This window comes from Nocardioides sp. Z13_37, from assembly GCF_058355585.1.
In genome coordinates, this window is the sequence record NZ_JBZGDV010000001.1 from 57020 (window position 1) to 283115 (window position 226096).

A 226096-nucleotide genomic window follows, 5' to 3' on the forward strand; every position below is an offset into this window, starting at 1 on the left:
GATGACCATCGGCACCAACACCTCGCCGCTGGTCGGCAAGGTCAAGGGCTCCAAGGTCACCGCGCGCCTGGTCAAGGACCGCCTCGACGCCGAGCTCATCGGCAACGTGTCGCTGCGCGTGCTCCCGACCGAGCGCCCCGACGCCTGGGAGGTCCAGGGCCGCGGCGAGCTCGCCCTGGCCATCCTCGTCGAGCAGATGCGCCGCGAGGGCTTCGAGCTCACCGTCGGCAAGCCGCAGGTGGTCACCCGCGAGATCGACGGCAAGGTCCACGAGCCCTTCGAGCGGCTGACCATCGACGCCCCGGAGGAGTACCTCGGCACCATCACCGAGCTGCTGGCCAGCCGCAAGGGCCGCATGGAGGGCATGACCAACCACGGCACCGGCTGGGTGCGCATGGACTTCGTCGTCCCCTCCCGTGGCCTGATCGGCTTCCGCACCGAGTTCCTCACCGAGACCCGCGGCACCGGCATCGCCCACCACATCTCCGAGGGCTACTTCCCGTGGGCCGGCGAGATCCGCTCGCGCAACAACGGCTCGCTGGTCGCCGACCGCGCCGGCGCGGCCACGGCGTACGCCATGACGTCGCTGCAGGAGCGCGGCGTGCTCTTCGTCGAGCCGGCCACCGAGGTCTACGAGGGCATGATCGTCGGCGAGAACTCCCGCGCCGACGACATGGACGTCAACATCACCAAGGAGAAGCAGCAGACCAACATCCGCTCCGCCACCTCCGACAACTTCGAGAAGCTGATCCCGCCGAAGCGGCTCTCGCTCGAGCAGTGCCTGGAGTTCTGCCGCGAGGACGAGTGCGTCGAGGTGACGCCGGACCAGGTGCGCATCCGCAAGGTCGTGCTCGACGCCAACGCCCGCGCCAAGACGGCGTCGCGGGCCCGCAAGGCCAACAAGTAGGTCCTGCGGTGGCCGACCTCGGGACGGAGCTCGCGGCCTGGCTCGAGCGGCTCGGCCTGAGCGGGCAGCTGGCCGCGGCCGGGCTGCCGACCTACGAGCGCGACGGTGACGTGGCGCGCTGGCGCGACCCGGCGACCGGCGACGAGCTCGACGCCGAGCGCCTCGCCGAGCTCGACCGCGCCCTGCGCTCGGTGGGCGAGGACCCGGCCCACGGCGTGCCCGTGGAGCTGGTGCGGCTGCGCCGCGACGCCGAGGTGCGCCAGTCGCTCCTCGACGGCGGCTGGCTCGACTACGCCGGCGTGGCCCGCCGGCGCGGCGTGTCCGAGAACGCCGCGCGCTTCGCCCTGCACAAGGCGGCCGAGCGCCGCGGCGTGCTGCTCGTCCAGCACGAGGGCGGCACGCTGGTGCCGGCCTTCCAGCTCGACGACGCCGGCGAGGTGCGCGAGGAGCTGCTGGCCGTGATCGAGCCCTTGCTCGCCGCCGGCGTCGACCCCTGGCGGGCGTGGATCTGGCTCACCACCCCGGCCGCCCTGCTGGGCGGCGCGGTGCCCCACGAGGCCGCCCGCGATCCCGAGGAGCAGCCGCTCGTCCAGCGCGCGGCCGTCGCCCTCGCCGAGCGCTCCCGCCAGGCGTAGGCCGCTCGCCGCTCGCCGCTCACCGCTCGGCGTCCGCGGCTCACGCGTTGTCGGAGTCCCCGCTCGAGCGGGGACTCCGACGACATCGTGGAAGATCCGAGCCACCAGGTGACTCGGATCCTCCACGATGTCCGCAGCCGGGGTCAGTCCGACAGGTCGGTGACGAGGGCGACGCCCTCGATCCGCACCGGCTTGTTCTTGTCCACCACGACCCGCAGCGTGCCCTTGCGGGGCTTGGTGAGCTCGAACGTGCGGAGCTTGCTGTAGGCCCCCTTCCCGTCGAACTTCACCACGCCGCCATACCTCTTTGGTAGGGAAAGCGCGCGGCCGCGGCCCGCTCAGGCCTCGGCGGGCTCGACCGGCTCGACCGGCTCGGCGCGGAGCGTCGGTGCCAGCACGAGGAGCCCGAGCAGCGGGAGGAGCGCGAGCAGCAGCAGGCCGACCGGCATGCCCAGCGGTCCGCTGACGCCGGCCACGACCGCCGAGCCGACGCTGCCGCCGATGAGGAACAGCAGCGTCGAGACGCCGAGCGCCACGCCCCGCACCTCCTCGTGCACGGCGTCGCCCACCACGGCGCTCAGCGCGGGCTGGCCGACGCCGAAGGCGAAGGTCACCAGGACGATGCCCACGACCAGCACGGTGGCGCTCGTCCAGTGGGCGCCGGCCGCGGAGACCAGCAGCGCCACCGACGCCACCAGCCCGGCGACGGCGAGCGAGCGCCCGGCTCCGATCCGGGTGAGCATCGGGCCGGCGACCTGCGGGACGAGCAGCGCCACCGCGGCGCTCGGCACCATGGCCAGGCCGACCTGCCACGCCTGCCAGCCCTCCCCCAGCAGTACCGCGGGCAGCGCGATGAGCATCGCGAACCACGAGGCCGGGACCGCGGAGGCGGCGACGGCGCTCCGCACGACCGTGGCGTTGCGGATCACCTCGACCGGCAGGAAGCCGTCGGGGCGACGGCGCACGGACGCACGGACGGCGGGCACGCCCAGGACCAGCAGGGTGGCGCCCACCGCTGCCACCACCAGGCCCGCCGACGGCGACTGGACGAGCAGCACCATGCCGGCGGCGGTGAGGGCCACCACGACCGCGCCGACGACGTCGAGGCGGGCCCCGCTCCCACCGGTCGGCAGCGCGCGCCACAGCAGCGGGACGACGAGGGCACCCAGGATGGGCAGCGCCATGACCGCGCGCCAGCCCCACGCCGCCTCCACGAGTCCGCCGATCAGCGGCCCGAGGCAGCTGACGGCGGCGGCGACACCGGCCAGGCGACCGAACGCCAGGCCGCGCACCTCGCCGGTGTACTTCGCGGACAGGACGGTGACGCCCAGCGTCGGCACCGCGGCGGCGCCGGCGCCCTGCAGCAGCCGCGCGCCGAGGAGCACCTCGAACGTCGGGGCGAGCGCGGCGACGAGCGCGCCCACCGACATCAGCACCAGACCGGCCAGGAGCGGCCCCCGGACGCCCACGAGGTCGGAGATCCGGCCGTAGAGCGCCGTGGTGACCGCCAGCATCAGGACGTAGAGGCTGATCGCCCACGCCGCGAGCCCGGCGCTCACTCCGAGGTCCTCGCCGAGGAGCGCCAGCGCGATCGCGGCGCTGGAGGAGCCCATGCCGGCGAGGCCGAAGAGCAGGCCCAGCAGCAGCGACACCCGACGTGAGTCGTCCGGGGTCTCGGCGTCGGGCTGTGCGGACGTGGAGGCCATCACCTGGCGACAACCTGCGCGCGCTGCGCCTGATTCCCCGGCGATGTTCCCCGGCGATGCCCGAGAAGACGACGAGCCACGCACCGTGGGGCCCTACCCTGTGGCGCATGAGCATGCCGCACGACACCTCATCGGCTCCGGGCGACGACGCCTACGCGCGGTGGCGGCGCCTGCAGGAGCGGGCCGACGCGCAGCGCGACGCCCTCTTCGTCTCCGACGCCGAGCGCGACCAGGTGTGCCGCCGGCTGTCGGCCGCCTTCAGCGAAGGCCGCATCACCTCCTCCGAGCTCGACGAGCGCACCTCGCTCGCCCTCGCCGCCCGCACCTACGGCGACCTCGAGGACGCGATGGCCGGGCTGGAGGCTCCCACCGCGCCGGCCCACCACCTGCTGGCGCCCGCACCCCCCGCCCGCTCCCGGAGCATCGTGCCCCGGCTGCTGTTCTGGATGGTCGGGCTGTTCACCGCGCCCTTCATCCTCATCGGCGGCGGCCTGCTGCTCTTCGGCACCGACGGGGGCTCGCGGATCGCCGGCATCGTCGTGCTCGTGCTGTTCCTGCCGGGCCTGATCGCGCTCTACCGCTGGGCCCACCCCCGCCGCTGACCGGCTGCGGACGGCACCCGCCGCGCGGGTAGCCTCCGCCACATGACCGCACGCCGCCACCTGCCCACCGACGAGGCCCGTGACCTGCTCGCGCTGACCCGCGAGATCGCGACCAAGGAGCTCGCCCCGCGCTCGGCCGAGGCGGAGGCGACCGAGACGTTCCCGCGCGACGTCTTCGCCATGCTCGGCCAGGCCGGCCTGCTGTCGCTGCCCTATCCCGAGGAGCAGGGCGGGGGCGGCCAGCCCTACGAGGTCTACCTCCAGGTGCTCGAGGAGATCGGGGCGGTGTGGTCGTCGGTCGGGGTGGGGGTCTCGGTCCACGCGCTGTCGTGCTTCGGCCTCGCCCACTTCGGCACCGACGAGCAGCGAGCCGAGTGGCTGTCCGACATGCTCAGCGGCGACCTGCTCGGCGCCTACTGCCTCTCCGAGGCGCACGCCGGCTCCGACCCCGCCGCGATGCGTACGACCGCGCGCCGCGACGGCGACTCCTACGTCATCAACGGCGCCAAGGCCTGGACCACCCACGGCGGCCACGCCGACTTCTACAAGGTGATGGCCCGCACCTCCGACGACCGCAACGGCATCTCCTGCTTCCTCGTGCCCGGCGACGCCGAGGGCCTCAGCGCCGACCCGCCGGAGCGCAAGATGGGCCTCACCGGCTCGGCGACGGCCAACATGCGCTTCGACGGCGTACGCGTCGACGCCTCGCGCCGCCTCGGCGCCGAGGGCGAGGGCCTCCGCATCGCGCTCGCCGGACTCGACTCGGGCCGCCTCGGCATCGCCGCCGTCGCGGTGGGCCTGGCCCAGGGTGCGCTCGACGCGGCCGTGGCCTATGCCCGCGAGCGGGAGACCTTCGGCAAGCGCATCATCGACCACCAGGGCCTCGCGTTCGTGCTCGCCGACATGGAGGCCGCGATCGTCTCGGCGCGCGCCACGATGCTGCACGCCGCCCGGCTGCGCGACGCGGGGCTGCCGTTCTCGCGCGAGGCCTCGATCGCCAAGCTCGTCGCCACCGACAACGCCATGAAGGTCACCACCGACGCGGTCCAGGTGCTCGGCGGCTACGGCTACACCCGCGACTTCCCGGTCGAGCGCTACATGCGCGAGGCCAAGGTCATGCAGATCTTCGAGGGCACCAACCAGATCCAGCGGATGGTCGTCTCGCGGTCGCTGGCCAAGGACGCCGCCGGCGCGATCGGCTGAGCGAGACGGCGCCCCGGTGGGCCCGGGGCGCCGTCCGACCGTCACCGGGCGAGGAACCTCTCGATCAGCTCGCGGGCCTCCGCCCCGGCCACCAGCTCGGAGATCGACCGCGCCTCCTCGGCACCCGTCGCGACCCGCCCCGCCTCCCAGCCCGCGCGGAGCAGCCGGCGGGTGGCGCCCAGGGCGACCGCCGGACCGTCGGCGAGCGACCTCGCCAGCTCCTCGCCACGGCCGAGGGCGTCCTCGGCGACCTCGGTCACCATCCCCCACTCGTACGCCGTCGCCGCGTCGACCGGCCGACCGCCCAGCGCGAACCCGAGCGCCCGGTGGGAGCCGATCGCGCGCGGCAGCAGGTAGGACACCCCGCAGTCCGGGCTGAGCCCGATGCCGGGGTAGGCGAAGGCGAACTTCGTGCCCTCGGCCGCCACGACCAGGTCGCAGGCGAGCATGACGGCCAGCCCTGCCCCGGCCACCGCGCCGTGCACGACGGCCACGACCGGCTTGGCCAGGGCCTCCAGGGCCCGCACCGCGGCGTCGGCCTGCGAGGCGAGCTCGTGGAGGTGCTCGGCCGGGTCGTCCGCGGCGACGAACGACCCCACGTCGCCGCCTGCGCAGAACCGCTTGCCCGCCCCGGTGACGAGCACGGCCCGCACCGCCTCGTCCGCCGCGATCGTCGTCACCACCTCGTGCAGCGCCAGCGCGAGCGGGATGTCGATGGCGTTGGCCGACGCGGGGCGGTCGAGCTCGACGTGCGCGACGCCGTCGACGATCGTGCAGGTCACCGGTCCGGACACGTCAGAGCCTCCTGAACAGGGCAGCCAGGGCCTGGCCGCCGCCGATGCACATCGTCACGATGCCCAGCTCGAGGTCGCGGCGCACCATGTCGCGCGCGACCCGCAGGGTCAGGTTGGCGCCCGTCGCACCGACCGGGTGGCCGAGCGCGATCGCACCGCCGTAGGGGTTGACCTGCGCGGGGTCGAGCCCGGCGTCGCGGATGACGGCCACCGCCTGCGAGGCGAAGGCCTCGTTGAGCTCGATGATGCCGATGTCGGAGGGGGTGGTCCCGGTCTTCTCGAAGAGCGCGCGCAGGGCGAGGGTCGGCGCGTAGCCCATCAGCTCCGGCTCCATGGCCGCGGTGGTGACCGCCTCGATCGAGACCAGCCCGGTGAGCCCGCGCTCGGCCAGGACGGGCTCGCGCGCCAGCACCAGCGCCGCCGCCCCGTCGTTGATGCCCGAGGCGTTGCCCGCCGTGACGGTGCCGCCCTCGGCGAACGCGGGCCGCAGGCCGGCCAGCGCCTCCAGGGTGGTGCCGGGCCGGGGGTGCTCGTCCTGCGAGACCACGTGCGGCTTGCGGCCGCCCACGCTCACCTCGACGATCTCCTCGGCGAACGCCGCCTGCGCCTCGGGCGTGGCCGCGCGCCGCTGCGACTCGACGGCGAACTCGTCCTGCTCGGCGCGCGAGACGCCGTACTTCGTGGCGACGTTCTCGGCGGTCACGCCCATGTGGGTGCCGTGGAACGGGTCGGTCAGCATCATCACCGTGCCGTCGACGAGCGTGCGGTCACCGAGCCGGAGCCCGTTGCGGGCGCCGAAGTCGTAGAACGGCATCCGCGTCATCGACTCGTCGCCGCCCGCGACCGTGAGGTCGAGGTCGTTCCACCGCATCTCCATCGCCGCCGACCAGACGGCCTGCAGGCCGGAGCCGCAGAGCCGGTTGACGGTGTAGGCCGGAACGTTGGCCGGAAGGCCGGCGGTCATCGCGACCCGGCGGGCGTTGTAGGCGTCGGGGCCGACCTGCCCGATGCACCCCATCACGACCTCCGCGATGTCGTCGGCCGCGACGCCGGCGCGCTCGAGCGCCGCCTTCACGGCCGTCGCGCCCAGCTCGAAGCCGGGGACGTCCTTGAAGGCACCGCCGAAGCTGCCGATGGGGGTGCGGGCGCCGTCGACCACGACGATCCGGTCGTTGTTCATGTGTCTCCTCGGGGGGTGGTGTGCGGGTGGTGGCTGCTCGCGCGTCAGGCGTAGGTGTAGAAGCCGCGACCGGACTTGCGCCCCAGCAGGCCGGCGTCGACCATGCGCGCCAGGAGCGGCGGCGCGGCGTACAGCGGCTCCTTGAACTCGGCGTAGAGCGAGTCGGCCACCGCGGCGGTCGTGTCGAGGCCGATCAGGTCGGCGAGCGCGAGGGGGCCCAGCGGGTGGGCCGCGCCGAGCACCAGCCCGCGGTCGATGTCCTCGGCCGTCGCGGAGCCCGACTCCAGCATCCGGATCGCCGAGAGGATGAAGGGCACCAGCAGCGCGTTGACGACGAAGCCGGCCCGGTCCTGGCAGTCGATCGCCTGCTTGCCCAGCGGGCCCTCGACGAACTCGCGGGCGCGCCGGGTCGTCTCGGGCGAGGTGAGCAGGCTCGGGGCGATCTCGACGAGCTGGAGCACGGGCACCGGGTTGAAGAAGTGCATCCCGACCACCTGCTGCGGCCGCGAGGTCACCACGCCCAGCTTCATGATCGGGATCGACGACGTGTTGGAGGCCAGGATCGCCTCGGGCGACTCCACCACCGCGTCGAGCCTGCGGAACAGGTCGGCCTTGACCGCCTCGTCCTCGACGATGGCCTCGACGACCAGCTCGCGGTCGGCGAGCTCGTCGACCGCGGTCGCGAAGCGGATCCGCTCCAGCACCCGTGCCGCGGAGTCGACCTTGCCCTTCTCCTCCGCACGCGACAGCGAGCGCTCGAGGCGCGCACGACCCGCGTCCACCGCCGAGGCACTGGACTCCACCACCACGACGTCGGTGCCTGCTCGTGCGCAGACCTCCGCGATGCCGGCTCCCATCAGCCCGCACCCGACCACTCCGACCTTCTCCACGTCCTGCACCTCTCCATCGGTTGTTCGTCGTCCGCGGGCCGCTCGGCCCGCGGGGTTGTCACTGGGTCGCGCCGGACGTCAGCGTCCGGGGTCGCCGCTCGGGCGAGCACCGCGGTCGGCGCCGGCCCCACGTCGAGCCCGCCGACCGGCAGCGGCGGCGACGTACGCGGGCCCCAGCACCCCGAGCGGACGCGCCCGGCGCCCGCCGTCCGGGCGCTCACCGTGCGCGACGGACGAGCGCCCAGTGGAGCGCGACGCCCACCAGGATCGTCGCGGCGGTCAGGAGCAGGCCGCCGACGAGGCAGGCCAGGGCGGCGGCCACGCACACGGCCGAGTAGACGTCGCCGGGCGCCCTCCGCGCGGGACGTCGGGGGTGCCCGGCAGGAACGGACGCGACCATGTAAATGATGATAATGATCTTCGGGCCGAACGGCAATCCTTCGCGTCGCCGCACCCGCAGGGGTGGGTCAGCGGGGCTGCGTCAGAGGATGTCCCACGTCACGGTCTGGTGGAGGACGTCGGAGTAGCGGCGCTGCATGTAGCGGACGAACTCGCGCATGTGCTCCTCCATCGCCGCGAACGAGCTGTCGCCGTCGTGCGACTCGAGGGCGGCGAGGATGCGCTCGTGGGCGCTCAGGATCGCCTTGCGGCGCTGCTCGGGGTAGTCGACGCCCATGTGGGTGCCGTCGACGATGTCGACGAGCGCGTCGATGAGGAAGCCGTACATCGCGTTGCCCGAGCCCCACGCGATGAGCTCGTGGAACTCCCGGTTGGTGGCGAGGAAGATCTCGCGGTTCTCGAGGTTCTCCCGCATCTTCTCGACCGAGTCGCCGAGCTGGCCCAGGGACTCCTTCTTCATCCGGCCGGCCGCGTGGCGCGCCATCACCGGCTCGAGGTCGCCGCGCGCCTCGACGATCATCGAGAAGGGGGACTCGCTGAACTGCAGGAGCAGCACGAGCCCGTTGGCGAGGTAGGTCGCGTCGGGCTTCTCGATGACCGGACCACCGCCGGGGCCGGGCTTGAGGGTCAGCACGCCCTGCAGCTCGAGGAAGCGCAGCGCCTCGCGGAGCGTGCCGCGGCCCACCCCGTACTGCTCAAGCATCACGCGCTCGGGGGGCAGGCGATCACCCGCCGACTGCCCGCTGCGGTAGATGTCGTCGACGACGCGCTTGGCGACGATCAGCGCGGTCTTCTGTGGCCTGGAGCTCGCGCTCATCGCCGCTTCCCCTCTTTCTGCTCCGAGATCGAACGGACCCTATCAATCATGGGCACCGAAGGGGCCCGCGAACGCGTGTCGGCCGGGCGGCGATCGGGCCGGGCCGGCCACCGTCAGGCCTTGACGTGCTGCATAAAGAATCCAATAGTTATCACGGTTTTGTCCAGCACCCGAGGAGCGCCCCATGACCCGACACCCGTCCCCCCGGCGAGCGATCGCCCTGCTGATGGGCGCCGCGATGGTGACGATGACCGCAGCCTGCGGCAGCGACGACGCCGACGCGTCCGACGGCACCGTCACCCTGCGGTTCAGCTACTTCACCTCCGAGAACAACCCCATCGCGCGCACCTGGAAGCAGTGGATGGACGAGGTCACCGAGCGCAGCGACGGGTCCATCGAGTTCGAGCAGTACTGGGACGCCACCCTGCTCGCCGGCGACGAGGTGGTCGAGGGCCTGGTCGACGGCCGCGCCGACCTCGCCCAGGTGACGCCGACCTTCTACCCGGGTCGCTTCCCGCTGACCGCGGTCAACGAGCTGCCGTTCGGCACGAACAACGTCGGCGCCATCGCCTCGGCGATGTCCACCCTGGTCGCCGAGGACGAGGACCTCGCCGAGGAGTGGGCCTCGCAGGAGCTGGTCCCGCTCGCCTGGAACGTGGGTGGGTCGTCCGCCATCGCCTCGACCCGCGAGCTGGCCACGGCCGAGGACTTCAAGGGCCTCAAGGTCCGCGGCATGGACCGGGGCAGCCGTGCGCTCGACGCCAACGGCGCCAACGTCATCGCCCTGCCCCCGACCGAGCTCTACGGCTCGATGGACCGAGGTCTGATCGACGCGGTGTACGGGGTCCAGTTCGGCGCCCTGCCCTCGCTCAAGCTCGAGGAGATCAGCGACTACGTCGTCGACGCCTCCACCGGCGCGCAGACCGCCTCCACCCTCGCCATGAGCCAGGCCGGGTGGGACCGCCTCAGCGCGGAGCAGCAGGAGGTGATCCGGGAGGTCTCGGCCGAGGCCCCCGCGATGTACGAGGCGCAGAACCGTGAGGCCGAGGCCGAGGCGTGCACCGCGTTCACCGAGGCCGGCACCGAGCTCTCCGTCCTCGACGACGCCGAGGTCGACACGCTGCGTGCGGCCGGCGAGGACGTGGTCGTGGACGGGTGGCTGGCCGAGACGGAGGAGGCCGGTCACGACGGCGCGGCGTTCCGCGACACCTACGACGCGGCGGTGGCGGCCGCGGCGGCCGACTTCCCCGACGGCGACGAGAGCGGCGTGGCCCGCTGCATCGCCGGAGGCTGAGCCCCGCCGATGATCAAGGTCTACACCGCGCTGCCTCGCCGACCCGACCACTCGATCGAGTCGTTCCAGCAGCACTGGGGCACCGTCCACCGCGACCACGCGCTGCGCATCGATCGGATCGAGCGCTACGTGCAGTCCCACCGGGTGCCGGTGACCTTGGCAGGCACCTCCGGGAGCCCGTACGACGGGTTCCCGGAGGTGTGGTTCCCCGACCTCGACGCCGCCCTGGCGCTGGCCCACGACCCGCAGTACCTGACCGGCGCCCATGTCGACGAGCCGCGATTCGCCGACGCCGAGCGGATCGCCCGGACGTGGACCACGCCGGAGCTCGTCCGCCCGTGGCACGGCTTCGCCCGCGCGGACGCTCCCGGCAAGGTGCTCCTGCTCCTGGGCGCCGACCCGGCCCACGGCCGGGACGTGCGGGACGCGGCTGAGCAGAGCTCGGCGCTGCGGGTCATGTGCTCGACCGCGCTCGACGACGAGCGCGTGGCCGAGCGTCAGGCGTTCGGCGTCGTCGTCGAGCTGTGGTGGGCCGACGAGGACGCCGCGCTCCGGGCGTGGCGCGACGAGCACGAGGCGCTGCTGGAGCGGCTCGGTGGCGTCGCCGACCTCGCCCGGAGCTCGATCGCGCTGGTGCGCGAGCGACGGGTGCGCTGGCCCGGGCCCTACGACCCCGAGTGGTCGTAGAAGCCGCGTCCGCTCTTGCGGCCCAGCCGGCCGGCCGCGACCATGTTCTTCAGCTCGACCGGCGGGCGGAAGCGCTCGCCGTGCGCGGCGTGGAGGCCGTTGAGCGCGTCGAGGTAGGTGTCGAGGCCGTTGAAGTCACCGAGCTCGAGGGGGCCCATCGGGTGGTTGAACGCCAGCTTGACGGCCTTGTCGATGTCCTCGGGCGTCGCCAGTCCCTCCTCGAGCATGTGCAGCGCCTCCATCCGCAGGATCGCGGAGAAGCGCGAGGTCAGGAAGCCGGGGCTGTCCTTGCGGCACACCACCGTCTCCTTGCCCAGGGACGCCGCATAGGCCTCGGCGCGGGCCAGCGTGTCCTCGGAGGTCTCCAGTCCCACGACCAGCTCGACCAGGCGCATCAGGACGGCCGGGTTGAAGAAGTGCATGCCGACCACCCGGTGGGCGTCCGCACCGAGCACCGACGCGATCGCGGTGATCGAGAGCTGTGAGGTGTTGGTGCCGAGCACCGCGTCCGCCGGCGCGTGCGCGGCGACCTCGGTGAGCACGCCCTGCTTGACGTCGAGGCGCTCCAGCACCGCCTCGACCACCAGGTCGACGTCGGAGACGGCCTCGGCGATGGAGACCGTGGGGCGGATCCGGGCGAGCACCTCGTCGCGGGCGTCGGCCTCGAGCTTGCCGGACTTCACGAAGCGGTCCAGGCTCGTGCCGATGGCCGCCAGGGCACCCTCGAGGCGATCCTCGGAGACGTCGACGAGGCGGACGTCGTGCCCGTTCATGGCGCTCAGCTGGGCGATGCCGTTGCCCATCACGCCTCCGCCGATGACGGCGACCTTCTGCGTGGCGTCGTTGTCCACCATGGTTCTCAGAGCCTTTCGATGATCGTTGCGTTGGCCATGCCGGACCCCTCGCACATGGCCTGCAGGCCGTATCGGCCGCCGGTGGCCTCGAGGTGGTTGAGCAGGGTCGTGAGGAGCCGGGTGCCGGACGCGCCCAGCGGGTGCCCGAGGGCGATCGCGCCGCCCCGCGGGTTGAGCTTCTCGAGCGGCAGGCCGAGCTCGCGCTGCCACGCGAGCGGGACGGAGGCGAAGGCCTCGTTGACCTCGGCGGCGTCGATGTCGTCGATCGACAGCCCGGCCCGCTCGAGCGCCATCCGCGAGGCGGCGATCGGGCCCGACAGCATGAGGATCGGGTCGTCGCCCACCACCGTCATCGAGACGATGCGCGCGCGGGGGCGCAGGCCCAGGCGCTCGGCGGCGCTCTCGCTCGTGACCAGCAGCGCGGACGAGCCGTCGGCGAGCTGCGAGGAGTTGCCCGCGGTGACGCCCCACTGGATCTCGGGGAAGCGGGCGCCGTCGGCGTCGTTGCGGAAGACCGTCGGGAGGCCGGCGAGCCGCTCGGCGTCGGTGCCCTCGCGGATCGTCTCGTCGGTCGCGAAGGTCATGCCGGTGCCGTCCATCAGGTCGATCGGCACGATCTCGCGGGCGAAGTGTCCGTCGGCCCGGGACGCGGCGGCCCGCGCGTGCGACTCGACGGCGTAGGCGTCCATCTCCTCACGCGAGATGCCCCACCGCGCGGCCACCAGCTCGGCGGCGACGCCCTGCGAGGTCAGGCCGGGCGCGTAGCGCTCCTGCACCGACGGGCCGAACACGTCGGCGCCGGCACGGGCCGAGCCCATCGGCACCCGGCTCATGCTCTCCACGCCGCCGGCCAGCACCACGTCGTGGCAGCCCGACATGATCGCCTGTGCGGCGAAGTGCACCGCCTGCTGGCTGGAGCCGCACCGGCGGTCGATGGTGGTCGCGGGCACGTGGGCGGGGTAGCCCGCCCCGAGCCAGGCGATGCGACCGGGGCACGCCGCCTGCTCGCCGCCCTGGCTGACGCAGCCGATCATGACGTCCTCGACACGGCCGGGGTCGATGCCCGAGCGCTCGACGAGGCCCTGGATCGTCTGGCGCAGCAGCTCGACGGCGTGCACCCCGGACAATCCGCCCCCCGGCTTGCCCTTGCCCGTGCCCGTGCGCACCGCATCGACGATGACGGCGTTCTCCATACGATCCTCCTGTGTGGTCTGGGGGCCCTCAGGGCTGCGCCGTGGCGCGCGCCTCGATCGGGGCCAACAACTCGTGCATGGTGAGGCCGAGGACGCGCTCGGTCTCGTCCGCGCCGAGGCCGAGGTCGGCGATGACCTGGATCTCGCGGGCGGGGTCGGCGGTCGGCCAGTCGGAGGCGAAGACGACCTTGTCCGCGCCGTGGCGCCGGATGAAGTCGCGCACCCGGCCCGGCTCGACCAGCGCCAGGCTGGGCGGCCAGGAGGTGTCGACGACGATCCCGGAGCCGCAGATGACGTCGAACGCCTCGTCGAGGTGGTGGTAGCCGCCGAAGTGGCAGGCGATCACGTGCACGTGCGGGACCGCCCGGGCGAGGTCGCGCAGCAGCGTGGGGGTGCTGCCGGGCACCGGCTTGCCGTCGCCGCCGGTGCCGACGTGCACCACGGCGATCATGCCGGGGTCCATCGCGTCCATCCGCTCGACCAGCCGGGGGTCGTCGAGTCCGAACCCCTGGTAGAGCGGGTGCACCTTGATGCCGACGAGGTCGTTCTCGCGCAGCAGCCGGATGTTGTCCTCGACCGGCAGGTCGACGTGGACGGCGCCCAGCGGGACGATGTCGGGTGCGGCGATCGAGGAGCTGAACCGGCAGACCTTCTCGACGGCGTCGGCGTTGTTCGCCACACCCAGCACGATGGAGCGGTCCACCCCCGAGCGGGACATGCTCGCGCGCAGCCCTGCCAAGGTGCCGTCGCCGACGTGCGCGAAGCCCGTGCCGTTGCCCGACAGCGCCCGGTGCGCGACCCTGTCGGGCCACACGTGGGTGTGGGCGTCGATGATCACGTGAGGTACTCCCCCGGGAGGTCGCGGGCGATGGTGAGCCGCAGCACCTCGTTGGCGCCCTCGTAGATGCGCATCGGTCGCGCCTCGCGGGCGTAGCGCTCGATGTCGGAGCCTGCGATCAGGCCGAAGCGGCCCATCACCTGCACGCACCGGTCGGTGACCCGGTCGGCGGCCTCGGTGGCCGCGACCTTGGCCAGGGACGTCGTGGAGATCGCCTTGAGCGGGTCCTGCCGGGCCGACCACGCCGCGTGGTAGGTGACCCACCGGGCCTGCTCGAGGTCGATCTTGGCGTCCGCGAGGAGGACGGCGACGGCCGGCACCCGCGCCAGCGGCTTGCCCTTGCTCTGGCGCTCCTGCGTGTGCTTGACCGCGACGGCGAGCGCGGCCTCGGCGAGGCCGATCGCGGCGGCGCCGACCGAGACGCGGAAGATCGCGAGGGTGCCCAGGGCCGCCTCGAGGCCCTTGCCGGGCTCGCCGAGGCGGTCGGCGTCGGTGACCCGGACGCCGTCGAAGAAGACCTCGCCGATGACGTGGGGCGCGATCAGGTCGGGCGTCTGGCCGAAGGAGACGCCGGGACTCTCCTTGGGCACAAGCATCAGCGAGAGCGCGTCGTCCTCGCGGACGAGCACGGCGTAGACGTCGGCGTAGGGGGCGTTGGAGATGAACGACTTGGCGCCGTTGATCACGTAGCCGTTGCCGTCGCGGGTCATCGTGGTGGCGATGCTCCGCAGGTCGCTGCCGGTCTGCGGCTCGGTCAGCGCGACCGCGGAGAGCGCGTCCATGCTGGCGATGCGCGGCAGCCACTCGGCCTTCTGCGCCTCGGTGCCGACCGTGGTGATCGCGTTGCTTCCGATGCCCTGGAGGGCGAACAGCGCGTCTGCGGCCGAGCTGGCGGCCATCAGCTGCTCGCGCACGAGGGAGATCGCGAGCGGGTCGAGCCGCTCGGTCTCGCCGCCGTAGGCGGCCGGCACCATCAGCCGGGCCAGGCCGCTGTCGCGCATGATCGCGCGCAGCTCGTCGGTCAGCGCGTTCTGCTCGTCCCATTCGTGGGCGTGCGGTCGCACCTGGCGCGCGACCTCGGCAGCGCGCTCGCGGATCTTCAGCTCGTCGGGGGAGAACGAGAAGTCCATGTCAGTCCTCCTGGGTCACGTGGTCGGCTGGAGCGCGGTGCGGTCGACGGCGCCCTGGCGCCCGGCCTCGCGCAGCGGAGCCTTCTGGAGCTTGCCGGACGGGGTGACCGGCAGCTGGTCGACGACCTTGAAGAAGCGCGGCACCGCGAAGGCGGGGATGCGCTGGTCGCAGAACGACCAGAGCTCCTCGACGTCGACGGTGGCGCCCTCGGCGGCCACGACGACGGCCATCACCTCGTCCTCGGCGCCCATCCCGTCGGCGGGCACCGCGATGACGGCGCACTCGGCGACGGCGGGGTGGCCGAGCATCGCCTGCTCGACCTCGTAGGAGCTGATGTTCTCGCCCCGGCGGCGGATGGCGTCCTTGAGCCGGTCGACGAAGTAGTACCAGCCGTCGGCGTCCTTGCGCAGCCCGTCGCCGGTGTGGAACCAGCCGTTGCGCATCGCCTCGAACGACTTCTCCGGCATGCCGTAGTAGCCGCTGCAGATGGTCCAGGGCACCTTGGGACGCACGACGAGCTCGCCGACCTCGCCCACGGGCACCTCGACGTCGGTGGCGGGGTCGACCAGCTTGACCTCGAACCAGTCGGACACCTCGAGACCGGCGGCGCCGGGCGGGCGCGGGACGCCGTAGGGCGTCAGGATCGGCATCGACACCTCGGTGAGGCCGAAGTTCTCGACGAGCTCGGCGATGCCGAAGCGCGCCTTGAACTCCTCGGCGATCCGCGACGGGTTCGGCACGGCCCACACGCAGCGCAGCACGTTGTCGCCGTCGTCCTCGCGGACCGGCTGCTTCCACAGGAAGTCGGACATGACGCCCACCAGGTTGGTCACGGTGGCCCCGCTGTCGCGGATCCACTGCGTCCACCGGCTCGCGCTGAACTTGTCGTGCAGCACGAAGCGCGAGCCCTTGATCAGCGCGGGGTAGGCCGCGAGGAACTGGGCGTTGCCGTGGAAGAGCGGGCCCACCGAGAGGTAGACGTCGTCCTCGGTGAGCCGGACGAGCGAGGCGCCCTGGTCGGCGAAGAAGTAGAGCTGGGAGTGCGACATCGCCACGCCCTTGGACAGGCCCGTGGTGCCGGAGGTGAAGAAGATGCCGGCGAGGTCGCGGTAGTCGGCGGTGGGGAGGTCGACGAGGGTCTCGGTGGCGAGGAGGGCCGCGAAGGGCTCGGCGGCGAAGCCGGCCTGCTCCAGCGCGGCGACGGCGCCCGCCACGGCGTCGTCGGGACCGACGAGGTAGAAGCGGCGGATCGACGCGCACTCGGCCGCGCTCTCGACGAACCGCTCGGCGAACTCGGGCGTGATGACCGCCGCCGACGGGCTCGCGGTGCGCACCTGGTGCTCGAGGAACGAGCCGCGGTAGGCGGTGTTGATCGGCACCTCGGCGATGCCGGCGAGCGAGGAGCCGAACCACGCCAGGATGTAGTCGGGGCAGTTGGGCATCATGATCAGCAGCCGGTCGCCGGGCGCGTGGCCGCGCTGGAGCAGGCCCGAGGCGATGCGCTCGGCGGCGCCGAGGGTCTCGGCGTAGGTCAGCTGCACGCCCCACGTGGGCGCGTCGAGGTAGACCTTGTCGGGCAGCCGGGCCGCCCGGGTGCGCAGCACCTGAGGCAGGGTCCACTCGGCCTGGTCGGCGTCGGTGGCGTGGTGGTCGCGGTAGGTCTGCGCCATCAGATGTCACTCCTGGTGGTGAAGTCGGGACGGCGCTTCTCCATGAAGGCGGCCGCACCCTCGCGCATGTCCTTGGAGCCGATGGCCTGCACGAGCATGCCCAGCCCGCTGGCGTACGCGTCGCGCGTGGCGTTCCACCACACGTTGGACGAGATCTTGGCGATCTCGAGGTAGCGCGGGCTCATCCGGGCCAGCTCGGCCACCATCGAGTCGACCGCGGCCTCGAGCTCGCCGTCGGGCACGACCTCGTTGAGCCAGCCGAGCTCGAGCGCCTCGCGCGCGGGGTAGCGGCGGCACAGGAAGGCGACCTCCTTGGCCCGCTTCTCGCCGATGTTGATCGCCAGCATGTTGGTGCCGCCCAGGACGGGCGCGCTGCCGACCTTGACCCCGGTCTGGCCGAGCCAGGCCGACTCGACGGCGATCGCCAGGTCGCAGGCGATCACGAGCTCGTTGCCGCCGCCGGCGGCGACGCCGTTGACGGCCGCGATCACCGGCTGCGGGGCCGTGCGGATCTGCTCGAAGAGCTCCAGGCTGCCGTAGAACATCGAGCGGAGCTCGTGCACGTCGGGGTCGGCGAGGTTGCCCAGGAAGCCGCCCGCGCAGAAGGAGTCCTCGGTGCCGGTGATCACGATCGCCGTGGTGTCGGTGGCCGAGGCCTTCTTGATGGCCGCGATCATCGCTGCGCACATGTCGGGGTCGTAGGCGTTCTTGCGATCGGGCCGGTTGATCCGGATCCAGGTGGCGCCAGCGCGCTCGTGGACGACGACGTCCTCGCGCGACTGCTCACCGGTCGACTCAGCCATGGTGCTGCTCCTGTTCTCGGGGCTCCTCGCCGCTCCACGCGACCAGCAGCTCGGCTGCCTCGCGACACGACATTCCTTCGGTGACCCCTGCCTCGCGGGCGAGGTCGTTGACGGCACTGATGATCCCGGTGTCCCAGCTGCTCATCGCATCGCCCATCCGCGCGGTGCGCGCGTCGACGGCCGCTCCGGGCACCCCCTGGGCGCCGAGCACGGGGAGCGCGGCGACACCGGAGCGCTCGCGGCCCATGCCGCCGTCGGAGCAGATGAACGCGTGGGGCATGAACTTCTCGAGGTAGGGCACCGCGCTGCGGCCCGTGTGGCCGGCGGTGACCAGGACGTTGGTGCCGCGGTCCTCGGGAAGGCCGAAGGCGATCGAGTCGGTGCACACGACGGAGCGACCCGAGGGGTGCTCGACCATCGTGCGGCGGTTGGTCACGTCGGAGGCGGCGGCAGGCGCCACGACGGCGCCGCTCAGCATCGCCCGGGCGGCCTCCTCGACGCTCTGCCCCTCGCGCACGCCGAGGTCGCGGGCGGGCTGGTTGAGGAACGAGATGCGGCCGTGGGTCCACACGTCGACGCCGTCGCCGAGCAGCACGCCCGACACGTCGACGGTCGCGGCCGGGAGGTCGCGCGCCTCGAGGTACCAGAGGCCGGCGATCGAGGCGCCCTGCGGGCCGACCGCGCAGTCGAGCCCGATCGATCCGGCGGGAGCCCTGGCGGCCAGGAACCTGGCCGGGAGCACGCCGGAGTAGGACGCGGTGACCACCACGTCTCGGCCTCGGTTGACCTCGTCGACGTCGTAGGCCGAGTCGACCGCGACGACGTGGGCGTCACCGAGGTCGAGGACAATGCGCTGACCGGCGCTGTTGCGCTCCTCGCCTGCCATGCCGCCACCCTTTCACCGCTGCCTGCGTGCTGGACATCCCGCACTCTAGGGAAGGGGATAATCATAGTCAAGAATTAGTCGCGTTGCAGGAGGAGCAGGTTGTAGTACTGCGCCCCCGACCCCGCGCCGCCCGCCATGGCGGTCCGCGCCCCGGGCACCTGGCGGTCCCCCGCCTCGCCACGCAGCTGGCGCACCGCCTCGACGATGCGAAGCGTCGGCGCGCCCCACCCGATGTGGCTGTGCGACATCAGCCCGCCGTCGGTGTTGACGGGCAGGTCGCCGCCGAGGGAGATGTCGGTGTCGTCGAGGAAGTCAGCCCCCTCCCCCTGGGCGCAGAAGCCGAGCACCTCGAGCTGGCGCACGACCTCGAAGGAGTTGACGTCGTAGACCGCGAGCAGGTCGAGGTCCTCGTGGGTCAGCCCTGACGCCTCGTAGGCACGGCGGGCCGCGTCGGCGCCGATCATGCCGACCTCCTCGTAGCGCGCGGGCTGGACGTACTGCTGGCGGTGCCACTCGCACCCGCCGCCCACGATGCGTACGACGGGGCGGTCGAGGTCGCGGGCGCGGGACTCGGAGGTGATCACCATCGCCGCGGCGCCCTCGTTGGCCAGGCACAGGTCGAGGCGGCCGAAGGGGTCGGCGACGCGCGGCGCGGCCATCACGTCGTCGATCGTGTACGGGCCCCGGCCGTGCATCACGGCCTCCGGGTTGGCGTGGCCGTGGTTGCGGATCGTGACCGCCACCCGCGCGATGCGCTCCCAGTCCACGCCGTAGGTGTGCAGGTAGCGCTGGGCGACGAGGGCGAACTGCGCGGCCGTGAAGGCGCCCCACGTCGCCACGAACTCGTTGTCGGGACGCGTGTACGACGCGACCGATCCGCCGCCGAGCTCGCCGGCCTGGCCGCCGAGGACCAGCACGTTGGTGCACAGCCCGGCGCCGATGGCCGCCGCCGCCTCCAGCGCCGCGGGGATGCCCTGGGGATAGGTGTCGGAGACCCACCGCAGCGGGCGGCCGAGCATGCTGCCCCAGTCGAGCGAGCCGGGGTGGAAGACGGTGCCGCCGGGACCGGGCCAGCGCCCGGCGATCCCGTCGATCTCGTCGAGGCTCATCCCGGCGTCGTCGAGGGCGGCGTGGGCGGCCTCGAGGCACGCCTCGAGGGTGCTCACCCCCTCCAGGCGGCGCGCCTGGCGCGTCACGCCGACGCCGGCGACCGCCACGCGGGGGAACGAGGTCACGACCCGGTCCCGACGCGGGCGACGATCGCCTTCTTGTCGAACTTGCCGACGAGGTTCTTCGGGAGCTCGGGCAGGATCTCGAACCGGCTCGGCACCTTGATCGACGCCAGGCCCTGCTCGCTGCACCACCGCGCGAGGTCCGCGGCATCCGCCTCGTGCCCGTCCCGCAGGACGACGGCGGCGCACAGCGCCTCGCCCCACTCGGGGTCGGGCAGGCCGACGACCGCGACCTCCAGCACCGCCGGGTGGCTGAAGAGGACCTCCTCGACCTCCTTGGGTGCGATGTTGTGGCCGCCGCGGATCACGAGGTCCTTGATGCGGTCGACGATGTAGAGGTAGCCGTGCTCGTCGAGGCGGCCGACGTCGCCGGAGTGCATCCAGCCGTCGACGAGCGCCTCGGCCGTCCGCTCCTCGTCGCGGTAGTAGCACGTCATCACGTGGGGACCGCCGAAGATGACCTCGCCACGCTCGCCGACGCCGACGTCGGCACCCGTCACCGGGTCGACGACCCGCACCACGACGCCCATCGAGGCGCGCCCCGCGGAGGCGAACAGGTCGGGCTCCCCCGCCAGCGCGCGGGCGTGGTCCTCGCGGCGCAGCAGGGTGCCGATCGAGGCGATCTCGGCCATGCCGTAGAGCTGGATGAACTTCGGGCCGAAGCGGTCCACGAGCTGGCGTACGCGCTCGGCCGGGATCGAGGACGACCCGTAGGCCAGCACGACGAGGGAGTCGAGCTGGCTGTCGTCCTCCACCTGCTCGAGCAGCCGGTAGAGCATCGTGGGCACCAGGAACGAGTGCGTCACCGCGTCGCGCTGCACCCGCGCGGCGAACCGGCGCGGGTCGAAGCCACGGCTGTCCTCCATCCCGAGCGCGGCGCCGCGCAGCAGGCAGGGGACGAAGGTGATGTTGACGCTCGAGTTGTGCGGGAGCTGCACGAGGTAGCGGCTGTCCGGGCCGATCTCGTACTCCAGCGCGGTGACCGTCGCGTGCTGGAGCATCGCGGCGAAGCTGAACAGGATGCCCTTGGGCACGCCCGTCGTCCCGCTGCTGTAGACGATGCAGGCGTCGTCCTCGGGGCGGGCGTCGAACCGCGCCGGGTGCTCGTCGGCGGACGCGGCGGCGCAGCGGGCGGCGTAGCCCTCCGGGCCGTCGGAGTCGACCCCGAGGTAGGCGATGGCGCGCTCGGCGCACTCCGCGCGGAGCAGGTCCTCGAACTCGGCGCACCCGATCATCAGGTTCGGGAGCGCGTTGCCCAGCACCTGGCCGAGCTCACGGCGGTCGAGGCGGAAGTTGAGCCCGACGTAGACGGCCCCCACCTTGGCGCAGGCGACCATCACCTCGACGACCGTGCGGCCGTTGGGGACATAGAGGGCGACCCGGTCGCCGGCTCGCACCCCGAGCTGCTCGGTGAGCACGTGGGCCAGCCGGTTGGTCTGCTCGTCGAGCTCGCGGTACGTCACGTCGCCGTCGTCGCCGAACCACGCGATCGCGTCGGGACGCTGGACCGCGTGGCGCGCGACGGCGTGACCGATGTTCATCAGGAGGCCTCCTCGTCGGGGGTGAACATGGGGAGCGTCACGTCGCCGAACGAGTGCCACTCGACCCGGACCCGCTGGCCGATGCGCACCTCGTCGGGGTCGAGGCCCACCAGGTTGGTCATCAGCTCGAGGCCCTCGTCGAGGTCGACGACGGCGAGGACGTAGGGCGGGTCGAAGCCGGGCTGGGGCGCGCGGTGCACGACCGTGAAGCTGTAGACCGTGCCGCGACCGGCGCTCTCCACCCACGACCATGCCGACGAGCGGCACTTCTGGCACACGAGGTGGGGCGGGAAGAACGCCTGGCCGCAGTCGTCGCACCTCGGGTGGACGAGCTCGTGCCGCGCGGCGGCGTCCCAGAAGGGCTGGGTCAGCACGGACGGCTGGGGCAGCGGGCGGACCGCGGCCCCCTCGCTCAGCGGTGCGTCCACTGCGGGGTCCGCTTGGCGAGGAACGCGTCGATCCCCTCGGCAGCGTCGGCGGAGCCGAAGGCGGTCGAGAAGAGGGTGCGCTCGGCCTCGACCCCGGCGGAGAGCGGGGTCTCGAACGCCGTCCGGACCGCCTGCTTGGCGAGCTTCTGCGCGATGCTGGAGCGCGAGGCGATCGTGGCGGCGACGTCCTCGGCGAGCGCGAGCCACTCGCCCTCCGGCGCGACCCGCGACACGACGCCCATGGCGAGCGCCTCGTCGGCGTCGAGCAGCCGCCCGGTGAGGACGAGGTCCATCGCCACGGCCTTGCCGACGGCGCGCGGCAGCATCTGGGTGCCGCCGGCGCCGGGCAGCAGGCCGAGCATCGTCTCGGGCAGGCCGAGCCTGAGGGTCGGGGAGGCGACCACGACGTCGCACATCATCGCCAGCTCCGCGCCGCCACCGAGGCAGAAGCCGGAGACGGCCGCGACCGTCGGGGTGCGCAGCTCGCGCAGCACGGCCCAGTCGCGGGTGCGGCTGCCGTCGAAGGCGTCCATCGCGGTGCGCCTGCCGAGCGAGCGGAGGTCGGCGCCGGAGGCGAACACCTTGTCCGAGCCGGCGATCACGATGGCGCGGACGTCGGGGTCGACGTCGGCGGCGGCCGCCGCGCCGGCCAGCGTCGCGAGCAGGTCGTCGGTGAGCGCGTTGCGCGCGGCGGGGTGGTCGATGCGCAGCACGACGTGGCCGTCGCGGGCCTCGACGTGGATGGCGCCCTCCTGGCTCACGCGGGACGCTCCGCGAGCAGCAGGGTCGCGGCCTCGCTGACCGCCATGCCCTCGCGGATGCCGAGTGCGGCGGCGAGGTCGTTGCAAACGCTGATGCGGCCGACGGCGTAGCCGCGGAAGGCATCGCCGATGGGCGCGGTGCGACCGTCGATGCAGGCGCCCGGCAGGCCGTGCTCCTGCGCCGTGGCGAGCCCGGTGGTGCCCGAGTCGTTCTTGGACCGACCGCCGTCGTGGCAGATGAAGCCCCAGGGGTTGGCCTCGACCAGGAACTTCGCGCCGGAGCGGCCGGTGTGGCCAGCCGTGACGAGCACGCTGCGTCCCTCGTCCTCGGGGTAGGCCCAGACGATGGAGTCGGTCACCACGACCCGGCGGCCCGACGGGTGCTCCTCGACGACCTCACGACGGATCTTGTTGCCGACCTCGGTGTCGACCGGGTCGACGTCGCGCAGCAGCCGCGCGGCCTCGGCCACCGGCATGCCGATCTCGACCCCCACGCGCTCGGCGGGGAAGTTGACGTAGGAGATCTCGCCCGCCTCGAAGAGGTCGGGGCCGTTGCCGAGCTCGGCGCTCATGCCCGCCGCCGTGGCGGCCGGGATGCCCAGCGCCTCGAGGTACCAGAGGCCCGCGATGCCGGCGGCGTCCGCGCCGACGCAGGCGTCGTGGCCGATGACGCCGCGAGGGCGGTGGACCGCCATCATCCGCGCCGGCAGCACGCCGACGTAGGACGCGGCGACGACGACGTCACGGTCGGTGTTGGTCTCGTTGACCCACCGGGCGGAGTCGAGGACGACGATGCGTCGGCCGTCCTTCTCCTCCACCACGTCCTGGTGGGACTCCCGCTCGCGCTGGAGCAGCGTGCGCTCGTGGTCGTGCTCGACGTGGGGCATGGCGGGCTACTTCTCCCCGTCGGAGCGCAGGCCGAGCTCGATCTCGCCGATGATCGCGCGGTGGACGTCGTTGCTGCCCTCCACGATCTGGAGGATCTTGGAGTCGCGGTAGAAGCGGCCGACCCGGTACTCGGGCGAGACGCCGGCCGCGCCGAAGACCTGCATCGCGTCGGTGGCGCAGCGCTGGGCCACGTCGCTGGCGTACATCTTCGCCATGCTCGTGAGCTGGCGCGCCCGACGACCCTCGTCCATGGCCTTGGCGGTCTCACGCACCAGCAGGCGAGCGGTCTCGACGCCGACGACCATGTCGGTGATCTTGGACTGCACGATCTGGAACTCGGCGATGTTGCGACCGAACACCTCACGGTCACGCGCGTAGGCGACCGTGTCGTCGAGGCAGGCCTGGGCCACGCCGACCGAGCGTGCGGCGACACCGAGGCGGCCGCGCTCCACGGCGGTCATCGCCGCGCGGAAGCCGTCGCCCTCCTCGCCGAGCAGGGCGTCGGCCCCGACGCGGACGTTCTCGAGGGAGATCTCGCCCGTCGTGATCGGACGGAAGCCGAGCTTGTCCTTGTAGGGGTGGAAGGTCATGCCGGGGGTGTCGCGCGGGATGATGAACGCGGAGACCCCGCGGTGGCGCAGCGTGCGGTCGACGGTGGCGAAGGTGACGATGAAGTCGGCCACGTCGAGGTTGGAGATCCAGGCCTTCGAGCCGTTGATGACGAACGAGTCGCCGTCGCGGCGGTAGGTCGTGGTCATGCCGGCCACGTCGCTGCCCGAGCGCGGCTCGGTGACTCCCGCGCCACCGAACATCCGACCCTCGGCGAGCGGCTGGAGCCACTGCTTCTTCTGCTCGGTGGAGCCGAACGCCTCGATGGCGGCGCCGACGAGCCCGGAGGGCATCGACACGAAGGTGCCGAGGATGTGGCAGGTCTTGGAGACCTCCTCGATCAGCTCGGCGAACGTCACGAAGTCGAGGCCGAGACCGCCCATCTCGGGCGGCAGCACGCCACCGAAGAAGCCGAGGTCGGCCATCGAGTCGAGGATGTCGCGCGGGATCTGTTCCTCGCGGTCGTAGTCCGCGACACGAGGGGCTACCTCGTTCTCCATGAACTCCGCCGCCATGGACAAGAAGGCGCGGCGTTCTTCGGGGGTGGCACTCATGACCCCTCCTCGATCACTGTCGTTCATAATGATGATTATGATTACTGTCGTTAGGCGATGTCAACTACCAGCAAGGGATCCGTACCCACTCACGGCCCTCAGGGCTGTCCGCCGTCGACCGCGATGACCGCACCGGTCGTGTAGCTCGAGGCGTCGGAGGCCAGGTAGACGGCCGTGCCGACGATCTCCTCCGGCTCGCCGCCGCGGCGGAGGGCGAAGGTGCTGGCCCGCTTGGCGAACACCTCGGCGTCCCAGGCCTTGCTGATGTCGGTGAGGAACGTGCCGGCCATGATCGCGTTGACCCGCACGGTCGGGCCGTAGGCGTGGGCCAGCCCCGTGGTCAGGGCGTTGAGCCCGGCCTTGGCGGCGGCGTAGGGCAGGATGTGCGGCCGCGGGCGCACGGCGCCCATGCTCGAGATGTTGATGATCGAGCCGCCGGACCTCGAGGCCATCCGCTCGCCGACGAGCGCGGAGAGCCGGAACGGTCCCTTGAGGTTGACGTCGAGCACCTTGTCGAAGAGCGCCTCGGTGATGCTGGTGGCCGTGTCGTAGACCGGCGACATCCCCGCGTTGTTGACCAGCACGTCGATGGGGCCGAGCTCGTCCTCGACGCGGTCGACGAACGGCTCGAGGGCGTCCCAGTCGCCGACGTGGAGGCCGACGCCCAGCGCCCGCCGGCCGGTCGCCGCCGTCACCTCGCGCGCGACGGCCTCGCACGACTCGCCGTCGCGGCTGGCGACGACCACGTCGGCGCCCGCGCGGGCGAAGGCGTCCACCATCGCCCGGCCGAGGCCCCGGCTGCCGCCGGTCACCACCACCACGCGGCCGGTCAGGTCGAACAACGACGACTGCTGGGTCATCTCACTCCGTTCCTCGTGCCGGCGGGGGCCCGCCGACCAGTCTTGTCCACGATGTCGAGCACGGCGAGGTAGCCGTAGGACATGGCCCGGCTCAGCGAGTAGCCGGAGTTGTAGCCGACGCCCGCCGCGGCGCGCGCGGACGCCTCGCCGACGACGTAGACGCCGGGGACCTCCCGGCGCTCGGCGTCGAGGAGCCGGCCGGCCTCGCCTGTCACCACACCCGACGCGGCGATGCCGGTTGACAGCAGGCGCAGGCGCATGCCGTGGAAGGGCCCCTCCGAGATCGGCCCCACGCACGGGTTGGGCTGCTGGTTGCCGTCGCCGCGGAAGCGGCGCACCGACAGGTTGGAGCCGCGGTCGAACTGCGGGTCCGCACCCTCGCCGGCGGTCTCGTTGTAGGCCCGGACCGTCGTCGCCAGCGCGCTCGCGTCGACGCCCAGCGTGTCGGCGAGCTCCTCGAGGGTGTCGGCCGACGTCACCAGCCCGTCCGGGTAGTCCTGGCCGGGCATCGCCGGGCCGAGGCCGTACTTCCGGTGGTGCTGCTCGTCCCAGACCATGAAGATCGGGAAGCGGGTCGGGGCGTCGCCGTCGCCCAGCACGGCCTTGACGATGGCCGAGTGGAACGAGTCGTCGGCGAAGCGCCTCCCGGAGGCGTCGACGATGACGGTGTGCGGCAGGCAGTGCTCGTAGCAGGCCCGGTAGCCGCTGTCGCCGTCGAAGGCCGGCTCGGCGAGCCGGTAGCCCGGCAGCACCGGCGCGGCCCACGGCGGCAGCTTGGCGACCTCGCCGCCGAGTCCGGCGACGAGGTCGCGGGCGTCGCCGCGCAGCGAGTCGGGCACGACCGTGCCGCCGTCGACCGGCGTGATGCCGGTGAACTCCTCCATGAGCTCGACGTTCCAGTCGTGGGCGCCGGTGGCGACGACGACCGCGCCGGCGAGCACCTCGTGCACCCCGTCCGCGGTCTGCGACGTGACCCGGAAGCCGTCGCCCTCGCGGACGATGCTGCTCACCCGGTGACCGGTGCGGACCGGGACTCCGCGGTCGAGCACCGCCTTGTAGAACGGCGCCGCGATGCCGGTGCCGAAGGTGAGGACCTTCTCGGCACGACGGGTGGCGATGAGGTCGAAGTCCCACTGGGTCTTGCTCGACAGTCCGCCCCACGACAGCATCTCGCCGTAGGTCACGCCGACCGGGAAGTGTGGCGAGTACAGCAGCTCGTCGAAGTGCTCGCCGAGCCGGCCGCCGTCGTACGGCGACGACGTCAGGTAGCGACCGGTCGGCACCGAGCCGTCGGCGTGCGGGTAGTAGTAGTCGGGGTAGTCGGGCACGAGGTCCCAGGTGATGACGCCCGTGCGCTCGAAGTACTCCGCCGCCGTCGCGGCGGCGCTCATCCACTCCCGCGAGCGGTCCTCGTCGAGGCTCGTCGCGTCCTTGCGGGCCGCCCAGCGGATGTAGGCCAGGGTGTCCGCGAGCGAGTCGGGGATGCCTCGCTCACGGGCGACGTGGTTGCCGCCGACCCAGACCTGGCCGCCGGAGTAGGCGGCCGCCCCGCCGACCTTGTCGCCGGCCTCGAGGAGCAGTGCCTCGAGGCCGGCGTCAGCCGCGACGATGGCGGCCGAGAGCCCGCCCATGCCCGCGCCGACGATCACCAGGTCGACCTTCGGTGGTGCTGGTGTCACGCGTTGTTCCTCCGTCGTGGTGGCTGTCGTTCCAACGTCACGTCGCGGCCGCCGCGTCCGCTGCGTCGAGGTAGCTCCCGCCGCGTAGCACCTGCTGGATGTCGGTGAACTCCAAGATGCCCTCCGCCCCGCACTCGCGGCCCCAGCCGGAGGCGCCGATGCCGCCGAACGGCTGGGTCAGCGAGATGCCGGCCATGTTGATGGCCACACCGCCCGACCGGATCCGGCGGGCGATGGCGTAGGCCTCGTCGGGGTCGGCGGCGTAGACGGAGGCGGCCAGCCCGAACGGGGTGTCGTTGGCGATCCGGATGCCCTCGTCGATCCCGTCGTAGGCGATGACCGAGGTCACCGGCCCGAAGATCTCCTCGCGGGCCACGCGCATGGTGTTGTCGGCGCCGGCCAGCAGCGTCGGCTCGTAGTACCAGCCACGGTCGAGGTGCTCGGGGCGTCGTCCGCCCACGACCACCTTGGCGCCCTCGTCCTGGGCGAGCGCGACGTACTTCTCGGAGCGGTCGCGGGCACGCTCGACGGCCAGCGGCCCGCGGTCGGACTCGGGGTCGAAGGGGTCGCCGACGCGGATGCTGCTGTAGTGCTCGGCCATGGCCTCGACCACCTCGTCGTAGCGCGAGCGGGGGACGAGGATCCGCGACAGGTTGACGCACACCTGCCCGAGGAACCCGCTGGCCCCCACGCCGAGCGTCGACATGACGTCCTCGACCACCACGTCCTCGGTGAGCAGGGCGGGGGCCTTGCCGCCGAGCTCGAGGGCCGTGCGGGCGAGGCGGTCGGCCGTGCGCTTGACGACGTCGATGCCGATCGCGGTGCCGCCGGTCAGGGCGACCATGCGGATGGCCGGGTGGCTGACCAGGTGCTGGGTGACCTCGGTGCCGGCCGGAACCACGCTGACGACACCCTCGGGGAAGCCGGCCTCGCGGACGGCCTCGGCGACGAGGCGGGCGGTGAGCGGGGACTCGGGGGCGTGCTTGACGACGACGGTGCAGCCGGCCAGCAGGGCCGGGATCACCTTCATGCCCATGAGCACGACGGGGCCGTTGTAGGTGAGGATCGCCAGGACCGGGCCAGTGGGGATGCGCCGGATGACCGCGTCGCCGCGGTCCTCCTCCCAGACCACCTCGTCGGTCGCCATCGTGAGGGCGTGGCGCCACACCATGACGCCGGCGCCGCCGTTGATCATGTCGCCGTGCGCCTTGGGCGCTCCGGCCTCGAAGGTCCAGGCGCGGTTCATCGCGTCCATCCGCGACTCGAGGGCGTCGCACAGGCGGGCGCAGACCGCCACGCGCTCCTCGACGCTCATGCTCGGCCACTCGCCCGCCCCGTTGGCGAACGCACGACCAGCGGCCTCGGCGGCCGCGTCGGCGTCAGCGATGCTGGGGGACACGACGCGGGTGACGACCTCCTCGGAGGACGGCGCGATCACGTCGACCATCTGGCCGTCCGAGGGACGCCACTCGCCTCCGATGAACACCTGGTCGAGCCCGGGGACGTCGACGTCGAAGGTGGGGATGCTCGGTGTTGCCATGTCACTCTCCTGTCTGTTGCCGCCCGCGGCCGCGGGTGCGGTCGCGTGGACGTGCTGGTGTGGAGCCGTCGGAGAGGGACGGGCGGCGGGATCGGCCGGCCCAGGGCAGGACGTCGCGCTCCGGCGACTCGCCCTCGGGGTCGCCCAGCCCGTCGCGGCTGATCCCGATGCGGACGAAGCTCAGCGCGATGCCGAGCTCCTGGGCGGCCTGCCGCCCGGGCTCCGCGCCCAGGGCTCGCGCCTCGGGCACACCACGCGGGACGTCGACCCGGTAGACGGAGCGCTCGCCCACTCCCCCGACCCGGACGGTGAACACGTCCTCAGCCTCGAAGAGCAGGTCGGCGAGCTCGACCGACTGCTCGCGGTCAGCGACCTCGAACTCGGCGACGACGGTGGCCACGTCCCAGCCGTCGAGGACCTCGCGGTCCTCGTCCGGCTGAGGCGGGCGGGTCCCTCCCCCGAGGGCGGGACGCTCGGCCACCAGCTCAGATGTAGGCGACAACGTCGTCGCCCTCGACGACGACTTCGTAGGAGCGGACACGCATCCGGTCGGGGTCGGTCACCGAGCGACCGTCCGTGAGCCGGAACTTGTAGCCGTGCCACGGGCACAGCACCACGCGGTGCTCCTCGGCGTCGCCGCTGTACTCGTAGGTGTGCGGCTCGGAGGGGAGCATGTAGCCCTGGACCCGGCCGAAGCAGAGCGGGGCGCCATGGTGCGGACAGATGTTGCGGATCAGGTGCAGCCGGCCCTGGTCGTTGATGAGGGCGTACGAGCGACCGGCGGCGGTGACCTCCATGTTGGTCCCCGGCACCACGTCGGCCGCGGCCGCGAGGACGTGCCGGGTGCCGCGGCGCTGGGCGGGCTGGGTCGTCATCGCGGCGACCTCACAGACGGTCGCCGTAGACGGCGACCGGGTTGTCGACGCAGATCTTCTGCAGGAGGGCGCGGTCGATGCCGGCGAGCGCGAGCTTGGGGTCGTCGAAGTCCCAGTGCGGGTAGTCGCTGCTGAACAGCAGCGTCTCCTCGGCGTAGACCATCTCGAGCAGCGTGGCGAGGTGCTCACGACGGTGCGGCTCGATCATCGGCTGGGTGGTGAAGCGGACGTTGCGGCGGATGTACTCGCTCGGCGCCTTCTTCAGCCACGGCACCTCGTCGCCGAGACCCTTGCGGTCGCGGTCGAGCTTCCACATGATCTCCGCGGCCCAGGCGAAGCCGCCCTCGCAGATGATGTACATCAGCTCGGGGAACTTCTCGAACACGCCGTGGCAGACCAGGCTCAGCAGGTTGGACTGGTGGATCTGCGCGAGCGCGGTGTGCCACTCGATGTAGTAGGTGGGCGTGCCGGCCATCCGCGGCGCCTGCGCGAACACGTTCTCCGTGCCGCTCGGGTGCACCATGATCGGCAGGCTGTACTTCTGCGCAGCCTCGAAGATCGGGTAGTAGTGCCGGTCGCCGTGCAGGATCGTGTGCAGCGGCAGGAAGATCGAGGTGATGCCCGGGCGGCCCTGCACCCGCTCGATCTCCTTGACGGCGAGCGACGGGTCCTGCGGGGCGACGGCCAGCGCACCCCGGTAGCGCGGGTCGACGGCGAGCCACTGCTCGCACATCCAGTCGTTGTAGGCCGAGGCCACCGTGGCCGCGACGTCGGGGTCGGGGAACGCGCCGATGCCGAAGAGCTGGCCGGCGATCAGGATGCCCTTGTCGATCCCGTGACCGTCGAAGAGCTGCTTGGCCGAGAAGACCGGGTCGGTCGCGGGCGCCTCGCCGTTGTGGACCGCGTCGTCGCGGTAGGCGCCGGCGGAGTTGATGTAGAGGTAGTCCAGCGGGAGCACGTACGACGCCGCGGCGAAGCGGCTGGCCCACGAGGCCTCGCCACCGATGCCGAGCTTTCGCTGCCATGCCTCGGTCATGTACGGCCTGAGGTCGCGCAGGCCGTCCTTGAAGTTGGGGTGGACGTCGCTGTCGATGATCCCGGTGATCCCTCGGGGACCAGTGGGACGCTCGGTCTCGGTCGCGGTCATGTTGCTGCCCTCCAGAGCATCACTTCGTAGTAATGATGATGATGATTACGTGAGATGGGCGTCACGTCAAGAGTCACGCCCTCCCGGCTGGACCGCCCCGCAGTCCCGCCGCGGCGAGGGCGGCGAGGGCGGCCGCGAGCGCGCTGGCCAGGAAGGACGGGCCGTACGCCGCGCCGCCGGCAACCGTCGACGCCGCGACGACGAGCGCGACCTGGGCGCCCGCAGCCGACCCCATGCCTCGCATCAGCGAGTTGACCCCCGCGGCAGCGCCCACGCTGCGTGGAGGGACCGCAGCCATCGCGACGGCAGGGAGCAGCGGGAAGGCCAGGCCGATGCCGATCGCCGCCACCGTCGCGAGGACCAGGACGACGGGCATCGAGCGCGGGAGCACGGCGAGGGCCACCATGGCGGCGGCGCAGAGGACGTTGCCGCGCACGATCGTCGTGACGAACCCGCCCCTCCTGCCGGCCAGCATGCCGACGACGACCATCGAGGCGGCTCCCGGCACCAGGAAGAGGCCAGCCTCGACCGGCCCGAGGCCGTATCCGCCCACCTCGTCCTGGACCAGCTGCGGGACCATCACGAACAGGCCGAACAGCGCCGCGGCGTTGAGCACGGTCGCGGCACAGACGAGGCCGGTGACCGGGCTGGCGAGCACCGAGACGTCGATGAACGGGCTCGGAGAGCGCCGCATCCACCACGCGGTCGTCGCCAGCGCGACCGCCGCCGCGCCCGCCCACAGGAGCGTGGACCGGCCGGTCGGACCCGCGACCCCGACCTCGGTCAGCGCGAGCAGGACGGCGAAGAGCGAGGCTGCCACGAGCATCGCCCCCGGGACGTCCACGGCGCCCTCGGCCTCTCCCCCGCTGTCGGGCGTGCGCCACCACAGCAGGGTCGTGGAGACGACGCCGAGCACGATGCCGGCGGCGAACAGCGTGGTGACGCCGAGGTGCTCGGTCACCAGGCCCCCGACCAGGAAGCCCACGGCCGGGCCCATCGCGACGAACCCCGAGAGCACGGCGATCCGCGAGGCACGCGCGGCCGGCGGTGACAGCTCCTGCAGCGCCGACACCTGGAGGACGTACACCCCGGCCGAGAAGCCCTGGAGGGCGCGGCCGATCGAGACCACGAGCGCGTGGTCGCCCCCGAGAAGGCAGATGGCGGCGCCCACGGCGTACCCCGCGCTGACGGCGATCGTGAGCGGGCGCCTGCCCCACAGGTCACCCAGGCGCCCCACGACCGGCGCCGAGATCGAGGCACCGAGCAGGAAGGCGCTCAGCAGCCACCCGTTGGCCGTCGCCGAGAAGCCCCGCTCCTCCGCGAGCACCGGCAGCGCCGGGATGAGCAGCGTCTGGGTCGACGCCGGCAGCGACACCGCGAAGCAGAACGCCCACAGCGTGCCGCGCCGCATGGGCCGTTCTCCGCTCGAGCGCGTCATCGCACCTCCCGTGCCCTGGGCCCGCCATCGCCGATGCACGCTCGAACGGCCCGGGCACATCGGCGCCTGCCGGGACCGCAGGACGTCCCCGGCCACCAGGGGTGGTGGCCGAGGACGCCCGGGTGCTCAGCGGGTGATCAGCTGGTGCTCTCCAGGCAGGAGGCGACACCGGTCTTGTAGTCGGGGTGGTCGGCCTCGGCCGCGGCCACGGCCTCCTGGTAGGCGCTCAGCACGGCGTCGGCGTCGGCACCGGTGTCGGCAGCGGCGTCCTTCCACTCCTGGAGCACGCCGTCGAAGCCGGCGTCGCGCAGCTTGTCGACCTCCTCCTCCGGCAGCACGTAGAGCTCGGCGCCCGCGTCCTGCACGGCCTGGCACGAGATCTCGTCGAACTGCGCGTCGAACTCGGCGATCTTGCCCGGCACCTCGGCGTTGACCTCCTCGATGACCGCGCGCTGGTCGTCGGAGAGCGAGTCCCACAGCTCCTGGCTCATCGAGAGCGCGTTGGCGCTGGCCACGCCCATGCCCGTGTCGGTGAAGCTGCCCACGACCTCGGGATACTTCAGCGGGCCGACGAAGCCGAACGGCACGCCGTAGACCCCGTCGAGGAGTCCGCGGTCGAGCGAGCCGTAGACGTCGGCGAGCTCCATGTTGATGATGTTGGCCCCGGCCGCGCCCATGACCTTGGAGCTGCGGTCGTTGCCGCGGATGCGGATGCCCTCGAGGTCGGCCACGCTCTCGACCGGGTCCTTGGTGCCGAGAGCGCTGGAGCCGCCGATGGCCCAGGCCAGCGGGCGCAGGCCCTTGGCCGCGAACTCGCCGGCGACCGGGCCGTCCTCGTCGGAGGCCAGCTCGGCCATCGCGGCGGAGACGGCGGGCGAGTTCGAGCTCTGGAACGGCAGCTCGTGCACGCTCGTGACCGGGAAGGTGGTGGTGTAGAGCGTCGGCATCACCTGCGAGACGTCGACCCGGCCGTCGGTCAGGCTCTCGACGATGTCGGGGCCCTTGACGAGCGTGCCGTCCCAGTAGGCGTCGAAGGTGAGCGAGCCGTCGGAGCGCTCCTCGACCTCCTGCATCCACCAGGCCCAGACCTGGCCGATCGGCGTCTTCTCGCCGGTGTGGTAGCCGAAGCTCAGGGTGCGCGACTCGTCGGCGGACTCGCCGTCCCCGTTGCCGTCGCTGTCACCGCCGCACGCGGCAAGGCCGGCCGAGAGCGCGAGGGCTCCGACGACCGCGGCGATGCGCGTCCTGCGGGTGGTCGTCCGAGGTGCCATGAGGTCTCCTTCGTCAACGCCTGCCTGGATACAGGCCGTGATAATGATGATGATGATAGGGCGTTATAGTGATCATGTGTCAAGGGTCACAACGGACCGGTACAGGCCGGTCGGAGGAGGCGACGAAGCATGCTGAACACCCACGACTGGACCCCGGTGACGGTGACCTCCGCCCGGAAGGTCGCCGACGGCGTGCTCGAGCTCCGCCTCGCGCACCCGGACGGCAAGCCCCTTCCCGACTGGGAGCCCGGCGCGCACGTCGAGGTCGAGACGACGGCCGGCATCCGGCAGTACTCCCTCTGCGGCGACCACGCGGGCGACTACGTCATCGCCGTCCTCGACGAGCCACAGGGGCGCGGCGGCTCACGTGTCCTGCACGAGTCGGCGGTGGTCGGCGGCCAGCTGCGGATCCGCGGCCCGCGCAACCACTTCCACCTCGCCGACGACGCGGACCACTACGTGCTGATCGCGGGGGGCATCGGCATCACCCCGATCAAGGCCATGGCCCAGCACCTCGCCGCCACGGGTCGGTCGTGGCAGCTGCACTACGGCGGCCGCACCGCCGCCACCATGGCGTACGTCGACGAGGTGCGGGCGCTCGACCCCGACCTGGTGTCCGTGCGAGCGCAGGACGCCGACGGGATGCTCGACCTCGCAGCGATCCTGGCCGACGCCGACGCAGGCACCGTCGTCTACTGCTGCGGACCGCCCGGCCTGCTCGACGCGGCCGCGGCCGCGGTCGCGGACTCGGCGGCGCGCGAGCTGCGGGTGGAGCGGTTCACCGCTGCGACGCCCGTGGTCGCCGACCCGGCCGCCGAGGAGGCGGCGGGCGAGGAGACGTTCGTCGTGGAGCTCGCCGCGAGCGGCCTCGAGGTGGAGGTCGGCCCGGGGCAGAGCATCCTGGAGGCGGTCCGCGACCACCTCCCCGACGTCATGTCGTCCTGCGAGGACGGCTACTGCGGGACCTGCGAGACCAGCGTCATCGACGGCGTCCCGCTGCACCGCGACACCGTCCTGTCGCCGTCGGAGCAGGAGTCCAACGAGACGATGATGATCTGCGTCGGCCGCTCCTGCAGCAAGCGGCTGGTGCTCGACCTCTAGGTGCACCGATCCGTCGGGTCCGCGCGTCCTGACGGCAACGACACGACGCCGACCGGGCGGAGGCCCGGTCGGCGTCGCGTGCCGCTCACCTCGGGACGGGTCCCAGGTGGACGTTGCCGCCGTCGACCGTCAGGACGGTCCCGGTGACCCATCCGGCGGCGTCCGAGCCGAGGTAGACCGCGGCCCGGGCGACGTCGTCCGGTGACCCGAGTCGGCCCAGCGGAACGGCCTCGGCACGTCGTTCGAGTGCCTCCTCGAGGCCCTCGTCGCCGTGGCGTTGGCGGAAGGCGTCCTCGACCAGCGGGGTGACGATCGTGCCCGGGGCGATGACGTTGACCTTGATGTCGTCGGGGGCGTACTCCCGGGCGAGCTGGCGCCCGAGGGCCACCACGCCGCCCTTGGCGGCGGCGTAGGCCGGGATGTTGGGCAGCCCCACGAGGCCCGCGATGCTCGCGATGAGCACGATGCTGCCGGCCCGCTGCTCCACGAGGTGGGGAAGCGCCGCGCGCACCGTCAGGAAGGCGCCGGTGAGGTTGACCGAGATGACCCGCGACCAGGCGTCGAGGGAGATCTCGTGCGCCCTGCCCTCGCCGGGGATGCCCGCGTTGGCCACCACGACGTCCAGGCCGCCGAGCTCGCGCAGCGCGAGCGCCACGGCCTCCGCGCAGTCGGCCTCCGACGTCACGTCGCCGACGTGGGCGACCGCCCGGCCCCCCGACCCGGCGATCGCCTCCACGGTGCCCCGCACGCCGGGGGCGTCGCGGTCGCTGCACACGACCGCGGCGCCCTCGGCGGCGTAGGTGGTCGCGATGGCGCGACCGAGTCCGGAGCCGGCACCCGTGACCAGCGCGACCCTTCCGGCGAGCTGGCCCGGGGCCGGGCTCACTTCGCCTGCGCCGGCAGCCACGTGACGATCTCCGGGAACGCCACGATCAGGAGCACGACCACCATCTCGGCGATGATGAACGGCACGACACCCCGGAAGACCGACTCGACCCGAGCCTTCTTCACGACGCCCGAGATCATGTAGACGTTGAGCCCGAACGGCGGCGTGAGCAGGCCGATCTCGATCATCTTGACCGCGATGATGCCGTACCAGAGCCCGTCGAACCCGAGCGAGGTGATGATCGGGTAGGTCAGCGGCATCGTCAGCAGCAGGATCGACATGCCGTCGATCAGCGCGCCGAGGATCAGCAGCACCAGCAGGATGATGGCCAGGACGACGAACTTGTTGACGTCGAGCCCGACGATCCACTGCGTGAGGTCCTGCGGGATCCGCGTCGTGACCAGGAACAGGGTGAACACCGACCCGGCGATGATCAGCACCATGAGCATGGCGGTGTTGGCCGCCGTCTCCTTCAGGGCCGAGGTCAGTCCGCGCCAGATGCCCGCCTCGGTGCCGCGACCGCGGATGAGGAGCACCATCAGCGAGAGCAGGGCGCCGACGGCACCCGCTTCGGTCTCGGTGAAGAAGCCGCCATAGATGCCGCCGAGGACGGCACCGGCGATGAGCGCGATGTAGAGCATCGACTCGATCTCGCGACCGCTGATGAACGGGGTCTTGCCGTCCGTGCGGTTGGAGGGCAGCACCTCCTCCTCGCGCAGCTCGCCCACGGGCGAGGAGGCCGGGGCGTCGAGGACGTCGACGCCCGTGGACGCGGTGCCTGAGCCGCCCGAGCCACCGGCGCCGACGGTGACGAGCTCGGACGCGACGTCCTGCTCGGCGCGGTTGTTGGGGCGGTTGGCGGTGATGGCGACCGTGACGATGTAGGCCAGGGCGGTGAGGATGCCGGGGATGACGGCCGCGAGCAGCAGCTGGCCGACCGACTCGTTGGTGAGGATGCCGTAGATCACCAGCACGATGCTCGGCGGGATCAGGACGCCGAGGGTGCCGGACGCGGCCACGATGCTGGCGGCGTAGGCCACCTTGTAGCCGTGGCGGGTCATCTCGGTGACGCACATGCGGCCCAGGGTGACGACGGCCGCGGCGCTGGAGCCGGTGACGGCGGAGAAGCCGGCGGCGGAGAGGACGGTGGCGATGCCGAGCCCGCCCGGGAGGCGTCGCGTGACGCGTGCGGCGAAGTCGAAGATATGCGCCAGGATCCCGGCATTGGCGACGAAGACGCCCATCAGGATGAACATCGGGATCACCACCAGCGAATAGCTGCTGGTGGCCTGGTAGGCCGCGGAGGAGAGCGTGGCGGCGGTGCGCTCGAAGCCGGCGTTCATCAGCAGACCGCTGATGCTGGCCGTCAGGAGCGCGGCGGCGACGGGGGCCTCGGCCATCAGCATCACGCCGAAGATGGCCAGGGAGATGAGGACGATCAGTTCGGGGCTCATGCGTGCGTCGCCTCCAGAACGATCTCGTCCTCGATCTCCTCGAAGTCCTCACCGGACTTCAGGGCCCGCAGGTCGTCGACCAACCGGAGGCCGACGTTCAGGGCGAACAGCCCGAAGCCCAACGGGACCAGCACCTGCGCGGGCCAGGTCGGGTAGGCGACGAAGCCCGGCGTCACGTCGTGGTTCTCGATGGCGGCGATCGCGCGCTCGAGCGACTCCCAGGCCACCCAGGCGAGCACGACGACCGAGACGAGCGATCCCGCCCCACGGAACAGGAGCGCGGGGACGCGCGGCATGCGGGACGTGACCATCGAGGTCCGCACGTGCACACCGATCTGCTCGGCATAGCCCATGCCGAGGGCGGAGGCCGCGAGCAGGAGCAACGGCGCCACCTCGATGACGCCCTGGATCGACCTGTCGGTCAACAACCTGCGGACCACGTCGGCGACGGTGAGCGCCATGATGGCCGCGATGGCCACCGCTCCCACTGCCGCGACGGCTGCGGTGAAACGTTCCACCACACTTCGGATCATTGCTGCGTCCTCTCGTGAGTCGGTCCGGTGACGCTCGTCCCGAGGGGGACGTCGACGACTCGGGCCAGATGTTCCCCGATGACCTGGGCGGCGCCAGCCGCCTGTCTCGTGGCTTGGGCGCCGGCCAGGGCGGTCGCCACGTCCGGGTATGCGGCGATGCGGACGACGTCCGCGGTGACGGGGAACCGGCCCTCGTGGAGGGCGTGGTCGGCCACGATGGCCCCGGAGCCCGGTCCTCCCGAGCTCCCCACCAGACGGTCGGCGAGGCCGTCCGGTGTCGTGCTCGCCTCGGCGGCGAGCAGCGTCAGCACCTGGATCGCCGACCCGGGGGCGAGGTCGTCGCCTCCGGCGTCCGGGCGCCAGGTGCCGACCACGCCGCGGAAGCGGGTCTTGTCGACGAACTCCTTCTCGTCGTCCTGCACCGAGTCGAGGAACTCCTCGGAGGCGAAGGCGGCATCCATGGCGTCGGCGTCGTCGAAGCGCAGCGCCGAGCAGGCGTCGAAGCCCGGATAGGGCAGCAGCGGCTCGCCGTCCTCGAGGACGGCGTGGAACTGCTGGTAGCGCCGCAGCCCGGGCATGCGGGAGACCACGTCCGCGTGGCTGGTGCGCCAGTGCCGCTGGAAGCCCTCGAAGTCGAGGCCCTCGATGCGCGGCGCGGTGCCGAGACGCACGATCATGCGCGTGCCTCCTCGACGTGGCGCACGGCGGCGAGGATCGCCTCGGCCGTCGCGTGGGGCTGCTGGTCGGGGAAGAAGTGACCGCCCGGCACGGTGGCCGGGTGGACGCTCGCGCACCGCTTGCGCCACTCGGCCTCGATGTCGAAGAGGTCCTTGAGCAGGCCGTCGGCACCCCAGACCGGGAACGTCGGCACCGCGAGCTCGACGTGGAGGTCGGCCTCGTCGTGCTCGAGGTCGATGGTCGCGCCGGCGCGGTAGTCGGAGCAGGAGGCGCGGATCATCTCGGGGTCACGCCAGGCGGCGCGGTACGAGGCGAGCTGCTCGGCACCGAAGCCCTCCTCGATCCCCACGCCACCGTTGGTGACCAGGCAGTTCTCAAAGTAGTAGTCGGGGTCGCCGCCGATGAGCCGCTCCGGGAACGGCGCCGGCAGGGGCAGGAAGTACCACTGCCAGAAGCGGGCCGCGCGAGCCCGGTCGACGCCGTCGTACATCGCCCAGGTGGGCACGACGTCGCACGGCACGAGCGCACGGACGCGCTCGGGGGCGTCGAGCGCCATCCGGTGCGCCACCCGGCCGCCGCGGTCGTGGCCGGCGACGACGAAGCGCTCGTGACCGAGCTCGGTCATCAGCGCGAGCTGGTCGGCCGCCATGGAGCGGAAGGAGTAGGTCTCGCCCTCCCCCTCGGGCTTGGAGGAGCTGCCGTAGCCGCGCAGGTCGGCGCACACGACCGTGCAGTCGTCGGCGAGCAGGGCGGCGACGTCGGCCCACTGGGCCAGCGTCTGCGGGTAGCCGTGCAGCAGCAGCACCGCCGGGCCGGACCCGCCCTCCATCGCGTTGATGTGGATCGGGCCGACATCGACCGATCGATCGGTGAAACCTTCGAACATGCAGTCACGCCTTCTCGTCCTCGGGGACCGCGGTAGAAACACTGCGGGAAGAGCCCGTGCCTAATCTGATAATGGTGACTATAGTCTTGCTGTGGGACTCATCACAACAACACCGAGCCCACAGAATCGACACCCCCAGGGCAGGCGTCAGCAGCCGTGCCCACGAACGTCAGGAAGCAGATGAAGAAGTTCCGAGGCGCGTCCTGCGCAGCCCTCCTCTCGACCGCAGCCCTGGTCCTGTCCGCGTGCGGCGGCGGCGACGACGCAGCTGCCGACGGGGAGGAGCGCACGCTGACCTTCAGCTACATGGCCGGCGAGGCGACGCCGATCGGCGAGGTCTGGACGTGGTGGATGGACGAGGTCGAGGAGCGCTCTGAGGGGTCGCTCACCTTCGACCGGTTCTGGGACGCGACCCTGCTGGGCGCCACCGAGACGATGGAGGGCCTCAACGACGGCCGCGCCGACGTCGCCCAGGTGCTTCCCACCGTCTACGCCGGCCGCTTCCCGCTGAGCAGCGTCGGCGAGCTGCCGTTCGAGAGCTCCAGCCCCGCCGCGGTCTCGCAGGCGCTCGGCGAGCTCGGCAGCGAGGACGGCAGCCCCCTCAACGAGGAGTGGGCCGACCACGGTCTGGTCCCGCTCGCCTGGTCCATCGGCGCGTCCAGCGCGCTGGCCACCAACGAGCCCATCGAGACCGCCGCGGACCTCAAGGGCCTGCGCCTGCGGGCCAACGACCGCGGCAGCAAGGTCCTCGCGTCGGTGGGGGCCAACCTGATCAACATCGAGCTCGCCGAGATCTACGGCTCGATGGACCGCGGCCTGGTCGACGGCATCTACGGCATCCCGTTCAGCTTCACCGGCCCGCTGAAGTACCCCGAGGTCGCCGACCACTTCACCGACCTCGGCATCGGCGTCTCGACGGTCAACGCACTCTCCATGAGCCAGAAGACGTGGGACTCCCTCACCGACGAGCAGCGCGAGGTCATCGCGGAGGTCAACGCCGAGGTGCCCGCGAAGATCTCCGAGGTCGAGACGGCGTGGAACGACTCCTCGTGCGAGGCGGTCAAGGCCGAGGGCGACACCGCCTCCGTCCTCCCCGCGGCCGAGGCGGACAAGATCCGCGACGCCGGCAAGGAGGAGGTCGACGCGGAGTGGCGCGACCAGGTGAGCGAGGCCGGCGGTGACCCGGAGGCCTTCTACGACTCCTACCGCGAGACCCTCGAGGCCGCCGAGGCGGACAACCCGGGCGTCGAGACCGGCGTGGCCGTCTGCGCAGCAGGCTGAGCCGACCACACACCGAGAAGGCCCCGACCACCACTGGTGGTCGGGGCCTTCTGCGCGTCGGGTGCGGGCCGGGCGGTCAGGACCGCGACGGCACGTCCCAGCGTGCCGGCAGCGTGCTGCGGCCCCACAGCATGAAGGGCTCGATGCGCTCGGGCGTCCCGGCCAGGGTGAGGCCGGGCAGGCGCTGCGCCACCTGGCGCAGGGCGATCGTGCCCTCGAGCCGGGACAGCGCGGCGCCGAGGCACACGTGGATCCCGTGGCCGAAGGCCAGGTGCGCGCGCAGCTCCTGGCGGTCACGGTCGAGCGAGAACACGTCCGGGTCGGCGAACGCCCGCTCGTCGCGGTTGGCCGAGCCGAAGTGGAGCATCACCTTGGCCCCCTCCGGGATCACCTCGCCGTGCCGCTCGACCGGGCACGTGGTCGTGCGGAAGAGTCCCAGCACCGGGGCGTCGTGGCGCAGGCTCTCCTCGACCGCGACCTCGGCGAGCGACGGGTCGGCCGCGACCCGCGCCATCAGCGCCGGGTCCTCCATCAGGCGGAGCAGGACGTTGGTGATGAGCGACGTCGTGGTCTCGTTGCCTCCGACCAGGAGCTGGCGCACGACGTTGACGACGTCCTCGTCGCGGAGCCGCTCGCCGTCCTCCTCCGCGACGACCAGCGCCGAGATGAGGTCGTCGGGCAGCTCGCCGCCGGACTCCTCGATCGCGCGCCGCTCGTGCACCGCCTCGAGGATGTAGGCGCGCATCGAGGCGATCTCGCCCTGGTACGGCGTGGGGTCGGCCGCCGACATCGCAGCGACCCACGCATCGGACCAGCCCTTGAAGCGGAGCCGGTCGGACTCAGGGACACCGAGCATCTCGGCGATGACGATGGTCGGCAGCGGGAACGCGAGGTGCTCGTGCAGGTCGCCCTCGCCGCGGTCGGCGAAGCCGTCGAGCAGCTCGGAGACGATCTGCTCGATCCGGCCCTCCATCTCCCGCACCGCACGCGCTGTGAACGCCTTGCTCACCAGCCGCCGGAAGAAGGTGTGCGTCGGGGGGTCCGACTTCATCCCGCGCTCCTCGGTGAAGTGCGGGCCCTGGCCGTAGCGGCTGGAGAAGGTCTCGACGTCCTTGAGGGCGTCGAGGACGTCCTCGTGGCGCGAGAGCGTGTAGAAGGGCGGGTCGAAGCCGTCGAAGTGGTGCACCGGGCACCCCTCGCGGAGGGGGGCGGTCGCGCCCATCGGGTCGGCCAGGGCGTCGGGGCTGAGCGGGTCGTAGGTCATCGGGTCCTGAGGGGTCCGGGTGGCGTGGCGGGTCGTCGGGTGGTCATCGGCGCTGGTGTCGGCCGGTGCGCCGCTCATCCGGCGTCGGCGCAGCGCTGGACCCCGGTCTGGAAGGTCGGGTGGTCGGACTCGGCCGCCTCGAGCTTCTCGCGGTACTGGGCGTAGAACGCCTCGGGGTCGCCGCCGGCCTCCTCGACCTCGGCCTCCCAGGCCGCGAGGACACCCGCCTTGCCGGCCTGCTCGATCTTGGCCGACTCCTTCGGGTCGAGCACGTGGACGGTGTCGCCGGCCTCCTTCACGGCCTCGCAGGACGACTCGTCCCAACGCTGCTCGATCTCCGCGATCTTCTCCGGCACCCCCGCGCTCACGTCGGTGATGACCTGCTGCTGCTCGGGCGTCAGCGACGCCCAGGTGTCCTCGTTGACGGCGAGCCCGTTGACGGTGGAGATGCCGATGCCCAGGTCGGTGAAGTGGTCGGCGACCTCGGGGTACTTCAACGGGCCGGAGAAGCTGAACGGGATGCCGTAGATGCCGTCGACCAGGCCGCGGTCCATCGAGCCGTAGATCTCGGCGAGCTCGATGTTGATCAGGTTGGCGCCGACGGGCTCCAGCACGCGGCTGCCGCGGTCGTTGGCCCGCAGGCGCAGGCCCTTGAGGTCCTCGACCGCCTCGATCGGCTCGTTGGTGGCCAGCGCGCTCGACGCGCCCACCGACCAGGCGAGCGGGATGAGCGAGTGTCCGGCCCACTCCTCGGCCAGCGGGCTGCCCTCCTCGCGTCCGAGCTCGCCCAGCGTCTGGGCGATCGCCGCGGCGTTGGACGTCTCGAACGGCAGCTCGCCGACGCTGGTGAGCGGGAACTGGCCGGCGTAGACCGTCGGGAGGACCTGCCCGATGTCGGCGCGGCCGTCGTTGAGGCCCTGCAGCGTCTCGCTGGACTTCAGGAGGGTGGCGTCCCAGTAGCGGTCGAAGGTGAGCTCGCCGTCGGTGCCCTTCTCGATCTCGTCGAGCCACCAGGCCCACAGCTCACCGATCGGGGTCTGCTCGCCCACCATCATCGTGAACGTCAGGGTCCGCTGGTCGGCGGCCTCGGCGTCGCCGCTGTCGGATCCCCCACACCCGGCGAGGAGGAGGGTGGCAGCGCCCAGGGCGGCGGTGACGGAGGTACGAAGGCTGCGGGATCGTCTCAACGGTCTGTCCTCGGGTCTCGGGGTGACGAACGGGCGGAGGCCTGTGACAGTCCTCACATCATGACTAATGGTAATCACGATTATCAGCCTTGGGTCAAGGGTCCGGACGCGAAGAGGGCGCCACCCCGGCTGGGGTGGCGCCCTCCCGTGCGCTGGTCAGCTCGTCACGGTGCGACGAGGGGCGTGGTGTAGGTGCCGTCGAACGCCCGCGCGGCCTTGCGCTGCAGCAGGCCCCAGGTGAGGTTGAGGTAGTCGGCCTTCTCCAGCAGGGCCTCCACGGCGAGGGCGTGGTCCGCCGGCATCTCCGGAGCGTCGGCCGGGGCCGTGACGTCGAGGCGCGCGACGTAGTCGAGCGTACTGTGCAGGGCCGCGGCCTCCGCGATGTCGGCGCCCATGGTGATCGAGCCGTGCCACGGGATGATGATGCAGACGTCGCCGTCCTTCATCGCGGGCGCGATCGACTTGATCTCGTCGTCCGGCGCCAGCGCGGTGCGGCCGCGGAAGTAGGTCGCCATGTTGTGCAGGACGCGCGGCTCGCGGCCGAGCGCGGCCTGGGCGGTGATCCAGAAGCCGTGCGTGTGCACGATCGCGTTGACGTCCGGTCGCAGCATGTAGATGCCGTGGTGGAAGTCGATGCCCGGGCTGACCACGACGTCCGGGTCGGCGGAGCGGCCCTGGAAGTCGAGCAGCACGATGTCCTCGAGGTCCATCTCCTCGAAGGTCTTGCTGAGCCGGTTGGTCCAGTACAGCTCCTCGCCGGGGATCCGGACGCTGACGTGACCGCCGATGCCCGTGCCCAGGCCCTGCGCGGCCATCGCGCGACATGCCGCGAGGACCTGATCGCGCTGCTCTTCATAGGCCATGACTGACATTCCTTTCATCGTGATGCGTGGGTGTCGCCGACGACCTGCCGGCGAGGAAGCGTTGGGTGGGGGGTCACGAGGCCGTGCGCCCGACGACCAGGTCGGGGCCGGCGGAGTCGAAGGATGCCTGACCCGTGAGCATCATGGCCGCGTCGAGCTCGCCCGCCAGGACGTCGACGGCCCGTCGCGCGCCCGCGGCGCCGGCCACGGCGAGGCCCCAGACGATCGGGCGGCCGACCAGGCAGGCGGTCGCCCCGAGGGCGCGGGCCTTGAGGACGTCACTCCCCCGGCGCACGCCGCTGTCGAGGTAGACCTCGGCCTGGTCGCCCACGGCGTCGACGACCTGCGGCAGCACGTCGAGGGTCGCCGGGGCCTGGTCGAGCTGGCGACCGCCGTGGTTGGACACCACGACCCCCTGGGCGCCGAGGTCGACGGCGCGCACGGCGTCGTCGGCGCGGAGGAGTCCCTTGACGATGAGGGGCCCGTCCCAGCGCTGCCTCAGCGAGCGCAGGTCGTCCCACGACGCGGAGGGATCGAACTGGCTGTCCACGTAGGACGCGACGCGCACCGCGTCGTCGCCCAGGCCGGAGATGTTCGCGGCCGTGACGCGCGAGTGCTTGAGGAGGTCGCGGGTCCAGCGGGGGTGCCGCACCCCGTCGACCACCGACCGCGGCGTCAGGCGCGGGGGGACGGTGAAGCGGTGGCGACGGTCGCGGCGGCGGTCCGAGGACCGCGGCACGTCGACGGTCACGACCAGCGCCTCGTACTCGGACTCGCGCGCCCGCGCCAGCAGGCCGTCGACGATCGAGGCGTCGCGCCAGAGGTAGGTCTGGAACCAGAGACGACCCCTCGGGGCGGCCTCGCGGACCTCCTCGATCGTGTAGGACGACATCCCCGCCAGCGTGTAGATCGACCCGGAGTCCTGCATCGCCCGGGCCAGCCCGGCCTCCCCGTCGAGGTGGACCAGGCCGCACAGACCGGTCGGCGCACCGATCACTGGCACCTCGACCCGCGTGCCGAGCACGGTCGTCGAGCGGTCGACGTCGCTCACGTCGACCAGGTAGCGAGGCGACAGCGCGAGCCGGTCGAAGGCCTCGAGGTTGCGGCGCATGGTGACCTCGTCGGAGGCACCGCCGTCGACGAAGTCGAAGATCACGCGGGGGGTGGCGCGGCGCGCCGCCTCGCGGATCTCGGCCACCGAGCCGAGCCGCTCCAGCCGCGTACGACGCCGCAGCTCGCCGTCGCGCGCCCGGGCGAGCGCATCCACGAGCTGCCCACGCGCCACGGAGACGAGGTCGTGCACGTGCGCTCCTCACGGTCGCGAGACAGGGCTGCCGCCCGGACGACAAAAACTGTTATAACAGTACACATGAAAGCGTACGAGGCGCTAGCCGCCCAGCTCGTCCAGCTCGGGACGACCGATGTCTTCGGCCTGATGGGAGACGGCAACCTCAAGCTGATCCCGACGTTGACCGACACCCACGGGGTGCGCGTCCACTCCGCGCGGCACGAGGCGGGCGCGGTGGCGATGGCCGACGGCTTCGCGCGCAGCAGCGGGCGCGTGGGGGTCTGCACCGTGACCCAGGGCCCCGGCCTGACCAACGCCCTGACGGCGCTGATCACGGCCCACCGCGGTCGTACGCCCCTCGTCGCGCTGGTGGGCGACACCCCGCTCGGAGTCCGGGGCCTGCCCCAGGACATCGACCAGGCCCCGCTCATCGCCGCCGCGGGGCTCACCCACGCCCCGTTCGCGCCGGAAACCGCCCACGCCGACCTCGCCCGTGCCTGGCGCACGGCCCTCGACACCCGCCGACCGGTCGTGCTGACCCTGCCGACCGACGTGCAGGAGCTCGAGGCGGGCGACAGCGTGTGCCCCCTGCCGCCCAGCACCCGCGCCGCCGTGGCGCCCCCGTCGCTCGAGGCCGCCGCGGCCGCGCTCGAGTCGGCGAAGCGGCCCGTGGTGGTCGCCGGCCGGGGTGCGCTCGAGGCCGGCGCGCGCGACGACGTGGTGGCGCTGGCCGACCACGTCGGAGCGGTGCTCGCCACGTCGTTGCCCCTCAACGGCTGGTTCGCCGGCCACCCCTTCGCCGCCGGCATCGCCGGCGGCTTCGCGCACCGGGAGATGCGCGAACTGCTGGGCGAGGCGGACGTCGTCGTGGCGCTCGGCGCCTCGCTCAACCACTTCACGACCCGGGGCGGCGGCCTGTTCGCACCCGACGCGACGATCGTCCAGGTCGACGAGGACCCCGAGGCCCACGGCCGCTACACCCGCTTCGACGTGGCCGTCGTCGGTGACGCCGGCGCCACTGCCCGCGAGCTGCGCAGCCTGGTGTCGTCCGGCGAGCGCTTCCGCACGGACGACGTCCGCGAGCGCATCGCCCGGGGCGCCCGGCCCGACCCCGACGCCAGCGACGAGGCCGGTCTCGATCCCCGCCTCGTGGCACGGACCCTGGCCGCCTCCCTCCCCGCGGGGTCGGCGCTGGCGGTGGACGGCGGGCACTTCATGGGGTTCCCGTCCATGGACATCCCGGTCAGCCGCCCGGCCGACTACGTGTTCAGCCTCGACTTCGGCTCCATCGGCCTCGGCCTCGCCGCGGCCGTCGGCGCGGCGGTGGCCGACCCCACGCGCACCGTGGTCGCCGCGGTGGGCGACGGCGGGCTGCTGATGAGCCTCGGCGAGCTGGACACCGTGGCCCGCAGCGGACTCCCCATCGTCGTCGCCGTCTTCAACGACGCCGCCTACGGCGCCGAGCTGCACTTCCTGCGGATGTCCGGCCTCCCCACCGACCTGAGCCAGTTCCCCACCACCGCGCCGCTCGCGCCCGTCGCCGAGGCGCTCGGCATCTCGTCGATGACCGTGGACGACGCCGCGAGCCTCGACGCCGCCCGCGCGCTGATCGCCGGCGGCACGACCGAGCCGACGCTGATCGACTTCCGGGTCACCGACTCGGTGCGCGCCGCCTGGCTGGAGGAGGCCTTCAACCGCGGCACCCACTGAGGTCGGGCGCGTGCCGCCGCCCCGTCCCGGCGGCGGCACCTCGACCCCGGACCACCCCAACGTGTGTTGCTCGCGCCCGCGTCGCGAGCAACCGTGAGGGACATGTCCAAGCGCATCGCATTCCTGACCGCGACCGAAGGCGTCGAGGAGGTCGAGCTCACCCAGCCGTGGCAGGCCGCGACCGACGCCGGCCACACCGCCGACCTGGTCTCCACCGAGGAGGGCGAGGTGCAGCTCTTCCAGCACCTCGACAAGTCGAGCACCCAGCGGGTCGACCGTCGCGTCTCCGACGTGGCCGTCGCCGACTACGACGCCCTGGTCCTGCCCGGAGGGGTCGCCAACCCCGACGCCCTCCGCATGGATGAGGGGGCGGTGGCCTTCGTCCGCGACTTCGTCGACTCCGGCAAGCCCGTCGCCGCCATCTGCCACGCCGCGTGGACCCTCGTCGAGGCCGACCGCGTGCAGGGCAAGCGGGTCGCCAGCTGGCCGAGCCTGCAGACCGACATCCGCAACGGCGGGGGCGAGTGGGTCGACGAGGAGGTCGTCGTCGACGGCAACCTCATCACCAGCCGCAACCCCGACGACATCCCGGCCTTCTCCAAGGCACTGCTCGACGCCCTCGGCTGAGTCTCACTCCACCAGCCATCGCCCCAGCAGGGTCCCGTCCTGCTCGAGCAGCAGCGCGGGGCGCAGGCGCACGTCGACCGCTGCGCCGGCGGCGATGCGTACGGCGTCGCCGCCGGTCAGCACGGGTACGACGGTCCAGCACAGCTCGTCGACCACCCCCGCGGCCAGCAGGTCCGCGAACAGCGACGGCCCGCCCTCGCACAGCTGCTCGGTCCAGCCCCGCTCCGCCAGCGCGGCCTTGAGCGCCACCAGGTCGATCTCCTCCTCCCCGAGCACCAGCACGCAGTCGTCACCGAGCTGCTCGCGCGCCCGCGCCAGCCCGTCGGAGGAGGCCACGGTCGCGATCAGCACCCGCCCGGGCGGCGCCCCCGCCAGGCTCGGCAGCACGTCGGCTGAGCGGCTGACCACGACGATCGGCACCCGCGGGACGTCGTACTCCTCCTCGCGCACGGTCCCGGCCCCGACCACGAGGCAGTGCGCCCGCCGCCGCAGGGCGTCGAAGACCCGCTTGTCGGCGGCGTTGTTGATCGTGCCGCTGAGCCCGTCGGAGCCGGTGGCCGCGCCGTCCACGGTGCTGACGAAGTTGACCCGCAGCCACGGCTCGCGGAGCGGCGCGTAGGCGGCCGCCAGCTCGTCGTCGGTCAGGTCGGCCAGTCGCTGCAGCTCGAGGGGCTCGGTCACGGCCTTCATCCTGCCGCCTACCCTGACAAGGGTGATCACCCTTGCGGACCTGGCCACCCTGCACGCCGAGCACGCCGGTGCCTGGGACAGCCCCGTGGCACCGGTGGTCCTCGACGGTCCCCGGGGGCCGGTGTCGATCGGCGACGGCGCCGTCACGCTGATGGGCTGCATCAACCTCTCGCGCGACTCCACCTACCGCGAGAGCGTCGCCACCAGCCCCGCCGACGCCGTGCGCATGGGCCGCATCCAGGCCGCCCAGGGCGCTGCCGTGATCGACCTCGGCGCCGAGTCGAGCAACGCCGGCACGGCGCGGGTGACGCCCGCCGAGCAGATCGCCGGCCTCGTGCCCGCGGTGAAGGAGCTCGCGGCCGAGGCGGTCGTCTCGGTCGAGACCTACGAGCCCGAGGTGGTCCGGGCGTGCCTCGACGCCGGGGCCCGGGTCCTCAACATGACCGGCCGCGAGCACGAGGACCGGATGCTCGCCCTCGCCGCGGAGTACGACGCCGCCGTCATCATGTGCTTCGGCACCACCGCCAACGTGCGCGAGGTCGACGACGTGCCCCCCGACGCCGACCCGATGCCGGTGCTGCTCGACCACTTCGCGCCCCGGCTCGAGCACGCCCGTTCGCTCGGGGTGGACAAGGTCGTCGTCGACCCCGGCATGGGCTTCTACTACGGCAACCTCGTCGACCCGATCACCCGCGCCCGTCACCAGGCGCGGGTGCTGGCCCAGACCTTCCGCCTGCGCCCCCTCGGCGTGCCCGCGTGCAACGCGCTGCCGCACACCTTCGACCTGTTCGGCGACGAGTTCCGCAAGGCCGAGGGCTTCTACGGCGTCCTCGCCGCGCTCGGTGGCGCCCACCTGCTCCGGGTCCACGAGGTCGCCCACCTGCGGGTGGTGCTGCGGGCGATGGCGGAGCTCGAGGTCCGCTGACCCGACCGCCACCGCGAAGGCAGTTGGGGAGCCGGTCGCCGCCGACCACGCTCACGCCACGAGCGCGTGGCGCCCAACTGCCTGCATGGTGCGCCACCTCACCACGTCCTCGAGCGCCGCGCGGACGTCGTCCGGGCTGAACATGACGTCGGCCCAGGAGAACCGGAGCACCACGAGCCCCGCCCGCGCCGCCGCGGTGTAGCGGTCGACGTCACGCTGGAGCCCCGCCCTGGTCCAGTGGTGCTCGAACGACTCGGCCTCCACCACGATCCCCAGCACGCGGTCGAGCAGGTCGACGAAGCCCACGCCCGGCACGCGACCCTGCGGGACGACGTCGAGGCCAGCCACCGTCATCGCGATGACGTGCAAGCAGGTCTCGAACGGGTTGGCCCGCCGCGCGTCGGCTGCCCGGGCGACCCGAAGCGCCTTCGCGCGACCGGTGCGCGGGCTGCGCGCGGCCGCGGTCAGGAGGTCGTCGCGGTCGACGACTCCCTCCCGGAGCGCCGAGTCGGCCACGCACAGCGCGACGTCGAAGTCGTACGCGCGAGCACAGTCGATCACCGTGCGCGTGCGGGAGGTGACCTTGCGACGCACCTCGCGCTCGGAGAGGTCGGCCCAGTGCAGCTCGTAGGCGCCGGCCGGCTTGCGGGCACTGCGCGGCACGGTGATGCACGCCCGCAGCGGCTCGTGCTTCAGCTTCCACCCGAACTCCTGAGCCGCGCTCAGGTGCGAAGCGGTGCCGCCCGTGCGCGCGACCGCGAGCCTGGTGGCGTCGACATCGGTCAGGCAGTAGCGGTTGTGGCGCGGCTTGTGGATCCGGCCCGCGGCCAGCGCGGCGCGCAGCTGCGACCGGCTCGTGAGGGCGAGCACCTCCCCCAGCGTGACCACGCCACCGAGCTCACGCAGCGCGACGACCGGGTCCATGGCCACGACACTGACACCGACGACCGGTTCCCCGCGCGGCTCATCCACAGCCACCGTGCAGGCAGTTCGCCGCCGGCAGTCGACCGGTCACGCTCAGCGCAGCGCCCCCGCGGTCGAACTGCCTGCAGGGTGGTCAGCCGGCGTAGCCCTGCGGGTTCTGCGACTGCCACCGCCACGTGTCGGCGGCCATCTCGTCGACCGACTTCGTCGTGCTCCAGCCGAGCTCGCGGTTGGCCTTGGAGGGGTCGGCGTAGGAGACCGCGACGTCGCCGGGGCGCCGGGCGACGATCTCGTGGGGCAGATCGCGACCGACCGCCCGCTCGAAGGCGTGCAGCAGCTCCAGGACACTCGTGCCGTGGCCGGAGCCGAGGTTCCAGACGTTGACGCCGTCGCTCGTGGTGGCGAGCGCCTCGAGGGCGGCGATGTGGCCGGCGGCGAGGTCCTCGACGTGGATGTAGTCGCGCACCCCGGTGCCGTCGGGGGTGTCGTAGTCGTCGCCGAAGACGAGCAGCTTGTCGCGCTTGCCGACCGCGACCTGGGCGATGAAGGGCATCAGGTTGTTGGGCGTGCCCGAGGGGTCCTCGCCGATCGTGCCCGACTCGTGCGCGCCGACGGGGTTGAAGTAGCGCAGCAGGGCGAAGCGCATCTGCGGCGCTGCCACAGCGACGTCGCGCAGGATCTGCTCCTGCATCACCTTGGTCCAGCCGTAGGGGTTGGTGGCGAAGGTGCGGCGGTCCTCTGTGGCGCCGGCCTGGTCGGTGCCGTAGACGGTGGCGCTGGAGGAGAACACCAGCTTGTCCACGCCGTGGCGCTGCATCGCGCGCACGAGCGAGAACGTCGAGCCGAGGTTGTTCTCGTAGTAGTCGAGGGGCTTCTCGACGCTCTCGCCCACCGCCTTGTAGCCGGCGAAGTGGATCACCGCGTCGAACCCCTCGGCCGCGAAGAGGTGCTCGGTCTTGTCGCGGTCGCACAGGTCGAAGGAGTGCAGCGTCAGCGCCGTGCCGGTGAGCGACTCCATCCGGCCGAGCACGGTCGGGTGGGCGTTGCTGAAGTTGTCGACGATGACCACGTCGTGACCTGCAGCGACGAGCTGGACGACGGTGTGCGAGCCGATGTAGCCGGCGCCGCCGCTGACGAGGATCTTCATGCCGCCACCCTAACGAGACTCGTGCTGACACAATGCCGGGCATGCCCAGCGCTCTCATCACCGGCATCACCGGCCAGGACGGCCTCTACCTCGCCGAGCTGCTGCTCGAGAAGGGGTACGACGTCCACGGGCTCATCCGCGGCCAGAACAACCCGCGCCGCGCCCTGGTCGAGAACCTCGTCCCCGACGTGCGGCTGCACAACGGCGACCTGACCGACCTGTCCAGCCTGATGCGGGCGATGCGCGACTCCGAGCCTGACGAGGTCTACAACCTCGGCGCCATCTCGTTCGTGGCCTACTCCTGGGAGAACGCCTTCGTCACCAGCGACGTCACCGGCATGGGCGTGCTCAACATGCTCGAGGCGGTGCGCCTGCACGCCGGCGACGACCCGGGGTCCATCCGCTTCTACCAGGCCTCGAGCTCGGAGATGTTCGGCAAGGTGCAGGAGGTCCCGCAGTCGGAGACCACCCTGCTGTGGCCGCGCTCGCCCTACGGCGTGAGCAAGGTCTACGGCCACTACATGACGATCAACTACCGCGAGTCCTACGGCATGCACGCCTCCTCGGGCATCCTGTTCAACCACGAGTCGCCGCGCCGCGGACCCGAGTTCGTGACCCGCAAGATCAGCCAGGCGGTCGCCCGGATCCACCTCGGCCAGCAGGACACGATGGCCCTCGGCAACCTCGACGCGCGGCGCGACTGGGGCTACGCCGGCGACTACGTCGAGGCGATGTGGCGCATGCTCCAGCAGGACACCGCCGACGACTACGTCATCGCCACCGGCGAGACCTGGTCGATCCGCGACTTCCTCGACCTCGCCTTCGCCCACGTCGGCATCGACGACTGGGCCAAGCACGTCACCCAGGACCCCCGCTTCATGCGCCCGGCCGAGGTGGAGCTGCTCATCGGCGACGCCGGCAAGGCCAAGGAGAAGCTCGGCTGGACGCCCAGCGTCTCGTTCGCCGAGCTGGTGGCGAGGATGGTCGAGGCGGACATCGCGGCCGCGAAGGCGGGCTGGTGACCGCAGTCGCCCTCATCACCGGCATCGGCGGGCAGGACGGCACCTACCTCGCCGAGCGCCTGGTGGCCGACGGCCTCGAGGTGCACGCGCTGGTCCTGGCGGCCGACACCCACCCGGAGCACTGCCCGGCCGAGGTGGTGCTGCACACCGGCGACCTCGCCGACGTGGAGGGCACCCGGCGGCTGGTGCGCGAGGTGGCGCCGCGCGAGGTCTACAACCTCGCCGCGATCAGCTCGGTCGCCCAGTCGTGGGAGGAGCCCGACCGCACCGCGCAGGTCAACGGGCTGGCGGCGGTGGCACTGATGGAGTCGGCGCGCCAGGTCGACGGCGTACGCCTGGTGCAGGCCTCCAGCGCCGAGATCTTCGGCGAGGCCGCCGAGTCGCCCCAGACCGAGGACACCCCGGTGGCGCCGGTCAACCCCTACGGCGCCGCGAAGGCCTACGCCCACCTGTCCGCGCGCGTCTACCGCCAGCGCGACCTGCACGTCTCGAGCGCGATCCTCTACAACCACGAGTCGCCGCGCCGGCACCCGCGGTTCGTGACCCGCAAGATCACCTCGACGGTGGCCGCCATCGCGCGCGGCGAGGCCGACGAGCTGGTCCTCGGCAACGTCGACGTGCGCCGTGACTGGGGCTGGGCCCCCGATTACGTCGACGCCATGGTGCGCGCCGCCCGCGCCGACGAGCCCGGCGACTACGTGGTCGCGACCGGCACGGCCCACTCGGTGCGTGACTTCGTGGCCGCCGCCTTCGCCGCCGCCGGCATCGACGACTGGGAGCCGCTGGTGCGCCAGGACGCCGCGTTCTTCCGCCCCGCCGACCCGACCGAGCTCGTCGGCGACGCCAGCCGGGCGCGCGAGGAGCTGGGGTGGGCGCCGACGGTCGACTTCGCCGAGATCGTGCGCCGCATGGTCGCCACCGACCTCGCCTGACCGACCGTCGAGTCGGCGCATCCTGGCCCCTGACACCGTCGAGTCGGCGCATCCTGACCCCCTGACACCGTCGAGTCGGCGCATCCTGACCCCCTGACACCGTCGAGTCGGCGCATCCTGGCCCCCTGACACCGTCGAGTCGGCGCAAGATGGTCCGGGGGCGCCGACTCGACGCGACTTCCTCGCGAGGATGCCCCGACTCGGCGCGACTTCCGCGCGAGGATGCGCCGACTCGACGCGACTTCCGCGCGAGGATGCGCCGACTCGACGCGACTTCCGCGCGAGGATGCGCCGACTCGGCGCGATTTCGGGGCGAGGATGCGCCGACTCGGCGAGGGCGTTCAGTCGAGCGGGATGTCCACGGAGTTGTCGCGCTCGACCGGGTCGGTGTCGCTCGGCACCTCGACCTCGCCCTCCTGGTCGAGACTGAGCACCAGCTCGCGCTCGCCGACCTTGGTCCAGGCGATCGTGGTGCGGAAGTCGTCGCGCTCGAGCTGGGCCCACGGCTCGGAGGCGTCGAGGCCGTCGGACGTCCTCGTCCAGCCCGCCTCCTCGAGCGCCGTCGCGGCCCGGTCGACCTGGTCGCCCTCGGCACCCTCCCCGACGACGACCGCGGACGCCTTGTAGTCCTCGGCGCGGTAGGTCGACATGCCCTCGCTCTGCACGCGGCCCGTGGCCCGCTCCAGGGTCAGCCCGCCGTCGGAGAGCACCTTGGCCATGTCGCGCAGCTCGGAGTCGACCGCTCTCTTCATCGACGCCAGCTCGTCGGCCGCCTGCTCGGGGTCGGGATCGCCGCACGAGCCGAGGCCGACGGCGAGCGTGAGTGCCAGCAGCAGGCGGAGCGGGAGCAGGGTCATGCGCCCCATCCTCACCGGTCGGGGCTCGTGTCGGAGCGGCCGGGCTGCCCAGCGGTCGGGTCGCGGTCCCACTCGGGGTCCTGCGGCGGGCCCCACCACGGGTCGTAGCTCTGCGCGGCCTCGTTGATCTGGTCACCGTGACCGTCGACGATCCGGCCGATGTTGTAGAGCGACTCGGTGTCCGGGTCGAGGTAGGAGCTGTGCGCGTCGCCGGTGTTGCGGTGCCAGCTGCGGTCGACGTCCTCGGCCTCGAAGCGCTGGGCGTCGAAGTCCTCCGACGACGGGTCGGTGCCCAGCCCGAGGCCGAACTTGCCCACCCATCCCTCGTCGCCCAGCACGGCGACGAGGTCGCGGCTGTCGCGGCCGACGTAGACGTGGTCGGCGCCGGGCCCCAGGTCGCCGGCGTGGTCGGCCGGACCCGCGCCGGGGCTGCCGATGAGGACCACCTCGTCGACGTCGGAGGCGTCACCGTGGGTGGCGTAGGCCGTCGTGGTGGAGCCGTAGCTGTGGCCGACGGCCGTCAGGTGGGCCGGGTCGTCGGGTCGCGAGGCGCGCAGGCCGTCGATCGCGTCGGCGAGGTTGCGCCCGCCCTCCTCGGCCCGACCCTCGCTCAGCGTGGCGAGGTCGGTGGGGCCGTCGGGTGCGTCGTAGCCGAGCCAGAACATGGTCGCGACGCTCGAGCCGTCGCCGTTGTAGCGCGTCGACTCGTAGAGGTTCATCATCCGGTCGGTGTAGGAGGTGGTGTCACCCATGTCGGTGGTGATGCCGGGCGTGAACACTGCGACGTCCGCGGCGTGGTCGAGATCGCCCACGGCGACGGCCACCCGCCCGTCGCCGTCGTAGGCGGCCGGGTCGTAGAGCCACAGCGTGCCGCCGGGACGCAGGGCCGGGTCGAGCGGATCGGTGTAGGCGTCGGCGTTGGCGAGCGCGTCGCGCGCCTGGCCGGCGTTGGCGAGCACCCGGCGCTCGAGCGGGGAGATGGTGCCGTCCTCGTCCTTGGCCGCGAGGCGGGCGAGGTCGTCGTCGAGCAGCACCCGGTTGGCCTGGTCGCGGGCGTCGGCGGGCAGGCCGTCGCCCTGGCCCACGCGCTCGGGGTAGGCGGCGATGACCGCCTCCCGCTCGGCCTCGTTGAGGCCGTCCCACCACCGCTGCACCTCCTCGGGCGTCGCGCCGCTGCCGGGCGCGCCGGGGCGGTTCATCGCCGACTCGGCCATCGGTGGGATGCCCCCGTCGGAGGAGAGCGACTCCGGGAGCGAGTCGGCGGCCTGGAATACCTGGCGCAGCAGCGTCTCGTTGTCGCGCACCCGCCGCTGCAGGTCATCGTGGTCGGCGACCAGGTCGGCGTAGTCGGCGCGCAGGTCGCGCGCCCGCTCACGGAAGGCCGCGATCTCGGCGTCGGTGACCTCGGTCGCGGCGTCGATGTCGGCGATCAGCGCCGTGCGCCGGCCGTCGAGTGCGCGCTTGCGCTCCACGAGGTCGTCGTGGGCACGAAGCAGGTCGCGGAGCGTGTCGGCGAACGCGGTCACGCCCCTCCCGACCCGCCGCACGGTCGTCGCCATCGCGGAGTGCTCCCCGGACGCCTTGCCGGACGCCTGCTTGTAGGCGTCGTAGGCCACGCCGGCCCAGCTGCCGAGGTCCTGCAGCTCGCGGCACCGGTCGGCGAACTCCTCGTAGCGGCCGGCCGCGGCGTAGATGGTGGTGGCGAGCGCGTCGGCGCCGCCCGCGTCGCCCTCGGGCTTCGTGATCTGCGCCGGGACCGAGGCCGGCACCTCGATGGTGACGGTCATCGCGGCGAGCCCAGCCGGGCGTCGAGGTCGCTGAACTGCCGGTCGGTCGCGTCGTCGGTCGTGCCGTAGTCGTCGGAGGTCGCGCGCAGCGCCCCCACGAACCCCTGCGCGATCGCGGCACTCTCGCCGGCATAGCCGGCCCACCGCGACAAGAACGTCGTGCCCGCGCCCTGGACGCTCGGCGGGAGGGCGGAGGCCGATGCGCCGCCCAGCTCGCGCGACGAGGTGTCCATGAGCGCCTGCTGCGACTCCCACCCCTCGGTGCCCTGGCGCAGGGAGGTGAGCTGCCACACGAGCTGCTGATCGCTCATCGCGCCCCACCACCGACGGCCTCGGCGGCGGCGTCCTCGCCCACCACGACGAGCGCGGAACGCACCCGCACCACCACGCGAGCGGTCGTGGGCACGAGCACCTGCACCTCCTCGCGACCGAAGCGGCCGGGCCGTCCCGCCAGCACGCGGGGGACGCCGTCGGGCGGAGCGAGCACGTGCCAGCCGTCCGACTCGCCGAGCAGCGCCTGCGCGCGCCCCAGCGCCGCGGAGGCGACGACCGGGTCGAGGTCGTCGAAGGTCGCGGTGCCCTGCCAGCGCAGCGTGCCGGGCTCGGACCCGACGAACCAGACGTCGTCGAGGTGGGCCGGCTCACCCTCGAGGCCGAGCGCCGCCCACAGGGCGGCCATCCGGGCCCGCAGGTCGTCGCGCGCCGCAGCCGGGTCGAGCGCCGGCTCGTCGGCCGGGACGTCCGCACGCCCGGGCGGCTCGGGCGGCAGCACCACGACGTCCACGTCGCCGTGGCGTCGCAGGACCGTCGCCCAGAACGGGTCGAGGGCGACCGCGCGCGCGGCCCGAGGGCCTCGTGCGAACTCCAGGCGTGTCGGCTCCGGCACCCGTCTCCTCCTCCGTCGTCCTGTGGGTGCTATCTCCCCCGACGACGAGGAGTCGAAACGCGATCAGCCGTGCCGGAGGAGACCGAGCAGGTACTCGCCGTAGCCGCTCTTGCGCAGCGGCTCGGCGCGGGCGGCGAGCTCGTCGTCGGACAGGAAGCCCATCCGCCAGGCGACCTCCTCGGGCGCGCCGACCTTGAAGCCCTGCCGGCCCTCGATCGTGCGCACGAAGTTGGAGGCGTCGTTGAGCGAGTCGAACGTGCCGGTGTCGAGCCACGCGGTGCCGCGGGGCAGCACCTCGACGTGCAGGCGCCCCTCCTCGAGGTAGCGGCGGTTGAGGTCGGTGATCTCGAGCTCGCCGCGCGCCGACGGCTCCAGCTCGGCGGCGTACTGCACGACGTCGTTGTCGTAGAAGTAGAGCCCCGGCACCGCGAAGTCGCTCTTGGGGTGCTCCGGCTTCTCCTCCAGCGAGAGCGCGCGGCCCTGGTCGTCGAACTCCACGACGCCGTAGGCCCGCGGGTCGGCGACGTGGTAGCCGAAGACCGCGGCGCCGTCGAGCTCGGAGAAGCGCAGCAGCTGCTGGCCGAGGCCGGAGCCGTAGAAGATGTTGTCGCCGAGCACCAGCGCCGACCGCTCGTCGCCGATGTGGTCGGCGCCGATGATGAACGCCTGGGCGAGGCCGTCGGGGCTGGGCTGCACCGCGAAGGTCAGGTCGATCCCGAACTGCGAGCCGTCGCCGAGCAGCCGGTGGAAGCCGTCGGCCTCGTGGGGCGTGGTGATGATCAGGACGTCACGGATGCCGGCCAGCATCAACGTCGAGAGCGGGTAGTAGATCATCGGCTTGTCGTAGACGGGCACCAGCTGCTTGCTGATGCCCTGCGTGATCGGGTGCAGTCGGGAGCCGGTGCCACCGGCCAGGATGATTCCGCGCATGGCTGCACCCTAGGGCGTCGGGCGTCACGCGCATTCCGGCCCGCGCCCGCGGCCCGTTTGGCACCATGTGGCGCATGCCGTCCACCCGTCGCGACTCGTCGCGACGGCTGCTCCGACGGGCGGCGCTCGTCGCCGGCGTGCTCCTGCTGCCGGTGGTCGCGCTGGCCCTGCTGGCGATCCCCTTCCTCTCCGCTCCCGGGCACGCCGAGGACGCCCGGGCCGAGCTCACGGCTGCCAAACGGGCGCTCGACGCCGGCGACACCGACGCCGCGGTGGTCGCCGTGGAGCGGGCGCGCGCGGAGGCCGACGCGCTCCAGCGGTCGGTGCAGGGCCTCTCCGGCGACGTGTGGGGCCGGGTGCCGGTCGCCGGCGGCCCGGTGCACGACGTGCGGCGCCTCGGCAACGCCCTCGACGAGCTCGTCGCCGTGGCCGAGACGGGCGTACGCGTGCTGCCGCAGGTGCGTGGCGAGGAGTCGACCCTCGTCGACGGCGGCAACGTCGACATCGACGTGCTCGAGTCGGTCATCGACGACCTGCGCGACGTCGCGGTACGGCTCGCCGCGGCCCGGGCCGAGCTCGCGGAGGTCGCGGACTCCCGTCCCCTGGTGGGTGAACGACTCGCCGAGGCGGCCGAGCAGGCCGGTGCCGAGATCGCGCCGATCGCCGAGGGGATCGAATCGGTCGACCCGCTGCTCGACCACCTGCCGAGGATCCTGGGTCGCGACGCGAGCCGGCAGTACCTCGTCGCGCTGCTCAACCCCGCCGAGATGCTCTTCTCCGGCGGCACCCCGCAGACCTTCGTCACCGTCGACCTCGACCGGGGCCGGCTGTCGATGGGCGAGACGGTCGACCTGTCCACGGCGCCGGGCGCGGCGCGGCCCCGGTACTGGAAGAAGGTCAAGGGCAACCCGCTGCACCGCGGCCGCACCAAGCCCGCCCTGGCCACCATGGCGCCCGACTGGGCGGTCTCGGGCAACGAGCTCGCCAACGCCTGGCGCAGCCTGCGCGGGCGCCGGCTGGCGGGGGTGGTGGTCGTGGACGTGGTGGCGGTGTCCCGCCTGGTCGAGCTGACCGGCCCGATCGACGTGCCCACCCTCGGCACGCTCACCGGCGACAACCTCGTCGAGAAGCTCATCGGCAGCTACGACGACCACCCCGACGCGGCCTCGCGCAAGGCCGTCAACCGCGCCCTCGCCCCCGTCTTCGTCCAGCGGCTGCTCTCGGGCAACGACCCCGTCGGCACCGGCCGGGTGCTGGGCGAAGCGGCCGACCAGCGGCGCTTCGCCCTCTACCTCCGCGACCCCGACGAGCAGGCGGTCGTCGACGACCTCGGCCTCAGCGGTCGGCTCTCCGGCACCGAGCACGACTACATCGGCGTCTTCACGCAGAACAAGGTGCCCAGCAAGTCCGACTACTGGCAGCGGCGCGTGGTCACCACCGACGTCGCGGTGCGCGAGGACGGCAGCGCCCGGGTGCGGATGGAGGTGGAGGTCCACAATGACTCCCCGCCCTACGCGCAGGCGGAGCCCGACCCCCGCGAGAGCTACTTCACCCGCTGGAACACGCTCGGCATCGCGCCGTTCCTGCCGGTCGGCGCCACGTTCGACACCGTCGAGGTGGACGGCGAGCCCCGTGAGACCTCGCCTCGCAGCTTCTACGGCCGCTACTTCATCCGCCCGGAGGTGGAGTTCGCCCCGCAGGCACGCCACACCCTCGCGGTGACGTACGACGTCCCTGCCGCAGCCGTGCGCCGTGGCCGCTCGCTCGCCTACCGGCTGGACCTCGACCCGCAGGGCATGGTCGATCCGCAGGACGTGCGGGTCACCGTGCGCTTCCCGCGCGGCTACGCCGTCGACGCGGACCTGCCCGCCGGCTGGGCGAGCGACGGCGGCCGGGAGGCGACCTACCGCACCGACGCGCTGGAGAGCGTCGAGTCGTACGAGGTCCTCGCCCACCCCTAGACTCCGCCGCATGGAACGCCTACTCGTGACCGGAGGCGCGGGGTTCATCGGGTCGAACTTCGTGCACCACCTGCTCGAGCACACCGACCTCACGGTGACCGTGCTCGACAAGCTGACCTACGCCGCCTCCAAGGAGTCGCTGGCCGGGCTGCCCGAGGACCGGGTGCGGCTGGTCGTCGGCGACATCGCCGACGCTGACGTCGTCGATCCCCTGGTCGCCGACCACGACGCGGTGGTCCACTACGCGGCCGAGTCGCACAACGACAACTCGCTCAACGACCCGAGCCCGTTCGTCCACACCAACATCCTCGGGACCTACACGATCCTCGAGGCGGTGCGCCGGCACGACAAGCGCCTGCACCACGTGTCGACCGACGAGGTCTACGGCGACCTCGAGCTCGACGACCCCAAGCGCTTCACCGAGGACACGCCCTACAACCCGTCCTCCCCCTACTCCGCCTCCAAGGCCGGCTCCGACCACCTGGTCCGCGCCTGGGTCCGCAGCTTCGGCGTCCGCGCGACGGTCTCCAACTGCTCCAACAACTACGGCCCCTGGCAGCACATCGAGAAGTTCATCCCGCGCCAGATCACCAACGTCATCGACGGGATCCGGCCCAAGCTCTACGGCTCGGGCGAGAACGTCCGCGACTGGATCCACGCCGACGACCACTCCTCGGCCGTGCTGACGATCCTGGAGAAGGGCCGCATCGGCGAGACCTACCTCATCGGCGCCGACGGCGAGAAGAACAACCTCGAGGTCGTCCGCCTCATCCTCAAGCTGATGGGCAAGGCGGAGGACGACTTCGACCACGTCAACGACCGCGCCGGCCACGACATGCGCTACGCCATCGAGTCCGGCAAGCTGCGCCAGGAGCTCGGCTGGCAGCCGCAGTTCCAGGACTTCGAGTCCGGCCTGGCCAACACCATCGAGTGGTACCAGCAGCACGAGGAGTGGTGGCGACCGCACAAGGACGCCACGGAGGCCAAGTACGCGGAGAAGGGCCAGTGACCCTCCCCTCGCTCGAGACGACGCCGATCCCCGGCCTCGTCGTCGTCCGCCTCGACCGCCGCGACGACGCACGCGGGTTCTTCAAGGAGAACTGGCAGCGCGAGAAGATGCTCGCCATCGGGCTGCCCGACTTCGGCCCGGTCCAGAACAACGTCTCGTTCAACAGCGACCGCGGCGTGACCCGCGGCATCCACACCGAGCCGTGGGACAAGTTCGTCTCCCTGGCCACCGGCCGCATCTTCGGCGCGTGGGTCGACATGCGCGAGGGCGACACCTTCGGCGCAACGTTCACGCTCGAGATGGACACCTCTGTCGCCGTCTTCGTGCCACGCGGCGTCGGCAACAGCTACCAGGTGCTCGAGGACGCCACGGCCTACACCTACCTCGTCAACGAGCACTGGCGCCCGGGCATCTCCTACCCCGCGCTGTCCCTCGCCGACCCGACGGTCGCGATCGCGTGGCCGATCCCGCTGTCCGAGGCGATCATCAGCGAGAAGGACCAGCACAACCCGGCGCTGGACGCCTCGACCGCGATCCCGCCCAAGAAGACGCTCATCGTGGGCGCACTGGGCCAGCTGGGCCGCGCGCTGCACGGCGCCTACCCCGACGCGGACCGGGTCGACCTCTTCCAGGGCGAGGGCGTCAGCGCCCTCGACCTCACCGACGCCGAGGCCGTCGCGGCGTGGCCGTGGCACGACTACTCCGTGGTGCTCAACGCCGCGGCCTTCACCGCGGTCGACGCGGCGGAGACCGCCGAGGGCCGGGTGACCGCGTGGGCCGCCAACGCCAGCGGACCCGCCACGCTCGCCCGGCTTGCACGCGAGCACCGCTTCACGCTGGTGCACGTCTCCTCCGAGTACGTCTTCGACGGCACCGCGCCGCTCGACCCCGGCCACCCCGAGGACGAGCCCCTGTCGCCGCTGGGCGTCTACGCCCAGTCCAAGGCCGCCGGCGACCTCGCGGTCGGCCTGGCCCCGCGCCACTACCTGCTGCGCACGTCATGGGTGATCGGCGAGGGCAACAACTTCGTGCGCACGATGCGCTCGCTCGCCGAGAAGGGCGTCTCGCCGAGCGTCGTCGACGACCAGGTCGGCCGGCTCACCTTCACCGACGAGCTGGTGCGCGCGATCCGCCACCTGCTCGACTCCGACGCCGCGTTCGGCACCTACAACGTCTCCAACGGCGGGCCGGCGATGTCGTGGCGCGAGATCGCCCAGGCGGTCTTCGAGCGCTCGGGCCGCAGCGCCGACGACGTGTCCGGCACCAGCACCGAGGCGTACGCCGAGGGCGTGCGCGCCCAGGGCAAGCCGTTCGCGCCGCGTCCGCTCAACTCGGCGATGTCGCTCGCCAAGATCCGCGCCACCGGCTTCGAGCCCGAGGACGCGATGGCCGCGCTCGACCGCTACCTCGCCACCTGAGCGGCGACGACACGGGCGCAGCGCTCAGCGGCGCGAGGTGACCTCGGCGAGCGCCGGGCGCACGTCGGCGAGGTAGACGAGCGAGGCGATCGTGAAGACGAGGTGGATCAGCCCGAGCGGCGAGGAGCCGATGAGGATCAGCTGGGCGGCGAAGCCGAGCCCGGTGATCGCGCACCACGCCGGCTTGGTCAGCTTGCCGGCCGCCTCGTAGGCCTCGGCGGAGTAGGTGAGGGAGTTGATGAACGCGAATCCCTTGATCGCGAGCAGGGCGACGAGCACGACCAGCATCAGCGTGCTCTGGAACGCGTAGATGTCCACGGGCTCAGCCTAGACGCCCGAGGCACGCGGGCGGAACGGACGAAGCCCCCGTCCTGACGGACGGGGGCCTCGGCTCAGAGCAGCATCGGCTGCTCCTCGGCGTCGTCTCTTCAGTCGCCGACCTTCTGGGTCGCGTCGGCGACGGCCTTGGCCGCGTTGGCCGCCGTGGTGGTGGCGGCGGTCGCGGTGGCCTTGGCGCTGGCCTGCGCGGTGGCGCTCTTCTTCGCAGCGCTCTTGCGGGCGGTGGTCGCGGAGGCCTTCTTGGCCGCGGCCTTCCGCGTCGCCTTCTTGGCGGTCGGCTTGGGCGTCGGGGCGACCTTGGTGGCGGCGGTCTTGTCGGCCGCAGCCGTGGTGGCCTCGGCGGCCTTCTTGGCCTGGGTCGCGGTGGTCTTCGCCTTGGCGACGGTGGTGCGGGCCGAGGACGTGGTGGCGCGGGTCGACTCCTGGCGGCGGATGCGGCCCACGAGCGACTCGCCACGCTTGACGAGGTCGGCGTAGGCGGCGTTGGCCGCGGAGACGTTGCCGTCGACCAGCGTGGAGACCTGGGTGGCGACCTGCGTGGCGACCTGGGCCGGGTAGGCCAGGGCCTCGGCCTGCAGCTCGGCGACGCGGGCCTCGACGGCGGCGCGGCGGGCCTCGGCCTGCTTGCGCAGCGCCTGCGGGTCGCTCGCGGTCCGCTGCACCTCGCTCACGCGGGTGGTGACGTCCTTCTGCACGGCGGCGACCAGCTTCTGCACGTCGGCCACCGCCTCACGGACGGCCTCGACGGCCAGGTCGGTGACGCCGACGCCGGCCAGGACGGGCTTGAGGGCTTCGCTCTTGAGGTCGCGCTTGGTGGTGGCCATGTGGCTCTCCTTCGGGTGGATGCTGCTGGTGGTCTTCGGGCTCACGACTCGACGGACTCCGCGACGGGCCGTGTCGGTGCGTCTGGCTGGGCCGTGGCGTCGGGCTCGGCCCGCGCCTCGGGCTGGGGCTCGGGCTGGGGCTCGGGCTGGGGCTCGGGGTGGGGCTCGGGGTGGGCCGCGGCGGCGTCGCGCTCGTTGAGCGCGAGGAACGAGGCGTAGACGTCGAGCAGCGAGTGCTTCTGCCGCTCGGTCAGCGCGGCGTCGGCGAGGATCGCGAGCTCCACCGAGCCGGCCTGGCCCGGGTCGGGATGGACGATGCCGGCGCGGACGTAGAGCTGCTCGGCGCTGACGCGCAGCGCCCGGGCGAGCTGCTGGAGCACCTCGGCCGACGGCTTGCGGAGGCCGCGCTCGATCTGGCTCAGGTAGGGATTGCTGACGCCCACCTGGTCGGCGAGCTGGCGCAGCGACAGCTGGGCGCCGACCCGCTGCTCCCTGAGGTAGTCGCCCAGCGTGCCGAGCGAGTCGACGACCGCCTTGCTGGTCTTGGTGGTGGCCTTCGTGGTGGCCGTGGTCGTGGCCTTGGTGGCCCTGCGTGCGGTCGCGGTCGTGGCGGCGGTCTTCGAGGCTGCCCTCGGGGTCTTCTTGTCCTTCGCCATGTCCCCATTGTGCTAACACCTGTTAGCAGAACACAACCCGGCTGGAGGTGAGACCACTCACAAACACGGCAATCCATGCGGACTATCAGCGCTAGCAGCCTGTTCGCAGCGGTGGCGCTCGACCGCGTGCGTCAGAAGGCGGCGCGGATCTCCCCGACCGGAGCCCCGCCTCCGAGGAGCTCGACCCGACCGGTCGCGCGCACCGCCTCGGCGTCCACCCCGTCCTCGTCGAGCACCCCCGAGCGGCGCAGCGCCTCGGCCATCAGCACGGGCCGCACCCGGGCAGCGCCGTCGTCGGTCTTGAGCGCCCAGGCGCGCCCGTCGGGCAGCGCGACGGCGTAGCAGGACTCGGCACCGGCCTTGCCGATGAGGCCCGACACCGCCCGGTGCAGGGCGAGCTCGTCGCGGGTGGTGCCGCTGACGTGCTCGGGGTGGCGCCGGATCGCGTCGGCGACGCGGCGCGCGGGGCCTTCTGTCGCGGTGGCCAGCGCCGCGAACGCCCGGGCCAGGCCGGTCAGCGACGTGGAGAGCAGCGGCGCGCCGCACCCGTCGACCGCGACCGCCGCGATGGGCTCGCCCGTGAGCCGGGCGAAGGTGTCGGCGATCGCCACCTGCAGGGGGTGGGTCGGGTCGAGGTAGGTCGCAGTGTCCCAGCCCCGCACCACGCAGGTGGCGAGCATGGCGGCGTGCTTGCCCGAGCAGTTCATCAGGATCGGCGCGCGAGTGCCGCCGGCCCGCACGACGGCCTCGCGGGCCGCGTCGTCGAGCGGGTAGTCGGCCGGCGTCTGGAGCGCCGACTCGTCGAGGCCCGCGCTCGCCAGCGTGCGGCGTACGCCCTCGACGTGGAACTCCTCCCCGGAGTGCGACGCGCAGGCGAGCGCGAGCAGCTCGTCGGGCAGGTCGAGGCCGAGCTCGACCATCGCGAGCGCCTGGATCGGCTTGTTGCTCGAGCGCGGCAGGACGGGGACGTCGACCGCGCCCACCGACCAGTCCACCGTGCCGTCGGCGGCGAGCGCGACGATCGAGCCGTAGTGGTGGCCCTCGACGAAGCCCGAGCGGACGATCTCGGCGACGACCGGCCGGGCGGCCGGCGTGGGGGTGGAGGCGGCAGGCGACATGTCCCGCAGGCTACTCACCGCGCCTCTGAGAGGATGCGCGGGTGATCCAGCACTGCCCCACGCCGACAGAGCTCGACGACCTGGAGCTCTTGGTCTCCGGCGCCTACGCCCCGCTGACCCGCTTCAACGAGCCGGGCAGCGTGGTCACCCTCGACCTGCCCGACGGCGTGGACGAGGCGGAGCTGGTCGACCCCGAGGGCCTGCCACTGGCCCGCGTCGCGGCCGACGGGTCGCTGGAGCCGCTGACGCACGCCCAGTACGGCCCCTTCCGCCGACTGCACCTCACCCCCGCGCAGGCACGCGAGCAGCACGCCGGCGCGACGTTCGTGCCGGTCGTCGACGCGCTGAGCGAGGCCGACCTCGAGGAGCTGCGCGGCCTCGGTCGCGTGGTGCTCCTGGCGCTGTCGGGCACCGGCACCTCCTCGCTGTCGCCCGTCGCGCTGGTCCGCGCCACCCTCGCCGCGGCCGCCGTGCTGCCGGATGCCACGGTCGTCGCGGTGCCGCTCCCGGCCCACGGCGACGCCGAGGCCGACCACGCCCTCGGCACCGGAGTGGTGCAGACCTACGCCGGCGACGACCCCGTCCACGCGCTCGCCGAGACCTCCGGCGAGCTCCCCGAGGCCGTCGCCGCGATCGTCGAGGAGGACCAGCCGGCCCCCGAGGACCAGGGCCTCGTGCTGTTCTTCACCGGCCTCTCCGGCAGCGGCAAGTCGACGCTCGCCCGCGCGCTGGTCGACCTGCTGCTCGAGCAGGGCGGCCGCACGGTCACCAGCCTCGACGGCGACGTCGTACGCCGCAACCTGTCCGCCGGCCTGACCTTCAGCAAGGCCGACCGCGAGACCAACATCCGCCGCATCGGCTGGGTCGCCGCCGAGATCGCCCGCCACGGCGGGGTCGCGGTGTGCTCCCCGATCGCCCCGTTCGCCGAGACCCGCGACCAGGTGCGCGAGATGGTGGAGTCCGCCGGCGGCGCGTTCTTCCTCGTCCACGTCGCGACCCCGCTCGAGGAGTGCGAGCGCCGCGACCGCAAGGGCCTCTACGCCAAGGCCCGCGCCGGCGAGATCCCCGAGTTCACCGGCATCTCCTCGCCCTACGAGGAGCCCGTCGACCCCGCCGTGCGCGTCGACACCACCGGCCGCACCGTCGAGGACGCGCTCGAAGACGTCCTGGTCGCGCTCGACGAGGCGGGCTACCTGCACCTGGGGCGTGCGGATGGCTGAGCCGCTGCGGGTGCTGTTCGTGTGCACCGCCAACATCTGCCGCTCACCCTTCCTCGAGCTCACCGCGCGTGCGATGTCGGGCACCGGGTCCGGTGTGGAGTTCTCCAGCGCCGGCACCCACGGCGCCGACGGCCACGCCATGAACGACCTCATGCTCGCCCGGCTCGCCGACGCCGAGCCGGACGGCTTCGCCAGCCGCCGGCTCACCGCGCCGCTCCTGGCCGAGGCCGACCTGGTGCTGACCGCGGAGGCCACTCACCGCGGGTTCGTCCTCGAGGAGTTCCCGCAGCACGTCCGCAAGGTGTTCACCGTCGGACAGTTCGCCGCGGCGCTCGAGGAGCACCCCGGGCTGAGCGGTCGCGAGCTGGTCGCGGCCGTCGGCACACGACGTACGGCCGCGCGGCCCGAGCACGACATCGCCGACCCCTACCGGCGCGGGGAATCGGCCGCGGACACCGCAGCCGCCACAATGTCGAGAATGCTGCGCGTGATCGTCCCTCGGCTGGCCACAGGAGGCTCCGATGGCTGAGCTGCTGACCCTCACCGCTCTCTCGATCCTCGCCGCCGGCTTCATCGTCGGCATCGTCGTCGGCCTCACCGGCATGGGCGGCGGCGCCCTGATGACGCCCGCCCTGCTGTTCCTGGGCGTCGGCGAGGCCGCCACGGTCGTGACCGCCGACCTCACCGCGGCCGCGGTCTACAAGACCGGCGGCGCGGTCGTGCACAAGCGCGAGGGCTCGCCCAACATGCGCCTTGCCATGTGGCTGATGATCGGCTCGATCCCGATGGCGCTGCTCGGGCCACACCTGGTGGCGTGGTTCACCGACGACAGCGAGCAGCTCAACCACGTGCTGATCATCAGCATCGGCTTCGCGCTCCTGCTGGCGGCGGCGACCTACGCCCTGCGCCTCTACGTCAACCTGCTCCGGGTCCGCTCGGGCACCCACGTCCACGACGACGACCCGACGATCCGGGTGGTCCCGACGCTGCTGGTCGGCATGCTGGGCGGGCTGCTGGTCGGCATCACCAGCGTCGGCTCCGGCTCGGTCATCATGATCGCGCTGCTGATGCTCTACCCCGGCCTCTCCGCGGTGAAGCTCGTCGGCACCGACCTCGTCCAGGCGGTGCCGCTCGTGCTCGCGGCCGCGATCTCCAACATCGCGCTCCACGGCATCGACTGGGGGATCCTGATCCCCCTCGTCATCGGCTCGGTCCCCGGCACGATCCTCGGCGCCACCCTCGCCCCGCGCGTACCTCAGTCCTTCATCCGCCGCGGCATCGTCGTCGTGCTGACGATGAGCGGCGTCGCGCTGCTCGACAAGTCCGGCTGGGCCCCGCTCGGCGTCGAGGAGACCCACCCCATGCTGATCGCCGGCATCGGCCTGGCCGTCCTGGTGGTCCTCCCCATCGTCTGGGGCTTCCTGCGCAAGCAGCAGGGCCTGCCGATGTTCGGCTCGCCGACCATCGCCCAGCTCGACGACCCCGACTACCGTCCCGGGCTCGTCGGGATGAAGAAGGTCCGCGAGTAGCGCTCGCCGTTCCCGGCGTTCCGCCGCTGCGTCATGCGAACCCGCACCCATGGCGTTCCGTTCGCATGACGTCCCGGGGCGGGCGCGGGCAGGGCGAGAACGAGCGCTCAGGCCAGGCCGAGCAGCTCGCGGCACTGGGCGGGCGCCATGGGCGTACGCTGCGCGATCCGGCCGAGGTCGACCGCGCGCTGGACGAGCTGGGCGTTGGACTCGACCGGGACGCCGCGGCTGATGGTGAGCACGTCCTCCATGCCGACGCGCAGGTGCCCGCCCATCGAGAGCGAGGCCAGCGCGACCGCCAGGGTCGAGCGGCCGATGCCGGTGGCCGACCAGGACGTGACCTCCGGCGGGAGCGCGGCCACGCCGGCGACGAGCGCCGGGGCCGTGCCCGGCATGCCGCCGGGCACGCCCATGACGAAGTCGACGTGCACCTTGCCGCCGGCCGGGACGCCGTACTGCCGGATCAGCCGGCCGAGCGCGTGCACCTGGCCGAGGTCGAACAGCTCGAACTCCGGGGCGACCCCGCGCTCGAGGGCGAGCTGGTAGAGGTCCTTGACGAAGGGCCACGGGTTGAGGAAGACGTCGTCGCCGAAGTTGGTGGTGCCCATCGTCAGCGAGCACGAGTCGGGCTCGGCGTCGAGCACCTTGAGCCGCTCGTCGAGCGGGTCGTGCACCGAGCCGCCGGTCGAGAGCTGGACGACGAGCGAGGACGACTCGCGCACCGCCGCGACCCACTCGCGCAGCAGCGCCTGGTCGAGCGTGGGCTGGTGGGAGGCGTCGCGCACGTGGATGTGGATCATCGCCGCGCCGGCGGCCTCGCACTCGGCCGCGGTGCGCGCGAGCTCCTCCGGGGTGGTGGGGAGCTGCGGGCAGTCGGCCTTGGCGGTCTCGGCCCCGGTGGGGGCGACCGTGATCAGGAGCGGGTCGGCGGATGAGGCAGGCATGGCGGCATCCTTGCACCATGCGTGCGGTCATCCAGCGGGTCCTCTCCGCCAGCGTCCGAGTCGGCGGAGGGGTCGACGGAGAGGTCGTCGGCGAGCTCGACCGGCCGGGGCTGCTGGTCTACCTCGGCGTCACCCACGACGACGGGCCCGCCGAGGTCGCGTGGATCGCGCGCAAGGTCTGGGACCTGCGACTGCTGCGTGACGAGCAGAGCGCCAGCGACGTCGGCGCGCCCGTGCTGGTGGTCAGCCAGTTCACGCTGTACGGCGACGCGCGCAAGGGCCGGCGGCCCACGTGGCAGGCCGCCGCGCCGGGTCCGGTCAGCGAGCCGCTCTACGACGCCGTCTGCGCGGCCCTCGAGCGGCTCGGCGCCCACGTCGAGCGCGGCCGCTTCGGTGCCGACATGCGCGTCGAGAGCGTCAACGACGGCCCGATCACGCTCGTCCTCGACTCGCCGTAGGGAGGGCCGTACGCCTACCGCTTCGGGCCGGTCTCCCACACCCGCGCCCAGTCGACCTCCATGGTCTCGGGCAGGTCGCCGTCGAAGCGGGGCAGCTCGTAGTCGGAGGACAGCAGGCTGAGGATGAGGAACTCCGGTCGCCCGGACGTCGGCCCCTCGAGCCGCTGGGTGACCCGGCCGTCGATGCGGAAGACGTACTCGTCGGGCGTCCACTCCACCGAGAACACGTGGTACTGCTCGGCCCAGTCGTCACCGAGCTCCTCCGCGTCGGGAAGCCAGCCCCCGATGGTCTGCTTCTCGCCGGCCTTGTCGAGGAAGTAGGTGAAGCTGGTCAGGCCACCCTCGGGGTGGTCGTCGCCGAAGTACTCGATCACGTCGATCTCGGCACCACCCTTCTTGGGGCCGCCGCTGCGCTGCCCGCCGACCGCCTGCATCCAGAAGGCGGCGTGCTGACCGCGAGCCGCCTGCGTCTTGATGCGCGCGGCTGCGAAGCCGTAGGTGAAGGCGAAGGTACCCTCGGTGCCGACGTGGCCGTTGAGCCGGAAGGGGAACTTCTTGCGCCGCCCCGGCAGCTGGCACTCGTCGCCCTTGCGGGCCGGGTCCTCGAGCACGCTGAGCCTCAGCACGCCGTCGGTCACCTCGGCGGCGTCCGCGCTCGCGCGCGAGCAGGTGCGTACGCCGATGTAGCCCTGGTCGCGGGTCGTCCAGGTCGCGCCCTCACCGTCGACGGTGTCGTCGTCGTCGAAGTCGTCGGTGAACGTCGCCGCCGGAGCGTCGTCGGTCGAGATCTCGGTGCCGATGGCGTCGTCGCCCTCGCCGACCACCACGTGCAGGTCGCCCGCCGCGGGGCTGGTCAGCGCGACCCGCCCCTTGCCGTCGGTCTCCTGCTCGTCGACCTCGCTCCAGCCGTCGTCGGTCCGGCCGACGAGGGTCACGCTCGTACCCTCGTCGACGCCGGCGACCGTGGCGTCGACGACCCACTCCGCGTCGTCGGCCGCCTCGACGTCCTCGCCGTTGGCCGCGAGCTGCGGGAGCACGCGCGCCGTCACGTCGTCGCTGCGCTCGTAGGACGGCGGCGCGGCGTCACCGTCGTCACCGCTCGACGAGCAGCCGGTCGTGATGAGTGCCACGCCCAGGGAGCACGCGACGAGGGGGTGCCAGCGCGTGCGCGAGCGGCGAGCGAGTCGGAGGGTGCGGCTCATTCCGCCGAGTCTGGCCGACCGCACGCGGCAGTGCGAATCGTCCCCCACGCTGCCCGTCGCTACCATGATGGCTGCTGTCCCTAGAGAGGTCCCTGCAACGCCATGACCAACACCCACGTCGACTACCAGCTGAGTCAGCTGGACCAGCTCGAGGCAGAGTCGATCCACATCTTCCGTGAGGTCGCCGCCGAGTTCGAGAAGCCGGTCCTGATGTTCTCCGGTGGCAAGGACTCGATCGTCATGCTCCGCCTGGCGGAGAAGGCGTTCTTCCCCGCGAAGCTGCCGTTCCCGCTGCTGCAGGTCGACACCGGCCTCGACTTCGACGAGGTGCTGTCCACGCGTGACTCCTGGGTCGACCGGCTCGGTGCCCGGCTGATCGTGGCCTCGGTCGAGGACGCGATCGCCGCCGGCCACGTGGTCGACGACGGCAAGACCAGCCGCAACCGTCAGCAGATCGGCGCGCTGCTGGCCGCGATCGAGGAGGGCGGCTTCACCGCCGCGTTCGGTGGCGGTCGCCGCGACGAGGAGAAGGCTCGCGCCAAGGAGCGCGTCTACTCCCACCGTGACGAGTTCGGGCAGTGGGACCCCAAGATGCAGCGTCCCGAGCTGTGGAGCCTCTACAACGGGCGCATCCACGCCGGTGAGCACATGCGGATCTTCCCGCTGTCCAACTGGACCGAGCTCGACATCTGGCACTACATCCACCGCGAGCAGATCGACATCCCCTCGATCTATTTCGCCCACGAGCGCGAGGTCATCCTGCGCGACGGGATGCTGCTCTCGCTCGGCCCCGAGATCCAGCCCAAGGACGGCGAGACGGTCGAGAAGAAGATGGTGCGCTTCCGCACCGTGGGCGACCGCACCCAGACCGGCTGCGTGGAGTCGGTGGCCACCGACACCGCGGCGATCATCGACGAGATCGCGATCGCCCGGGTCACCGAGCGCGGCGCGACGCGCGGTGACGACCGCTTCTCCGAGGCCGCCATGGAAGACCGCAAGAAGGAAGGCTACTTCTGATGGCCAGCACCACCTCCGACGCCCACACCGCAGCCCAGGGCGAGATGGACCTGCTCCGTTTCGCGACCGCCGGCTCGGTCGACGACGGGAAGTCCACCCTCATCGGGCGCCTGCTGCTCGACTCGAAGTCGATCTTCGAGGACCAACTCGAGGCGGTGGAGTCCACGTCGCAGTCCAAGGGCTACGACTACACCGACCTGGCGCTGCTGACCGACGGTCTGCGCTCCGAGCGCGAGCAGGGCATCACCATCGACGTGGCCTACCGCTACTTCGCGACCCCGACGCGCAAGTTCATCATCGCCGACACCCCGGGGCACATCCAGTACACCCGCAACATGGTCACCGGCGCCTCGACCGCCGACCTCGGCCTGGTGCTGGTCGACGCCCGCCAGGGCCTGACCGAGCAGTCGCGCCGCCACGCGGTGCTGCTCTCGCTGCTGCGCGTCCCGCACCTGGTGCTGGCGATCAACAAGATGGACCTCGTCGACTGGTCGCAGGAGGTCTACGAGAAGATCCACCGCGAGTTCACCCAGTTCGCCACCAAGCTCAACATCCCCGACCTCGAGGTCATCCCGATCTCGGCGCTGCAGGGCGACAACGTCGTCAACCGCTCCGAGAACACCCCGTGGTACTCCGGTCCCACGCTGATGCACCACCTCGAGCACGTCCACGTCGCCTCGGACCGCGACCTGGTCGACACCCGCTTCCCGGTGCAGTACGTCATCCGCCCCAAGTCCGACCAGTACCACGACTTCCGCGGCTACGCCGGCCAGGTCGCCGGTGGCGTGCTGAAGAAGGGCGACGAGATCGTCGTGCTGCCCAGCGGGATGACCTCGACCATCTCCAAGGTCGAGCTCTTCGACACCGAGATCCCCGAGGCGTTCCCGCCCATGTCGGTCACGATCCACCTCGAGGACGACGTCGACGTCTCCCGCGGTGACATGATCGCGCGTCCCAAGAACGCGCCCAAGCCCAGCCAGGACATCGACGCGATGATCTGCTGGATGACCAACGAGCCCCTGCGCCCGCGCCAGAAGCTCGCCATCAAGCACACCACCCGCACGGGCCGCGCGATGGTCAAGGACATCCAGTACCGCCTGGACGTCAACTCGCTGCACCGCGACCAGGAGGCCGGCGAGCTCGGGCTCAACGAGATCGGCCGCGTCCAGCTGCGCACCACCGTGCCGCTGCTGTGCGACCCCTACTCGAAGAACCGCACCACCGGCTCCTTCATCCTCATCGACGAGGCGACCGGCGTCACCGTCGGCGCGGGCATGATCAACAGCGCCAGCTGACCAGCCGCCGCTCCCGCGGGTCGACCTCCTTGCCGCTCGCCTCGACCATCCCCTCCCCTGCCGTCAACCCGAGCAGGAGGAAGGGGATGGAGGCGAGGGCGGGGAGTGGCTGGCCACCACGGTCCAGGCCCCGGCGAGCTGTGCGCCCAACGGCGCGGGCGACGTCAAGTGTGAGGCCACCTTCACGCCCGGCGACTTCGAGGTCGACAACCTGCTCAAGGTCGAGGTCACCTTCCTCGACGACGACGGGGTCCTGAGGAGCCTCAAGTCCCCGGCGACGACCGAGATGGTGGTCAACGTCCCGGACGCGCCGATCCCTCCGGTGCTCAGCACGCAGAGCCCGGTGGTCGGCCGGGCAGTCCACGCCTCGGGCCTCCAGGACGAGGACGGGCTGCGCGAGGCCGGCGAGGCCCTGACGTGGACCTGGCAGGTCTCCGAGACAGGCCGGGGCGGCTGGACCGACGTCGTCACGAACCCGTGGAACGTGACGGGCTTCGTCCCGCGTGCCGAGCACCTGGACCTGAACCTCCGGGTGGTCGTCGACTACACCGACGACCACGGTGCCACCGGCGAACCCGGTCGCGGGGACGTCCACGCCCAGCCCCCAGGCCCCGACGGCGCCCTTCAGCGACGTCGCGACCGTGGACGGTGACGGCGCGATCCGCGTGGCCTGGACTCCGCCGATCGATGACGGAGGAGCCGCGATCACCGGCTACACCGTCACGGTGTACGCCGACGGCGCGCTGCTCGAGACCCGAGCTGCGGGCCCGAACGCGATCAGCCTGGTGGTCGGCGGACTCGACACCAACCCGGTCATCGCCCAGCCGCCGGTGGCCCCGCGGCCCGTGGTGGTCCAGCCGCCGACCAGCGAGCCGGCCGTCCTCGCCCTCGCGGGACCGATCAAGATCGTCGGAGTGCGGAGCGTCGGAGGGCTCTTGCGGGTGAAGGTGCCGCGGGTGACCACCCCGGGCCCGTCGAAGGTGACGATCACCTGGAAGGTCAACGGCCGTCGGATCAAGAGTGCGACGGGCCAGACCTACCGGCCTAAGTCCGCTGACCGCGGCAAGAGGATCAAGGTGATCGTGCGGATCCGCAAGAGTGGGTTCGAGCCCGTGCGGCTCGTCTCCAAGCCCGTCAAGATCCGGCGGTAGCTCGTTGACCGGATGCGGCCCCACCAGCCCCCCGGTGGGGCCGCATCCCTGCGAACCCCGATGCTCCAGCCAGCGTCGCCTGGACCCCAACAGCGTCGACCGCCGGCTGCACCACGGCACCGCTGTTGTGCGACCCCTAGGTCGAGACCTGCTGTCCCGAATCGGAGAGCCGATGGACTGCGTCGCTTAGTTCAGGAGCATCGCAGGCGCTCGTGGATCCCCGTGCGCTCACCCTGGGTTATTGGTCCCAGCCGCAACCCGGGAAGTCGAGTGGCACCAAATCACGCCCGAGGACAGCACGTCACGGGGTGGGGCGACCCAAGGCGCGGCGAACCGCGAAGAGTTGGATGAGTTGGACGACGACGGGCGCACACGCCAATGCCGCCGTACACCCTGAGTAGGCTGCGACAACCACGACAACGATCCCGAGCGGGACGCTCCAAAGCCGTGCTCTGGTCAACATCTTGGCTCGGTCCACGGCGTAGAGGTACGACACCATTCCTTGTGTCAGCGCGCCTACGGCAACCGCCGCAGTGACTCCGACGAGATAGGGCTCAGCCCCCGCGTACTCGCTGCCCAGAACGATCGTCGCTAAGTAGGCGATGAGCGGGCTACTAATCAAGAGGAAACCAGCGACCGCGGCAAGGACCTTCAACGCTCTTCCGAAGATCCTGGGCCGATCGGACTCAGGAGCTTGGGCGAGTTCGGGTGTCAGAAGCGCCAGCACCGAACTTGTCAGGATGTTGAGCGGACTCGTCACGCGCGTGGCTGCAGAGTAGAGGCCCACCTGGACGGCGCTACTCGAAGCGAACCCCACGAAGACAAGGTCAGCGCCCTGCAACCCGACCAGCAATGTCGACGTCCAGTAATAGCGCGCGCGGGCCAACGCCTGACGCAACGGAATGGCGGCGCCACGGACCACTCTCGAGGAGAAGAGCGAGAAGAGGCCTGCCAGCACGCTGCCTGCCGACAGCCACCACCAGCGTGATGTCGGGTCCCAGAGGACTCCCACGGTGAGTGCGCCGACCGGAAGTATTCGTCGGGCCAGCATCACCCGGCTGGCGCGCCCCACCCGTTTGTGGCCGAAGTGCACCCCCTGCGCAACTTCGCTGAGCAGCTCAGCCCAAACCCAAGCGAACACGACCAGCGCCAACTGCCCCGGGACGCCGAGCGCGCACGCCACGACACACGCGACCGCACCTGAAGCCAACGCAGAGAAGGCGCGCAACCGGACCAGCGTATTGGCCACAGCGCGGTCCTCTGCGGAGGTGCCTAGCCGAAGCACTTGCGACGTCGAGCCCAGCCCACATACCACTCCGACCAGAGCGCCCACAGCAAGGGCCACCGCAAAGGGGCCGAAGAGCACCGGTCCTAGATCACGAGCCAACCACAGGAGGAGCAGGGCCTGTAGAACCGCCGCAACGACGCGTACTACAACGATGGACGAGAACCGCCTGAGCAATGGATCTACCGCCCCAGGTCGGGAAGGACCCAGCGCCTTCCCATGTCGAGATCAAGCTCCTTTGGCCAGTGCGAGAATCCCGCAGCTGGATACACGGTCAACTCCCCGAAGAACACCTCTTCTCCGATGAGGTACAGGTCGACGCGTACAAAGTCGTACCCAACCCCCAAGTGTTCTGCGTATTCGCGCATGCGTCTCGCGTGTCGGCCTGCTGGGGGGCCGAAGTTCCCTTGCGGCCATGAATAGGTGTAAGGGAGAACTTGCCAGTCGCGGTCGAACAGAACTCTCGTGTGCTGTTCGGACCGCCCTCTGTCCACCTGCACCATGGCCACCTCGCCGTCGAAGACAAAGAACTTGTAGTCATCAGGCGCCACCGACTCCAAGTCAGAAGGCAGCCGTTCCTCTAAGATGTACTCTCGTCGCACCTGGGAATAGGCCCAGAGCCGATTGTTCTCCCATTCCGCGTCGCGCAACCAAGTCTCGATGTCTGCGGGGAGCATGTCGGACTCGACCCGTCCCTCGCCGAACAGCAAGCACCCTGACCGGTGGCTGGCCTTGAGCACCCACGGACCATCTAGGTCCAGGGCAAGTAGTTCCGCGATGTCCTCACCATGCCAAAGTGTCTTCGGTTGCCCGAGCGCGGGCAGAACTTGAGCGACGTAGCTCTTGGATTCAACCTTGCTGGATGCCACGACGAGCCAGTCACGGCGATCCCTTGCGGCCCTCCACTGCAACTTCTCGTTGAAGGTGCGCGGGGCGCGAAGATTGTAGAAGCGGCCGTAATTCACGAGAAACATCAACTGGCGGCCCACCCTTGGGAGCCGGATGACGAATCGACGCACTCGGCGTTTGATCGCCAGTAGCAGGGGGCCCATAACCATTCTCCTTGATCGGTCGATCTAATGGCGTCACCGGCTCGTCCGGAGCGTCAAGGACGTAGGCGAGCAGGAGAACACCCAGAAGTCCAACGAATGGTCCAGTTGGCTCAAGCAAGATCCAAACGATGAACACGCTGACCAGGGCGATCACTGGCCTATCGCTATTTCTTTCCCGTAGCGCAGCCATACCCATGGCGCCAGTGACGATCAGGATGCAGAGGGCAGGCAGGAGTCCGCCTGCTACTCCGAACGTCAGGAGGGCGACGTGGGGGGTCGAACCGTACTGTTCGCTGAACGCAGGGAGGCTCATGCCCACGAGCGGGTTCGACACGAACTCCTCGATACTCGCCACTAACAGTTCTCCGCGCCCGCTCGTCACTCCTGATGAGTCGGTCGTTGAAACGAATCGGTTCAAAGTAGAGAAGTTCAGGGAACTGGCCATCAGATAATAGCCGCCGACCGCGCCGACGAGTATGAACCCTAGGGTGCTTTTGCGGAAACGCTTGCTTAGCACCAGCACCACTCCCAGCGCCACAGCCAGCGCCACCAAACCGCCGCGGCCGCCACAGACCAAAAGACCCACAACGATCACAGCCTGCGCCGGAACACGGAACACCATCTTGGGTATCAATGAGGCAAGAACGAACGCGACGGCCAGCTCGTACGAAACCAAGGGCGCATTCGCCCCGAGACCTACATGCCGGTCATATCCGACGAAAGCGTTGGACACGAATGGGATGGGAACGCCCAAGCTTTGGGCAATGATGATCGCACCATTGGCAACTGATGCGCAGACGTATCCTGTCCACAAATGGGTAGTAACTAGTCCCCGCGATCGCAACAGGTAGACGACTGCGGTCGCCAACCCCATCACAGAGGCCGTGAACAGCGAAGGCGATTCGGAACGGCTCCACGCTAGAGCGCCCAACCACAGCGCGACCACGAACAGAAGGATCTCGTGCTGCAGTAGGCTCTTCCGACCAGAAATAGCACTGCACTTGACGATGAGCGCCGCCGCCAGCCCATACCGCACCAGATCAAGAGAACGTTCAGGAACTCCCGCCAATTGATGGATGGGGAGCAGAAGCCCAAACACGAAGAGTGTTGTAGGGACCTTGGCCGTTGTCAGCGCTAGCAATCCAACAAAAGCCACGGCCACCAGCATTGCTGGCGTTGGGTCTTCCCTGGTGGAGACGAATGCGACAAGACCGCTTAATGGAACAAGCATCGCGGAGACCGCGATACGGGGCGACATGGCGTTCATCGGGCCGCTTTCCTTCGCGGCCAGCTGAGGTAGAAGCGGTTCCTCTGATCGACGATCGCACGGACAATTGCGGCAGCCTGCGCCTCTGGAGACCAGTTGTTGCTGGCCGTCGCCTTGATGTTGCGCTCGAGTCCACCGCCCTCAGCGGCGGCTCGACGAATCCAGTGCGCACACACCGCAGCAAAGACGCCTGGCTCTACGTCGTCGACGAGTGTGCCTGTCTCCCCGTCCGCGATGGCCTCAAATTCAGGCATCTGCCGATACGGGTCGCGGAGAGTGACTACCGGCGTTCCCTCATTCAGACTTTGAAGCACAGTTAGTCCGGCCGCCATCGGCAGCAGAGTCACGTCCAACCGGCGGTACGCCTTCTCCAGACCCTCAACAGAGTAGACCGCACCGGGGAGGTACAGATCCACTCCGACTTCTGCTGCATGACGCATTAGCCGCTCGCGTTCCGGGCCCTCGCCAACGATGAGGCAGCACGCGTCCAGCCCATATGTCCGATTCAGCTCGGCAACGGTGTCGATGACTAGGTCCAGCCCCTTGTTGGCCGACAGCCGAACTACGGCGCCGACGACAGGTCGCCCTGGCTCGGGGAGTTGCTCGTCAGTCAGCGCGTTGCCAGCGGCGTCAGAACGTGATGCGTAGCTGTTGTAGATGACATGCATTCGCTCTCGCGGGAACCCGGCAGCCACGCCAATGTCCTGTCCCGTTCGACCGTAGAGGAGCAACGTGTCGGCGAGTCGATAGAACGCGTGTCTGACCACGCGGCGGAGGCCGGTCTCGGGCTTGTGCCACCCGATGGTCCAGAAGTAGACGCTCCGTCCACGCACCTTGCTCCAGAGCGCGCTCGTCCACGTGGACAGATAGGCGAAGTCGCCGAGGTAGATCACCGCGTCCGGCTTGAACCGGTTCAGCTCACGATCCAGCCCTCGCTGCCAGAGGAACGGGCCGATCCAGCGATTACGTACCGTCGCCTCCCGCCGAAAGGAGCCAGGGGGCGTGACGGCGATGGAGCCGTCTCTCGACTGACCACCAGTGACAAAGAGCACGTCCGCGATGCGCACGTCCATCTCGCTGAACACGCCGTAGCGGTAGTGCGGCAGATGCGGATATACCACCGCCACGCGCCGGTTGAGTGCCTCCGGTTTCACGGCCGACCAAGCCTCTCGGCTGCGACTCGAGGCACGACCGGCCCGTCGAGCATCTGTTGATGTTCGGCCTGCCCGGCGGCGTCGAAGCGCTGACGGATAATCCCTGCCGGGACGCCCGCCACGACGCTGTACGGAGGTACGTCTTTGGTCACGACCGCCCGCGCGGCCACGATCGCGCCGTCGCCGATCGACACGCCGCGTCGAAGCAAGGCACCGCGGCCCAGCCAGACGTCACGCCCGATCACGGTCTCTTGCTGCGGGGGACGGCCCGTGAACTGCATCGGTTGGCCGACGACGTCCCAGATGTGGTCGTCACCGACAACGGTCACCTCGGCTGCCAGCATCGAGTAGCGACCGATCGAGACCTGCGGGTCTAGGTGCACCCGGGCGCCGACGAACACCCACTCCTCGGTCGTGAGGTCGCGGCTGACGCGCGCCGACGAATGAACGTAGGTGGTCGGATGCACGCAGCTGAGGCGCTTACGCACGCGGATGGAGTTGCGACGGAAGCTGCTGAGGACTGCGTAGGCCGTGGTCCCCCGGCTGATAGTCATCACTGGCCGCCCCGGATGCCGGACCACTGGTGGTGGCGGCTCGCCGTCGACGCGATGAAACGGACAACGCGATTGCTCGTGTCGCTGATCTCATAACCGGCCGGCTGTGAGGTATCGACAGGCCCGTCGGCGATCGCCAGGGCAACGCCACGGACGACATCGTCCCGATTCAGGCCGGTCATGACGATCGAGCCGCTGTCCAGCGCTTCAGGTCGCTCGATCGAGTCACGCAGGGTGATCGCCGGGAAGCCAAGGATGGAGGACTCCTCCGCGATAGTGCCCGAGTCCGACAGCACGCATGCGGCCCCGAGCTGGAGCTTGTTGTAGTCATGGAAGCCAAACGGCTGCATGAAGTCGATGCCGCTCAGATCGAGGTCGCTGTCCAGCGCGTCGAGATGCCTCCTGGTCCGCGGGTGCGTGGACACCACGATGCGCTTGCCGAACTGCTCGCGAACGGCCACCAGACAGTCGAGGAGCATCTGCAGACGCTCGGGTAGATCGACGTTCTCCTCGCGGTGTGCGCTGACCAAGAAGTACTCACCAGACTCGAGCTCGAGCTGCTCAAGTGCATCCGAGGTGTTGATCTGGTCGCGGAACGTCTCCAGTACCTCACGCATCGGCGAGCCGGTGACAAGAACTCGACGCGGCTGCAGTCCCTCGGCGAGGAGGTTGCGTCGTGCGTGCTCGGTGTAGGCGAGGTTGAAGTCGGCAACGTGGTCAACGAGTCGCCGGTTCGTCTCCTCGGGGACGTTCTCGTCGAAGCAGCGGTTTCCGGCTTCCATGTGGTAGGTCGGGATCCGCATCCGCTTGGCCATGACGGTGGCAATGGCGGAGTTGGTGTCGCCGAGCACGAGGAATGCGTCGGGCTTCTCCGCCAGTAGCACCTTCTCCGTGCCCAGGAGAACGCCGCCCAGGACCGCGCCGAGGCTGCTCGTGTCCACGCCCAGGTAGTGGTCAGGTGCCCGCAGCCCAAGATCGTCGAAGAAGACCTGGTTGAGCGAGTGGTCGTAGTTCTGGCCCGTGTGGACCAGGACGTGTTCGATGCCGGGAGTCCTGTCCAGACGGTCGATGACGCGCGCGAGCCGGATGATTTCGGGGCGGGTCCCCACGACTGTCATGACCTTCACGCCGGTGCCTCCTGAGTGATCGTCTCCGGGAACTGATCCGGATTGTCCGGGTCGAGAAGCTGGTCCGACCAGAACAGGGTGATCAGGTCGCTGTCTCCGACGTTGCGGATGTTGTGGACCCACAAGGTGGGCATGTCGATGATGTGCGGCTCTCCACCACTCACGCGAAAGGTGACGATGTCGTTGTGGAGGAGGCGTCGGAGCTGGATCTCCGCCTCGCCTTGGATGACGGCGAATCGTTCCACCTTGTGCAGGTGGTAGTGCTCGCCGCGCTTCTGCCCCGGACGAGTCGTCGAGGCGTACGCCATGCCGAAGCCGCCGTGGGTTCGGACGGTCTCGAACAGGTCACCGCGGGCGTCTGAGTGCACCGTCGGGCGGAGCGGCCACATGTCGGGGAAGGCGGCGGCGCGGTAGGTGTTGAACAGGTTGCGCTTCAGCGGCGTGGAGATGTCTGGGATCTGACCCTCTACGGCGTAGAGCCGATGGATCTCTTCGAACGTGGCGAGGACGCCACTGATGTGGACCGGGTGTCCCGCGACGCCAGACCGCACGTCGGTGCCGATGGCTTCGATCAGGGCGGCCGCGGCGTCCTGCGCGTGCAGGAGGTGGATCTCGCGGTCACCCGTGACCTCCGGCCGTCGCCCGGCGATCACCTCGTGGACGAAGGTCGCGACGAAGGAGTTGTAACCCGGTCGACCGTGCTCGCCAAAGAGGTTGGGAAGCAGTAGGTCGGCGAAGCGCCCCCCAGAGGCACGCGCGGCCGATGAGAGCAGCTCAGATGCGCGGCGCTTTCCTCGTCCGTATGCGTTCTCGAGCTCGGCCTGCACAGAGTTGGCGAAGACGACGTCCACGGGACGGCCCAGCTGCTCGAGTGCGACCGCCAACGTCTCGGCGATCTCCACGTTGCCATTCTCGACTGCGTCGTCGGTAGCGGCGCGGTTTACGCCAGCGACGTGAATCACGGCGTCCGAGTGGCTGAGGCGTTCAGCGAGCGTCGAGCTGTCAGCGAAGTCAGCGCGGCCGATCCGTATCGGCTCCGCCCCATGGAGTGCGCGGAGCCGACAGGCCGTGTGCCAGCCCAGGAAGCCATGAGCCCCTGTGACGGCGACCTTCACGACGTCAGCTCCTGCGCGCGCCCAGCTGCGACCATCTCGTCCTGGATCGGCTTGAGCTGAAGCAGCAGCTTCTTCACACCCTCGACGTCCAGACGCGTGGTGTTGTGCGAGGTGTAGTCGTGGTCGACCACTTTCGCCTCGCCTTCATCGAAGTAGAGCTCGTACTCGAGCGAGCGCGCGTCAAGAGGCACGCGGTAGTAGTTCCCCTGGTCGTGCGAGCGTTGCAGCTCTTCACGGCTCAGGAGCGACTCGTAGAGCTTCTCCCCGTGGCGCGTCCCGATGATTTTGATCTGCGGGTCGTCGTCCCCGAAGAGCGAGGCCACGGCGCGCGCCAGCACTTCGACGGTCGCAGCAGGCGCCTTGTAGACGAACAGGTCGCCTGGCTTCGCGTGGTCGAACGCGTACTGAACCAGGTCGACGGACTCGTCCAGCGACATGAGGAAGCGGGTCATGGTCGGGTCAGTGATCGTGAGCGGCGTTCCCTGCTTGAGCTGCTGCACGAAGACCGGGATGACGGAGCCACGGCTGTACATGACGTTCCCGTACCGGGTCACCGACACTGTGGTGCCGCTCGCGCGCCGGTTACGGGCATGCGCCTGGGCGACCTTCTCCATCATCGCCTTCGAGATGCCCATGGCGTTGATCGGGTAGACGGCCTTGTCCGTGCTCAGGCACACCACCGACCTCACGCCGGCGCGCTCCGCGGCACGGATGACGTTGTCGCTGCCCATGACGTTGGTCTCGACAGCCTGCTGCGGGAAGAACTCGCAGCTCGGCACCTGCTTGAGAGCGGCAGCGTGGAAGACGTGCTCCACACCGTCCATCGCGTCCTCGACGCTGCGTGGATCACGGACGTCCCCGAGATGGAGCTTGAGGCGACCGTCGGAGAACTCGCGCCTCATCGCGTCCTGCTTCGACTCGTCGCGGCTCAGGACTCGGATCTCGTCGATTCCGGTCTCCAGTAGCCGGCGCACCATTGTTGAACCGAACGAGCCGGTCCCCCCAGTCACCAGGATGGGGCCGCGGGTTTCCGCTCGCGCAGCGGCTACTTGTCCTGTGTTGTTCAACATTCTTCCGTTCCTTGACGTGCGAACGGAGCGAGAGTTCTGGCCCACCGCTCCGTGTTGACTGAGTCCTGCATGTGCAAGCGGTAGTACGCCGCGCCGTTGGATCCCATTTCTTCGAGCTTCGTCGTCGACAGTCCCGCCATCCGCCCGATGGCCTCTTGGGCTTCGCTCACGTCTCCCGGCGTGGACACGATTCCGCATCGCGCGTCTTTCACCACGCGCGCGACATCGCCGGAGGCGAGGGCCAGCAAGGGCTCGCCGGCAGCCATGATCCCTTGGAGCTTGCTGGGGATGGTCGATTCGAAGAGCGGATTGTCGGCCAACGAGAGCACTTGAACGTCGGCCATGGTCATCAGCCCTGGGACTGCCTCGCGCGGCTGCGGGTCCACGAAGTGCACGACTCCGCGCGCGACGGTGTCGGCCAGATCCCGAAGACGACCCTTCTCGACGCCGTCGCCCACGAGAACGAGGTGGCAATCGCGCTCGCAGGCGGAGCTTCCCACGGCGCGAACCAACACGTCCAAGGCCTGAGCCGCCCCGTGATTGCCGGCATACATGAGGACGAACGCCTCAGGTCCAATCCCTAGGCTCTCGCGCGAGACGCTGGACTTGACCTCGTTGACGGCGGCGTCGACCGCGTTGTAGATCAGCGTGATCTTGGACCTCGGAACGCCGCGGTCCGCGAGAAGCTCAACCATTCCGGGAGCGATGACCACCACGTGTGACGATGCGTTGTAGGCGGCACCGACGAACTTCGTCAGCGCCCACTTGGCCACGCGTCCCAACCTTCCGGGCAAGAACCCCGATGAGAACACCGAGTCCGGCCAGACGTCCTGGACCAGCAACACGAAAGGCGTGCCGAGTAGACGGCGCGCGATCATCGCCGGCAGGGCCGCCGTTGCCGGTGACGCGTACACAACTGCTACTCGTGCGTTGCGGAAGTGCCGCAGGGAAACAACGGAGGCCGAGATGGCCCATGACACATAGTTGAGGATCCGTCGAGCTGCACTGGCATCGTGGCTGGGGTACAGCGGCGACCTGTGGACGCGCACACCGTCCACGAACTCCGACATGACGGAAGTCGCGCGGTAGCCGTCCGCAACGGTGCCGGAAGGATAGTTCGGAATACCAGTGACGACCTCGGTGTCGAATCCCGCCTGACGGAGCACACGGGCGACCCGAGCCGCTTGGGCAGCGGGCTCCGGGGGGAACCACTGCGTGACGAGCAGCGCGCGGTTGCTCGAAGCCGATCGCCCTCGAGGCGACTTCAGTAGCGCCTTCATTCGCTTGGCCTTCCTCACAGCTCGACCACGTCGATTGACTTCGCGCCGACGAAGCGATGGCTCGACTCGACGCGGAACGGCCGATCATCGCCGTTGGTCATCGACCACACGGCTGCAGCCGCTTCGTAGCCCGCCTTCGCGCTGAAGGCGAAGCCCCCACCGAATCGCGGGTTCACGTCTACGACACGGAGTCGGTCGCCGTCGACGAAGAGATCGAGGTCGACGTTCCCGAGGTGATCAATCCCTCGAAAGGCATCCAGCACCGGCGTGACGTCGAAGGGAAGATCGGTTGACGGGATGACCTCCGCGGCGTCCGTCTCGCCTCCGCGCATGCGAATCTTGCGCTTGGCGCTGACACCACGTATCTCGCCATCGCCCCAGATGAAGAAGTCGAGATTCCACTCGCTCCCACCGACAAGTGGCTGGGCAACCAGGTCCTGAGACAGCACTCGTTGCGCCTCTCCCCTGGCCAGCCCGACCTGCAACCCGGACGACCCTGATCCGAGGCGCTCCTTGACGACCCACAGGTCGACGTCCGCCGGCAGGCGGTCGGTCATGGTGAAGGTCGGGATCGCCAGGCCGGGGGCCGACGCCTTCAGGAACTTGGCAAGCTCAGCCTTGTCAAGAAGCGTCGTCGCAATCGATGGGCTGGGGCCAATCCACCGAGTACCTCCGGCGGCGAGGCGGTCGCGTAGGCGGCTGACCCTGATCGCCTGGTAGTCGTGCAGGCTCAGAACTGCATCGACGTTGCGCGAAGCGCACGTGCCGATGAGCCAGTCGTCTACATCGCCTTCCGGTTCCTGGATCGCTTCCACACCGTCCAACGCGAGTCCAGGTGTCAGGAGGTCGCTGTCGGCAGCGAGCACGCGATCTGCCGAGCCACCAGCGCCCAGCAGCTCCTGGAGGACGTAGCGTCTGCGCCCAGCGGCCAGAACGAGCAGATTACCCATGCCACTCGCCCCGCCCGGACACATAATCGGCCGCCAGCAACCCATGGACATATCTGTCGACCAGCCGACCCTGGTGCGCGGAATGCTGTCGCAGGCAGCCCTCTTGGACGAAGCCCTGGCGCTCGTAGAACCTTCGGGCGCCCGCATTCTGCTCAAGGGTGTAGAGGAACAACCGGTTCAGCTGGCGGTCGCCGAAGGCCCACACGCAGAGGCGTTGCAGGGCAACAGAGCCGAACCCGCGGCCCTGCGACGCGACGCCACCGAACATGTAGAGCTCGCCACGCCTCGCCGTCTCATCGATGCCCGTGACGCCGCACATGACAAGCGGGGATCCGAACTTGTCTTCCAGGACGAAATCCTGGCGCGACGTGTCGTCAAGCACACGCGTACACCACGCAGCCGTCGTCTCCTCGGAGATGACGCCTTCCACCGGGACTCCAGCCAGAACCTCAGGTTGATTGAGCCACTGCGAGCGAGCTCGGACGTGGCGAGGAGAGAAGGTGGTCCACACAAGATCATCCATCAAGGCGCTTCAACAGTCCTAGGTCGTCTACCAGTGCGGTATTTCGATCAGCCTGGAATCCGGAACCGCGCAGCAACACCCCGATTGTCTTCACCACGATCGTGAGGTCGAGCTGCAGACTCCGCTTGCGCACGTACTCCAGGTCGGCGGCCAGGCGGGCCGACCAGGGTAGGTCGTTACGTCCTCGCACCTGCGCCAACCCGGTGAGCCCCGGCGTCACATCGAACCTGCCCTCGAACTCCGGCGGCAGGTTCGCACCGACCTCCGGCAGCATCGCGCGCGGACCGATCAGCGCCATGTCACCGCGAACGACGTTCAGCAGCTGCGGAAGCTCGTCCAGGCTGGACTTACGAAGGAAGTGCCCAGTCCGAGTCAACCTGCTGGCGCTCGGATCGTCGACCAGAAGTCGATCAGCATCAGTCACCATCGTCCGGAGCTTGAGGATCTCAAAGCTCTGTCGATGGCGACCTAGCCGCTCTTGCTTGAACAGGACGGGGGGTCCGTCGACGATCCTGATGACTGCGGCGCATGCGGCGAGGACGGGCGACAGCAGCAGCGACGCAATTGCCGCGATCAATCTCTGCAACGGATACGACAATTTCAGGAACTGCCCTTCTGATCTCCGCGCATTGCTTCATCAAGGGCCTGCGCTATGCGGCTGAACTGGTGCTGGGTCATTGCCGACCCGGCGGGCAGGGTCAACCCGTGCGCGAAGAGTCGCTCGGAGGTCCCGTCGAGCGCGCCGCGCAGTCCCTCGGAGACCGGCTGCACGTGCATCGGCTTCCAGACCGGGCGCGTCTCGACGTCGGCGCGGTCGAGCGCTGCGGACAGGTCGGCCGCCGACCACGCCGACTCGTCGGGGTCAACCACGATCGCCGTGAGCCAGCAGTTGTCGCCGGCGTCGTCGGCGCCACCGAGGATGGAGACGCCGGGCTGGTCGGCGAAGAGCGCACGGTAGCGCTCGCGCCACCCACGACGGCGGGCCAGCATGTCGTCGAGGCGCACGAGCTGCGCCCGACCCATCGCAGCCAGGATGTTGGACAGCCGGTAGTTGTAGCCGACCTCCGTGTGCTCGTAGTGCGGTACCGGCTCCCGCGCCTGGGTGGAGAGCTTGCGGACGTGTGCGGCAAGGGCAGCGTCGTTGGTCAGGAGCATGCCGCCGCCCGACGTCGTCATGATCTTGTTGCCGTTGAACGAGACGACGGACGCGTCACCGAAGGACCCGGCCGGCGTGCCGCGGTAGGTGGCACCGAACGACTCGGCGGCGTCGCACAGCAGCCGGGCGCCGGCGTCGACCGCGACCTCGCCGATGGCGGCGTAGTCGACGCACTTGCCGAGCATGTCGACCGGCACGATGACGGGGACGCTTCGCCCCTCGGACCGGAGCTGGTCCACGGCACGCTGCAGGAGCACCGGGCTCATGTTGCCGCTCTCGTCGCAGTCGACGAAGAACGGCTCCGCGCCGACGTAGCGGATGGCGTTGACCGTCGCGGCGAAGGTGAAGGTCGACACGGGCACGACGTCGCCTGGGCCGACGCCCCACGAGACGAGGGCGAGGTGCAGCGCCCCCGTGCCTGACGCCAGGCCCACCGCGTGGCCGACGCCCACGCGAGCGGCGACCTCGTCCTCGAAGGCGTCGAGGTCTGGACCGGCAGGGGCCACCCAACCCGAGCGCATGGCCCGCATGACGTAGTCCTGCTCCAGCTCGCCCACGTCGGGCGGGGACAGGAGGATGCGGGACCGCGCCTCGACGTCGACGCTCATGATGCCTTCTCCCGCTCGACGTGCTGGGCGAGCGCGAGCTCGGCCTGCGGAGCGTGCACCCAGTCCTCGAAGGCCTGGAGCAGGCCGAGGTGGTGGGCACCGAGGTCGAAGGACCGCACGACGTCCGCGGACAACGGGTCGACGTGCGCGTGGGAGACCAGCGGGTGCTTGGAGCGCTCGTCGCTCTCGGACGCGCCGAAGAGCTCCTCGTGGAGCTTCTCGCCCTCGCGGAGGCCGGTGTAGACGATCTCGATGCTCTTGCCCGACATCGCGATGAGCTGCTGGGCCATGTCGACGATCCTCACCGGCTCGCCCATGTCGAGGATCATCACCTCGCCGTCCTCGCCGATGGCGCCTGCCTGGATCACGAGCTGCACCGCCTCCTCCACCGTCATGAAGTAGCGCGTGACCTCGGGGTGGACGACCGTCACCGGGCCGCCCGCCTCGATCTGCGCGGTGAAGGTGTGCAGCACCGATCCGCGCGAGCCGAGGACGTTGCCGAAGCGGACGCTGAGGTAGGCACCGTCGGCCCGTCGGGCCATGTCGGCGGTCAGGCGCTCGGCGGCGCGCTTGGAGTAGCCCAGGACGCTCGTCGGGTCGGCGGCCTTGTCGGTGGAGATGTTGACGAAGGTGGTCACCCCGACGGCGGCCGCGGCCTCGAGGACGTTGGCCGTGCCCAGCACGTTGGTCTTCATCGCCTCGTGCGGATACTGCTCGAGCATCGGCAGGTGCTTGAGGGCCGCGGCGTGGAAGACGACCTCGGGGCGGCGATCCTCGAAGAGGCGTCGGAGCGCGACCGCGTCACGGATGTCGTTGAGCACCACGTCGGAGCTGTCGAGCAGCGCCCGGCCATGGATGGACAGCTGTACGCCGTGCAGCGCCGACTCGTCGCGGTCGAGCATGATCAGCTCCGCAGGGTCGAAGCGGTGGAGCTGGCGGCACAGCTCGGAGCCGATCGAGCCGCCGGCTCCCGTGACGAGCACCCGCTTGCCGGCGACGTAGCCAGCGATCGAGCGGAGATCGATCTCGACGGCGGCGCGACCGAGCAGGTCGCGCAGGTCGACGTCGCGGACGTCGCGAACGTCGGCCGTGCTGGCGAAGGTCTCGGCGAAGGACGGCAGCACCTTGGCGGTGATTCCGAGCTCGGTGCACCGGTCGACCACGGCCTTGATCAGGTCCTTGCTGGCGCTCGGGATGGCGACGACCACCGTCGTCGCCCCGGTCGCGCGCACGACGCACTCGAGGTCGACCACCCCACCGAGCACCGGGACGCCGAAGTGCCGGCGCTTGCGCATCCAGGGGTCGTCGTCGAGGAAGCCGACCGGCACCAGCCCGGCCTCGGGGTGCGAACGCATCGAGTGCACCAACCGGGCGCCGCTGGCGCCCGCACCGACGACGAGGGCGGCGTGCCCGTTCCCCGCGGCGACCGGGGCGAGCCGCTGCGTCAGGCGTCGCCAGGTCGCCCGGGCCGTGAGCATGACCGTCAGGCCGAGGAAGGTCGCGGTCACCGGCAGGCTGCGGGCGACCCACTGCGGGTCGACCCAGGCGTTGGCCACGAAGACCAGTCCGCCGGCGGCGAACGCTGCGGCGCTGAGCACCAGCGTCTCCTCGTTGGTGGCGACGCCCACCCGACCGAGGTAGACGCGCCCGAGCATCCCGAAGAGCCAGTGCAGCCCGATGGCGGCGGCCGCCACGAGCGCGGTGTTGCTCCAGATGTCCTCCGGCACGGCGTCGTAGCGCACGACGACGCCGAAGAAGTAGGCCGCTGCGAGTGCCAGCGCGTCGAGCGCCAGGAGCATCGCCGTACGCCGACCGCGCACGGCTGACTCCAGTCCGGTCACAGTCATGGACATCTCCCCGGGATCACTGTGTGCCTCGTCGTGACAGGCTGCCGCCGTTGAGCAGTGGCCGGCTCACGTTTTCGTCGTCCTCACGCGTCATCACCGCTCGCGCACGGCGCCGGGACGAACTGCTTGCCGCCCCCGCGCTGGACGCCCGGGGTGCTGATCAGCTCGACGCCTCCGGAGTGGCCGGCCCCCGACGTCGCGCGCCAGGTCAGCGTGACCACGTCGCCGGGCTCGAGGAGGATCGGCACCGAGACGATCGGGCGTCCCTCGAAGGTGCGGTTGGTGCCCTTCGACGCCACCCCGTTGACGACGACGTCGGTGATCGTGCCGCCGGAGGGCGCGACCAGGTCGAAGACGTTGAGGTGGTCGCCGCGGGCGACGCCGTAGTCGCCCGAGCCGGTGACCGTGTGGGGCAGCGACGCGGCGTCGGCGGGCGCGCTGGAGTGGATGCGGAGCGAGCCGCTGAAGCCGATCACGCCGGAGGCGCACGAGACGCTGCTGATCCGGGCGTCGTAGTCGAGGAAGTAGCCCATCTTGGACCCGGTGGCGTCGTTGACGTAGACACCGGCCTGGGCGGCCCCGCTCGACCCGCTCGGGAAGGCACCGGCCACCCGGGTGCCCTCGAGCCGGTCCTGCTCCGCGCCGTCGGAGGAGTGCACGAGCAGGCGCCCCTCGGTGGCGCCACGCGACAGCGCCGCGACCAGGGCGGTCGGACTCGTGCGTGGGTCGAGGAACCGGTCGAAGGTGGTGGTGAGCGCCTCGGCGAAGAAGGCGTCCTCGGCCGCAGGGTCGTCCCGGTAGCGCAGGTAGGGCTGGTGGAGGATCTCGTCGACGAAGGTGCTGGACGTCAGACGGCGGTCGTCGACCGTGATCGGACCAGTGGCCTCCAGCAGGTAGGACAGGGCGACCGGGTCGACCGAGAGGACCCCATCGACCTCCCGCCCGGTCTCGAGCGCCCAGCGCGCCGCCATCAGGGTGCTCGCGCGGTGGAAGTCGGGGATGAAGACGGCGTCCTGGAACCACCTGCCGGGCTGGTCGAACCAGATCCGGCGCTCCTGCGCGGTGAGCGGCAGGACGGACCTGTCGAGCTCGCCGAACGCGCTCGCCGCGGCCATGGGTCCGAGCGTGACGACGCCGTCGTCGGCGCGCAGCAGGGCCATCAGGCCGGGCATGCCACCCAGCGAGCGGGGCTCGGCGTTGTTCTGGAAGACGAGGAGGTAGTCACGGGCGCCGTCACCGCCGAGCATGGTCGGCAGCAGTTGCGCCGCCCGGGTCGCGCCGTCGAGCGTGTCGGCGCCGTCCTCGACCTGACGGATGAGCGCCTCGACCTGCGGCCGGAGCTCGCGCACCAGTCCCCCGACCTCGATGTCGTCGAGCTCAGCCCGGGCCGCGGCGAAGCCGTCACGCGCTTCAGCGAGGGGCCGGGCCGCGCGGGCGATCCGGCCCACTGGGACGCGACCGTGGCGGGGGGCGAACGTCTCGGCGCTGACCCCGCTCTCCACCAGCGGCCCGGCTCCCCGCCGGGCCACGACGTCGACGGCTCGCGAGACACGGGCGGCCGCCTCGAAGTCGTCGCCGAGGCCCGGCAGGGCGCTCAGCACCCGCCACGTCAGACCGGACGTGCGCTCGGACGCCGCGCCGGCATGCGACTGGAGCGACTCGACGACCGCCGGGGCGTCGTCCGCGTCGCCCGTCAACGCAGCGGGCAGCGCCACCGCGTCGGCCCGGGCGGTGGTCAGGTCCCGCTGGACCTGCCAGACCGTCCACCCTGTCCAGAGGGCAGCGCCGAGCAGCGCGACCAGAGCGGTCCCGAGAGGCCAGCGCCACCGGCGCCAGGCAGTGCGCTCCGCGCGCTCGCGTGTGGTCTTGGCCACCGTGCATCTACCCCGTCATGACGTGCGGCCGAGCGGATCGGCCAGCGGCAGGAGTCGGTCGTGAGACGTGCAGCGTGCGGGTCAGAAGCGCTTGCGCACCTTGATCTTGGAGGTCGAGGCAGAGCAGTCGCGGAAGACCGACGTGCGGCTCGTGGCCGTCTCGAACCTCACGTAGTAGTTGCCCTTGCGAGCGAGGCGGATGGCCTTGACGGTCGACTGCTTCTTGCCGTTGCTGCGGAAGGACCCCTTCTCGACCCGGCCGCCGCCCTGGCGGGTGACGACGTAGTTCACCCGGCCCTTCGGGGTGAGGTTGCCCTCGGCGGTCCACTTGAACTTCACCTTGACGCGACCGCCGATGCCGACCTTGGTGTCGGCGGCGACCGCCACGCACTGGGTGTCGATCGAGCGCGGGTAGGGATCAGCCTGCGCGGCGGGCGCCACGAGCATCGAGGCGACGGCCGCGAACGTGGTGGCTGAGGCAACTGCTGTCAGCTTCTTCATGGATGGACCTTCCGAGGAGTGTGAGTGGGACCGACCATGTGTGCGATCCGAGCTGGCCACGACCGGGAGCACCCGGCGGAGGCAGCGAGAGAAAGGTAACGGCAAATCCACAGAATAGTAAACAGACAGTAACAACGCCGAGTTGCTCAGTAGAGCGTTCGTGGCCGAGACTGGCCGCTCCATCTCACTTCGGGGGACCAACGCCGTGGAACTGTCCGACTACCTGCGCATCCTGCGCCGCCGCTGGCGGCTCGTCCTCGCCACGCTCGCGATCGTGCTGGCCGGGGCGGCGCTCGCGACGTGGCGGACGACCCCGCAATACCAGTCGACGACGCAGCTCTTCATCTCCACCAGCGCCTCGTCCTCGGCCGAGGCCTACCAGGGCAACCTCTTCAGCAGTCAGCGCCTGTCGTCCTACGCCGACCTGGCGACCGGCACCGAGCTCGCCACCCGGGTAGGGGCCGTCACCGGCAGCGACCTGGCACCCGGGGAGCTGGCCGCCAAGGTGACCGCGCAGGCCTCCCCCGAGACCGTCCTGCTCAACATCTCGGTCACCGACCCCGACCCCGTCGTCGCCCAGCAGTTGACCCAGACCTACGGCGAGGAGCTCGTCGCCCTCCTCGCCGAGCTGGAGACCCCGCCCGGGCAGAACCGCCCGGTCCTCAAGGGCACCGTCGTCGACGCGGCATCGCTCCCGGGCGGCCCGATCTCGCCCAACCCGGTGCGCAACCTGGGCCTCGCCCTCGTGCTCGGCCTGCTCCTCGGCGTCGGCCTCGCTGTCGTGCGCGAGCTGCTCGACACCAGCACCAAGTCGGCCGACGACGTGACCACCGCGCTGCGGGCGCCGATCCTCGGCACCTTCGCCTTCGACAGCGAAGTCGGCAAGCGGCCGCTGCTGACCGAGCTCGCGTCGCACGAGCCGCGCGCGGAGGCCTTCCGGGTGCTGCGCACCAACCTGTCCTTCGTCGACGTCGACGCCGCGTCCAAGGCGTTCGTCGTGACCAGCGCGCTGCCCGGCGAGGGCAAGTCGACGACGGCGGTCAACACCGCCCTCGCCCTCCAGCAGGCGGGCGCGCGCACACTGCTGATCGACGGCGACCTGCGTCGCCCACAGGCTGCCGAGCTGCTGGGCCTCGACGGCACGATCGGCCTCACCACCGCGCTCGTCGGCAGGGTCACCGCGACCGACGTCATCCTCACCCACGGCTCCGGGCTCCATGTGCTGGCGTCCGGCGCCGTCCCGCCCAATCCCTCGGAGCTGCTCCAGTCCCAGGCGATGGCCTCTCTGCTCCGCGAGCTCAGGGCCGCCTTCGACGTCATCATCATCGACGCACCGCCGCTGCTGCCGGTCACCGATGCCGCCCTCATCGCCTCGCAGGTCGACGGCGCCGTGGTCGTCGTACGCCACGGCAAGACCGCCCGTGAGCAGCTCGCCGCCGCGCGCGAGCGCCTCGACGCGGTCGGCGCCCGCACGCTCGGTGCCGTCTTCAACATGGTGCCGCGCAAGGGCCGGGGCGACTACGGCTCGGGCTACGGGTATGGCTACGGTTACGGCTACGCACCCGACGAGGTGCCCGCGGAGGCCCGAGGGGGCGCAGTCTCGGGCACTTGACAAGGTGTCTTTGCCGCAATGGACACCATGCTGGCAAGTCGTGCCTCACAATGTCCGGATGGATCAGCGTCACGCCGAGTTGCTCGAGCAGGCCGACCGTGAGGACCTGGGCCGCCGGTTGCGGGCGGCACGGCTCGCCCGTGGCCTCACCCAAGGCGACGTCGCCGACGGCATCATGTCGGTGGCATACCTCTCGCGCATCGAAGCCGGCCGTCGCGGCCCCACCCTCGCGTCCTTGACCGCGCTGGCCGAGCGTCTGGGCGCCAACATCGAGTCCCTGCTGGGCGAGCCCGACCGCAACCTCGTCGACGAGATCCGGCTCGCGCTCGACTACGCGGAGCTGTCGCTCGAGTCGGGCCAGCCGGCCGACGCCGAGCAGCACCTCCAGGCCGCGCTGACCCAGCTCGGGGGGGTTCGGATCGACGGGATGCGCGAGCGCGCCCGCCTCCTTCACGCGCGTGCCCTCGAGGCCACCCAACGCGTGGACGACGCGATCGTGGAGCTCGAGGGGCTCATCGGCGACGACCGGGTCAACGGGATGACCCGCATCAAGGCCGGCATCGCCCTGAGCCGCATCTATCGCGAGTCCGGCGACCTCGGTCGTGCGATCGAGTGCGGCGAGCGGGTGATGGCCCACATCGAGGAGGCCCGCCTCGAGTCGTGCGACGAGGCCGTCCAGCTCGCCGTCACCGTGGCCGCCGCCCACTTCGAGCGCGGCGACACCGGCCACGCCGTACGCATGTGCAGAAAGGCCATCACGCGCGCCGAGTCGCTCGGGTCGGCGCGCGCACGGGCCTCGGCCTACTGGAACGCCAGCGCCATGCAGGCGCGGCGCGGTGACGTCGCCGCTGCCGTCCCGCTCGCCGAGCGGGCGCTCGCGCTCCTGGGCGAGGGCCAGGACGCGCGCAACCTCGCGCGGCTGCGCACCGAGGTCGGCCGGCTCCAGCTCGAGCTCGACCCGCCTGCCATCGATGAGGCACGCCACAACCTCGAACAGGCAGCCGCCGAGCTCGAGTGGAGCAGCGGCACGCCCGTCGACCGGGCCTGGACGCTGCTCGGGCTGGCCCGGGTGGCCTTCCTCGCCGGCGACCGGGGCGAGTGTCGCGAGCTGATCGACCAGGTGCACCTCACCGCCGACGGACATGCCCCGCTGGCCGAGGCCGAGGCCCTCGTCCTCGAGGGCCGCACGTTCGCGGGCGAGGGCGACGCCGACCGGGCAGCGCTCGCCTACCAGAAGGCTGTGCACCGGCTCTCGGCCATCGGGGCCGACCAGAGCGCGGCGCAGCTGTGGTTCGACCTGGCCGACCTGTTCACCGGCCTCGGCCTGGCTGAGGCGGCACTCGACGCCTACCGCCGCGCTGGAGTGTCGACCGGACTGCGGGCGCGCGTGACGTCCACCGCGCTCGCCCGCAGCTGACTCCTGGCCTGGTCGGTGCCAGGAGCTGGTCGGACCAGGTCAGCGGAAGGTCAGCGGGTCAGCAGCACCACACCGTGCGGGCCGTGACGCGGCTCTGCGCTGCCTCAGCGGGAGCTGCGAAGCCGGCCAGGGCGGCGAGAGCGACGACGCAGACGACGATGCGGGGGGCCTTGCGGTTCATGTGGTCTCCAAATGGTGTGCCGGGTGGGGTTCGCAGGCGACCCGAGCGTCCGCGAACGAAATTTTCGCAAAACAGGTGCCGAGTGTGGCGATGTTGGGCAAACTTAGGCAAGTCCCATGGCAAATCCATTGCCTGGACGCACCTCGCGACACCCCCTCGCGAGGCCCGCACCGGCCCCCACCCGGTTGCACCGGACCCCCCGTCCCCCACGGGGGGTCCTCGCACGTCCGGCCTCGGGGGCGCACGCGTCCGCCCCGCCGCCTCGGCGTCGGTCCGACCGCCGCCTCAGTGCGAGCGGCACGCAGACGCTGGTGCCCTCGCCTGGAGTTCTCTCCAACGACACCACGCCGCCGTGCGCCTCGACGATCCTGCGCACGATGGTGAGGCCAAGCCCTGTGCCCGGCACTGCAGCCGGCGCGCGTTCTCGCCGAGGTGGAGCCTGCGACGTACAGCCCGAGATCCCGCGGTGGGACCCGGGCGACGGGCACGTCCGAGGCGTGGAGGACAGAGGAAAATGAGAGGAACGCTCCGCGCTCGGGGCACGGAGCGTCCTCCGGTGGTCTGGACCACTGGTGCGATCAGGCGCTCACGAGCACCTGGACCTCCGCGACGGAGCCCGTCGCGGCCACCACGCGGGTGTCGACGGGCTGCGCCTTGGGCGCCAGGGTCCGCAGCGTCCACTCGCCGTCGCCGGCGAAGAAGCGGAAGTGCCCGGTGGCCGAGGTGGGGACCTCGGCGGTGAACTCGCCGCTGCGGTCGAGCAGGCGCACGTAGGCGTTGGCGACCGGCTCGTCGCCGCTGCGCAGCACCTGTCCCTGGATCACGGCCTCCTTGGCGACGTTGACGCCGTCGAGGGAGAGCCCGCCCTGCTTCGCTCCGCACATGTCAGGCCTCCCCGGGCTCGTCGCCGAGGGCGACCGGCACGCCGACCAGCGAGCCGTACTCGGTCCACGAGCCGTCGTAGTTCTTGACGTTCTTGCGTCCGAGCAGCTCGGTCAGCACGAACCACGTCAGCGAGGAGCGCTCACCGATGCGGCACAGGGCGATGGTGTCCTTGTCGGCGTCGAAGCCGACCTCGTCGTAGAGCGCGGCGAGCTCCTCGTCGGACTTGAAGGTGCCGTCGTCGTTGGCGTTCTTGCTCCACGGCACGTTGACCGAGGTCGGGATGTGACCGGCGCGCTGCGCCTGCTCCTGGGGCAGGTGGGCCGGGGCGAGCAGCCGGCCGGCGTACTCGTCGGGGCTGCGCACGTCGACGAGGTTCTGCGTGCCGATGGCGGCGACGACCTCGTCGCGGAATGCGCGGATCGAGGTGTCCTGCTCCGTGGCGGTGTAGGTCGTCGCGGCGCGGGTGGGCAGGTCGTCGGTCAGCTCGCGGGAGTCGAGCTCCCACTTCTTGCGGCCGCCGTCGAGGAGCTTGACGTCCTGGTGGCCGTAGAGCTTGAAGTACCAGTAGGCGTAGGCGGCGAACCAGTTGTTGTTGCCGCCGTAGAGCACGACGGTGTCGTCGTTGGAGACGCCCCGCTCGGACAGCAGCGCCTCGAACTGCTCCTTGTTGACGAAGTCGCGGCGGACCTGGTCCTGGAGGTCGGTGGTCCAGTCGAGCTTGATGGCTCCCCGGATGTGGCCCTTGTCGTAGGCGGTGGTGTCCTCGTCGACCTCGATGAGGACGACGCCGTCGGTGTCGAGGTTGTCCTCGACCCACTGGGCGGTGACGAGCGAGTTCTCGCGGCTCATTGGTGATGTGCTCCTTGTGGTGTGTACAGACGTGGGTCGGGCGTGGGGGTCAGACGGTGGATCAGACGGGAGATCAGACGGTGGCGATGAAGCGGCGGACGAGCAGGTAGACCTCGCATCCCAGGCAGAAGGCGAAGGCGGCGTTGAGCAGGGCGGCCACGAGGGCGAGCCCCACGGCGACCTGGGCGAGGACGGTGGCGCCCACCGCGAAGCCGGCCAGCCCGACGAGCGCGAACGCGAGGCCCACGGCCTGGGCGAAGCGCGGCGGCTCGGGGGCCTCCCACTCGGCGGGCGGTGCGAGGCGCGGGCGGACGAGCCGGCCGAACAGCCACGCGTACGGCGTGGCCTGGACGCCGCGCACGGCACCCACGGCGAACAGCGCCGCCTGCACGGCGAGCAGCGCGGCGGCGTACGGCGTGGGGAGCAGCAGCACGGCCGCCAGGACGACGGAGGTCAGGGCGGCGGCGAGCTGCGGGCCGCGCGGGTCGATCAGCCCGGCGGGGCGGGCGGACGCCGCACGCGGCGTCTCGGTGGTGCTGGTGGTCATGTCTCTCCTGTGGTCGGTCGGCACGGCGGGGCCGGGCGGGCCGGGGCAGGGCCCGGCACGCGGGTCCCACCGACCGAGCACGGTCCAGCGACGACGGGCTGGACGACAGGACTCAGAGGGGCGGCGGGACCGCTACGACATTCGACACAGCGCCGAGTGCACGCGGCAGTGGTCCACTGCGCGGCGCTTGGTGAGCATGGTCGAGGACATGACCACGACAGTAGGCCGTCCGGCCGGCGCCCCGCCGCTACGTCTCACGATGTGACCCACGCATCCATATCCTGAGATCAGACCCGGGCCAGCGCGGTCAGCACCTGGTCGCGCGTCGGCGCCCCGGTCGCCCGGGTGACCTCAGCACCCGACGCCTCGAGCACCACGGTGGTGGGCGTGCGCAGGATGCCGAGGGCACGGGTCGCCTCGAGGTGGTGCTCGGCGTCGATCTCCACGTGGGCCACGCCGTCCACCAGCCCGCTCACCTCGTCGAGCACCCGGCGGGTCGCGCGGCACGGGGCGCAGAACGCGCTGGAGAACTGCAACAACGTCGCGCGCTCGCCCAGCTCGCGGCCCACCGCGGTCACCAGCTCGGCGCCGACGGGGGTCTCCGTCCGGACAGCGAGGTCCCCCTCCCCCTGGTCGACCGGGCCCTCGCTGGCCGGGCCCTCGCCGGTCGGGCCCTCGGGGGTGGCCGGAGCGGGGCGCGGGGCGCGGGTCTCGCGGAACCGGCCGTCGGTGGCCAGGCGCCACAGGCCGAACCCCAGCGCCAGCACGACGGCGGCGACGACGATCCAGGCTCCGGTGCTCACAACCGCCCAACGACGGCGCTCGCCGGATTTGTTCCGGGCCCGGGGACGGGGCGAGGCCCCGGGACGGATCCCGGGGCCTCGCGTGGTGCAGGTGCTGCAGGTGCTGCTGCGTCGGATCAGCGCTTGATCTTGTACTTCTTCTTGATGTCGCCGGAGCCGACCTTGCCCTTGCCCTTCACGGTGAAGACGAGCTTGTGCTTGCCCTTGCCGAGCGGCTTCTTGAAGGTGACGACACCCGTGCCCTTCGTGACCTTGGCCTTGCCGAGCTTCTTGAGCTTGTCGTCGCCGTTCTTCTTGACGCCGACGATCGTGAAGACGGTGACCGTGGCCTTGACCTTCTTGGCCTTGAGGGGCTTGACCTTGAGGGTGATCGCCGCGGACTTCTTGGTGACCTTCGCCGTGACCTTCGGCTTGTAGCCGACCTTGGCGGTCGCCTTGGTGATCGCCTGACCCTGGGTGAACCCGGCGTCGTTGGTCACGCGGCCGGTGATCTTGTCGCCGAGGTGCTTCTTGGTGAGCTTGAGCGACGGACCGGTCGCGACCACGGTGCCCTTGACCAGCCACTCGTAGGTGAACTGGGTGCCGGCCATCGCCGTCCACACGCCCTTGTCCAGGCGGATCGTCTTGCCGACCCACGCGTCACCCGTGACGCTCGGGCGCTCGACGGCCTTGACGTCCTTGGCCAGCGCGGCCGAGATGCCGGTGAGCACCTCGCCCGGCTTGACCGTGATGGTCTTCGCCTGTCCGGCGACAGCGTCGTTCCACCACTCGGAGACGTGACGCGCGCCGCCGAACTGGGCGGTGTAGTCGCCCGGCCAGAGGTTGCGGGTCTCGTAGGAGCCGTTGGCCTGGAACTCGGCGTAGGCGCCGATGTAGTTGTCGTCGGCGTCGACGAACGCGACCCAGGGCTCCTCCGGCGCGCCACCGGCCTCGCTGGTGACGGCGCCCGCGACGCCGCCGGCGACCGGCTGCACGAAGTCGATGACCTGCGGCGCGGCCGTCACAGCGGTGGCGGTCTCGTAGCCGAACTTCTGACCGGTCCAGATGGTGCGGCGAGCGAAGTCGTTCCTCTCGCGGGCCGCCTGGCCCTCGACGACGATCTTGAACTCGGTCTCGCCGCCGACGCGGTCGAGCGTGGTGAACGCGTAGCCGCCGGAGCGGTTGGAGATCGTCCGCGCGACGACCTTGCGGTCGCGCGGGTCGGCCGGGGTGTCGTACGCGAGGACGGTGTAGCCCACGCCGAGTCCGCCGACCTGGTCGCGGACGGTGCCGCTGATGTCCACCCCGGTGGGGGCGGGCTTGGACTTCGCCGCGAGGGCGGCGTCGATGCCCGCGACCGCCTGGCCGGGGGCGACGTTCACGACGGCCGGGGTGCCGACGGGGTCGCCGTACTCGTCGAGGGCGACGTTGTCGTAGTACTCGCCGACGAACTCGTCGATCGGGTCGGAGAACTCCACCACGTGGGCACCGGTCTCGACGCCCTCGATGGTGTAGACGCCGTTGGCGTCGGTGGAGTCGCAGAAGTCCTCGACGCAGGCGCGCGCCCGGTGGAGCGGAGCTCCGGCCTCGCTGGTGACGCGGCCCGAGATCGAGCCGCCGGGGGCCAGGGTGATGGTCCCGAGCGCGGAGCCCGGGGCGACGGCGTCGGCCGAGGCGAGGTCGGACTTGTCGGAGTAGTACTCGGTGGCCAGCGACTTGTTGGTCACCGAGTCGTAGCCCGAGAAGCGCAGCTTGACGGCCTCCTCCGCCCCGATGCGGAAGGCACCGGACGAGTCGGTCATGTCGCTGGCGAGCAACGCGCCGTCATCGGCCGCGTAGGCCTCGACCCTGGCGTCGCGCACGGCACGGCCGTCGGTCGTCGCGACCGTGCCGGTCACCGTCGCGACGGAGTCGATGGTCCACGCCGGGAGCACCTGGGCGGCGCCCGCGACCGCGATGAAGTCGGCGGTCGTCAGGTCGGCCTTGTCCAGGTAGTACTCGCTCCGGTACTCGGCGTTGCCGGAGGAGGGGTAGAACTGGAGCTTGTAGAGGCCGTCCTCGAGGTTGAGGTCGAAGGCGCCACCTTGGGTGCTCACCCCGGGAAGGTAGTCGTACTCGAACGACTCGACCGTGCCGTCTCCGTCCTGGTCGGAGTAGTGGTAGATCGAGATGAAGCCGTCGACGTAGTTGCCTGCGGCGTCGACCGTGCTGCCGCTGATCGTGACGGCCGCGTGGGCAGGCGTCGCCAGTCCGATCGCGAGGCCCGCGAACGCCGTTGCGGCGGCGGTGCCACCTGCGAGAAGGCGCGCGAAAGCTCCCCCTTGAGTGCTTCTCATTGAGTTGTGTCCCCCTTGGACATCAGTCGGCACATCCGTGCCCGAAGCGCAGGCCATCCCCCGTGGAGGCCCGTCGAGAGGAAGTTCTATCGCATAATCGCCGCGCGCACTCAGCCTCCCGCAAAAGGAGGCAGCAGCTCGACCACAGCGCCGGGGCGTACGACGACCGTCTCGGGGTCCTGCGAGCGGACCGGCTGGTCGCCCACCAGCACCGAGCAGACCCCCACCGTGCGCGCCATCTGCTCGCCCGGGTGCAGCGCCAGCACGCGGGCCACCACCTCGGCCAGGCTCAGCTCGCCCGTCGTCGCCAGCACGTCCTCCGCCGTGCCCGCCGCCGCCCGGGCGCCCGCCCAGTAGCGCACGGTGATGGTCGTCTCACCACTCCGCTGCAGATCCGTCGAGGGCCCCATGCGGGCTATCCTTCCTCATCCCCGGCTGCGGCTCCGGCTCCGCCGGGCCGATCCCCCGGCGCACGAGGAGGACCCGCGATGAGCGCACTGCTGCTGCTCACGAGCGCGCTGCAGCCCTCGGCCGAGGTGCTCCCCGGGCTCGCGCTGCTTGCGCACTCGGTGCGCATCGTCCCCGCGCAGGGCAGCGCCCTGATCGACGCGCCTGACGCCGACCTCGTCCTCGTCGACGGCCGCCAGGACCTCGCCGCCGCGCGCGACCTGTGCCGGCTGATCCGCACCACCGGCTCCGACGCGCCCGTGCTGCTCGTCGTCACCGAGGGCGGCCTCGCCGTCGTCGCCCACGACTGGGGCATGGACGACGTCGTCCTGCACACCTGCGGGCCGGCCGAGCTCGACGCGCGCATCCGGCTCGCGATCGGTCGCGCCAGCGCGGCCGCGCCCGACGACCCCGCCGCCCACGTGATCCACCGCGGCGAGGTCGTCGTCGACGACGCCACCTACACCGCACGCATCGGCGGGCGCGCCCTCGACCTGACCTACAAGGAGTTCGAGCTCCTGAAGTACCTCGCCCAGCACCCCGGTCGCGTGTTCAGCCGCGAGCAGCTGCTGCAGGAGGTCTGGGGCTACGACTACTTCGGAGGCACCCGCACCGTCGACGTCCACGTGCGCCGGCTGCGTGCCAAGCTCGGCACCGAGCACGAGCACCACATCGGCACCGTGCGCAACGTCGGCTACCGCTTCGTCGTCCCGAGCCGCGAGCCCGCCCCCACCGAGACCTCACCCAGCTCGTCCTGAGTTCGTCCTGAGCTCGTCCTGGGCTCGTCCTGGGCCCGCACTAGGGTCGTCGGCATGGACGCCACCGCCGCACTGGTCGACGACATCGCCGCGGAGGCCGCCGACGCCGACGGCGCCGACCCGCTCGACGAGGCGACGCGCATCGCCCTCGCCGACGGCGCCGTCTCGGTGATCGCCGACGACGACGCCTTCGCCCTCCTGCACGCCGACGACCTCTCGCTGGTGGTGCGGCCCGCCGCCCGCCGCCGCGGGCTCGGCTCCGCGCTGCTCACCCGCGCCGAGTCGTCGTACGACGGCCCGCTGACGGCGTGGTCGCACGGCAACCACCCCGCCGCCGCCCGACTCGCCGCGCGCCACGGCTGGGAGCGGGTGCGGGACCTGTGGGTGATGCGCCGGCCCACCGCCGATCCGCTCCCGCCGCTGTCGCTGCCGGACGGCGTGGAGATCCGGTCCTACCGCGGCACCGACGCCGCCGACGTCGTCGCGGTCAACGCCGCCGCCTTCGCCCACCACCCCGAGCAGGGGGCGATGGACGCCGACAACCTCGCCCGCCGGATGGCCGAGCCGTGGTTCGACCCGGCCGGGCTGCTCGTCGCCGAGGACGCGTCGGGGATGCTCGGCTTCCACTGGACCAAGCAGCACGACGCCCGCCTCGGCGAGGTCTACGTGGTCGGGGTCGCACCGGCCGCGCAGGGCCGCGGTCTCGGCCGGGCCCTCACCCTGGCCGGGCTGCACCACCTCGCCGGCGCCGGGGTCGAGGAGGTGCTGCTCTACGTCGAGTCCGACAACGCCCCCGCCGTCGCGCTCTACTCCCGCCTCGGGTTCGGCCACGCCGAGGCCGACACCCACGTGCAGTACCGCCGCGGCTGACCTCCCGGGCGCGCGCGCTCGCGGGGTCAGGTATCTAGGGACGGCTTGGTTGCAGAATCGGCCTTCCGGCAACCATTCCGTCCCTAACTACCCCGGCTCCGGGCGCCTGGCGTCAGCGGAGGGGGCGGACGTGCAGGCCGACCTCGGGGTCGACGACGACCTCCTGGGCGGCCGGCATCTCGTCGACCGTCAGCGTGGCGTCGACCGGGACGTTGCGCTTGACGAGCGCGAGCGCGATCGGGCCGAGCTCGTGGTGGCGGGCGCTCGAGCCGACGAAGCCGACGTCGCGGCCGTCGTAGGACACCGCGGACCCGGCGGGGGGCAGCCTGTTCTCCGAGCCGTCGAGGTGGAGCAGCACCAGCCGGCGGGGCGGGCGGCCGAGCGTGTGCACCCGCGCGACGGTCTCCTGGCCGCGGTAGCAGCCCTTGTCGAGGTGCACGGCCGACCCGATCCAGCCGACCTCGTTGGGGATCGTGCGGTGGTCGGTGTCGAGGCCGAACCTCGGCTCGCCGCGCTCGATGCGCAGCGCCTCGAAGGCCCAGAGCCCGCAGGCGGGCCCGGCGGCCTCGGCGTACGCCTCCAGTCGGTCGCGGGGCACGAGGTCGTAGCGACCACCCGGTCGTGACGGGCCCTCGCCCGGGCGCCACATCACGGCGAGGTCGTCGACGAGCGAGACCTCGACGCGGGTCATGAACTTCATCCGCTCGAGCCACTCGACCAGGGCCGCGCCCGCGCCCGGCTCGGTGTGGGCGACGAACGCCTCACCGTCGTCGACGCCGGTGAACGCGTGCTCGACGTGGCCCTGCGGGCTCAGCACCAGGGCCTGCGTCCAGACCCCGGGAGCCAGCCCCTCGAAGAACTGCGTGGTCAGGTTGTGCAGCCACGACAGCCGGTCGGGGCCGGCGATGCGTACGACGTCGCGGTGCGAGAGGTCGACGAAGCCGTCACCGCGCGCGAGGCTGCGCTGCTCGGTGTTGAAGGAGCCGTAGTGGGCGGCCACGGGGGCGTCGATCCCGTCGCCCGCGACGGCTCCGGGCAGGGAGAGGAGCGGGGACTGCATGCCACGAGCCTACGCGGCGACCACCGTCGGCCCCAGCGGCGCCGTGGCGGGCGACGCGTCCGGGCGCAGCCGGGCTTCAGTCTCCGGGGGACTCGGCGGCAGCGGCGGAGCAGTCGGCGCAGGTGCCGAAGATCGCGAGGTGCCCGACGTCGACGGAGAAGCCGTCCTCCCCGAGCGCCGCGACCAGCGGCTGGACGATGCCGGGGTCGTAGGAGCGCACGGAGTGACAGCCGCGGCACACCACGTGGACGTGCTCGTGCTCGCCGGTGGAGTGGTAGGTCGGCGCGCGGTCGCTCAGGTGCGTGTGGCGCACCAGGCCGAGCTCCTCGAGCACCTCCAGCGTGCGGTAGACGGTCGAGGCGTTGACGGAGCGGACCTGTCCGCGCACGTGGGCCAGCACCTCGTCGGGCGTGGCGTGGCGCAGCTCCTCGACGGCGTGCAGGATCAGCTCGCGCTGCGGGGTCAGGCGCAGGCCCTGCTCCCGCAGCCTGGTGGCCAGGTCGTCGCTCATCGGAGGCGCTCAGGCCCTCTTCAGCCGTGCCCAGATGTGCGGCTGGAGCTCCTGGCCGACGGCCGCCATGTCGTAGGCGTAGAGCAGGTCGCCCTCGACGTTGCCGTACATCCGGGAGCCGGCCGTGACCTCCTTGGCGGTCTCGGTGAAGGACACGCCGGCGGTGTGCATCTCGAGCTTGCCGCCCTCGGCCGCGCCGTACCAGATCTCGGCGAAGCCGGTGTTGTGCGCGAGCAGCAGCTCGATCCTGCCGGGCTCGGGGCAGCGCAGGAAGCCCGTCTCCATCGCTGCGTCGCGGACGAACTCGCCCTTCTCGTCGACGATCCACGAGCGCGACATGTAGTGGAAGAACGGGCGGCCGTCGTGGGTGAAGATCAGCTCCTGGCCGAACTGGAACGGCTCGATCGTGGGGTAGTCGCCGTGGCCGTTGCCGTGCCACGTGCCGAGCAGCCACGCGACGGGGCCGCAGTTGGGATGCAGGTTGTCCGGCAGCTCGAAGGGCATGGGTTCACTCTAGTGTGGGCGCATGCCTCGCCCACTGGTCGTCAAGGTCACCTGCGGTGCCGAGGACGCCGAGCGGCTCAACCAGGGCTTCACCGTCTCCGCGGCCGCCGCGGCGTCCGGCGCCGACGTCTCGCTCTGGCTGACCGGGGACGCCGCCTGGTTCGGCGTGCCGGGCCGCGCCGAGGAGTTCGAGCTCGACCTCGCCACGCCCCTCGACCAGCTGATGGCCGCCGTCCTCACCAGCGGCACGATCACCGTCTGCTCGCAGTGCGCCGCCCGCCGGGGGATCGTCGCCGCCGACCTCCGCGAGGGGGTCACGATCGCGGGCGCGGCCGTGTTCGCCGAGCAGGTCCTCGGCGACGGCGTCCAGGCCCTCGTCTACTGAGGCGAGCGTCATCCGTCGTTCACCTTCCGGTGCGACACTGGGCGACATGTCCGACCCGGCCACCCTGACCAGCGCCGTCTCCCCCTCGGTGGAGGAGGGACCGGTCGCGGAGCCGTTCGGGCACCCCAGCGACACCTTCGACGTCGAGCCGCCCTACCGCCCCGACGCGGAGGCGATCCAGGCCGTGGAGAAGTTCGACGACCGGTTCATCGACCGCGAGATCTCCTGGGTGCGCTTCAACCAGCGCGTCCTCGAGCTCGCCGAGGACCCGGGCCTGCCGCTGCTCGAGCGGGCCCGCTTCCTCGCGATCTTCGCCAGCAACCTCGACGAGTTCTTCATGGTCCGCGTCGCCGGCCTCAAGCGTCGCATCGCCGCCGGCGTGGCCGTCCGGGCCGCCAGTGGGCTGATGCCGCGCGAGCAGCTCGAGCGGCTGTGGGCCGAGAGCCGCCGGCTGATGGAGCGCCACGCCCGCGCGCTCGGCGACCTCCTGCCCGAGCTCGGCGCGCAGGGCATCGAGATCCTGCGTTGGTCCGAGCTCGACCGCGACGAGCAGAAGGTCTGCAAGAAGCTCTTCAAGGACCGGATCTTCCCCGTCCTCACCCCCCTCGCCGTCGACCCGGCCCACCCGTTCCCCTACATCTCCGGGCTGTCGCTCAACCTCGCGGTCGTCGTTCGCCACCCCGAGACCCGCACCGAGCACTTCGCGCGCGTCAAGGTGCCGCCGACCTTCGGGCGCTTCGTCGGGCTCGGCAACCAGCGCTTCGTGCCGATCGAGGACGTCATCGGCGAGCACCTCAAGAAGCTGTTCCCCGGCATGGACGTGCTGGGCTCGCACACCTTCCGGGTCACCCGCAACGAGGACCTCGAGGTCGAGGAGGACGACGCCGAGAACCTCCTCAAGGCGCTGGAGAAGGAGCTGCAGCGTCGTCGCTTCGGCCCGCCCGTGCGCCTCGAGGTCGAGGAGTCGATGGACCCCAAGGTGCTCGACCTGCTCGTCTCCGAGCTCGGGGTCGGCCGCGCCGAGGTGGTCTCGCTGCCCGGCCCCCTCGACCTCACCGGGCTCCACTCCATCGCCGACCTGCCCCGCGACGACCTCAAGTACGCCGCGTTCCTGCCCACGACCCACCCGAGCCTGGCCGAGGTCGAGTCGTCCTCCCCCGTCGACGTGTTCGGCGCGGTCTCGCGCCGCGACGTGCTGCTGCACCACCCCTACGACTCCTTCGCCACGTCGGTGCAGCGCTTCCTCGAGCAGGCGGCCGCCGACCCGCACGTGCTGGCGATCAAGCAGACGCTCTACCGCACCTCCGGCGACAGCCCGATCATCGAGGCGCTCATCGACGCCGCCGAGGCGGGCAAGCAGGTGCTGGTGGTCGTCGAGATCAAGGCGCGCTTCGACGAGCAGGCCAACATCCGCTGGGCGCGCAAGCTCGAGCAGGCCGGCTGCCACGTCGTCTACGGCCTCGTCGGCCTCAAGACCCACTGCAAGCTGTCCATGGTCGTGCGCGACGAGCCCGAGGGGATCCGGCGCTACGTCCACCTCGGCACCGGCAACTACAACCCCAAGACCGCCCGCCTCTACGAGGACCTCGGCCTGCTGACCGCCGACCCCGAGATCGGCGAGGACGTCGCGCTGCTGTTCAACAACCTGTCGGGCATCAGCCGCAACCGCACCTACGACCACCTGCTCGTGGCTCCCCACAGCATGCGCGACGGCCTGATCGCCCAGATCCACCAGGAGATCGCCCACCACCAGGCCGGCCGGCCCGCCGGCATCCGGCTCAAGGCCAACTCGGTGGTCGACGAGGCCGTGATCGACGCGCTCTACCTCGCCTCGCAGGCAGGCGTACGCGTCGAGATGCTCATCCGCGGCATCTGCGCCCTGCGCCCGGGCGTGCCCGGCCTGTCCGAGACGGTGCGCGTGCGCTCGATCCTGGGCCGCTTCCTCGAGCACAGCCGCGTCTTCTGGTTCGACAACGGCGGCGAGCCCGCGGCCTGGATCGGGTCGGCCGACATGATGCACCGCAACCTCGACCGTCGCGTGGAGGTGCTTGTACGCCTCGGCGACCCGCAGGTCGTCGAGGAGATCCGGAGCCTGCTCGACCTCGCCCTCGACCCCGACACGACCGCCTGGGAGCTCGGGTCCGAGGGCGACTGGGTGCTCCACCGCGGACGACGCCACCTGCAGGACGAGCTGATCGCGCGCCAGCGCGCCCGGCGCCGCTGAGCGCCGCGTCACACCGGCCCCCAGACGGCGGCCCGAGGTTGCGTTCTCGAGCCGATGACCCCCTAGCATGAACCACGGTTCATCCGCCCCCCGTTCGGAGTTCACCGTGCGTCTGAAGTTCCGCCCTGTCGACAGCTCGTTCTACGACCTCTTCAGCGAAGCCGCCAACCACCTCGTCGTCGGATCCCAGCTCCTCAGCGAGATGCTGTCGGTCGGCAGCTCGAAGGCCGAGATCGCCCAGCGCATGCGCGAGGCCGAGCACGCCGCCGACGAGACGACCCACTCCATCATCCGGCGGGTCAACAGCACGTTCGTCACGCCGTTCGACCGCGAGGACATCTACTCCCTCGCCTCGGCGCTCGACGACGTGATGGACATGATGGACGAGGCCGTCGACCTGGTCCTGCTCTACGAGGTCACCTCCCTGCCGCCGGAGACCACGCAGCAGGTCGAGGTGCTGCAGCGCTGCGCCGAGCTCACGGCCGCCGCGATGCCGCAGCTGGAGTCGATGGGCTCGCTCGACGAGTACTGGATCGAGATCAACCGTCTCGAGAACACCGGTGACAAGTCCTACCGCCGGATCCTGGCCAACCTGTTCAGCGGCGACTTCGAGGCCCTCGAGGTCCTCAAGCTGAAGGACATCGTGGAGTCCCTCGAGGGGGCGATCGACGCGTTCGAGAAGGTCGCCAACATCGTGGAGCAGATCGCCGTCAAGGAGTCCTGACCCTGATGGAGATCGGGATCATCATCGCGGTCGTCGTCGTTGCCCTGGTGTTCGACTACACCAACGGCTTCCACGACGCGGCCAACGCGATCGCGACGTCCGTCTCGACGGGCGCCCTCAAGCCGCGTGTGGCCCTCGCCATGGCGGCGGTCATGAACTTCGTCGGAGCGTTCCTGGGCCAGAAGGTCGCCCACACGGTGTCCGACACGATCGATCCGGGGCCTGGCAGCCACGGCCTGGTGATCGTGATGTGCGGCCTGCTCGGCGCCATCACCTGGAACCTGGTCACCTGGTACTACGGCCTGCCGTCGTCGTCCTCGCACGCGCTCATCGGCGGCCTCGTCGGCGCCGCCGTCGCGGCCGGCGCGACCGCCAACTGGGCGGTCGTGATCGAGAAGGTCGTCATCCCGATGTTCCTCTCGCCGCTCGTCGCCTTCACCCTGGGCTTCGCGCTGATGATCGGCATCATGTGGGCCTTCCGCAACGCCAACCCCGGGCGTGCCAACCGCGGCTTCAAGGTCGCGCAGACCGTCTCCGCCGCCGCCATGGCGCTCGGCCACGGCCTGCAGGACGCCCAGAAGACGATGGGCGTGATCTTCCTGGCGCTGCTCACCGGCGGCTACGTCGCCGAGTCCGACGGCCTGCCGCTCTGGGTGATCTTCGCCGCGGCCGGCGCGATCTCCCTCGGCACCTGGTCCGGCGGCTGGCGCATCATGCGCACGCTCGGACGCCGCATCATCCACCTCGACCCGCCCCGCGGCTTCGCCGCCGAGTCGGTCGCGGCGTCGGTGCTCTACACGACGTCCTACGTCTTCGAGGCCCCGATCTCGACCACCCACACCATCACCTCCGCGGTCATGGGCGTCGGCGCCACCAAGCGCCTGTCCGCCGTCCGCTGGGGCGTGGCCAAGTCGATCCTCACCGCCTGGGTGCTGACCTTCCCGGCCGCCGCCCTTGCCGCCGCGATCTGCTACTGGGTGGCGCACCTCTTCCTCCCCTGAGCGTCGCCCCCCCGCGCGTCCCCAGCCCCGGCCCCGTCCCTCGCTCGGGTATCTAGGGACGACTTGGTAGGGAAACCGGCGGTGGACCAACCAGATCGTCCCTAGATACCCGACCCCGCGGGCGCCACCGCATGTCCCGACCTCACGCCGCGCGCCGATAGCGCAGCAACCGTCGGCGGGCGGGGTCCGACAGCGCACGTCGCTGGGCGACGGTCGAGGTCGGCACCCACCAACGGGGCGGCTCGGACATCCACTGCCGCATGTCTGCCGGACGACGTTCGGCTCGGGCGTACGCCTCGCGCGGCCGGGCGACGAAGGCGCGGCGATCGCCCACGTCGCCGGCCATCATGACCACGCCCTCGAGCCCCAGCCTCCGATAGGCGGCCTCCTTCGCGACATCAGCGTGCCGCACCTCGCCGGCCAGGTGCAGCGCGCCGTCATACATCCCGTAGACGCCGGCGACGGGGTCCAGCAGGTCGGGAGTGCCGACGAATCGGCCGCCCAGGTCGAACACAGCGCAGTTCGGCCGCGGTCGTGGGGCGCCCGAGCGGATCCACGCCAGGCGCATGACCGGCTCCATGGGGGACCACGAGTTCTCCTCCAGCAGCGGCAGCACGTCGCGGACGCGTTGCACGCCCCGCCGGATCCAGAGGGCCGACTCGGTGAAGTCGGACAGCTCGGCGACGGACACCAGGTCGTCGTACGCCGCCATCTCGAAGGCCACGATCGCCGCCTCGTCCGTGGCCGCCCTGCGCATCTCGAAGGCCACGCTCCAGCACGGGCTCGTCACCCTCACCCCGCGCGTACGCCGGATCTCACCCGGCGGCACGAGCTCCTGGCTGACCCGCAGCTGCTCCGTCGGCCGCAGGGTGTGCCGGGTGCCGAGCGCGAGAGTGACCGGCAGCGGCGTGGCCCGCGAGTCCGTCCCGGAGAACCACCTGCCGCCGCACCAGCGCAACGACGCCCAACCCGTCACGCCACCGTGGGCGGGGAGGCGAGCCGCCGCCTCGACGATCCGCTGGTCCACTGAGGCGGGCACCTCGGCCGGCATCCAGTTGCCGCCACCGGTGCTGCGGAAGGCGCCCGACCTGGTCTGCCACTGCGTGGGGCCGTCGCTGTCGGTGCGGCGTCGCGGCCACACGAGTCCTGGCGGAAGGCCTTCGCGCGGCCCCAGTCCGCGAAGGGGCCGAGCACCCTCTCCCCACCCGTCGACCTCCATGACTCGAGGCTCGCGTCCCCACGACGGCGAGGTCGCCGGTCGTCCCCAGCCGCGCGCCACCGTCGTTCAGGATCGAGGATGTGGACGGTTGGTGGCCACCGGGCTGCCGCCCCCGCCCCCTCCCCCTCCGGGTATCTAGGGACGACCTGGTCGGTCGAACCCCCGAACGCCCAACCAGGTCGTCCCTAGATACCCGGCGGTGGGGTGGGCGACCCCGGCCCGCGGGCCTCAGCCGAAGCGGCCGGAGATGTAGGCCTCGGTGGACTCGTTGTCCGGGTTGGCGAACATCTTCGGCGTGGCATTGAACTCCACGAGGTGGCCCGGCTTCCCGGCCGCCTTGAGGTTGAAGAACCCGGTCTCGTCGGAGACCCGGGCCGCCTGTTGCATGTTGTGGGTGACGATCACGATCGTGTAGTCCGCCTTGAGCTGGTGGATCAGGTCCTCGATGGCGGCGGTCGAGATCGGGTCGAGGGCCGAGCAGGGCTCGTCCATCAGCAGCACCTGCGGCTCGACGGCGATCGCGCGCGCGATGCACAGGCGCTGCTGCTGGCCGCCGGACAGCCCCATGCCGGGCTTGTCGAGGCGGTCCTTGACCTCGTTCCACAGGTTGGCGCCCTTGAGGGAGCGCTCCACGACGTCGTCGGCCTCGGCCTTCTTCATCCGCTTGGCGTTGAGGCGGTTGCCGGCGAGCACGTTCTCGTAGATCGACATCGTCGGGAACGGGTTCGGCCGCTGGAAGACCATCCCGATCTGGCGGCGTACGGCCACCGGGTCGACCGCGCTGTCGTAGAGGGACTGCCCGTCGACGGTCACCTTGCCCTCCACGCGCGCACCGGGGATGACCTCGTGCATCCGGTTGAGCGAGCGCAGCACCGTGGACTTGCCGCACCCGGACGGGCCGATGAAGGCGGTCACCGAGCGCGCCTTGATGTGCATGTTGACGCCCTCGACAGCGAGGAAGTCGCCGTAGTAGATGTCGAGGTCGGAGACGTCGATGCTCTTGGCCATGGTGGGGGGACTCCTTGGGGACTGACGGCGGGGGCTGCGGGGGTTGCAGGGGGGGCGAGCGGCTCAGCGGCCGGTCTTGGGGGCGAACGCCTTGCCGACGACCCTCGCGAGGAGGTTGAGCGACATGACGATGAGGATGAGGAACAAGGCGGCGCCCCAGACGCGGTCGGTCCAGATCTCGCCGTACTTGAAGTGCGTCGTCTGGCCGAGCGACTGGAAGATGAAGACCGGCAGGGTCTGCACCGCGCCGTCGAAGGGGTTCCAGTTGGCGACCCGCGCCGTGCCCAGGATCAGCAGCAGCGGCGCCGTCTCGCCCGCGACGCGGGCGATCGCCAGCGTCACGCCGGTGACGATGCCGGCGACGGCGGTCGGCAGCACGACCTTGACGATGGTGCGCCACCGCGGCACGCCCAGCGCGTACGACGCCTCGCGCAGGTCGTCGGGCACGAGCTTGAGCATCTCCTCGACCGAGCGGATGACCGTCGGCAGCATGAGCAGCGCGAGCGCGATCGACCCGCCGATGCCCAGACGGGGCAGCGGGTCGCCGGTGACGACGATGAACAGCGCGACCGCGAAGAGGCCCGCCACGATCGAGGGGATGCCGGTCATCACGTCGACGAGGAACGTGATGACCTTGGCCAACCGGTTGCCCTGGCCGTACTCCACCAGGTAGATCGCGGTGAACAGGCCGATCGGGATGGCGATGACCGCGGCGATGCCGGTCACCAGGATCGTGCCCATGATCGCGTGGTAGATGCCGCCGCCGACGCCGAGCAGGGCCCGGCCGCTCATGTCGTCGTTGAGGAACTGCGGCGTCAGCACGGGCGCGCCGCGCGACACCACCGTCCACATCAGGCTGACGAGCGGTGCCATGGCCAGCACGAACGCCGTCCACATGAACGTGCGCAGCAGCGTGTCGGTCGCCTTGCGCGGCCCCTCGATGGCGCGCGTCCAGCCGTAGAGCGAGGCGGTGTAGGCCAGCCACGCGACCAGCACGCCGCCGATCGGTCCGAGGCCCAGCAGCAGCGCCAGCGCCCCCAGCGCGAGCGAGCACACGCCGACGAGGACCGGGGCGACGCGGGGCAGCGTGCTGCCGGTGAGCGGCTCCAGCCGGTCGACGGCGTGCCCGCCGGCACAGCCCGTGTCGAGGCCCGTGTCGAGGCCCTTGCCGGGGCCCTTGCCGGGGCCCTTGTCGGGGCCGTCGTCGAGGTCGGTCATCAGGCTCATCCCTTCACCTGCCCGCGCGTGGCGACCCAGCGGCCGAGGAAGTTGACGGCGAACGTCAGGACGAAGAGGGCCAGGCCGGCGAAGATCAGCACGTTGATCTTGAGGCCGGCGGCGTTCGCGTAGTTGTTGGCGATGCTCGCCGCGATGGTGTTGGAGTTGGCCGAGGAGATGACGTCGAAGCTGATGATCGCTCCGGTGGCCGAGAGCACCATCGCCACGGCCATCGTCTCGCCGAGCGCGCGACCCAGGCCGAGGAGCAGCGCGGCGACGATGCCCGACCGGGCGTAGGGCAGCACGGCGAGCCGGATCATCTCCCAGCGGGTCGCGCCGAGAGCGAGGGCGGCCTCCTCGTGCATCGTCGGCGTCTGCGCGAAGATCTCGCGCAGGATCGCGGTGACGATCGGCAGCGCCATCAGCGCCAGCACGATCGAGGCGGTGAGCAGGGTCCGCCCGGAGCTCGACACCGGCCCCCCGAACAGCGGGATCCAGCCGAACCAGTCGTTGAGCCAGTCGTAGACGGGAACCAGGCGCGGCGCCAGCACCGCGATTCCCCACAGGCCGAAGACCACGGACGGCACCGCGGCCAGCAGGTCGACGAGGTAGCCGACCGGCTTGGCCAGCCGACGGGGCGCGTAGTGCGAGATCACCAGCGCGAGCCCGATGGCCAGCGGCGTCACGATGACCATGGCGAGCGCGGCCGAGAAGACGGTGCCGAAGAGCAGCGGGCCGACGTACGCCCAGATGCTCGGCTTGCCGTAGGCCTGCTCGCCGGACGCGTCGAGCGCCGGCAGCCCCTGGAGCACCAGGAAGACGGCGACGCCGGCCAGCAGGCCGACGACGAGCAGGGCCGCCCCGAGCGCGGTGCGGCTGAAGACCGCGTCCCCCACGCGGGTCGTCCGGGCGCGTTCCCCCGAGTCGGGGACGGGCTCCTGGATCACGGTGGTCACTGGTGTTCCTCCCGGGTGACGACGTGTCGGAAGGGGCCGGGCCTCGTGGGCCCGACCCCCGCCGCGGTGCTGGTGGATGCTCAGCCGGCCGAGATGGTGTCGACGATGGCCTGCGCCTCGGAGATGACCTTGTCGGTGAGCGGTGCCGAGCCGGCCTCGCTCTGACCGATCTCCTGGCCCTCGTCGCTGAGGATGTAGGTGAGGTAGCCCTTGACGTTGGCCGCGGTGGCCTCGTCGTCGTAGGACTCGCAGGCGACCATGTAGGACGTCAGGACGATCGGGTAGACCCCGGCCTCCTCGGTCGTGTAGTCGAGCTCGTAGGCCATGTTGACCGCCGAGTCCTCGTCGACGCGGGGCGAGACCTCGAAGATCTTGGCGGCCGCGTCGGCGCTCGGGGCGACGAACTCCCCGCCGACACCGATGCGGGCCTGGCCGAGGCCGCCGGCCTGGCTGGCGTCGGCGTAGCCGATCGTGTTGGGGGCGTCGGTGACGACCTGGACGACGCCGGAGGTGCCCTTGCCGCCCTCGCCGCCGGCCTCGTTGGGCCACTGCTCGACCTCGCCGTACGACCACGCGTCGCCGGCCACGGTGGAGAGGTAGTGGGTGAAGTTGCCGGTCGTGCCCGACTCGTCGGAGCGGTGGACGGGGGTGATGTCCTCGCTCGGCAGGTCGGCGTCCGGGTTGTCCGCGACGATCGCCTCGTCGTCCCAGCGGGTGATGTCGCCGGCGAAGATGCCCGCCAGCGTCGCCGGCGAGAGGTTGAGCTCGTCGACGCCCTCGAGGTGGTAGACGACCGCGATCGGGGAGACGTAGTTGGGGATCGTGATGGGCTCCGAGCCGCAGATCTCGGTCGCGGCGCTGAGCTCGCCCTCCTCGTCGTCGAGGTAGGAGTCGGTGCCCGCGGTCGGGAAGCCGCCGGAGATGAAGTTCTCCCGGCCGCCGCCGGAGCCGACGGGGTCGTACGACACGGTCACGCCCGGCGCGACCTCGCTGAAGCCGACCATCCAGGCGTTCTGCGCGGACTCCTGCGAGGAGGCCCCGCCGATGGCGAGGTCGCCGGAGAGGTCCGCGACGTCGCCGTCCCCCGAGCCGCCGGTGGCGGCGGCCGCCTCGTCGGCGGAGTTGCCGCCTCCGCAGGCGGTCAGGGAGAGGGAGAGGGTGAGCACGGCGATGCTCGGGGCGAGCAGCGTGCGGAAGGAAGTGCGATTCACTTCGGTCGCTCCTGAGGGAGGTCTGAGGGGTGCTGACGACCCAGAAGGTAGGCAGCGCAGGAGAACGACCACCTCGCCGTCGGTGAACGCGCGGTGAACTCGGCCGGACCGGTTGGCGTCAGGGCTGCACGAGCTGTGACGCCACCACCCGGCCCTTGCGGTGGTGGGCCACCAGCATCGCGCCGGGCTCGAGCCTGACGTCGCGCACCTCAAGGGCGTCGAGCACGGTCGGGAGCACCGGCCGGTGCGTGCAGAGCACGGCGCCCCCGCCGTCGAGGTCGTCGTCGAGGAGCGCGTCGACGAGGTCCACGACGGCCTCGGTCGTGGCGTCCTCCTCGCTCAGCTCGTCGTGGAGCCCGACGGAGCAGCCGGCCACGTCGGCGTACGGCGTCACCGTCTGCACGCAGCGGGTGCTGGAGGAGGTGTGGACGGCCGTCACCCCGAACGCGGCCAGCAGCGGCACGAGCCGCTGCGCCTGGGACTCGCCGAGCTGGACGAGCGGGCGGAGCCGGTCGTCCCGCGTCCACCCGCCGCGCGCGCGGGCCTTGCCGTGGCGCAGCACGACCAGGGCGCGGGTGCGGCGCCGCTGCGGTCCCGCCTCGTCGAGGGTGTCGCGGTCGTAGGGGTGGGTCAGCCGGTCGCGGGCGGCCTGCCGGTCCACCCACTCCACGGCGTCGATCTCGTCGTTGGCGCGGTAGCCGGCGACGTCGTCGCTCCCCACCGCGCGGGCGGTCCAGTAGTCGACCGACTTCCACCGGCCGTTGGACATCCGGTAGCGCTGCCGGGTCAGCGGGGGCCCGAGGCACACATCGAGGCCGGTCTCCTCGGCCACCTCGCGCACGGCGGCGGTGACGGCGTGCTCGCCAGGGTCGAGCTTGCCCTTGGGAAAGGACCAGTCGTCGTACTTCGGACGGTGCACCAGCAGGACCTCACCACCCTTGCGGGTCACCACGGCTCCGGCAGCGCGCACGTCGCGGGGCTCCATGCCCCTAGTCTCACACCGCCGAGGACGTCAGTCCTGCGGCTTGCGGGGGGTGACCCCGAGGAGGCGGTCGATCTCCTCCTGCGACAGGTGGTCGTCGGACTCGCTGGCAGCGATGATCAGCGTGGTCGTGAGCTCGACCTCGCCGAGGAGGTCACCGTCCTCGAGGGTCACGTCGAACTGGTCGTGCATCCGCCACCCTCCTGACTCCCTGACGGCACTTCGGGCTGGTTCGAGCCTAAGCGTTCGGGACAAGTGTGGCGGACTCCCGGACGCCGCACATGACCCGAATGTGTCAAGTCTGCCTGCAAATCGACTCTGACCCCACCCCGCTAAGGGGGAGGGGCCAGAGTCGGATCAGATCTGGAACAGGTCCAGCGTCAGCCGATCAGAGCGGACGGACGTTCTCCGCCTGGGGGCCCTTGGGGCCCTGGGTGACGTCGAACTCGACCTTCTGGTTCTCGTCCAGCGACTTGTAGCCGTTGGTCTGGATGGCCGAGTAGTGCACGAAGACGTCGTCGCCGCCGTCCTCCTGCGCGATGAAGCCGAAACCCTTCTCGGCGTTGAACCACTTCACGGTGCCTTGAGCCATGTGCTCGGTACTCCTGTTATCGGAACGAGAAGCCGTCACTTCGACGGCCCCGCAGCAAGTGCGGTGACACGTCGCTCCGACTTACAAGCTGGAAGGGCCCGAAGAGGAAACGCCGTTGGATCACAAACTCCGCGGGCGTCAACCTGCTGGAACTTGCACCTGTTGCACGGCAGACACTACCAAGAAATCCCGCGACGTCACCGCCCAAAAGGACCTGTTCACGAACGTGCCGTCAACGGGCCTGCCGACCGGCCTCCCGCCGGGCCCTGACACCATCGCGACGTGACCACCGACGCGGTCCTCGCGGACCTCACCGACCTCCCGCGCGTGGCCGTCTGCGGCATCAGCCTCGAGGCGTCCACCTTCTCCCCCGCTCTCACCACGGCCGCGATGCTCGCTCCCCGGCGGGGCCGCGAGGTGCTCGACGCCTGGCCGTTCTGGCGGGCCGGCGGCACGCTCGCCGACCGGGCGGAGTGGCTCGGCATCCTGCAGGCCCGCAGCATCGCGGGTGGCGCGATCCCGGCCGATGACTACGCCGGGCTCAAGGCCGAGATCCTCGCCGGGCTCGTCGCTGCGGTGGCCGAGGCCCCCCTCGACGGCGTCGTCCTCGACATCCACGGCGCCGCGAGCGGGGTCGGCCTCGACGACATGGAGGGCGACCTCGCCGTGGCGGTGCGGGCCGTGGTCGGCCCCGACTGCCTCATCAGCAGCGGGATGGACCTGCACGGCAACGTCTCGCGCACCCTCGCCGAGACCGTCGACCTGCTGACGACCTACCGCACCGCACCCCACGTCGACTGGCAGGAGACCAAGGAGCGGGCGGCGCGCAACCTCCTCGACCGCCTCGCGCTGCCGCCGGGACGCCGTCGCCCGGCGAAGGCGTGGGTGCCCGTGCCCATCCTGCTGCCGGGCGAGATGACCAGCACCCGCCAGGAGCCGGCGACCAGCCTCTACGCGCGCGTTCCCGAGATCGAGGCGCTCGACGGGATCCTCGACGCCGGCATCTGGATCGGCTATCCGTGGGCCGACGAGCCGCGTAACGGCGCGGTCGTCATGGTGGTGGGCGACGACGCCGACCTGGCGATGGCCCAGGCGCGCGCTCTCGCGAGCGAGCTGTGGGCCCGGCGCGAGGAGTTCGGCTTCGTCGCCCCCACCGGCACGCTGGCCGAGGTGCTGGCGGCCGCGATCGCGTCCCCCGAGGCGCCCTACGTCATCTCCGACTCGGGCGACAACCCGACCGCGGGTGGCGCGGGCGACGTCACCTGGACGCTCGCCCGGCTGCTCGAGAGCGAGGAGCTGCTCGCGAGCGGCAAGCGCGCCATCTACGCCTCCATCCCCGACGCAGCCGGTGCGCTGGCGGCAGCGGAGGCGGGCGTCGGGGCCGACGTACGCCTCACGCTGGGCGCGCGGGTCGACGCGCGACCCGAGCCGCCCGTGGAGGTGTCGGGACGGGTGGTCGCGGTCGTGCCGTCCGACGACAACCTCGAGGCCGTCGTGCGCACCCCGGCGGTCGACGTCGTCGTGACCCGCCGGCGCCGGCCCTACCACCTCGAGTCCGACTTCACCCGGCTCGGCCTCGACCCCCGCGGCGCCGACATCGTGGTGGTCAAGATCGGCTACCTCGAGCCGGAGCTGTTCGACCTGGCCGCCGACTGGATGCTCGCGCTCACCCCGGGCGGGGTCGACCAGGACCTCGTGCGGCTCGGCCACCGGCGGGTCCGGCGCCCGATGTTCCCCCTCGACGACGTCTCGGACGTCGACCCCCTCGCGGGGGCCGAGCTGTTCCCCGGCGACACCGGGTCAGCGGCCTAGGGCCGCCAGCACCGCCGCCACCACCTCGCCGCTCGTCGTGCTGCGACGACCGTCGTCGTAGCCGGCGCTCACCCCGGCCGGGGCCACCGGTCCGGGCGCGCGCAGGTGCACCTCGCGGGCGCCGGTCTCGGCGACGACGCGGGCCACGTTGTCCGGGCGCACGCCACCGCCGACGGCGACACGGACCTCGTCGCCGCCCCGCGTGACCAGCTCGGCGAGCTCCGGCAGGTGGCCGAGCGCGGGACCGGGGCCGCCCGCCGTGAGCACCCGGGTGATGCCAAGGTCGGCGAGCAACGCCAGCGCGGACAGCCGGTCCGGCACCGAGTCGAAGGCCTTGTGGAAGGTGACCGGCGCGTCCCCGCACGCAGCGACGAGGCGGCGTACGGCATCGACGGCGACGGTGCCGTCGGGCTCCAGCGTGCCGAGGACGAACCCGAGGCGCGCCGACTCCCCGAGCGCGGCGCGGATGGCCTCGATGTCGGCCACCATCACGTCGACCTCCGCCGCGGAGTGGACGAAGTCGCCGGGCCGCGCGCGCACCAGCACCCGCACGTCCAGCCCGGCGGCGGCCGCGGCGCAGTGCCGGACGAAGCCCAGCGTCGGCGTCGTGCCGCCGTCGGCGAGCCCGGCGCACACCTCCACGGCGTCCGCACCCGCCGCGGCCGCGATCCCGGCGCCGCCGACGTCCTCCAGGCAGATCTCGACGAGGGTGTCCACGGGGTCACGGTAGGCGGCTCCGGACGTCCGTCCCAGTCGGACCGCAGCGATCCGAGCAATGATGGTCGTCCGGGGTGTGCCCGGGCGAGAAGGGGGAGCCGTGTTCCACATAGGTGTCCTCGCCCCGCGCCTGCAGAGCGCCGCCGAGCTGCTGCGCCGGGTCGACGAGGCCAGCGCCTCGCACCCCGGCGGCCACCAGCAGCCGGAGCTCAGCCTCGTCTGGCAGCCGCTGGCGGGCAGCGCCGACGTGTGGCAGCGCAACGACCCCGACACCGTGCGCACCCAGCTCGCGCTCGGCGCCACCCGGCTGCGGGAGGCGGGCGCCCACTTCTTCGTCTGCCCCGACGACACGGCGTACGTCCCGCTCGACGAGCCGGGCGCCGACCTCGCCCTGCCGGGACTGCACGCGGCCTCGGTGGTCGCCGCCGAGGCGCAGCGAGACGGGTTCGCCAGGGTCGGTGTGCTCGGCACCCGCTGGACGCTGGAGTGGCGCCGCTACGCCGACGAGCTCGAGCCGATGGGCATCGCCGCCGTGCCGCTCGCGTTGCCGGACCAGACGACCCTGCACTCCATCGTCTTCGACGAGCTCGTGCACGGGAGGGCCTCGCTGCGCTCGCGCGACGTCGTGCTCGAGCTCATCGACGGCCTCCAGCGGCAGCGCTGCCAGGCGGTGGTCCTGGGCTGCGCGGAGCTGGGGGCGCTGGTCACGCCCTCCGTCTCCCCGCTGCCGCTGCTCGACACGACCCGGCTGCTGGCCGACGCCGCCACCGCCGTGGCGACCGGCGCCGCGCCGCTGCCGCAGTGGCGCGGCGGCCCGTGCCCGCCGGCGCCGAGGAGCTCCGTCCGCGACATCCCGGCGCCACGCGCTGACGTGCGCTGACATGCGCGATGGGGGCTCCCGGAGACCGGGAACCCCCATCCGTGTGCGTGGTGGTCACTGCATGACGTACAGGTCCTTGTAGTTCGGCGCACCGATCGAGCCATCGCCCGTCGGGTTGCCGACCTTGGTGCCGAACACGAACAGGTCGTTGCGGTAGGCGGTCGGGATGATCGGGAAGTAGTCCGTCATGATCTTCTCGTCCAGGTCCCCCCAGGCAGCAGCCTGCTCGTCGAGCGGCAGGGTGTTGATGCGGTCCATCTCGTCGTCCACCGACTCCACGGAGAAGTAGGCGGTGTTGTAGACCGCACCGGTGCGGGCGAGCGAGGGCACGACCGTCGACCCGGACGGCCAGTCCGAGCACCAGTTGACGCCACGGAAGTTGAGCTGCTTGTTGACCTTGTTGTCGGGGTCGAGCCAGATGTTGTAGGGCGACTCCTGCACCGGGATCGCCTTGACCGAGAAGCCGGCGGCCTCGAAGCCCTTGGTGATCTGGTCCTGCGCCGCCTTCGCCAGCGGGTCGACCTCGTAGTAGACCATCGTGATCGGGTACGGGGTCTCGACACCGGCCTCCTCCAGGAGGGCCTTGGACTTCTCCGGGTCGTAGGTGATCTGCTCACCGTCGACCTGGAAGTCCTTCTTGCCGGCCATGCCGGGCGGCATGAGGGAGTTGGCGGGGATACGGGTGACACCGGGGACCTCGCCGCTCGCGATCCAGACGTCCTCGTAGGGGTAGGCGTAGGCCAGGGCCTTGCGCACCTCGATCTCGGGGATCTTGTTGTAGTCCGGGGTCAGCGCGGAGACGCACTGCGAGCTCTGCTGGACCAGGCGGTCACCGAGCTGGCTGTTGGCGTCGTTGTACTTGTCCGAGCCCAGTGCCGTGGACACGGCCGTCTGGCTGTCGGCGTTGTCGGAGAGCATGATCTCGTCGACCTTGGCCTGGTCCTGGTTGAACTTGAACACGAACTCGTCGGCATACTGGTGACGACCCGGGTCGGAGTCAGCGGACCACTGGTCGTTCTTGACCAGGACGAGCTCCTCGTTGGGCTTGAAGCTCTCGACCTTGTAGGGGCCGTTGGACAGCGGCTTGGTGCCGTAGTTCGGCGGCTCGGAGGCGTTGCCCAGCGGGGCCGGGCCCATCGCCATGAACGCGCCCCAGTAGTCCATGTCCGGGAAGGGCGTGGACATCGAGATGGTGATGTCCTGGCCGTCGACCGCGATGCCGTCCCACTTCTCGCACGTGGGGTCCTTGGCGGTGTACGGGCCTGCATAGTCCTCGGCCCCCGCGAAGTAGGTCTTGGAGTACTCCGTGCCCGGACCCGACGGGAACGCCTCGGAGTCGAGCGAGCGGCAGATGCCGAACGCGACCTCCTCGGCCGTGACGGGCTTGCCGTCCTCCCACGTCGCGTCGTCACGGATGGTGAAGGTCCACTCCGTGTAGTCGTCGTTGGGGGTGCCCAGGTCGGTGGCGAGGTCGGGGACCAGCACCGGCTGGCCGTTCTCGTCACGGATGTACTGGGTCAGCGAGCGGCTCGTGAGCGCCTGCTCGATGGAGTTGCCGGTCACCGACCACCCGCCCGTGGGGTCGAGCGAGTCCGGTCCTGGGTCGCCCGGCAGGTAGACCGTGATGGTCCCGCCGGCCACGGCCCCCTCGACGTCGGGAGCCGGTCCCTGGCGCTCGGCGTCCTTCGTCCCTCCTTCCTGCCCTCCGAAGTCCCTCTCGGACCCCGACTCGGAGTCGTCGTCCGACGACCCGCCACCGCAGGCGGCGAGCGTCAGTAGGGCAGCACCGGCAACGAGCGCGAGCGGCTTGTTCCGCTTCATCCTGTCCAGCCTTTCGTCCTCGAGTTGGCCGGGAAGTGTCCTCGGCCCTCTCGTGGACGCTAGGCGGGGAAGGTCCGCTCACGGCGGCCGCGATCGTCACGAAACGGTGACCGTTGGGCCGGGTCGGTAACGGAGCGGTCACGGCGCCCCGCACCGCCTACCGCGCCCGGCGCGCGGCCGACGCGGACCGCGACCGCGCCCCCTGACGACTCATCGGAGCTGGCTCGACCCCGAAAAGCCGTGGTGCGGCTGCGCGTGTGCCCCCTAGGCTCCGGGCATGTTCCCAGGCACCGCCTCCATGAGGCTGCGGACTCGTCGCTGACGGCGGCGGAGTCCTTCATTCGTTTCTCTGCTCGCCGTCCCTGGCAATCGCCGGGCGGCCTCGTCGTGCTGCCCGGCTCAGTGACGAGTCGAGGAGAGCAGCATGTCCAACAACCACCAGCAGACTGTCGGAGCACACCACCTCTCAGCAGGTTCCGCGGCCCATCTCCGCGTGCAGGACATCTCGGTCACCCTCGGTGACCGTCAGGTCCTGTCCGGTGTGGAGGCAGTGGTCTCGACCGGGTCACGGCTGGCCATCGTGGGTGAGAACGGGCGGGGCAAGACCACCCTGCTCCACGTGATGGCCGGCCTGACCACACCTGACCGCGGCACGGTCAGTCGCGTCGGAACGCTGGGCCTTGCGGAGCAGCACATGCCGTTCCGGCGCGGGGAGACCGTCGGCTCGCTCATCCGGGATGCCATCGGCGACTCCCTCCGTGCGCTGGATCGCCTCGACGTCGCCACGACGGCGCTCGCCGAGGACCGGCCGGGTGCGGAGGACGACTACGTGACGGCCCTGGACACGGCCACGCGCCTCGATGCCTGGGACGCCGACCGGCGGGTCGACCTGGCCCTGGCGGGCCTCGACGCCTGCACGGAGCGGGAGCGTGCGTTGGCGACGCTGTCGGTCGGGCAGCGCTACCGGGTGCGTCTGGCGTGCGTCATCGGGGCCCGACCCGACCTGCTGCTGCTGGACGAGCCCACCAACCACCTCGATGCCGACGGCCTTCGCTTCCTCACCGAGCAGCTGCGCGGCCATCCGGGCGGGATCGCGGTGGTCACCCACGACCGGGTGCTGCTGCGTGAGGTCGCCACCACGTTCCTGGACCTGGACCCCACCGCCGACGGCCGCCCCCGGCAGTACGCCGGTGGCTACGACGCCTGGAAGGACGGACGTCGGCGCGACCGGGCGCGCTGGGAGCAGGAGCATGCCGACCAGCAGGCCGAACGCGCCCAGCTCGCCCAGGCCGCCGAGGACGCCCGGGGGCGCCTGCAGTCGGGCTGGCGACCGGACAAGGGGCACGGCAGGCATCAGCGCGCTACCCGCGCGGCCGGGGTCGTCCAGTCGTTCAACCGACGCCAGGAGGCTCTCGAGCAACACCGCATCACCGTCCCCGAGCCCCCGTTGGCGCTGCGATGGCCGACGTCCCACACCCGACCCGGGACGCCGATCCTCACCGCCGACCGCATCACGGTGTCGGCGCGACTGACCACGGCCGTCGACGTCCGCATCGACGGAGGCGACCGGCTGGTCGTGACGGGCGAGAACGGCGCCGGCAAGTCCACGTTGCTCCACGTGCTCGCGGGAGGGATGGCGCCGAGCGGTGGACACCTCCACCGGCACCCGACCGCACGGGTGGTGTTGCTCTCCCAGGAGGTGCCCGACTGGCCGGACGACCTCACCGCCCACGAGGTCCACCGCCGCCACGTCGAGGCGCTGATGGCCCGAGGCGGGCTCGGACCCTCGGAACCGCCCCCGTCGCTGACCGGCACGGGACTGCTCGAGTCCCGCGCCCTCCACCTCCCGGTGGGAAGGATGTCCCAGGGGCAGCAGCGCCGGCTGCACCTCGCACTCTGCCTGGCCGAGCGACCGGACCTCCTGCTCCTCGACGAGCCCACCAACCACCTGTCCGCCGCGCTCGTCGACGACCTGACCGGTGCACTGCAGGAGACCGCGTCCGCGGTCGTGGTCGCCACCCACGACCGCCGGCTGCTCCAGGACCTGGCCTCGTGGCCGCAGCTGCGGCTGTGACGACCCGGCGGCGGTCTCGGACGGCCCGCGAACCACCCGGATGCCGTGCGGCGTTTCCCATCGGCCGCGCTGGGCTGCCCCTCACACGTCGGGGTGCTGCTCGGTCGGAGATGCACATCCCGACAGCGGAGGAGGTTGTCATGATCGAGGTGATCACGACCTGCACGCGGTGCAACACGGAGGTCTCCGTCGACATGGCGTCGGCGGTCCTGCGCATGGACGTCACTCCGCGTGCCGAGGCCGAGCTCCTGTACTCGTGTCCGTCGTGCGAGCTGCCCGCCGCGCGGCGGATCACCGGAGAGCTCGTCACGCAGCTGCTGTTCGTGGGGATCGAGCCGCTGCGCCTGAGCGAGCCCGCGTTGCCGGCCGACGACATCGCCCCGCCCGCGCCGCCCCTCACTCCCGAGGATCTGCTCGACTGGCACCTCGATCTCGCGCCGATCTGGACGGTCATCCCCTGGGAGCGATGACCCCTAGCCCCGCAGCCCGCCCGCCGAGAAGCCAGACCTCCACGTGGGGTGGCTCGGCCTCCAACCCGCGGCCCTCGCCTTGGCGTTCGACGCGCCGCGTCCGCTCGGGAGGCTGTCGGTGCGCACCATCGGCGGGGGTGCGCAGATCGCCTTCGCGTAGGTGGGCAGCCAGTCGGTTGCCGGCGCAGGCTCGTCATCGACGATGTTGTAGGCACCCTCGGGCCAGTCGAGCGCCAGGACTGCGGCGGAGACGGCGTCGTCGAGATGCACGAACGAGTTGACGGTGCGGGTCATCGGGAGGACGCCGTACCTCACCGCATCCGCGACCCGGCCTCCCTCGGCGTACCAGGTGCCCGGGCCGTACCACCAGCCGTAGCGCAGGACCGTCGACGCAGCCAGCCGTCCCACGAGGCTCTCCATCGCCGCCACGGCCGACCCTTCCTCGATCGGGTCGTCCTCGCGGGCTGGCCCGTCGCCGTCCTCGTAGGCCCACGCGATGCTCTGCACCACCATCCGACCGACACCGGCCTGCTCGGCAGCGGACACGAGGTTCCTCGTGCCGACTCTCCTGATGCGCGCCGTGGCCTCGGTGTCGAAGTGTCGTAGGTCGGACAACTGGTGCATGACCAGGTCAGGCGCGGCACCGCACACCAGGTCGGTGAGGCGCTCCTCGTCGTAGACGTCGACCACCACCCCCGTCCCGCCCGCGCGGTTGATCCGGTCGACGTTCTCGCTCCGTCGAGTCGTGGCCGTGACCTCGTGTCCCTCGGCGATCAGTGCGGGGACGAGGCGTCTACCGATGACTCCGGTGCCGCCAGCGAGGAAGATGCGCATGGGTCTCCGTTCTCGGCGCCATCGCCCACGACGGCGGCCGCGGTGTGTGTGCGGTGCTCACCCCTATGACCTGTCAGGCAGTGGGACTGTGAGGGGCCACCTCACACATGAGCGCCGCACCCGGTCGAGATCACAGGAGGTGGACCGGTGGACGACACGACAGACGACGCGGGCCCCGAGATGGCACGAGTGGACGCGACTGAGCCGGGCGAGGACGTGCTGACCGAGAGGCGGCACCTCATCTCGCTGGGGTTCCGGATGCTCGGGACGATGGCCGAAGCCGAGGACGCGGTCCAGGAGACCTACATCCGCTGGTACCGGCTGAGCCAGGAGGAGCGGGACGCCATCGAGGTGCCCGCCGCCTGGCTGACCCGCGTCGCCAGCCGCATCTGCCTCAACGTCCTCAGCTCCGCACGGTGGAGGCGCGAGACCTACGTCGGGCCGTGGCTGCCGGAGCCGATACCGGCCCACGCGGCGGGCGCGCTGTCGGTGCCGGCCGTCAACCCGCTCGAGCAGGTCACGCTGGACGACACCGTCAGCACGGCGCTGCTCATCGTCCTCGAGTCCATGACCCCAGCAGAACGTGTGTCGTTCGTGCTGCACGACATCTTCGCGATGCCGTTCAACGAGATCGCCGACATCGTGGGCCGGACGCCTGCCGCCTGCCGACAGCTCGCCACCTCGGCCCGCCGGCGGGTGCAGGCCGGGCGCGAACGCCAGGTGTCCCGCGCGGAGCACGACCAGGTGGTGACGGCCTTCTCCGCAGCCGCTCGCAACGGGGACCTCGCCGGACTGATCGCCGTGCTGGACCCGGAGGTCACCTGCAGGTCCGACGGAGGCGGTGTCGTGATCGCCGCGCGCAAGCCCGTGACGGGAGCACACCGGGTCGCGAGCTTCCTCATGAACGTGCTCGGGAAGAAGCACCCGGACGCGAGCCTCCGAGAGCAGGACACACCCGATGGCCTCGGCCTGGCGCTGTGGGACGAGGGACGGGTCATCGCGGTGATCACCCTCGAGGTCGTGGACGGCCTCATCTCGGAGATCCGCAACGTCAGGAACCCGCACAAGCTGACGCTCTGGAACTGAGCCGACGTCAAGACCTCCGGGGGGAGCCCCGGAGGTCTTGGCGTGTCGTACGGACTCGGTGCCTACGCCGCGCTGTCCTCCCTCGCGTGCACGTGCTCGATGGCCCGGCCGGAGGACTGAGGCGGTGCGGACCGGAGGGGCGCGTGGAGCTCGACGTAGCCACCGTCCGGCGCCCGCACGATCACCCCGGTCTCGAAGCCGGCCACCTCCGCCGCACAGTCCCGGTCCTGGAGGCCGATGCACACCGCGCGTGCCACGACGAAGGCCAGGACCGGGCCCGCGACGATCGCCACCCTGAGGAAGTGGATGAGGTTCTCGAAGGAGAGGTGGAACTGGCTGGCGATGACGTCGACGCCTCCCGCGACGAGCAGCACGCCGTAGAAGACCGCGCCGGCCGCGCCAGCGCCGGTCCGTGCCGGGTGTTCGCGGGCGCGTTCCAGGACGTGGTGCTCCTCGCCACGCGGGGAGAGCCTGCTCTCGAGGAACGGCACGACGGCGACGAGCACCATGAAGGCGCTGACGACGGCGATGGGGACGAGCAGCGCGAGCGGCCACGTCCGGCCCCAGCGCACGAGCTCCCACCCCGGTGGCACCAGCCGCAGCGCGCCGTCGAGGAATGCGAGGTACCAGTCGGGCTGGCTGCCGTTGGAGGCGGTCGCGGGGTTCGCAGGCCCGTAACGCCAGATGGGGCTGATCGCCAGGGTTCCGCCCATGAGCACGAGCACCGCGACCGAGATGAGGAACAAGCCGCCGGAGCGCGCGATCGCCGTGCGGACGCTGGATCCACGCCCGTCACCGCTGGTGCCTCGTCGAGGCGCGTCGCGCATCGGCCCGCGAACCAGCGCCAGTCGCAACCGCAGCGCCACGACGGCGACCAGGAGCACGGGGACGACGAGCACATGCAGCGGGTGGAGGACCTCCAGGATGCGCCCGGGGAACTCACCCCCGAAGAGGAGGAACGTGAGCGGAGCGCCGATGACCGGGATGCCCACGAGCATGCCGTGCATGATCCGCAGGCCAGTGCCGGACAGGGTGTCGTCCGGCATCGCGTAGCCGCTCCACCCCGCTACGAGCGCGAGCACGAAGGTCCCGAAGAGCAGCAGCCACATCCCTCGGCGCGGCTTGCGGAACGCGCCGGAGAAGAACGTGCTGAGCAGCTGCAACATCAGGGAGGCAGGAAGCACGAGTGCAGCCCAGTGGTGCGCCTGCCGGGCGAGCAACCCGCCGCGCACCTCGAGGCTGAGGTGCAGCGTCGAGGCGTAGGCCGGCGACACCTCGACGCCGGTCAGTGGCTCGTGGCTGCCGTCGTAGGTGACGTGGGGGCCCGACGGGTCGTAGAAGAGCGTCAGGAACGCGCCCGTCACCAGCAGGACCACCATCGCGGCCATGGACATCACCCCGAAGGTGTGCGACCAGCGGTTGGTGACGGCGTTCTGACGCACCTGGGTCGCCCAACGTTCAAGCAGCATCGCGGACATCTCGATCCGAGCTCGCGGGACGCTGCGCCCGGGCGCCGCTGACGAACTCGTGTCGAGGCCGCTGCACCGAGGCCAGGGACACGATGTCGCGCCCCAGGAACAGTGCGGCGAGCCAGACCGACGCGACACGCACCTTGCGCTCCCACGTGGGGATGGCCAGGACGTGGTAGCCGCGATGGATCAGCCATCCGAGAAGCCCCGTGACGACCACCGGCCCGGCCTCGAACACCCCCGTCCCGAGACCCAGCGTCGCGACGGTCCCGAGGCTGCGGTGCCGGTAGGGCCGGGGCGCCGCGCCCCGCAGCGACATGGCAACGTTGCGCGCGAGGTGCTTGCCCTGGCGAACGGCGTGCTGCGCGTTGGGGACCGTGTAGGCGTACGGCGGCGCGGGCGTACGTGCCAGGTCCGGCACGGCGGCGTTGTCTCCTGCCGCCCATGCCTGGGCCGCGTCGCACGCTCGGCCCGCCGCCCATGCGTCGATCACGGGGTGCTCGTCCGTACCGACCCGAAGGTCGGGGCGCACGATGATCAGGCCGCGCTGGTTGACGGGCAGGTCGGTGTTCGTGGAGACCATCGGGTTGGCGCTGATCCCGGCGGTCCACACGATCAGGTCAGACTCGAAGCGCTCGCCCGAGGACAGGACCACCTCCCCTCCTTGAGCCGTGGTGACGGTCGTGCTCAGGTGCACGCGGGCGCCGCGACGCTCGAGCGAGCGCACCACCCACGCCCCGGTCTTCGATGAGACCTCGGGCAGGATGCGGTTGCTTGCCTCGACCAGGTGGAACCGAAGCTCGCTCGGCGCGATCTCCGGGTACCTCTTGAGGGCTGCTCGCGAGAGGCTCACCATCTCGCCGAAGCCTTCGACGCCGGCGAAGCCACCCCCGATGAACGTCACGGTCAACGCCCTCCGGCGTCCCGGACCGTCGGGCAGGTTCGCGGCTCGGTCGAGGGCGGTGAGGAACGCGTCGCGGATCGCGACTGCCTCTTCGACGTGCTTGAAGCCGAACGCGGCCTCGGCGATGCCTGGCACCGGAAGCGTCCGGGTGACGGCCCCGGCCGTGACCACGATGATGTCGTAGGAGAGCTCCACCTCACGTCCGTCGTTCATCAGAGCGTGCACGGACTTGCGGCCATGGTCGATGGACGTCGCGCGCCCGCTCAGCACGGTGGTTCGTCGCAGGTGTCTGCGCAGCGACACTGCCGCGTGCCGCGCCTCGATCGAGCCTGCAGCCACCTCCGGCAGGAAGGGCTGGTAGGTCATGTACGGACGCGGATCGAGGATCGTGACCGATGCCTCGGACCTCTTGAGGCGCTTCTCGAGGTGCCAGGCGGCATAGAAGCCGGCATAGCCGCCACCGACGACGAGGATGCGTGGAGTACCGGACATGTGCTCCTCCTGAGCTGTCTGATGTCGGATCCCGTTCGGGGTCTCGCACACCTGACACGTCTGCGCGGCCGGATGTGATGTGTTGGTCCGGGCCGGGCGCAGATTCCGGGGCAGGCCAGATGGGGGCGGCGCGCCGCCCAGTGCCCCGGCTGTCTCTGAGAGGATCCAACGCAGGAGCATGGGTTGTCCGGAGGAATGGTCGGACCGATGTCCCCATGTCCCGGGCCTCTAGCTCAATGGGTAGAGCAGCGGACTTTTAATCCGTTGGTTGTCGGTTCGAGTCCGACGGGGCCTACCAGGAATCGTTGACGTGGGATGACGCCAGCCGTCATCGGGCCGAAACCTCGCGCCCCTACCGTCGCGGCGTGTCGCCAGTCGAGGATCGCACGCCGTCACTCCGGTTCCGCGACCGCTCCGTGTTCGAGGGCGTCGCGCGCCGCGAGGTGGGCACGGTCGACCTGGTCGCCCACTCGGTGGCCGTCCTGGTCCCGTCGTTGACCGCTCTCGGCTCGGGCCTCGCCTTCCCGGTGATCGTGGGTCCGGGATTCTGGCTGAGCACCGTGATGGGCTTCGCGGTGGTGGCGCTGCTCGTGTCGACCTTCGGGCAGTTCTCCAGCCGGTTCCGCTCCGCGGGCACGCTCTACACCTTCGTGGCCAAGGGGCTCGGGCCCGTCCCGGCGCTCGGGGTGGCCGGCTGCATGGTCGTCGGCTACGGCGCCATGATCGGGTTCGGGCTCGCCGATGCCGCCGGCCGCGCCGATGCCGCCCTCGTCGCGCTGGGGAGCGGCCCGGTGGACGGCCAGTGGCGAGTGGGTGCACTCCTCGTCGCCGGCGCCGCGGTGTGCCTCTACGCGACCGGTCGCGGGATCCACTGGGCTTCCCGCGCCGCCCTGGTCGCCGAGGTGGTCAGCCTGGTGGTGCTCGGCACGGTGCTGGTCGTCTGGACGAACCGCTACGGCCTGCCGTCGGCGTCGGCCTTCTCCCTGGAGGGCGCCTCGATCTCACGGATCCTCCTCGGCGCCGCGATGATCGTCGTCCTGACGTTGGCCTTCGAGTGCTCGGCCTCGCTCGGGCTGGAGACCCGGCGACCCTTCCACGACGTGCCGCAGGCGCTCCGGGTCAGCCTCACGCTGGCGGCGGTCCTGTTCGCGCTGGCCAACGTCGTGGCGACGGCACGACCGGCCGACGCCCCCTCGGTCTGGACCTGGCGCTGGCTGGCCCCGGGCGCCGAGCGGTCCGCCGAGGACGCGCTGGTGCTGGTCGTGCTCGCCTGGTCGCTCGTGGCACTGGCCCTGTGCGTGTGGTCCGCCCTCGCCCGGCTGCTGTTCTCGATGGCCCGCGAGGGCGTCCTGCCCGCCGTGGTCGGCCGGCTCGACCGACGCGGCAGCCCGATGGTGGCCACGCTCCTGGTCGTCCCGGTCGCGGTCGGACCGCCCCTCGTCGCGACGGCTGCCGGCATCGGCCTCGAGGGGTTCTCCTGGGACCTGAAGCTCTCCGCGAGCGTGGTGATCTGCGTGGCGTACGCCTGCGCTGCGGCGTCGCTGCCCGTCTTCCTGCGCTCGATCGACGAGGCCACGCCGGGGCCGGTCGTGGCGGCGGTCATGGCCGCGGCCGCGGCGGCAGCCGTGGCGGCGAACGAGCTCGTGACCGAGCTGCGGAGCGGCCGCGTGATGGCACTGTCGCTGCTCGGCGCGGCCGCGCTGATGGGGCTCGCCCTCTGGTGGCGCGCGAGACGGCGCACCGGCCCGGACGAGCGCTACATCGGGATGCACGACGACGCCCTCTCCTCGTCGGTGCTCCTGAGCGCCCTGCGACCACGCGAGCGCCATGTCGACTGAGTCCCACGAGTTCCTCGCCCGGCAGCCGGCGGCGGTCGACAGTGCCTTCGCGGTCCTGGAGGCGGTGGCCCGACTCGGGCCCGGCGTCACCGCACGCGAGCTGACCGAGGCTCTGCCGATGTCGCGCGCCAGCGTCTACCGGATCATCAAGCACCTGGTCGCCAACGAGTACCTCGTCCGCACTCCCGACCTGCGCGGCTTCGTCATCGGGGAGCGGGTCAGGGCGCTGTCGGCAGCCGCCGGCACGGCCCCGGCCCCGGCACGCCCGACCACCGACGAGGGGCGACCCGCCTCCCGAGCGACGGCACCGCGCGAGCCACAGGCCCCGATCGGGCTGTCTCATTTGGACCCACGAGGTCTTCACCTCGGCGGAACGGCCACGTGACCCGCCCTCGGTCTACTCGTCGCGTCGGGCCCGCCAGGGTCCGCCATCCCCCACGAGAATCCGAGGAACACATGAGAAACCCGGAGAACGGTTCACGGCAGCGACGTGCGCGCCGTTTCGTCCCGCCGGCACTTGTGGCCGGAGTGGCCCTGTCCACGCTGGTGGCCGTGCCCGCAGAAGCACTCAACACCGTCACCGTCGCGCGTGGGGACACCTGGCAGGTCCACGACGCCGCCATCCCCGGCATCGACACCGGCAGCGTGACGCGCACCAACGGCCTGGCCCTGCAGGGCTACGGCGGCCTCCGGGTGGAGGTCGACGGCGGCACGAGCCGGCTCAACGGCATCCTGCTGCGCGGCTTCGGGATGACCTACGACGGTCGCGACACGTTCTCGACGACCCAGGGCGTCAAGGTCGACGGCGTCGTCGTCCAGCGCGAGCTCAAGGTCGACAAGGACGACAACTACGGCCGCTTCCTCGACACCTTCACCAACACCCTGCACGCCCCCGTCACCATCGACGTCGCCTTCGGCGGCCAGCTCGGCTACAACACCGGCGCCAACCAGACGGCCATCGCCGGCACCTCCTCCGGCGACGCGACGATCTCGCCGGACGACAGCTGGGCGTCGTGGTACTCCCCGTCGGCGGGCGCGGGATCGGCCAGCACCAACGGCCCGTCGGCGACCGTCGCCGGCGAGCCCGGCACCGCGGGCGCCCCGACCCGCATGGGCAACTTCCTGCGCGACCCGTTCACCAACGACCTGGCCGCCTCGGGCGACGAGGCCAACCACCCGGCGTTCATGACCACGCTCACCATCCAGCCGGGCCGGACCGCCTCGCTCCTGCGCTACGTCGTCGCCGGCCGCTCCGAGGTCCGGGCCCTGGCCGGCAACCCCGTCCCGGCAGCCGGGAGCGAGGTCGACTTCGTCGAGGACACCGCCGCCGAGCTGGCCGCCGGTCCCGACCTCAGCGACCTCCGCACGTCCGAGATCTGCTCGGTCGTCAACTTCACGCCGACCACGCTCGGCACGGACCCCGCCACCTGCGCGGCCGCCGCGACGGAGCCGATCCAGAACGACGTCATCGGCGCTGTGCAGGCCGAGACCGTCGCGACGACGTCCACCTACGACCCGATCGGCAGGTCGTTCACCGAGCAGCTCGCCGACCTCGACGCGGGACGCACCAACTCCCAGCAGATCGTGCGGGCCTACCTGGACCGGATCGCGGCCTACGACCGCGGCCCGTTCGGGCTGAAGTCCGTCCTGGCCGTGGCCCCCGACGCGATGCAGCAGGCCCGCGCCGCCGACGCGGCACGCAAGGCCGGCGACACCCGTCCGCTCCTGGGTGTGCCGATCCTGGTCAAGGACATCATCGACACCGCGGACATGCCGACCACGGGAGGCTCCCTGCTCTTCGACGGCTGGACCCCGTCCGAGGACTCGTTCCAGGTCAAGCGGCTGCGCGACGCCGGCGCCATCATCCTCGGCAAGGCCAACCTCTCGAAGTTCGCCCGCAGCGGCCACTTCAGCCAGAGCGACTTCGGCCAGGTGTGGAACGCGTTCGACCCGTCGAAGAGCACCATCGGCTCGAGTGGCGGTTCGGGTGCGGCGATCGCGGCCAGCTTCGGCGCCGCCGCGATGGGCACCCAGACCGGTGACTCCCTCTGGGGCCCCTCCTGGGCCGGCAGCCTCTACTCGCTGCGCGGCACCGACGGCATCCAGTCCAGCGCCGGAACCATGCCGCTGACGATCATCCAGGACTACGTCGGCTTCATGACGCAGTCGGTCGAGGACCTCGCGGCGCTCCTCGAGGTCGCCGCCGTCGACAACCCCGACGACGTCCTCGACGACGTGGCCAACGGCAAGCGGCCCGAGAGCTGGACCGAGCACTTCTCCCCCGACGCCCTGAAGGGCAAGGTCATCGGCATCCCGGCGGAGGCATTCGACGACCCGTTCGGCACCACCGTGACCAGCGACGCGCTCCGCGAGCAGTTCGCGACGTTCGAGGCGGCGGGTGCGACCCTCAAGGACATCCCGGCGGCACCCGCGGCCCCCACCCGCGGCGACTTCGGCAACACCGGCCGCGAGGGTTGGGTCCAGTGGTTCGAGGCGCACCCCGACGCCCCGGTCGACATCCAGGAGGTGTCTCCCGGCACCGCCGACATGACCGACCAGCAGCAGCGGGACTTCGAGGCCTGGCGCGCGTCCTACCGCGACGTGCTGGAGGCCTGGATGGACGACAACGGGGTCGACGCTGTGCTCTACCCGGAGGGCCTCAGCGACATCCACCTCAACGACTCCACCGGCAACAGCTTCGGTCGCCGCGACCCGCAGTCGTCGGCCGCCGGCGTGCCCACCGCGATCTTCCCGGCGGGGATGAACGCGCACGGCACGCCCATCGGCTTCCAGCTGCAGGGCAAGGCGTTCCAGGACGCGGAGCTCCTCGGGTTCGTCTACGCGTTCAAGACGGTGCGTGAGGGCCGGGTCCTGCCGAGCGTGCTGCCGGCGCTGGAGTACGACGCCGACGCGATCCCGACCCCGGTCGAGCCGCTGGAGCCCGCCACCCCGGTGACGCCGCCCGCACCGGTCACGCCGCCGTCCACGACGACGCCGACCCCGCCCGTCCAGACCCCCGAGGCAGTGCGGCGTCCGACCGTGCTGTCGAAGACGGCCACGGCCCGGGTGGCGAAGAACGGCTCGGTCCGGGTGGTCGTCAGCCTGGGCTGCGCCAGCGCCGGCGAGGCCTGCACCAGCACCGTCCAGGTGAAGACCAAGGGCTCGCGCCTCGACAGCAGGACGGTGCGGGTCCGGGCGGGCGCCCAGAAGCAGGTCGCCCTCACGCTGACCGGGAAGGCGAAGCGCCGGCTGGTGCGCGGCAAGGCCGTGGTCCTGGCCGTGACGTTCGACGGCACCGGCGGGACGCAGTCGGTGACGCGCCCCACCAAGGTCAGGGTCCGCCTCTGACCTGACCCGACCTGGGCGGCGCCGCACCTCCGGGTGTGGCGCCGCTCAGTCGTCGGCGACGTCGAGGAGCACCTTGCCCACCACACCGTCCTCGACCGCGGCGTGGGCGTCGGCCGTCCGCTCGAGCGGGTAGTGGTGCAGCGGCAGCCCGTGCGCGTCGCCGACTCCCAGCGCCCCGTCGGCGAGGGCGGCGGTGATGTCCTCCGCAGCGGCGCGCAGGGCATCGGGCCCGACGGTGTAGAGCAGCACCCACTGGAAGCGGGCGTTGGTGGAGAACGTCTCGCGGACGCTGAGGGTCAGCTCGTCGCCGCCGTTGTTGGCGTAGATCGCGATCGTCCCCCGCGGCCTGATCATCCGGAGGTCGTGGCGCAGGTTCGGCGCGGGCGCCACCTCGACGACGAGGTCCACGCCGGCGGGCACCAGGGCACGCACGGAGTCGACGAGGTCGTCCTCGCGGTAGTTGACGACGTGGTGCGCGCCGGCAGCCGTCGCGAGCGCTGCCTTCTCGTCGCTGCTGACGGTGGCGACCACGGTGGCGCCGGCCCAGCGCGCGAGCTGGATCGCCGCGTTGCCGACGGCCCCGGCGCCGCCGGCGACGAGCACGGTCATCCCCGCGAGCGCTCCGGGCGCGAGCCGGTCGGGGCCGTCCTCCGAGGTCGTCAGCGCGCGGTGGGCGGTGACCGCGGGGACGCCGAGCGACGCGCCGAGGTCGTACGACGCGGCCTCGGGCAGCGGCACCACGTGGGCCAGCGGCAGGACGACCTGCTCCTGCGCCGTGCCGCCCGGCCGGGTGTGCTGGGCCAGCACCGTCCACACCCGATCCCCCACCGCGAGGTCGGAGACGTCGGACCCGACGGCGTCGACCACCCCGGAGCCGTCCTGGCCGGGCACGATCTCGGGGAACGCGAGCTCGCCCATCCCGCCGGCGCGGAACTTCCAGTCCGTCGGGTTGACCCCGGCGCGCACGATCCTGACCCGGACCTCGCCCGGGCCGGGCTCCGCGGCCGCCCGGTCGACCAGCTCGAGCACCGACGTGTCACCGCTCTCGGTGTAGACCACAGCGCGCATCCCGTCATCCTCGCCCGGTGGCGCCTGCGCCCACAACCGCCTCCCGGGTGCACCCGGCCTTGACCACCCCGGGACAATGGGTGGGTCCGCCCGCCTGAGCACGACCGGAGTCACATGTCCGCGCCTTCGCCCGCCGCCCTCGATGCACAGACAGGCAGCCGGCGACGGTGGATGACACGGCCCTACACCTTCCTGGTGGCCAACGCGATCCTGATCGGCGTGGTCACGTTCGCCACGAGCATGCTGCTCGACCGGCCCGTCGCCGACCCGGAGGGAAGCTTCCTCGGCCCTTCGTGGGTGCGCCTGCCGGTCCTCTGCGCGGCGGCGATCGTGCTCGACCTGCTCCCCCAGGCACTGTGGCGCGGGCGCCTCGACCCGGCCCGCACCGTCGCCGCCATCCGCGACCGCATGCGTACGCACTGGACCCGCGCCCGCCTGCAGCTCGTCATCGTCGGCATCTCGGGCTTCTACGTGGTCTACGTCGCCTACCGCAACCTCAAGTCGCTGCTGCCGCTGGTGCGCGAGGTCAAGTTCGACAGCGAGCTGCGGGCCCTCGACCGCTTCGTGCTCTTCGGCCACGACCCGTCGACCCTGCTCCACGACATCCTCGGCACCGGCATCTCCGCGCACGTGCTGTCTGCGGTCTACCTCGCCTACATCCCGCTCGTGGCGATCCTCGTCACGGTCTGGCTGGTCTGGTCGCGCAACATCGGCCACGGCTGGTGGTTCGTCACCGCGCAGGGCATCGCGTGGACGCTGGGCGCCGCGTCCTACTACCTCCTGCCCACCCTCGGCCCGGGAATCATGTACCCGTGGCTGACGAGTGACATCACCCCCAACGGCACCTCCGACCTCATGGAGTCGCTGGTCTACACGCGGCAGGGCTTCCTGTGGGACGAGGGCGACTACCAGGGCGTCGCGGGGTTCGCCAGCCTGCACACGGCGATCGCGCTGCTGTGGGCGCTGATGGCGCAGTACACGGTGCGCAGCACGATCGTGCGGCGGATCTTCTGGGTCAACTTCGTCCTGACCGTCATCGCCACGCTCTACTTCGGCTGGCACTACATCGCCGACGACGTCGCCGGCGCCGCGATCGCGATCATCGCGTTCCTCGTCGCCGCGCGGGTGACCGGCCACCGGCTGGGCAGGGCGAAGGACGAGCTGCAGCACGACGCGCAGCCCGAGGCGAATCCCGACGCGGGGGGCTCGCCGAGCGCCTGAGCGCGTACGGCCTCAGGCGCCGCCGACGCGATCGGCCGGCACGCCGCGCGCGCCCGAGTCGGTGAGCTCGGCCTCGCGGACGGCGGACGCCTCGAGCTCCTGACGTCGCGTCTCCTGCATCATCGCGCGCGTCGCGTCGTAGATGCCCGGGTCCGAGACCAGGTCGGCCGCACCGCCACGCAGCCGCGCGAGCGCCGCCCGGGCGAAGATCTGCTGCTCGGTGGTGGTGCGCTCCGAACGGCGGTTGCTCGCGAAGGTGATCGCCCAGCGCATCAGCGCGGAGACCTGGTTCTTGAAGCCGGTGAGGTAGACGAGGTGGACGCCCAGCCACATCAGCCACGCCAGCACGCCGGTGAGCCGCAGCTTGCCGACCATGGCCACGGCACGGAACCGGCTGATGATGGCCATCGAGCCCTTGTCGAAGTACTTGAACGGCGGCTGCGGCGCCTTGCCCTCGACCCGGTTGGCGATCTCCTTGGCGGCGTACTTGGCGCCCTGGATCGCGACCTGCGCGACGCCCGGGAGGTTGTCGAGGGCGATCATGTCGCCGACGACGAACACCTCGGGGTGGCCGGGCAGGGTGAGGTCGGGGTTGACCGAGATCCGCCCGGCGCGGTCCAGCGGGGCACCGGTCTGCTCCGACAGCGTCTTGCCCAGCGGGTTGGCCTGCACGCCGGCTGCCCAGATCTTGGCGACGGAGCTGATCCGCTCGACCCGGCCGTCCTTGAACTTCACGTCGAGACCGCGCTCGTCCACGTCGGTCACCATCGCGCCGAGCATCACCTCGACGCCGAGCTTCTCCAGCTCGGTCTTGGTCTTCGCGCCCAGCTTGCTGCCGAAGGGCGGGAGCACCTGGCCGGCGGCGTCGATCAGCACGACGCGGGCGGTGCGGGTGTTGATCGTGCGGAAGTCCTTGCGCAGCGTGCGGTGGGCGAGCTCGGCGATCTGTCCGGCCATCTCCACGCCGGTCGGGCCCGCGCCGACCACGACGAAGGTCAGCAGGTGGTCGACGTCGTCGCCGCGCCTGGCACCCAGCTCGGCCATCTCGAAGGCGCCGAAGATGCGCCCGCGCAGCTCGAGGGCGTCGTCGATGCTCTTCATGCCGGGGGCGAACTCGGCGAAGTGGTCGTTGCCGAAGTAGGACTGGCTGGCGCCGGCGGCCACGAGCAGCGAGTCGTACGGCGTCACCGTGTCGCGGCCCAGGACCCTCGAGGTGACCGTCCTGGCGGTCAGGTCGATGCCGGTCACCTCGCCGAGGATCACGCTCGCGTTGTCCTGGCCGCTGAGCACCTCGCGGGTCGGCGGGGCGATCTCGCCCTCGGAGAGGATGCCGGTGGCGACCTGGTAGAGCAGCGGCTGGAAGAGGTGGTGGGTGGTCTTGGCGATGACGGTGACGTCGACGTCGGCCTTGTGCAGGGCCTTGGTCCCGAACAGCCCGCCGAAGCCGGACCCGATCACCACGACCCTGTGGCGATCCGACTGCGTGGCGGGCGTCGAGGTCATGGGAGCTCCTGAGGTCGTAAGGTGCGGCGGCGTGACGTCCACCGTTGCGCAATTGTCGCTCGGGGCACGCAGCGGGCGAAACGCCGGGCGCGTCTGCTTGCTCACACCCCACTACCCCACGTTGCGAGAAACTATGGTGATTGTCGAGGTTTGAACCAGGTGACCTTGGGCAATCATGGTTCCACTGGACTGTCCACCACTGCTCGTCCCGCCGAAATGAGTCCCAGTGCCGTTGAGCTCCGAGTTGACGCTGGCGTCCTCGCCGCGCGCTGCGGCCGACGCGCGTCGCTGGGTCGGTGACATCTGCCTGCGGCTCGAGCGCGACGACCTCGTCGAGTGCGCCGAGCTGGGCGTCTCGGAGCTGGTGGCCAACGCCCTCCTGCACGCCGCCGCTCCCTACAAGGTGCGCGTGCGCGGCACCGCGTCCCACCCGCGCATCGAGGTGATCGACGGCTCGCCCCGCCCGCCGGTGCCGCCGGGACCGGTCGAGGGCGACGACCTCGACCTGCTGCTCACCTTCGGCCGCGGCCTGTCGATCGTGGCCCAGTGCGCCCAGGCGTGGGGTGCGACCATCGAGTCCGACGGCAAGATCGTGTGGTTCGAGCCGGCCCCGGAGATGACCGACACCGGATCGGTCGAGTGGGTCATCGACCACCAGGACCGCGCCCGGGCCGAGCCCACCAGCGACGACGCGGTCGACGTACGCCTCCTCGGCGTCGACGTCCCCCTCTACACCGCCCTCACCCGGCAGTACCACGAGCTGCGCCGCGAGCTGCGGTTGCTGTCGCTCTCCCACCAGTCCGACTACCCGCTGGCGGGCGACCTGACCTCGATGTTCGCCAACTTCGAGCGCCAGTTCCCCCAGACCTACGCCGAACAGGTCCGCGACGCCGAGGCCCGTGGGCTGCCGCGGGTCGACCTGACGTTCCCGATGGTGCGCGAGGCGGGGCCCATCTTCGTCACCATGACCGAGATGTTCGACGTCGCCGACGCGTTCTGCCGGGCCGAGCGACTGCTGTCCATCGCCCGCACGCCACGCCAGCGCGCCCTCCACAACTGGCTCCTCGTCGAGCTGATCCACCAGCTCGACGGCGCGAGCGCCCAGCCGTGGGACGGCAGCTCGCGCTCGGCCGCGCCGTCGTCGGCCAGCCAGGTCGGGTGACGTCGCTCCGCGCAATTGGTCCAGTCCAGTCCGGCTGTGGTCTGGTCCAGTCGGGATGCGCTCGGGGCTAGCCCCAGCCCAGCTCGTGCAGGCGCCGGTCGTCGAGGCCGAAGTGGTGGGCCACCTCGTGGACGACGGTGATGCGCACCTCGTCCTCGAGGTCCTCGACGGTGTCGGCCATGTCGAGCAGCGGCCCGCGGAACAGCAGGATCCGGTCCGGGAGCATGCCGGAGTGGTTGGCGGGCCGCTCGGTCAGCGCGAGTCCGTCGTAGAGGCCGAGGAGGTCGGGGTCGTCCGGCGGCGCCTCGGGCTCGACGAGGACCACCACGTTGTCCACGAGCCGGGAGAGCTCGTCGGGAAGTCCGTCCAGGGCCCGTTCCACCATGGCGTCGAACGAGTCGGCGTCGAGGTCGATCGGCATGGCGCCAGCCTAGGGTCGACCGGAAAACACGCTGGGACGCGGTGAGAACGCCCGAAATGACCAGCAGGGTGAGCCTGGTGGCTCACCCTGCTGGTCATGCGTTGGCGACCCCGACGGGACTCGAACCCGCGGCCTCCGCCGTGACAGGGCGGCGCGCTAACCAACTGCGCTACGGGGCCAGGTGACAACTGGTCGAACTGGTGAAGCGGTGGAACTCTAACCCATGGTCTCCGGTGGCACCCAATCGGCGCCGACCCCCGGTCCGGGTCGCACCCCCAACCGGATTCGAACCGGCGCTACCGCCGTGAAAGGGCGGGGTCCTGGGCCGCTAGACGATGGGGGCCAGCTCGTCCGGGACGGACCCGGTCGAGCAGCGCCCAGCATAGGGCCAGCCGCCGTTCGGCACCCAACCCGTCGACCCGGGCCGGGCCGTTGGCAGTCCGTTCGCAGGCCCGTTCGCTGGCCCGGTCGCGGCCCGGTCGGAGGACAAGTTTCGGCAGACCCCCCACGACTTGCCACCCGTTTGACTAATCTTGACGCGTGAGCAACGAGCGGCAGCTGCGGTTCCTCGTCGTCGATGACAACGAGGACATCCGCGACGTGTTCTGCCGCTTGGTCGAGCGAGCCGGCCACGTGGCGTCCACGGCCTCCGACGGCCAGGACGCGGTGGAGACCTTGGAGCGCGAGCGCTTCGAGGTCATGCTGCTCGACCTGACGATGCCCCGGATGACCGGAGTCGAGGTGGTGCAGTGGTTGCACGAGCACCCCGACGTGGCTCCCGGGCTGCGCGTCGTCGTGATCTCCGCCTGGGCCGGCGAGAACCGCGCGGTCCTCCAAGAACTCGGCATCACGACAGTCATGCAGAAGCCGCTGCGGATCCAGCAGCTGACCGACCTGATCGCCGAGACACTGCGCGACCTGGAGTCCTGACCCCGGCCCCTGTCCCACAACGGGCAAGGGACTCCGCGCAGAGCCCCGTGCGCCTTCCGGCGCACACCATCACCCCACCCTGGAGAACACCATGATGAACCGCATCCGCACCGCGATCGAGGCCAAGCGCGCCGCCAACCAGATCCAGTCCTACTACATGTGGCGTCCGGGCCCCGGCGCCCGCTGACACGTTCGGACGCGCGAACACGCTCGTCTCCGTGACACAGCTGGACAGCGTCGAGTCGGCCGGAGGCCGGCTCGGCGCTGTCTTGTCGTCGCCACGTTCCGGGGTGGTCGCCCTCGGGCGCCACGGGCCGTGGCTCACCACCACGCTCGGTCAGGCCCGCCAGGTCCTCACCGACGTCTCGGACTTCGACTTCCCGGGCGACGTGACCCGCAGCGGCGACCTGTCGGCCAGCCGGGGCGACACCCGCTCCGGCCACGTGGTGTTCCCATCGGTCACGCCCGACCAGGTCGCTCGCGGGCTGGCCGTCTTCGCCGCCGAGTGGGACGCCGCCGTGGCCGAGCACGACCACTCGACGCCCGGCGAGCCGTACGACGCCATGGTGCTGCTGCGAGGCCCGGTGGCGCGCAGCACGACGGCCGCAGTGCTGCCCTCCCTCGACGTCCAGCGACGTGACCTCGTCGCCGACCTGGTGCTCGAATGGATCGACGCTCTGGCGCCGGTGATCGCCGCCAAGAGGCCGCCGCGGCGGTGGAGCCGCGTGCGGCGCCGCGAGCGCGAGGCACGACTGGCCCTCGACGATGCCCTGGCGATCGTGCCCGGGCTCGACGGATCGCCCCAGGTCACGGCCACGATGCTGGCCGCCGGGATCCAGGTCCCCATCGCCGCAGGAGCCTGGTTGATCGCGTGGCTCGCCTCCCGCCCGCCGGAGGGTGTCGACGCGTCGCATGCGGTCTGGGAGACGCTGCGCCTGACGCCACCCACCTGGATCACGGCGCGCATCACCACCCGTGAGGTCGACATCGACGGTCACCGCGTGCCGTCCGGCGCCGTGGTGCTCGTGAGCCCGCTCCTGCTCGGCCGCCGTCCCGAGCTCGTTCCCGGCGAGCCCTCCGGACTACCTGGGTTCGCCCCCCACCGATGGCGGGACGAGTCGCAGCGTCCCGGCGCGTGGTTGCCCTTCGGGGCGGGTCCGCACGCGTGCCCGGGGCGCCACCTCGGCATGGCGGTCCTCACGCACCTCGCCGAGTGGGCGCTCGCGCGTACGCTCGAGCTGAGCCAACCCGTGGTCGTCGACCAGAGTCGTGGCATCGCACCGCTACCGTGCAGGTTCGTCGTCGCCCCAAGGGAGGCTGGATCCGGTGGCTGATCACCCTGCTCTGCAGGACAGCTTGGTGGATGAGGCTGTATCGGACGGGGCCGCGCGTCTGTCCACGTCGATCCTCGCTGGTGAGACGTCGCTCGACGAAGCGGTCGCCCGTGTGGCTCAGCACTTCCTGGCCGAACCGCGCGTGGAGATCGCCACCATCGTCCTCACCAGCTTCACACCTGCGGACCCCACCGGTTGGATCCAGCTCGGTGGACGGGCGTGGGTCAGGGAGTGGACAGCCCCCGGGTCCGCCCGAACTCTCCTGCCCCCACCCGGCGCGGGGCCGGAGGCGGCGCTCACCATGCCGTGGCTCTCGCGGTTCGCGAGGAGCGACATCGTCGTGCTGCCTGACCGCGAGCTGCTACCCGTCGAGGCCGGGGTCGACCGCGACGAGCTCGCCCGGGCCGACGTGCGAAGCCTCATCGCCTCCACGTTCACCTCCGAGGGCGTGATGTTCGGCAGCCTGTCACTGGTGGGAGCGGAGGCCGGCGCCTGGCATGCCCGGGTCATCCAGGAGTTCCGTCTGCTCAACGCGGCGATCACCGCCCGCCTCACCCTGGAGCACGCGCGACGCGCGCTCGCCGAGGCGATCGAGGCGGGCGCGGAGGCGCAGGCAGCCAACCAACAGTTCTTCGGCGCGGTCGGGCACGAGCTGCGTACCCCCCTGGCCACCGTCCTCGGCTACACCGACGCTCTCCTCGACGACGCCGAGCACGGGACCGCCGACGACGTCGCGACCGGGATGAAGCGCGACGGCCCGGTCATCGTGCGCTCGTGCGAGCGGCTCCTCACCATCGTGGACAACCTGCTCGGTGCCGGCCGCGCGATGTCGACCGACGACGAGCGCCAGGAGGTCCGGCTGTCCGACGCGGTGGCCGACGTCGTGCACTGGCACCGCACGCCCGCCCGCACGGCCCACGTCGACATGCAGGCGGTGATCGACCCGCGGCTGGCTGCCTGGGGCCACCCGTCCGCCGTACGCCAGATCCTCGCCAACCTGCTGGGCAACGCCATCGCGCACCACCACCCCGCCGGCGGCACCGTGCACCTGTCCGCCGAGCAGCTGCTCGGCGAGAGCGGCCAGCCGATGGTGCGCGTCGTCGTGCGCGACGACGGTCCCGGCCTGACGTCCGAGCAGCTCGAGCACGCCTTCGAGCCGTTCGTGCGCTTCGCCGCCCCCACGACCGCGGGCAGCGGGCTCGGCCTGTCGCTGTCGCGCACCATCGCCGAGCGGGAGGGCGGCGCGGTCTCGGGGATCTCGACCCCGGGCGCCGGATCGTCGTTCTGGCTCGAGGTCCCGGCCTACGTCCCGCAGCCCGCCGCGGAGTGAGCCGATTCCCGCACCCCTGCGGGCCTCATGTATCCTCGTCCCGCTTGGGCAGGTAGCTCAGTTGGTACGAGCGATCGCCTGAAAAGTGATAGGTCGGCGGTTCGACCCCGCCCCTGCCCACAAGCACAGCAGGGCCCCGGTCACGTCCCGACCGGGGCCCTTCTGCGTGTCCCGGCGTCGGTATCCGTCCCCTCGCGCGGCACGATGGAGCCGTGCTCCCCCGCCTCGAGATCGTCCGCCGGCTGCGTCCGTTCGACCTCATCGCCACCGGGTCGGTGCAGGTCGAGGCCGACGGCGCGGGCGAGGTCGCGATGCCGGCGGCCGCGCCGTACGTCGCCACGACGACCGTCGACGTCGACGGACCGCTCGCCCTCCACCTCGGCGGGCACCGGCTCGCGGCGTCGATCGTCGATGGGTCGGTGTCGCTCGAGGTCCCCGGCGCCGGGACGCTCCGCAGCCGGCGGTTCCACCGCGCCGAGTCGCCGACCGGCCTCGGCCTGACGCTGACCGGCACCCACCTGACGGCCTGGAGCCGGGAGGCGGCCGGCTGGGTGGCGCGCGCGCGCCACGACCTGCGCGAGGTGACGGACACCCGCGACGAGCAGGCACTCGCCGGGCTGCACGTGGAGCTGCCGTCCGGCGGTGGCGTCGCCGGCAGGTTCGGCCAGCTCGGCCTGCGCGACACCCGGTTCGTCACCGGCGAGGACGGCCGTCCGGTCCGCACGGACGGGTCGCTCTGGCTGACCGCGACGTCTGCGGGACCGGGCTTCTTCGACACCGCCCACACGAGCGTGTGGCGCCTCGACCCGGACACACTGGACATCTCCCACTCCGCGGACCTGTTCTTCCACCGACCTGACCGGCCCGGGGTGTTCGGCGACCACGCCACCCACCTGGTGCTCACCGACACCGGCTGGCTCGTCGCGACCAGCACGTGGGGCGACTTCGAGGCGCCGACCACCCGCGCGGGACGTCGTACGCCTGCCGGCCTGCGCGTGACGTGGGCCGAGTCGGACGCCGACCTGCTGCGCGGTGCGCACGTGCTCGACACCCGCGAGCTCCCCCTGCCCGTCGACGGGCTCGACTCCATCGCCACGTGGGATCCCCACCTCGTCCGGAGCGGGGACGAGTGGCTGGTCGGGTTCGTCAGCGCGCGCCGCTTCTTCGACTTCCACCCCGTGCTCGCCGGCGGGCCGGGGCTGGACCGGCTGCGGCTGCTCGGCGCCGCCACCGACCGCACCGCGACCGAGGGCACGACGCTGGTCGAGGTCGACGGCGAGCTGGTCGTGCTGGCCAGCGATGGACGCGACTCGCCCCGCGGGCTGCGCGCCCGCTTCCCGGCGTACGACCTGACCATGACCGAGATCGGCGCCCTGGACGCGCCCTACCCCACCAACCTCCCGTGGCCCAACCTGGCGTGCGTGGACGGCGGGTGGCTCATGGTGACGTTCGACGGCCGTCCTGCGGGGGGCAGGCTGCTCGGCTACGGCACCCATGGCGACCTGGTCGTGATGCGGTCGGGGTGACGCGGTCGACGTGCGACGGGATGCGCAGGGGCGGATCCGTCGGGGATACCCTGACGGTGACGGCGGTCACCACCCCTCGACCGCACTGACCGGGCCCGCACACCCCGCGGCCGCACCCACACGAAAAGGACCCACCGCACATGTCTGGAGTACCCAGTTCCGGCGTCGACGTCTTCGAGCTCGGTGACGAGCACGAGCAGGTCGTCTTCTGCAACGACCGCGCGACCGGCCTGCGAGCCATCATCGCGATCCACTCCACCGCACTGGGCCCGGCCCTCGGCGGGACACGGTTCTACCCCTACGCCAGCACCGACGACGCGATCGTCGACGTCCTCAACCTCTCGCGCGGGATGTCCTACAAGAACGCGCTCGCGGGCCTCGACCTGGGCGGCGGCAAGGCCGTCATCATCGGCGACCCGGCCGAGCTGAAGACCGAGGCGCTGCTGCGGGCCTACGGGCGCTTCGTGCAGTCCCTCGATGGCCGCTACCTCACCGCGTGCGACGTGGGCACCTTCAGCGACGACATGGACCACATCGCACGCGAGTGCGACTACGTCACCGGGCGCACTGTCGCCCACGGCGGCGCCGGCGACAGCTCGGTGCTGACGGCGTACGGCACCTTCCAGGGCATGCGGGCCGCGGCCGAGCAGGCCTGGGGCGAGCCCACCCTCTCCGGGCGCACCGTCGGCATCGCCGGCGTCGGCAAGGTCGGTCGCCACCTCGTACGCCACCTCGTCGAGGACGGCGCCCACGTGGTCGTCACCGACGTGCACGCTCCCTCCGTGGAGGCGATCCGCGAGCAGTTCCCGCAGGTGCGGGCCGTGGCGTCGACCGACGAGCTCGTCGCGAGCGAGATCGACGTCTACGCCCCGTGCGCCCTGGGCGGCGCGATCAGCGACGAGGTGCTCGACGTGCTGCGTGCCACGATCATCTGCGGTGCGGCGAACAACCAGCTAGCGCACCCCGGCATCGAGAAGCAGGTCGAGGAGCGCGGCATCCTCTACGCCCCCGACTACTGCGTGAACTCCGGCGGCGTGATCCAGGTCGCCGACGAGCTCGAGGGCTTCTCCTTCGAGCGTGCCCAGCAGCGCGCGAGCGGCATCTTCGAGACCACCCGCACGGTGTTCGAGCTCGCCAGGGCCGACGGGGTCACGACCGCCGAGGCCGCCGACCGGCTCGCCGAGCGTCGCATGCGCGAGGTCGGCCGCCTCCGCGGCATCCACCTCTGCTGACCCGAGGGCGAGTAGGCGCGTCCTGACCGCCCCAGCCCGTCGAGTAGGCGCGTCCTGACCGCCCCAGCCCGTCGAGGCGGCGCGTCCTGACCGCGAGAACGCCTCGAGCCGGCGCATCCTCACCGTGCTTGGTCAGGACGCGCCGACTCGAACCTGTCTGGGCGCGAGGATGCGCCGACTCGACACCATTCAGGCGTCATGACGCGCCCACTCGACACCATTCAGGCGTCAGGACGCGCCTGCTCGCCCAGGCGGTCGGCCCGGGGCGCACTCGTACGCCGAACGACCCGAGGGCCGTGATCGGGTGCGATCAGTCTGCGCGACGACGCGGGTCGGCATAGTCGACCCACTCGTCATCGTCGGCATCGACCTCACTCGTGGGGTGAGTGTCTTCTCCGTGCAGCTCCTTCGCCAACGCGCCGAAGTCCGTCTCGTGAGTCCGGTACTTCAGGTCGCGCGCGACCTTGGTCTGCTTCGCCTTCGCTCGGCCGCGCCCCATAGGGTCGACCCCCTCGCACACTTGGCCGGGGCTGTCGGAGAGCTGCCCGACGCGCCCGGTCTGATCGGTTACATATCGTGGGGACAACGCTACCTGAGCCGTGGCTGTTCCCGCACACCAAGACTCGGCATTTCGTCCGCGAAGTGCCGAATCACTCACCAGCCGGGGTGCTGGCCCTCCAGCAGGACGCGGCCGCCGTCGACGTCGTCGCTGCGCACCTCACCGGCGACCCAGGCCCGGATGCCGTGCCCGGCGAGCACGGAGATGGCGGTGTCGACCGACTCGGCCGGGGTCAGCGACACCATGCCGACTCCGCAGTTGAGGGTCGCCTCGAGGTCGGTCTGGGACACCTCGCCCACGCGGCGTACGACGTCGAAGACCGGCTGCGGCGTCCACGTCGAGCGGTCGATGCGCACCGACAGCTCCTCGGGGAGCACCCGCTCGAGGTTGGCGGCCAGACCGCCGCCCGTGATGTGCGACATGGCATGGGTGTCGGTGCGGGCCGCGAGGTCGAGGCACGCCTTGGCATAGATGCGGGTCGGCTCGAGCAGCTCCTCGCCGAGCGTGCGACCGAAGTCGTCGACCTGGCGCTCGACGGTCCACCCGGCCTTCTCCAGCAGGACGTGACGCACGAGGGAGTAGCCGTTGGAGTGCAGCCCGCTGGCCTCCATCGCGATGACGACGTCGCCGGGACGGACCCGGCCGGGGCCGAGCAGCCGGCTGGCCTCGACGACGCCTGTCGTGGCGCCCGCCACGTCGTAGTCGTCGGGGTCGAGCAGGCCCGGGTGCTCGGCGGTCTCGCCGCCGATGAGCGCGCAGCCAGCCACCACGCAGGCCTCGGCGATGCCCTTGACGATGGCGGCGATCCGCTCGGGGACGACCCGCCCGCAGGCGATGTAGTCGGTCATGAAGAGCGGCTCGGCGCCGCACACGACGAGGTCGTCGACCACCATGCCGACGAGGTCGAAGCCGATGGTGTCGTGGACGTCCATCAGCTGCGCGATGGCGACCTTGGTGCCGACCCCGTCCGTGGAGGTGGCCAGCAGGGGGCGCTCGTAGCGGGTGAGCGCGGAGGCGTCGAAGAGGCCGGCGAAGCCGCCCAGGCCGCCGATCATCTCGGGCCGGCGTGCCTTCTCGACCCAGCCCTTCATCAGGTCGATCGCGCGGTCGGCGGCCTCGATGGAGACCCCGGCGGCCTCGTAGGCGGTGGTCTGGTCGGTCACACGGAGCTCCTCGGCTGGCGGCGTGCGGGGCGGGCTCGGATCGGGCCCGGGTCAGGGGTTGTTGAGGACCGGCAGGGCGCGGCCCAGGGTGGGCGACTGCAGCGTCGCCTCGAGCAGGTGCTTGCCGAGCAGGCTCTCGTCGGGCAGCTCGATGGGGTACTCGCCGGTGAAGCAGGCCTGGCACAGCCGGTCGGCGGGCTGCCCGGTCGCCTCGACCATCCCCTCGAGCGAGATGTAGCCGAGGCTGTCGGCGCCCACGCTGGAGGCGATCTCGTCGACGTCGAGGCCGTTGGCGATCAGCTCGGCGCGCGTGGCGAAGTCGATGCCGTAGAAGCACGGCCACTTCACCGGCGGGCTGGAGATCCGCACGTGCACCTCGAGCGCCCCGGCCTCGCGGAGCATCCGCACCTGCGCGCGCTGGGTGTTGCCGCGGACGATCGAGTCGTCGACGACGACGATGCGCTTGCCGCGGATCATGTGCTCGAGGGCGTTGAGCTTGAGCCGGATGCCCAGCTGGCGCAGCGTCTGGCTGGGCTGGATGAACGTGCGACCGACGTAGGCGTTCTTGACGAAGCCCTGGCCGAACGGGATGCCGGACTCGGCGGCGTAGCCGGACGCCGCCGGCGTGCCGGACTCGGGCACGGGCATCACGAGGTCGGCGTCGACCGGGAACTCGCGGGCCAGCCGGCGTCCCATCTCGACGCGCGCCTCGTGGACGTTGCGGCCGCTGATGGTGGCGTCGGGCCGGGCGAGGTAGACGTACTCGAAGACGCAGCCCTTGCGCTCCGGCTCGGCGAACGTGTGGGTGCGCAGGCCGTTCTCGTCGATGACGATCATCTCGCCGGGCTCGACCTCGCGGACCACGCTCGCGCCGATCGTGGCGAGCGCGGCGTCCTCGCTGGCCACCACCCAGCCGCGGTCGAGGCGGCCGAGGACGAGCGGACGGATGCCCTGCGGGTCGCGGGCGGCGTAGAGGGTGTGCTCGTTCATCCACACGAAGCTGAACGCCCCGCGCAGCTGCGGCAGCACCTCGAGCGCCCGCTGCTCGAGCGTGGTGTCGGGGTGGTGGGCCAGGAGCGCGGTGACCAGGGTCGTGTCGTTGGTCGCGCCCTCGACGCCCTTGATGTCGAGCTCGCCGGCGGGACCGGGCAGCGCGTGCACCATCTCGCGCAGCTCGTGGGTGTTGATCAGGTTGCCGTTGTGGCCCAGTGCGATCGAGCCGTCGCCGGTGGGGCGGAAGGTCGGCTGCGCGTTGTGCCACGTGGAGGCGCCGGTGGTGGAGTAGCGCGAGTGGCCGATGGCGAGGTGGCCCTTGAGCGAGTCGAGCGTGGACTCGTCGAAGACCTGCGAGACCAGACCCATGTCCTTGTAGACCAGGATCTGGCGCCCGTTGCTGACCGCGATGCCCGCCGACTCCTGGCCGCGGTGCTGGAGGGCGTAGAGCCCGAAGTAGGTCAGCTTGGCGACGTCCTCGCCGGGGGCCCAGACGCCGAAGACGCCGCAGGCGTCCTGCGGGCCCTGGTCGTGGGGGTCGATCGCCGTGGTCAGGCGGCCGTCGCCGCCCATCCGCTTGCTCGTCCGCTGGGGCACGGCTCGCAGTCTACGGGCGATCGGCCCGGGAACCGCACCGGCGCCACGGGTCGAGCGGGGTCAGCCGCCGGGCAGCAGCGAGCGGACCCGGTGCAGGGCCAGCCGGGTGACGGCGCGGGCGGAGGCCGGGAGGGGTACGACGTCGAGCAGCGGCAGCGGTCGCGCCCACGCCGGGTCGGACGCGAGCGGACCCTCCGGGCCGGCGTACATCGGCGTGAGCGCCCGCTCGACGGCCTGCTCCACCCCGAGCAGGGGCGCGCCGGTGCGCGGCGCCCAGGTGTGGCCGGGCCGGCAGACCATGTCGTGGTGCAGCGACTCCACCAGCGCGGTCACCGTGTGGAAGGGCGCCGTCGTGACGAGCGCGACGCCGAGGCCGACCAGCCCCGTCGGGGCCACGGGCGCCGGCACCCGGAGCCGCGCCAGCCCGGCGCCGCCGCCGATGATGCGCAGCAGGTCGGGGTAGGCGACGACGTCGGGGCCACCGACGTCGACCGCACCGAGGGGACCGTCGTCGGCCAGCGCGTCGGTGATCGCGCGCAGCACGTCGGAGACCGCCACCGGCTGCACGGTGCTGTCCATCCAGGTCGGCACCGGCTGCACGAGGAAGAGCGTCGCGATCTGGCGCACGATCTCGAACGACGTCGACCCGGCGCCGATCACGACCCCGGCCCGGAGCGCGACCGCGCCCTCGCAGGCTCCGAGCAGGATCCGCTCGACCTCCAGGCGCGAGGCGATGTGCGCCGAGAGCTCGGCCTCGGGCACGTCGGGCACCAGGCCGGAGAGGTAGACCAGGTGGCGTACGCCCCCGGACGCCACTGCCGCCGCGACGTTCTCGGCCCCGACCCGGTCGCGGTCGGTGAAGTCGCTGCGGTCGAGCGAGTGGACCAGGTAGACGACGGCGTCGACCCCCTCGAGCGCCTCCGCCACGGCGATCGGGTCGGTCACGTCGCACCGGATCGCCCGCACCCGGTCGTCCCAGCCGAAGCGATCGGGACGCGGCACCGACGACGACGCGGCCGCGACGTCGTGGCCGCGCTCGAGCAGGTGCGGCACCAGGCGCGAGCCGATGTAGCCGGTGGCGCCGAGGACGAGGACCCTCACCGCCCGCCTCCGTGCCGGCCGTCGCGGGCCGCGCCCCGCGCGTACGACGCCTGGGGCGCGGGTGTCATGACGCCTCGCCGAGGTGCTTGAGCAGGTTGCGCGAGAAGACGGCGCCCATGTGCTTCACGACGCCGGCCATCACCCGCTCGACGGCCGGGCGGGTCAGGGCCGGCAGGGGCAGGTGGCAGGCGATCTGGAGGTCGATGCTGACCTCGGTGCCGCCGTCGGGGTGGTCGACGAGGTGGTAGTTGCCCATCACCGCGGTCATCTCGTGGGCGTGGTCGGGATCGTGGGTGAAGACGATCCGCTCCTGCGGGTGGAGGTCCATCACCTCGGTGAACTTCGGCGCCACCGACAGCCCCGCCACCGGGATGACGCCCATGTGCCAGGTCCAGCGGTCACCGTCGACGTCGATGGAGGTGACGAAGGGCGTGATCCGGGCGATGAGGTCGGCGTCGGTGAGTGCCGCCCACACCTCGCTGCGGGGGGAGCGGAGCACGGCCGAGGAGCGGTCGCGGGCACGGAAGGTCGCCATGGCGGCCACGCTACCGACGTGCCCCAGCGCGCGGCCCACCCGCGCGTCGGGGGTGGCGCGGGCGGGTCTCGGGTGTCGTTGGTTCATCAAGGTATGTCGACGAACCCGCACTTCCCACGGTGAGTTGACCGTGGGAAGTGCGGGTTCGCCTGCATACCTTGATGAACCGACAGGGGGGCGGCCGACAGGTGCGCCGGGTCAGGCGCGCGGGAGCTCGCCGAGGTTGCGCAGCAGCAGGGCCTCGGCCTTGACGACCCGCTCGAACTCGGCGAGGTGCAGGCCCTCGTTGGCGCCGTGGGCGCGGGTGTCGGGGTCCTCGACGCCCGTGACCAGCACGCTCGCGTCCGGGAACGCCTCGAGGAACTCGGCGATGAAGGGGATCGAGCCGCCGACGCCCATGTCGACCGGCGCGGTGCCGTCCCAGGCCTCGGCGAACGCGGCGCGCGCGGCGTCGTACGCCGGACCGCTGGCGTCGATCTGCGTCGCCTCGCCGGTGTCGACGACGGTCGTGGTCAGCGTGGCGCCCCACGGGGTGTGCTTCTCGAGGTGGGCCTGGAGGCACGCGACGGCGTTGGCGGTGGTGTCGCCGGGGGCGATGCGCATGCTGATGCGGCAGCGCGCGGCGGGCACGAGGGTGTTGGAGGCTCCCTCGACCTTGGGCGCGTCGAAGCCGGTGATGCTGATCGACGGCTTGGTCCAGAGGCGCTCGACGACGGGCCCCTCGCCGATCCACTCGATGCCCTCGGCGGCGCCCGACTCGGCGCGCAGACGGGCCTCGGGGTACTCCACGTCGGCGGCCGGGCCGGAGTGCAGCCCGTCCACGGCGACGTTGCCGGCGTCGTCGTTGAGGCTGGCGATGACGCGGCTCAGCGTCATGATCGAGTCGGGCACCAGCCCGCCCCACATGCCGCTGTGCACGGCGTGGGTGAGCGTGCGGACCTCGACGTCCATCCGCACCAGGCCACGGAGGCTGGTGGTGAGGGCGGGCTCGCCGATGTCCCAGTTGCCGGAGTCGGCGATGACGATGACGTCGGCGGCCAGGCGCTCCTTGTGGGCCTCGAGCAGGTCGACGAGGGTGTCGGAGCCGACCTCCTCCTCACCCTCGATGAACATCACCAGGTTGACCGGGAGCTCGTCACCGAGGATCCGCACCGCGCCGAGGTGGGCGGCGATGCCGGCCTTGTCGTCGGCGGCGCCGCGGGCGTAGAGGCGATCGCCGCGCTCGGTCGGCTCCCACGGCGGGGAGTCCCAGTCCGCGTGGTCGTTCTCGGGCTGGACGTCGTGGTGGGCGTAGAGCAGCACGGTGGGGGCGCCCTCCGGCCCGGCCTTCTTCGCGATCACGGCCGGCGGGGAGCCGTCGTGGGCACGCACGATCTCGGCCTCGAAGCCCTCGGCGGCGAACAGGTCGCGGGTCGCCTCGGCGCTGCGCTCGACCTCGCCGGCGCGGGCCGGGTCGGCGGAGACCGACTGGATGCGGACGAGGTCATCGAGGTCACGGCGGACGCCGGGCATGACCTCGGCGAGGCGGGCGGCGATGTCGACAGTCATGTGCCGACCATAACCGGCCCGGCCGGTGTGCCGGACGGCGTGGGCACGCCGCCCGACGCAGCGCCCGATGCGATGCCGAGCACGGCGCAGAGACCGACGCCGAGACCGACGCCGAGACTGGCACCGAGGCCGCTGCCGAGACCGCTGCTCAGCGCAGCGTCTCGAGCTCGGCGAGCAGCTCGCGCGCGGTGCGGGTCAGCCGCTCGACCCGCTCCCGGTCAGCGCCCTCGCGACCGGCCGACGGCGGCACCGCCTCGACGTCGAACGCCGCGAGGTCGCCGCGGTGCCAGGTGGAGAACTCCTCGAGCACCACTCCCGACCGGTCGACGCTGCGGCCCTCGAGCAGCAGCAGCGGCGCGCCGGGGGTCGCGTGCAGCCGCGCGGCGAGCGACTCGGTGGCCGGCACGGCGCGCACCTGGTTGTGCCCGCCGGCCACCTCGCGCCCGAGCCGCTCGGCCAGGAGCCGGTGCAGGGAGGCGTCGACCAGGTCGTCGGCGCTGATCGCGTCGGCGACGTCGGCGGGCAGCCAGGTGCGGATGTAGCTGAGGACGACGCCTCCCACCGCGCGTACCCGGCCGAGCTCGAGGACCTGCGCCCCGGTGATGGAGACGAGGTGGTCGGGTCGCGGGACCAGGCCGTAGGACGTGACGCGGGTGGTGACGGCCCCGTCGCCCGCCTGCAGCGTGAGCCCCGAGCGCAGCACGTCGCGGCGCACCTCGCGGTGCTCGGCGACGACCGAGCCCTTGCCCTGGACCTTCGTGACGAGACCGTCGGCCTCCAGGCTGGCGAGCGCCTGGCGCACCACCGACCGCGAGACGGCGAACTCCTGCTGGAGCGCCGCCTCGCTGGGGAACAGGTCCCCCGGGCGGAGGTCGCGGCTGTCGAGCCGCTCGCGGAGCGCGCGCTCGACCGTCTCGTGGAGGGGGACGCGGCGCTCGGTCACGGGGGCAACCCTAGGTCCGCGGCGGCCGGCGTCGCGGCCTCAGGCCTCGACGCGCTGGGCGGTGCGCCACACGGCGTCCCAGCCCGGCGCGAGCGCGGCCGCGCGGCGCGTGGCGAGCACGAGGCTGGCCTCGCGCGCGATCCCCTGGCCGGCGATGTCGAACGCGGTGCCGTGGTCGACCGAGACCCGCACGACGGGCAGCCCGACGGTGATGTTGACCCCGTCGTCGCCGTAGACCGCCTTGAACGGCGCGTGGCCCTGGTCGTGGTAGCAGACCACGACGAGCTCCCACTTGCCCTGCACGGCCTGCGGGATCAGGGCGTCCGCGGGCAGCGGGCCGACGGCGGCGATGCCGCGCTCCTGGGCGCGGCGCACGGCCGGCTCGAGGACATCGGCGTCCTCGTCGCCGAAGAGCCGGTTCTCCCCGGCGTGGGGGTTGAGCCCTGCGACGCCGATGGGGGTGCCGGGCCGGCCGAGGGCGTCGGCGAAGGACGAGACCAGGTCGAGCACGTCGTCGGTGCGCTGCGGCGTGATGCCGGCGATCGCCTGCTGCAGCGACACGTGGGTGGTGAGGTGGAAGAAGTAGAGGTCGCCGGCGGACAGGACGAGGGAGAAGTTGTCGACGCCGAACTGCTCGGCGAGCAGCTCGGTGTGGCCGGGGTACTTGTGCCCGCCCGCGTGCATGGCCGCCTTGTTGAGCGGCGCGGTGACGATGCCGTCGATCTCGCCGGCCTTGGCGAGGTCGCAGGCCGCCACCACGAAGCGGTAGGACCCGTCGCCGGCCACGGCGCTGAGCTCGCCGAGCGGCACCTCGGCCATCGGCTCGCCGATCTGGACGACCTCCACGAGGCCGGGGTCGTTGGTCGCGTCGCCGGGGCGCTCCAGGGTGACGATCACGTCGGGGTCGACGCCGACGTAGGGCGCGGCGTGGCGCAGGGCGCCGGCGTCGCCCACCACGACCGGGACGCACTCCTCACGGAGGTCGGGGTGCTCGAGCAGGGTGCGCAGGGTGATCTCCGGGCCGATTCCGGCGACGTCGCCGAGGGTGAGGCCGAGGACGGGCAGGGCCCCCGAGGTGGGGGTGGAGGTGCTGGTGGACGTGCTCATGAAAGGGCTCCTTGGGTGACGCGCACGGCGTCGATCAGCTGGACGAGGGTCGAGGGGGTGCCGAATCCGCCGGCCTTGGTCGCGATCGGCAGCCCGTCGTGCGGGCCGCCGACCACGGTCCCGGCGGGTACGCCCTCGACGGGGGCGTCGACGACGTTGATGCCGGTGGCGCCGAGGGCGAGGAGGGTCTGGGCGGCGCCGTCGCCGCCGACGAGGACCAGCAGCCCGTGACGGCCTCCGGCGAGCGCGTCGACCGCCTGCCGGGCGATCTCACGCGCCTGACGGACGGCGGACCCGTCCTCGCGCTCCGACGGGGTGACGAGCAGGTCGACGGAGAGGCGCTCGGCCTCGGCGCGCAGCGCCTCGACCTGGGCGCGGGCCACCTCGTGCAGGGAGGAGACGACGACGAGCGCGGACGCGTCGGCCGCGATGGCGACCGGGCGCCGTTCCGGCTCGGGTCCGTCCTGCCAGGCGCGGGCGAGGGCGGTGGCCAGGCCGGCGGAGCCCACGGGGATCGCGTCGGGACCGATCTCCTCGATCGCGGCGGCCAGGGCGTCGAGGTCGGCCTGGTCGCGCGCGTCGACGACCACGACGTCGTGGTCGCGGGCGGCCTCGCGCACGGCCGCGACGAGGTCGCGCCCCGTCGCGCGCACGGAGCCGGGCACGAGGATCGTGAGCTCCGACTCGGTCACCGGGGTGACCGGGTCGGAGCCGGCCGGACCCTCGTGCACGGGCCGACCCTCGACGAGCACGTGGCCGTCCTCGACGGTGCGGCCCATGGCGGGGTAGGCGGGGCAGAGCACCGCGAACGCCCCGGGGCGGGTGCGGCGCCGGCCGCGCACCGCGCCGAGCACCTGCTCGGCGACAGTGCCGCGGACGGTCGAGTCGATCTTGAGGTAGAGCCGGTCGCCCGCGAGGTCGGCGACCGCCTGGGCGGTCACCTCGGCGGCGCGCGGGTCGCGCCGGGTGTCGAGGGTGACGGCCACGGCGTCCTCGTCGGGCGTACGCGTCCAGCCGCCGCTGAGCGACAGCAGCGACGACCACCCGGACCGGGCGAACGACACGACGGTGTCGCTCGCCCCGGTCAGGTCGTCGGCGAGGATGAGGACCTTCACAGCTGGGGTTCCTTGACCCCGAGCTCCATCTCGTCGATCCGGTCGATCTCCTCCTCGGTGAGCAGGCCGCCCTCGCGCTTGAGGGCCAGCGAGGCGAGGAGCGGGGCGATGATCGCGGTCACCAGGACGGACGCGGCGACCTGGGCCGTCGCGGTCTCCACGTAGGGCTGGAACGTCGGGTCGGCCATGCCGATGATCGCCGGGGTCGCGATGGCGTTGCCCGCGGTCGTGCCGGCGGCGAAGCCGATGCCGGAGCGGTAGCCGCGGCGCAGCACGAAGCGGTAGCCGATGTAGACCAGCAGGCCGGTGAACGGCGCGACCACGAGTCCGACGACGAGGCCGGAGAGGCCGCCCTTGACGATGTTGTTGAGGTCGATGCCGGTGCCGAGCGCCAGGGCGAAGAAGGGGATCACGATGGCCGGGGTGGGCCGCAGCACCTCGCGCCAGTGCGGGTTGAGGTTGCCGACCAGCATGCCGAGCAGGAACGGGATCACCGCGGCGACCATCGCCGAGACGGGGATGTCGGCCAGGCCGGAGGCGCCGAGGAACAGCATCGAGAAGAACGGGCCGTCGTTGAGCGCGGAGGCGATGTAGGCGCCGCGGTCGCGCTTGTCGCCGTAGCGTCCGGTGAACGCCAGCCAGAGGCCGCCGTTGCTGTTGTCGACGGCCACGAGCAGGGCGAGGATCGAGACGCCGAGGATGCCATCGAGGCCCACGACCTGTCCGAGCAGGATCACCAGCGTGGCGGGGATGATGCTCTTGAAGATCAGCACGACGCCCGCCGTGGCGAGCACCGGTCCGCTGGTCTTGACCGTGACCTGGGTGCCGGTCGCGAAGATCAGCAGCGCGATCAGGGGCAGCGCGCTCTGCTGGAACAGGGCGGTGGTGAAGGAGCCCATCTCCAGGAAGCCCATCGCGAACGTGCCCAGCAGCGAGCCGATGATCAGCGGGATCAGCATCAGACCGCCGGGGATGCGGTTCATCATCTGGTAGAGCGGGACGATCTCGCGGTCGGGCTCGCGGTCGTGGGAGACGTCGGTCATGTCAGGTCACACACCTCGGGGAATTTGTCCGTACAACTTGTACGTACAGGTAGTGGAGCATGGCGGGTGGGTCGTGTCAACCGTCACATCACCGCGGCGAGACGGCACCGGGGCAGGCTCGCGCCACGCCCGGGTCGATCCCGGGCGTGGGTGCCGTGCGATGCGGACCCGGCGACTACGACGCCCGGGGACCGCCGGCGCGGCGTTCGAGCGTGAGCTGGCGCTCCGCGTCGGCGAAGCCGAGGCGGCGGTAGATGCCGATGGCCTCGCCGTCGTCGTCGGCGACGATCACGAGGGTGCGGGCGCCGAGCCGCTCGAGGGCGTACTGCCCCGCGGCATGGACGGCCGCGGCGGCCAGGCCCCTGCGCCGGTGGTCGGGGTGCGTCTCGACGCTCTGGAAGCGGGCGACGCCGTCCTCGGTGATGAAGGCCGCGGCGGTGCTGACGACCTCCCCGTCGACGAAGACGCCGAACCGCGTGCCGCGACCGGCCGCCACGAGCAGCTGCTCCTGCACGTTGCGCCCGCGGGCGAAGCGCAGGTGCGCCTCCTCGTCGTCGCGGTCCTCGATCGCCCAGCTCAGGCGCGCCCGACTCTCCCAGTCCTCCTCGGACCGCAGCTCCCGGACCTCCCCGTCGACCTCGCGCGGGGCCACGAGGCCGGTCGCGGTCAGCACCGAGGCGACGTCGACGGTGAGCCCGGCCGCCTCGAAGGCGGCGTGCGCCTCCGGGGTGAGCTCGGCGCGGTCGATGCCGATGCTGACGTGGCCGGCCTCGGGGAACTCGGTGCGGAACGCCGCCACCACCTCCCGCTCGCCGCCCGGCACGGGAGCCTCGGCGAGGAGCAGGAAGTTGCCCCAGTAGTAGGTGGGGTTGGCGGGGGTGCGGACGACGAGGTGGGTGCCGCGGTCCTCCATGACGCTGCCGGAGGAGGTCAGGAGGGCGAGGTCGGTGCGGAAACCGAGGGAGCTGACGTGCATGGGTGCACGTTAGAGGTTGTCCGCGCTCGTGTCGGGGTCGGCGGTCGTGGACGGCGAGGCACCGCTGCGGGGGTCGGCGGACGGGTCCCACCGCCAGTCGCGCACCTCGGGCAGGTCGTCGCCGTGCTCGCGGGTCCACTGGCGGGCGCGGCGCCGGGTGTCGGCCATCAGCTGGCGCACGGAGGCGGCGCGTTGCCCGAGGCCGGGCACGCGGTCGATGACGTCCATGACCAGGTGGTAGCGGTCGGTGTCGTTCATCATCACCATGTCGAACGGCGTGGTGGTGGTGCCCTCCTCGACGTAGCCGCGGACGTGGATGTTGTCGTGGTTGGTGCGCCGGTAGGTCAGCCGGTGGATCAGCCACGGGTAGCCGTGGTAGGCGAAGATCACCGGCGTGTCGGTCGTGAAGAGCGTGTCGAAGTCACGCCCGCTCAGGCCGTGCGGGTGCTCGCGCTCGTCCTGCAGCCGCATCAGGTCGACGACGTTGACGAAGCGGATCCGCAGCTCGGGGAGGTGCTCGCGGAGCAGGGAGACCGCGGCGAGCGCCTCGACGGTGGGCACGTCGCCCGCCGCCGCGATGACCACGTCGGGATCGCCGTCGTCGTTCGAGGCCCAGTCCCAGATGCCGAGCCCGCGCGCGCAGTGCAGGTCGGCCTGCTGGGCGTCGAGCCAGTCGAAGGTGGGCTGCTTGCCGGCGACCACGACGTTGACGTAGTGCTCGCTCTCGAAGCAGTGCGACATCGTGGAGAGCAGGGTGTTGGCGTCCGGCGGCAGGTAGACGCGCACGACCTCGGCCTTCTTGTTGACCACGTGGTCGATGAACCCGGGGTCCTGGTGGGAGAAGCCGTTGTGGTCCTGGCGCCACACGTGCGAGCTCAGCAGGTAGTTGAGGCTGGCGATGCGCGGGCGCCAGTCGATCTCGCGGGTGGTCTTGAGCCACTTGGCGTGCTGGTTGAGCATCGAGTCGACGATGTGGATGAACGCCTCGTAGCAGCTGAACAGCCCGTGCCGGCCGGTGAGCAGGTAGCCCTCCAGCCACCCCTGGCAGGTGTGCTCGGAGAGGATCTCCAGCACGCGGCCGGAGTGGGCGAGGTGCTCGTCGACGGGGAGGATGTCGGCGGCCCAGACCTTGTCGGTGACCTCGTAGACGGCGTCGAGGCGGTTGGAGGCGGTCTCGTCGGGGCCGAAGATGCGGAAGTTGGTGTCGTTGTCGCGCACCACGCCGACGAGCCACTGCCCGAGCACGCGGGTGGGCTCGTGGATGGACCCGCCGGGCCGCTCCACCTCGACGGCGGACGTACGCCAGTCGGGCAGGCGGAGCGGACGCTTGAGCACCCCGCCGTTGGCGTGCGGGTTGGCGCTCATCCGCCGGGTGCCCGACGGTGCCAGGGCGCGCACGGCCTCGACGGGAGTGCCCGCGTCGTCGAAGAGCTCGTCGGGACGGTAGGAGCGCAGCCACTCCTCGAGCTGCGCCCGGTGGGCGTCGTTCTCGCGGGTGCCGGCGAGCGGCACCTGGTGGGCCCGCCAGGTGCCCTCGACCTGCGTGCCGTCGACCTCCTTGGGACCGGTCCAGCCCTTCGGGGTGACGAGCAGGATCATCGGCCACGGCCGGCGCTCGACGTCGCCGTCCTCGCGGGCGGCGCGCCAGATCTCGCGGATCATGTCGTGCGCCTCGTCCATCGCGGCGGCCATCTGGCGGTGCACGTCGGCGGGGTCGTCGCCCTCGACGGTGATCACGTGGTGGCCGTAGCCGCGCAGCAGGCTCTCGAGCTCGTCGCGGTGGATGCGCGCCGGGACGGTCGGGTTGGCGATCTTCCAGCCGTTGAGGCTCAGGATCGGCAGCACCGCGCCGTCGTGGACGGGGTCGACGAACTTGTTGCCGTGCCAGCTCGTCGCCAGCGGGCCGGTCTCGAACTCGCCGTCGCCGACCACCGCGGTCACCACGAGGTCGGGGTTGTCCATCGCGGCGCCGTAGGCGTGCGAGAGCACGTAGCCGAGCTCGCCGCCCTCGTGGATCGAGCCGGGCGTCTCGGGGGCGACGTGGCTCGGGATGCCGCCGGGGAAGGAGAACTGGCGGAACAGCCGCGACATCCCGCCGCGGTCCTCGCCGATCGCCGGGTAGACCTCGGAGTAGGTGCCCTCGAGCCACGCGTTGGCCACCGCCGCCGGACCGCCATGGCCGGGCCCGCACAGGATGATCGCGTCGACGTCGCGCTCGCGGATCAGCCGGTTGAGGTGCGTCCACACGAGGTTGAGCCCGGGGGTGGTGCCCCAGTGGCCCAGCAGCCGTGGCTTGATGTCGTCGCGCTCGAGAGGGCGCTCGAGCAGCGGGTTGTCGAGCAGGTAGATCTGCCCGACCGAGAGGTAGTTGGCCGCGCGGAACCAGAGGTCGAGATCCTGGACCTGGTCGTCGGTGAGGGTAGCCATGCTCCTTCGTACCGGAAATGCGCGCGGGTGCCCACCCCCGTCGGCCCTGACCTTCGGCCCGGTCCCCGGTCACGGTGGGGCGTGGTGCGTGGTCCTGTGCTCCTGCCTTGCGTCATACGGTCCGGCACCTATAGGTACGGCTTCGCAGCGCGGCGGAGTCGGAGGACGCGGCGGTCAGTCGTCGAGGGGAAGGTAGGGCGACAGGTCGGTGCGCTCGCCGCTCGCTGCCACGGCGCCGGAGTCGAGCGCCTCGGCCCACGTCGTACGCCCGGTGGCGAGGGCCAGCCAGGTGTCGGCGTCGGTCTCGACGACCGCGGGCGGGGTGCCGCGGGTGTGGCGCACCCCGGGCACGACCTGCACGGCCGCGTAGGGCGGCACCCGGACCTCGACCGAGCGTCCCGGTGCGCGCACCTCGAGCACGGCGAGGTAGTGCTTGACCAGCGCCCGGGCGTCCCCGGCCGCGCGGGCCGTGGCGAGCTGGTCGGGCCGGAGGACCTTGAGTCGGGCGGGCACGCCCCGAGGCTAGACCGACGCCATGAAGGCAGTTCGCGCCAGGTCGGTGGTCTCCGAGCGTGGCGGAGTGGCGCCCGGTGCTCCACCTGCCTGCACAGTGGTCAGCCGATGGTGTCGAGCACCTGCACGCAGGCGGCCCAGGCGTCGCTGCCGGTGTCGATGACGTCGAAGTGCCCGCCGGTGACCTCGACGAGCCTCGCCTCGGCGCCCGCCGCGGTCGCCGCTGCGACGTAGGCCTCGGCCTGGCTGAACGGCACGGTGTCGTCGTCGCGCGCGTGGACCGCCCAGACCGGGGCGTCGAGCGGCACCTGGGCGAGCGGGTCGGCCTGCTCGTAGGCCTCCTCGACCGGCTCGCCGAGGAACGCCGTCGCGGCCCCGTCGCCGAGCCGGTCCTCGACCGCGGAGCGGAGGTCGAGCACCCCGGCCTGGCTCACGACGTGGGTCACGCGCGGGCCGTCGGACCACCGCCCGAACCGGGTGCGCCCGCCGGCCCACGTGGCGAGGTGGCCGCCCGCGGAGTGGCCCAGCGTGACGACCGGGCCGGCCGCGCCACCGGCCCCCGACGCCGCGGCGCCGAGGGCGGCGTGGATGTCGTCGAGGGTCTCGGGGATGCCTCCGCCGTTGCCGACGCGTCGGTACTCGACGTTGGCCGCCGACCAGCCGCGCGCCACGAGGTCCTCGGCGAGCGGGGCGCCGAGGTCGGCGCCGTACTGGGCGCGCCAGAAGCCGCCGTGGATCACGACGACCAGTCCGCGGCTCTCCCCCGACGGGACCTGGAGTTCGACCCACTGGCTGGGGTCGGGGCCGTACGTGGTCCGCTCGGGTCGCTGGGGCACGTCGTCCACCCTGCCGGACGACTCCTCGCCGCAGCCGGCGAGGGCAGCCGACACGCCGACCGCGCCGGCCCCGAGCAGGACGGCCCGTCGACCCGGTCCACTCACTCGGTGGCGTCGGGGTAGGGCTGGACGATGCTCATCAGCAGGTAGGTGCGGCGCTCCGGGTCGCCGCGCCCACGGGTGCGCGCGCCCCAGGCCTCGACGAGATCCTCGACCTCGCGGAAGAGCTGCGCGGCCTCGTCGTCGGTGAGCTTGAGGGCGTGGTCGGAGAGCGAGTACATCCCGCTCCCCTCGGGGTGTGCGGTGTCGAAGGAGCGCTCGATGACGTGGTGGCCCCAGGCCTCCTTGGTGCGCCGGAACACCTCGACGGCGGCCCGGCCACCGGGCGCCTTCTCGAGCTGGCCCAGGCGCACGGTGTAGCCGTCGGGGGCGGCGCTGCGCCACACCCGGTCACGCCGGTCCCGGGCCTCCTCGGGCGCCTCCTCGACGAGGCCGTACTTCGCGAGCTGGCGCAGGTGGAAGCTCGCCTGGTTGGCGGGGATGCCGAGCTCGCGGGCGATGTCGGCCGCGCGCACCGGCCCCGACGCCTCGATCTCGTCGAGGATCCGTCCGCGCACCGGGTGGGCCAGCGCGCGCAGGACGCGGGGGTCGTCGAGGGTGCGGGGCTCGGCCATGGCCCCACCCTAGCGAGTTGCGCACCACCTATTGCGCAATATTTCTTGCGCAACATATGGTGCGGATATGCCCGGATACCGCCAGCTCGCCCGCAACCGCGACTTCACGGTCCTCTGGATCGGCGACACCGTCAGCGAGCTGGGCAGCGCGCTGTCGATGTTCGTGTTCCCGCTCATCGCCTACGCCCTCAGCGGCTCCGCGCTCACCGCCGCGCTCGTCGAGGCGGCCTACCTCGGCGGCCTCTGCGCGACGCTGCTGCCAGCCGGCGTCCTCGCCGACCGGGTCGACCGCAAGCGGATCATGCTCGCGTCCAGCGCCACCGGCTCCGCTGCCTATGCCTCCCTCGCGGTCGCCGGTGCGACCGGCCAGCTCACGCTGCCCCACCTCGTCGGCGTCGCGCTGGTCGCGGGCATCGCGGCTGGGGTGTTCAACCCCGCGCAGACCTCGGCGATCCGCTCGGTCGTCTCGACCGAGGACCTCCCGACGGCGCTGAGCCAGAACCAGGCCCGCCAGCACGTCGCCTCGCTGCTGGGCGGGCCGCTGGGAGGAGCGTTGTACGCCGTGACGCGGTGGCTGCCGTTCGCGGTCGACGCGATCTCCTTCGCGCTCGCCTGCCTCACCGTCAGCCGGGTGCGCACCGACCTCAGCGCGCCGCACCACCGCCGCGAGCCGCTGCGCCGGCAGCTCGGCGAGGGGTTCCGGTTCGTGTGGACGCGCCCGTTCTTCCGCACCCTGGCGGCGTGGGCGGCGCTGACCAACCTGGTCGTCAACGCCCTCTTCTTCGTCGTCGTGCTCCGCATGGTGCAGCAGGGCGTGCCGCCCGCGCAGATCGGCCTGGTCTCCACCGCCGCCGGGGTCGGCGGGATCCTCGGCGCGGTGATCGCGCCGAGCCTGATCCACCGGATGCCGACGGGTCGGCTGACCGTGCTCATCGGCTGGATGTGCTGCCTGCCCCTGGTGCCGCTGGCGGTGTCATCGAGCGTGTGGACCGCCTGCGCCTGCACCTTCTTCCTGCTCCTGCTCAACCCCGTCGGCAACGCCGGCATCAGCTCCTACCGGATGGCGGTGACCCCCGACCACCTCCAGGGCCGGGTGTCGTCGACCAGCCAGTTCGTCTCGATGTCGGTGATGCCGCTGTCCCCGCTGCTCGGCGGCTACCTGCTCGAGCACCACGGCGGCGCGACGGCGATCACCGCCCTCGTGGCCGCCACCGCGCTGCTCGCCGTGCTCCTCACCTCGAGCCGGTCGATCCGGTCGGTGCCGCGGCCTTCGGAGTGGGCCCGCGAGGACGAGCCCGCCCCGCCCGCCCTTGCGGCCTAGCGCGGCGTCTGGTGTTGCCGCCCAACCTCGGGGACAGGGGGTAGTGAGGGACGTTGTCGTCGGTTATTGGGCCGTTCTCCGACCGGACCGTCCCTAACTACCCCGATGTGCGGTTGCTCGGGAGAAGCGGGCGCCCACCTCGGCCACCCGCTCGGCCAGCTCGGGTGGCGACTCGACCGTGAAGTAAGCCCCGCAGCCGGCCAGCACCATGACCGGCCAGTCCAGGTCGTCGACGTTCATCTCCAGGACGCAGCCCTCGCCGTCGGGGGTGACGACCCCCCACCGCCCGACGCGCGCGGCGAGGTCGTCGGCCGGGATCGCCACCCGCGCGCGTACGGCGTGGCGCTGGGGCATCCGCCGGATGCCCTGCTGGACGAAGGCGAGCGCGTCCTCCGCGGGCAGCTCGCGCGGACGGAACCGCTGGCCGGTGGGCTCGGGATCGGTGACGCGGTCGAGGCGGAAGCTGCGCCAGTCGCCGCGGTCGCGGTCGTAGCCGACGAGGTACCACCGGCGACCGAGGGAGACCAGCCGCAGCGGCTCGACGCGACGGTGGGTCACCTCCGCCTCGCGGGCGGCGTAGTCGAAGTGCAGCAGCTCGCTGTCGCGGCAGGCCTGGGCGAGGGTGGTGAGCACCGTCGCGTCGACGACCGGCGCCCCCTCCCACGGCCCCGGGGCCTCGGTCTGGGAGGCGACCGCGTCCATCTGGCGACGCAGCCGCGGCGGCATCAGGGACAGCACCTTGGAGAGCGCCTGCACCGACCAGTCGTCGGCGCCGCCGACCGCGCCCACCGCGGCCGTGCGCAGGCCGACGGCGATCGCGACGGCCTCCTCGTCCTCGAGCAGCAGCGGCGGCAGCGACCCGCCGGCCCGCAGCTGGTAGCCCCCGGCGGCCCCCCGCACCGCGTCGACGGTGTAGCCGAGCTCGCGCAGCCGGTCGACGTCGCGCCGCAGCGTCCGCGGGCTCACCTCGAGCCGCTCGGACAGCTCCGGGCCGGGCCAGTAGCGGTGGGTCTGGAGCAGCGACAGCAGTCGCAGCATCCGCTCGCTCGTGCTCATGGACCTGAGATTAGTCCGATTGAGGACAGGAACTGGCCGCAAGCGTTCCTAGCGTGAGCTCCATGACTCACCACCACCACACCGGACCGGCGATCGTGACCCGTGGCCTGACGCGCCACTTCACCTCGCGCAAGCACACGGTCGAGGCCGTCCAGGGCCTCGACCTCGAGATCGGGCAGGGCGAGCTGGTCGCCTTCCTCGGCCCCAACGGGGCGGGCAAGTCGACCACGCTCCGCATGCTGACCACGCTCATCGCCCCCACCGCGGGCTCTGCCACCGTCGCCGGGCACGACGTCGTGAGCGCCCAGCGCGACGTACGCCGCGCCATCGGCTTCGTCGGGCAGGGCAACGGCGCCGGGCACCGCCAGCTCGGCCGCGACGAGCTCGTCAGCCAGGGCCGGGCGCACGGCCTCTCGCGCGCCGACGCCCGTCGCCGGGCCGAGGAGCTCGTCGAGGAGCTCGACCTCGCCGCGGTCGCCGACCGCAAGGTCTCCTCCCTCTCGGGCGGGCAGCGGCGCCGGCTCGACATCGCGATGGGGCTGGTCCACCTGCCCCGCGTGCTCTTCCTCGACGAGCCCTCCACCGGGCTCGACCCGCAGAACCGCGCCAACCTGCAGGAGCTGGTGCGGCGCCTGCACGCCGAGAGCGGCAGCACCGTCGTGCTCACCACGCACTACCTCGAGGAGGCCGACGCCCTCGCCGGCCGGGTGGTCGTGGTGGACCACGGGCGGGTGATCGCCGACGACACCGCCGCCCGGCTCAAGAGCGGGCTCGGCGACCTGGTGCGGCTCGCCTTCGCCTCCCCGGCCGACTCCGCGCGGGCCGCCGCGCGGCTGGAGCGCGTGCCCGACGCCCGCGTCGAGGCCGGCGACGACGGCGTGGACCTGCGGGTCAAGGACGGCTCCACCATGGTCGGCGACCTGCTCGCCGACCTGGCCGCGGACGGCGTCGCGCCGCTGCGGGTGGAGGTCGCCCGACCGACCCTCGACGACGTCTTCCTCGACCTCACCGGGCGCAGCCTGCGCGAGGCCCAGTCCACCACCACCGACGCGGGCGCCCCGTCCGCCCAGATCGAGAGCGAGGTCGCAGCATGAGCGCATTCCTGTCCGACACCGTCAACGTGATGAACCGCGAGCTGCGGCCGGTCTGGCGCGAGCCGATGGCCGTCGTCTTCGCGATGATCCAGCCGCTGGTCTTCCTCGGCCTCTTCGCACCGCTGCTGCCGGAGATGGCCGACGGCTCGGCGCTGCAGTGGTTCGTGCCCGGCATCGTGGCGATGACCGCGCTGATGGGCGCGTCCTTCACGGGGGCCAACCTGATGGAGGAGATGCAGTCCGGCTCGCACGAGCGGCAGCTGGTCTCGCCGCTCGGCCGTCCGGCGCTGCTGGTCGGGCGGGCGCTCAAGGAGGTCGTGCCGATGCTGATGCAGGTCGCGATCATCGTCGCGGTCGTGACGCCGTTCAGCTTCGACCTGCACCTCGGCGGCGTGCTGGCCGCGGCACTGGTGCTGTCGGTCTTCAGCGTCGGCGTCGGCTCGCTGTCGTTCGCCCTCGCGCTCGCCTCGAAGGGACAGGACTGGATGTTCTGGACCGTGCAGCAGACGCTGCTGTTCCCGGCGCTGCTCACCGCCGGCGTCCTGCTGCCGGTCGACGGTGCGCCCCGGTGGCTCGAGATCGTCTCGCAGCTCAACCCGATGACGTACGTCGTGGACGCGGTGCGTGCGCTCTTCGCGGGCACGTTCCCCGCCGACGTCGTCGGCCAGGGCGTCGCGGGCGCGGCATTCGTCGCCGCCCTCGGCCTGTGGGTGGGCGTACGCGCGATGCGCCGCTCGAGCTGAGCGGCCCACCTCGGCGGGTCGGTCAGGAGATCGTGCGGCTCCACACGATCGACCCGTCGGGGTTGCGGTACGTGAAGGTCACCGTCGGATCGGCGAAGCCGAGACGTTCCATCTCGGGCAGCACGACCGTGCGGGCCTGGGTCCGGAGCGTCGGCGCCTGGGTGGCGAAGTGCGTGTCAGCGACCGCGGGGTCGACCGCGGCCAGGAACGTGTAGTCGTACTCGATGCCGTTGGGGTAGACCGGCACGATCGCGATCGTCGAGTAGAGCTCGTCGAACGCATCGCCATACATGGCCTTCATCATCTTGTCGCTCTCGGCGACGTAGGCGTCGAGGTCGGCGTCGGTCGCCGTCGACCGAGCGGCGGGCGGTTCCTGCTCGGACTTCTGCCTGGGCTTCGGCGTGGTCTTCCGCTCGCGCTTCTGCTTCGCCTTCGCCCCGGGGGACCGATCCTTCGCCCGCTCCTGCGCGGCGATCTCGTCGGCCGTGACGACCCGCGGACCGTCGGAGATCGCACCGCACGCGCTCAGGGTCTCCACGCTCACGAACAGGGCGAGGACGAGCCCGAGCAGCCGCTGACGCCTGCGGACCATGTGTGCGCTCCCTTCGCGACGACGAGGGAAACCTAGTCGCCGGGAGCCGCGCGCGTGGCGGTTTCGTGACAAGGCCTCCTTGACCGGAGGCCGCAGGCGTCAGCCGCCGAGGGCCGCCGGGAGGGTCGCGCGCCAGGCCGCCTTGGCCTCGGCGACCGGGATCTCGAAGACGCCCTCGACGGAGATCGTCTCGCCGCCGGTGCGCCCGAGGGGCGTGAGTGGGACGCCGTGGCGCTGCGCCAGCGCGACCAGGGCGTCGGCCTGCTCGTCGGTCACCGTCACCAGGGCGCGGGCGGTCGACTCGGAGAAGAGCGCCACGAAGGGGTCGGCGGCGACGGCGTCGAGCGCCACCGACACGCCGATGTCGCGGGCGAAGGCCGACTCGGCCAGCGCCTGGGCGAGGCCGCCGTCGGAGAGGTCGTGGGCGCTGGTGACGACACCGTCGCGGGCGGCGTCCTGAAGCAGCGCGGCGAGCGCCTGCTCGGCAGCGAGGTCGAGCGCGGGCGGCAGCCCGCCGAGGTGGTCGTGCACGACGTGGGCCCACTCGGAGCCGGACAGCTCCTCGCGGGTCTCGCCGAGCAGGAAGACCCGCTCGCCGGCCGCGCCGAAGCCGGTCGGCGTGCGCCGGGTGACGTCGTCGATGACGCCGAGCACCGCGACGACCGGCGTGGGCAGGATCGCGGTCTCGCCGGTCTGGTTGTAGAGGCTGACGTTGCCGCCGGTCACCGGGATGCCGAGCTCGAGGCAGGCGTCCTTGAGGCCGCGGCAGGCCTCGGCGAACTGCCACATGACCGCCGGGTCCTCGGGCGAGCCGAAGTTGAGGCAGTCGGAGACCGCGAGCGGGCGAGCGCCGCCGGTGGCGACGTTGCGGTAGGACTCGGCGAGCGCCAGCTGCGCACCGGTGTAGGGATCGAGCTTGGCGAAGCGGCCGTTGCAGTCGGTCGAGACCGAGACGCCGAGGTTGGTGTCGGGGTCGACGCGCACCATGCCGGAGTCGGACGGCTGGGCGAGCACCGTGTTGCCCTGGACGTAGCGGTCGTACTGGTCGGTGATCCACGACTTGTCGCACAGGTTGGGCGAGGCCACGAGGCGCAGCAGCGTCTCGCGGAGCTCCTCGCCGCTCGAGGGCCGCGGCAGCGACTCCGCGCCGTCGGCCTGGAGCGCGTCCTGCCACTCGGGGCGGGCGTAGGGCCGCTGGTAGGTCGGACCGTCGTGGGCGACCGAGCGCGGGGGTACGTCGACGACGCGCTCGCCGTGCCAGTCGATGTGCAGGCGGCCGGTGTCGGTCACCTCGCCGATCACGACGGCCTCGACGTCCCACTTCTCGCAGATCGCCATGAACGCCTCGACGTCGGCGGGCTCGACGACCGCCATCATCCGCTCCTGCGACTCGCTCATCAAGATCTCCTCCGGCGCGAGCGTGGAGTCGCGGAGGGGGACGCGGTCGAGCTCGACGTGCATGCCGCCGTCGCCGGCCGAGGCCAGCTCGGAGGTGGCGCACGAGAGCCCGGCGCCGCCGAGGTCCTGGATGCCGGCGATGACCCCGGCCGCGAAGAGCTCGAGCGTGCACTCGATGAGCAGCTTCTCCATGAAGGGGTCGCCCACCTGCACGCTCGGGCGCTTGGCGGGGCCCCCGGTGCCGTCGGAGTGCGCGTCGAAGGTCTCGCTGGCGAGCACCGAGACACCGCCGATGCCGTCGCCGCCGGTGCGCGCGCCGTAGAGCACCACCTGGTTGCCGGCGCCGGACGCCTTGGCGAGGTGGAGGTCCTCGTGGCGGAGCACGCCGACGCAGAGCGCGTTGACCAACGGGTTGCCGGCGTAGGTCTCGTCGAAGACCGCCTCGCCGCCGATGTTGGGCAGGCCGAGGCAGTTGCCGTAGCCGCCGACGCCGGCCACGATCCCGGGCAGCACCCGGGCGGTGTCGGGAGCCTCGAGCGGGCCGAAGCGCAGCGGGTCCATCACCGCGACCGGGCGCGCTCCCATCGCGAGGATGTCGCGCACGATGCCGCCGACGCCGGTCGCCGCGCCCTGGTAGGGCTCGACGAACGACGGGTGGTTGTGGCTCTCGACCTTGAAGGTCACGGCGTAGCCCTGGCCGATGTCGAGCACGCCGGCGTTCTCGCCGATGCCGGCCAGCATCGCGCCGACAGGCGTCTCCTGCGGGATCTCGCCGAACTGCTTGAGGTGCACCTTGGTGGACTTGTAGGAGCAGTGCTCGCTCCACATCACGCTGTACATCGCCAGCTCGGAGCTCGTCGGGCGCCGGCCGAGGATCTCGCGGATCCGGGCGTACTCGTCGGCCTTGAGGCCGAGGTCGGCCCACGGCTGCTCGCGCTCGGCGTCGGTGGCCGCGAGGGCCACCGTGTCGAGGGTGGCGGTCGCGCCGGACGTCGTGAGACCGGCCTTCTCGGGGGAAGCGGGCAGCGGGGCGGCGCTCGTGTCGGGCACGGCGTCAATCTACCGGCGCGGGCCCCCGGCACCGCTGCCGGGAGCCGCCTCGTGGACGACCCGTACGGACTGCTTCCGCTCGGCGGGCGGCTGGCCCGTCCGCCCGTCGGTCCCGGAGTCGGTCCCGGTCTCGGTCCCGGCGCCGATCTCCTCGTCCTGCTCCCGGGTCGCGGCGTCGTCGCGAGCGTCGTCGCGGTCGTCGTCCCGGTCGTCGTCCCGGTCGTCGTCCCGGTGGTCGTCGCGGCGGGCGCCGTCGCGCGAGCGGCCGGCGGGCTGGCCGTCGCGTGCCGCTGCGCGCTCGGCCTTGCGGGCGGCTCGCTCGGCGCGCTTGGCCTCCAGCGCGGCGCGCTTGGCCTCGCGCAACGCCTCCTTCTCGCGGGCGGCGCGCGCCGCGGCCTCCTCGGCGGCGGTCTTCTCCAGCCGCGGGCCCGGCATCCGGGCGGGTCCGCCGCGACCGCTCGCCATCCCGCGCGACATCGTGCCGGCGCGCGCGGCCATCGCGCCGCCGCCGATGCCGCCCACGGGCGGCGTGCCGAGCGGCGAGCGTTCGGACCTGCCCCGCCGGGCAGCGGCGGCCGCACCGCTGGCCGCGAGCGGCGCGAGGGCGGCCGCGGAGATGCCCGCGAGGTCGGGGACCGTCACCGCGATGGGCGTGAGCGGCGGCAGCGCCTCGATGCCCCCGGCACCCGCCTGCGCCGAGCCGCGCACGGAGGTCGACGGCGCGGCGAGGAGGGTGCCGACCCCCGACACGTCCCCTCCCGCACCGTCGAACACCGGGAAGCTGCCCCCGGTGAGCGAGAGCAGCTCGGTGCGGACCGTGACCAGCTCGGTGCGCGCCGCGCGCAGCCGGGCGCTCTCCTGGTCGAGTGCAGCGGCCAACCGGCGCCGGATGTCGTCGGTCTCGGCCTGGCCGCGGGTGACCTTGCCGCGCTCCTCGTCCTGCGAGGGCCTGAAGACCAGGTGCCGCGACTCCCCGACGACCTCGTGGGGGACGTCCGCGACGGTCGTCCACGCCTGGTCGAGCTCCTTCTGCGACGAGGCGAGGAGACCCGCGGACGCGCGCAGCGAGTCGGCGATCCGCTCGGCCAGGGTGGTGAAGTGGTCGAGGTGCGCGAGGACCTGCCGACGGTGCTCCTCATAGCTCTCCGCGGCCGCAGCGTCCCACCCCTCGGTGGCGCGGCGCGCGGCCTCGACCAGCTCGTCGCCGCGGCGGGCGACCAGGGCGCCGACCTCGGTCCACCGCTGGGCGGCGGCCTCGAGCGGCCGGACGTCGGCGCGCAGCTCCCACGGGTTGGCCGGCACGGTCATCGACCTCCCGGACCGGGCATCAGACCGAACGGGCCCTCCCCCAGCAGCTGCGCGGCGCGCTCGAGCTCGGCGGCCACCCCGTCGTCGGCCCGGGTGGCGTCGCGCGCGGCGTCGACCAGTCCCGCGACGCCGACCTCGAGGGCCGTGGACAGCGAGGCGAGCACCTCGTCGGCGTCGGCCAGCGCGTCGGCGTAGGACGCGGCGAGGGTGGCGGTGCCCGTCGCGTCGCCCAGCGCCGCGCAGGCACCCGACAGCTCGGGCAGCGCGACGGCCCAGTCGTGCCTCATGGCGTCGAGGGTGCGCTCGGAGGAGCCCGCCAGCTCGACCAGCCTGGCCGGCTCGACCTGCATCAGGGACCGCGTGCCGTGTGCGCTCACCCTGACGGAGTACCCGCGCCGATGGGCGGCAAACGCGACCCGGCCCCGCCTGTGGGCGGAACGTTCCGGCGGTCGGGTGAGTTTCGGCGCGGCCTGTCCGGGGAACGTCTGGGAGCACCACCCCACCTCGTCCGCAGGAGCCGCGATGAACGCCGTGATGACCGTCGACCTCTCCGAGCTCGACGCCTGGTCCGCGCAGGTGCAGCGCGCCAGCGACGACCTGAGCGGCATCGCCCGCAACGGCGGCACCAGCCTCGTGCAGACCGACTTCGGCCCGATCCTCGAGACGATGATGGGCGCCTACAACGCGTTGCTGCCCTCGGTGCACCAGTCACTGGAGGACAACGGTCGCGGCATGGTCGACCACGCGGAGGCGCTGCGAGCCACCGCCCGCGACTTCACGCTCACCGAGGACGGCGTCGTACGCCGCCACCGCGCGTCGGGCGTCGACGGCCGCGACGGGTCGAGCGGCTTCTGGGACGTCGCCGACACCACCATCAAGCGCGCGGCCCCCACCGAGACCAGCCTGCCTCAGATCAGCTTCGGCTTCCCCTACGACACCGTGTGCGACCTGGTGCGCATGCTGACCGGCTTCGACATCCGCGCCGAACTGGCCGAGAAGATCGGCGGCGACGTCGTCGGCGCCTCCAGCCAGGGATCGTCGTTCGGCGCCCTGGGCCAGTCGATGAGGGGCGTCTCGGCCAACCTGCAGAGCGGCGGGAGCACCATCTCGCAGACGTGGCAGGGCGGGGCGTCCGACGCGGCCATCGCCCAGATCGGCACCTGGGTCGGCTCGCTCGACACCCAGGCCGGCCAGCTCATCCAGATGGGCCAGACCGTCGTGCAGGTCTGCCGCGACGCCTGGCAGACCGCGCTGTCGGTCGTGCAGTGCGTGAAGTCCGCGGTGCAGACCGTCTCGGCCGCGCTCGCGACGATGAGCATCCCCGGCGTCGGCTGGGCGCGCGTGGTGCAGGCCGTGTTCCAGGCGTTCCAGGCGGTGATGAAGGCGTTCCGCACGCTGATGAAGCTCATCGACATCCTCAAGCAGGTCGCGTCGCTCATCTCGTCGGTCAAGGCGTTCTTCGACGGCGACCGCGCGCCGGTCTCCACGCCCGGCGGCCCGACGTCCACCGGTGCGCCGAGCAGCATCGTGCGTGACCCCGACGCCGTCGCCACGCCCACGATCGGCAAGCACCGCGCCGTGGTCGCGACGACCGTCGCGTCGGCGTAGCCTCCCGCGCATGAGGGCGCCCCGATGAGCACCGACCCCCGGAGCCAGGAGGAGATCCTGGCGGCGATCAGCGCGGCCCGGGAGGGCCTGGCCTCGAGCCTGGCCGACCTGCAGGCGAGCGTCGATGAGCTCGCCGCCCGCCCGCTGCTCACCGACGAGGAGAGGAAGGCGCTCGAGGAGCAGGCCGAGTCGGGCGAGCTGGGCGACGACATGCGCACGCTCGTGGAGAAGATCCGCGGCGGTGAGGACACCTGGGAGCGGGTGTTCTCGGGCGAGTCCCCCAACGGCGCACTCCTTCAGGGCCACCTCGCGACGATCATCGACGAGCACCAGGAGGACATCGCGCTCGCCTTCGAGGAGCTCATCGAGGCCGAGGAGGCGAAGGGCAACTTCCTCCTCGACGACGTGCCCACCTCCGACTGAGCCTGCCCCTCCGGCCCCGCCCCGGTGCCTCGCAGGCGGGGCCGCACCGAACTACATACCTGTAGTTCATGGGAACGTCTGTTACCGGTGTGACAGGTGTGATTCCGTGGGTCGCCTGCCCGCGTCACGCCCGTCCCCGCAGCTGGAGTCACCATGCGCCGCCCCCGCCCCACCCGTACCCTCGTCCGGACCGCCACCGCCGCCCTCGCGCTGCTGCTTCTCGCGCCTCTCGTCGGCACGGCCCCGGCCACGGCGGAGGAGCCGGCGGAGCAGCCGGCGCAGGCGCGCGCGCTCGCCTCGCAGCGCCAGATCGCCCTCGCGACGCCCGGCGACTTCACCGGATACGGCTTCGACCAGTGCGTGGCGCCGAGCCAGTCGGACATGGACGCGTGGTGGAAGAAGTCGCCGTTCACCGCCGTGGGGATCTACATCTCCGGCGACTCCCGCGCCTGCCGCACCCAGCCCAACCTCAGCCCGACCTGGGTGGCCGCCCAGGTCGCCCGCGGCTGGCGGCTGCTGCCCATCGCCCTCGGCCCCCAGGCCTCCTGCCAGCCGCGCTTCCCGCGCTACAAGGACGACTTCAAGATCTCCCCCGCCCCGGCCGGCGGCTACGCGACCGCGGCGGCGCAGGGTGCGGCGGAGGCGGACAAGAACGCCGCCGACGCGACGGCGTACGGCATCGGGCCCGGCAGCACCCTCTGGTACGACCTCGAGGGCTTCAACCTCGCCGACACCCACTGCCGCGAGTCGGCGCTCGTCTTCACGAGCGCCTGGGTCACCCGGATCAAGGCGCACGGCTACGTCGCCGGCTTCTACTCCAGCGCGAGCTCGGGCATCAAGATGCTCGACGACGCCCGGACCCAGCGCCCGGGCCAGTTCGCGCTGCCCGATCGCATCTGGATCGCCCGGTGGGACGGCGCCGCCAACACCTCCACGACCTACATCCCCGAGGACGGCTGGCGTCCTGGCGGGCGGATGAAGCAGTACCGCGGCGGTCACAACGAGACATGGGGCGGGGTGACGATCAACATCGACAGCAACTTCATCGACCTCGGCGCCGGCTCCCAGCCGCGGCCCGAGGGGCGCTGCCCGGGCACGCGACTCGGCTACTGGAAGTACCCCGCCCTCTCCCCCGGCAAGGCCAAGCCCACTCGTGTCAAGGTGCTCCAGTGCCTGCTCACCGAGCGGGGCACCTACTCCGGCCCCGTCGACGGCTCGTACGACGCCGCCACCGTCGCCGCCGCCCGCGCCTGGCAGGCCTCGCGCCGGTTCACCCCCACCGACACCTTCACCAAGCGGCACTGGACCGCCCTGCTCGCCGCCGGGTCGCGTACGACGCTCAAGCGCGGCTCCACCGGGGAGTCGGTCCACCGGCTCCAGCGGGCGCTCAACGCGGCCGGCGCCGGGCGCTTCCGGGCGACCGGCGTGCTCGACGCCAAGACCGAGGCCGCGCTCCGGACCTACCAGTCCCGCCTGCGCCTCGGGGTCTCCGGCGTCGCGACTCGCCAGACCTGGAACAAGCTCCAGCAGGGCCGCTGAGGCGGCTGCTTAAGCGGTGACGTCCCCGCTCAACGCGTCGTATACGACGTGTTGAGCGGGGACGTGACCGCTTGAGCCCTGCCGAACGCGAGCTGCCGAACGCCCGCGAACGAACCCCGGGGTCAGACCGGCGGGCCGATGACGAGCGCGACGCCCGTCAGGCCGATGACCGCGACCAGGCCGACCGCGGCGCCCTGGGCAGGACGGCGGACGAGCCAGGACGTGAGCCGCTCGACGATCCCGGCGGGCGCCTCGGCGCGCAGGCGCCAGGAGTCGCCCAGCAGCCCGGTGCGCTCGGCGTAGCGCTCGAACGGCACCGTCGCGAACGGCGGCACCGCCGCGGCCAGACCCAGCGCCAGCCGGCTGACCGGCCACCTCTGGTCCACGGCCAGCAGCACGGTCACCAGGCAGTAGGCGATGAACACCACGCCGTGGACCATGCCGAAGACCTGGACGCCGAGCTCCGTCGTGTCGGTGACGTACTTGAGGAACATGCCGGTCAGGAGCAGCGCCCAGGTGATCGCCTCGGCGACCGCGACGTAGCGGTAGAGCCTGCGGGGGGCGAGCTGGTTGTTCATGCGAATGCCTGTTCAGCGAGTGAGGTGAAGAAGCCGAGCCCGTCGGTGCCGGGACCGGTGAGGTCCTCGACCGCGTGCTCGGGGTGCGGCATGAGCCCGACGACGTTGCCGCGCTCGTTGGAGATGCCGGCGATGTCGCGCAGCGAGCCGTTGGGGTTGTCGCCGAGGTAGCGCGCGACCACGCGGCCCTCCCCCTCGAGCCGGTCGAGGGTGGGCTCGTCGGCGACGAAGCCCCCTTCGCCGTTCTTGAGCACGATCGTCACCTCGGCGCCCTCGTCGTACGCCGAGGTCCACGGGGTGTCGACGCGCTCGATGCGCAGCCGCTGGTCGCGGCAGACGAACTTGCGGTGGTCGTTGCGGATGAGCGCACCGGGCAGCAGGTGCGACTCGCAGAGGATCTGGAAGCCGTTGCAGATGCCGAGCACCGGCATGCCCCGGCCCGCGGCCTCGACGACGGACGTCATCACGGGCGCGAAGCGGGAGATGGCGCCGCAGCGGAGGTAGTCGCCGTACGAGAAGCCGCCGGGCAGCACGACCGCGTCGACCGCCTTGAGGTCGTGGTCGCCGTGCCACAGCGCGACCGCCTCGTTGCCGCCGATCGTGACGGCGCGGCGGGCGTCGACATCGTCGAGCGAGCCGGGGAAGGTGACGACGCCGACCTTCATCGGCCGGCCCCGTGCGCGACCTCGGCCACGGAGTGCTCCTCGACATGGACCTCGAAGTCCTCGATCACCGGGTTGGACAGCAGCGTCCCGGCGACCCGCTCGATATCGGCGAGCACCGCCTCGGTGATCTCGCCCTCGACCTGCAGCTCGAACCGCTTGCCCTGGCGGACGTCGGTGACGAGGTCGAAACCCAGGCGAGGAAGGGCGCCGAGCACCGCCTTGCCCTGGGGGTCGAGGATCTCGGGCTTGGGCATGACGTCGACGACGACTCTGGCCACGGGGGCGCTCCTGGAGACAGGGTGGACTGGCACCGTCGATTCTAGTGAGCCGCTGGGCACCCTCGCCCGGCGGGCATGACGGTGGACGGACCGGGTACGCCACGGGTGTCGGCGCGACGCGCGAGGGGAGCTCACATGGCACGTATCGGCATCTCCGGCTGGCGCTACGCCGGCTGGCGCACGCACTTCTACCCACCCGGGCTCCCGCAGCGCCTCGAGCTGTCCTACGTCGGCGAGCGACTGGGCAGCGTGGAGGTCAACGGCTCCTTCTACTCACTGCAGCGGCCCTCGAGCTGGCACGCGTGGGGCGATCAAGTGCCCGGCGACTTCGTGTTCGCCGTCAAGGGACCCCGCTTCGTCACCCACATGAAGAAGCTGGTCGACGTCGAGGCGCCGTTGGGCACCTTCCTGGCCTCCGGCGTGCTGTCCCTCGGCGAGCGGCTGGGTCCGCTGCTGTGGCAGCTGCCGCCCAACCTCGGCTTCCACCCCGACCGCCTCGCTGCGTTCTTCGACCTGCTGCCGCGCACCACCGCCGCCGCGTCGTCGTACGCCGCCGCGCACCACGATCCCGCCAAGCTCAAGGAGCCCGCCGACACCGCGTGCCCCGTCGACCGCCCTCTGCGACACGTGCTCGAGGTCCGACACCGGTCGTTCCGCACGCCCGAGTTCTGCGAGCTGTTGCGCGCGCACGGGATCGGGATGGTCGTGGCCGACTCGGCCGGCACGTGGCCGATGTTCGACGAGGTGACCAGCGACGTCGTGTACGTCCGCCTGCACGGCGACACCGAGCTCTACGCCAGCGGCTACTCCGAGGAGGCCCTCGACCGCTGGGCGCAGAAGGTGCGCGGCTGGGAGGCCGACGGTCGCGAGGTGTTCGTCTACTTCAACAACGACGCCAAGGTGCACGCCCCGTTCGACGCGATCGCCCTCCAGGAGCGGCTGGCGGGCGGTCCGGCGGTGCCGTGACGGTTCATCAAGGTATGCAGATCAACCCGCACTTCCCTGCGTGAACTCGCCGTGGGAACTGTCGGTTCGCCGACATACCTTGATGAACCAGCGGCGCGGAGCAGACCAGCGGGGGTCACTCCTGGCGGCGGAGGGCCACGATCACCAGCGCGACGCCCAGGCCGGCGAGGAGCGGGCCGATGATGGCCCAGACGCTCTGGTCGGTCATGGCGCTGCCCTTGATGTAGCCCAGGCCCTGGAAGGTCCAGATCGCGCCGGTGACGAGCATGAGGACGCCGAGGGCGATGCCGAGCGCGCGCATCAGGCGAGCTCCCGCTTCAGGATCTTGCCGGTGGCGGTCATCGGCAGCGCGTCGACGAACTCCACGATGCGGGGGTACTTGTAGGCGGCCATCTGCTCCTTGCTCCATTCGACGAGCTCGTCCTCGGTCACCGTCGCGCCCTCCTTGCGGATGACGACCGCCTTGATCTCCTCGCCGTGGCTGTCGTCGGGGACGCCGATCACGGCCGCGAGCGAGACGTCGGGGTGCGTCAGCAGCACCTCCTCGACCTCGCGGGGATAGACGTTGTAGCCGCCACGGATGATCATGTCCTTGGACCGGTCGACGATGTAGTACCAGCCGTCGGCGTCCTTGCGGCCCAGGTCGCCAGAGCGGAACCAGCCGTCCACGATCGCCTCGGCCGTCGCGTCGGGGCGCCCGTAGTAGCCCTTCATGATGTTGGGGCCCTTGATCGCGATCTCGCCCACGACGTCGTCGCCGTCGAGGTCCTCGCGCACCCCGGGGACGGGGCTGATCAGCTTCATCTCGACACCGGGGATCGGCTTGCCGATCGACCCGACGCGCACCGGCTCGCCCCACACCGAGAAGCTCGCGACCGGGGAGGTCTCGGAGAGGCCGTAGCCCTCCAGGATGGTGACGCCGAAGCGGTGCTCGAACTCCTTGTGCACCTCGACCGGCAGCGCCGACCCGCCGGCGACCGCGACGCGCACGTGCTCGGCGATCGCCGTGACGTCGACGCCCGAGTCGTCGAGCGCACCCAGCAGTCCCCAGTACATCGTCGGGACGCCGGCGAAGAACGTCACGCCCTCCTGCTCCATCAGCGTGAGCGCCGGGCCGGGCTCGAAGCGCGGCAGCATCACGACGGTGCCCCCGAAGGCGAACCCGGCGTTCATGATCACCGTCTGGCCGAAGGAGTGGAAGAGCGGGAGGACGCACAGGAGGGTGTCGGGGTGGTCGGGGTCGGCGCCGAAGAGCGCGTCGCTGGCCAGCGCGTTGGAGATCATGTTGCGGTGCATCAGCTCGGCGCCCTTGGGCTGGCCGGTGGTGCCCGAGGTGTAGAGGATGACGGCGGTGTCGTCGCCGTCGACCTGGCGGGTGTCGAAGACGGGCGACTGCCCCTTCAGCGCCTGGCCCAGCGTCTCGACGCCCTCGATGGGCGACTCGGCCGCCGGATCCGCGGTGATCAGGAGGAAGTGCTCGCACCCGTCGGCCTGCTCGAAGCCGGCGTGGCCCTCGGCGCCGATCGGCAGCTCGGGCGTGCCCTGGAAGCAGACGTAGGCCTTCGCGTCCGAGTCGTCGAGGTGGTAGGCGACCTCGCGCGCCTTGAGCAGCACGTTGAGCGGGACGACGGTCGCTCCGGCCTTGAGGATGCCGTAGTAGACGATCGGGAACCACGGCAGGTTGGGGCAGCTCAGCGCCACCTTGTCGCCGGGCTCGATGCCGCGCGAGACCAGCAGGTTGGCCACCTGGTTGGCGGCCGCATTGACCTGGGCGTAGGTCAGCCGGGTGTCGCCCAGCACGACCGCCGTCCGGTCGGGGTGTGCCTCGGCGGTGCCTTCGAGGAGCGAGGAGAGGTTGGCCATGGCGCCAACCTACTCAGCGCCCGTGGGCCGCGTCACCCGTCGGAGCGCTGGGCGATGCGGTGCCCGGCGGTGCGCAGGTCGGCCGCGATCGCGCGCCCCGCCAGCAGGCCGGAGCTGCGGGCCGCGACGCCGTAGACGCCGTCGCCGGCGACCTCGCCGTCGGCCACGACGCGGCACCCCTCGCGGGTGCCGGTGAAGCGCAGGTGCAGCGTCGCCTGCACCCCGCGCCAGGTGCCGCGCTCGGCCCACGACCGGAACGGCACGAACTCGGTGACCACCAGGCTCGGGCGGACCCCGACCACCGTCAGCTCGGTCCACGTCTGGCCGAGGTGGGGCTCCTCGTCGTCCGGCACGTCGGTGGAGAGCAGGCTCGACTGCCACTCCGGGCGCCGCCGCGGGTCGACGAGGTAGCCGAACGCCTCCTCCGCCGAGTGGGGGAGCTCGACGGTCGCGGTGAAGCGGCGGGTCGTCAGAACGACTCCCCGGTCAACAGCTCGTAGGCCTCGACGTAGCGGGCGCGGGTGCGCTCGACGACTGCGTCCGGCAGCGGCGGCGGCGCCTCGCCGGAGGTGCGGTCCCAGCCCGACTCGCCGGTGAGCCAGTCCCGCACGATCTGCTTGTCGTACGACGGCTGGGCGCGCCCGGGCTGCCACTCGTCGGCCGGCCAGAAGCGGGAGCTGTCGGGCGTGAGGACCTCGTCGGCGAGGATCGTGGCACCGCCCTCGGCGGCGGGCCGGCGGCCGAACTCCAGCTTGGTGTCGGCCACGATGATGCCGCGCTCGCGGGCGATGGCGTGCGCGGTGCGGTAGACCTCCATGGTCAGCATCCGCAGCTCGGCGGCGGCGTCGTCGCCGACCGTCTCGACGACGGCCTGGTAGTCGACGTTCTCGTCGTGGTCGCCGAGGTCGGCCTTGGTGGCGGGGGTGAAGATCGGCTCGGGCAGCCGGCTGCCGTCCTGGAGGCCGGCGGGCAGCGCGATGCCGCACACCTCGCCGGTGCGGGCGTAGTCGAGCAGCCCCGACCCGGTGAGGTAGCCGCGCGCGACGCACTCGACCGGGAACATGTCGAGCTGCTCGCAGACGACGGCGCGGCCGGCGACGGCGGCCGGCACGTCGGTGGACACCACGTGGTTGCCCACCAGCCCGGAGAGCTGGTCGAACCACCACAGCGACATCCGGGTGAGGATCTCGCCCTTGTCGGGGATGGTGGTGTCGAGGACGAAGTCGTAGGCCGAGATCCGGTCGCTGGCCACCATCAGGAGCCGGCCCTCGTGCTCGCCGGAGTCGATGCGGTAGAGGTCGCGGACCTTGCCGGAGTGCAGGTGCGTGGTGCCCTCGATCGCGGGGGCTGCGGGGATGTTGGTCTCGACCACGCGCCGAGCCTAGCCGGGCAGCGCCCCCGCGCGGCGCCACGCGCGCGGTGCGATCACGACGCGGCGGGCCCCGGCGGCAGCACCCGCAGCTGCAGCATCAGCGCGAATCGCTGGTCGGGGTCGCCGAGGTCGAGCCCGCCGACCTCGCCCGCGCGGCGCAGCCGGTAGCGGAAGGTGTTGGGGTGCACGAAGACCGCGTCGGCCGCGGCCACCACGTCGCCGAAGTGGTCGAGCCAGGCGCGGAGCGTGGCGACGAGCGACGACCGGTGCTGCGCGTCGTACGCCACGAGCCGGGCCAGCGGGCCCGTGGGCCGGTCGCCGCGGGCGACGGCGAGGTCCTGCAGCTCGAGCACCAGCGCCTCGCCCTGCAGCTCGTCGAGCCGGCCGACGCGACGCTCGCCGGCGCTGTTGCGCAGCACCCGCAGCGCGCGGTCGACGCTCGTGCGGCTGCGCGCGACGCCGGAGAAGTCGGCGGCCACCGTGCCCACGGCCGCGACGGGGCGCATCCGCTCGCCGACCCGGTCGATGAAGTCCTGCACCACCCGGGCGGCCCGGTCCTCGGCCTCCTCGACCCGGCCCGACACCGCGAGGAGGCCGTAGGTCACCCCGCCGAGTGCCGCGGCGGCCGAGCGCGGGTGGACGGCGGCCAGGTGGAGGGAGAAGGCGTCGCTGAGCCGCTGCCGCTCGTGGGTGAGCGAGGCGTCGTCGTCGGCGCGCGGCGCGCGGGTCTCGTCGAGGGCGACCCCCACCGCGAGCAGGGGCTGCCCGCCGAGGCCGAGGCGTTCGAGCGCCTCGGGCGCGGCCGTGCCGCCGGCCAGGGCCGAGGCCAGCAGGTCGGCGCGCAGGCCCCGGCTCACGTCGGCGCCGGCCCGCACCCGCAGCAGGTGGAGGGCCACCAGCTTGGCCGACTCGACGAGCGAGTCGAGCCGCTCCTGGCTCAGCGGCTCGGGGACGACCGCCCAGATCGAGCCGAGCACCTCGTCGCCGGCCCGTACGGCGACCGCGACCCGCGGCAGCGTCATCTCACCGTCGAGGCCGGGCAGCGGGTCGACCACCACCGGCCGTTCGGAGCGGTGCAGCTCGCGGAAGACGCCACGCTCCTGCAGCACCCGCGCGTAGTGCTCGGGCACCTGCCGGCCCAGGATCGTCTCCACCCGCGGCTGGTCGGCCTCGTCCTGCTTGCCCGAGAAGGCCAGCACGCGCGAGCCGCGGTCCTCGATCGTGACGGGGGCGTCGAGGAGGGCCGAGACGGCGTTGGCGACGGCGAAGAGGTCGCCCGACGGCAGGCCGCCGAGGGAGTCGGGCTCGCCCCGGTCGGGGGCGGCGCCTCCCGCCCCGAGCAGCGAGCGCAGCATCTCGCTCAGCTGGGCCCAGGACGCGCCGCGGCTGAGCCCGAGGACCGCGACACCCGCGGCGTCGGCCGCCGCGCGGACCTCGTCGGCCAGCGGCACGGGCGCGCGCAGCACCAGGGCGGCGGCCCGCTCGGCGCCGAGCACGGTGAGCAGGTCGACGACCTGCACCGCGGTGTCCACGCCGACGCCCAGCACGAGCGCGTCGGGCGGCAGCGGCGGCGGGTCGAGCGGGTCGTGGATCGCGACCCCGCCGACCTGCCGGTGGTCGGCCACCGAGCCGTGGGCGAGGTGGAGGAACGTCGAGCCGAGCTCGTCGAGCAACCGCCCGAGCCCGGCGCGCGACCGGCGTCCCTCGTCCACGCCCCCACCGTAGGGAGCCGCGCGGCGCCCCGCCAGTGCGATCCGACGAGATCCGGCCGCGAGCTCGTACGCACCGACGACTGCGGGCTCAGAGCGCGAGCCACTCCGCCGACGTGGTGACGCTCGCCAGCCGCTCGGGCAGCGGCGCGACGCCGAGGCCCGGCCCGGTCGGGACGGCCAGGTGTCCGTCGTCGAGCACGAACGGCTCGGTGATGTCGTCGGCGTAGTAGCGCCCCGACCCGGACGTGTCGCCGGGCAGCGTGAACCCGGGCAGCGCCGCGAGCGCGACGTTGGCCGCCCGGCCGAGCCCGGTCTCGAGCATCCCGCCGCACCAGACCGGCACCCCCGCCGCCACGCACACGTCGTGGATGCGGCGCGCCTCGAGGTAGCCGCCGACGCGGCCGGGCTTGATGTTGACGACGCTGCACGCGCCGAGGCGGATGGCCGCGGCCGCGTCGCGGGCCGAGGTGATCGACTCGTCCAGGCACACCGGTGTGCGGATCTTCCGGGCGAGGTCGGCGTGGCCCAGCACGTCCTCCTCCTCCAGCGGCTGCTCGATGAGCACGAGGTCGAAGGCGTCGAGCCGGGCCAGGTGGGGGGCGTCGGCGAGCGTGTAGGCGGTGTTGGCGTCGACCTGCAGCAGCACCTCGTCGCCGAAGCGCTCGCGCACCGCGCGGACCGGCTCGACGTCCCAGCCGGGCTCGATCTTGAGCTTGATCCGGACGTAGCCCTCGTCGAGGTAGCCGTCGACGGCGTCGAGCAGCGCCGGCACCGAGTCCATGATGCCGACCGAGACCCCGCACGGCACCCGCTCGTGCACCGCCCCGAGCTCGCGGCCGAACGAGCGTCCCTCGGCCCGCAGCTCGGCGTCGAGCACCGCCGTCTCGAGGGCCGCCTTGGCCATCCGGTGGCTCTTGACCGGCGCGAGCCGCTGGGCGACCTCGGGCGCCGTGCACGGCCCGTCGGCGACCAGCCGCGGGACGAGGTAGCGCCGCAGCACGTCGGCGGCCGCGTCGACGTACTCCGAGGAGTAGAGCGGGGCCGACATCGCCACGCACTCGCCCCAGCCCTCCGCGTCCTCGGTGACCACGCGCACCAGCAGCACGTCGCGGGCGGTCTCGGTGCCGAACGACGTCCGGAACGGTGCCACGAGGGGCATGGCGATGCGCCGCAGCTCGACGCCGGTGATCTTCACTGCTCTCTCCTCACGACGTACCAGCCGGTCCGGTCGAAGCCCTCGACGTGCCCGGCGCCGTCGCCGAGCAGGGTGGTCAGTGCATCGCGCACGGCGAGCCGCCACTGCCGGGCGCCCTCGGGGTCGCCCGCGCGCAGGGCCGCGACGTCGGGCGGGACGGCGACGAGCCACACGCCCGCTCCCGGTCCCGGGGGACGCCCGCTCGGCCGTGGCCTGCCGTTGCCGTCGATGTCGAGCGCCACGACCGCACCCCCGGCGTGGAGGTCGTCCACGCGGGCGCCGACGCCGCCGCCGGCACACGCGAGGGCCACGCCGGGGTCGGCGAGGTCCCATCGCACGAGCAGGCGGTCGGAGTCGTCACGGCCGTTGATGCCGTCGTCCATCGGGCCGTAGAAGTTGGTGAGGTACTCCGTCGGGCGGGCGCCGAGCTTGGTCAGATTGAACCACGCGTTGCGCGCGACCAGCGGGTCGAAGGTCCAGGCGACCTCGCCGACGCCGCGCGCCACCGCCCACGCCCGCTGGTGCAGCTTGAGGGCGAAGCCGATGCTGCGACCGGTGGCCGTGGGGGCGACGCCGGCGATGTGGCTGTGCAGGCTGTCCTCGGCCGGCGCGTGGAAGAAGCCCACGCACGCACCCACGAGGCGGCCGCCGGCGAAGGCGCCGCCGACGTAGTTGCCCGCCTTGGCCAGCGCGCGCAGCAGCTCGAGGGTCAGCGGCGGGCTGCCCGTCCTCGTCCAGATCGTGGCGAAGAGCGCGACCACCTGCTCCAGGTCGGCCAGGTCGTCGAGGGAGCGCACGGAGACCCCCGCCGACCGCGCGGCCGCGTCGGCGACCTGCACGGCCTGGTCCAGGTCGCCGCGTCCGACGGGCCTGCGCCCGGCCGTCGTCAGGCCCGGGGTGGTCACGACGTCGATGCTCGCCGGCTCGCGCGACGCGGTCATCGTCGCTCCTCACGACGCGGTGCGCGCGGGTCCGTCGGGTCGGCCGGCCGCCCGCCCGCGCCCGCAAGGAGCGGGTCGGTGAGCGGGTCGGCGAGGAGGTCCGCGACCAGTCCGGCCAGCAGCGCGGTGCGGGCCGGGAGCCCGGAGACGAGCACGTGCTCGTCCTCGGCGTGCGCGCCGCCGCCGACCGCCCCGAGGCCGTCGAGGGTCGGGGTGCCCACGCCGGCGGTGAGGTTGCCGTCGGACGCCCCGCCCACGGACGCCTGCCGCGGGGCCGGCAGCCCCAGCCGCGCGGCCACGCGCTCGGCCCGGGCGTACAGCACGGCCGAGGCCGACGCCTCCAGGGGCGGCCGGTTGGGTCCGCCGCGCACGTCGAGGGCCGCCCCGGGCAGCACGGGGCGCAGCGCGCGCAGGGCGTCGTCGACCCGCTGCTGCTCGGTGGCGGCCCGGGCGCGTACGTCGACCGCGACCGTCGCGGCGGCGGGCACGGTGTTGGTGGTGGTGCCGGCCCGGGCGCGCGTCGGGGTGACCGTGGTGCCCGCGCCGGGGTCGGCGAGGCCGGTCAGGGCGAGCACGACGTGCGCCAGCTCGACGGCGGCGTTGGTGCCGCGCTCGGGCTCGAGCCCCGCGTGCGCGGCCCGCCCGGTGATGCCCAGCTCGTAGAGCGAGACCCCGGCCCGCTCGGTCTTCAGCGCGCCGCCCTCGGCGGAGGCCTCCAGCACGAGGACCGCCTCGGCCGCCAGGCCCTCGGCCTCGACGAGGGCGCGTGAGGTCGGCGAGCCGAGCTCCTCGTCCCCCGTCAGCAGCACGGTGACGCCGTCGGCTCCGCCCGCGGCGTGGAAGGCCATCGCGACGCCCGCGAGCATGTCGAAGCAGCCGGGGCCGCGCAGCACGTCACCCTCGACGGCGAAGGGCCGCCGGGCGAGGGTGCCGACCGGCCAGACGGTGTCGTGGTGGCCGAGCAGCAGCACCCGCGACGGGGAGCTGCCCAGGCGCCAGCGCAGGTGCGTGCACCCGTCGACGACGACGCGCTCGGGCGCGACGCCGAGGCGACGGGTGCCCACCTCGGCGACGACCTCGGCCGAGCGGGCGACGGCGGCGAGGTCGGCGGACGGCGACTCGCACTCCACCATCGCCCGCACGTCGGCGAGCAGCGCGTCGAGGTCGACCCGGCCGGGGGCCGCGAGGCTGCTCATGCGTCCACCCGGGGCGTGGCCCGCGCGCCCATGTGGACGTAGGGCTCACCGGTCGGCAGCTCGTAGAAGGTCACCGGGATCCAGGTCTCGGTGCCCTCGGGCCGGACGGCGAACAGGCCGGGCCCCACGGGCACGAGGGGGTGCTCCTCGACCGGCTCGGGCTCGAGCTCGGCCAGCGGCCCGACGAGGGTCGTGCGCAGCAGCGGGCCGTCGTCTCCCTGCTCCACCTCCATCTGCACCGAGGCGCGCTCGTAGCGGCCGACGTAGGGCGTGACGTCGACGTCGACGGGCTCCGCGGGCGGACCGAAGGGCTCGGGCATCGTGACGCCGGCGAGCTCGGCGAACACCTCGCGGTAGAGGTCCTCGTAGAGGTCGCGGGTGTGGCCGCCGTTGGTCAGCAGCACCACCGCCAGGCCACCCTCGCCGTCTCCCGACCCCGGGAGCATCCGCAGGAACGCGGCCTGCCCGAACGTGTTGCCGTCGTGGCCGACGAGGCGGCGCCCGTCCCAGCCGAAGCGGATCCAGCCCAGGCCCCACGAGTCGCCGAGCACGTAGGGGTCGGGCAGGTCGGCCTCGTGCGCGGCCATCGCGGCGACGGCCTGCTCGCTGAGCACCCGGGTGCCGTCGGCGGCGACGCCGCCGGCCAGGTGCATGCGGGCGAAGGCGAGCACGTCGGCGGCGGAGCAGGTGACCAGGCCGGCGGGTCCGACCGAGCGGGGCAGCTGCCACGCCGCGGCCGGCACCGTCGCGCCGTCGCGCTCGTCGTGGCCGACCGCGGCGGCCAGCAGCAGCGCCTCCTCCGGCAGGGTCACCGCACGCTCGAGGCCCAGCGGCGCCGACAGCCGCTCGCGCACCGCGGCGTCCCAGGTCAGGCCGGTGAGCCGCTCCACGACCCGCCCCAGCAGCGAGAAGCCGGAGTTGCAGTAGGACCAGGTGACCCCGAGCGGGTGGTTCTGGCCGGCGTCGCCGAGCAGGTCGACGTACTTCTCCAGGCAGTCGTCGCCCCGGCCGGTGTCGGTGAAGACGTCGCCGTCGATGCCGCTGGTGTGGGTGAGCAGGTGGCGGACCGTGACGCCCTTGGTGACGTCGGGGTCGGCGAGCCGCAGCTCGGGCAGCACCTCCGCGACCGGGGTGTCGAGCGCCAGCAGTCCCTCGTCGACGAGCGACATCACGACCGAGGTGGTCCACACCTTGGTGATCGACCCGATCTGGAACACCGACTCCGGGGTCACCGGCGCACCCGTGCGCACGTTGAGCACGCCGTGGGTCGCCACGACCAGGTCGTCGTCGGCATCGTCGGCGCCCATGCGCAGGATGCCGAGCTGGGCGCCGGGCACGCCGTGCCGCTCGGCGAGCGCGGCGAGGCGCCGCTGCCAGTGCTCGCGGTCGGGCCGCGGGCGGCCGCGGCCGGTCGTGTGGGTCGCCAGCCAGTCGAGGGTGCGCCGGTTGACGTCGAGGCGGTGCGAGGGCCGGCCGAGCAGGACGAAGGCGTGCGAGGCGCCGGGGTAGGCAACCAGGCGGGTCGGCACGCCCAGCTCGCAGAGGGCGGTGTGCCACTGCTGGGCCTGGCCGAACGGGCAGGTGCGGTCCTCGATGCCGTGGTGGACGAGCGTGGGCGTACGCACGTCGCGCACGCGGGTGATCGGCGACATCGCGGCGTAGCGCTCGGGGTCCTCCCACGGCGTCCCGCCGAGCTCGTGGGCGCTCAGGCACAGGTCGTCGCTGGTGCCGTACATGCTGGCGAGGTCGCTGACGGTGCCGCCGGCGACGGCGGCGGCGAAGCGGTCGTCATGGCTGGTGAGCCAGCACGCCATGAACCCGCCGTAGCTGTAGCCGGCCACGGCCAGGCGGTCGGGATCGGCGAGGCCCTCGGCGACGAGGGTGTCGAGCGGCTCGAGGAAGTCGGCGGCGTCGGCCACGCCCCACGCCCCGCGCACGCCGTCGTAGAACCGCTCGCCGTAGCCGTCGCTGCCGCGGGGGTTGACCAGCAGCACCGCCCAGCCCCGCTCCACGAGCTCCTGGTGGTAGAGGTGGACCTCGTCGGCGGCGGCGTTCCAGGCGTTGTGCGGGCCGCCGTGCACGTCGAGCAGCAGCGGCTTGGGGCCCGGCCGACGCTCGTCGTGCACCAGCCACGCCTCGACCTCGGTGCCGTCGGAGACGGTGAAGGTGCGCGGGCGGCGCGGGTGGTGGACCACGTCGGCCAGCGGCGCGCCGTGGTCGCTCAGCACCCGGGTGCTGCCGTCGGCGAGGTCGACGAGCACCACCTCGCCGTACGACGTGGGCGTGGCGAGCACGACCACCGCGCGGCCCGCGGCCACCGACAGGCCCGACATGACCCGCCCCTCGCCGGCGAGCAGCGGGCGGTGGTCGGTGCCGTCCGGGGCCGCGGACCACAGGTGGGTGCAGCCGCGCTCGCGCAGGCAGAACCACACCCGGCCGTCGTGCTCCACCGGCAGCCCGCCGGGGTAGGCCGGCGCTCCGGGCATGACGTTGCGGTCGAGCGTCCCGGCAAGGTCGGCGACGCCCGCGCCGTCGAGGGGCACCCGCAGGAGCCGGGCGTGGCCGACCGGGTCGCCGGGGTGGGCGACGGCGAGCAGCGACTCGCCGTCGGCGGACCAGACGACCGCCAGGGCGACGCCGTCGGAGAGCCCGACGGCGCGCACGTCCGCGTCCGTGCCGTCGGCGGGGACGACGTGCACGGGCACGCGGAAGCGCTCGCCCGATCCCCGGGTGAACGCCAGCGCGCTCCCGTCGGGGGACCAGGCGGGTGCGCCGACGTCCTCAGTGCCGTCGGTGAGCCGGCGCGGGCCGGTGCCGTCGGCGGCGACGACGAGGAGCTGGCGGCGGACCCGCCCGTGCAGGCCGGTGCCGTCGGACTGGTAGCCGGTGCCGTCGGAGACCATCGGGGCCGCGTCGCGCGCGGGAGCGCCGGGGTCGACCGGCACGGTGAGGGCGAGGCGGCGGCCGTCGGGGCTCCACGTCGGTGACGCCACCCCGTCGGTCACCTGGTCGAGCACCTCCACCTCGCCGCCGTCGGTGGCGAGCACCGCGAGCCGGCCGTCGCGGACGAACGCGAGCCGGCTGCCGTCGGGCGACCACGCCGGGGCGGAGTCGGCCGGCCCGCGGGTCAGCCGGCGCGGTGTGCCGCCGTCGGTCTCGACCCACCACAGCTCGTCGACGTTGCGGTCACCCTCGACGTCGACGCTCCGCACGACGTAGGCGACCCGCGACCCGTCGGGCGACAGCACGGCCTGCGACGGCACCACCAGGTCGCCCAGGTCGTCGATGCGCAGCCGGCGCACCGACCCGTCCGCACTCGCTCCGTCGGGGGGCGTGGCGCGGTCGGGGGGGTCGGGCAGGTCGTCGTGGGCGTGGCTCATGTGGGCTTCCTTCCGGGGGCGGCCGCGAGCAGCTCGCGCGTGTAGTCGTGCTCGGGGTCGCCGAGCACCTGGGCGGTCGGGCCCTCCTCGACGATCCGCCCGCCCTGCATCACGGCTACCCGCGACGCGACGTAGCGGACCACCGCGAGGTTGTGGGAGATGAACAGCATCGAGAGGCCGAGCTCGGCCTGGAGCTCGCGCACCAGGTTGAGCACGGCGCCCTGGATCGAGACGTCGAGCGCCGAGGTGATCTCGTCGGCGATGACCACCTCGGGGCGCCCGGCGAGCGCCCGGGCGAGCGCGACCCGCTGCCGCTGCCCACCGGAGAGCCGGGCGGGGAGGTCGCCGGCGCGGTGCGGGTCGAGGTGCACGAGCTCCAGCAGCCGGGCGACCTCCTCGCGGCGGCCGCGGCGCCCGCGCACGCCCTCGAGGTCGCGCGGCATCGCCTCGGCGACGCTGTCGCCGATCGTCATCCGCGGGTCGAGGGAGGAGTAGGGGTCCTGGAAGACCATCTGCAGCGGGCGCCGGGCGCCGCGGTGGGGCACCGGCCGGCCGCCGAGGGTGATGGCGCCCGACGTCGGCTCGGTGAGCCCGACCGCCGCGCGGGCGAGGGTCGACTTGCCCGACCCCGACTCGCCGACCAGCCCGACCACCGTGCCGTCCGGCACGGTGAGGCTCACCCGGTCGACGGCCGTGGTGCGGCCGAAGCGGACGGTGACGTCGTCGAAGCGCAGCTCGCTCACGGCGCCTCCACCAGCTCGTCGGCGCCGGAGCGCTGGCCGGCGGCGGGGAAGACCGGGTCGGGGAGCGGTTCCCCGGCGTGCCAGCAGGCCACGCGGGTGCCGTCGGCGGCGCGCACCAACGGCGGGTCCTCGGCCCGGCAACGGGCCTCGGCCAGCGGGCAGCGGGCGGCGTACGCACAGCCGGGTGGCACCTCGGCGGGGTCGACCGGGCGGCCGGGGATGGTGACCAGCGGCCGGTCGAGGTCGGTGTCCATGTCGGGAACGGCGGCCACCAGCGCGCGGGTGTAGGGGTGGAGCGCCCGGGTGCCGAGGCCGTCCGCGGGTAGGTCCTCCACGATGCGCCCGGCGTACATCACCAGCACCCGGTCGCAGACCTCGGCGACGACGGTGACGTCGTGGCTGATCAGCACCAGGGCGACGTCGTCGGCGGCGCGGATGTCGGCGAGCAGGTCGAGCACCTGCTGCTGCACCGTCACGTCGAGGGCGGTGGTCGGCTCGTCGGCGACGACGAGGGACGGCGCGCCCATCAGTCCCATGCCGATCATCGCGCGCTGGCGCATGCCGCCGGAGAACTCGTGGGGGTACTGCCGGGCGCGTCGCCCGGCGTCGGGGATGCGCACGGAGGCGAGGCGGTCGACGGCGCGCTCGAGGGCCTGGGCGCGCCCGAGCCGCTGGTGCTCGGTCGCGACCTCCGCGAGCTGGCGGCCGATGCGGCGGGTGGGGTTGAACGACGTCATCGGGTCCTGGAACACCATGGCGAGGCGGGTGCCGAGCAGGCGCCGCAGGCCGGTCGAGTCCGGGCCGGTGAGGTCCTCGCCCAGGAGCCGGAGCCGGTCGGCGCGCACGGCGCCGTCCTCGCCCACCAGCCGCGAGACGGCGAGCGCGGTGAGCGACTTGCCCGACCCGGACTCCCCCACCACGCCGACGGCCTCGCCGCGGCGCACGTCGAAGCTGACGCCGCGCACCGGGCGCACCAGGCCGCCCGCGGTCGCAAAGACCACCTCGAGGTCGCGCACCTCGAGGACCAGGTCGTCGTCGGGCTCCGTGCCAGGCGCGGTGGTGGTGGGCTCCGCCTCGGCGGTGGCCGCGACCGCGGCAGCCGACCGGGGTCCGCGGGGGTCGGGCAGGCCGGTGAAGACCGGCACCCCGAAGCCCTTGGCGACCGACTCGCCGAAGAGGTTGAACGCCAGCCCGGCCAGCAGGACCGCCGCGCCGGGGGCGAGGGCGGCGGCCGGGTTGACGTAGATCGCGCCGATGCCGTCGTACAGCAGCCGGCCCCAGTCGTACGCCGGCGACTGCACGCCGAGGCCGAGGAACGACAGCCCCGCGAAGGCGAGCAGCGCGGTGCCCGCGCCGATCGTGGCGTTGACGACCAGCGGCTCGGCGATGTTGGGGAGCACGTGGCGCACCAGGATCCGCAGCCGTCCGACGCCGGCGACGCGGGCGGCCGACACGTAGTCGCGGCCGGCGACCTGGGCGACGAGGGTCTGGGTGAGGCGGGCGAAGACCGGCGCGCCGGCCAGGCCGATCGCCATCACCGCACCGGTCGCGCCGACGCCGAAGACGACGGCGAAGAACAGCGCGAGGAGCAGGCCCGGGAAGGCGACGGCGATGTTGACGCCCGCCGCGACCAGCCGGCCGGCGCGGCCGCCGAGCAGGTACGGCGCGGCGCCGAGCACCAGCCCGATCGACACCGCCACCGCGATGGCGCACACCGCGAGCACCATGGAGAGCCGGGTCGCGACCAGCACGCGGGCGAGGATGTCGCGCCCGAGGTTGTCGGTGCCGGCCCAGTGCTCGGGCGACGGCGCGGCCAGCACGTCGCGGGTGTCGACCGCGTCGGCGCTCGTGCCCCACAGCACCGGCCCGACGACGGCGAGGACGGCGACCGCGACCAGCAGCACCGCGGCGGTGAGCCCGACCGGCGTCCCGAGGACGGCACGCCAGCGGCGGGCCCGCCCCTCCCGCGCCACGCCTCAGCCCTCCCGGATCATCGAGCGCGGGTCGAGCAGGGCGAGGGCGACGTCGACACCGGTGTTGACCAGCAGCACGCCGAGCCCGTAGACGAGGACGATCGCCTGCACGACCGGGTAGTCCTTGGTGAGGATCGAGCCGGTGATCGTGCTGCCCAGCCCCGGCCAGGCGAAGACGTTCTCCACCAGCACGGTGCCGGCGACCATCGACCCGAGCAGCAGGCCCCCGACGGTGAGCGCGGCGGTGAGCGCGTTGGGCAGGGCGTGGCCGAGGTGGATGCGCCGCGGCCGCAGCCGCTTGGCGCGGGCCGTGCGGATGTAGTCGGCCTCCAGCACGTTGACCATCTCGACGCGCACGATCCGGGCGAGCATCGCCGCCGGTCCGATGCTGAGCGCGAGCACGGGCAGGACGTACGCGTCCGGGGTGGCGTTGCCGGCGACCGGCAGCCAGCCCAGCTCCACGCCGAAGACGTAGACGAGCGCGACGCCGATGAGGAAGTCGGGCACGGTGGCGACGACGATGCTGGTGGTCGTGAAGGCGAGCTCGGTGCGCCGGCCGTGGCCGCGCCGGGTGAGCACGCCGAGCAGCGTGCCCAGCGGCACCGCGACGGCGACGGCCGCGGCGAACGCCAGCACCGCGAGCCACAGGGTCGCGGGCAGGCGCTGCCCGACCACGTCGGCCACCGGGAGCTGGGAGACCAACGACGTGCCGAGGTCGCCGGTGGCGAGGCCCTGCAGGTAGTGGGCGTACTGCACGAGCAGCGGGTCGTCGAGACCGAGCGCCGCGCGCCTGGCCTCGACCAGCGCGGTGGGCGCCGTGGGCCCGAGGGCGCCGCGCACCGGGTCGCCGGGGATGAGGTGGATCATCGCGAACGACGCCGTGACCAGCACCCACACCGACACCACGAGGCGGAGGGCGCGGCGCGCGGCGAAGCGCACCCACGGCTGCTCCCACCACCGGGGCCCGGCCGTGGCGCCGAGCGTCACGTCGGCGGGGAGCGGGGTCGACGTCGTCGCCACGGCTCTACCGGGCCAGCATCCGGATCGAGAGCGGCTGCAGCTGGCCCGGCACCTCGAACTCCGCGCCCGCCCCGAAGGTCCTGGCGTCGGTGAGGGCGAAGGGCACGATGTCGGCCGCGGCGATGAGCGCCGACTCGGCTCCCAGCCAGGCGTCGCAGCCCTCGGTGCCGGTCAGCCCGGAGGCGTCGGCGACGGCGTCCTCGTACTCGGGGTTGGCGATGGCCGCGAAGTTGGTGCCGTCGGGTGCCGCCGGGCCGGACAGGAAGGGCACCAGCTGGTCGGGGCTGCTCACGTTGAGCGAGACCCACGCCACGTCCCAGTCGCCCGCGCCGAAGATGGTGCCGGTGAGCGTCGTCTCGTTCTGCGCCTGCGCGGTGGCGTCGACGCCGATGTCCTTCCACTGCTGCACGGCCAGCTCGGCGGCGGCGTCGCCGCTGCTGCCGAGGTTGTTCTGGTAGAGGAAGGTGACCTCGAGCGGCTCGCCGTCCTTGGCGCGTACGCCGTCGCCGGCCGCGGTCCAGCCGGCCTCGTCGAGCAGCGTCGCCGCGGCCTCGGGGTCGTGCTCGGGCAGCGATCCGGAGACGGAGTCGCCGGGGCAGGCGACCGGCTCGTTGGCGGCGAGCACCGTCGGCATCCGGCCGTCGCCGGAGGTCAGCACGCCCTGCAGCTCCTCGAGGTCGAGGGCCTGGGTGAGGGCCATCCGCACGTCGGGGTCGGCGGTCGCGCGACCCTCGGCGTGGTTGTACCACTGCTCGCCGGCGATGGCAGGCGAGGCGGCGCTGAACATCCCGGAGCCGTCGAGGCGCTGGGCGTCGGGGCCGGTGACGGTGGCGGCGTTGAGGCCGTTGGACAGCAGCAGGTTGGCGGCGGTCGACTCGTTCTCCACGACCTGCACCACGACGGTGGCCGGCAGGCCCTCCTCATCGGTGCTCGCGCCGTCCGGGCCCCACGTGTAGTCCTCGCGCAGCGTGTAGGTGTAGTGGTCGCCGGGCGCCGCCTCGGTGAGCTCGTAGGGGCCGGTGCCGGCCGTCGCCTGGCGCAGCGAGGAGCGGTCGGCGTTGCCCGACGGGCACACGATCGGCAGGTTGCCGAGCCCGTTGAGCACGAACGGCGCGGGCGACTCGAGCTCGAGGGTGACCGTGCGGGTCGCGTCGTCACCCTTCGCCTTCGCCCCCACCGGCACGAAGGTGCCGAGGAACGGGCTCTGGTTGGCCGGGTCGGTGACGTAGTCGAGGCTCTCGGCCACGTCGCTCGCGGTCAGCTCGGTGCCGTCGGCGCAGGTGATCCCCTCGCCCAGCGTGAGCGAGACCGTGGTGCCCTCGACGCTCCAGTCGGTGGCGAGCTGGGAACGGATCTCGCCGGTCTCCCCGTCGACGCTGACCAGCGGGTCGTAGGCGAACTGGGTGACGGTGAACAGCGAGGTGCCCGCCCCCATGACCGGGTCGAGGTTGCCCGGGTCGGACGACAGGCCGAGGGTGAACGTGGCGCCGTCGACGTACGACGCCGCCTCGCCCTCCCCGGTGCCGCCACCGCCACCGCCGCCCCCGCCGCCACCGCAGGCGGCGAGGACGAGGGCGAGCGGCAGCGCGAGCGAGGGGACGAGGACGCGGGTGCGGGGGTGGTGGCTCATGGACGACTCATGACCTCTCGTGCGGGCGGGCGGGGGCTCGGTGCGGCTCAGGCGCCGGCGCGGCGGACCGCGCGGCCGAGGTGGAGGTAGAGGGCACGGCCCTCGCCGTCGTCGCCGACGAAGGCGTGGGGCATGAACATGCCGCGGTCGGGCTCGATCGGGATGAGCATGTCGTCGCGGTAGGCGACGAGCTCGGTGCGCTCGACCTGCCCGCCCATCTCGACGAAGACCCCCTTGGGGACCTGGTCGACCCAGATGCGGCCGTCGTCGTCCTGGCTGACGGTGAGGTCGTAGAGGTCGGTGGAGTAGGTGCCCGCGAAGCGCGAGGCGTCGATGCGCTGGGGTTCGGCCGGCGGCTGCGGCAGTGCGGGCAGCTCGGTGCCGGCCAGCGCGTGCAGCACGTGGCCGACCACGTCGTGGTAGAGCGAGAACACGTCGCCGCCGTTGGTCAGGAGCGCGACGGCGGTGCCGGTCGCGGGCACCATCCGCAGGAAGGCGCCCTGCCCGACGGTGTTGCCGTCGTGGCCGACGATCTCCCCGGCGTCGAGGTCGAAGCGCTCGAAGCCGAGCCCCCACGAGGAGCCCATCAGGCCGAGCTCGGGCAGGCGCACCTCGCGGGCCTGCATCCGCGCGGAGGTGCCGGGGGCCAGCACCTGCTCGCCGTCGGCGTTGCGCCCGTCGGAGAGGTGCATCCGGGCGAACTCCACGAGGTCGCGTGCCCGCATCGAGAGCAGCGTGCCGGCGGGGGTGTTCGATCGGGCCATCGACCAGAACGGCGCCGGCTGCAGGCCCTCCCCCGGACCGGCCTCGACGTGGCCCATCGCGACGCGGTGCATGATCGCCTCGTGGACGCTGACCGCGGTGTGGGTCAGCCCGAGCGGCTGCACGAGGTGCTCGCGCAGCGCCTGGTCGTACGTCGTGCCACGCACCACCTCGACGAGGCGCCCGAGCAGGCAGTAGCCGGCGTTGTTGTAGGAGAACTGCTCCCCCGGGGGGAACAGCTGCGGCACGTCGGCCAGCGTGGCGACGTACTTCTCGATGCAGTCGTCCCCCACGCCGGTGTCGGTGAAGATGTCGCCCTCGAAGCCGGCCGTGTGGCTGAGCAGGTGGCGCACCGTGATCCGCGCGGCGGCGTCCTCGTCGGCGATGACGAAGTCGGCGACGTAGGTGCGCACCGGCGCCTCGAGGTCGACCAGTCCCTCGTCGACGAGCTGCATGACGAGGCTGCTCGTCCAGAGCTTGGTGATCGACCCGATCTGGTAGATCGCGTCGGTGGTCGACTCGACACCGGTGCCGAGGTGGAGGATCCCGCTCGCGCCGTCGACGACCTCGCCGTCGTGCAGGACCGCCCAGGACGCCGAGGGGACGCCGTACTTCTCCAGCAGCTGCGGCACGTGGAGCTCGAGCCACTCGCCGACGTGTTCCAGATCACTCATGGGCCCACGCTAGGAACGGCGGCCGCCCACCGGTTGGTGGATCAGGACAAGACCGACGCCTCGACTTGGTCCGCGCCGACGAGAGCGGGGTCGCTCCCTAGCGGTGCAGCCACCAGCTCATCCGCCGCGTCATCCACGGCAGGAACACGTAGGTCATCAGCGGGGTCATCACCGTCGTCACGAGCACCACGCGCGGCACCAGCGGCCAGCCGGGGATCGTGCGCGAGGCGAGGAAGTTCGCGGTCAGGCTGAGCGGGAGGAACACCATGAAGATCACCACCATCTGCTTCCAGCGCGGCGGCGGCACGGGAGCGGCACTCAGCGCCTCGACCGTCGCCGGCTCGTCGAACCAGCCCTCGATGCCCGTACGCCGCTCGCGCCGCTTCTCCTCCACGGTCCCGTGCGCCGCCTCGAGCCACCAGGCCCGCTGCGGTGATGCCTCCCACGCGGCGAGGGACTCGCTGTCGGCGAAGCGGTAGAGCATGTGCCAGTCGGTCGAGTCCACGCTCGGTCGCACCCAGCCCGAGCCGAGGAACCCGTCGAAGCGCTCCGCGAGGGTGGTGCCGGCCTGCACCCACGCCAGCATCTCCGTCGTGCGCGAGGGGTCGACGTGGCGCGTCACCGACACGGTGACGGGAGCGGTCATGCGCGGTCCCCGTGCCGTCGTACGGAGGAGCGTCCGGACAAGCTCAGCGGAGGGGCGGAACGCCGTGGGGTGCTCATGGGCCCAGTCTCGGGCGGGCGCGGCCACCGCGAGAAGACGGCGGCGACGAGATCCCGGCCACGCTGGCGTGCGTCAGCCCGTCACCTCGAACGTCGCCGCTCCGCTCACCGACGCCTCCCGGGTCGCGACGTCGCGCACCCGCGCCGACGGCGGCCCCTGCTGGCACCACCTCACGAGCGCGTCGACGGCGGCGTCCTCGCCCTCGGCGTGCACCAGCACGGTCCCGTCGACCTCGTTGCGCACCCAGCCGGAGACACCGAGCTGCCGCGCGCGCTCCTGGGTGTGCCACCGGAACGCGACGCCCTGCACCGTGCCGCTGACCCGCGCCTGGACCGCCTTCATGCCTCCATCCTGCACGCATCCGGCACGCATCCGGCACGCATCCTGCCCCGGCCATCCCGCCCGGGCGCCCCGCCCCGTCGGGCGACGCCGAGGGCTGGGAGCGGGTGAGAGGCTGACGCGGATGACCCAGGACGAGCAGACCGAGCCGGTCACCGGCGACGCGGAGGCGTACCAGCCCGACCCGCGGCGCTGGCGCGTCCTCGCGGTGTCCCTCGTCGTCGGCTTCATGTCGCTGCTCGACGTCACGATCGTCAACGTCGCGGTGCCGTCGATCAGGTCGGGGCTCGACACCTCGGCCGCCACCATCCAGTGGGTGGTCTCGGGCTACGCGCTGGCCTTCGGCATGACGCTGGTCGCCGGCGGCCGGCTCGGCGACGCCCACGGTCGCCGGCGGATGATGACGATCGGCCTGATCGGCTTCATCGTCTCCAGCGCCGCGGTGGGGCTCGCGCCCAACGCCGCCGCCATCATCGTCGCCCGGCTGGTCCAGGGCGCCAGCGCCGGCCTGCTCACCCCGCAGAACTCCGGGCTGATCCAGCAGCTGTTCCGCGGCGCCGAGCGCGGCCGCGCGTTCGGCATGTTCGGCTTCACCGTCGCGGTGGCCTCGGCGACCGGACCGCTGATCGGCGGCGCGCTGATCGGCCTGCTCGGCGAGGACGAGGGCTGGCGCTCGTTGTTCCTCATCAACGTGCCGATCGGCCTGGTCGCGCTGGTGCTGATCCGCCGCCTGGTGCCCGACAACGACGTCGGCGCCGGCCCGGAGGCCACGCCCAAGGACCCGCGCATCGACGTCGTCGGCGCGACCCTGCTCGGCCTGGCCGTCCTGGCGGTGCTCTACCCGCTGATCAGCCTCGAGGGCGGGGCCGGGCTCGCGCTGCTGGTGCTGCTCGCCTTCCCGCCGCTCGCGTGGGGGTTCGTGCGGTGGGAGGCGCGGACCGTACGCCTCGAGCGCCCGCCGCTGCTCGACGTGTCGCTGCTGCGCGGGCTCCCCGGCTACGCCAACGGCCTGGTGGTCGGCACCCTCTACTTCACCGGCTTCACCGGCATCTTCCTGGTGCTGTCGGTGCACCTGCAGGAGGGCGAGGGGTTCTCCCCGCTGCAGGCCGCCCTGCTGATGACGCCGTTCGCCGCCGGCTCCGCCCTCACCTCCCCGCTCGCGGGCAACCTGGTCGGCCGCCTCGGCCGGCGGGTGACCCTTGTCGCGCTGGGCGTGATGATGACCGGCACCGCGCTGGCGGCGTGGCTGGTGACCTCGCCCAGCGACACGCTGTGGTGGACCCTCGCACCGGCGATGTTCCTCGCCGGCGTCGGAGGCGGCGGGGTCATCTCCCCCAACTTCACCCTGACCCTCGCCGAGGTGCCGCCGCAGATGGGCGGGGCGGCGGGCGGGGCGCTGCAGACCGGCCAGCGGATCGGCTCGGCGCTCGGCGCCGCGCTGCTGATGACGGTCTACCAGGCCGTGGGGACGGTCGCGTCCGCCCCGGTCGCCGCGCGCGCGGCCCTGGTGGCCGCGCTCGTCGTGCTGTCGGCGGCCTTCGCGGCCGCCGTGCTGTCCTGGCGCCGCGGCGACTGAGCACCACCGTGCAGGCAGTTGGAGAGCGCAGCAGCCGCGCCGAGCGTGGCGTGCCGCCCTGGCGGCGCGAACTGCCTGCGTGGTGTCAGAGGATCGCGCCCGGCACGTACGCCGCCGCGTCGGGGTGGGCGGCCGCGAGCGCCTCGATCCGGGCGACGACCGCACGGGTCTGGGCCACGGCGGCGCCGGTGAACTCGATCGGGTCGGCGACCAGCGCGTCGATCTGCTCGCGGGTCAGGCCGAGCCGCTCGTCGGCGGCCAGCTTGGCGAATACATCGTTCTCGGACTGCCCGGCGCGCATCGCGAGCGCGGTGCCGACGGCGGCCTCCTTGATCGCCTCGTGCGCAGCCTCGCGGCCGACGCCGTTGCGCACGGCGGCCATCAGCACCTTGGTCGTGGTGAGGAACGGCAGGTAGCGGTCGAGCTCGCGCTGGATGACCGCCGGGAACGCGCCGAACTCGTCGAGCACGGTGAGGAAGGTCTGGAAGAGGCCGTCGGTGGCGAAGAACGCGTCGGGCAGCGCGACGCGGCGCACGACCGAGCAGGAGACGTCGCCCTCGTTCCACTGGTCGCCGGCGAGCTCGCTGACCATCGACAGGTGCCCTCGGACGATGACGGCGAGGCCGTTGACCCGCTCGCACGAGCGGGTGTTCATCTTGTGCGGCATCGCCGACGAGCCGACCTGGCCCTCCTTGAAGCCCTCGGTGACCAGCTCGTGGCCGGCCATCAGCCGCACGGTGGTGGCGAGGTTGGAGGGCCCGCTGACCAGCTGCACCAGCGCCGAGACGACATCGAAGTCGAGCGAGCGCGGGTAGACCTGGCCGACGCTGGTCAGCACGTGGTCGAAGCCGAGGTGCCCCGCCACCCGCCGCTCGAGCTCGTCGAGCCGGTCGGCGTCGCCGTCGAGGAGGTCGAGCATGTCCTGGGCGGTGCCCATCGGGCCCTTGATGCCGCGCAGCGGGTAGCGGGCGAGGAGCTCCTCGATGCGCTGGACGGCGATCAGCATCTCGTCGGCGACGGTGGCGAAGCGCTTGCCGAGGGTGGTCGCCTGGGCGGCGACGTTGTGCGAGCGGCCGGCCATCACGGTCGTCTCGTGCTCCACGGCGAGCCGGCCCAGGCGCACCAGCGCGGCGACGGCCCGGTCGCGCACCACCTCGAGCGAGCGGCGTACCTGCAGCTGCTCGACGTTCTCGGTCAGGTCGCGCGAGGTCATCCCCTTGTGGATGTGCTCGTGGCCGGCGAGGGCGGAGAACTCCTCGATCCGCGCCTTGACGTCGTGACGGGTGACCCGCTCGCGGGCGGCGATCGAGTCGAGGTCGACGGTGTCGACGACCGCCTCGTAGTCCTCGACGACGCCGTCGGGGACCGCGACGCCGAGGTCGCGCTGGGCCTTGAGCACCGCGACCCACAGCTGCCGCTCGAGGACGATCTTGTGCTCGGGGGACCAGATCTCGGCGAGATCGGCGCCGGCGTAGCGGGTGGCCAGGACGTTGGGGACGCTCACGGGCACCCATCCTCCCATCCGCGGCCCCGGCCGTTCCCCACCGGACCACGCCCCGCGGCGAAGGGCTCAGGCACGGGCGGCAGCGCCCTCGACGACGCCGAGCGGCTCGGCGGCGATGTCGCGTCGCCACTGCGCGCCCGGGAAGCTGATCGACGCGATGCCCTCGTACGCCTTCGCGCGGGCGTCGGCGACGTCGGAGCCGGTCGCCCGGACGGCGAGCACCCGACCGCCGGCGGTCACCAGGCCCGCGTCGGTGCGGGCGGTGCCGGCGTGGATGACGTCGACGTCGTCCTCGACCGCCAGCGTCTCCGTGCCGACGATGACGTCGCCCGCGCTGGACCCCTCGGGGTAGCCGGCGCTCGCCATCACCACCGAGACGCAGGCGCCGTCAGCGAAGGTCGGGGCCGGCACCGACGCGAGGTCGCCGACGGCAGCGGCGCGCAGCAGACTGCCGAGCGGGGAGGTCAGCAGGGCAAGCACCGGCTGCACGTCGGGGTCGCCGAAGCGGCAGTTGAACTCGATGACCCGGGGGCCGGTGGCGGTCAGCGCGAGCCCGACGTAGAGGCACCCCACGAACGGCGCGCCGCGACGCTGCATCTCCGCCAGCGTGGGCGCGACGACGTCGGCCATCACCGAGTCGACGACGCCGTCGGGCAACCACGTCAGCGGTGCGTACGAGCCCATGCCGCCGGTGTTGGGGCCGCGCCCTCCGTCGAAGATGCGCTTGAAGTCCTGGGCCGGCAGCAGCGGGCGGCCGACGCTGCCGTCGCAGACCACGAACACCGAGAACTCCGGGCCGTCGAGGAACTCCTCGACGACCACGCGCTCGCACTCAGCCGCGTGCGCGAGCGCCTCGTCGCGGTCGAGGGTGACGACCACCCCCTTGCCCGCGGCCAGCGCGTCGTCCTTGACGACGTGGGGCGCCCCGAACGCGTCGAGCGCCGCGGCGACCTCCTCGGGCGTCGTGCAGGTGCGCGAGCCTGCGGTCGGCACGCCCGCGGCGGCCATGACCTCCTTGGAGAAGGCCTTCGACCCCTCGAGCAGGGCGGCCGCGCGGGAGGGCCCGAAGACCGCGATCCCCGCCTCGCGCACGGCGTCGGCGACCCCGGCGACGAGCGGCGCCTCGGGGCCCACGACGACGAGGTCGGCGCCGACGGAGACGGCGAGCCCGGCGACGGCGGGGCCGTCCATCGGGTCGACGGGGTGCAGGGTGGCGACCTCGCCGATGCCGGGGTTGCCGGGCGCGGCGTGCACCTCGGTCACGGCCGGGTCGGCGGCGAGGGAGAGCGCGAGGGCGTGCTCGCGCCCGCCGGTCCCGATGACGAGGGTCTTCACGGACGCCGACCCTAGCGAGGTTTGGAGTCGGCCCCACCGGGCAGGCACGGTGGGTCAGCAGACGAGACAGACGAGACAGAGGAGTCGGGTGCGCGTGCGTCCTGGGGACAGGTTCGGCCGGTACGAGATCGAGCGGAAGATCGGCGCGGGCGGGATGGGGGTGGTGCACCTGGCCCTCGACACCCAGCTCCAGCGGCGAGTGGCGCTCAAGGTGATGTCGCCGCACCTCACCGGCGACGAGGAGTTCCTCGCCCGGTTCGACCGCGAGGCCGAGACCCTGGCCCGCCTCGACTCCCCCCACATCACCACGATCTTCGACCACGGCGTCGTCGACGGCACGCCCTTCCTCGCGATGCAGTACGTCGCCGGCGGCGACCTCGGCACCCAGCTCAAGCGGCGCGGTCCGGTGCCCGTCCAGCTCGCCGCGATGATCTGCGCCCAGGTCGCCGAGGCCCTGCACGACGCCCACGCGGCCGGCATCGTCCACCGCGACGTCAAGCCCGCCAACGTGCTCGTCCGCGACCCCGACGCCACCGAGCCGTTCGTCTACCTCGGCGACTTCGGCATCGCCCAGGCCGCCACGGGCGGGGACGGACTCACCCGCGCCGGCGGCGTGGCCGGAAGCTGGGCCTACCTCGCCCCCGAGCGCGCGCACGGCGCCCCGGCCACCCCCGCCAGCGACGTCTACGCGCTCGGGTGCCTGCTCCACGCGTGCGTCACGGGCCGCGCCCCCTACGTCGGCTCCGACGTGGAGATGGCGGTCGCCCACGTCAACGAGCCGGTGCCGCAGCTGCCGGGCACCGACGCGGCGACGGTCGAGCTCAACCGCGTGCTCGCGCGCGCCATGGCCAAGGACCCGGCCGAGCGCCACGCCTCCGCCGGCGAGCTGCGCAGCGACCTGGTCGCACTGTCCCGGCTGCCGCAGGCCGCGCTCTCCCCCGGCGGCGCGACCCCCGAGCCGGGCCCCGCTCCGCTCGAGGAGGCGCGCGACACCGCACCGCCCGCCCGCGGACGCCGTACGACCGCCGTGGTCGCGGCCGCGGCACTGGCCCTGGTCGCGGTGGTCGGCGGCACCCTCGCCGTGCGGGCGCTCGACGACGACGCCGACGCGGACGCCTCGTCCGACGCCGCTGCCGACGGCCCCGGCGCCATCGCCGACCCGGTCGCCGGCGACTGGGACGCCGACGGGCTGGGGGACGTGCGGGTCGCCCGCTCCGTGTGGCGCGACGGCCTCGAGCCGCTGCCGGCCGTGCTGCTCGCCTCCAACGGCACCGCACTGGGCGAGGCGGTCGAGGACGCCGGGACGCTCGAGCGGCCGAAGATCGGCGACGTCGACGGCGACGGGCGTCCCGACCTGGTGCAGGTCGTCGAGAGCGACGACGACACGGAGGTCACGGCCACGGTCTGGCGGGGCACCGGCGACGGTGTCGAGGAGCTGTCGCAGCAGACGTTCCGGTGGCGCACCGACTACGGCTTCTACGGCGTCGGCGACTTCGACGGCGACGGCCGCGACGACCTGCTGCTCACCCGCAACCGCGGCGAGAAGCTCATGGTGGTCTCGGTCGCCCGCTCCACCGGCGAGGGCTTCGACGAGCCCGTGGAGTACGCCTCCCGCGGGGGCCGCGCCAACGAGGACGACCTGTTCGCGATCGGCGACTTCGACGGCGACGGCCGCGACGACCTCGCCGCCCGGGTGGTCAACGGCGGCGGTGCGGTCGGCGTCCGGTTCCGGGTGCTGCTCAGCACCGGCGAGCGGTTCCGCAAGTCACCGACCACCCGCATCGAGGACGGCCGCTACGGCGTGGCCGACTACACCGCGGCGGACATCGACGGTGACGGCGCCGACGAGCTGGTGCACCTGATCACCGACCGGTGGGGCGAGGACGAGTACGGCGCGACGGTCGCGGTCCAGCGCTTCGTCAACGGCAGCTTCGGCACGCCGCAGGAGCTGGTCGCGCCGACGAGCGGCGGCCCCGACTTCCCCTACCTCGACGTGGCCGGCTCCGACGTCGACGGGGACGGCGACGAGGACGTCGTCCGCCTCCACACCTACGACGACGACGCCGGGACCGCCCGGGTCGAGGTCTACCTCTCCGACGGCGACTCCCTGCAGGAGCCGGTCGCCTGGGGCGAGGTGCCCTGCACCACCGACGGCTGCGAGGGGGAGGGCGCGAGCCTCGTCGCCCGCGAGTGACCCGCCCCGCTGGGCGTCGGGTCAGCCGTGCACGACGAGGGTCTGCTCGCGACCGGGGCCCACCCCGACGCCCCAGATCGGCGCGCCCGAGATCTCCTCGAGCGCCTGGACGTAGCGCTGGGCGTTGGTGGGCAGCTCGTCGAAGGAGCGGCAGCCGGAGATGTCGCTGTTCCAGCCGTCGAAGAACTCGTAGACCGGCTTCGCGTGGTGGAACTCGGTCTGCGTCATCGGCATCTCCTCCACGCGCTCGCCGTCGACCTCGTAGGCCACGCAGACCGGGATCCGGTCCCACGACCCGAGGATGTCGAGCTTGGTGAGGAAGAACTCGGTGAGGCCGTTGACCCGGCTGGCGTAGCGCGCCACGACGGCGTCGTACCAGCCGCAGCGGCGGGTGCGGCCGGTGGAGACGCCGATCTCGCCGCCGAGGGTCTGGAGCTGGATGCCGTCGTCGTCGAAGAGCTCGGTCGGGAACGGGCCGGAGCCGACGCGGGTGGTGTAGGCCTTGATCACGCCGATCACCCGGTCGATGCGGGTGGGGCCGATGCCGGCACCGACGCACACGCCGCCGGCGACCGGGTTGGACGAGGTGACGAACGGGTAGGTGCCGTGGTCGACGTCGAGCATCGTGGCCTGGGCGCCCTCGAAGAGCACCGTCTGGCCGGCGTCGAGCGCCTGGTTGAGCAGCAGCGAGGTGTCGCACACCATCGGCCGGAGCCGGTCGGCGTAGGAGAGCAGCTCCTCGACGACCACGTCGACCTCGATCGCGCGGCGGTTGTAGACCTTGGTGAGGAGGTGGTTGCGCACGTCGAGCGCGGCCTCGATCTTCTCCCGCAGGATCTTCTCGTCGAAGAGGTCGGCGACGCGGATCCCGACGCGGGTGATCTTGTCGGCGTAGGCGGGCCCGATGCCGCGCCCGGTGGTGCCGATCTGGTTCTTGCCGAGGAACCGCTCGGTCACCTTGTCGATGGTGGCGTGATAGCTCGCGATCACGTGGGCGTTGGCGCTGACCTTGAGGTCGGCGACCTCGACCCCGCGCTCGAGCAGGCCGTCGAGCTCGCGGAAGAGCGCCTCCGGCGAGACCACGACGCCGTTGGCGATGACGGAGGTGGCCCCGGGCGTGAGGATGCCGCTGGGCAGCAGGTGGGTGGCGTACTTCTCTCCGTCGATCACGATGGTGTGACCGGCGTTGTGGCCGCCGCTGGTGCGGACCACGAAGTCGATCGGGTCCGTGGTGGCCAGCAGGTCCGTGGCCTTCCCCTTGCCCTCGTCGCCCCACTGGGCGCCGAGCACGACGATCGCGGGCATCTCAGCCCTCCTCTGTCTTCGGCATCACTGGAAATGCACCGAGCCCCGGCACAAGGCACCGGGGCTCTTGCGACGCCACGCTACCGCACGGGCGTCGGCTAGGGTCCGGTCGTGCGCTCCCTCCTCGTCATCACCAACGCCGAGGCCGGCACCTCGGACGAGGCGCGGTTGGCCCAGGCCCTCGACGTCCTGCGGGACAAGGCGTCGGTCGAGGTCGCCAAGACCTCCAACCCCGGCGAGCTCGACGGCGTGCTCCACCGTGCGGGCGGACGTACGGTCGTGGTGGCCGGCGGCGACGGCAGCCTCCACGCGGTCGTGACCGCGCTCCACAAGCGCCGCGAGCTCGAGCAGGCGACCCTCGCCCTGCTGCCGATGGGCACCGGCAACGACTTCGCCCGCGGCAACGACATCCCGCTCGACATCGAGGACGCGGCGCGCCTGGTGCTCTCCGGCGAGCCCCGCCCGGTCGACCTCATCGTCGACGAGACCGGCAACGTCGTGGTCAACAACGTGCACGTCGGCGTCGGCGCGCAGGCCAGCCGCAAGGGCCACAAGTGGAAGTCGCGGCTGGGCGCCGTCGGGGTGGGCAAGGCCAACCTGGGCAAGCTCGGCTACCCCCTCGGGGCGCTGCTCTCGGCGTTCCACCCGCCCGCCTGGCGCCTGCACGTCGAGGTCGACGGAGAGGTCGTCAACGACGTCGACCGGCCCGTGCTGATGGTCGCCATCGGCAACGGCGCCAAGGTCGGCGGCGGCACCGACGTCAACCCCGACGCCGACACCGAGGACGGCCTCCTCGACGTGATGGTCAGCCGCGCGGTCGGACCGAGCGCCAAGCTTGGCTACGTCCTGCGACTGCGCAAGGGCGAGCACGACGAGCGCGACGACGTGCTCACCCTGCGGGGCAAGTCGGTCAAGGTCAGCGGCGACGAGTTCTGGCTCTCGGCCGACGGAGAGATCTCCGGCCCGGAGCGCACCCGCAGCTGGCGCCTCGAGCGTGGCGCCTACACGATGATCCTGCCCCGCTGACGCCGGCGACTCAGAGCCAGCCCCGCCGCACCGCCTCGACGCCGGCCTGGAAGCGCGTGTCCACCCCGAGCTCGGTCATCAGGGCGGCGACCCGACGGCGGACGGTGCGCAGGCCGATGCCGAGCTTGCGGGCGATCACCTCGTCGGTCGAGCCCGCCATCAGCTGCTCCAGCAGGAACTGCCGCCCGTCCGGGCTCACCTTGCCCGTCTCGAGCTCACGCATCGGGGCGGCGCGGGCCCACAGCGACTCGAACCACATCGTCAGCGCGCCGACGATCGAGCGCTGGCGGACGTGCACCCGCGGGTCGTCGGTGAAGCCGATCGGCTCGGGCAGCACCGCGTGGGTGTCACCGAAGATGAACATCCGGGTGGGCACCTCCGACAGGATCCGCACCTGCTCGCCCAGGGACGCGCGCACCCGGAGGGCGTCGGGGGCCTCGGTCAGCGCGCGCGCCGGGTAGATCGCGCGGGAGCGCCGCCCCGTGGACATCGCCTCGCCGAGGATCTCGCTCACCTTCGACTCGCGCGGCATCGCCCAGGCGTCGGGACGCAGCCACAGCATGTCGCCGCGGCTGGTGCGCATCATGACCTCCAGCAGCTCGAGCGGGTCGCCGCCCGAGCTGAGCTCGCCGTCGAGGGGCTGGACGTCCGAGACGTGGTGCCGCTCGGGGCGGGCGGCGGCGGCGACCAGGTGGGGCACCGCGAGGGAGAGCTCGGCCAGCTTGCCGGCCGACGACGCGGCCGTACGCGCCTCGCGCAGCACCAGCTCGGAGACCGCCTCCGCGAGCGACGGCACCACGACGCGGCCGTCGGCCACCACCACGAGCCCGCGCTCGATGAGCGGGGCGAGGTCGCGCAGCAGCTGGTCGGGTCGTGCCTGCACCACCTGGGCCACACGGTCCACCGTGTGGCCGGAGACCGGCGCCACCCGGAAGTAGAGCTGCTCGGCGCGACGCTCGAGACCGAGCGCCACGAGGACGGAGGACGGGTCACCGGGCATGGTGGCAGTTTAGTGCCATCGGCACTCCGGAGCCGTGTGGCACGGACCGGCCAACACATACTTGACACGCTGGCCGCCGCGGGGGTGTGCGGCCGCACGGCTCCTCGGAGCAAGGCGTCGGAGCCGCCACGGGGGACGGCTCCGGCGCCGACCGATGCGCCGTCGACCCGTGCGTTGTGGCCGATCCGTGGACGTCGCGTCGATGAGTTGTGGCGCTCCCGTTGGCCGATGGTGGAGACGGGGCGAGGACGGATCCGCAGGCGCCGACCCGTCGACGGAGCCCTCGGAGGGCCACGTCGGGCTCGCGCGCCGGCCGGCCGGTGGCCGCTCGGTGGCGCCCGTCGGTGGCCCCGCCGGGCCACCGATAGCCTTGCCACATGGCACGAAGTGGACGTCAAGGCGGGGGCGAACCGGTCGACTGGGTGACGCGTGCGGCGGACGACGCCGTACGCCACGCCGGCGAGGGCAACCTGGTGACCGTGGCGTCCGGCGCCTCCCCCAGCGGGCCGATCCACCTGGGCAACCTCCGGGAGTTCATCACCCCGCACTTCGTCGCCGAGGAGCTGCGGCGCCGCGGGGTCCCGGTGCGCCACCTGCACTCCTGGGACGACTTCGACCGGTTCCGCAAGGTGCCGGCCGGCGTGCCGGCCGAGTGGGCCGACCACATCGGGCGCCCGCTGACCGCCGTGCCCGACCCGTGGGAGTGCCACGACAGCTGGGCCGCGCACTTCAAGGCACCGCTCCAGGCGGCGCTGCGCGACCTCGGGGTCGAGATGGAGGAGATCTCCCAGACGCAGATGTACACCTCCGGCGCCTACCGCGAGCAGGTCCTGGAGGCGGTCTCGCGCCGCGACGAGATCGAGGCGGTGCTCGCCCGGCACCGCACCAAGAAGGTCACCGCCGGCGAGGACGCCTCCGCGCAGGAGGCCGCCGACCTCGCCGACTCCGTCGCCAACGAGGACAGCGAGCCGTCCGGCTCCGGCGCTGCGATCGCCCGCTTCCCCTACCGCCCCTACTGCCGCGAGTGCGGTCGCGACACCGTCACCACCACGGCCTACGACGACGCCACCACGACGCTGACCTACACCTGCTCCTCCTGCGGCTTCGAAGGCACGACCGACCTGTCCACCGACACCGACGGCAAGCTCGTGTGGAAGGTCGACTGGCCGATGCGCTGGGCGTTCGAGAAGGTCGACTTCGAGCCCGCCGGCCGCGACCACATGACGCCCGGCTCGTCCTACACCGTCGGCACCGAGATCGTGTCCACGATCTTCGACTGGCGCGCGCCGGCCCGGGTCATCTACGCGTTCGTCGGCTTCGCCGGGGTGCAGAAGATGTCGTCGTCGGCAGGCGGCGTGCCGACGGCGACCGACGCGCTGCGCATCCTGGAGGCCCCGATGCTGCGCTGGCTCTACGTCCGCCGTGCGCCGACGCAGGCCTTCGACATCGACTTCGGCGCGTCCGTCGTGCGGCTCTACGACGAGTGGGACGCCCTGGGCCGCAAGGCCGCCGACCCCGCCAAGGCCGACGTCGCGACGCTGGCCTGGCACCGCGCCTCCGAGACGGCGTCCGCCGGGCGGTTGCCCACCCCCGCCGTGGTGGTCCCCTTCCGCACCCTGTCCTCGGTCGCCGACGTCACCGCCGGGTCGGCCGAGCTCATCTCCCGGATCATCGAGTCCTCGGGCTACCCGCACGAGTCGGTCGCCGACCTCGAGCCCCGGCTGACCAAGGCGATGCAGTGGACGCGCGAGCACGTGCCCGCCGACGAGCGCACCACCGTCCGCGAGTCGCCCGACACCGAGCGCCTGGCCTCGCTGAGCGAGGACGAGCAGCTGTGGCTGCGGATCTTCCTCGACCGGCTGCCCGACGACGGCGACCTCGAGGCGGTCACCTCCGTGGTCTACGGCGTGCCCAAGGTCGCCCGCGGCCTGGGCTTCGCCGACGCCCCCACCGACCAGGTGAAGGCCGACCAGAAGGACTTCTTCCGCCTCCTCTACAACCTCCTCGTCGACGCCGACCGCGGCCCCCGCCTGCCCACCCTGGTGCTCGCCCTCGGCCCGGCCAAGGTGCGGCAGCTGCTCGGCGCCTGACCTCGGGCTCGCGTCCGGGGGCAGCTCAAGCGGTGACGTCCCCGCTCAACCACGCGGATCCGGGTGTCCTGGCGGGGACGGGACGTGCCCAGCGCCACCAGTCCGTACGCCGTCCACAGCTACCACGTCCGGCCGCTCGTCCACAGGCCTGACCGGAGTCGGTGGCGACGGCGGTCGCGTCGGCACATTGTCAGCGTCATGCGAGATTCGTTGCGAGCCCATGCCCGACGTCAGGACGGGCTGTTCACCCGCCAGCAGGCGCTCCGGTCCGGCTACACCCGGCGTGAGATCGACGCCGCCGTCCGTCCCGACGGTCCGTGGATCGCGGTCCGCACCGGCGTCTACTGCGAGAGGCTGCTGGTCGAGGACGCCGACCATCGGGCGCGCTGGATGCTCAAGGACCGGGCCGCGCTGCTCGTGGCGCGCCGCCAGGCGGTCCTGAGCCACGACTCGGCAGCGCGTTTCCTCGAGATCGACACGCTCGCGCCGGCGATCGCCGCCACCCACCTCACGCACACGGGGCCGCGCGGCAACCGCACCAACAGCGGCATCGTCCGGCACCGCGACCTCCTGCCGCTGTGCGTCGAGGTCGTGGACGGCCTGTTGGTGACGTCGTACGCCCGCACCGCCATCGACATCGGCCGGCTCCATGGCTTCCTGCCGGGGCTGGTCGCCGTCGACGCAGTCCGCGGGAAGGGCGTACCGCTCGCCGATCTGGTCGCAGAGCTCGCACGCATGGGCAACCACCCGCACATCGCGCGCGCCCGCGCGGCCGTCGCCGCCTCCGACGCGGGAGCCGAGAGCGTCCTGGAGACCCTCGGGCGCCAGCTGGTCCGCGAGCTCAACATCGGTGAGGTCGAGACGCAGTTCGCCGTACACCTGGCCGACGGGCGGGTCGTCTGGTGCGACATCCGGGTGGGACGCCACATCTTCGAGTGCCACGGCATGCTCAAGCTCGTCCCGGTCGAGCGGGGCGGCGTTGCGACCCAACCGGCCGACCAGGTGCTGTGGAAGGAGAAGGCGCGACAGGTCGCGATCAGCGCGGAGGGCTTCGGCGTCTCCAGCATCGTATGGGCGGACTGCTTCGGCCAGGCCCGCGACCGTGCGCTCGCCCGGCTCCGCAGGGAGTACGCCGTCACCGCAGCGCGTTTCGGCCGCGAGCTCCCGCCGCACCTGCGGCGATTCGCCGACGACCACCCCAGGCGGCGCGACGGCACCCTGTGGACGGCGGAGAGCCACGCCGCCTGACCGTGGCTCGGCACCGCTGGACCACCCTCGTCCCCGCTGGACACGTCGGATACGACGTGTTGAGCGGGGACGGATCCGCTTGAGCCGGGCAACCGCGGCACTACCGGTGGCGCATGGGGGCGGGGCGGACGGGCGGGGCGGCACGAGCGCAGCCGGGGGGCGGGGCACAGCCGGGGCGCGGCGGGGGCGGTCCTAGGGTTGCCCCCATGACCTCCGGACCCTTCGGCGGCGACCTGATGGCCGGTCCCCCGCCCACCCACCTCCCCGCCGACCCCGCCGACGCCGAGCTCGCGGGCGGCGACGCCCCGGCGGCCGTCGTACGCCGTCACCCGGCGTCACCGACCGCGTGGGCCGCCCTGGCCCAGCAGGCCCGCGACGCGGGCGCCGACGACGTCACGGTCTACGCCTACGCCCGCGTCGGCTACCACCGCTCGCTCGACCAGCTGCGCCGCAACGGCTGGAAGGGCCACGGCCCGGTGCCGTGGGAGCACGAGCCCAACCGCGGCTTCCTGCGCTCGCTCGCCCTCCTCGCCCTGGCCGCCCGTGCCATCGGCGAGACCGAGGAGTGGGATCGCTGCGCGACCTTCCTCCGCGACTCCAGCCCGACGGCGGCCGACGAGCTCCTCTGAGGGCGGGCTCGTGGCCGGCGTGGTCCTCGACCTCGACGGCACCCTGGTCGACTCCGAGCCGTCGTGGGCGCGCGGGTTCTCGATCGGCCTCTCGCAGGTCCTCGAGACGCGCGGCCACGGCAGCCACGACCTCCGCCCGGAGGACATGGCACGGTTCGAGGGCGGCCGGGTGCCCGACACCGTCGCCGCGATCCTGGCCGACCTCGCCCTCGACCCGGCGCTCGACGCCGCCGAGGCCCGGCAGGTCGTCCACGCGGTGATCGACTGGGTCTCCGCCGACTTCGCCGCCGACCCCGTCCCGATCCCGGAGGCCGTCGAGCTCGCCCACGCGCTCCACAGGCGCGGCGTCCGGCTCGCCGTGGCGTCGTCGTCGGCGCTGCCGTTCATCGACGCGGCCCTCGACGTGCTGGGGCTGGGGGACGCGATCCCGATCCGGACCTCGGCCATCGACCTCCCCCGGGGCAAGCCCGACCCGCTCGTCTACGTCCTCACGCTGCGCGAGATGGGGCTGCCGGCCTCCCGGGTGGTCGCCGTCGAGGACTCCGCGGTGGGCGTGCAGTCGGCGGTCCGCGCCGGGCTGCGGTGCGTGTGGTTCATGCCGGGCGCCCCGGAGGTCGAGCGCGACGACCGGATGCGCGCCCTGAGGGCCGAGGCGCGGGACGGCGCGTTCGCCGCCCAGGTCGACGCCCTCGTCATGCCGGTCGCCCACCTGAGTGCCGACGACGTCCTGCGGATGCTCGGGCCCGACGCCGGCTGAGCACGGAGCGCCAGGCGCGGCGGGCCATCGCCCGCCGGCGCGTCAGGCGTACGACGCTCCGGCGGGCGGACCCTCAGTGCCTCAGCGGCCGAGCGACGTGCCGGCGGAGCGCAGGTGCTCGCAGGCCTCGACGACACGCGCGGCCATCCCGGCCTCGGCGGCCTTGCCCCAGGCGCGCGGGTCGTAGGCCTTCTTGTTGCCGACCTCGCCGTCGACCTTGAGCACGCCGTCGTAGTTGGCGAACATGTGGCCCGCGACGGGGCGGGTGAAGGCGTACTGGGTGTCGGTGTCGACGTTCATCTTCACCACGCCGAAGTCGACGGCGTCGCTGATCTCCTGGGCGGTCGAGCCCGAGCCGCCGTGGAAGACGAGGTCGAAGGGGCGGGCGTCGGCGCCGAGGCCGAGCTCGGACGCAGCGGCCTCCTGCGCGGTCTTGAGGATCTCCGGGCGCAGCTTGACGTTGCCGGGCTTGTAGACGCCGTGCACGTTGCCGAAGGTCAGCGCGGTCAGGTAGCGACCCCGCTCGCCGGAGCCCAGGGCCTTCACCGTGGCGATGGCGTCCTCGGGCGTGGTGTAGAGCTGGTCGTTGATCTCGTTGGCGACGCCGTCCTCCTCGCCGCCGACGACGCCCACCTCGATCTCGAGGATGATGTGGGCCGCGGCGCACTTGGCGAGCAGCTCCTCGGCGATGCGGAGGTTCTCCTCCAGCGGCACCGCGGAGCCGTCCCACATGTGCGACTGGAACAGCGGCGCCTCGCCACGGGCGACGCGCTCGGCGGAGATGTCGAGCAGCGGGCGGACGAAGCCGTCGAGCTTGCCCTCGGGGCAGTGGTCGGTGTGCAGGGCGATGTTGACCGGGTAGTTCTTCGCGACCTCGGCGGCGTAGGCGGCGAACGCCACGGACCCGGTGACCATGTCCTTCACCGACGGGCCCGAGAGGTACTCGGCGCCACCGGTGGACACCTGGATGATGCCGTCGGAGCCGGCATCGGCGAAGCCCTTGAGCGCGGCGTTGAGGGTCTGGGAGGACGACACGTTGATGGCCGGGTAGGCGAAGGACCTCTCCTTCGCGGCATCCAGCATCTGGGCGTACACCTCGGGCGTGGCGATGGGCATCTGGAGATCTCCTCTGGAGCGGGTCAGGCAGGCGCTTCCAACCCTAGTGGCTACCCGCGAGTCCGATCCGGGGCCACCATTCGTCCCACGTGCCGACCGGCGGGTGGGCCATTCGGCTCCACCCTCACGGGGGCTGGTCGACACCCCTGGGGCCCGCCTAGGTTGAGACGTGGACCGGCTCGCAGCGGCGGGTCACCGCCACGCGGGTCTGCCGGGCACAACCGGCAATCCAGACCTTGGGAGGCGAGACGGGTCCGGGGTGTCGTGGGGACATCCCGGGCCCGGTCGGCGGCCTGGGGAGACGCGTACGCGACGTCGTCCGACGCTCACCCGCGCCAGGCGTCGGCGCCGGCGAGGTCGGCGTACTCGCGCACCCAGCTGTGCATCGCGATGGCCGCCGCAGCGCTGGCGTTGATCGAGCGGGTCGAGCCGAACTGGGCGATGGAGAACGTGCCGTCGCACACCTCCCGCGCCGCCTCGGACAGCCCCGGGCCCTCCTGTCCGAACAGGAAGCACACCCGGCGGGGCAGCTCCATCGTCTCGAGGTGGAGCGAGCCCGGCAGGTTGTCGATGCCGAGCAGCCGCACGGGCCCGCCCCGCTCGGCGGGGAGGGAGTGGAGGTAGGCCGCCAGGCTCTCCGCGTCCGGGTGGTGCCGGACGTGCTGGTAGCGGTCGGTGACCATCGCACCGCGCCGGTTCCAGCGACGGTTGCCGACGATGTGGACCTCGGCGGCGAGGAAGGCGTTGGCGGTGCGCACGATCGTGCCGATGTTGAAGTCGTGCTGCCAGTTCTCGATGGCGACGTGGAAGTCGTGGCGCCGCGTGTCGAGGTCGGCGACGATCGCCTCGAGGGTCCAGTAGCGGTAGCGGTCGACCACGTTGCGGCGATCGCCCTCACGCAGCAGGTCGGGGTCCCACTGCTCGCCCTCGGGCCACGGCCCCTCCCACGGGCCCACCCCCACCTCGGGCGGACCGTGCGGCATCGGGTCGTACGGCGCCCGCTCGAGCGCCCGGTCCTCGTCCTGCATGGCAGCACCCTAGGCAGCCTCGCCGAAGCCGGAGGTCGCGGACCCCGTCGCTAGGGTGGCGCGGGTGAGCGTGTTGTGGGACCTGCAGTCCATCCTGTCCTCGGGCGTCCAGCCGATGCTGCTCGGCATCGACTGGATGGACCCCAACTGGCTGCTCGACCGATTCGGCACCGCCTTGTTCTGGATCAGCCTGCTCATCGTCTTCGTCGAGTGCGGGCTGTTCTTCCCGATCCTGCCCGGCGACACGCTCCTGTTCGCACTGGGCCTGTTCATCGCGACCGGCCAGCTCGACCTGTTCCCGGGCGGCACGGCCGTCGAGCTGCTCATCGCGGTGCTCGCGCTGACCCTCGCCGCCTTCCTCGGCAACGTGGTGGGCTACGAGATCGGCCGCGCCATCGGTCCGCCGCTCTACGAGCGCGACGGGCGCATCATCAAGCGCAAGTACTTCGACCAGACGACCGCGTTCTTCGACCGCCACGGCAACAAGGCCCTCGTGATCGGCCGCTTCGTGCCCTTCGTGCGCACCTACATCACCGTGGTGGCCGGCGTGACGCGGATGGACCGGGGCCGCTTCTTCCTGTGGAGCCTCATCGGTGCGGTGCTGTGGGTCGTGTCGATCTGCCTGCTCGGCTTCTTCCTCGGCGACGCGTTCCCGGCGCTCGGGGAGAGCATCGACAAGCTGATCCTCGTGATCCTGGCGTTCTCGGTGATCCCGGTCGCCTACGAGTGGTGGCGCCACAAGCGCACCAACGCCCCCGGCGCCGAGATCGGCCCGCAGGACGGCGGCCCGGACCGCGACATCTCCGGCCGCGACCTCGACTGACCGCTCCCCCGGCGCCGGGATCGGCCGGCTGGGACGAACGGGCGCGGGCGGGCGGCGTCAGCCGCGGGCCGCGTCGAGGTCGGCGCGCGTCAGCACCGAGCGGACCTTGAGGTCGACGTCGGCCAGCGGGTTCTCCCCCACGGGCGAGCGGTCGATCGCGCAGACCACGACCTCCACGACCGCGCCGAGCTCGCGCAGCGCGCGGGTGGCGTCGCGGACCGCGCCGCCGGTGGTGATGACGTCCTCGATGATCGTCACGCGGCGACCGGCGATGTCCGGGCCCTCGGCGAGCTTCGCCGTGCCGTACTCCTTGGCCTGCTTGCGCACGAACAGCGCCGGCAGGCCGGTCCGCGCCGACACCATCGTGGCGATCGGGATGCCGCCGAGCTCGAGGCCACCGAGGAGCTCGGTGCCCTCCGGCAGCAGGTCGGCCACCCGCGCGGCCACCCGCTCGAGGAGGGCCGGCTGCGCCTCGAAGAGGTACTTGTCGAAGTAGGTGTCGGCCACCTGCCCCGAGCGGAGGGTGAACTGCCCGGTGAGGCGGCAGGCCGCGTCGATGTCGGCGGCGAGGGCGGCGTCGGGGGCGGCGTCGGGGGCGGCGTCGGGGGTCGCGTCCGGGTTCATGCGTCGCATCCTCGCAAAGGGTCGCCGCCACCGGTGCGCAGGCTCCCCCCCGGGGGTGTGGGGGGAGCCTGCGGGTCGTGGTGGACCGCGCTCACCGGCGGACGCGGAACACCTTCCGCACCGGCGTCGGGTCGGTGACCCCGGCCACGGTCACCCGGACCGAGAGCACGTGCTTGGTCCCGCGCGCCGAGGCCTTGAGCTTGCCGGTGCGCACCCGGTGGGTCTTCTTGCAGGACTTCCAGGCGCCCTTGTCGAGCCGGCACGAGTACCGCGCGCCGGCGTGGGGAGACGACAGCTTGAACGTCGCGACGCCTCCGCGACGCACCGTCCGGGTGCCTCTCACCTTGCCGGTCGTCGGGGCCACCTGCCAGGTCTGCGTGCCGGGGGTCGCGTCGACGTTGCCGTGGCGGTCGTAGGCGCGCACCTGCCAGGTGTAGGTGCCCGGGGTGAGACCGGCGTACCTCGTCGGAGAGGTGCAGTCACGCCAGTCGTGGGCCTGGGACGGGCCGGTCAGCATGCACTGGCTCCTGCCCTCCGGACTGCCGAAGCCGAAGGACGCGTCGGAGCCGTCGATGGTGCCGGCCGAGAACGACGTCTCGGGCGGCGTCGCGTCCAGCAGCCAGGTGTGCTGGGCTCCCCTGCGGTCGTACTCGCCGTGCAGGTCGATGGCACGCACCGTGAACTCGTACTGGGCGTCGGCGAGGCCCGAGTAGACGACGGGCGAGCTGCACGGCTCGTAGTAGTCGGAGCCCCGGTTGTTGGTCCGGAGACGGCACTCGAAGGTGCCGGGCTCGGAGGAGGCGAAGGTGAAGACGGCGTCGCGAGAGGTCGTCCGCGCCGTGGTGGCCAGCGTGGTCACCGGGTGGACGTCGTCGACGCCGATGTTGAACTGGCGTGAGGCCGGGGTGGGGTCGACACCCCCCGCGCCCACGGCCCGAACGCGGAACAGGTAGTCCCCCACCTCGAGCGAGGCGTACTGGATGCTCCCGGGGTAGGTGCACGCCGTCCACGAGGCCGGCTCGGTCGGTGCGGTCAGGCTGCACTCGAAGGTCGCCGCAGGGTCGGAGGAGGTGAAGCTGAAGTCCGCCAGGTGGGCCGTGTGGGACCACGTGTAGATCACGAGCGTGGTCTCGGGCGGGCCGGCGGCGCTCGCCGGGGGCGCGGCGAGCACGCTGCCGGCGAGCGCGGCCGACGCGGTCATGGCCAGCACGGCCTTCACGGTGCTGCGGACGGTCATGGGTCCTCCTGCGGTCGTGGACGGGACGGGTGGGGTGGCGCCGCGACGGGGCGGTGCGGTCGTGCTGTCGTGCGCGGCGCTCACCGCACTCGCCTCGCGGACGACTTCGCGGAGGCCGCCTTGAGGCCGGGGCCCCTGACGGTCACCTTGATCGCGATCCGGGTCCCCCGGTCACGTCGCACCACCCGGTAGGTCTTCTTGGTCGCCCCCTTGATCACCCTGCCGTTGCGGAGCCAGGAGTAGCGGACCTTCGTGGGCCGGGGCGACCAGGTGCCGGCGGTGGCCGTGAGCTTCCTGCCCACCCGGGCCTTGCCCTGGAGCACGGGCTTCGCCTTCAGCCGGAACGATCTCGCCGCGCCCTCCGAGGGCGGCGGCGGGGGCGGCGTCTGGGGCGGCGTCGTGGTCGGCAGCGGAGCCGGGCTGATCGGGGCCGGTGACCACGAGGGCTGCGAGCCGGGACCGATGAGGCTCAGGCCGCTCTCCTCGCACGTGGCCGCGGGCGTCACCACCCAGATCCCCTCGGTGGCGCCGACGGCGAACGCGGCCCCGTCGGGGGACCAGCTCGGGTCGTGGAGCCCGGCGTCGGTGGGGCTCGCGCCGGGCGCGCCCGAGCACCGGGGCGTCGGGTCCGGGAGCGTGGCGACGGCGCTGGTGCGCGGGTCTCCGGTGACGGCGTACCAGATCATCTCGGTCGTGTCGCCGTAGCCACGGATGGCCGCCAGGCGCGTGCCGTCGCGGCTGAGCGAGGCGTCGCCGAGGTCGGTGCTCGACGAGAAGATGTCACCGTCGTCGAACCAGTGCTGGCTGCCGCCGGCCTGGTCCTGCAGCTTGACCTGGGACCCGTAGCCGCCATGGACCATGAGTCGGCTGTTGCTGACCCACGACGGCTCCCGCTCGTACGACGTCATCTCCGGGCCGGTGAGCCCGGTGGCGGCCGTCACCCCGGTCACCGTGCGGGCACCGCAGGAGACGCCGATCGGGCAGGTGTAGCTGGCCATCGTGTAGGCGATCCTGGTGCCGTCGGGGGAGATCGCGACGTCGACCGGGGGCCCGTCGACCGGCGCGCCCACCGAGTTGAGCATGGCGGGCGGGTCGATGCGGTTGAGGACCACGCCGTTCTGCTCCAGGCGCAGGATCTCGTTGCCCTTGCCGGCGGCGATGACGCCCCCGTCGGACATCGTCGGCGACGTGTAGGGGTGGTCGGCGGTGCCGTCCCGGGTGACCTGGTGCAGGCCGGTGCCGTCGGCGCGGACGAGCCAGACGTTGGCGTCACGGACGAAGGCGATGGTGCCGCCCGGTGCCGCGGCGTTCGCGGCCGGCAGCGAGGCGAGCGGCAGGGTGAGGGTCCCCGCCGCCAGGATCAGTGGGGCGGCCACGGCCGCCGATCGGATGCGCATGTGTCTCCTCGGGTCTGGTCGACCCATCCCACCCGCGCGGCCGCGCACGCACATCAGCCCACGGGCGCGACCACCTCCTCCGCGAGGATGAGCGCGGCTCAGGCCGGACGCGGCAGGCGCGCGAGGCGACGCTGCCAGGCGGCGATCGCGGCGGGCGTCGACCCCGCACCGAGCACGGTGCGCGCGCCGGCGAGCCGTCGGTCGGCCGAGCGACGCGACAGGTGGAGCCGGGCGGCCGCCGTGCCCAGCGACTCGCCGGCGGCCAGCAGGGCGAGCAGCGCGTGCTGGTCCTGGCTGAGCACCGCGCCCACCGCGACCCGGTGGTCGAGGTGTCCGAGGCGACGCAGGTCGTCGCACAGCCGGTCGACGACCGACCGCTCGGCGGTCGCGTCGACGAGCAGGCCCCGGCCGGCCACCGCGCTGAGCACGGCGTCGACCGCGGCGGCCTCGTCGGCGACGGCCAGCTCGTGCACGGTGCCCGCGCGTGGCTCGGCGGAGACCGACCAGCCCAGCGCCAGCAGCTCGCCGCGCGCGTCCTCGACGGCGGCCGGACCGGCCTCGACGACGACCAGCGGCCTCACGCCGAGCCGGCCAGGATCGCGACGAGGTGGCTCCGGTTGTCGGCGCCGAGCTTCCTCCGGGCGCTGGCGAGGTGGGTCTGGACGGTGCGGTGGGCCAGCGCGAGGCGGGTCGCGATCTCGCGGTCGGTCAGTCCCTCGACGACGAGGTCGACGACCTCCTGCTCGCGGGCGCTCAGCAGGGCACCGTCCGCGGTGCGGCGGGCCGCCCGGTGGACGCCCATGGCACGCAGCGACCTCTCGCACCGGGCGACCAACGGCGCCAGCGCATCGGTCCGGGCGGCGGCGAGGACGACCCGCAGCTCGGCCTCGGCCGCGCCGGTGTCGCCGCCCAGTCGCGCGGCCTCCGCCGCCGCCCAGCGACACATGCCGACCGCGACGCGCCGCTGGCCGTGCAGCTCGGCGGCCCTGTCGAAGTGGCGGCGGGCGACGTCGTGCTGCTCGGAGCGGAGCGCCTCGATCCCGTCGAGCTCGGGCACCGTCCCGGCGAACAGGCCGCCTGCCAGCGACTCGGGGCGCGGCGGAGGGCGGATCCCGGCGTCGTACGCCGCCCACGCGACGGCCGGAGCCGCGTCGGTGATGGCGTAGGTGTCGTTGCCGTCGGCCGCGATGAACGGCTCCCACTCGGCGACGGCCCGCTCGGGCTGACCACCCAGCGCGAAGGCGTGGAGGCGGACGGCGTGGTGGTTGGACAGGTGGCTGACCCGGTCCTCGAGCGCCGCGGCGTTGGCGAGCGCCGCCTCGGTGAGCCCCAGCGCGGCCTGGGCGAACCCGATGGTGGAGATGACGTCGTAGCGATCGCCCGGCGCCAGTGCCTCGGCGAGCATCCTGGAGCCCTCCTCGACCACGGCCGCCAGGTCTCCGCGGTAGAGGGTGACGATCAGGCCCGTCACCGCCGAGTTGTGCGCCTTCTTGAGCAGCCGCAGCTCGTGGGCCCGCCGCTGGTGGCGCTCGACCTGCCTGAGGGCCTCGTCGAGGTCGCCGGCGGCGGTCAGCGAGATCGTGTAGTTGAGCAGGATGCTCAGCTCGCGGTAGGCGTCGCCCTCGGCACGGGCCTCGACCACCGACTCCTCGAAGAGCTCGCGCCATCCCGGCTCCTCGAGGTCGGCCAGCGCGGCCGCCGCCATGCCCTTGGCCCCGGTGGCGCTGGTGCCGGACCGCGCGGCGAGGTCGATCGCCTCGCGCGCCAGCGCGAGGGCGGTGCGCGCGTCGTTGTCCATGATCAGCGCCGCCGCGGCCTCCCGGTTGCGCAGCTGCGCCTCCTCCCGCGACCCGGGCCGGGCCAGGGCGCGACCGGCGGCGATCTCGACGGGGTAGCGGTCCCAGTCGCCGATCTGGAACGCCTGGGTCGCCCGGGCGAGGGCGAGCGCGGCGCCGTGGGGGCCGGCGACGTCGAGGCCCTCGAGGAGCCGACCGGCACGCTCCGGCTCGGCGGCCGTGCAGGCGGCCTCCGCGGCGCGGATCCGCAGCTCGGTCGCGTCGTCGCCGTCGGCGGACTCGGCGGCGGTGACGAGGTGGCGCCACCTCTCCCCGGGCGTGGCCGACTGCTCGACCGCGCTCAGGGCGGCCGCGTGGGCCGCCTCCCTGTCCCCGGCCGCGAGCAGGTGGTGGGCGACGTCGCCGGGGTGGTCGCTCAGTCCCGCCAGCGTGCGGTGGACCCGCACCCGTCGCTCCGGCGACACCATCTCGCCGATGACCTCGCCGATCAGGGCGTGCCGGATCCGGGCGTCGCCGTCGGCGTCGAGGACGACCAGGCCGGAGTCGAGCAGGCCCGACACGTCCGGCAGGTCGGTGGCCGGCAGCGGCCGCCCGCCCAGGGCCAGCATCGCGACCCCCTCCAGCTGCGCCTCCGGCAGGTCACGGCACCGGGCCAGCAGCGCGAGCTCCAGGCTGGCCGTCCCCCCGTCCACGCCGAGCTCCTCGATGAACAGCGGGTTGCCGCCGCTGCGGTCCACCAGCTCGTCGACCTCGGCGTCGGTGAGGCCGCCGCGGACGGCCGCGACCAGAGCCCGGGCGGCGTCGCGTCCCAGCGGCTCGAGGTCGAGCCGGGCGGCGCCCGCCTTCTCCAGCTGCGTCACGACGTCGGCGGCCGCCGGGTCGCCGCGTCGCACGGTGACGACGAGCCGGACCCGGCCGACCAGCTGCACCACCGCGTCCAGCGACGCGGGGTCGGCCCACTGGGCGTCCTCGACGACCAGCACCGAGGTCCCGACGGCCGCCTCGACCGCCGCCGCGACGTAGCCGGGGTCTCCGGTCCAGGTGTCGTCGGGCAGCTCGGGGAACGCCCGGCGCAGGGGCAGGAACGGGAGCCACGACAAGGTCCCGAGCGCCCCGCCGACGCGGTGGGCCGTGCCCGCGAGGGCACGTGCGGTGAGTGCCGTCTTCCCCACCCCGGCCTCGCCGTGGACGAGCAGGGCTCCCTCGGGTCCACCGAGCAGCTCGTCGAACGCCGCCAGCTCGGTTGCTCTCCCCAGGAGCTCCCTCATGGCCAGCAGGCTAGCGACGAGCCGCGCCGGACGTGGCGCAATTGCACGATGTGCGGACCCACCCGCCCGGGTGAGGGTGGTGCCGACACACCGAGGGGGACTCCATGACCATCACTGCCGTCGACCACCGCCGCGAGGCGCCGCCCGGCTGGAGCGCGCTGCTCTCGCCGCGCGAGACCGAGGTCCTGCGCCTGGTCGCGCAGGGCCGGACCAACGCCGAGATCGCCGCCGACCTGTTCATCTCCGTCCCGACGGTCAAGACGCACGTGGCCCAGCTGCTGCGCAAGATCCGTGCGCGCGACCGCGTCGCGCTCGTGGTGGAGGCCTACGCGACGGGCTTCGCGACCGCGCCCGCCGCGCCGGCCGCCCGGCCGCGACCGCGGTGCGCGGCGCGCCGCAGCCACGCCCCGCGCCGCTGACGCACGCCGGTCCCGCCCGGCCACCGGGCGCCCCGGCGCGTCGTGCCCGCCGGGGCACCCGGCGGCGCCGCTACCGTCGGGGCATGATCGCCCGACGCCTCGCCTCCGTCCCGCCGACCGTCTTCAGCGAGATGTCGGCGCTCGCGGTGCGGACCGGCGCGCTCAACCTCGGCCAGGGGTTCCCCGACGTCGACGGGCCGGCCTCGGTCATCGCCGCGGCCCAGGAGGCGCTGGCATCGGGTGCCAACCAGTACGCCCCCGGCATCGGCGTGCCCGAGCTGCGGACCGCGATCGCCCGTCACCAGCACCGCCACTACGGCCTCGACGTCGACCCCGACCGCGAGGTGGTCGTGACGACCGGGTGCACCGAGGCGATCGCGGCCACGCTGCTGGCGCTCGTCGACCCGGGCGACGAGGTCGTCGTGCTGGAGCCCTACTACGACTCCTACGTCGCCATGCTGGAGATGTGCGGCGCCCGCCGGCGGCCGGTGACGCTCCGGGCGCCGGGCTTCCGGCCCGACCTCGACGAGCTGCGGGCCGCGATCACCCGCGACACCCGGCTGGTCCTGCTCAACACCCCCCACAACCCCACCGGCACCGTCCTCACCCGCGAGGAGCTGCAGGTGGTCGCCGACCTGGCCGTCGAGCGCGACGTGATCGTGGTGACCGACGAGGTCTACGAGCACCTGGTCTTCGACGACGCCCGCTCGAGCGAGGGGCACGTGCCGATCTCGACCCTGCCCGGCATGGCGGAGCGCACCCTGACGCTGTCGAGCGTGGGCAAGTCCTACAGCCTCACGGGCTGGAAGGTCGGCTGGGCCACCGGCCCCGCCCACCTGGTGCAGGCCGTGCTGGCAGCCAAGCAGTGGCTCACCTTCACCTCCGGCTCGCCCCTGCAGCCCGCCGTCGCCCACGCACTCGACCACGAGCCCGACTGGCCGCGCGAGCTGGCCCGGGACCTGCAGCGCCGCCGCGACCTGCTCTGCGAGGGGCTCACCGCCGCCGGGCTGGTGCCTCGGGTGCCCGAGGGCACCTACTTCGCCACCACCGACGTGAGCCACCTCGGCTGGCCGGACGGGCGGGCGTTCTGCCTCGCGCTGCCCGAGCTCGCCGGCGTCGTCGCGATCCCCACGCAGGGGTTCTACGACGACGCCGAGGCGGGACGCCAGCTGGTGCGCTGGGCGTTCTGCAAGCAGCCCGACGTGATCAGCGAGGGCGTACGACGGCTCGCGGCCGCGGACCTGTCGCGCTGACGCCGGCTCAGCGACCCGGGTAGTCCTGCGGCGGGTGCTCGGAGCCGTCCGAGCCCTCGTCGCCCGGTCGCCGGCCGTAGGGGTCGTCCTGGCCGTAGGGGGTGCTGCTCGGCGGCGGGTACTGCGGCGAGGACTGCTGGCCGGGCTGGCCGTAGGGGCTCGGCGTCGTGCCGCCGTACTGGCCGTAGCCGGGGTACTGCTGGTCGTAGCCGCCGGCCGCTCCGGCGTGGGACGGCGTCGCGGAGAACCAGTCGCCGGCCCCGCCGACGAAGAGCAGCACGATCGTCGCGATCGCGGCGACGAGCGTGACGGCGGAGACGCCGCTGGTGACGCCGAGCAGGGAGAACAGCGCCACGGCCGCGCTCGAGATCACGAGCAGGATGCGGGCGACGTTGGAGCGCCGCAGCACCAGCACGGCGAGCACGACGGCGATGATGGCCCACACGAGCAGCCCCACGATGACGGCCATGATCACGCCCACGGCCGTGTCGGCGTCGATGTTGGCGTCCTGGAACTCCGGGACGCGCTCCATCTCGTTGATGACCTCGTCGCGCGCGACCAGCAGGGCGAGCCCGGTGAAGCCGAAGAGCAGGGCGCTGAGGGTGGAGAAGACGATCGTGATCCAGGCCGCGGCGGTGACGGTGCCGGGGCGCCGGTCGGCCGGCGCCTGCCCGTAGGGCGGCTGCTGGCCGTAGGGCTGCCCGCCCGACTGGCCGTAGGGGTTCTGGCCGTAGGGGTCCTGGCCGTAGGGCTGGTGCGTGGGTCCCGGGTCGCTCATGGCTCTATCTCACCACGTCCGGGTGACAGAGGAGCCGCGGAGCGCCTCGCTCAGCGCGCCTCGGGGGAGAACCAGCGCCGCACCTCGACGCGTCGCAGGCACACGACCGTGGCCACGGCGGCGGCCGCCGGGACCAGGACGAGCGGGGTGGCGAGGACGAGGGCCAGGCAGGCGCCGGCGCTGAAGGCGGCGATGACGATGAGCCCGCGGCGGGCCCACGCACGGCGAGCCATCGCGAACCCCGCCAGCGCGAGTGACGCGGAGGACCAGACGATGAGGACGCCCGAGAGCGCGAACAGCGACGAGCGCAGCTGGTCCATCGTCATCTGCTCGTCGAGCACCTCCGGCTGCTGCTGCTCGACGACGCTGCGCAGGAACTCCGGCGAGAGCCCGGCGATCGCCAGCCACAGCAGCGACAGCGAGAGCAACCCGCCGGCCGTGACGACGGTGATCACGAACGCCGCCACCATGGCGCCGGGCCGCGGCGGGCTGGGCCGGTGGCGCCGGGCGGGGCCGCCGGCGTACGGCACCGGACCGGGCTGCGGGGGGTGGGCGTACGCCGGGTGCGGCTGCGGCGCGTGGGGCTGGGACTGCGGCGGGTAGGGCTGGCCGTAGGGCGACTGTCCGGGTGACTGCGCGGGTGCGCCGACGGGCTGCTGGACGGGGGCCGGGGCGTGCGCCGGCTCACCGAAGGGACGACTCGCCGGCGGCGGCACGTCGGGCGAGGCCGAGGGCGGGGCGTCCGGCCCGGCGGGCGGGCGGCCCCATGCCTCGGGCGGAGCGGTGTCGCCGGCGCCGCCCCACGGCGACGGGCTCGAGGCGTCGCGGCGGGCGTCGCCGCCCCGCTCCTTCGCCTTCACGGGGTCCGGCGGGGTCCACCGGCCGGTGGCGAACCACTCGCGCGCGGGCTGCATCCACAGCATCGCCGCGCCGGCGGCGACGAAGGAGCCGGCCAGCCCGCCCGCGGGGATGCCGGTCACGAAGACCGGGATCGCGAACAGGGTGAGCGAGAGCCGGGCCGAGCGGTCGGGCCGGCGGACGTACCAGCCGAGGATGGCGGTCGCGCAGGCGCACGCCGCGGCGACCATGCACGAGATCCGCAGCAGCTCGGTCGTGGCGGGGACGCTCAGCCCCAGCGAGGAGAACGGCGCGTCGGCGAGGACGTTGCGGATCGCCTCCTGCGTCTCCAGCGAGCGGAGCGAGGTGACCCGCTCCCAGGCGGTGAGCAGGACCATCAGCGAGGAGAACATGACGATGGCCGACGCCAGGCTGACCTGGGGCGGGCGCTGCTTGGTCGGCTGGCTCACGCGGCCATTGTCCCAGTGCGACCCAGAGCCGCACCCCACCGCACCCCGAGGGGGCGGTACGGGGTTTCTCAGGGTGCGACTCAGGGCTCGACGGGGCCTTGTCCCCGATGCGGCGCACGGTGTCGCGCCGCGAGGGTTGGACCCATGATCAGCGTCGAGCACCTCACCAAGCAGTACGGCCGGTTCACGGCCGTCGACAACGTCTCCTTCACGGCCGCGACCGGCCGGGTCACCGGCTTCCTCGGCCCCAACGGCGCGGGCAAGTCCACCACCATGCGCATCATGGTCGGCCTCACCCGACCCAGCACCGGCCGCACCGAGATCGCCGGCCGCGACTACCGCGAGCTGCCCAACCCCGGGCTCGAGGTCGGCGTCCTGCTGGACGCGTCCGCCCAGCACGCCGGGCGCACCGGTCGCGAGACCCTGACGATCGCCGCCCGGACGATGGGCCTGGCGAGGTCGAGCGTCGACGAGACGCTCGCCCGTGTCGGCCTCACCGACGAGGAGGCCGAGCGCCGGGTCCGCAACTACTCCCTCGGCATGCGCCAGCGCCTCGGCCTCGCGACCGCCCTGATCGGCGACCCGCAGGTGCTGATCCTCGACGAGCCCGCCAACGGCCTCGACCCGGCCGGCATCCGGTGGATGCGCGACCTGCTCCGCGGCTTCGCCGACGACGGCGGCACCGTGCTGCTGTCGTCCCACCTGCTCCACGAGATCGAGGTCATCGCCGACGACCTCGTGGTCATCGGCCAGGGCCGCATCGTCGCGCAGGGCAGCAAGGCCGAGCTGCTGGCCGCGGCCGGCACGCTCGTCCGCACCGCCGACGTCGACCGGCTCGCCCGGGCCCTGCACGAGGCGGCGGTGGTGACGACCCCGATCGACGGCGGCCTGCGCGCCGACGCCGATCCCGAGCTCGTCGGCGCGACGGCACACCGTGCCGGCGTCGCGCTGCGCGAGCTGCGCGCCGCCGACGGCGCCGGCCTCGAGGAGATGTTCCTCGAGCTCACCGCCCAGACCTCTCGTGACGAGACCACCCACGAAGGAGCAGCAGCATGACCACCACGACCCTCACCCCGCCGACCACCACCGGGGCCGCGGCACGCCCGGCGCGGACGATCGCCCCGATCCCGGCGACCCGCCTCGTCGCGGTCGAGGTGCGCAAGATGTTCGACACCCGCGCCGGCTTCTGGCTGGTCGCCGGCATCGGCATCGTCTCGCTGCTCGCCACGGCCGCCGTCCTGGTGTTCGCCCCGCGCGACGAGCTGACCTACGAGACGTTCGCGTCCGCCATCGGCGCCCCGATGACGATCCTGCTGCCGGTCGTCGCGATCCTCGCCGTCACCAGCGAGTGGAGCCAGCGCAGCGGGCTGACGACCTTCACCCTGGTGCCCCACCGCGGACGGGTCATCGCCGCCAAGGCGGTCGCCGTGCTCGGCGTCGCGGTCGCGTCGATGCTGCTGGCCGCCGTGATCGGCGCCGTCGGCAACGTCGTCGGCACCGCGATCGCCGGGGTCGACACGACGTGGAACGTCTCGCTGTCGGAGTTCGCCCACATCGTGCTGGCCAACGTCATCGGCATGGCCATCGGCTTCATGCTGGCCGTGCTGCTGCGCAGCTCCGCCGGTGCGATCGTCGGCTACTTCGTCTACACCGCCCTGCTCCCCACGATCAGCAGCGCGCTCGCCTCCACCCAGGACTGGTGGCGCGACAACGGCGCCTGGATCGACGTCAACTACGCCACGTCGGCGCTCTTCAACGACACGGTGACCGGCGAGCAGTGGGCCCAGCTGGGCGTGACGACCCTGGTGTGGCTCTGGATCCCGCTGGCCCTCGGCCTGCGCGCGGTCCTGCGTGCCGAGGTGAAGTAGTCCCCCTGCTTCCCTCGGGCCCATCAGCGGCTGCCGGTCGGGGGACCGGCGGCCGCTGATGCCTGTCGTGGGCGCGCGTCTCTGACAGGCTGGCCGCATGCACCCGGACGCCTGGCTGGTCGTCGTCGACCCGCAGCGGATCTTCGCCGACCCCGCGAGCCCGTGGGGCTCGGCGATGTTCCCCGACGTCGTGGAGCCCGTACGACGGCTCGCGGCCGCCGCGGGCGAGCGCACCGTCGTCACGCGCTGGGTGCCCGCCCGCGACCCGCAGGGCAGCTGGCGGGCCTACCTCGACGCGTGGCCGTTCGCCGACGTCCCCGGCGACGACCCGCTGCTCGAGCTGGTCCCGGAGGCGCAGGGGCTGAGCGACACCGTCGTCTCGCTGCCGACCTTCGGCAAGTGGGGGCCCGAGCTCGCCGCCGTCACCGGAGCCGTGCCCCAGCTCGTCCTCACCGGGGTGAGCACCGACTGCTGCGTGGTCTCGACCGCGCTCGCCGCCGCCGACGCCGGGGCCACGATCACCGTCGTCACCGACGCGTGCGCCGGCTCCTCGCCCGACAACCACCGCGCCGCCCTGCACGTGATGGACCTCTACCCGCCCCAGATCACGCTGGCCACGACCGACGAGGTCCTCGGGTCGTGAGCCGGGTCATCCACACCGGCCAGGCCCTCGTCGACGTGGTGGTCGAGGTGCCCGACCTGCCGGCGCGGGGCCAGAACGTCATGGCCGCCTCGACCGGCGACTACGCCGGGGGCGCGGTGACGGTGCTCGCCGCGGCGGCCCGCTTCGGCGCGGAGTGCGTGCACGCCGGCGCCCACGGCACCGGGCCCCACGGCGACCTGGTCCGGGCGGCGCTGGAGGCCGAGGGCATCACCGCCTCCGCTCCCCCGGTGCCCGGGCTCGACACCGGCATCTGCGTGGTGCTGCTCGAGCCGAGCGCGGAGCGCACCTTCGTGACCACCCTGGGCGCCGAGCGCCGGATCAGCGTGGAGTCGCTGGGCACCTCCGCGCCGCGGCCCGGCGACCTGGTGTGCGTCACCGGCTTCTCGCTCGCCCTCGACAGCACGCGCGACCCGCTGCTGGCGTGGCTGCCCACCCTGCACCCCGACGTGGTCGTGGTGCTCGACCCCGGCGCGGCGTTCGCTGGACTGTCTGAGGACGTGCGCGCCGCCATGCTCGCGGTGACCGACGTCTGGTCGAGCAACGCCGAGGAGGCCGCGCACCTGCTCCACGCCGTCGGCGCCGAGGCGCCGGCCGACCTCGCCGGGCTGACCGCCGCGATCGCGCCGCTGCTGCGGGGCGCCGCCGTCGCCATCGTCCGCGACGGCCCGGAGGGCTGCGCCGTGCACGTCGACGGCGCGACGACCTACGTCCCGGGCTTCCCGCAGGAGCCGGTCGACACCAACGGTGCGGGCGACACCCACACCGGCGCGCTGCTGGCCGAGGTGGTGGCCGGCACGCCGTGGGTCGAGGGCTGCCGACGGGCCAACGCGGCCGCGGCCATCAAGGTCACCCGGCGCGGCCCGGAGTCGGCACCGAGCGCCGCCGAGGTCAACGCGTTCCTCGCCCGCGGCGGGCGGATCGCGGGGCAGGGACCGGGTTAGGGACCGGGCCAGGGAGCGGGCCAGGAACCGGGCCGGGAACCGGGCCAGGGAGCGGGTTAGGTGCGGCGGCCGCGCGACTCGCGCAGCCTCCTGCCCTGCTCGACGTCCTTGCGCGCCTTGTCCGCGGCCTTGTCCGACTTGCGGGTGTCGCGCGGGGGCAGCTGCAGCTCCTCCTCCGCGGCGATGCCCGCCTGGAGCTGGCGGCCGCGCTCGAG

The 226096-nt window shown here is 72.3% G+C and carries 214 protein-coding genes, 4 tRNA genes and 1 pseudogene (2 of these 219 cut by a window edge); 70 read left to right on the plus strand and 149 right to left on the minus strand.

Annotated elements, in window-relative coordinates; genetic code table 11:
* Together typA and AC4H2S_RS00275 are read left to right on the plus strand one after the other, a co-directional pair.
* Positions 1–907, plus strand: partial view of a translational GTPase TypA gene (typA, locus tag AC4H2S_RS00270; protein WP_491494953.1) — the 3' end only. The gene continues 986 nt to the left of window position 1, outside the view; the window shows 907 of its 1893 coding nt (coding positions 987–1893); the start codon falls outside the window, past its left edge; its stop codon occupies positions 905–907.
* 8 nt (positions 908–915) lie between these two features.
* On the plus strand, positions 916–1542 hold the full coding sequence (locus tag AC4H2S_RS00275; protein WP_491494954.1) for a hypothetical protein: 627 nt from the start codon (positions 916–918) through the stop codon (positions 1540–1542).
* 143 nt (positions 1543–1685) lie between these two features.
* On the opposite strand, the gene AC4H2S_RS00280 is transcribed toward AC4H2S_RS00275, so the two are convergent.
* Positions 1686–1832 (minus strand): hypothetical protein, encoded by a 147-nt coding sequence (locus AC4H2S_RS00280; protein WP_491494955.1) that lies wholly within the window; start codon positions 1830–1832, stop codon positions 1686–1688.
* Between the two features lie 48 nt (positions 1833–1880).
* Positions 1881–3248: an MFS transporter gene (locus AC4H2S_RS00285; protein ID WP_491494956.1), complete on the minus strand. Its 1368-nt coding sequence runs from the start codon at positions 3246–3248 to the stop codon at positions 1881–1883.
* 107 nt (positions 3249–3355) lie between these two features.
* Here AC4H2S_RS00285 and AC4H2S_RS00290 point away from each other — a divergent pair, with 107 nt between their 5' ends.
* Positions 3356–3850, plus strand: coding sequence for a DUF1707 SHOCT-like domain-containing protein (locus tag AC4H2S_RS00290; RefSeq protein WP_491494957.1), 495 nt, complete (start codon positions 3356–3358; stop codon positions 3848–3850).
* 42 nt (positions 3851–3892) lie between these two features.
* On the plus strand, positions 3893–5053 hold the full coding sequence (locus AC4H2S_RS00295) for an acyl-CoA dehydrogenase family protein (protein WP_491494958.1): 1161 nt from the start codon (positions 3893–3895) through the stop codon (positions 5051–5053).
* Between the two features lie 41 nt (positions 5054–5094).
* On the opposite strand, the gene AC4H2S_RS00300 is transcribed toward AC4H2S_RS00295, so the two are convergent.
* From AC4H2S_RS00300 to AC4H2S_RS00320, 5 genes are all read right to left on the minus strand, one after another.
* Positions 5095–5847, minus strand: coding sequence for an enoyl-CoA hydratase/isomerase family protein (locus AC4H2S_RS00300; protein WP_491494959.1), 753 nt, complete (start codon positions 5845–5847; stop codon positions 5095–5097).
* Between the two features lies 1 nt (position 5848).
* On the minus strand, positions 5849–7027 hold the full coding sequence (locus AC4H2S_RS00305; RefSeq protein ID WP_491494960.1) for a thiolase family protein: 1179 nt from the start codon (positions 7025–7027) through the stop codon (positions 5849–5851).
* Between the two features lie 44 nt (positions 7028–7071).
* Entirely contained in the window at positions 7072–7917 is an 846-nt protein-coding gene (locus AC4H2S_RS00310) for a 3-hydroxybutyryl-CoA dehydrogenase (RefSeq protein ID WP_491494961.1), read from the minus strand.
* Positions 7918–8134: 217 nt separating this feature from the next.
* On the minus strand, positions 8135–8317 hold the full coding sequence (locus AC4H2S_RS00315) for a hypothetical protein (protein WP_491494962.1): 183 nt from the start codon (positions 8315–8317) through the stop codon (positions 8135–8137).
* 81 nt (positions 8318–8398) lie between these two features.
* Entirely contained in the window at positions 8399–9133 is a 735-nt protein-coding gene (locus AC4H2S_RS00320) for a FadR/GntR family transcriptional regulator (RefSeq protein ID WP_491494963.1), read from the minus strand.
* 184 nt (positions 9134–9317) lie between these two features.
* Here AC4H2S_RS00320 and dctP (AC4H2S_RS00325) point away from each other — a divergent pair, with 184 nt between their 5' ends.
* Both dctP (AC4H2S_RS00325) and AC4H2S_RS00330 read left to right on the plus strand, forming a co-directional pair.
* Positions 9318–10427, plus strand: a complete 1110-nt coding sequence (dctP, locus tag AC4H2S_RS00325; RefSeq protein WP_491494964.1) for a TRAP transporter substrate-binding protein DctP — start codon at positions 9318–9320, stop codon at positions 10425–10427.
* Positions 10428–10436: 9 nt separating this feature from the next.
* Positions 10437–11114, plus strand: coding sequence for an EthD domain-containing protein (locus tag AC4H2S_RS00330; RefSeq protein WP_491494965.1), 678 nt, complete (start codon positions 10437–10439; stop codon positions 11112–11114).
* Here the strand turns inward: AC4H2S_RS00330 and AC4H2S_RS00335 are convergent.
* The 21 genes from AC4H2S_RS00335 to AC4H2S_RS00435 form a co-directional block, all read right to left on the minus strand.
* On the minus strand, positions 11093–11968 hold the full coding sequence (locus AC4H2S_RS00335) for a 3-hydroxyacyl-CoA dehydrogenase family protein (RefSeq protein WP_491494966.1): 876 nt from the start codon (positions 11966–11968) through the stop codon (positions 11093–11095). The genes AC4H2S_RS00330 and AC4H2S_RS00335 overlap by 22 nt on opposite strands.
* A 5-nt stretch (positions 11969–11973) precedes the next feature.
* On the minus strand, positions 11974–13161 hold the full coding sequence (locus tag AC4H2S_RS00340) for a thiolase family protein (RefSeq protein WP_491494967.1): 1188 nt from the start codon (positions 13159–13161) through the stop codon (positions 11974–11976).
* Positions 13162–13189: 28 nt separating this feature from the next.
* Positions 13190–13999, minus strand: coding sequence for an amidohydrolase family protein (locus AC4H2S_RS00345; protein WP_491494968.1), 810 nt, complete (start codon positions 13997–13999; stop codon positions 13190–13192).
* Positions 13996–15129, minus strand: a complete 1134-nt coding sequence (locus AC4H2S_RS00350; RefSeq protein ID WP_491494969.1) for an acyl-CoA dehydrogenase family protein — start codon at positions 15127–15129, stop codon at positions 13996–13998. Before AC4H2S_RS00350 ends, AC4H2S_RS00345 begins: the two co-directional genes overlap by 4 nt.
* Before the next feature lie 15 nt (positions 15130–15144).
* Entirely contained in the window at positions 15145–16800 is a 1656-nt protein-coding gene (locus AC4H2S_RS00355) for an AMP-binding protein (protein WP_491494970.1), read from the minus strand.
* Entirely contained in the window at positions 16800–17603 is an 804-nt protein-coding gene (locus AC4H2S_RS00360) for an enoyl-CoA hydratase/isomerase family protein (RefSeq protein WP_491494971.1), read from the minus strand. Before AC4H2S_RS00360 ends, AC4H2S_RS00355 begins: the two co-directional genes overlap by 1 nt.
* Positions 17596–18489, minus strand: a complete 894-nt coding sequence (locus AC4H2S_RS00365) for a hypothetical protein (RefSeq protein ID WP_491494972.1) — start codon at positions 18487–18489, stop codon at positions 17596–17598. The genes AC4H2S_RS00360 and AC4H2S_RS00365 overlap by 8 nt, the downstream gene beginning before the upstream one ends.
* 74 nt (positions 18490–18563) lie before the next feature.
* The gene (locus AC4H2S_RS00370; protein WP_491494973.1) at positions 18564–19724 is read right to left on the minus strand and encodes a thiolase family protein; all 1161 of its coding nucleotides are present in this window, start codon (positions 19722–19724) and stop codon (positions 18564–18566) included.
* A complete protein-coding gene (locus tag AC4H2S_RS00375; protein ID WP_491494974.1) occupies positions 19721–21262 on the minus strand; it encodes a class I adenylate-forming enzyme family protein in 1542 nt (513 codons plus the stop codon). Before AC4H2S_RS00375 ends, AC4H2S_RS00370 begins: the two co-directional genes overlap by 4 nt.
* The gene (locus AC4H2S_RS00380) at positions 21262–21690 is read right to left on the minus strand and encodes a Zn-ribbon domain-containing OB-fold protein (protein WP_491494975.1); all 429 of its coding nucleotides are present in this window, start codon (positions 21688–21690) and stop codon (positions 21262–21264) included. The genes AC4H2S_RS00375 and AC4H2S_RS00380 overlap by 1 nt, the downstream gene beginning before the upstream one ends.
* Positions 21675–22451, minus strand: a complete 777-nt coding sequence (locus AC4H2S_RS00385) for an enoyl-CoA hydratase-related protein (RefSeq protein WP_491494976.1) — start codon at positions 22449–22451, stop codon at positions 21675–21677. Before AC4H2S_RS00385 ends, AC4H2S_RS00380 begins: the two co-directional genes overlap by 16 nt.
* Positions 22448–23338, minus strand: coding sequence for a hypothetical protein (locus AC4H2S_RS00390; RefSeq protein ID WP_491494977.1), 891 nt, complete (start codon positions 23336–23338; stop codon positions 22448–22450). The genes AC4H2S_RS00385 and AC4H2S_RS00390 overlap by 4 nt, the downstream gene beginning before the upstream one ends.
* A gap of 6 nt (positions 23339–23344) precedes the next feature.
* Positions 23345–24502, minus strand: coding sequence for an acyl-CoA dehydrogenase family protein (locus tag AC4H2S_RS00395; RefSeq protein ID WP_491494978.1), 1158 nt, complete (start codon positions 24500–24502; stop codon positions 23345–23347).
* A gap of 98 nt (positions 24503–24600) precedes the next feature.
* Positions 24601–25362, minus strand: coding sequence for an SDR family NAD(P)-dependent oxidoreductase (locus tag AC4H2S_RS00400; RefSeq protein WP_491494979.1), 762 nt, complete (start codon positions 25360–25362; stop codon positions 24601–24603).
* Positions 25359–27041 carry an FAD-dependent oxidoreductase gene (locus AC4H2S_RS00405; RefSeq protein WP_491494980.1) on the minus strand — a complete coding sequence of 561 codons (1683 nt, stop codon included), beginning with the start codon at positions 27039–27041 and terminating at the stop codon, positions 25359–25361. The genes AC4H2S_RS00400 and AC4H2S_RS00405 overlap by 4 nt, the downstream gene beginning before the upstream one ends.
* 37 nt (positions 27042–27078) lie before the next feature.
* Positions 27079–28581: an aldehyde dehydrogenase family protein gene (locus AC4H2S_RS00410; protein WP_491494981.1), complete on the minus strand. Its 1503-nt coding sequence runs from the start codon at positions 28579–28581 to the stop codon at positions 27079–27081.
* Between the two features lies 1 nt (position 28582).
* A complete protein-coding gene (locus AC4H2S_RS00415) occupies positions 28583–29062 on the minus strand; it encodes a hypothetical protein (RefSeq protein ID WP_491494982.1) in 480 nt (159 codons plus the stop codon).
* 4 nt (positions 29063–29066) lie between these two features.
* The gene (locus AC4H2S_RS00420) at positions 29067–29456 is read right to left on the minus strand and encodes a Rieske (2Fe-2S) protein (RefSeq protein WP_491494983.1); all 390 of its coding nucleotides are present in this window, start codon (positions 29454–29456) and stop codon (positions 29067–29069) included.
* A 10-nt stretch (positions 29457–29466) separates the two neighbouring features.
* A complete protein-coding gene (locus AC4H2S_RS00425; protein WP_491494984.1) occupies positions 29467–30603 on the minus strand; it encodes an amidohydrolase family protein in 1137 nt (378 codons plus the stop codon).
* A 73-nt stretch (positions 30604–30676) separates the two neighbouring features.
* A complete protein-coding gene (locus tag AC4H2S_RS00430) occupies positions 30677–32014 on the minus strand; it encodes an MFS transporter (RefSeq protein ID WP_491494985.1) in 1338 nt (445 codons plus the stop codon).
* Positions 32015–32178: 164 nt separating this feature from the next.
* Positions 32179–33312, minus strand: coding sequence for a TRAP transporter substrate-binding protein (locus tag AC4H2S_RS00435; protein WP_491494986.1), 1134 nt, complete (start codon positions 33310–33312; stop codon positions 32179–32181).
* A gap of 129 nt (positions 33313–33441) precedes the next feature.
* Here AC4H2S_RS00435 and AC4H2S_RS00440 point away from each other — a divergent pair, with 129 nt between their 5' ends.
* A complete protein-coding gene (locus AC4H2S_RS00440) occupies positions 33442–34413 on the plus strand; it encodes a PDR/VanB family oxidoreductase (protein WP_491494987.1) in 972 nt (323 codons plus the stop codon).
* A gap of 85 nt (positions 34414–34498) precedes the next feature.
* On the opposite strand, the gene AC4H2S_RS00445 is transcribed toward AC4H2S_RS00440, so the two are convergent.
* The 5 genes from AC4H2S_RS00445 to AC4H2S_RS00465 are packed head-to-tail and all read right to left on the minus strand — an operon-like array spanning position 34499 to position 38850.
* Positions 34499–35320, minus strand: coding sequence for an SDR family NAD(P)-dependent oxidoreductase (locus tag AC4H2S_RS00445; RefSeq protein WP_491494988.1), 822 nt, complete (start codon positions 35318–35320; stop codon positions 34499–34501).
* Positions 35296–36753: a TRAP transporter large permease gene (locus AC4H2S_RS00450; protein WP_491494989.1), complete on the minus strand. Its 1458-nt coding sequence runs from the start codon at positions 36751–36753 to the stop codon at positions 35296–35298. Before AC4H2S_RS00450 ends, AC4H2S_RS00445 begins: the two co-directional genes overlap by 25 nt.
* Positions 36750–37271, minus strand: a complete 522-nt coding sequence (locus AC4H2S_RS00455) for a TRAP transporter small permease (protein ID WP_491494990.1) — start codon at positions 37269–37271, stop codon at positions 36750–36752. Before AC4H2S_RS00455 ends, AC4H2S_RS00450 begins: the two co-directional genes overlap by 4 nt.
* An 11-nt stretch (positions 37272–37282) precedes the next feature.
* The gene (locus AC4H2S_RS00460; protein WP_491494991.1) at positions 37283–37963 is read right to left on the minus strand and encodes an EthD family reductase; all 681 of its coding nucleotides are present in this window, start codon (positions 37961–37963) and stop codon (positions 37283–37285) included.
* Positions 37960–38850, minus strand: coding sequence for an alpha/beta fold hydrolase (locus AC4H2S_RS00465; RefSeq protein WP_491494992.1), 891 nt, complete (start codon positions 38848–38850; stop codon positions 37960–37962). The genes AC4H2S_RS00460 and AC4H2S_RS00465 overlap by 4 nt, the downstream gene beginning before the upstream one ends.
* A gap of 180 nt (positions 38851–39030) precedes the next feature.
* Between AC4H2S_RS00465 and AC4H2S_RS00470 the strand changes: the two genes are divergently transcribed.
* On the plus strand, positions 39031–40131 hold the full coding sequence (locus tag AC4H2S_RS00470) for a TRAP transporter substrate-binding protein (RefSeq protein ID WP_491494993.1): 1101 nt from the start codon (positions 39031–39033) through the stop codon (positions 40129–40131).
* 76 nt (positions 40132–40207) lie between these two features.
* On the opposite strand, the gene AC4H2S_RS00475 is transcribed toward AC4H2S_RS00470, so the two are convergent.
* The 4 genes from AC4H2S_RS00475 to AC4H2S_RS00490 all read right to left on the minus strand — a co-directional run bounded on the left by AC4H2S_RS00475 (position 40208) and on the right by AC4H2S_RS00490 (position 44748).
* Complete coding sequence (locus AC4H2S_RS00475; RefSeq protein WP_491494994.1) at positions 40208–41473, minus strand: cytochrome P450; 1266 nt, start codon at positions 41471–41473, stop codon at positions 40208–40210.
* Positions 41470–42582 (minus strand): TRAP transporter substrate-binding protein DctP, encoded by a 1113-nt coding sequence (gene dctP, locus AC4H2S_RS00480; protein WP_491494995.1) that lies wholly within the window; start codon positions 42580–42582, stop codon positions 41470–41472. The genes AC4H2S_RS00475 and dctP (AC4H2S_RS00480) overlap by 4 nt, the downstream gene beginning before the upstream one ends.
* Positions 42583–42746: 164 nt before the next feature.
* Positions 42747–43445 carry a class II aldolase/adducin family protein gene (locus tag AC4H2S_RS00485; protein WP_491494996.1) on the minus strand — a complete coding sequence of 233 codons (699 nt, stop codon included), beginning with the start codon at positions 43443–43445 and terminating at the stop codon, positions 42747–42749.
* A 73-nt stretch (positions 43446–43518) separates the two neighbouring features.
* Entirely contained in the window at positions 43519–44748 is a 1230-nt protein-coding gene (locus tag AC4H2S_RS00490; RefSeq protein WP_491494997.1) for an alpha-hydroxy acid oxidase, read from the minus strand.
* A gap of 66 nt (positions 44749–44814) precedes the next feature.
* Here AC4H2S_RS00490 and AC4H2S_RS00495 point away from each other — a divergent pair, with 66 nt between their 5' ends.
* Together AC4H2S_RS00495 and AC4H2S_RS00500 are read left to right on the plus strand one after the other, a co-directional pair.
* Entirely contained in the window at positions 44815–46443 is a 1629-nt protein-coding gene (locus AC4H2S_RS00495; protein ID WP_491494998.1) for a thiamine pyrophosphate-binding protein, read from the plus strand.
* A gap of 102 nt (positions 46444–46545) precedes the next feature.
* Entirely contained in the window at positions 46546–47070 is a 525-nt protein-coding gene (locus AC4H2S_RS00500) for a type 1 glutamine amidotransferase domain-containing protein (RefSeq protein ID WP_491494999.1), read from the plus strand.
* Positions 47071–47073: 3 nt separating this feature from the next.
* Here AC4H2S_RS00500 and AC4H2S_RS00505 read toward each other — a convergent pair whose 3' ends face one another.
* Positions 47074–47751, minus strand: coding sequence for a dihydrofolate reductase family protein (locus AC4H2S_RS00505; RefSeq protein WP_491495000.1), 678 nt, complete (start codon positions 47749–47751; stop codon positions 47074–47076).
* 31 nt (positions 47752–47782) lie between these two features.
* Here AC4H2S_RS00505 and AC4H2S_RS00510 point away from each other — a divergent pair, with 31 nt between their 5' ends.
* Entirely contained in the window at positions 47783–48685 is a 903-nt protein-coding gene (locus tag AC4H2S_RS00510; RefSeq protein ID WP_491495001.1) for a dihydropteroate synthase, read from the plus strand.
* A 51-nt stretch (positions 48686–48736) separates the two neighbouring features.
* Here the strand turns inward: AC4H2S_RS00510 and AC4H2S_RS00515 are convergent, their stop codons facing one another.
* Both AC4H2S_RS00515 and galE read right to left on the minus strand, forming a co-directional pair.
* Positions 48737–49609 carry a hypothetical protein gene (locus tag AC4H2S_RS00515; protein WP_491495002.1) on the minus strand — a complete coding sequence of 291 codons (873 nt, stop codon included), beginning with the start codon at positions 49607–49609 and terminating at the stop codon, positions 48737–48739.
* Positions 49610–49742: 133 nt separating this feature from the next.
* Positions 49743–50756 carry a UDP-glucose 4-epimerase GalE gene (gene galE / locus AC4H2S_RS00520; protein WP_491495003.1) on the minus strand — a complete coding sequence of 338 codons (1014 nt, stop codon included), beginning with the start codon at positions 50754–50756 and terminating at the stop codon, positions 49743–49745.
* 41 nt (positions 50757–50797) lie between these two features.
* Here galE and gmd point away from each other — a divergent pair, with 41 nt between their 5' ends.
* Both gmd and AC4H2S_RS00530 read left to right on the plus strand, forming a co-directional pair.
* A complete protein-coding gene (gene gmd, locus AC4H2S_RS00525; RefSeq protein ID WP_491495004.1) occupies positions 50798–51778 on the plus strand; it encodes a GDP-mannose 4,6-dehydratase in 981 nt (326 codons plus the stop codon).
* The gene (locus AC4H2S_RS00530; protein ID WP_491495005.1) at positions 51775–52710 is read left to right on the plus strand and encodes a GDP-mannose 4,6-dehydratase; all 936 of its coding nucleotides are present in this window, start codon (positions 51775–51777) and stop codon (positions 52708–52710) included. The genes gmd and AC4H2S_RS00530 overlap by 4 nt, the downstream gene beginning before the upstream one ends.
* A gap of 341 nt (positions 52711–53051) precedes the next feature.
* On the opposite strand, the gene AC4H2S_RS00535 is transcribed toward AC4H2S_RS00530, so the two are convergent.
* The 5 genes from AC4H2S_RS00535 to rfbA form a co-directional block, all read right to left on the minus strand.
* Positions 53052–53567 (minus strand): hypothetical protein, encoded by a 516-nt coding sequence (locus AC4H2S_RS00535; RefSeq protein ID WP_491495006.1) that lies wholly within the window; start codon positions 53565–53567, stop codon positions 53052–53054.
* 11 nt (positions 53568–53578) lie between these two features.
* Positions 53579–55354, minus strand: a complete 1776-nt coding sequence (locus AC4H2S_RS00540) for an alpha/beta hydrolase (RefSeq protein ID WP_491495007.1) — start codon at positions 55352–55354, stop codon at positions 53579–53581.
* Entirely contained in the window at positions 55351–55665 is a 315-nt protein-coding gene (locus tag AC4H2S_RS00545) for a hypothetical protein (protein WP_491495008.1), read from the minus strand. The genes AC4H2S_RS00540 and AC4H2S_RS00545 overlap by 4 nt, the downstream gene beginning before the upstream one ends.
* Positions 55662–56240, minus strand: coding sequence for a hypothetical protein (locus AC4H2S_RS00550; protein WP_491495009.1), 579 nt, complete (start codon positions 56238–56240; stop codon positions 55662–55664). Before AC4H2S_RS00550 ends, AC4H2S_RS00545 begins: the two co-directional genes overlap by 4 nt.
* A gap of 63 nt (positions 56241–56303) precedes the next feature.
* The gene (gene rfbA / locus AC4H2S_RS00555; protein WP_491495010.1) at positions 56304–57170 is read right to left on the minus strand and encodes a glucose-1-phosphate thymidylyltransferase RfbA; all 867 of its coding nucleotides are present in this window, start codon (positions 57168–57170) and stop codon (positions 56304–56306) included.
* Positions 57171–57244: 74 nt separating this feature from the next.
* On the opposite strand from rfbA, the gene AC4H2S_RS00560 reads away from it, so the two are divergent.
* Genes AC4H2S_RS00560 through AC4H2S_RS00570 form a run of 3 tightly spaced genes read left to right on the plus strand, consistent with a single transcriptional unit; the run spans position 57245 to position 61558 of the window.
* The gene (locus AC4H2S_RS00560) at positions 57245–59131 is read left to right on the plus strand and encodes a DUF4012 domain-containing protein (protein WP_491495011.1); all 1887 of its coding nucleotides are present in this window, start codon (positions 57245–57247) and stop codon (positions 59129–59131) included.
* Between the two features lie 10 nt (positions 59132–59141).
* Positions 59142–60140 (plus strand): dTDP-glucose 4,6-dehydratase, encoded by a 999-nt coding sequence (gene rfbB / locus AC4H2S_RS00565; protein WP_491495012.1) that lies wholly within the window; start codon positions 59142–59144, stop codon positions 60138–60140.
* Positions 60137–61558 carry a sugar nucleotide-binding protein gene (locus AC4H2S_RS00570; RefSeq protein ID WP_491495013.1) on the plus strand — a complete coding sequence of 474 codons (1422 nt, stop codon included), beginning with the start codon at positions 60137–60139 and terminating at the stop codon, positions 61556–61558. Before rfbB ends, AC4H2S_RS00570 begins: the two co-directional genes overlap by 4 nt.
* Before the next feature lie 24 nt (positions 61559–61582).
* On the opposite strand, the gene AC4H2S_RS00575 is transcribed toward AC4H2S_RS00570, so the two are convergent.
* The 4 genes from AC4H2S_RS00575 to AC4H2S_RS00590 all read right to left on the minus strand — a co-directional run bounded on the left by AC4H2S_RS00575 (position 61583) and on the right by AC4H2S_RS00590 (position 64495).
* A complete protein-coding gene (locus AC4H2S_RS00575) occupies positions 61583–61876 on the minus strand; it encodes a DUF2516 family protein (RefSeq protein ID WP_491495014.1) in 294 nt (97 codons plus the stop codon).
* Between the two features lie 110 nt (positions 61877–61986).
* The gene (locus AC4H2S_RS00580) at positions 61987–62721 is read right to left on the minus strand and encodes a hypothetical protein (protein WP_491495015.1); all 735 of its coding nucleotides are present in this window, start codon (positions 62719–62721) and stop codon (positions 61987–61989) included.
* 41 nt (positions 62722–62762) lie between these two features.
* Positions 62763–63377, minus strand: a complete 615-nt coding sequence (locus AC4H2S_RS00585; RefSeq protein ID WP_491495016.1) for a helix-turn-helix domain-containing protein — start codon at positions 63375–63377, stop codon at positions 62763–62765.
* Positions 63378–63508: 131 nt separating this feature from the next.
* Positions 63509–64495, minus strand: a complete 987-nt coding sequence (locus tag AC4H2S_RS00590) for an asparaginase (RefSeq protein ID WP_491495017.1) — start codon at positions 64493–64495, stop codon at positions 63509–63511.
* Positions 64496–64536: 41 nt separating this feature from the next.
* Here AC4H2S_RS00590 and cysC point away from each other — a divergent pair, with 41 nt between their 5' ends.
* Genes cysC through AC4H2S_RS00605 form a run of 3 tightly spaced genes read left to right on the plus strand, consistent with a single transcriptional unit; the run spans position 64537 to position 67244 of the window.
* Positions 64537–65715 (plus strand): adenylyl-sulfate kinase, encoded by a 1179-nt coding sequence (cysC, locus tag AC4H2S_RS00595; protein ID WP_491495018.1) that lies wholly within the window; start codon positions 64537–64539, stop codon positions 65713–65715.
* Positions 65708–66244 carry an arsenate reductase/protein-tyrosine-phosphatase family protein gene (locus AC4H2S_RS00600; RefSeq protein WP_491495019.1) on the plus strand — a complete coding sequence of 179 codons (537 nt, stop codon included), beginning with the start codon at positions 65708–65710 and terminating at the stop codon, positions 66242–66244. The genes cysC and AC4H2S_RS00600 overlap by 8 nt, the downstream gene beginning before the upstream one ends.
* Positions 66237–67244 (plus strand): sulfite exporter TauE/SafE family protein, encoded by a 1008-nt coding sequence (locus tag AC4H2S_RS00605; protein WP_491495020.1) that lies wholly within the window; start codon positions 66237–66239, stop codon positions 67242–67244. The genes AC4H2S_RS00600 and AC4H2S_RS00605 overlap by 8 nt, the downstream gene beginning before the upstream one ends.
* Positions 67245–67351: 107 nt before the next feature.
* On the opposite strand, the gene AC4H2S_RS00610 is transcribed toward AC4H2S_RS00605, so the two are convergent.
* Positions 67352–68188 carry a beta-keto acid cleavage family enzyme gene (locus AC4H2S_RS00610; RefSeq protein ID WP_491495021.1) on the minus strand — a complete coding sequence of 279 codons (837 nt, stop codon included), beginning with the start codon at positions 68186–68188 and terminating at the stop codon, positions 67352–67354.
* 17 nt (positions 68189–68205) lie between these two features.
* Between AC4H2S_RS00610 and dtd the strand changes: the two genes are divergently transcribed.
* Positions 68206–68646 (plus strand): D-aminoacyl-tRNA deacylase, encoded by a 441-nt coding sequence (gene dtd, locus AC4H2S_RS00615; protein WP_491495022.1) that lies wholly within the window; start codon positions 68206–68208, stop codon positions 68644–68646.
* Between the two features lie 14 nt (positions 68647–68660).
* On the opposite strand, the gene AC4H2S_RS00620 is transcribed toward dtd, so the two are convergent.
* A complete protein-coding gene (locus AC4H2S_RS00620; RefSeq protein ID WP_491495023.1) occupies positions 68661–69848 on the minus strand; it encodes a glycoside hydrolase family 16 protein in 1188 nt (395 codons plus the stop codon).
* Positions 69849–69950: 102 nt separating this feature from the next.
* On the opposite strand from AC4H2S_RS00620, the gene cysD reads away from it, so the two are divergent.
* From cysD to AC4H2S_RS00640, 4 genes are all read left to right on the plus strand, one after another.
* Positions 69951–70865 (plus strand): sulfate adenylyltransferase subunit CysD, encoded by a 915-nt coding sequence (gene cysD / locus AC4H2S_RS00625; protein WP_491495024.1) that lies wholly within the window; start codon positions 69951–69953, stop codon positions 70863–70865.
* Positions 70865–72160 (plus strand): sulfate adenylyltransferase subunit CysN, encoded by a 1296-nt coding sequence (gene cysN / locus AC4H2S_RS00630; RefSeq protein WP_491495025.1) that lies wholly within the window; start codon positions 70865–70867, stop codon positions 72158–72160. Before cysD ends, cysN begins: the two co-directional genes overlap by 1 nt.
* Before the next feature lie 322 nt (positions 72161–72482).
* Positions 72483–72812, plus strand: coding sequence for a hypothetical protein (locus AC4H2S_RS00635; protein WP_491495026.1), 330 nt, complete (start codon positions 72483–72485; stop codon positions 72810–72812).
* A complete protein-coding gene (locus tag AC4H2S_RS00640) occupies positions 72802–73311 on the plus strand; it encodes a hypothetical protein (RefSeq protein WP_491495027.1) in 510 nt (169 codons plus the stop codon). Before AC4H2S_RS00635 ends, AC4H2S_RS00640 begins: the two co-directional genes overlap by 11 nt.
* A gap of 301 nt (positions 73312–73612) precedes the next feature.
* Here the strand turns inward: AC4H2S_RS00640 and AC4H2S_RS00645 are convergent, their stop codons facing one another.
* The 16 genes and pseudogenes from AC4H2S_RS00645 to AC4H2S_RS00720 all read right to left on the minus strand — a co-directional run bounded on the left by AC4H2S_RS00645 (position 73613) and on the right by AC4H2S_RS00720 (position 90674).
* Complete coding sequence (locus tag AC4H2S_RS00645) at positions 73613–74560, minus strand: lipopolysaccharide biosynthesis protein (protein WP_491495028.1); 948 nt, start codon at positions 74558–74560, stop codon at positions 73613–73615.
* A 218-nt stretch (positions 74561–74778) separates the two neighbouring features.
* On the minus strand, positions 74779–75465 hold the full coding sequence (locus AC4H2S_RS00650) for an ATP-grasp fold amidoligase family protein (protein ID WP_491495029.1): 687 nt from the start codon (positions 75463–75465) through the stop codon (positions 74779–74781).
* 10 nt (positions 75466–75475) lie between these two features.
* Entirely contained in the window at positions 75476–76915 is a 1440-nt protein-coding gene (locus AC4H2S_RS00655; RefSeq protein ID WP_491495030.1) for an O-antigen ligase family protein, read from the minus strand.
* Positions 76912–78069: a glycosyltransferase gene (locus AC4H2S_RS00660; RefSeq protein ID WP_491495031.1), complete on the minus strand. Its 1158-nt coding sequence runs from the start codon at positions 78067–78069 to the stop codon at positions 76912–76914. Before AC4H2S_RS00660 ends, AC4H2S_RS00655 begins: the two co-directional genes overlap by 4 nt.
* Positions 78066–78311, minus strand: a pseudogene (locus AC4H2S_RS00665) (LbetaH domain-containing protein); the annotation flags it as partial. The pseudogene AC4H2S_RS00665 and the gene AC4H2S_RS00660, both read right to left, overlap by 4 nt.
* Before the next feature lie 311 nt (positions 78312–78622).
* Positions 78623–79741, minus strand: a complete 1119-nt coding sequence (wecB, locus tag AC4H2S_RS00670; protein WP_491495832.1) for a non-hydrolyzing UDP-N-acetylglucosamine 2-epimerase — start codon at positions 79739–79741, stop codon at positions 78623–78625.
* A gap of 5 nt (positions 79742–79746) precedes the next feature.
* Complete coding sequence (locus tag AC4H2S_RS00675) at positions 79747–80865, minus strand: polysaccharide biosynthesis C-terminal domain-containing protein (RefSeq protein WP_491495032.1); 1119 nt, start codon at positions 80863–80865, stop codon at positions 79747–79749.
* Complete coding sequence (locus AC4H2S_RS00680) at positions 80862–81935, minus strand: polysaccharide biosynthesis protein (RefSeq protein WP_491495033.1); 1074 nt, start codon at positions 81933–81935, stop codon at positions 80862–80864. The genes AC4H2S_RS00675 and AC4H2S_RS00680 overlap by 4 nt, the downstream gene beginning before the upstream one ends.
* Positions 81929–83215, minus strand: coding sequence for a glycosyltransferase family 4 protein (locus tag AC4H2S_RS00685; protein ID WP_491495034.1), 1287 nt, complete (start codon positions 83213–83215; stop codon positions 81929–81931). Before AC4H2S_RS00685 ends, AC4H2S_RS00680 begins: the two co-directional genes overlap by 7 nt.
* A gap of 14 nt (positions 83216–83229) precedes the next feature.
* A complete protein-coding gene (locus AC4H2S_RS00690; protein WP_491495035.1) occupies positions 83230–84165 on the minus strand; it encodes an ATP-grasp domain-containing protein in 936 nt (311 codons plus the stop codon).
* Positions 84158–84688: a GNAT family N-acetyltransferase gene (locus AC4H2S_RS00695; RefSeq protein WP_491495036.1), complete on the minus strand. Its 531-nt coding sequence runs from the start codon at positions 84686–84688 to the stop codon at positions 84158–84160. Before AC4H2S_RS00695 ends, AC4H2S_RS00690 begins: the two co-directional genes overlap by 8 nt.
* Positions 84681–85265 carry a sugar transferase gene (locus AC4H2S_RS00700; RefSeq protein ID WP_491495037.1) on the minus strand — a complete coding sequence of 195 codons (585 nt, stop codon included), beginning with the start codon at positions 85263–85265 and terminating at the stop codon, positions 84681–84683. Before AC4H2S_RS00700 ends, AC4H2S_RS00695 begins: the two co-directional genes overlap by 8 nt.
* Positions 85266–85288: 23 nt before the next feature.
* Positions 85289–86452 (minus strand): DegT/DnrJ/EryC1/StrS family aminotransferase, encoded by a 1164-nt coding sequence (locus AC4H2S_RS00705; RefSeq protein WP_491495038.1) that lies wholly within the window; start codon positions 86450–86452, stop codon positions 85289–85291.
* Positions 86449–88299, minus strand: a complete 1851-nt coding sequence (locus AC4H2S_RS00710; RefSeq protein WP_491495039.1) for a polysaccharide biosynthesis protein — start codon at positions 88297–88299, stop codon at positions 86449–86451. Before AC4H2S_RS00710 ends, AC4H2S_RS00705 begins: the two co-directional genes overlap by 4 nt.
* Positions 88300–88382: 83 nt before the next feature.
* A complete protein-coding gene (locus AC4H2S_RS00715; RefSeq protein ID WP_491495040.1) occupies positions 88383–90173 on the minus strand; it encodes a DUF4012 domain-containing protein in 1791 nt (596 codons plus the stop codon).
* Positions 90174–90254: 81 nt separating this feature from the next.
* The gene (locus AC4H2S_RS00720) at positions 90255–90674 is read right to left on the minus strand and encodes a hypothetical protein (RefSeq protein WP_491495041.1); all 420 of its coding nucleotides are present in this window, start codon (positions 90672–90674) and stop codon (positions 90255–90257) included.
* A gap of 205 nt (positions 90675–90879) precedes the next feature.
* Here AC4H2S_RS00720 and AC4H2S_RS00725 point away from each other — a divergent pair, with 205 nt between their 5' ends.
* The gene (locus AC4H2S_RS00725; RefSeq protein WP_491495042.1) at positions 90880–92286 is read left to right on the plus strand and encodes a tyrosine-protein kinase domain-containing protein; all 1407 of its coding nucleotides are present in this window, start codon (positions 90880–90882) and stop codon (positions 92284–92286) included.
* 58 nt (positions 92287–92344) lie between these two features.
* On the plus strand, positions 92345–93703 hold the full coding sequence (locus tag AC4H2S_RS00730) for a helix-turn-helix domain-containing protein (protein WP_491495043.1): 1359 nt from the start codon (positions 92345–92347) through the stop codon (positions 93701–93703).
* A gap of 58 nt (positions 93704–93761) precedes the next feature.
* Here AC4H2S_RS00730 and AC4H2S_RS00735 read toward each other — a convergent pair whose 3' ends face one another.
* The 8 genes from AC4H2S_RS00735 to AC4H2S_RS00770 all read right to left on the minus strand — a co-directional run bounded on the left by AC4H2S_RS00735 (position 93762) and on the right by AC4H2S_RS00770 (position 99693).
* Complete coding sequence (locus AC4H2S_RS00735; RefSeq protein WP_491495044.1) at positions 93762–93884, minus strand: hypothetical protein; 123 nt, start codon at positions 93882–93884, stop codon at positions 93762–93764.
* Positions 93885–93987: 103 nt separating this feature from the next.
* The gene (locus tag AC4H2S_RS00740) at positions 93988–94290 is read right to left on the minus strand and encodes an ATP-binding protein (RefSeq protein WP_491495045.1); all 303 of its coding nucleotides are present in this window, start codon (positions 94288–94290) and stop codon (positions 93988–93990) included.
* 172 nt (positions 94291–94462) lie between these two features.
* A complete protein-coding gene (locus AC4H2S_RS00745) occupies positions 94463–94768 on the minus strand; it encodes a DUF1416 domain-containing protein (RefSeq protein ID WP_491495046.1) in 306 nt (101 codons plus the stop codon).
* Position 94769: 1 nt separating this feature from the next.
* Complete coding sequence (locus AC4H2S_RS00750) at positions 94770–95618, minus strand: sulfurtransferase (RefSeq protein ID WP_186339262.1); 849 nt, start codon at positions 95616–95618, stop codon at positions 94770–94772.
* 73 nt (positions 95619–95691) lie between these two features.
* Entirely contained in the window at positions 95692–96165 is a 474-nt protein-coding gene (locus AC4H2S_RS00755; RefSeq protein ID WP_491495047.1) for a DUF4395 domain-containing protein, read from the minus strand.
* Positions 96166–96452: 287 nt separating this feature from the next.
* Positions 96453–96968, minus strand: coding sequence for a thioredoxin family protein (locus AC4H2S_RS00760; RefSeq protein ID WP_491495048.1), 516 nt, complete (start codon positions 96966–96968; stop codon positions 96453–96455).
* A 116-nt stretch (positions 96969–97084) separates the two neighbouring features.
* The gene (locus tag AC4H2S_RS00765) at positions 97085–99283 is read right to left on the minus strand and encodes a carboxypeptidase-like regulatory domain-containing protein (protein ID WP_491495049.1); all 2199 of its coding nucleotides are present in this window, start codon (positions 99281–99283) and stop codon (positions 97085–97087) included.
* A 110-nt stretch (positions 99284–99393) separates the two neighbouring features.
* Positions 99394–99693 (minus strand): MoaD/ThiS family protein, encoded by a 300-nt coding sequence (locus AC4H2S_RS00770; protein WP_491495050.1) that lies wholly within the window; start codon positions 99691–99693, stop codon positions 99394–99396.
* A gap of 78 nt (positions 99694–99771) precedes the next feature.
* Here AC4H2S_RS00770 and AC4H2S_RS00775 point away from each other — a divergent pair, with 78 nt between their 5' ends.
* Positions 99772–100488 carry a winged helix-turn-helix transcriptional regulator gene (locus AC4H2S_RS00775; RefSeq protein ID WP_491495051.1) on the plus strand — a complete coding sequence of 239 codons (717 nt, stop codon included), beginning with the start codon at positions 99772–99774 and terminating at the stop codon, positions 100486–100488.
* 54 nt (positions 100489–100542) lie between these two features.
* A complete protein-coding gene (gene mshD, locus AC4H2S_RS00780; RefSeq protein WP_491495052.1) occupies positions 100543–101358 on the plus strand; it encodes a mycothiol synthase in 816 nt (271 codons plus the stop codon).
* Between the two features lie 112 nt (positions 101359–101470).
* Here mshD and ygfZ read toward each other — a convergent pair whose 3' ends face one another.
* The 3 genes from ygfZ to AC4H2S_RS00795 all read right to left on the minus strand — a co-directional run bounded on the left by ygfZ (position 101471) and on the right by AC4H2S_RS00795 (position 103433).
* Positions 101471–102418, minus strand: coding sequence for a CAF17-like 4Fe-4S cluster assembly/insertion protein YgfZ (gene ygfZ / locus AC4H2S_RS00785; RefSeq protein ID WP_491495053.1), 948 nt, complete (start codon positions 102416–102418; stop codon positions 101471–101473).
* 76 nt (positions 102419–102494) lie between these two features.
* Positions 102495–102929 carry a Fur family transcriptional regulator gene (locus AC4H2S_RS00790; protein WP_491495054.1) on the minus strand — a complete coding sequence of 145 codons (435 nt, stop codon included), beginning with the start codon at positions 102927–102929 and terminating at the stop codon, positions 102495–102497.
* A gap of 9 nt (positions 102930–102938) precedes the next feature.
* The gene (locus AC4H2S_RS00795; protein ID WP_491495055.1) at positions 102939–103433 is read right to left on the minus strand and encodes a heme-binding beta-barrel domain-containing protein; all 495 of its coding nucleotides are present in this window, start codon (positions 103431–103433) and stop codon (positions 102939–102941) included.
* Positions 103434–103455: 22 nt separating this feature from the next.
* Between AC4H2S_RS00795 and AC4H2S_RS00800 the strand changes: the two genes are divergently transcribed.
* The 4 genes from AC4H2S_RS00800 (at position 103456) to AC4H2S_RS00815 (ending at position 107767) form a co-directional block, all read left to right on the plus strand.
* Positions 103456–103818: a DsrE family protein gene (locus tag AC4H2S_RS00800; RefSeq protein WP_491495056.1), complete on the plus strand. Its 363-nt coding sequence runs from the start codon at positions 103456–103458 to the stop codon at positions 103816–103818.
* A 46-nt stretch (positions 103819–103864) separates the two neighbouring features.
* Entirely contained in the window at positions 103865–106042 is a 2178-nt protein-coding gene (locus AC4H2S_RS00805) for an RNA degradosome polyphosphate kinase (RefSeq protein WP_491495057.1), read from the plus strand.
* Positions 106043–106148: 106 nt separating this feature from the next.
* Positions 106149–106766, plus strand: a complete 618-nt coding sequence (locus tag AC4H2S_RS00810) for a DUF47 domain-containing protein (protein WP_491495058.1) — start codon at positions 106149–106151, stop codon at positions 106764–106766.
* A 5-nt stretch (positions 106767–106771) separates the two neighbouring features.
* Complete coding sequence (locus AC4H2S_RS00815) at positions 106772–107767, plus strand: inorganic phosphate transporter (protein ID WP_491495059.1); 996 nt, start codon at positions 106772–106774, stop codon at positions 107765–107767.
* Positions 107768–107909: 142 nt separating this feature from the next.
* On the opposite strand, the gene AC4H2S_RS00820 is transcribed toward AC4H2S_RS00815, so the two are convergent.
* From AC4H2S_RS00820 to AC4H2S_RS00855, 8 genes are all read right to left on the minus strand, one after another.
* Complete coding sequence (locus tag AC4H2S_RS00820) at positions 107910–108908, minus strand: hypothetical protein (protein WP_491495060.1); 999 nt, start codon at positions 108906–108908, stop codon at positions 107910–107912.
* 306 nt (positions 108909–109214) lie between these two features.
* On the minus strand, positions 109215–109994 hold the full coding sequence (pstB, locus tag AC4H2S_RS00825) for a phosphate ABC transporter ATP-binding protein PstB (protein WP_491495061.1): 780 nt from the start codon (positions 109992–109994) through the stop codon (positions 109215–109217).
* A 63-nt stretch (positions 109995–110057) separates the two neighbouring features.
* Positions 110058–111221: a phosphate ABC transporter permease PstA gene (pstA, locus tag AC4H2S_RS00830; protein WP_491495062.1), complete on the minus strand. Its 1164-nt coding sequence runs from the start codon at positions 111219–111221 to the stop codon at positions 110058–110060.
* Entirely contained in the window at positions 111218–112168 is a 951-nt protein-coding gene (gene pstC / locus AC4H2S_RS00835; protein WP_491495063.1) for a phosphate ABC transporter permease subunit PstC, read from the minus strand. The genes pstA and pstC overlap by 4 nt, the downstream gene beginning before the upstream one ends.
* 80 nt (positions 112169–112248) lie before the next feature.
* Entirely contained in the window at positions 112249–113379 is a 1131-nt protein-coding gene (gene pstS / locus AC4H2S_RS00840) for a phosphate ABC transporter substrate-binding protein PstS (protein WP_491495064.1), read from the minus strand.
* A gap of 118 nt (positions 113380–113497) precedes the next feature.
* The gene (locus tag AC4H2S_RS00845; protein ID WP_491495065.1) at positions 113498–114364 is read right to left on the minus strand and encodes an NUDIX hydrolase; all 867 of its coding nucleotides are present in this window, start codon (positions 114362–114364) and stop codon (positions 113498–113500) included.
* A gap of 27 nt (positions 114365–114391) precedes the next feature.
* Entirely contained in the window at positions 114392–114553 is a 162-nt protein-coding gene (locus AC4H2S_RS00850) for a hypothetical protein (RefSeq protein WP_191193355.1), read from the minus strand.
* 196 nt (positions 114554–114749) lie between these two features.
* Positions 114750–114953, minus strand: a complete 204-nt coding sequence (locus AC4H2S_RS00855) for a cold-shock protein (RefSeq protein ID WP_045548871.1) — start codon at positions 114951–114953, stop codon at positions 114750–114752.
* 282 nt (positions 114954–115235) lie between these two features.
* Between AC4H2S_RS00855 and AC4H2S_RS00860 the strand changes: the two genes are divergently transcribed.
* On the plus strand, positions 115236–116765 hold the full coding sequence (locus AC4H2S_RS00860) for a M81 family metallopeptidase (RefSeq protein WP_491495066.1): 1530 nt from the start codon (positions 115236–115238) through the stop codon (positions 116763–116765).
* Here AC4H2S_RS00860 and AC4H2S_RS00865 read toward each other — a convergent pair.
* Complete coding sequence (locus AC4H2S_RS00865; protein ID WP_491495067.1) at positions 116754–117482, minus strand: copper homeostasis protein CutC; 729 nt, start codon at positions 117480–117482, stop codon at positions 116754–116756. The genes AC4H2S_RS00860 and AC4H2S_RS00865 overlap by 12 nt on opposite strands.
* Before the next feature lie 100 nt (positions 117483–117582).
* Between AC4H2S_RS00865 and AC4H2S_RS00870 the strand changes: the two genes are divergently transcribed.
* Complete coding sequence (locus AC4H2S_RS00870; protein WP_491495068.1) at positions 117583–118362, plus strand: aspartate/glutamate racemase family protein; 780 nt, start codon at positions 117583–117585, stop codon at positions 118360–118362.
* Between the two features lie 54 nt (positions 118363–118416).
* Here AC4H2S_RS00870 and AC4H2S_RS00875 read toward each other — a convergent pair whose 3' ends face one another.
* Positions 118417–120183, minus strand: a complete 1767-nt coding sequence (locus AC4H2S_RS00875) for an ABC transporter substrate-binding protein (protein ID WP_491495069.1) — start codon at positions 120181–120183, stop codon at positions 118417–118419.
* Positions 120184–120607: 424 nt separating this feature from the next.
* Here AC4H2S_RS00875 and AC4H2S_RS00880 point away from each other — a divergent pair, with 424 nt between their 5' ends.
* On the plus strand, positions 120608–122257 hold the full coding sequence (locus AC4H2S_RS00880) for an ABC-F family ATP-binding cassette domain-containing protein (RefSeq protein ID WP_491495070.1): 1650 nt from the start codon (positions 120608–120610) through the stop codon (positions 122255–122257).
* Positions 122258–122397: 140 nt separating this feature from the next.
* Positions 122398–122727 carry a hypothetical protein gene (locus AC4H2S_RS00885; RefSeq protein ID WP_491495071.1) on the plus strand — a complete coding sequence of 110 codons (330 nt, stop codon included), beginning with the start codon at positions 122398–122400 and terminating at the stop codon, positions 122725–122727.
* Between the two features lie 3 nt (positions 122728–122730).
* On the opposite strand, the gene AC4H2S_RS00890 is transcribed toward AC4H2S_RS00885, so the two are convergent.
* Complete coding sequence (locus AC4H2S_RS00890; RefSeq protein WP_491495072.1) at positions 122731–123561, minus strand: NAD-dependent epimerase/dehydratase family protein; 831 nt, start codon at positions 123559–123561, stop codon at positions 122731–122733.
* Between the two features lie 147 nt (positions 123562–123708).
* On the opposite strand from AC4H2S_RS00890, the gene sigJ reads away from it, so the two are divergent.
* Positions 123709–124647: an RNA polymerase sigma factor SigJ gene (gene sigJ / locus AC4H2S_RS00895; RefSeq protein WP_491495073.1), complete on the plus strand. Its 939-nt coding sequence runs from the start codon at positions 123709–123711 to the stop codon at positions 124645–124647.
* A 62-nt stretch (positions 124648–124709) separates the two neighbouring features.
* Here sigJ and AC4H2S_RS00900 read toward each other — a convergent pair whose 3' ends face one another.
* Together AC4H2S_RS00900 and AC4H2S_RS00905 are read right to left on the minus strand one after the other, a co-directional pair.
* Positions 124710–126116 (minus strand): cytochrome b, encoded by a 1407-nt coding sequence (locus tag AC4H2S_RS00900; protein ID WP_491495074.1) that lies wholly within the window; start codon positions 126114–126116, stop codon positions 124710–124712.
* Positions 126106–127692 (minus strand): NAD(P)/FAD-dependent oxidoreductase, encoded by a 1587-nt coding sequence (locus tag AC4H2S_RS00905; RefSeq protein WP_491495075.1) that lies wholly within the window; start codon positions 127690–127692, stop codon positions 126106–126108. The genes AC4H2S_RS00900 and AC4H2S_RS00905 overlap by 11 nt, the downstream gene beginning before the upstream one ends.
* A gap of 42 nt (positions 127693–127734) precedes the next feature.
* Here AC4H2S_RS00905 and AC4H2S_RS00910 point away from each other — a divergent pair.
* The 4 genes from AC4H2S_RS00910 to AC4H2S_RS00925 all read left to right on the plus strand — a co-directional run bounded on the left by AC4H2S_RS00910 (position 127735) and on the right by AC4H2S_RS00925 (position 132698).
* Positions 127735–127810: transfer RNA gene (locus AC4H2S_RS00910), tRNA-Lys, on the plus strand.
* 67 nt (positions 127811–127877) lie between these two features.
* Positions 127878–129350, plus strand: a complete 1473-nt coding sequence (locus AC4H2S_RS00915; protein WP_491495076.1) for an APC family permease — start codon at positions 127878–127880, stop codon at positions 129348–129350.
* On the plus strand, positions 129340–129735 hold the full coding sequence (locus AC4H2S_RS00920) for a MarR family transcriptional regulator (RefSeq protein ID WP_491495077.1): 396 nt from the start codon (positions 129340–129342) through the stop codon (positions 129733–129735). The genes AC4H2S_RS00915 and AC4H2S_RS00920 overlap by 11 nt, the downstream gene beginning before the upstream one ends.
* Positions 129736–129902: 167 nt before the next feature.
* Entirely contained in the window at positions 129903–132698 is a 2796-nt protein-coding gene (locus AC4H2S_RS00925) for an amidase family protein (protein ID WP_491495078.1), read from the plus strand.
* A 45-nt stretch (positions 132699–132743) separates the two neighbouring features.
* Here the strand turns inward: AC4H2S_RS00925 and AC4H2S_RS00930 are convergent, their stop codons facing one another.
* Positions 132744–133766 carry an NADPH:quinone reductase gene (locus AC4H2S_RS00930; protein WP_491495079.1) on the minus strand — a complete coding sequence of 341 codons (1023 nt, stop codon included), beginning with the start codon at positions 133764–133766 and terminating at the stop codon, positions 132744–132746.
* A 171-nt stretch (positions 133767–133937) separates the two neighbouring features.
* On the opposite strand from AC4H2S_RS00930, the gene AC4H2S_RS00935 reads away from it, so the two are divergent.
* Complete coding sequence (locus AC4H2S_RS00935; RefSeq protein WP_491495080.1) at positions 133938–134987, plus strand: phosphatase PAP2 family protein; 1050 nt, start codon at positions 133938–133940, stop codon at positions 134985–134987.
* Positions 134988–134999: 12 nt separating this feature from the next.
* Here AC4H2S_RS00935 and AC4H2S_RS00940 read toward each other — a convergent pair whose 3' ends face one another.
* Positions 135000–136490, minus strand: coding sequence for an NAD(P)/FAD-dependent oxidoreductase (locus AC4H2S_RS00940; protein ID WP_491495081.1), 1491 nt, complete (start codon positions 136488–136490; stop codon positions 135000–135002).
* A 226-nt stretch (positions 136491–136716) separates the two neighbouring features.
* Here AC4H2S_RS00940 and AC4H2S_RS00945 point away from each other — a divergent pair, with 226 nt between their 5' ends.
* Complete coding sequence (locus AC4H2S_RS00945) at positions 136717–137652, plus strand: ATP-binding protein (protein ID WP_491495082.1); 936 nt, start codon at positions 136717–136719, stop codon at positions 137650–137652.
* Between the two features lie 67 nt (positions 137653–137719).
* Here AC4H2S_RS00945 and AC4H2S_RS00950 read toward each other — a convergent pair whose 3' ends face one another.
* From AC4H2S_RS00950 to AC4H2S_RS00960, 3 genes are all read right to left on the minus strand, one after another.
* Positions 137720–138073 (minus strand): metallopeptidase family protein, encoded by a 354-nt coding sequence (locus AC4H2S_RS00950; protein ID WP_491495083.1) that lies wholly within the window; start codon positions 138071–138073, stop codon positions 137720–137722.
* 102 nt (positions 138074–138175) lie between these two features.
* Positions 138176–138252 (minus strand) — tRNA-Asp (locus AC4H2S_RS00955).
* Between the two features lie 91 nt (positions 138253–138343).
* Positions 138344–138416 (minus strand) — tRNA-Glu (locus AC4H2S_RS00960).
* A gap of 197 nt (positions 138417–138613) precedes the next feature.
* Here AC4H2S_RS00960 and AC4H2S_RS00965 point away from each other — a divergent pair.
* The 6 genes from AC4H2S_RS00965 (at position 138614) to AC4H2S_RS00990 (ending at position 144425) form a co-directional block, all read left to right on the plus strand.
* Positions 138614–139003, plus strand: coding sequence for a response regulator (locus AC4H2S_RS00965; RefSeq protein ID WP_491495084.1), 390 nt, complete (start codon positions 138614–138616; stop codon positions 139001–139003).
* A gap of 218 nt (positions 139004–139221) precedes the next feature.
* Positions 139222–140337: a cytochrome P450 gene (locus AC4H2S_RS00970; RefSeq protein WP_491495085.1), complete on the plus strand. Its 1116-nt coding sequence runs from the start codon at positions 139222–139224 to the stop codon at positions 140335–140337.
* 112 nt (positions 140338–140449) lie between these two features.
* Positions 140450–141667 (plus strand): sensor histidine kinase, encoded by a 1218-nt coding sequence (locus AC4H2S_RS00975; protein WP_491495086.1) that lies wholly within the window; start codon positions 140450–140452, stop codon positions 141665–141667.
* A 46-nt stretch (positions 141668–141713) separates the two neighbouring features.
* Positions 141714–141787 (plus strand) — tRNA-Phe (locus AC4H2S_RS00980).
* 92 nt (positions 141788–141879) lie between these two features.
* Positions 141880–143193: a hypothetical protein gene (locus AC4H2S_RS00985; protein WP_491495087.1), complete on the plus strand. Its 1314-nt coding sequence runs from the start codon at positions 141880–141882 to the stop codon at positions 143191–143193.
* 140 nt (positions 143194–143333) lie between these two features.
* Positions 143334–144425: a Glu/Leu/Phe/Val family dehydrogenase gene (locus tag AC4H2S_RS00990; RefSeq protein ID WP_491495088.1), complete on the plus strand. Its 1092-nt coding sequence runs from the start codon at positions 143334–143336 to the stop codon at positions 144423–144425.
* A 310-nt stretch (positions 144426–144735) separates the two neighbouring features.
* Here the strand turns inward: AC4H2S_RS00990 and AC4H2S_RS00995 are convergent, their stop codons facing one another.
* The 15 genes from AC4H2S_RS00995 to AC4H2S_RS01065 form a co-directional block, all read right to left on the minus strand.
* Positions 144736–144924 carry a DUF3073 domain-containing protein gene (locus tag AC4H2S_RS00995; protein WP_186339295.1) on the minus strand — a complete coding sequence of 63 codons (189 nt, stop codon included), beginning with the start codon at positions 144922–144924 and terminating at the stop codon, positions 144736–144738.
* A 155-nt stretch (positions 144925–145079) separates the two neighbouring features.
* Entirely contained in the window at positions 145080–146147 is a 1068-nt protein-coding gene (gene purM, locus AC4H2S_RS01000; RefSeq protein ID WP_491495089.1) for a phosphoribosylformylglycinamidine cyclo-ligase, read from the minus strand.
* Between the two features lie 51 nt (positions 146148–146198).
* Positions 146199–147713: an amidophosphoribosyltransferase gene (gene purF, locus AC4H2S_RS01005; RefSeq protein ID WP_491495833.1), complete on the minus strand. Its 1515-nt coding sequence runs from the start codon at positions 147711–147713 to the stop codon at positions 146199–146201.
* Positions 147714–147797: 84 nt separating this feature from the next.
* Positions 147798–148838 carry an NAD(P)H-binding protein gene (locus AC4H2S_RS01010; RefSeq protein WP_491495090.1) on the minus strand — a complete coding sequence of 347 codons (1041 nt, stop codon included), beginning with the start codon at positions 148836–148838 and terminating at the stop codon, positions 147798–147800.
* Between the two features lie 64 nt (positions 148839–148902).
* Positions 148903–149373 carry an SRPBCC family protein gene (locus tag AC4H2S_RS01015; protein WP_491495091.1) on the minus strand — a complete coding sequence of 157 codons (471 nt, stop codon included), beginning with the start codon at positions 149371–149373 and terminating at the stop codon, positions 148903–148905.
* A 198-nt stretch (positions 149374–149571) separates the two neighbouring features.
* Positions 149572–150921: a dipeptidase gene (locus tag AC4H2S_RS01020; RefSeq protein ID WP_491495092.1), complete on the minus strand. Its 1350-nt coding sequence runs from the start codon at positions 150919–150921 to the stop codon at positions 149572–149574.
* Positions 150922–151069: 148 nt separating this feature from the next.
* On the minus strand, positions 151070–151864 hold the full coding sequence (locus tag AC4H2S_RS01025) for a GntR family transcriptional regulator (RefSeq protein ID WP_491495093.1): 795 nt from the start codon (positions 151862–151864) through the stop codon (positions 151070–151072).
* A gap of 39 nt (positions 151865–151903) precedes the next feature.
* Positions 151904–152971 carry a 4-hydroxythreonine-4-phosphate dehydrogenase PdxA gene (gene pdxA / locus AC4H2S_RS01030; protein ID WP_491495094.1) on the minus strand — a complete coding sequence of 356 codons (1068 nt, stop codon included), beginning with the start codon at positions 152969–152971 and terminating at the stop codon, positions 151904–151906.
* Positions 152968–154086 (minus strand): four-carbon acid sugar kinase family protein, encoded by a 1119-nt coding sequence (locus tag AC4H2S_RS01035; protein ID WP_491495095.1) that lies wholly within the window; start codon positions 154084–154086, stop codon positions 152968–152970. The genes pdxA and AC4H2S_RS01035 overlap by 4 nt, the downstream gene beginning before the upstream one ends.
* Positions 154083–155129: a 2-keto-3-deoxygluconate permease gene (locus AC4H2S_RS01040; protein WP_491495096.1), complete on the minus strand. Its 1047-nt coding sequence runs from the start codon at positions 155127–155129 to the stop codon at positions 154083–154085. Before AC4H2S_RS01040 ends, AC4H2S_RS01035 begins: the two co-directional genes overlap by 4 nt.
* 175 nt (positions 155130–155304) lie before the next feature.
* Positions 155305–156105, minus strand: coding sequence for a GNAT family N-acetyltransferase (locus tag AC4H2S_RS01045; protein WP_491495097.1), 801 nt, complete (start codon positions 156103–156105; stop codon positions 155305–155307).
* A gap of 9 nt (positions 156106–156114) precedes the next feature.
* Positions 156115–158532: a phosphoketolase family protein gene (locus AC4H2S_RS01050; protein ID WP_491495098.1), complete on the minus strand. Its 2418-nt coding sequence runs from the start codon at positions 158530–158532 to the stop codon at positions 156115–156117.
* Between the two features lie 174 nt (positions 158533–158706).
* Positions 158707–159045: a sterol carrier family protein gene (locus AC4H2S_RS01055; RefSeq protein WP_491495099.1), complete on the minus strand. Its 339-nt coding sequence runs from the start codon at positions 159043–159045 to the stop codon at positions 158707–158709.
* A gap of 101 nt (positions 159046–159146) precedes the next feature.
* Positions 159147–159881, minus strand: coding sequence for an alpha/beta hydrolase family protein (locus AC4H2S_RS01060; protein ID WP_491495100.1), 735 nt, complete (start codon positions 159879–159881; stop codon positions 159147–159149).
* 101 nt (positions 159882–159982) lie between these two features.
* On the minus strand, positions 159983–160555 hold the full coding sequence (locus tag AC4H2S_RS01065) for a helix-turn-helix domain-containing protein (RefSeq protein WP_491495101.1): 573 nt from the start codon (positions 160553–160555) through the stop codon (positions 159983–159985).
* 67 nt (positions 160556–160622) lie between these two features.
* Here AC4H2S_RS01065 and AC4H2S_RS01070 point away from each other — a divergent pair, with 67 nt between their 5' ends.
* On the plus strand, positions 160623–161876 hold the full coding sequence (locus AC4H2S_RS01070; RefSeq protein WP_491495102.1) for an MFS transporter: 1254 nt from the start codon (positions 160623–160625) through the stop codon (positions 161874–161876).
* A gap of 93 nt (positions 161877–161969) precedes the next feature.
* On the opposite strand, the gene AC4H2S_RS01075 is transcribed toward AC4H2S_RS01070, so the two are convergent.
* The gene (locus AC4H2S_RS01075; protein ID WP_491495103.1) at positions 161970–162932 is read right to left on the minus strand and encodes a helix-turn-helix transcriptional regulator; all 963 of its coding nucleotides are present in this window, start codon (positions 162930–162932) and stop codon (positions 161970–161972) included.
* A gap of 62 nt (positions 162933–162994) precedes the next feature.
* Here AC4H2S_RS01075 and AC4H2S_RS01080 point away from each other — a divergent pair, with 62 nt between their 5' ends.
* Entirely contained in the window at positions 162995–164026 is a 1032-nt protein-coding gene (locus AC4H2S_RS01080; protein ID WP_491495104.1) for an ATP-binding cassette domain-containing protein, read from the plus strand.
* Positions 164023–164769, plus strand: a complete 747-nt coding sequence (locus AC4H2S_RS01085; protein WP_491495105.1) for an ABC transporter permease — start codon at positions 164023–164025, stop codon at positions 164767–164769. The genes AC4H2S_RS01080 and AC4H2S_RS01085 overlap by 4 nt, the downstream gene beginning before the upstream one ends.
* 22 nt (positions 164770–164791) lie before the next feature.
* Here the strand turns inward: AC4H2S_RS01085 and AC4H2S_RS01090 are convergent, their stop codons facing one another.
* The 4 genes from AC4H2S_RS01090 to AC4H2S_RS01105 form a co-directional block, all read right to left on the minus strand.
* Positions 164792–165361 carry a hypothetical protein gene (locus tag AC4H2S_RS01090; RefSeq protein ID WP_491495106.1) on the minus strand — a complete coding sequence of 190 codons (570 nt, stop codon included), beginning with the start codon at positions 165359–165361 and terminating at the stop codon, positions 164792–164794.
* Positions 165362–165460: 99 nt separating this feature from the next.
* The gene (gene purL / locus AC4H2S_RS01095; protein ID WP_491495834.1) at positions 165461–167785 is read right to left on the minus strand and encodes a phosphoribosylformylglycinamidine synthase subunit PurL; all 2325 of its coding nucleotides are present in this window, start codon (positions 167783–167785) and stop codon (positions 165461–165463) included.
* Between the two features lie 33 nt (positions 167786–167818).
* Positions 167819–169117, minus strand: coding sequence for a hypothetical protein (locus tag AC4H2S_RS01100; RefSeq protein ID WP_491495107.1), 1299 nt, complete (start codon positions 169115–169117; stop codon positions 167819–167821).
* Complete coding sequence (locus AC4H2S_RS01105; protein ID WP_491495108.1) at positions 169114–169494, minus strand: hypothetical protein; 381 nt, start codon at positions 169492–169494, stop codon at positions 169114–169116. The genes AC4H2S_RS01100 and AC4H2S_RS01105 overlap by 4 nt, the downstream gene beginning before the upstream one ends.
* Positions 169495–169639: 145 nt before the next feature.
* Here AC4H2S_RS01105 and AC4H2S_RS01110 point away from each other — a divergent pair, with 145 nt between their 5' ends.
* The 3 genes from AC4H2S_RS01110 to AC4H2S_RS01120 all read left to right on the plus strand — a co-directional run bounded on the left by AC4H2S_RS01110 (position 169640) and on the right by AC4H2S_RS01120 (position 172687).
* A complete protein-coding gene (locus tag AC4H2S_RS01110; protein WP_491495109.1) occupies positions 169640–170725 on the plus strand; it encodes a hypothetical protein in 1086 nt (361 codons plus the stop codon).
* Between the two features lie 24 nt (positions 170726–170749).
* Positions 170750–171148, plus strand: coding sequence for a hypothetical protein (locus AC4H2S_RS01115; protein ID WP_491495110.1), 399 nt, complete (start codon positions 170750–170752; stop codon positions 171146–171148).
* Between the two features lie 153 nt (positions 171149–171301).
* The gene (locus AC4H2S_RS01120) at positions 171302–172687 is read left to right on the plus strand and encodes a glycoside hydrolase domain-containing protein (RefSeq protein WP_491495111.1); all 1386 of its coding nucleotides are present in this window, start codon (positions 171302–171304) and stop codon (positions 172685–172687) included.
* A 122-nt stretch (positions 172688–172809) separates the two neighbouring features.
* Here the strand turns inward: AC4H2S_RS01120 and AC4H2S_RS01125 are convergent, their stop codons facing one another.
* Genes AC4H2S_RS01125 through purS form a run of 3 tightly spaced genes read right to left on the minus strand, consistent with a single transcriptional unit; the run spans position 172810 to position 174208 of the window.
* Entirely contained in the window at positions 172810–173265 is a 456-nt protein-coding gene (locus tag AC4H2S_RS01125; protein ID WP_491495112.1) for a DUF3817 domain-containing protein, read from the minus strand.
* A complete protein-coding gene (gene purQ, locus AC4H2S_RS01130) occupies positions 173262–173930 on the minus strand; it encodes a phosphoribosylformylglycinamidine synthase subunit PurQ (protein ID WP_491495113.1) in 669 nt (222 codons plus the stop codon). The genes AC4H2S_RS01125 and purQ overlap by 4 nt, the downstream gene beginning before the upstream one ends.
* Positions 173927–174208, minus strand: a complete 282-nt coding sequence (gene purS / locus AC4H2S_RS01135; RefSeq protein ID WP_491495114.1) for a phosphoribosylformylglycinamidine synthase subunit PurS — start codon at positions 174206–174208, stop codon at positions 173927–173929. Before purS ends, purQ begins: the two co-directional genes overlap by 4 nt.
* A gap of 135 nt (positions 174209–174343) precedes the next feature.
* On the opposite strand from purS, the gene AC4H2S_RS01140 reads away from it, so the two are divergent.
* Positions 174344–175174: a DUF72 domain-containing protein gene (locus tag AC4H2S_RS01140; RefSeq protein ID WP_491495115.1), complete on the plus strand. Its 831-nt coding sequence runs from the start codon at positions 174344–174346 to the stop codon at positions 175172–175174.
* Positions 175175–175289: 115 nt separating this feature from the next.
* On the opposite strand, the gene AC4H2S_RS01145 is transcribed toward AC4H2S_RS01140, so the two are convergent.
* The 16 genes from AC4H2S_RS01145 to AC4H2S_RS01220 all read right to left on the minus strand — a co-directional run bounded on the left by AC4H2S_RS01145 (position 175290) and on the right by AC4H2S_RS01220 (position 194701).
* Positions 175290–175475, minus strand: coding sequence for a hypothetical protein (locus tag AC4H2S_RS01145; protein ID WP_491495116.1), 186 nt, complete (start codon positions 175473–175475; stop codon positions 175290–175292).
* Entirely contained in the window at positions 175475–177037 is a 1563-nt protein-coding gene (locus AC4H2S_RS01150; protein WP_491495117.1) for a long-chain-fatty-acid--CoA ligase, read from the minus strand. Before AC4H2S_RS01150 ends, AC4H2S_RS01145 begins: the two co-directional genes overlap by 1 nt.
* A gap of 32 nt (positions 177038–177069) precedes the next feature.
* A complete protein-coding gene (locus AC4H2S_RS01155) occupies positions 177070–177618 on the minus strand; it encodes an SRPBCC family protein (protein WP_491495835.1) in 549 nt (182 codons plus the stop codon).
* Entirely contained in the window at positions 177507–178409 is a 903-nt protein-coding gene (locus tag AC4H2S_RS01160; protein ID WP_491495118.1) for a phosphoribosylaminoimidazolesuccinocarboxamide synthase, read from the minus strand. The genes AC4H2S_RS01155 and AC4H2S_RS01160 overlap by 112 nt, the downstream gene beginning before the upstream one ends.
* Positions 178410–178462: 53 nt before the next feature.
* Positions 178463–180121: a PucR family transcriptional regulator gene (locus AC4H2S_RS01165; protein ID WP_491495119.1), complete on the minus strand. Its 1659-nt coding sequence runs from the start codon at positions 180119–180121 to the stop codon at positions 178463–178465.
* An 88-nt stretch (positions 180122–180209) separates the two neighbouring features.
* Positions 180210–181316 carry an o-succinylbenzoate synthase gene (gene menC / locus AC4H2S_RS01170; protein WP_491495120.1) on the minus strand — a complete coding sequence of 369 codons (1107 nt, stop codon included), beginning with the start codon at positions 181314–181316 and terminating at the stop codon, positions 180210–180212.
* Positions 181313–182257, minus strand: a complete 945-nt coding sequence (locus tag AC4H2S_RS01175; RefSeq protein ID WP_491495121.1) for a GNAT family N-acetyltransferase — start codon at positions 182255–182257, stop codon at positions 181313–181315. The genes menC and AC4H2S_RS01175 overlap by 4 nt, the downstream gene beginning before the upstream one ends.
* Complete coding sequence (locus AC4H2S_RS01180; protein ID WP_491495122.1) at positions 182254–183453, minus strand: M20 family metallopeptidase; 1200 nt, start codon at positions 183451–183453, stop codon at positions 182254–182256. Before AC4H2S_RS01180 ends, AC4H2S_RS01175 begins: the two co-directional genes overlap by 4 nt.
* A complete protein-coding gene (locus AC4H2S_RS01185; RefSeq protein ID WP_491495123.1) occupies positions 183450–186833 on the minus strand; it encodes a serine hydrolase in 3384 nt (1127 codons plus the stop codon). Before AC4H2S_RS01185 ends, AC4H2S_RS01180 begins: the two co-directional genes overlap by 4 nt.
* On the minus strand, positions 186830–187576 hold the full coding sequence (locus AC4H2S_RS01190; protein ID WP_491495124.1) for an ABC transporter ATP-binding protein: 747 nt from the start codon (positions 187574–187576) through the stop codon (positions 186830–186832). Before AC4H2S_RS01190 ends, AC4H2S_RS01185 begins: the two co-directional genes overlap by 4 nt.
* Entirely contained in the window at positions 187573–189549 is a 1977-nt protein-coding gene (locus AC4H2S_RS01195; RefSeq protein ID WP_491495125.1) for a dipeptide/oligopeptide/nickel ABC transporter permease/ATP-binding protein, read from the minus strand. The genes AC4H2S_RS01190 and AC4H2S_RS01195 overlap by 4 nt, the downstream gene beginning before the upstream one ends.
* A 3-nt stretch (positions 189550–189552) precedes the next feature.
* Entirely contained in the window at positions 189553–190569 is a 1017-nt protein-coding gene (locus AC4H2S_RS01200; protein ID WP_491495126.1) for an ABC transporter permease, read from the minus strand.
* Positions 190570–190573: 4 nt separating this feature from the next.
* Positions 190574–192199: an ABC transporter substrate-binding protein gene (locus AC4H2S_RS01205; RefSeq protein WP_491495127.1), complete on the minus strand. Its 1626-nt coding sequence runs from the start codon at positions 192197–192199 to the stop codon at positions 190574–190576.
* 47 nt (positions 192200–192246) lie between these two features.
* A complete protein-coding gene (locus AC4H2S_RS01210) occupies positions 192247–193635 on the minus strand; it encodes a serine hydrolase domain-containing protein (protein ID WP_491495128.1) in 1389 nt (462 codons plus the stop codon).
* Positions 193636–193732: 97 nt separating this feature from the next.
* Positions 193733–194281 carry an antibiotic biosynthesis monooxygenase gene (locus AC4H2S_RS01215; protein ID WP_491495129.1) on the minus strand — a complete coding sequence of 183 codons (549 nt, stop codon included), beginning with the start codon at positions 194279–194281 and terminating at the stop codon, positions 193733–193735.
* Between the two features lie 150 nt (positions 194282–194431).
* The gene (locus AC4H2S_RS01220) at positions 194432–194701 is read right to left on the minus strand and encodes an acylphosphatase (protein WP_491495130.1); all 270 of its coding nucleotides are present in this window, start codon (positions 194699–194701) and stop codon (positions 194432–194434) included.
* Between the two features lie 121 nt (positions 194702–194822).
* Here AC4H2S_RS01220 and AC4H2S_RS01225 point away from each other — a divergent pair, with 121 nt between their 5' ends.
* A complete protein-coding gene (locus AC4H2S_RS01225) occupies positions 194823–196274 on the plus strand; it encodes an MFS transporter (RefSeq protein WP_491495131.1) in 1452 nt (483 codons plus the stop codon).
* A gap of 85 nt (positions 196275–196359) precedes the next feature.
* Here AC4H2S_RS01225 and purB read toward each other — a convergent pair whose 3' ends face one another.
* Both purB and purD read right to left on the minus strand, forming a co-directional pair.
* The gene (purB, locus tag AC4H2S_RS01230) at positions 196360–197778 is read right to left on the minus strand and encodes an adenylosuccinate lyase (RefSeq protein WP_491495132.1); all 1419 of its coding nucleotides are present in this window, start codon (positions 197776–197778) and stop codon (positions 196360–196362) included.
* 66 nt (positions 197779–197844) lie between these two features.
* On the minus strand, positions 197845–199113 hold the full coding sequence (purD, locus tag AC4H2S_RS01235) for a phosphoribosylamine--glycine ligase (protein ID WP_491495133.1): 1269 nt from the start codon (positions 199111–199113) through the stop codon (positions 197845–197847).
* Positions 199114–199207: 94 nt separating this feature from the next.
* On the opposite strand from purD, the gene AC4H2S_RS01240 reads away from it, so the two are divergent.
* Positions 199208–201307, plus strand: coding sequence for a serine/threonine-protein kinase (locus AC4H2S_RS01240; RefSeq protein WP_491495134.1), 2100 nt, complete (start codon positions 199208–199210; stop codon positions 201305–201307).
* Between the two features lie 21 nt (positions 201308–201328).
* On the opposite strand, the gene AC4H2S_RS01245 is transcribed toward AC4H2S_RS01240, so the two are convergent.
* Positions 201329–202612: an adenylosuccinate synthase gene (locus AC4H2S_RS01245; protein WP_491495135.1), complete on the minus strand. Its 1284-nt coding sequence runs from the start codon at positions 202610–202612 to the stop codon at positions 201329–201331.
* A 111-nt stretch (positions 202613–202723) separates the two neighbouring features.
* Between AC4H2S_RS01245 and AC4H2S_RS01250 the strand changes: the two genes are divergently transcribed.
* A complete protein-coding gene (locus AC4H2S_RS01250) occupies positions 202724–203638 on the plus strand; it encodes a diacylglycerol/lipid kinase family protein (RefSeq protein ID WP_491495136.1) in 915 nt (304 codons plus the stop codon).
* 10 nt (positions 203639–203648) lie between these two features.
* Here the strand turns inward: AC4H2S_RS01250 and AC4H2S_RS01255 are convergent, their stop codons facing one another.
* On the minus strand, positions 203649–204638 hold the full coding sequence (locus AC4H2S_RS01255) for a helix-turn-helix transcriptional regulator (protein ID WP_491495137.1): 990 nt from the start codon (positions 204636–204638) through the stop codon (positions 203649–203651).
* A 377-nt stretch (positions 204639–205015) separates the two neighbouring features.
* Between AC4H2S_RS01255 and lysS the strand changes: the two genes are divergently transcribed.
* The 4 genes from lysS (at position 205016) to AC4H2S_RS01275 (ending at position 209362) form a co-directional block, all read left to right on the plus strand.
* The gene (gene lysS, locus AC4H2S_RS01260) at positions 205016–206728 is read left to right on the plus strand and encodes a lysine--tRNA ligase (protein WP_491495138.1); all 1713 of its coding nucleotides are present in this window, start codon (positions 205016–205018) and stop codon (positions 206726–206728) included.
* 198 nt (positions 206729–206926) lie between these two features.
* Entirely contained in the window at positions 206927–207976 is a 1050-nt protein-coding gene (locus AC4H2S_RS01265; RefSeq protein WP_491495139.1) for a hypothetical protein, read from the plus strand.
* A gap of 206 nt (positions 207977–208182) precedes the next feature.
* On the plus strand, positions 208183–208605 hold the full coding sequence (locus AC4H2S_RS01270) for a DUF3151 domain-containing protein (protein WP_491495140.1): 423 nt from the start codon (positions 208183–208185) through the stop codon (positions 208603–208605).
* Positions 208606–208615: 10 nt separating this feature from the next.
* Entirely contained in the window at positions 208616–209362 is a 747-nt protein-coding gene (locus AC4H2S_RS01275) for an HAD family hydrolase (protein WP_491495141.1), read from the plus strand.
* An 81-nt stretch (positions 209363–209443) separates the two neighbouring features.
* On the opposite strand, the gene fbaA is transcribed toward AC4H2S_RS01275, so the two are convergent.
* The gene (gene fbaA, locus AC4H2S_RS01280; protein WP_491495142.1) at positions 209444–210478 is read right to left on the minus strand and encodes a class II fructose-bisphosphate aldolase; all 1035 of its coding nucleotides are present in this window, start codon (positions 210476–210478) and stop codon (positions 209444–209446) included.
* 326 nt (positions 210479–210804) lie between these two features.
* On the minus strand, positions 210805–211461 hold the full coding sequence (locus AC4H2S_RS01285; RefSeq protein WP_491495836.1) for a TrmH family RNA methyltransferase: 657 nt from the start codon (positions 211459–211461) through the stop codon (positions 210805–210807).
* Between the two features lie 109 nt (positions 211462–211570).
* On the opposite strand from AC4H2S_RS01285, the gene AC4H2S_RS01290 reads away from it, so the two are divergent.
* Positions 211571–212329: a DedA family protein gene (locus AC4H2S_RS01290; RefSeq protein WP_491495143.1), complete on the plus strand. Its 759-nt coding sequence runs from the start codon at positions 211571–211573 to the stop codon at positions 212327–212329.
* A gap of 57 nt (positions 212330–212386) precedes the next feature.
* Here the strand turns inward: AC4H2S_RS01290 and pyrE are convergent, their stop codons facing one another.
* From pyrE to AC4H2S_RS01315, 5 genes are all read right to left on the minus strand, one after another.
* Positions 212387–212953, minus strand: coding sequence for an orotate phosphoribosyltransferase (gene pyrE, locus AC4H2S_RS01295; protein ID WP_491495144.1), 567 nt, complete (start codon positions 212951–212953; stop codon positions 212387–212389).
* Between the two features lie 91 nt (positions 212954–213044).
* Positions 213045–214190: a hypothetical protein gene (locus tag AC4H2S_RS01300; RefSeq protein WP_491495145.1), complete on the minus strand. Its 1146-nt coding sequence runs from the start codon at positions 214188–214190 to the stop codon at positions 213045–213047.
* An 80-nt stretch (positions 214191–214270) separates the two neighbouring features.
* Positions 214271–215587, minus strand: a complete 1317-nt coding sequence (locus AC4H2S_RS01305; protein ID WP_491495146.1) for a TolB-like translocation protein — start codon at positions 215585–215587, stop codon at positions 214271–214273.
* Between the two features lie 98 nt (positions 215588–215685).
* Complete coding sequence (locus AC4H2S_RS01310) at positions 215686–216168, minus strand: hypothetical protein (protein WP_491495147.1); 483 nt, start codon at positions 216166–216168, stop codon at positions 215686–215688.
* Entirely contained in the window at positions 216165–218651 is a 2487-nt protein-coding gene (locus AC4H2S_RS01315; protein WP_491495148.1) for a LuxR C-terminal-related transcriptional regulator, read from the minus strand. The genes AC4H2S_RS01310 and AC4H2S_RS01315 overlap by 4 nt, the downstream gene beginning before the upstream one ends.
* A 104-nt stretch (positions 218652–218755) precedes the next feature.
* On the opposite strand from AC4H2S_RS01315, the gene AC4H2S_RS01320 reads away from it, so the two are divergent.
* Both AC4H2S_RS01320 and AC4H2S_RS01325 read left to right on the plus strand, forming a co-directional pair.
* A complete protein-coding gene (locus AC4H2S_RS01320) occupies positions 218756–219070 on the plus strand; it encodes a response regulator transcription factor (RefSeq protein WP_491495149.1) in 315 nt (104 codons plus the stop codon).
* A gap of 83 nt (positions 219071–219153) precedes the next feature.
* Positions 219154–220323 (plus strand): pyridoxal phosphate-dependent aminotransferase, encoded by a 1170-nt coding sequence (locus AC4H2S_RS01325; RefSeq protein WP_491495150.1) that lies wholly within the window; start codon positions 219154–219156, stop codon positions 220321–220323.
* Positions 220324–220330: 7 nt separating this feature from the next.
* Here AC4H2S_RS01325 and AC4H2S_RS01330 read toward each other — a convergent pair whose 3' ends face one another.
* On the minus strand, positions 220331–221101 hold the full coding sequence (locus AC4H2S_RS01330; protein ID WP_491495151.1) for a hypothetical protein: 771 nt from the start codon (positions 221099–221101) through the stop codon (positions 220331–220333).
* A gap of 50 nt (positions 221102–221151) precedes the next feature.
* Positions 221152–222408: a hypothetical protein gene (locus AC4H2S_RS01335; protein ID WP_491495152.1), complete on the minus strand. Its 1257-nt coding sequence runs from the start codon at positions 222406–222408 to the stop codon at positions 221152–221154.
* A gap of 144 nt (positions 222409–222552) precedes the next feature.
* Between AC4H2S_RS01335 and AC4H2S_RS01340 the strand changes: the two genes are divergently transcribed.
* The 4 genes from AC4H2S_RS01340 to AC4H2S_RS01355 all read left to right on the plus strand — a co-directional run bounded on the left by AC4H2S_RS01340 (position 222553) and on the right by AC4H2S_RS01355 (position 225881).
* Positions 222553–223464, plus strand: a complete 912-nt coding sequence (locus AC4H2S_RS01340) for an ABC transporter ATP-binding protein (protein WP_491495153.1) — start codon at positions 222553–222555, stop codon at positions 223462–223464.
* Positions 223461–224276, plus strand: coding sequence for an ABC transporter permease (locus AC4H2S_RS01345; RefSeq protein WP_491495154.1), 816 nt, complete (start codon positions 223461–223463; stop codon positions 224274–224276). Before AC4H2S_RS01340 ends, AC4H2S_RS01345 begins: the two co-directional genes overlap by 4 nt.
* A 97-nt stretch (positions 224277–224373) precedes the next feature.
* A complete protein-coding gene (locus AC4H2S_RS01350) occupies positions 224374–224919 on the plus strand; it encodes a cysteine hydrolase family protein (RefSeq protein WP_491495155.1) in 546 nt (181 codons plus the stop codon).
* Positions 224916–225881 carry a PfkB family carbohydrate kinase gene (locus AC4H2S_RS01355; RefSeq protein ID WP_491495156.1) on the plus strand — a complete coding sequence of 322 codons (966 nt, stop codon included), beginning with the start codon at positions 224916–224918 and terminating at the stop codon, positions 225879–225881. The genes AC4H2S_RS01350 and AC4H2S_RS01355 overlap by 4 nt, the downstream gene beginning before the upstream one ends.
* 56 nt (positions 225882–225937) lie before the next feature.
* Here AC4H2S_RS01355 and AC4H2S_RS01360 read toward each other — a convergent pair whose 3' ends face one another.
* Positions 225938–226096, minus strand: partial view of a YihY/virulence factor BrkB family protein gene (locus AC4H2S_RS01360; RefSeq protein ID WP_491495157.1) — the 3' portion only. The gene runs 918 nt beyond the window's last position; 159 of the gene's 1077 nt are visible here — the last part of the coding sequence; the start codon falls outside the window, past its right edge — the gene reads right to left on this strand; it ends in the stop codon at positions 225938–225940.

Coding starts and splice junctions, on each gene's coding strand:
- AC4H2S_RS00285 (WP_491494956.1), bottom strand. CDS start 3,248: ATGGCCTCCACGTCCGCACAGCCCGACGCCGAGACCCCGGACGACTCA.
- AC4H2S_RS00290 (WP_491494957.1), top strand. CDS start 3,356: ATGAGCATGCCGCACGACACCTCATCGGCTCCGGGCGACGACGCCTAC.
- AC4H2S_RS00295 (WP_491494958.1), top strand. CDS start 3,893: ATGACCGCACGCCGCCACCTGCCCACCGACGAGGCCCGTGACCTGCTC.
- AC4H2S_RS00305 (WP_491494960.1), bottom strand. CDS start 7,027: ATGAACAACGACCGGATCGTCGTGGTCGACGGCGCCCGCACCCCCATC.
- AC4H2S_RS00315 (WP_491494962.1), bottom strand. CDS start 8,317: ATGGTCGCGTCCGTTCCTGCCGGGCACCCCCGACGTCCCGCGCGGAGG.
- AC4H2S_RS00320 (WP_491494963.1), bottom strand. CDS start 9,133: ATGAGCGCGAGCTCCAGGCCACAGAAGACCGCGCTGATCGTCGCCAAG.
- dctP (WP_491494964.1), top strand. CDS start 9,318: ATGACCCGACACCCGTCCCCCCGGCGAGCGATCGCCCTGCTGATGGGC.
- AC4H2S_RS00330 (WP_491494965.1), top strand. CDS start 10,437: ATGATCAAGGTCTACACCGCGCTGCCTCGCCGACCCGACCACTCGATC.
- AC4H2S_RS00335 (WP_491494966.1), bottom strand. CDS start 11,968: ATGGTGGACAACGACGCCACGCAGAAGGTCGCCGTCATCGGCGGAGGC.
- AC4H2S_RS00340 (WP_491494967.1), bottom strand. CDS start 13,161: ATGGAGAACGCCGTCATCGTCGATGCGGTGCGCACGGGCACGGGCAAG.
- AC4H2S_RS00350 (WP_491494969.1), bottom strand. CDS start 15,129: ATGGACTTCTCGTTCTCCCCCGACGAGCTGAAGATCCGCGAGCGCGCT.
- AC4H2S_RS00355 (WP_491494970.1), bottom strand. CDS start 16,800: ATGGCGCAGACCTACCGCGACCACCACGCCACCGACGCCGACCAGGCC.
- AC4H2S_RS00360 (WP_491494971.1), bottom strand. CDS start 17,603: ATGGCTGAGTCGACCGGTGAGCAGTCGCGCGAGGACGTCGTCGTCCAC.
- AC4H2S_RS00365 (WP_491494972.1), bottom strand. CDS start 18,489: ATGGCAGGCGAGGAGCGCAACAGCGCCGGTCAGCGCATTGTCCTCGAC.
- AC4H2S_RS00375 (WP_491494974.1), bottom strand. CDS start 21,262: ATGAACATCGGTCACGCCGTCGCGCGCCACGCGGTCCAGCGTCCCGAC.
- AC4H2S_RS00390 (WP_491494977.1), bottom strand. CDS start 23,338: ATGCCCCACGTCGAGCACGACCACGAGCGCACGCTGCTCCAGCGCGAG.
- AC4H2S_RS00395 (WP_491494978.1), bottom strand. CDS start 24,502: ATGAGTGCCACCCCCGAAGAACGCCGCGCCTTCTTGTCCATGGCGGCG.
- AC4H2S_RS00400 (WP_491494979.1), bottom strand. CDS start 25,362: ATGACCCAGCAGTCGTCGTTGTTCGACCTGACCGGCCGCGTGGTGGTG.
- AC4H2S_RS00410 (WP_491494981.1), bottom strand. CDS start 28,581: ATGGCAACACCGAGCATCCCCACCTTCGACGTCGACGTCCCCGGGCTC.
- AC4H2S_RS00420 (WP_491494983.1), bottom strand. CDS start 29,456: ATGACGACCCAGCCCGCCCAGCGCCGCGGCACCCGGCACGTCCTCGCG.
- AC4H2S_RS00425 (WP_491494984.1), bottom strand. CDS start 30,603: ATGACCGCGACCGAGACCGAGCGTCCCACTGGTCCCCGAGGGATCACC.
- AC4H2S_RS00430 (WP_491494985.1), bottom strand. CDS start 32,014: ATGCGGCGCGGCACGCTGTGGGCGTTCTGCTTCGCGGTGTCGCTGCCG.
- AC4H2S_RS00435 (WP_491494986.1), bottom strand. CDS start 33,312: ATGGCACCTCGGACGACCACCCGCAGGACGCGCATCGCCGCGGTCGTC.
- AC4H2S_RS00440 (WP_491494987.1), top strand. CDS start 33,442: ATGCTGAACACCCACGACTGGACCCCGGTGACGGTGACCTCCGCCCGG.
- AC4H2S_RS00450 (WP_491494989.1), bottom strand. CDS start 36,753: ATGAGCCCCGAACTGATCGTCCTCATCTCCCTGGCCATCTTCGGCGTG.
- AC4H2S_RS00460 (WP_491494991.1), bottom strand. CDS start 37,963: ATGATCGTGCGTCTCGGCACCGCGCCGCGCATCGAGGGCCTCGACTTC.
- AC4H2S_RS00465 (WP_491494992.1), bottom strand. CDS start 38,850: ATGTTCGAAGGTTTCACCGATCGATCGGTCGATGTCGGCCCGATCCAC.
- AC4H2S_RS00470 (WP_491494993.1), top strand. CDS start 39,031: ATGAAGAAGTTCCGAGGCGCGTCCTGCGCAGCCCTCCTCTCGACCGCA.
- AC4H2S_RS00475 (WP_491494994.1), bottom strand. CDS start 41,473: ATGAGCGGCGCACCGGCCGACACCAGCGCCGATGACCACCCGACGACC.
- AC4H2S_RS00485 (WP_491494996.1), bottom strand. CDS start 43,445: ATGGCCTATGAAGAGCAGCGCGATCAGGTCCTCGCGGCATGTCGCGCG.
- AC4H2S_RS00495 (WP_491494998.1), top strand. CDS start 44,815: ATGAAAGCGTACGAGGCGCTAGCCGCCCAGCTCGTCCAGCTCGGGACG.
- AC4H2S_RS00500 (WP_491494999.1), top strand. CDS start 46,546: ATGTCCAAGCGCATCGCATTCCTGACCGCGACCGAAGGCGTCGAGGAG.
- AC4H2S_RS00515 (WP_491495002.1), bottom strand. CDS start 49,609: ATGGACCCGGTCGTCGCGCTGCGTGAGCTCGGTGGCGTGGTCACGCTG.
- galE (WP_491495003.1), bottom strand. CDS start 50,756: ATGAAGATCCTCGTCAGCGGCGGCGCCGGCTACATCGGCTCGCACACC.
- gmd (WP_491495004.1), top strand. CDS start 50,798: ATGCCCAGCGCTCTCATCACCGGCATCACCGGCCAGGACGGCCTCTAC.
- AC4H2S_RS00535 (WP_491495006.1), bottom strand. CDS start 53,567: ATGACCCTGCTCCCGCTCCGCCTGCTGCTGGCACTCACGCTCGCCGTC.
- AC4H2S_RS00540 (WP_491495007.1), bottom strand. CDS start 55,354: ATGACCGTCACCATCGAGGTGCCGGCCTCGGTCCCGGCGCAGATCACG.
- AC4H2S_RS00545 (WP_491495008.1), bottom strand. CDS start 55,665: ATGAGCGATCAGCAGCTCGTGTGGCAGCTCACCTCCCTGCGCCAGGGC.
- rfbA (WP_491495010.1), bottom strand. CDS start 57,170: ATGCGCGGAATCATCCTGGCCGGTGGCACCGGCTCCCGACTGCACCCG.
- AC4H2S_RS00560 (WP_491495011.1), top strand. CDS start 57,245: ATGCCGTCCACCCGTCGCGACTCGTCGCGACGGCTGCTCCGACGGGCG.
- rfbB (WP_491495012.1), top strand. CDS start 59,142: ATGGAACGCCTACTCGTGACCGGAGGCGCGGGGTTCATCGGGTCGAAC.
- AC4H2S_RS00580 (WP_491495015.1), bottom strand. CDS start 62,721: ATGGCCACCACCAAGCGCGACCTCAAGAGCGAAGCCCTCAAGCCCGTC.
- AC4H2S_RS00585 (WP_491495016.1), bottom strand. CDS start 63,377: ATGGCGAAGGACAAGAAGACCCCGAGGGCAGCCTCGAAGACCGCCGCC.
- AC4H2S_RS00590 (WP_491495017.1), bottom strand. CDS start 64,495: ATGTCGCCTGCCGCCTCCACCCCCACGCCGGCCGCCCGGCCGGTCGTC.
- AC4H2S_RS00600 (WP_491495019.1), top strand. CDS start 65,708: ATGGCTGAGCCGCTGCGGGTGCTGTTCGTGTGCACCGCCAACATCTGC.
- AC4H2S_RS00605 (WP_491495020.1), top strand. CDS start 66,237: ATGGCTGAGCTGCTGACCCTCACCGCTCTCTCGATCCTCGCCGCCGGC.
- AC4H2S_RS00610 (WP_491495021.1), bottom strand. CDS start 68,188: ATGCCTGCCTCATCCGCCGACCCGCTCCTGATCACGGTCGCCCCCACC.
- dtd (WP_491495022.1), top strand. CDS start 68,206: ATGCGTGCGGTCATCCAGCGGGTCCTCTCCGCCAGCGTCCGAGTCGGC.
- AC4H2S_RS00620 (WP_491495023.1), bottom strand. CDS start 69,848: ATGAGCCGCACCCTCCGACTCGCTCGCCGCTCGCGCACGCGCTGGCAC.
- cysD (WP_491495024.1), top strand. CDS start 69,951: ATGACCAACACCCACGTCGACTACCAGCTGAGTCAGCTGGACCAGCTC.
- cysN (WP_491495025.1), top strand. CDS start 70,865: ATGGCCAGCACCACCTCCGACGCCCACACCGCAGCCCAGGGCGAGATG.
- AC4H2S_RS00655 (WP_491495030.1), bottom strand. CDS start 76,915: ATGAACGCCATGTCGCCCCGTATCGCGGTCTCCGCGATGCTTGTTCCA.
- wecB (WP_491495832.1), bottom strand. CDS start 79,741: ATGACAGTCGTGGGGACCCGCCCCGAAATCATCCGGCTCGCGCGCGTC.
- AC4H2S_RS00680 (WP_491495033.1), bottom strand. CDS start 81,935: ATGTTGAACAACACAGGACAAGTAGCCGCTGCGCGAGCGGAAACCCGC.
- AC4H2S_RS00685 (WP_491495034.1), bottom strand. CDS start 83,215: ATGAAGGCGCTACTGAAGTCGCCTCGAGGGCGATCGGCTTCGAGCAAC.
- AC4H2S_RS00690 (WP_491495035.1), bottom strand. CDS start 84,165: ATGGGTAATCTGCTCGTTCTGGCCGCTGGGCGCAGACGCTACGTCCTC.
- AC4H2S_RS00695 (WP_491495036.1), bottom strand. CDS start 84,688: ATGGATGATCTTGTGTGGACCACCTTCTCTCCTCGCCACGTCCGAGCT.
- AC4H2S_RS00705 (WP_491495038.1), bottom strand. CDS start 86,452: ATGAGCGTCGACGTCGAGGCGCGGTCCCGCATCCTCCTGTCCCCGCCC.
- AC4H2S_RS00710 (WP_491495039.1), bottom strand. CDS start 88,299: ATGACTGTGACCGGACTGGAGTCAGCCGTGCGCGGTCGGCGTACGGCG.
- AC4H2S_RS00720 (WP_491495041.1), bottom strand. CDS start 90,674: ATGAAGAAGCTGACAGCAGTTGCCTCAGCCACCACGTTCGCGGCCGTC.
- AC4H2S_RS00730 (WP_491495043.1), top strand. CDS start 92,345: ATGGATCAGCGTCACGCCGAGTTGCTCGAGCAGGCCGACCGTGAGGAC.
- AC4H2S_RS00735 (WP_491495044.1), bottom strand. CDS start 93,884: ATGAACCGCAAGGCCCCCCGCATCGTCGTCTGCGTCGTCGCTCTCGCC.
- AC4H2S_RS00745 (WP_491495046.1), bottom strand. CDS start 94,768: ATGTGCGGAGCGAAGCAGGGCGGGCTCTCCCTCGACGGCGTCAACGTC.
- AC4H2S_RS00750 (WP_186339262.1), bottom strand. CDS start 95,618: ATGAGCCGCGAGAACTCGCTCGTCACCGCCCAGTGGGTCGAGGACAAC.
- AC4H2S_RS00755 (WP_491495047.1), bottom strand. CDS start 96,165: ATGACCACCAGCACCACCGAGACGCCGCGTGCGGCGTCCGCCCGCCCC.
- AC4H2S_RS00765 (WP_491495049.1), bottom strand. CDS start 99,283: ATGAGAAGCACTCAAGGGGGAGCTTTCGCGCGCCTTCTCGCAGGTGGC.
- AC4H2S_RS00770 (WP_491495050.1), bottom strand. CDS start 99,693: ATGGGGCCCTCGACGGATCTGCAGCGGAGTGGTGAGACGACCATCACC.
- AC4H2S_RS00775 (WP_491495051.1), top strand. CDS start 99,772: ATGAGCGCACTGCTGCTGCTCACGAGCGCGCTGCAGCCCTCGGCCGAG.
- mshD (WP_491495052.1), top strand. CDS start 100,543: ATGGACGCCACCGCCGCACTGGTCGACGACATCGCCGCGGAGGCCGCC.
- ygfZ (WP_491495053.1), bottom strand. CDS start 102,418: ATGCAGTCCCCGCTCCTCTCCCTGCCCGGAGCCGTCGCGGGCGACGGG.
- AC4H2S_RS00790 (WP_491495054.1), bottom strand. CDS start 102,929: ATGAGCGACGACCTGGCCACCAGGCTGCGGGAGCAGGGCCTGCGCCTG.
- AC4H2S_RS00795 (WP_491495055.1), bottom strand. CDS start 103,433: ATGCCCTTCGAGCTGCCGGACAACCTGCATCCCAACTGCGGCCCCGTC.
- AC4H2S_RS00800 (WP_491495056.1), top strand. CDS start 103,456: ATGCCTCGCCCACTGGTCGTCAAGGTCACCTGCGGTGCCGAGGACGCC.
- AC4H2S_RS00805 (WP_491495057.1), top strand. CDS start 103,865: ATGTCCGACCCGGCCACCCTGACCAGCGCCGTCTCCCCCTCGGTGGAG.
- AC4H2S_RS00815 (WP_491495059.1), top strand. CDS start 106,772: ATGGAGATCGGGATCATCATCGCGGTCGTCGTCGTTGCCCTGGTGTTC.
- pstB (WP_491495061.1), bottom strand. CDS start 109,994: ATGGCCAAGAGCATCGACGTCTCCGACCTCGACATCTACTACGGCGAC.
- pstA (WP_491495062.1), bottom strand. CDS start 111,221: ATGAGCCTGATGACCGACCTCGACGACGGCCCCGACAAGGGCCCCGGC.
- AC4H2S_RS00845 (WP_491495065.1), bottom strand. CDS start 114,364: ATGGAGCCCCGCGACGTGCGCGCTGCCGGAGCCGTGGTGACCCGCAAG.
- AC4H2S_RS00850 (WP_191193355.1), bottom strand. CDS start 114,553: ATGCACGACCAGTTCGACGTGACCCTCGAGGACGGTGACCTCCTCGGC.
- AC4H2S_RS00855 (WP_045548871.1), bottom strand. CDS start 114,953: ATGGCTCAAGGCACCGTGAAGTGGTTCAACGCCGAGAAGGGTTTCGGC.
- AC4H2S_RS00875 (WP_491495069.1), bottom strand. CDS start 120,183: ATGAAGCGGAACAAGCCGCTCGCGCTCGTTGCCGGTGCTGCCCTACTG.
- AC4H2S_RS00880 (WP_491495070.1), top strand. CDS start 120,608: ATGTCCAACAACCACCAGCAGACTGTCGGAGCACACCACCTCTCAGCA.
- AC4H2S_RS00885 (WP_491495071.1), top strand. CDS start 122,398: ATGATCGAGGTGATCACGACCTGCACGCGGTGCAACACGGAGGTCTCC.
- AC4H2S_RS00890 (WP_491495072.1), bottom strand. CDS start 123,561: ATGCGCATCTTCCTCGCTGGCGGCACCGGAGTCATCGGTAGACGCCTC.
- AC4H2S_RS00900 (WP_491495074.1), bottom strand. CDS start 126,116: ATGCTGCTTGAACGTTGGGCGACCCAGGTGCGTCAGAACGCCGTCACC.
- AC4H2S_RS00905 (WP_491495075.1), bottom strand. CDS start 127,692: ATGCTCCTGCGTTGGATCCTCTCAGAGACAGCCGGGGCACTGGGCGGC.
- AC4H2S_RS00920 (WP_491495077.1), top strand. CDS start 129,340: ATGTCGACTGAGTCCCACGAGTTCCTCGCCCGGCAGCCGGCGGCGGTC.
- AC4H2S_RS00930 (WP_491495079.1), bottom strand. CDS start 133,766: ATGCGCGCTGTGGTCTACACCGAGAGCGGTGACACGTCGGTGCTCGAG.
- AC4H2S_RS00935 (WP_491495080.1), top strand. CDS start 133,938: ATGACACGGCCCTACACCTTCCTGGTGGCCAACGCGATCCTGATCGGC.
- AC4H2S_RS00940 (WP_491495081.1), bottom strand. CDS start 136,490: ATGACCTCGACGCCCGCCACGCAGTCGGATCGCCACAGGGTCGTGGTG.
- AC4H2S_RS00950 (WP_491495083.1), bottom strand. CDS start 138,073: ATGCCGATCGACCTCGACGCCGACTCGTTCGACGCCATGGTGGAACGG.
- AC4H2S_RS00990 (WP_491495088.1), top strand. CDS start 143,334: ATGTCTGGAGTACCCAGTTCCGGCGTCGACGTCTTCGAGCTCGGTGAC.
- AC4H2S_RS00995 (WP_186339295.1), bottom strand. CDS start 144,924: ATGGGGCGCGGCCGAGCGAAGGCGAAGCAGACCAAGGTCGCGCGCGAC.
- purF (WP_491495833.1), bottom strand. CDS start 147,713: ATGGGCGGCGACGGCCGCCTGACCACGGCGATCGACCCCCACGACCAG.
- AC4H2S_RS01015 (WP_491495091.1), bottom strand. CDS start 149,373: ATGGCGACCTTCCGTGCCCGCGACCGCTCCTCGGCCGTGCTCCGCTCC.
- AC4H2S_RS01020 (WP_491495092.1), bottom strand. CDS start 150,921: ATGACTGTCGACATCGCCGCCCGCCTCGCCGAGGTCATGCCCGGCGTC.
- pdxA (WP_491495094.1), bottom strand. CDS start 152,971: ATGAGCACGTCCACCAGCACCTCCACCCCCACCTCGGGGGCCCTGCCC.
- AC4H2S_RS01040 (WP_491495096.1), bottom strand. CDS start 155,129: ATGACCGACGTCTCCCACGACCGCGAGCCCGACCGCGAGATCGTCCCG.
- AC4H2S_RS01045 (WP_491495097.1), bottom strand. CDS start 156,105: ATGCACGTCAGCTCCCTCGGTTTCCGCACCGACCTCGCCCTCCTGACC.
- AC4H2S_RS01050 (WP_491495098.1), bottom strand. CDS start 158,532: ATGGCTACCCTCACCGACGACCAGGTCCAGGATCTCGACCTCTGGTTC.
- AC4H2S_RS01065 (WP_491495101.1), bottom strand. CDS start 160,555: ATGGCCGAGCCCCGCACCCTCGACGACCCCCGCGTCCTGCGCGCGCTG.
- AC4H2S_RS01070 (WP_491495102.1), top strand. CDS start 160,623: ATGCCCGGATACCGCCAGCTCGCCCGCAACCGCGACTTCACGGTCCTC.
- AC4H2S_RS01075 (WP_491495103.1), bottom strand. CDS start 162,932: ATGAGCACGAGCGAGCGGATGCTGCGACTGCTGTCGCTGCTCCAGACC.
- AC4H2S_RS01080 (WP_491495104.1), top strand. CDS start 162,995: ATGACTCACCACCACCACACCGGACCGGCGATCGTGACCCGTGGCCTG.
- AC4H2S_RS01085 (WP_491495105.1), top strand. CDS start 164,023: ATGAGCGCATTCCTGTCCGACACCGTCAACGTGATGAACCGCGAGCTG.
- AC4H2S_RS01090 (WP_491495106.1), bottom strand. CDS start 165,361: ATGGTCCGCAGGCGTCAGCGGCTGCTCGGGCTCGTCCTCGCCCTGTTC.
- AC4H2S_RS01100 (WP_491495107.1), bottom strand. CDS start 169,117: ATGACCGTGCCGGCCAACCCGTGGGAGCTGCGCGCCGACGTCCGGCCG.
- AC4H2S_RS01110 (WP_491495109.1), top strand. CDS start 169,640: ATGAACGCCGTGATGACCGTCGACCTCTCCGAGCTCGACGCCTGGTCC.
- AC4H2S_RS01115 (WP_491495110.1), top strand. CDS start 170,750: ATGAGCACCGACCCCCGGAGCCAGGAGGAGATCCTGGCGGCGATCAGC.
- AC4H2S_RS01120 (WP_491495111.1), top strand. CDS start 171,302: ATGCGCCGCCCCCGCCCCACCCGTACCCTCGTCCGGACCGCCACCGCC.
- AC4H2S_RS01125 (WP_491495112.1), bottom strand. CDS start 173,265: ATGAACAACCAGCTCGCCCCCCGCAGGCTCTACCGCTACGTCGCGGTC.
- purQ (WP_491495113.1), bottom strand. CDS start 173,930: ATGAAGGTCGGCGTCGTCACCTTCCCCGGCTCGCTCGACGATGTCGAC.
- AC4H2S_RS01140 (WP_491495115.1), top strand. CDS start 174,344: ATGGCACGTATCGGCATCTCCGGCTGGCGCTACGCCGGCTGGCGCACG.
- AC4H2S_RS01145 (WP_491495116.1), bottom strand. CDS start 175,475: ATGCGCGCGCTCGGCATCGCCCTCGGCGTCCTCATGCTCGTCACCGGC.
- AC4H2S_RS01150 (WP_491495117.1), bottom strand. CDS start 177,037: ATGGCCAACCTCTCCTCGCTCCTCGAAGGCACCGCCGAGGCACACCCC.
- AC4H2S_RS01175 (WP_491495121.1), bottom strand. CDS start 182,257: ATGACCGCGTCGCGCGAGCCGGCGAGCATCGACGTCGTGACCACCCCG.
- AC4H2S_RS01180 (WP_491495122.1), bottom strand. CDS start 183,453: ATGAGCAGCCTCGCGGCCCCCGGCCGGGTCGACCTCGACGCGCTGCTC.
- AC4H2S_RS01185 (WP_491495123.1), bottom strand. CDS start 186,833: ATGAGCCACGCCCACGACGACCTGCCCGACCCCCCCGACCGCGCCACG.
- AC4H2S_RS01205 (WP_491495127.1), bottom strand. CDS start 192,199: ATGAGCCACCACCCCCGCACCCGCGTCCTCGTCCCCTCGCTCGCGCTG.
- AC4H2S_RS01210 (WP_491495128.1), bottom strand. CDS start 193,635: ATGAGTGATCTGGAACACGTCGGCGAGTGGCTCGAGCTCCACGTGCCG.
- AC4H2S_RS01215 (WP_491495129.1), bottom strand. CDS start 194,281: ATGACCGCTCCCGTCACCGTGTCGGTGACGCGCCACGTCGACCCCTCG.
- AC4H2S_RS01220 (WP_491495130.1), bottom strand. CDS start 194,701: ATGAAGGCGGTCCAGGCGCGGGTCAGCGGCACGGTGCAGGGCGTCGCG.
- AC4H2S_RS01225 (WP_491495131.1), top strand. CDS start 194,823: ATGACCCAGGACGAGCAGACCGAGCCGGTCACCGGCGACGCGGAGGCG.
- AC4H2S_RS01245 (WP_491495135.1), bottom strand. CDS start 202,612: ATGCCCGCGATCGTCGTGCTCGGCGCCCAGTGGGGCGACGAGGGCAAG.
- AC4H2S_RS01255 (WP_491495137.1), bottom strand. CDS start 204,638: ATGCCCGGTGACCCGTCCTCCGTCCTCGTGGCGCTCGGTCTCGAGCGT.
- lysS (WP_491495138.1), top strand. CDS start 205,016: ATGGCACGAAGTGGACGTCAAGGCGGGGGCGAACCGGTCGACTGGGTG.
- AC4H2S_RS01265 (WP_491495139.1), top strand. CDS start 206,927: ATGCGAGATTCGTTGCGAGCCCATGCCCGACGTCAGGACGGGCTGTTC.
- AC4H2S_RS01270 (WP_491495140.1), top strand. CDS start 208,183: ATGACCTCCGGACCCTTCGGCGGCGACCTGATGGCCGGTCCCCCGCCC.
- fbaA (WP_491495142.1), bottom strand. CDS start 210,478: ATGCCCATCGCCACGCCCGAGGTGTACGCCCAGATGCTGGATGCCGCG.
- AC4H2S_RS01285 (WP_491495836.1), bottom strand. CDS start 211,461: ATGCCGCACGGTCCGCCCGAGGTGGGGGTGGGCCCGTGGGAGGGGCCG.
- pyrE (WP_491495144.1), bottom strand. CDS start 212,953: ATGAACCCGGACGCGACCCCCGACGCCGCCCCCGACGCCGCCCCCGAC.
- AC4H2S_RS01300 (WP_491495145.1), bottom strand. CDS start 214,190: ATGACCGTCCGCAGCACCGTGAAGGCCGTGCTGGCCATGACCGCGTCG.
- AC4H2S_RS01305 (WP_491495146.1), bottom strand. CDS start 215,587: ATGCGCATCCGATCGGCGGCCGTGGCCGCCCCACTGATCCTGGCGGCG.
- AC4H2S_RS01315 (WP_491495148.1), bottom strand. CDS start 218,651: ATGAGGGAGCTCCTGGGGAGAGCAACCGAGCTGGCGGCGTTCGACGAG.
- AC4H2S_RS01320 (WP_491495149.1), top strand. CDS start 218,756: ATGACCATCACTGCCGTCGACCACCGCCGCGAGGCGCCGCCCGGCTGG.
- AC4H2S_RS01325 (WP_491495150.1), top strand. CDS start 219,154: ATGATCGCCCGACGCCTCGCCTCCGTCCCGCCGACCGTCTTCAGCGAG.
- AC4H2S_RS01330 (WP_491495151.1), bottom strand. CDS start 221,101: ATGAGCGACCCGGGACCCACGCACCAGCCCTACGGCCAGGACCCCTAC.
- AC4H2S_RS01340 (WP_491495153.1), top strand. CDS start 222,553: ATGATCAGCGTCGAGCACCTCACCAAGCAGTACGGCCGGTTCACGGCC.
- AC4H2S_RS01345 (WP_491495154.1), top strand. CDS start 223,461: ATGACCACCACGACCCTCACCCCGCCGACCACCACCGGGGCCGCGGCA.
- AC4H2S_RS01350 (WP_491495155.1), top strand. CDS start 224,374: ATGCACCCGGACGCCTGGCTGGTCGTCGTCGACCCGCAGCGGATCTTC.